This window comes from Sphingomonas sediminicola, assembly GCF_049991885.1.
Classification (GTDB): domain Bacteria; phylum Pseudomonadota; class Alphaproteobacteria; order Sphingomonadales; family Sphingomonadaceae; genus Sphingomicrobium; species Sphingomicrobium sediminicola.
The window spans coordinates 2,387,975-2,607,475 of sequence record NZ_CP178916.1 but is presented as its reverse complement, the minus strand read 5'-3'; the positions used below and the strand labels follow the sequence as shown (position 1 = coordinate 2,607,475).

Genomic DNA, 219,501 nt, shown 5'->3' with positions numbered 1-219,501 from the left:
CATGATCACGACGGTTTCTTCGCAGATCGATTCGAAGGTCGCAAAGCGGGCCATGCTCAGCCATCCGTTCTACCAGGCCTGGACCGAGGGCCGGCTGCCGATCGACACGCTTCGCGCCTATTCGCGGCAGTATTTCCATCACGTCGACGCATTCCCAAGAGCGGTGAGCGCCGTGCACAGCGCGTGCCCGGACCGCGAGGGTCGTCGCATGCTCGCCGAGAACCTCGCCGAGGAAGAGGGCATCGAAGCCGGCAAGCAGGATCACGCGAGCCTGTGGCTGATGTTCGCCTGCGGCCTCGGTGAGGACGAGGTTGCGGTTCGTTCGCAGCAGCTCAACGCCGAGACGCTCGGGCTGATCGAGACTTTCCGCAGGCTGTCGCGTCGCTCCTACGCGTCGGGCCTCGGAGCGCTCTACGCCTATGAGAGCCAGTTCCCGGCAGTCGCGAGTGCCAAGATCGAAGGGCTAATCGAACGCTACGACGTGAAGGACGAGGAGACGCTCCGTTTCTTCCGCGTCCACGAAAGCGCCGACGTCGAGCACAGCCGCGTCTGCCGCGAGTTGCTCGACCGCTTGCCGGAGAGCGAGCGCGCGGAAGCAGTCGCTGCTGGCGAAGAACTTGCTGGCGCGCTCTGGAATTTCCTGTCGGGCGTCGAGCGCGAGGCCGAACTCACGCTCCAATGACCATCGATGTCAAGTTAGCTTGACTTCGCGCTGACATAGTGTAAAGCGTCCTTGTCTATTGGATAAGGATGCTTGTCATGCGAACGCAGGCTTGGAAGAATTACAACATTCGGGTGGTCTGGCTGACCGCTTTGTATAGCGTGTTGCTGATCGCGGCGGTTTACGGCTTCAAGCGCCAACTGTTTGGCGGTCTCGCGGCCTACGTCGCGGCTGTCCTTCCGGCCTTGCCGATCATCGGCATCTTCGCCGCCATGGGCCGATACCTGGTCGAAGAACAGGACGAATATATCCGCACCCTGATGGTCCGGCAGTCCCTGTGGGCCAGCGCGTTCACGCTCAGCGTCGCGACGATCTGGGGCTTCCTCGAGAGCTTCGAGTTGGCCGGCCATGTCGACAGCTACATGATCGTCGTCGTCTGGTTCTTCGGCCAAGGCGTCGGAGCGATCGTCAACAAGGTAACTCGCGGCGAAGCGGCGTCCTGCGCGTGAACAACCGGCTGAAAGTGCTCCGCGCCGAGCGGAACTGGAGTCAGAACGACTTGGCTGAACGGCTCGAAGTCTCGCGCCAGAGCGTCAACGCGATCGAGACGGGCAAATACGACCCGTCGCTGCCTCTCGCCTTCCGGATCGCCGAACTGTTCGGGCTCGCGATCGAGGAAGTGTTCGAAAGCCCCAGCCGCCGGGCGTCGGGGGCGATCTAGGCCGGCTCGACCTCGGCCATTGCCTCGCCGAGGACCGCTTCCGCCCGTTGGAAGAGTTCCGGATCTACAGTTGCCCCAGACGCGCCGGCATTGTCGTGCACCTGTTCGGGCCGCGACGCACCGATGATCGCCGAGGCTACATTGTGCTCGCGAAGAATCCAGGCCAGCGCGAATTGTGGAAGAGACAGTCCCGCTTCTTCGGCAATCGGTTTCAGACGCTGAACCGCGCGCAGCAGCTGAGGCTGCATCAGCCGCTTGATGAAGCCGCCCATCTCTTCGCTTGTGGCGCGTGTTCCAGCCGGCGGCGGCTTGTCGGGATCGTATTTGCCAGTGAGCACACCCTGCCCGAGCGGCGACCAGACGATCTGCGAAATGCCATTGTCGGCCGAGATCGGAATGACTTCCTGCTCCGGCTCTCGCCAGACGAGCGAATATTGGGGCTGGCTCGAGACGAACTTGGCAAAGCCGCGCGACTTCGAGAGTTCCAGCGCTTCGCGTATCTTGTCCGCCGGCCATTCGGAAAATCCGATGTAGCGGACCTTCCCGCTTTCGACCGCGCGGGTGAGCGCCTCCATCGTCTCTTCGAGCGGCGTTCCGCTATCGTAGCGGTGGCACTGGTAGAGATCGACGTAATCGGTCTGAAGCCGCTTCAGCGAAGCATCGAGCTGCTTCTCGACCTGCGCTCGCGACAGCCCGAAATCGGTGTCCGACATCGGAAAGTAGAGCTTGGTCGCAAGGACGTAGCTGTCACGCGGCCGAGATTTCAGAGCCTCGCCGAGGAACGTTTCGGCGGCGCCGCGGCCGTAAACGTTAGCGGTGTCGATGAAATTGATCCCGACATCGAACGCCGCGTCGAGGCAGGCGCGCGCCTTGTCGGCTTCGACCCCTACCCCGTAGGTCAGCCAGGAGCCCAGGGAGATTTCGGAAACGGTAAGATCGCTGTCGCCGAGTCTGCGGTATTTCATGGCGGGCTCCTTTTCGTCGGGTGACGCGAGGCGCCTATCTAGGTTCGCGCAACGGATGTCGAAAGGTCTGCTTCGGTCGGACGTCAAACGTGAGGCGCTGATCTAAGACCAGCGCCCACGGCTCACCCATCGAACGATTACGGGAAGAGCAGATCTCCGACGTTGTTTGTCAGCAGCGACCCGCCCTGTCCGTTCGATGCCAGGATGAAGTCCTCAATCCGGTAATCGCCGACCAGCACCAGCTGCACGGAGTGGGTGGCGTCGGTGATCGTTAGCACGCCACTACCATTTCCGTTGTCCGCAAAGCTCATCGAGGTGCCGGCATCAAAGACCACGTCCAGAAGGTCAATTTGATCATTGAAGTCGAGTCCGGAGATGCTTCCGCTGAATCCGTCGGCGTCATCGAAGACAATCAGGCCAGAAGCTCCGGCGTCGAGCGTGACGTCGTTGGACGAACCAGCTCCGAACTCTACGGTCGAAATGCCATTCATCAGCACGTCACCGCTGCCCGTCAGGTTCCCGCCGATCAGGATGCTGCTTCCATCTGCGAGCAGCGTACCGCTGTTCGAGATCGTTCCGACGATCTCGAGCCCGCCGAGGCCGGTCGCTTCGATCGTACCAGTGTTGGTGACGGCATTGACCCCGGTGTCGATGACCAAGGCGTTCCCGCCATCCGCGACGATGGTCCCGCCATTGATCAGCGTCAGCGAACCGCCGCCGAGCTGCCCCGCCCCAGAGATGACGTTGTCGACGTTGGTGAACGTCACGGTCGGGAGCGTTCCGGAAATCACATTGCTTGCGCTGTCCGACAGGACGAGATTGCCGCCGCCCTGAAGCGTGATGCCGTACTGGATCAGCTGCATGACGGTGGTCGCGCCGGCCGATTCGAGGCTGATCGTCCCACTATTGTCGATCGTTCCACTCAACGGCAGCATTGCGCCGTTGCCGATGGTAATCGTTCCGCTGTTCGTCACCGTCGGTGAGACGTCGAACACGAAATTGGAGGCAGTCAACGAGGACAACGACACGCCGTCCAGCAGGATCGATTGGCCGTCTGCCAGCGTGATCAACGCACCTTCAGCCGTATCGGTGATTGAAAGGCCACTGAAATCGCTGACACCATAGCCGATCAGGTCGATCGTATCGGCGGACACGTCGAAGTTATGGACTGTGTCCGCACCAATCGGCTGGGAGAACACGAACATGTCCGCGCCTGCCGAGCCGGTAAGCGTGTCGTCGCCCGACCAGGCGAAGATCGGATTTCCTGCTGCATAAGCCTCGATATTGTCCGACAAGGACATTGTCTCAGTAGAGCCGTCGGAATTGGTCCAGGAGATGCTCACATTGACCAACTCCGCACCAGCGTAGTCGGCCGGCGTAGTCACGGTGAGCGAACTCACGTCGGTGGTCAGGATCGTCCAAGAGCCGTCCGCATTCAGAGTGCCGCCATCCAGCGTCCAGCCCTCGGGCAGATTGCCAATCGTGACTGTTACGAGTGCCCCTTGATCAGTCGGATCCGAAAGCCCGAGATTGATGGGTTCGCCAGCAACACCGGCGGGAAGGTTGGGCGAGTTGAAAGCTGTTCCAGTATTACCCGCCAAGTCCAAATAGCCGGTACCGACATTTATTCCGACTGAGCCGTTATTGGTTCGGGTGAAGGTCGCCGTGTAAGTATCGCCATCGACCTGAATAAGATTGCTCAACGTACCCCGGTTTGGACTCACCGTAAGATCCGACAGATCGAAACCGGAGACCGCTTCGCTGAATTGGAACGTAACGGTCGAAGTCGCGGTATTTCCGCTCAACGACGGGCTGGAAGTGATTGAGACTACCGTCGGCGCCGTCGTATCGACGATGAATGCGGCATTGTCTCCAACAGCGCCAGCGGTGAGAACCGCATTGTTGTTCGACGTGTCGCGAATGGTTCCACCGTTCAAGGTCAGCGCGTTGGCATTGATCGCGATGCCGTTGGTGTCGGTCTGTCCTGCCAGAATCGTGTAGGTGAAAACGAGCGTGTTCGTACCGCTGCCAGAGGCGTAATTCGCCTGAACGGTCGTTCCACCAATGTTCAGTGCCAGTCTTGGTGTACCAGTCACGTTGACCACTTCACTCATAGTCACCGTGACGCTGACCACGTCGCCTGCGTTGACCCGTCCAGCCTGAATGCCGGTTGCGCTCGTGACGACCTCGCTGACTATCGTCGGCGCGGTTGTGTCTGCCGCTATATTGACGACGGCAGTATCCGTTGCACTCGGCGTGTTGCCAGTGTCGGTAACTTCGAACGTAATGGTTCGTTGAGTTGTGGACAGGCTCGTCGTGCCGAAGGTAATCGACTGCAGCGCCGCCTGATAGTTTGCCAGCGTGGCGGTCCCCGTAAGCGTGAGCAATCCTGTGCTACTATTATACGAACCGGAAATACCGTTCTGGTTCGTGAAGTTCAGCGTATCGCCCGCCTGACGGCCGCCCGTAATCTGGATGGTCGCGCCATTCAGTTGAGTGCTGTCCACATCGGAAATCGGAATCGAGGAATCGATTACTATCGCGGGGCCGCTGATCGTGTACGTGTTCGCCCCATTTACATCGATCACCGGCGCATCGTTCACGGCATTGACCGTAATCGCGACGCTGTCGGTATCCGTCAGCGCTCCGCCGCTTCCACTATTGCCGAGATCGCTGGTGACGATCGACAGGCTGTCGCCGCCATTGAAGTTCAGGTTGCCCTGGTATGTCAGGCCCTGAAGTCCGGCGTTAATCGCCGCCTGCGTGCCCTGCACGGTAACCGTCGACGAACCGTTCGCTCCGGCAGTCACCGTCAGCCCCACCAGCGAACCCATCGTCAACGTGCCGCTGGCGACGCTCAGGGTCACCTGGACGTTATTGCTTCCAGCGTCCGCGTCGCTGATCGAGATTGCATTGCCGTTGGCGGTGCTGAAGACCTTAGCTGTGTCTTCATTGACCGATTGCGCCCCCGGCACCGTGTTGACCGGCGCGTCGTTGACTGGCGTGACGGTGAAGTTGAATGGTTGGGCGACCGGCGCCGAAGCATCCTCGTTGCCGTCCTCGACCGACACGTTGAAGCCCGCCGTGATCGTCTCCGACCCATTATGGGTGAAGGTCACCAGGCCGGCGGCCAGCTGCGCCCCCGTAAACGTGCTCTGCGCTACTCCGTTGACGAAAAGGGTGCCGTTGCTGAGCCCGCTGACCGTGAAGGTCACGTCCGCGGCGCTATCGTCCGAATCCGTGAAGTTGAGATCGGCCAGGGTAAGCTGATACGAACCGCCTTCGTTGATCGGGGCGGCAAAGTCGCCCGTCAGCACCGGCGCGTCGTTGGTTCCCTGGATAGTGACCGTGACGTTTTGCGTATCGGTGCCGCCGTTCCCGTCGCTGACGGTCAGCGTGTAGGTCAGCTGCAGCGACTGGCCCGCGGGGAGATAGTTGAACGCCTGCCCGCCGGAGTTGAAGTTCCAAGTCAGATTGTTGGCGTCGCCGGTGTTCGCAGCGAGCCCGCTGTTCGGCGTGACTGACAGCATCGCCAGCAGCTGCGGATTGGTCAGGCTGCCCGCATTGCCGGTTACCGTCGTTAACGCGATCGACGTAGAAATCGTATCGGTCGTATCTGCATCGGTGACCGTCAATGTGCCGCTGGCCGTCAGGCCCGCATTGGTTTCGGGAAGTGTGGCGGATGCGCTGTCTCCGGCTGCAGCTCGGATATCCGGGCCGTCGTTGGTGCCGGTCACCGTCACCGTCGCCGTCGAGGTCGACGTGCCGCCGTTGCCGTCGCTGATCGAGTAGGTGATCACCACCGTCTCGCTCTCGCCGACCGCCAGATAGTTGTAGGCGCTGCCCGGATCGTAGCGGACCTGGCCGCTCTCGATCGTCGCCGCGCCAAGGCCGGTGGTCACCGCCGCCGCGGTCACGACGAGCGTGTCCGACGTGTCCGGATCGGTGTCGTTGGCAAGCACATTGATCAGCACCGAGCTGTCCTCGTCGGTGCTCGCCGTGTCGGCATTCGCCGTCGGGCCGTCGTTGGTGCCGGTCACCGTCACCGTCGCCGTCGAGGTCGACGTGCCGCCGTTGCCGTCGCTGATCGAGTAGGTGATCACCACCGTCTCGCTCTCGCCGACCGCCAGATAGTTGTAGGCGCTGCCCGGATCGTAGCGGACCTGGCCGCTCTCGATCGTCGCCGCGCCAAGGCCGGTGGTCACCGCCGCCGCGGTCACGACGAGCGTGTCCGACGTGTCCGGATCGGTGTCGTTGGCAAGCACATTGATCAGCACCGAGCTGTCCTCGTCGGTGCTCGCCGTGTCGGCATTCGCCGTCGGGCCGTCGTTGGTGCCGGTCACCGTCACCGTCGCCGTCGAGGTCGACGTGCCGCCGTTGCCGTCGCTGATCGAGTAGGTGATCACCACCGTCTCGCTCTCGCCGACCGCCAGATAGTTGTAGGCGCTGCCCGGATCGTAGCGGACCTGGCCGCTCTCGATCGTCGCCGCGCCAAGGCCGGTGGTCACCGCCGCCGCGGTCACGACGAGCGTGTCCGACGTGTCCGGATCGGTGTCGTTGGCAAGCACATTGATCAGCACCGAGCTGTCCTCGTCGGTGCTCGCCGTGTCGGCATTCGCCGTCGGGCCGTCGTTGGTGCCGGTCACCGTCACCGTCGCCGTCGAGGTCGACGTGCCGCCGTTGCCGTCGCTGATCGAGTAGGTGATCACCACCGTCTCGCTCTCGCCGACCGCCAGATAGTTGTAGGCGCTGCCCGGATCGTAGCGGACCTGGCCGCTCTCGATCGTCGCCGCGCCAAGGCCGGTGGTCACCGCCGCCGCGGTCACGACGAGCGTGTCCGACGTGTCCGGATCGGTGTCGTTGGCAAGCACATTGATCAGCACCGAGCTGTCCTCGTCGGTGCTCGCCGTGTCGGCATTCGCCGTCGGGCCGTCGTTGGTGCCGGTCACCGTCACCGTCGCCGTCGAGGTCGACGTGCCGCCGTTGCCGTCGCTGATCGAGTAGGTGATCACCACCGTCTCGCTCTCGCCGACCGCCAGATAGTTGTAGGCGCTGCCCGGATCGTAGCGGACCTGGCCGCTCTCGATCGTCGCCGCGCCAAGGCCGGTGGTCACCGCCGCCGCGGTCACGACGAGCGTGTCCGACGTGTCCGGATCGGTGTCGTTGGCAAGCACATTGATCAGCACCGAGCTGTCCTCGTCGGTGCTCGCCGTGTCGGCATTCGCCGTCGGGCCGTCGTTGGTGCCGGTCACCGTCACCGTCGCCGTCGAGGTCGACGTGCCGCCGTTGCCGTCGCTGATCGAGTAGGTGATCACCACCGTCTCGCTCTCGCCGACCGCCAGATAGTTGTAGGCGCTGCCCGGATCGTAGCGGACCTGGCCGCTCTCGATCGTCGCCGCGCCAAGGCCGGTGGTCACCGCCGCCGCGGTCACGACGAGCGTGTCCGACGTGTCCGGATCGGTGTCGTTGGCAAGCACATTGATCAGCACCGAGCTGTCCTCGTCGGTGCTCGCCGTGTCGGCATTCGCCGTCGGGCCGTCGTTGGTGCCGGTCACCGTCACCGTCGCCGTCGAGGTCGACGTGCCGCCGTTGCCGTCGCTGATCGAGTAGGTGATCACCACCGTCTCGCTCTCGCCGACCGCCAGATAGTTGTAGGCGCTGCCCGGATCGTAGCGGACCTGGCCGCTCTCGATCGTCGCCGCGCCAAGGCCGGTGGTCACCGCCGCCGCGGTCACGACGAGCGTGTCCGACGTGTCCGGATCGGTGTCGTTGGCAAGCACATTGATCAGCACCGAGCTGTCCTCGTCGGTGCTCGCCGTGTCGGCATTCGCCGTCGGGCCGTCGTTGGTGCCGGTGATGGTGATCGTGACAGGCTGCGTGTCGGAACCGCCGTTGCCGTCCGTCCCAATCAGCGTGTAGGTCAGGACCAGCGTCTGGCCGACCGCAAGATAATCAAACGCCTGGCTGCCAGAGTTGAACCACCAGCCCAGGCTCCCCTGCGTGCCATTTGCGGCATTCGCATTGTTGCCGGTAAGGCTCAGCATCCCCAGCAGTTGAGCATTGGTCAGACCGCCGGTGCCTCCCGTACCGCCAACGCTGACCGAACTGACCGAGACATTGACCGAGTCCGCCGTGTCAGGGTCGAACACCGTCAAGGTGCCATTCGCACTTAACCCTGAATTGCTTTCGGCAATCCCTGCCGATGCACTGTCGCTTCCAACCAGCCTGATGTCCGGACCATCATTGGTGCCGGTGATGGTGATCGTGACAGGCTGCGTGTCGGAACCGCCGTTGCCGTCCGTCCCAATCAGCGTGTAGGTCAGGACCAGCGTCTGGCCGACCGCAAGATAATCAAACGCCTGGCTGCCAGAGTTGAACCACCAGCCCAGGCTCCCCTGCGTGCCATTTGCGGCATTCGCATTGTTGCCGGTAAGGCTCAGCATCCCCAGCAGTTGAGCATTGGTCAGACCGCCGGTGCCTCCCGTACCGCCAACGCTGACCGAACTGACCGAGACATTGACCGAGTCCGCCGTGTCAGGGTCGAACACCGTCAAGGTGCCATTCGCACTTAACCCTGAATTGCTTTCGGCAATCCCTGCCGATGCACTGTCGATTCCAACCAGCCTGATGTCCGGACCATCATTCGTACCGGTGATGGTGACCGTGACGGTGGCCCAGCTGAGCGTGCCGTTCGACATGCGGATCGCGTAGGTGAAATGGTCGGAGATCGACTGACCCGCGCCGAGGTAATTGAAGAGCGAGGCGTCGTATTTGATCTTTCCGGAATCGATCCAGATGCGCGCACCGAGGTCACTCAGCTCCGGAACTAGCGCCGCGTCCTGCTTCAGGAGATCATAAGTGCCGTCGCCGCTGGCCGGGACGCCGAATGTGCCGTCCAAGTTGGAGTCGTCGATCGACCAGAGGATCTTCGCGTTACCGCCAAGATCGTTCGCCATGACGTCGAACGTCCAGATATTGTCTTCGTAGACGTTGTAGAGGTCGTCCTTCGCCTGAGGCGTGTTCATGAACGAGCTGGTCGTTCCACCGCTGGTGTTCGTGGCCATAATTCCCCCGCGCGACGCGACCCGCCCCCGCGAGTCGGTTTAACTTTCGTTAACTATGTGGAATTTCTTGATTTGTGCCAATGCCTTAATCTGAATAAATGTCTCAAAATCGGACAATCCGGACTTTTCACACTCGGGGAGCTATGGTTTTCGCTTCCCGCCAGAATCGTGATGGACAACGGCGCGAATGGGCATCCGAGGGACTGAAATGAAGAGCCGCACGATCTTTAGAGTCTCGCACCGTTGGCGCTGCTCGCCTGCGCGGAAAGCGCAACGGCGGCGACCCTCATCGTCACTAAGAGCGCCTATTGCGGCTGCTGCAAGCATTGGGTCGAGCACATGAAGAAGGCCGGCTTCACAGTTCAGGTCCGAGACGTCGAAAACGTGAGTCCGACCGCCCGTAAACTCGGCGTTCCGGACAATCTTCGATCCTGTCACACGAGCACGATCGGCGGCTACGTCATCGAGGGTCATGTGCCCGCGTCCGACGTGAAGCGCCTGCTGACGACCAAGCCGAAGGCTACCGGAGTTGCGGTTCCCGACATGGTTGTCGGATCGCCCGGCATGGAACAGGGTGACCTCAAGGAGCCGTACAAGGTCGTCCTGTTCGACAAGAGTGGAAAGACTCGAGTCTTCGCTTCACACTGACTGAAATGAGCGTTGCATTCTTCGAACAAGATAGGGGCCCGAGCCTCGCCTATCGCAAGCGCGAGGGGCGCGGCCCGACTCTGGTTTTCCTGCCCGGATACGCTTCCGACATGGATGGCTCGAAGGCCGTCGCGCTGGATGCATTCGCGGCCGATCATGGGTTGGCGATGCTGCGCTTCGACTATTCAGGGACCGGCTCGTCAGAGGGCAGATTCGAGGATGGCACGCTGGAGCGTTGGACCGACGAAGCGACCGCGGTGCTTGATCGCCTGACCGATGGGCCGGTCGTGCTTGTCGGGTCGTCGATGGGCGGCTGGATCGCGCTTCATCTGGCATTGCGGCGGCCGGAGCGACTCGCAGCTCTGGTCGGGATCGCGGCCGCGCCGGACTTCACCGAATGGGGCTATACGGATGCCGAAAAGACTACGCTCCGCCGCGAAGGCAGGCTGGAGCAGCCGAACCCGTACGGCGACCAACCGCAGCTGACGACGCTGCGTTTCTGGGAGTCGGGCGAAGCGATGCGCCTGCTCGACTCCGAAATTGCGATCCACTGCCCGGTTCGCCTGGTTCACGGCGACCGGGACGAGGACGTGCCGCTGGACATTGCCTTCCGCCTCACGGATCGGCTGCGTTCAGGCGATGTGCAGGTGACGGTGATCAAGGGCGGCGGGCATCGGCTTTCGGCTCCGCATGAGATTGACGCGATCCGGCGGACCGTCGCCGCCCTTTTGGAGCCTTCCGAATGATCCTTGCCATCGCCGCCGCAATTGCCGCCGTCCAGGCGCCGGCCGCTGCATGTCCAGACGTCGTGACCCCGCAGGCCTTCACCTGCCGGGCGCTGCAGGCGAGCAGTGCCGGCAACTCGGAAGAAGCCGCTCAGGCCTTCGAGCAGGCCGCCAATGCGCAAAGCGAAAACGAGGCGGAGAAAGCCCGCCTCTGGGCTGCTGCCGGCAATATGTGGATCGCCGCCAATCAGCCCGGAAAAGCCGCGATGGCGCTCGACAAAGCGCTTACCGGGGCGGGTCTGCAAGCGGAGCAGCGCGGCGAAGCCTTGCTGGATCGTGCACGCGCCGCCGAAGCGCAGAACGACCTCAAGATGGCCCGCTCGAAAGTTACCGAAGCCGCGCGGACCGTTTCGGAGGACCCGTTCCTCTGGTATTTCTCTGCCGCGCTCGCGATCCGCGAAAACGACGCCGTGACTGCCAAGGAGGCGATCGGAAAGGCGCTGACGCTGGAGCCCAACAATCCGACGATCCTGTTCGAGGCGGGTCACGTCTATCACTTCGCCGGCGACCTCGCGGCCGCACGGGATTACTGGTCGCGGGCCTCCGCCGCCGATCCCAAGGGCAAGTCGGGACAGGCGGCGCGGGAAGCGCTTTCAATGCTCCCCGCGCCGGCCACTGCTACGGCCCGCTAACCGAGGTCGTAGTCGATCGTCGTCACGACGCGAACTTTCTGGAACGGCGAACTGCCGCCCGACGAACCGCAGTCGTCGCAGTCTTCACCGTCGCGAGCGCCGACCGAGAAATAACCCTGGCTGGCGGTCTTCATCTTTCCGACCGAGACCCCGCTGTCGCGCGCGAATTGCTCGGCGCTTCGCCTAGCGTTCTGGTTGGCCTCGGCGATCATCTCCGGCTTCAGCGCGTTGAGCTTGGTGAACGTAAAGCTGACGTTGCTTCCGCTTCCCACGAGCTCGACCCCGTCCCGCAGGAGTTCGGCCTGGCGTGCGTAGGCGCCACGAACCTTCGTAATGTCATTGGTGCGAAGCTGGATCGACCGGCTGACCGTCAACTTTTGCGGGCCGACGGGCTCACCTTCGCGATCGGTCGGCTGCTCACGGTTCAAGGACACGTCGTAATCGGTGATCTCCTGCGGCTTGAATCCGGAGCGCAGGAAGAAGGCACGCACAGCGCGCGCCTGCTGGTCGACAGCTTGCTGGACCGGGGCAAGCTCGGTGCCCTGGTGCGAGAAGTTGACCGACCAGGTCGCAAGGTCGGCAGTCACGTTGCGCTCGGAAACGCCGCGGACGGTAACCGTTCGGTGCTCGGCCAGCTTGTAGCGGCGGAGGCCATCGCCCAGCGCATAACCGCTTGTCGTCAAACCCAAAGCAAAAATCCCCACCGCGCCCAAAAGGACGGCGCGGCTGTCCTGCAGCTTCTGGATCATGGAAAGTTACCCTGCGTTCGTCGTAATGCTGACGATCACCGGACACCATCGCCGGTCAGTATCGTCGACGAACCGTGCAATAATAGCGATGAATTGAGTGAGGCGAAATGAAATTCCTGCACAGCATGATCCGTGTGTCGGATCCCGACGCCACTGTTGCATTTTTTCAACTGCTGGGACTCGAGAAGCGGCGGCAAATGGACAATGAATCCGGGCGCTTCTCGCTGATCTTCCTCGGCGTTCCGGGTGACGAGGGCGGCGAGGTCGAGCTCACGCACAATTGGGATGAAATAGGTTACGGCGGCGGCCGCAACTTCGGCCATCTCGCCTACCAGGTCGACGACATTTACGAGACGTGCAGACGGCTGAGGGAGGCGGGCGTGACCATCAACCGCCCGCCGCGCGACGGGCACATGGCTTTCATCCGCACCCCTGACAACATCTCGATCGAGCTGCTTCAGAAAGGCGGCTCGCTCGCACCGGCCGAACCCTGGGCCTCGATGCCGAACACGGGCGAATGGTGATGAGCCGCCTCAAGGTCAGCGCGGTCCCGGTTCTCAGCGACAATTACGTCTGGCTGATCACCAATCCGGACACGGGCGAGACTGCAGCCGTTGATCCGTCGGTGGGTGACCCGGTCCTCGACGAAGTCGCGACGGAGGGCCTGCGCCTTACCCAAATACTGAACACGCACTGGCACCCGGATCACACCGGCGGCAATCAAGGAATCAAGGCCGCAACCGGCGCGCCGATCACGGCCCCTGCGGAAGCTCAGAAGGTCAGCTCCGTCGATCGGATCGTTTCCGAAGGCGACCGAGTCACTATCGCGGGCGCGGACGCGGTAGTGTGGGATATTCCGGCGCACACCGCCGGACATGTCGCCTATTACTTCGAGGACGAGGGCATGATCTTCGTCGGCGACACGATGTTCGCGATGGGCTGCGGACGGCTGTTCGAAGGCACGGCCGAGCAGATGTATTCCAATATGCAGCGCATTGCCGCTCTGCCCGACGACGTCCGCATCTACTGCGGGCACGAATATACGCTGGCGAACGCCCGTTTCGCCCTGCACGCCGAGCCGGAGAACCAGGACGTAGCCCGCCGGTTGGAGCAAGTCTCCGAGATGCGCGAACGTGGCGAAGTCACCCTGCCGACCACCGTTGCCCAGGAACGGGCAACCAACCCCTTCGTTCGCGCATTGGACGTTGAGGAATTTGCGCGTCTCCGGAGCGAGAAAGACAGCTTCCGTTAAGCTGCACGGGCGCTCTAGGGATGCACAACCTCAAGACAAGGAGTCATGCCATGCGCGCAATTCCGCTCCTTCTCGCCGCCGCCGCTCTGACGGGCTGCGTCACGCAGCCTCCACCCGCGACCCGCAGCGCCGAAGCCCAGGCCGAATTCCAGAAGCTCATCGCCGGTAAGGTCGCCGGAAGGCCGCTCACCTGCTTGCAGAGCTATCGTAGCGGCGAGATGGTCACGATCGACAACAGCACTGTAGCCTTCAAGAATGGCAGCACGGTTTACGTGAACCATCTGATCGGCGAATGCTCCGGCCTGAAATCCGGCTGGTACACGCTCGTGACCCGAAGTTCTGGGCCCGGCATGTGCCGCGGAGATATTGCCGACGTTGCCGACGTCAGGACAGGAATGGTCGTCGGATCCTGCGCGATCGGCGACTTCACGCCCTACACACGGACCTGATTATTTGCCGTAGAGAGCGTCGAGCCTTTCGCCGTATACGCTCTTGATCACGTGACGTCGGATCTTGAGCGAGGGCGTCAGCATTTCATTGTCCGTCGTGAACGGCTCGTCGGCAATAATGAAACGGCGAATGCGCTCGATCACTGAGAGGTCGGCATTCACCTTGTCGACCGCCTTTGACAGCCGCTGCTGAAGATCGGCTTTGTCGGCATATTCGGCCTCGGGAACCAGCAATGCGACGAGGTACGGCTTGCGGTCGCCAAAGACCATCGCCTGCGCGATTTCCGCCTGGAGCGTGAGCATTCCCTCAACGCGCTGGGGCGAGACATTGTCGCCCTTGTCGTTGACGATCAGGTCCTTTTTTCGATCAGTGATGACGATCCGGCCGGATTCGTCGAGATGGCCGACGTCGCCCGTCGCAAGCCAGCCATCGTCGCTGAGCACCCGCGCCGTCTCATCCGGATTGTGCCAGTAGCCGTGCATCACCAGCTCGCCGCGGACCATGATCTCGCCGTCGTCGGCGATCCGCACTTCACAATCTTTTACCGGGGGACCGACGCTGTCCATGCGCAGCCCTGCCGACGGTCGGTTGCAGCTGATCACCGGCCCAGCTTCGGTCTGGCCATAGCCTTGCAGGAACGTCAGACCCAATGATTGGAAAAACAGGCCCACTTCCGGATTGAGCGGAGCGCCACCCGATACCATCGCCTTCATGCGCCCGCCGAATTTTGCGCGTACCTTCTTGCGAAGCGTCAGCGACAATATTCCGTCCATCGGCAGGTCGAGCGGGTTGCGGCGATCCTCGTATTTCCTCGCGCCGATCGAGAGCGCGCGGCGCAGAAGGTATTGCGAAATCCCTCCAGAAGCCTCGATCGTCTTGAGGATTCGCGCCCGCAGCATTTCGAACAGTCGCGGGACGACGACCATGATGGTCGGGCGGACTTCTTCAATGTTCGCAGCCAGTTTCTCGAGACTCTCGGCGTAATAGATTTGCGCGCCGAGCCCGATCGGGAAATGCTGTCCGCCGGTATGCTCGTAGGCATGGCTCGCGGGCAGGAAGGACAGGAAGATCTCATCGTCCCATCCGAAGTCGGTCGAGATGATGTCCGCTGCGCCTGCGCAGTTCGCCAGGATCGATCCGTGGTGCTGCATCACGCCGCGCGGAGCGCCGCCGGTGCCGCTGGTGTAGATGATGCAGGCGAGGTCCTTTCGCCCGACCGATTGCATGCGCTGCTCGAGCGCTTTCAGGTCGGGCTGGCCCCCGACCAGTTCGTCCCAGTGATGGAAGTCAACCGTTCCGGGTGCTTGCCCGGTACGGATATCCTCGATCCCGATGACGTGATGGCATTCCGAGCTGAACAGCACGGCGGGAATCAGATTCCGTGCAAGCTTCTGGCTTGAAACGATCACCGCCTTCGCCCCGGAATTGCCAAGTATGTGCGTGTGATCGCGGGTCGTGTTCGTCGTGTAGGCGGGCACCGTCACCGCGCCGGCGGCCATGATGCCGAGGTCGGCGATCAGCCACTCGGGCCGATTCTCGCTGACCAGCATGACCCGGTCACCGGGCTCGATCCCGATCCGCTTCAGGCTGTCGGCGAAGGCGGCAACCTGCCGCGCTGCCTCGCTCCACGAAATCGGCTCCCAGACCCCGCCGTGCTTGGCCCAGAGGAATGGCGCATCGCCCTTCTCCCGGGATCGCGTCAGGAACATCGTGACGAGGTTCGGGAAATATTCGAGTTGCCGCGCCATGGCTCCCCTTCATGCTGTGCGGAGGGACTTCTTAGCCGAAACGGCCGCAAGCGCCAGCGCGTGGACGGAGCTTCCTGCATCCGCTAGCGCGGCAGCCATGCGTCCGCTTCGCTTGTTGCTCACTCTGCTCGCTTCCGCATGGCTTCCCGCCTGCGCGACGATCCCCGCACCCCAGCCCAAAGTCGAACGGACCGTTGCCGCGGAACCGTTCGTCATCGCGGCCAATCCGCTGGCCGCCCAGGCGGGACTGAACGTCCTGAAGCGGGGCGGCAGCGCCGTCGACGCAGCAATCGCCGTCCAGGCCATGCTGTCGCTGGTCGAGCCGCAAAGCTCAGGTGTCGGCGGCGGCGCCTTCATGACCTATTATGACGGGCGTAGCGGCAAGGTTTCGGTCCTCGACGGCCGAGAGGTCGCGCCCGCGCAGGCCGTTTCGACCATGTTTCTCCGCTCCGACGGCACTCCGCTTTCGTTCGACGAGGCCGTGCTTTCGGGCCGCGCTACCGGCGTTCCGGGTGCAGTCCGGATGCTGGCCGTCGCCCACGGGGAGCGTGGCAAGCTGCCGTGGAGCAGCTTGTTCGGCGATGCGGAGAAGGCCGCGCGCGACGGCTTTATCGTCAGCCCGCGGCTCGCGAGACTTGTTCACGCGGATTATGCCGAGAACCACGCGCCCGACGTCGTCGCCTATTTCTCGCAGGGGCCGGGTGGCCGTCTGGTCGAGGCCGGCGATCGGTTGACGAACGCCGCTTACGCCGACTTCCTGAATCGCCTCGCCAGCCAGGGACCGGCGGCGCTCTATTCGGGATCGACCGCAGCGAGGATCGTCGAGCGGACGCGAGCCGGACCGCTTGGTGGTTCGATGACCATGGCCGATCTTGCGACTTATCGGCCGGTGAAACGCGAGGCACTCTGCCGGCCCTATCGCGTTTACGTCATGTGCGTCCCGCCTCCGCCGTCGAGCGGTGTAGGCCTTATTGAGCTCATGAAAATGCTCGAGCGCACTGACATCGCGCAACGCGGACCGAGCGATCCCCAGTCCTGGTACCTGTTCGCCGAGGCCAGTCGCCTGATGTACGCCGACCGCGACCGCTACGTCGGCGATATCGCCAGCGTGCCAGTCGATGGGCTGCTCGATCCAGCATATGTCGCGTCGCGCGTGCAGCTGATCGGCCCGACCGCCGGCCCTGCTCCAAGCGCTGGCGTTCCTGCGGGCGCAAAGGTCGCCGCGAACGATACCACCTACGAGCCGACAGGCACCTCGCACTTCATCATCCGCGATGGCGACGGCAATGTCGTCTCGATGACGACGACCGTCGAAAGCATCTTCGGGTCGGGCCGGATGGTCGACGGCTTCTTCCTCAACAACCAGATGACCGACTTCGCGTTCAAGCCGGTAGACGACCAGGGTAATCCAGCGGCCAACGCGGTTGCGCCCGGTAAGCGTCCGCGCTCGTCGATGGTTCCGACGATCCTGCTGACGCCTGACGGCAAGTTCGCGGGCGCAATTGGATCGGCCGGCGGCAATTCCATCATTGCTTACGTTGCGAAGTCGCTTGTCGCGTCAGTCGATTGGAACATGACGATGGCCGATGCGCTCGCGGCCCCGAACCTCGTTGCCCGTGGTCCCAACTTCCAGGGAGAGGTGACCAAGTTCTCCCCAGAGATCCTCGAAGGGCTCCGCCAGCGCGGTATCGACTTGAAGCCGGGCCAGGGCGAGGATTCGGGCCTGACCGGCGTGCTCATCCGCAACGGGGAGATCGACGGAGGAGCGGACCCGCGGCGCGAAGGGGTCGTCCTGACTCTGCCGCGCCCTTAGGTTCCGACAGCTTCCGAGATACTCGAGAAGCCTTCGCGCTTCAGCAGGCCCGCCAGGCCGGCAGCGATGACGCGCCCGATTCCCGGCCCTTCGAAGACCATTGCGGAGTAGAGCTGGACGAGGCTCGCGCCCGCCTTGATCCGTTCCCAAGCATCATCGGCGTTCGCTATCCCACCAACCGCGATCAGCGGGATTTCTCCGCCGCTGGCATTGCGGAATGTTCGAAGTGCTTCGGATGCGAGTGACTTGAGCGGCTCGCCCGAAAGACCGCCCGCCTCGGAGGCGTGACGTGACTTGAGCGGCGGCCGCGACACCGTCGTGTTGGACACGATCAGCGCGTCGACATGATGGTCGAGCGCCGCCCGGACGATTCGCTCGTGGTCGCCAGGCTCGAGATCGGGCGCGACCTTGAGGAAGATCGGCTTGTCGGTCCGAACTTCCTCGACTGCCGCGAGGAGTTCCCTGAGCTCGCCCTCTTCCTGCAGTCCGCGAAGCCCGGGGGTGTTCGGCGAGCTGATGTTGATAGTGAGATAGCGCGCGACCGGCGCCATATTGCGCGCTCCGATTGCATAGTCCGCAATGCGGTCCGCGCTGTCCTTGTTGGCGCCGACGTTTACGCCGATCACGCCGTGCAGGTGCGTCGCGTGCCGTAGCCGCTCGTACGCAGCCGCCTGACCGCCATTATTGAAGCCCATCCGGTTGATGACCGCGCGGTCCTCGACGAGCCGAAATAGCCGCGGCCTGGGGTTTCCCTTTTGCGGCTTCGGAGTGACCGTCCCGACCTCGACGAAGCCAAAACCCATTCCGAGCATCTGCTCCGGCACTTCGGCGTCCTTGTCGAAGCCTGCGGCGAGACCGACGGGTGACGGAAATTCGAGTCCTGCGACGGTCGAACGAAGCGAGTCCGGAAACCGGGCCGGATCCAGCTTCGGCATCATTTTCAGGCCAGCAATAGTCAGCCGGTGCGCTCTCTCTGCGTCGAGAGCGAAGGCGAGAGGTCGAACAAGAGAGTAAAGGCGCACGCGAGCCGCTTAATCCCTCTCCGGCGCATCGTCATCAACATCGGTTGAGTTTTCGCCCGCAACGCACTAAATCGGACACAAATAGTCCGATTTGATATGCGCCTGACCCATCTTGCCGATTATGCGGTCGTGATCATGACCGCCGCCGCCCGCCGGGAAGCTGGCGCGCGCCTCAGCGCGAGCGAGCTCGCCCAGGATACGGGCGTCCCCTTGCCGACCACCCAGAAGTTGATGGGCCGACTTGCCGCCGAAGGCCTGCTTACAAGCGTCCGCGGCGCCGCGGGCGGATACGCTCTGGCTCGTCCGGCCGGTGAAATTACGCTCGCCGACATCGTCGAGGCGGTCGAAGGGCCGATCGCGATGACGATCTGCTCGGAAGGCCGCACCGACTGCGCACTCGACGCGCACTGCATGGTCAAGCCGCACATGGGCGTTGTCGGCAATGCAATCCGCGGGGCGCTCGGCGCGGTTAGCCTGACGGAGCTCGCGCAGTGACCGAGCAAACCACCGTCCGCAACCGCGAGGCGCAGGAAGCCGCCGAGAAGCTCGCCACGTACGAGTGGGGCTTCACAAGCGACATCGAGCAGGAATTCGCACCCAAGGGCCTGAGCGAAGAGACGGTCCGCTTCATCTCCGCCAAGAAGGACGAGCCGGAGTGGATGCTCGACTGGCGGCTTAAGGCCTATCGTGCCTGGTTGGAGATGGAAGAGGTCAGCTGGGCCAAGCTCGACATCCCCGAGATCGATTACCAGGACGCTTATTATTACGCTGCGCCCAAGCAAAAGCCGAAGCTCGGCAGTCTCGACGAGGTCGATCCTGAAATCCTACGAGTCTACGAGAAGCTCGGCATTCCGCTGGAAGAGCAGAAAGTGCTCGCCGGCGTCGAAGGTGCGCCGCGCGTGGCGGTCGATGCGGTGTTCGACAGCGTGTCGGTCGCGACCACTTTCCGCGAGGAGTTGAAGAAGGCCGGCGTTATCTTCCTCAGCATCAGCGAGGCGATCCGCGAATATCCGGAACTGGTGAAGCAGTATCTCGGATCGGTCGTTCCGCAGCGCGACAATTACTTCGCCTGTCTCAACAGCGCGGTCTTTTCCGACGGCACTTTCGTCTACATCCCCGAGGGCGTCCGCTGCCCGATGGAGTTGTCGACCTATTTCCGCATCAATGCGGAAAACACGGGCCAGTTCGAGCGCACCCTGATCGTCGCCGAGAAGGGCAGCTACGTTTCCTACCTCGAAGGCTGCACCGCACCGATGCGCGACGAGAACCAGCTGCACGCGGCGGTCGTCGAGATTTTCGCGCACGAGGACGCCGAAGTGAAATACTCGACGGTGCAGAACTGGTATCCTGGCGACGCCGAGGGCAAGGGCGGGATCTTCAACTTCGTCACCAAGCGGGCATTGTGCAGCGGCGCGCGGTCGAAAGTCAGCTGGACGCAGGTCGAGACCGGCTCCGCGATCACCTGGAAATATCCGAGCTGCATCCTGAAGGGCGAGGGCAGCGTAGGCGAATTCTATTCGGTCGCGCTGACCAACAATCGCCAACAGGCCGACACCGGCACGAAGATGGTGCACATCGGCGCCAACACGCGCTCTACCATCGTTTCGAAGGGCATCAGCGCAGGGCGTTCGAACAACACTTATCGCGGTCTGGTGAAGGTCCTACCGAACGCCGAGAACGTGCGCAATTTCACGCAGTGCGATTCACTTCTGCTCGGCGACCAGTGCGGCGCTCACACCGTGCCGTACATCGAGGTGAAGAACCCGACCGCGACCATCGAGCATGAAGCGACGACGTCGAAGATCAGCGAGGACCAGCTGTTCTACGCAATGAGCCGCGGGCTCGACCAGGAGGCTGCAGTCGCACTGATCGTCAACGGCTTCGCCCGCGAGGTGCTGAAGCAGCTGCCGATGGAGTTTGCCGTAGAGGCGCAGAAGCTACTTGGAATTAGTTTGGAAGGTTCAGTCGGATGATGCCGTTGTTGTTTCTTGTTGCGGCGTCTGCCGATCTGGATTCGCTGAACCGCGCAGTCGCTCAATGCGATCGCGGGGCGGCCAATCCGGCTTTCTCGGGGGAAGCCGCGCAGCGCAGCGCGTTCCTGCTGGACACGTTCCGCGAGCAGGAGTCGATTGTCGCCGCGCGTCTCGAAGTTTCGCAGCGCCGCGCGACGCTTCGCGAGGCGGGCCCGATCAAGGCCGCTGACGAAAAGAAACTGTCGTTGGAAGATGCCGCAATCGAGGACCGCCAGCGAGCGCTCAACGACCGCCGGATGCTCGAAGGAATTCGCCAGGACGCGATGGATTCGATGCGTCGCTACTTCCTCCTCAATTGCCCGGCCGGGAGGCTCGACAAATAAGATGCTCGACATCCGGAACCTCCATGCGACGGTCGCCGACAAGCCGATCCTGAAGGGCATTTCGCTCAGCGTGCCCGCGGGAGAAGTACACGCGATCATGGGGCCGAACGGATCGGGCAAATCGACGCTCGGCTACGTGCTTTCGGGGCGCCCAGGGTACGAGGTGACCGAAGGTTCGGCGACATTCGACGGCAAGGATTTGCTTGCGCTGGAGCCGCACGAGCGCGCAGCCGCGGGCCTGTTCCTGGGCTTCCAATATCCGGTCGAAATCCCGGGCGTCTCATCGCTGCAATTCCTTCGCGAGAGCCTCAATTCGCAGCGCCGTTCGCGCGGCGAGCCTGAACTTTCCGGCGGCGAGTTCATCAAGCTCGCGCGCGAACAGGCAGCGCTGCTCGGCATGGATGTCGACATGCTGAAGCGCCCGGTGAACGTCGGCTTTTCGGGCGGCGAGAAGAAGCGCGCCGAGATGGTCCAGATGGGCATCATGAATCCGAAGTTCGCGATCCTCGATGAAACCGACAGCGGCCTCGACATCGATGCTCTTCGTGCGGTCGGCGCGGGCATCAATCGCATCATGCGCGCGCCCGACAAAGGCGTGCTCCTGATCACGCACTACCAGCGGCTGCTCGACTATGTAACGCCGGACAAGGTGCACGTGCTGAACGCCGGGCGCATCGTCCGCTCCGGCGGTCCCGAGCTTGCGCACGAACTCGAGCGCGAAGGCTACGCGGAGGCGGCTGCGTGAGCACTTTCGCGATCATCCTAGGCTGTATCGTCTTCATGATCGTTGTCGCGTCGGTACGCGGCGATCCCGGCCGCGCAATCGCCGACACGACCCTTCTCGTCATCCTCGCCGGCATCGTCGCCGCGCTCGACTTCATCGTCAGCCGCTTCATGGATACCGGCTACGCAGCAAGCCTCGTCATCATCCTGGTCGCCGGGGGCCTCGCACTCGATTCGCTCTACGGGCTGATGGCTCCTGAACGGCAGAAGCGCCGCGACAAGAAGCTGCGCCGGCTGATGAAGAGACGCGCATGACCGCCCCCTTCCCCACCCGCAAACAGGAGGAATGGCGTTACGCCGACCTCGACGCGCTGAAGCCGGTTTGGGAACAGTTCGCAGAGCCGCTGACGCTGACAATCGGCGCGGGCGATTCCTTCGAAGACGTGTGGGTGCCGACCGGCGATGACGTGCAAGTGAAGCGCATGTCGATTGCGCTCGGTGCGGGCGCGAAGGCGCGATTGTTCGTGCTGAACACCGCATCGGTCTACGGCCGCATTGAGCTCCAGGTGAGCCTCGAAGCTGACGCCAATTTCGAGTTGTTCGCTGCGAATATCGGCGATGGTCAATCGACCAACGAAATCGTCACCAACGTGAGGCACATCGGCGAGCGCGGACGCTCGCGGCAGGTCGTTCGCTCGGTGCTCGGCGGCAAGGCCGTCGGTTCCTATCTCGGCAAGGTCGAGGTCGCACGCGGCGCGCAGCAAACCGACGGCGAACAATCGGTGAAAGCCATGCTGCTTAATCGCGGCGCAACAGCGAACTGTAAGCCCGAGCTGGAGATCTTCGCTGACGACGTGAAATGCGCTCACGGCGCGAGCGTCGGCGAGCTCGACGAGACTCAGATGTTCTACGCACAATCGCGCGGGCTCGACCCGGCAAGCGCGCGCGCGTTGCTGCTCGAAGGCTTCGTCATGGGACTTTGGGACAACGTCGCGGATGAGGCGCAACGCGAGGCGATCTGCGCCGCCGCGCGCGGTGCGTTGCGGAGGGTGGCATGAACGTCGCAACGCGCATCAACAGCGCGCTCGACGTTCGCTCCCAATTCCCGGCGATCGAGAATTGGCACTATCTCGACAGTGCGGCGACCGCGCAAAAACCGCAGGTCGTGATCGACGCAATCACCACCGCTTACGCCCGCGATTATGCGACAGTGCACCGCGGCGTTTACGAGCGCTCGGCGGCGATGACGGCGAGTTACGAAGCCGCACGCGCTGCCGCGTCAGGATTGATTGGCGGGCAACCGAACGAGGTCGTCTTCACGCGCGGCGCGACCGAAGCGATCAACTTGGTCGCGCGCTCGCTTCCAAAGGAAGGCCGCAACCGCGTGCTGCTGTCGCAGCTCGAGCATCATAGCAACATCGTTCCCTGGCAGCTCGCGGGTTACGAAGTCGACGCGGTTCCGCTGACCGTCGATGGACGCATCAATCTCGATGCCGCCGAAGCGATGATCTCCGAGGAGCATCGCGTCGTCGCTTTCGCGCACGTGTCGAACGTGCTCGGCTCGATTCTCGACACGAAGAGGGCGGCCGAGATTGCGCATTCGAAGGGCGCGCTTCTGCTGCTCGACGGCTGCCAGGCTGTTCCGCGAATTCCTGTCGACGTCGCGTCAATCGGTTGCGACTTCTACGCTTACTCTGGGCACAAGCTTTACGGCCCTACGGGCATCGGCTGTCTTTGGGGTCGATACGACCTGCTCAACGCCCTTCCTCCGTGGCAGGGTGGAGGGTCGATGATCGACCGAGTAACGTTCGCGAAGACCACATATCTCGACGCACCGATGCGCTTCGAGGCCGGCACGCCGCACATCGTCGGGGCGGTCGGATTGAACGCAGCGGTCAATTGGGTCGAAGGCCTGACTCTGGACGCAGTCCACGCGCATGAATGCGCGCTCGTCGCGGAATGCCGCGCGGCATTGTCGGGCGTCGGCGGCGTGACGCTTTACGGACCCGAGGACAGTGCAGGAATCGTCAGCTTCAACGTCGACGGGGTGCATCCGCACGACACCGCCACCATATTGGATGACGTGGGCGTCGCGGTCCGCGCCGGCCATCATTGCGCGCAGCCTCTGATGGACGTTCTCGGCGTTCCGGCGACGGCGCGGGCGAGCTTCGCGGCGCATAGCGACAGCTCGGACATCGAGGCTTTGGTGCGCGGGATAGAACAGGTGAAGCGGATCTTCGGATGAACAAGGAGCGGAAGATCGAAACGGAAGAAGTGGAAGCGGTAAGCCCACCGCCGCGCGCTCGAGTCACGCCCGATTTCGAGCGGAAGCGCGACTATCTGACCGGCTTCCTCTCGGGCGAGACCAAGCCGGCGGACGAAGCATCCGCTAACGAAGATCTGAAGAACAACGTCATCGACGCGCTGAAGTCGATCTACGACCCGGAAATTCCGGTCGACATCTACGAGCTCGGCCTGATCTACGACGTTGCGATAAGCGAGGATGGTGACGCGGTGGTGACGATGACGCTGACGACGCCGCACTGCCCGGTCGCGGAATCCCTTCCGAACGAAGTCGAGCTTCGAGTCCTCTCGGTCCCTGGAATCCGCGATGCCGAGGTGAAGCTGGTCTGGGACCCGCCGTGGGACCCGTCCAAGATGAGCGACGAGGCCCGGCTCGAACTGGGAATGCTATGAGCGGTATTTGTAATGAATAGGGAAACGAAAGTCCGGGCACCGCGTCCGGCCGCGATCATCCTGACCTCCGCGGCGGAAGCGCGCATTGCGGAATTGATGGGCCGCGCTCCCGAAGGCGCGATCGGTGTGAAGCTATCAACGCCGCGCCGCGGCTGCTCGGGCCTCGCTTACTCGGTCGATTATATCACCGAGGCGAACCCGATGGATGAAAAGATCGAGACTGCGGGCGGCACCTTCTTCGTAGACGGCGGATCGATCCTCTACCTGATCGGCTCGATCATGGACTGGCGCGAAGACGATTTCGCCGCCGGCTTCGTGTTCGAGAACCCGAATGCGAAGGGCGCCTGCGGCTGCGGCGAGAGCTTCACCGTCTGATAGGTAAGCCGTCGATTTTCTGATAAAGGGGCGCTTCGCAGCCGAAGGGGAATCGGCATGTCACGCTCAGCTTCGCTACTGTTTTCGACGATCGCCTATGCGATCTTTTTCGCGACCTTCCTCTACCTGATCGCCTTCGTCGGCAATTTGCCGCTTGCGGCTCTTACTGTCGATCGTGGGCCGGAGGCACCAGTCGCCGTCGCCGTCATTATCGATCTCGCCCTGCTCGCCCTTTTCGGAATTCAGCACAGCGTGATGGCTCGACAAGGGTTCAAGCGGGCATGGACCCGCATCGTGCCGCACTACCTCGAACGCAGTATCTATGTGCTCGGAGCCAGCGCTGTGCTGATCGTAATGTTCCTGCTCTGGCGCCCAATCCCACAGGTGATCTGGGACGCTAGCGGAACGGGGCTCGAATTTCCGCTCTGGCTGCTGTTCGGGTCCGGCTGGCTCGTCGTCCTCCTGAGCACGTTCATGATCAACCACTTCGAATTGTTCGGACTTCAGCAGGCCTGGTTCCACATGCGCAGTCGCGAGGCCCAGGCCCCCGAACTCCGTCAGCCCTTCTTCTACCGGTGGGTGGCGCACCCGCTCTACGCGGGCTTTTTCATCTCCTTCTGGGCCATTCCGAAGATGACCGCCGGTCACCTGCTCTTCGCACTCGGAATGTCCGTCTATATCCTGATCGCCATCCGCTACGAGGAGCGCGATCTGAGGGGTCTGTTCGGCCGCGACTATGAGGAATACCGCGCGACTGTCGGCATGCTGACCCCGAAATTCTGGAAGCGCGCAGCCTAGACCGTCAGGGCAAGGTTTGCCGGGAAGGAGAAAGGGGCTAGGCGCTCGGCATGGCCGCCAGCGTCGCCCCCGAATTCAGCCACGTCCGCGACTGGATCTTCGACCTCGACAATTGCCTGTACCCGGCCTCGAGCGGTCTGTTCGCGCTGATCGACGAGCGCATGAACGCCTATATCCGGCGTCTTCTGAACTGCGACGCCGACGAGGCGCACCGCGTCCAAAAGCATCATTTCCACACGCATGGGACGACGCTCGCGGGGCTGATGCGCGCGCACGAAATAGACCCGCACGAATTCCTCGAAGACGTTCACGCAATCCCGCTCGACCGCATCCAGCGCAACGATGCACTCGCGGCGTCATTGCAGCGCCTTCCCGGCAGACGATTCATCTTCACAAATGGCGATGCGCCTTATGCGCGCCGGGTGCTTGAGGCGATTGGGGTGGGCGACCGCTTCAACGATCTGCACGACATCCACGCCAGCAGCTATCGCCCGAAGCCCGACCCGCATGGCTATGAGCTACTCTGCGAGCGCTTCGGCATCGATCCCGCCCGGGCGCTTCTGGTCGACGACATCGCCCAGAACCTCAGGCCCGCGAAGACGCTCGGAATGACGACCGTCTGGGTGGACAATGGATCGGAGCGCGGGAACCACGGCGCCGAGGACAGCTACATCGACCATCGCATCGCCGATGTGGGCGAATGGCTCGAGACGATACTGGAGGATGAGGAATGACCGGCAGCCTGAGCCAAGTGATCGACGCGGCATGGGAGGATCGGAGCGCGATCGGGCCCGACACGAAGGGCGATGTCCGCCAGGCGGTCGACAAGGCCATCGCCGCTCTCGACAGCGGGGAAGCGCGCATCGCCGAAAAGGCCGGTGGGGAATGGGTTGTCAACCAATGGCTCAAGAAGGCGGTCCTGCTCTCGTTCCGGCTCAATCCGATGGAATTGATCGCCGGCGGCCCCGGCGGCGCGAACTGGTGGGACAAGGTGCCCTCCAAATTTGCGGCGCTCGGCGAGAAGGAATTCGAAGCCGCGGGCTATCGCGCGGTTCCCGGCGCCATCGTTCGCCGCGGCGCCTACATCGCTCCTGGGGCTGTCCTGATGCCGAGCTTCGTCAACATCGGTGCCCGGGTCGGCGAAGGCACAATGGTGGATACCTGGGCGACGGTCGGCAGCTGCGCCCAGATCGGCAGGAACGTGCACATTTCGGGCGGCGCCGGGATCGGCGGAGTGCTTGAGCCGCTTCAGGCCGGACCCGTGATCATCGAGGATGATTGCTTCATCGGTGCACGCTCGGAAGTCGCCGAAGGCGTGATCGTCGAGCAGGGCGCGGTCGTGTCGATGGGTGTTTTCCTCGGCGCCTCGACCAAGATCGTCGATCGTGCCTCGGGCGAAGTCCATTACGGCCGCGTTCCGGCCTATTCGGTGGTCGTTCCAGGCGCATTGCCGGGCAAGGATGGCGGCCCTTCACTGGCCTGCGCGGTCATTGTGAAGCGCGTCGACGAGCGGACGCGGTCGAAGACCAGCATCAACGAACTGCTGCGCGACTAGATAAGCTGACCTTATGAGCGGAAACCGCCCTTTTGTTGGCGGCGCTGGAGCTCGTCAGTCAGAATTCCTGGATGACGAAGCTCAGCCAGGATTGCTTTGACAGCAAGCTGCGGGAAGCGGCCGCGCCGGTCGGACCGCATACGCATGCGATGATCCGCAGCGTCATGAACCGCTCCGATTGGCTGACGCTCATCGGGCTCGCCGTGATCTGGGGCAGCGCTTTCTTCTGCATTCACGTCGCCGTGCATTCTGTGCCGCCGCTCACCTACGTCTGGCTGCGGGTGACGATCGCGGCCGCGGCTCTCTGGGCCTACCTCGCCTGGCGAAAGGAACCCGCAGGCCTGCCGAAGTCCGTTTGGGGCTCGATGTTCGTCCTCGCGCTGCTCAACAACGTCATTCCCTTCATCCTGTTCGGATGGGGACAGACCCATATCGCCAGCGGACTGGCGTCGATCCTCAATGCTACCACGCCGATCTGGGGCGTGATCGTCGCGCACGTCTTCACCCACGACGAGCGCATGACCCCGCGCAAGATCGCCGGAGTTCTGCTCGGATTCGGCGGCGTCGCTCTGATGATCGGCCCCGACTTGCTCGGCTCGATCGGAAACAATGTGCTCGCGCAGCTCGCCTGCGTCACCGCCGCTCTTCTCTACGCTTTGGCGGGAGTCTGGGCGCGCCGGTTCAAGCGGCTTGGAGTTTCGCCGATGTCGGTCACCACCGGTCAGTTGACCGCGAGTGCGCTCGTCATGCTTCCTGTCGCGCTGGTGTTCGATCGCCCATGGGAGCAGGCCGTTCCCCCGCTCGGCGCACTCGGCGCCATCCTCGTGCTCGCGGTCGTTTGCAGCGCCTACGCCTACATCCTCTATTTCCGGCTGATCGATTCAGCGGGTGCGACCAACGCATTGCTCGTCACCCTGCTGGTACCGCCGGTAGCAATCCTGATGGGCGCGCTCATGCTTGGTGAAATCATCGAAGCCCGCGATGTCGCCGGTCTCGGCCTTATCGCCCTTGGCCTCGCAGCGATCGACGGACGATTGCTCAGCCTCTTCCAGCGGCGGGCAGTTCAGCCAGCAGCTTCCTAGCTTCCTCGCCCGACCAGTCGAGGTCGCCCACATAGCGCCAAACCTCCCGGCCCTGTGCATCGTAAAGGATCGTCGTCGGCAGGATTTGGGCACCCGACGCCGACGACAAGGCCATCCGTGGATCGTGCCAGACTTCAAGGTCGGTCAGCCTGTTCTTCTCGAGGAAGGCATCGACAGAGCCCCGCGGCGCCACGTCCTGCGAAACGGCGATGACGCGAATCCCTCCCTTCTGCTTGGCGACCGCCTGAAGCGTCGGCAGCTCCTTTACACAGGGGGCGCACCAGGTCGCCCAAATGTTGACGAGGACGGGCTGGCCTTTCGCATCCGCGAGAGTTGCCGGCTCATCTTCCGCGTCGCGAAGCTCGACATCGGGCGCGGGCTTGCCCGCCTGGTCGCGATGAATGCCGCGCGGATCTGAAGCGCTCGTCTCTTTGTTCGTCGGAGCCTCCTGCTTCTGGCAGGCAGCGACAGAGAGGCCGAGGGCGAGAAGGAGCGCAGCAGTTCTGAAGATGGACATGAGAGGCCGATAGGAAAGCCGCCCCGTGGCTGCAAGGCGCTGGAGCGGCTGGCGAAAGACTTCGCGAGACGCTACGCCACTCCCGATGTTCCGCCGCGCAGCCGTCGTAATCCTGATCGCCGCACTTTGCGGCTGCGGCCGTATGGCGCCGCTCACACCAGCGCAGGGCGAACCGCTGCCGGTCAAGCCGCTGATGGCCCAGACGACACCGACCGCGGAAGACCTGCTGACCCCGCCGACCTATGCCGACCCGCAGCGCGTGGACGAATTGATCAAGCGCTCGCAGCCGCGCTCGGTCGATCGTTTCGACCTGCCGCCCGCCGGTGGCGGAGCAGCGCCTCCGCCTCCGGCCGGGACAGGGCAGGAAAGCCCGACCAACGAAGTAGGACCCGCGACCCCCGAATGACAAGAAAGCTTCGCAAGGCCGTGTTTCCAGTGGCCGGCCTCGGCACGCGCCTGCTTCCCGCAACCAAGGCCATTCCGAAGGAGTTGCTGACGGTCGTCGACCGGCCGCTCATCCAGTATGCGGTCGACGAGGCTCGCGAGGCGGGCATCGAGCAGATGATCTTCGTCACCGGCCGCGGGAAATCGTCGCTCGTCGATTATTTCGACATGGCTTTCGAGCTCGAAACGACGATGCGCGAGAAGGGCAAGACGCTCGAGGCGCTCGAGCCGTCGCGCGCCCGCTTCGGCGAGCTGGTTTCGGTCCGCCAGCAGCAGCCTCTCGGCCTGGGTCACGCAGTGTGGTGCGCGCGCGAAGTGGTCGGCGACGAGCCGTTCGCGGTCCTTCTCCCCGACGACCTGATGTCCGGCACGCCGGGTGCCCTCAAGCAGATGGTCGAAGCCTGGGAGAAGGTCGGCGGCAATATGTTGGCCATCGAGGTAGTGCCGCACGAGAAGACCGGCAGCTATGGGGTCATCACTCCGGGCAGGCAGGACGGCGCGGTTACCGAAGTCCTCGGCCTCGTCGAAAAGCCGAAGCCGGAAGAAGCGCCTTCGAATCTTGCGGTAATCGGCCGCTACATCCTTCAGCCCGACGTCATGCGGGTGCTCGGCAAGGGCGAAACCGGCGCAGGTGGAGAAATCCAGCTGACGGACGCCATGGCCCAGCTGATCGGCAAGCAGCCGTTTCACGCGATCAAGGTCGACGCTGTCCGGCACGACTGCGGCGACAAGGCCGGCTACGTTATCGCCAATCTCGCGCTCGCTCTTGAGCGCGAAGACGTCGGCCCCAAGGTCCGGGAGTTTCTCGCCGGGCTCTAGGCCTCGGTGGAGCGAATCTTTTCCTGGAGACGGCGCAACTCGGCCTCGCTCGCGAGCCAGCGATCGCGCATCTCGCCCAACTCGATTGCGCGCCCGACCACTCGAGCGTCGAGGGCAGCAACGTCGTTGCGGAGCTTGGCCAGCTGTTTGGACCGCTCGATCTCTCGACCGATCCGGGCAATGAGCACCTCGAAATGGAACGGCTTCGCGATGACCGTGTCCGCGCCGCTCCTGTAAGCCTGCACGGCGCCGTCCGTGTCGGACCTGCCGGTGACAAGGAAGACCGGAAGCTCGCGGTGCACGGGGTCCTCACGCACCATGCTGACCAGCTCAACGCCGCTGGTTCCCGGCATCCGAAGCTCCGACAGGATCAGGCTGACCGAAAGCCGATGCAGCTCCGCCATTGCAGAGGCCGCGGTGTCCGCCGTAGCCACCCGATATCCGCCCTCCGAGATGCGACGGGCCAGGACTCCCAGATAAGCGCGGTTCGGCTGCACGATGAGGACGCGCGGAGCCTCGGCTCCCGCTTCGTGAACCTCATTCTGCCACGGTGCGACATCCATTGGCCCGAGGCTACGGGGGAATGGTTAATGCCGCGATAAGCGCGATCAGGGCTCCAGCTCGATGTCCCAGTAGAGGTAATCGCGCCAGCTCTGGTGCAAATAGTTGGGCGGGAAGCTGCGCCCGTGATCCTGCAACTGCCAGCTGGTCGGGCGGATCGGCTCAAGCTCTATATGCATGCCGGCCTGGCGCGGCGTGCGTCCGCCTTTCCTGAGGTTGCAGGGTGCACAGGCCGTCGCGACATTTTCCCACGTCGTGCGGCCGCCCTGGGCGCGTGGGAGCACGTGGTCGAAGGTCAGTTCCTTGCGCGAACCGCAATAGACGCAGCTGAACTTGTCGCGGAGGAACAGGTTGAACCTTGTGAACGCCGGATATTCGCTGGGCTTCACGAACTGGCGAAGCGCAATCACCGACGGAAGCTTCAGCGCCATGCTCGGGCTGTGCACTTCGCGGTCGTAGTGCGCGACGACATCGACGCGCTCCAGGAACATGGCCTTGATCGCGGTCTGCCAAGGCCAGAGGCTGAGCGGATAATAAGAGAGCGGCGTGTAGTCGGCGTTCAGGACGAGCGCCGGGCAGCTTTCGGGATGGCGAATGAGGTCGGGGTGATACATGACGCGGGCAATGGCCTTTCCTGTCCGCCCGCTACGAACAAGTCTCCGGCCCTGTCGCACTCAAGGAGGAGATGGGTCGCGTCGGGCCCGTCTTCCCTTGTTGCCCACCGGATGCCAACCCGATGTGACGGCATGAAGAATCGAAGATTGCGGATTCGCCGTCAAGAGTCCTTTGAGTCACAGTCGAAATGATTGTGACGCGTTTCGCACCCTCGCCGACGGGCCGGCTTCATCTCGGTCATGCGTTCAGCGCGGTTTCGGGTCACGCACGGGCCCTCGAAAGTGGCGGTCGCTTTCTTCTTCGGATCGACGATCTCGACCAGGGACGCAGCCGACCGGAGTTCGTCGACGGCATTTACGAGGACATGGAATGGCTCGGACTCCACTGGGATGAGCCGGTCCTCGTGCAATCGCAGCGGACCGACGACTACGGGGCGGCGCTTGACCGGCTGCGTGAGCGTGGGCTCGTCTATGCCTGCTTTTGCACCAGGGCCGACATTGCACAGTCGATGGCGGCTCCGCACGGCGACGCAGCCGCATCCTATCCCGGGACTTGTCGGCCCTTGCATGACAACCCGGAGCGGCGAGCAAAGACGCCGCACAGCTGGCGGCTAGATTCCGCCAAGGCGCTCGAAATCGCCGGCCTACCGTCGTGGACGGAGACCGACGGAGGCCGCTTCGATGCAGACGCGTCGCAGATTGGCGACGTCATCCTAGCGAGGAAGGATGCGCCCGCGAGCTATCACCTATCCTGCGTCGTCGATGACGCGGCAAGCGGAGTGACCATGGTCGTGCGCGGAGCGGATCTCCGCCCATCGACGCCGACCCAGCGACTGCTGCAGGTGCTGCTCGACCTGCCGGAACCCACCTATCGGCACCATCCTTTGGTCACGCACAAAGACGGACGGCGGCTCGCCAAGCGCGACCTTGCGCCGACGCTCGCTGCCATGCGCGAGGGCGGCGTCGACGGAATTCGGCTCGCCCGAGACCTGCTGGCCGAAAAGCTCCCCCTTGGTTTCGCATTTCGCGACGAGTAGAGCCGGGCCATGAACGCGATCCTCATCATCCTGCTCATCCTCGCCATGGGTGCTACCGCCTACGTCCTCGTTCGCGGGGTCATAGCCATGGCTTCGGGCAAGGACATCAGCGGCGAGCGGCAGCAGGATTACATGCGCAAGCGCGTGCTGTTCCAGGCCGTCGCGATCATCATCGTCATCCTGCTTCTGGTCGTGGCAGGCGGATCGCGGGGCTGACGGCCAAGACCTGATGGTCCGCCTCAACAAAATTTATACCAAGACGGGGGACGCCGGAACGGCGGGGCTGGTCAACGGCTCGCGGGTCAGCAAATCGAGCCTCCGGATGATCGCCATCGGTGAAGTGGACGAGGCTAATGCCGCCATCGGCATGGCCATCTCGGCGATGGATGGGGGCGAGGTCCGTGCGCACCTGCTCCGCATCCAGAATGATATGTTCGATGTCGGCGCAGACGTCGCAACGCCGGGCGAAGTCGACGGCGCGCTGCGCACCGTCCCCGTACAGGTCGAGCGGCTGGAGCAGGAAATCGATGGGATGAACGCGGACCTCGCGCCGCTCACCAGCTTCATCCTTCCGAGCGGCTCGGTGGCCGTTTCCGCGCTGCATTTTGCCCGCGCAGTCGTCCGCCGCGCCGAGCGGGCAGCCGTCGCGCTGAACGAGGTCGAGCCGCTTAATCCGCACCTCCTCGCCTACCTCAATCGCCTGTCCGACCATTTGTTCGTCGGCGCGCGTAAAGTCGCCGCTGGTTCTGGCGGCGATGTCCTCTGGAAGCCGGGCGGAACCCGGGACGAATAGCCGCTCCGGCGGAACATTTGGAGAACTTCGGCTTTTATCTGCCGCTGTTTCGTGGCAGGGGCTCAACGATGGCCAGGGAGGATTCGGCTCGAACCCCCAAAGCGCTCCGCGAGCGATTGGTTGCCACGCGCAAGCTGACGCTCGATCTGGCTGCGCCTCTTTCGGACGCGGATGCGACGATCCAGCCGTTTCCGGACGCCTCGCCGGCCAAGTGGCACCTAGCCCACACGACCTGGTTCTTCGAGACGTTCGTGCTGCGCGACCATGTCGCCGATTACAGGCCGTTCGACGAGCGCTTCGCTTACCTGTTCAACAGCTACTACGAGACGGAGGGCGACCGTCACGCACGGCCCAAGCGCGGTATGCTCAGCCGCCCCTCGCTCGACGAAGTTCGCGACTGGCGCGCCCAGGTCGATGCGGCACTCGATCGCGAGTTGCCGAACTTCTCGCCGAACGTCCTCGACCTCATCGAACTGGGCATCAATCACGAGCAGCAGCACCAGGAGCTTTTCCTTACCGACCTGCTGGCGACCTTCGCCGAAAATCCGATGGAGCCGGCTTATGCCGAGCTCGGCCCGCCCGCCTGCTTCGCGACCGAGCCGATGACATTTCATCCGGGTCGAGCCGGGATCGTCGAAATCGGAGCGAGCGAAGATGGCTTTGCCTTCGACTGCGAGCGGCCGCGCCACCGCGTCGTCCTGCACCCCCACGCGATAGCGAGCCGCAAGGTGACGAGCGGCGAATGGACCGACTTCATTGCCGACGGCGGCTACTCCACTCCGACGCTCTGGCTCAGCGAGGGCTGGGACTGGGTGCAGCGCGAAAAGATCGATGCGCCTCTCTACTGGCACGGCGACGGCACGCAGTTCACGCTCGCGGGCCGCCGCGAGATCGACCGCGCCGCACCCGTTGCGCACATCAGCTATTACGAGGCCGACGCTTTCGCCCGCTGGGCCGGCGCGCGCCTTCCGACTGAAGCCGAATGGGAGGACTTCGCGGGAAGTGCCGATCCTTTCCTCGGCAACCAGCTTGACACAGCCGAGGCTGTCCTTCCGAAACCCGGAGGAGGAATCTTCGGCGATGTGTGGGAGTGGACCGGAAGTGCCTACCTCTCCTACCCAGGCTTCGTTCCGGCCGAGGGCGCGGTCGGCGAGTATAACGGCAAGTTCATGTGCGGACAGTTCGTGCTGAAGGGGGCCAGCTGCGCAACGCCGCGCGGGCACAGCCGCGCCTCCTATCGCAATTTCTTTCCTCCGGCCTCGCGCTGGCAATTCACGGGGCTGAGGCTTGCTCGAGACAGCTGAACGGGTCGATCCCGCCTTCCGAGAAGACGTGCTGGCAGGCTTGTCGGCCTATATTCCCGCAGTGCCCGCGCGCTGGCTCTACGACCGCCGTGGATCGGAGCTGTTCGACGAGATCACCCGTCTCCCTGCTTATTATCCAACGCAGACGGAGACGGCGCTTCTCAAGGAGATTCTTCCGGACATCGCGAAGTGCGTCCACGCCGGGGCTGCCGTAGTCGAGTTCGGCGCCGGCTCGGCGACAAAAACGCCATTGCTTCTCGAAGCGATCAACCCGGCGGCCTACGTGCCAGTCGACATCTCCGGCGACTATCTTCGCGAGAGTGCTGCCGAGATCGCCGACCTATTCCCGTCCATCTCAGTCGAGCCGGTCGTCGCCGACTTCGCGCGACCTTTCGACCTGCCCGACAGTATCGCGGCTCTGCCAAAGCTCGGCTTCTTTCCGGGTTCGACCATCGGCAATTTCGTGCCGCGGACCGGGACCGACCTCCTACGCAGCTTCCGCGACCTGCTCGGCGTCGGCGCGCAGCTGCTGATCGGCATGGACAAGGTGAAGCCGATCGAGCGCCTGATCGCGGCCTACGACGATCCCACGGGGGTCACCGCCGCCTTCAATCTCAACCTCCTCGAGCGGATCAACCGTGAGCTGGACGGCGACATCCCGATCGACGCCTTCCGTCACGAGGCACGCTGGAACGACATTTTGTCGCGGATCGAGATGCATCTCGTCGCGAGGCGGGACGTGACGTTCACGATCTCAGGCAAGAGCTTCTCCTTCGCCAAGGGCTCGTCGATCCATACCGAGAACAGCCACAAGTACGGACAGCGCGGCGCACGGGTCCTGCTTCTGGCGGGCGGGTGGACGCCATTGGCGGAGTGGACAGACCCGGCCGGAGATTTCGCAGTCATCCTCGCCGAGGCACTTCCGAACCGTTTCGCACCGTAGATTGCGGCGCAGCGGGCCTCCCGCTAAGCCCCGTCAATGCTGATTGCGCTCTTCAACGTCGCCGACCTGCTTCTTCGGGTCCTCGGCTGGATCATCATCATCCAGGTCATCCTCAGCTGGCTGGTGGCCTTCAACGTGTTGAACACGGGCTCGCAGGGCCTGCGCGCCTTCGTCGGCGCGCTCGACCGCATCACCGACCCGCTCTACCGGCCGATCCGGAAGGTCATGCCGGATTTCGGCGGCATCGATTTCTCGCCCCTGGTCCTCCTTCTCGTCATCCAGATCCTGCGGATGCTTCTGAGCGGCGTCGCGGTGGACCTGGCCTATTCGGGCGCATGACCGCAAAGATCATCGACGGAAAAGCCGCTGCCGCCGAAGTAAGGGCGCGCGTCGCCGGGATTGCAGCGGAATTCGCGCGCACGACCGGTCGCCAACCGGGTCTCGCGACAGTGCTGGTCGGCGAGGATCCCGCGAGCGCGGTCTATGTCCGGTCCAAGGGCAAGGCGACCAGCGAAGCCGGCATGGCAAGCTTCTCGCACAAGCTCCCGGACACGACCTCGGAGACTGAGCTCCTCCACCTCGTCGACCAGCTCAATCGCGACGATAACGTGGACGGGATCCTGGTTCAGCTGCCGCTTCCTCCGCAGATCGATGCGTCCCGGGTCATTGCGGCGATCGATCCGGCCAAGGACGTCGACGGCTTCCACCCGATGAACGCCGGACGGCTGGCGACCGGGCTCGAAGCGCTCGTCCCGTGCACGCCCTACGGCTGCCTCTATCTGCTGAAGCAGGAACTCGGATCGATCGCCGGGAAGGAGGCCGTCGTGATCGGCCGCTCCAATATCGTCGGAAAGCCGATGGCGCTGCTGCTGATCGGCGAAAGCGCGACGGTGACGGTCGCCCACTCCCGAACGAGGGACCTGCCGGATGTCGTTCGCCGCGCGGACATTGTCGTAGCCGCGGTCGGCCGCCCGGAAATGGTCAAGAGTGACTGGATCAAGCCGGGTGCGACGGTCATTGACGTCGGCATCAACCGTGTGCCGACGGAAGACAGCAAGTCTCGCCTCGTCGGCGACGTCGACTTCGCCGGAGCAAGCGAGCGAGCCGGGGCGATCACTCCTGTTCCGGGCGGCGTGGGCCCGATGACCATCGCCATGCTTTTAAGGAACACGGTTGTTGCCGCGCACCGGAGGGCGGGGCTCTCGGATCCGAAGGGAGTGTAATGCTAGAATTCCTGCTTGCTGCCGCCGCAATCAGTGCCGTCGACGCGGAACGCGCGTTCGCAGCCGATGCGAAACGTATCGGACAATGGACCGCTTTTCGCAAATATGCCGACGAAACCGCGGTCATGTTTACGCCCCAGGCGGTCTGGGCCCATGAGTTCCTCGCCCCTCTGAAGGACCCGCCCAAGGCGATCAGCTGGGGACCCTCGGACAGCTGGCTTTCGTGCGACGGCCGGACGGCGATAAATCGTGGCCCGTGGACTTCGGCGTCCGGCAAAGCGACGGGCTATTTCACCACGGTCTGGATGCGCAGCGGCAAGAGCTGGAAGTGGTCGTACGATGGCGGTGACACGCTGGCATCGCCGATGGCGCTTCCGAAGAAGCCCCGCGTGCAGCGCGCCAGCTGCGGCGGCCGGACGAAGATTCCGGGGGCGTATCGCGAAGAGGTGAAATCGACCGCGCGGATCGCCGGCAAGCCGCCCGCTGACGGCGGCCAGGGCCGATCGGCCGACGGCACCCTCATTTACGAATGGAAGGTTTCCGCGTCCGGCGAACGCCATTTCGAAGCCAAGCTCTGGAACGGCCGCGACTACCGCACCATTCTCGACCAGCACATCAGCGCGCCCAAAGAATGATCGAGGTCTTCGGCTCGGCTCTCGTCACCTTCCTGGTCATCATCGACCCGCCGGGCTGCGCACCCATCTTTGCAAGCCTGACACGCGGGACGCCCGGCAAGCACCGCCGGGCGATGGCGGTCCGATCCTCGCTGATCGCCTGGGCGATCCTGATGTTCTTCGCTCTGCTCGGCCGCCCGATGCTTCAGGCACTGGGCATCAGCCTTGCAAGCTTCCGCGTCGCCGGTGGCATCATGCTGTTCATGATCGCCCTCGACATGGTGTTTGAGCGCCGGACCCAGCGCCGGGAGTCCAGGGCCCAGTCGATCGAGGGCACTCCGGAGGCCGAGGACATCTCGGTGTTCCCGATGGCGATACCCATGATCGCGGGCCCCGGTTCGATCGCCAGCGCCATGCTGTGGGTGTCTCGCGCGGACGGCTCTGCAGAGGTCGCTGCGGTTCTTGCCGCGATTACGATCGTGATGCTGCTGACCATGCTGGCCCTCCTCGCCGCCGGACCGATCATGCGCCTTATCGGCGAAAAGCTGGAAGCGATGATCACTCGGGTCCTCGGCGTAATCCTTGCCGCGCTCGCCGCTCAGTTCGTGATCGACGGCCTCAAGCAAAGCTTCCCCTCGCTCTAGGAAGGGAACCAGTGGTACCTATCGAGCGCTCTTAAATCTCGTCGCCCCATCAAAAGAGGAAAGCGCAATGAAACTCACGCTGAGAATCGGCGCTGCAATCGGCATCGTCGCGCTCGCCGCCTGCTCCCAGAGCGGTCAGGACAATGCGGCAAATATGGAGTCCGACACGCAAATGTCGACCAACGAAACCGTCCTTCCCGCGGACGAAGGCGGGGCGGAAAGCGATACGCTCGGCAACCAGCTTAATCAGCTCAACGAGAGCGGCTCGGACACCACCAACGCTACTGAAAATACGACAAATTCCGATTGATTTGGAAAACCGCCGTTCATCAACCCATTAAGAAGATTGAGTTTTTTCAGTTCGTCGTCACCACGGTTCGACTCGTCGGAAACGATGCGACCGCGTAACGTCCGTGCGTGTTCGTTTTTCATGATGTACACACGCAAGCAGTATCGCCTGGGCACTACCGCGATTGCCGCGGTCCTTGCCCTTTCTTCAACTTCGCTCGCTGCCCAAGAGGTGCCGAGCACCGAGACGGCACCCGTCGAGGCAACGGCGGCCGCACCGGAGCCGGCAGCGCCTGCGGCCGATCCGCTCGCCCCGGCTGCCGAGCCGGAAGCAACCTCGACGCCGGTCGAAACGACTACAGCCGCAAAACCTGAAGCTGCACCGGCGGCTAAGCCCGTGGCCAAGAAGACGGCTGCCAAGACCGTCCGTTCGGCCCCGAAGGCCGCTGCAGCGCCAGTGGATGCGCCGGCCTCCGAGCCTATTGCAGAAGTTGCTCCGGCTCCGGTCCCGATCACTTCGGTCGAGCCTGCGCCCGCAGTCGCGCCGGTTGCCGAAGTCGAGCCGGCAAAGGACGCCGAACTCAAGGAAGCACTCCCGATTGCCGGTGGCGCGGGCGCACTGATCCTCGCCCTTGCCGGCGCAGGTATGGCAGTCCGCCGGAAACGCCGCCGCGAGGACGATGAGTTCGAGCACAATTGGATCGACAACGACGAGCTCGCGCTCACCGACCCGGTCCAGGCCGAGCCCGAGGCTGGCTGGGACCCTCCTGTCCACCAACCGGTGGCTGCAACGATGCCGGCCGCAATGGAGCCGACGGAAGTTCCCGACAGGTTCGACACATCGGACTTCGGACGTCACGTCCGCGCCGCCTATCAGGGCCCGACGACCGAGAATCCTTCGCTGTCCCTGCGCAAGCGGCTGAAGATCGCGGGAGAGCTCGACCGTCGCGAACGCCTGGGGCTGGCTCCAAAGCCGACCGCAGTCACCAAGCCGGTCGTTGCGGCCAAGCCTGAAAAGATGGCTATCTCCTTCGGCGGCACGGCCAGCAAGGCAAAGGTCCACGAATATCAGTTCTAATCTGAGCGGAAGGTTATGAACGAAGGCGTCGTCGCCATTTTGGCGGCGGCGCCTTTCGTTTAGGGCTCTTCCATGCGCTCCATTTCCGAATGGACAGAACCCTCGCTGGAGCAATTCCGGAAAGACATCCTGCCGCGGGCCGAACCTGCAGTTCTGCGTGGAATCGCAGCGAGCTGGCCGCTGGTGAATGCAGGCGGCAATTGGATGGCTTTGCTCGCCGCACACGTGAATGACGAACCCGTCGAGATCCTTCGCGCGGACCCCGACCAGCAGGGTCGCTTTCACTACACCGCCGATGGCAAGTCGCTGAACTTCATACGTGGCCGCGCGGACCTATCGACCTTCCTCGCGGCGATGCACGAGCAGGCCGGCGAGCAACGACCATATGCGATGGTCGTGCAAGGCATGCTCGCCGAGCGTTATGTCCCCGGCTTCTCCGCGTCCCACCCGATGCCGCTGGTTCCCCAAGGGACCGAGCCCAGGATTTGGGTCGGCAATTCCGCGAAGGTCGCGACCCACAACGATCCTGTCGACAATGTCGCGGTGGTTGCGGCGGGCCGGCGCAGGTTCACCCTCTTTCCGCCAGATGCCGAGGACGATCTCTACATGGGCCCGGCACATCCTACGCCCGCCGGGACACCGGTCAGCATGGTTCACGTCACCGCGCCGGACCTGGAGCGCTATCCGCGGTTCGCGCGTGCCCTGGACGTCGCGCAAGAAGCGGAGTTGTCAGCCGGCGACGCAATCTTCATTCCAAGGGACTGGTTTCATCATGTCGAGGCGATCGAGCGCTTCAACATGCTGGTGAATTATTGGTGGGGCGAGAGGCCCGGCGTTCAGGGGGGTTAGTACATGAGCAAGGCCACGGCGTTTCTGGCGTCTGCAGCAATCGCGATCGCGCTGGCAGGTCCAGCGAGCGGACAGGAAAGCGCAACGCCGACGTCAGCAGGCCAGCCCTGGCTCAACCCCGGCCTTTCGCCCGAAGCACGGGCGCGGGCTGCCGTCGAAGCAATGACGCTCGACGAGAAATTGAGGCTCATTTTCGGCTATTCGGACCAGGCGGTCACCGAGATCTCGAAAGTCCCCGACGACATCGTGTCTCAAGAACTCAAGGCCTACGTGCAGACCCGCGCGGTCAAGGGCTCAGCGGGTTTCGTTCCGGGCGTTCCGCGGCTCGGCGTTCCCGACCAATGGCAGACCGATGCCTCGATGGGCGTCCGGAACAGCCTCATCCCAAGCACGGCCCTTCCCTCCTCACTTGCGACAGCGGCGAGTTTCGATCCCGCCGTGCCCAGAGCGGGCGGCGTGATGATCGGTGCCGAAACGCGTGCGACCGGCCACAACACCATGTTGTCGGGCGGCGTGAACCTTGCCCGCGAGCCGAGGAACGGCCGCAACTTCGAATATACCGGCGAGGACCCTCTTCTCGCCGGCACCATGGCCGGTTCGCTGATCGAGGGTATCCAGTCGAACAAGATCATTTCGACCATCAAACATTACGCCGTGAACGATACCGAAACTCAGCGAACGACGCTGGACGTGACGATCTCGGCTGAGGCGCTACGCCAGTCGGATCTCCTCGCGTTCGAGTTCGCCATCGAACGGGGATCGCCGGGCTCAGTGATGTGCTCCTACAACCTTATTAACGGCCGCTGGGGCTGCGAGAACGACTATCTGCTCAACACCGTCCTCAAGGGCGACTGGGGCTACAAGGGCTTCGTGATGAGCGACTGGGGGGCGGTCCATTCGACGGCGCCAGCGGCCAACAACGGCCTCGACCAGTTCACCGGCTTCTGCTGTGTTACTGACAACCCCCGCTTCGCTCCGCCCGCGATGAAGGCAGCGCTTCAGTCGGGCGCGATTTCTCAAAGCAGGCTCGACAACATGGTCGAGCGCATCCTCTGGGCGCTTTTCGCCAAGGGCCCGGTCGACAACCCCGTGAAAGCCGGATCGATCGACTATGCGGCGCATGCCCTGGTCTCTCAGAAGGCCGCCGAAGAATCGCTCGTGCTGCTGAAGAACGACGGCGACCTGCTGCCCCTGCGCGGCGTGAAGTCCGTGGCGGTCATTGGCGGCAATGCCGACAAGGGCGTGATGGCAGGCGGCGGATCGTCCGACGTGACCCCCGTCGGCGGCGCTGTGATGCTCGACGAGCATACCTTCATGCCCTCGCCGCCGCTGGCAGCGCTCAAGAGCGAACTCCCACGCGCGAAGGTCAGCTTCGATGCCGGTAGCGACCTTGCTTCCGCCTCAGCGCTTGCCGCGGCCTCCGACGTCGCAATTGTCTTCGTCACCCAGCACGACAGCGAAGGATATGACGGCCATCTCGAGCTTCAAGGAAACCAGGACGCGCTTGTCGCCGCCGTCGCCAAGGCCAATCCGAAAACGGTCGTAGTAGTCGAAAGCGGTGGTGCGGTGTTCATGCCGTGGGCCTCGGACGTCCCCGCGATCCTCGAAGCTTTCTACCCCGGCATTCGCGGCGGTCCGGCGATCGCGCGAATCCTGACCGGAAAGGTCAATCCGTCGGGTCACCTGCCAATCAGCTTCCCCGCTTCATCCGACCAGCTCGCGCACCCTGACCTTCCGGGCCTCGGACTGCCGGGCGAAACGCCGATGCACATCACCTACGATGAAGGCGCGACGGTCGGTTACAAATGGTACGACGTAAAGGGCTACAAGCCCTTATGGGCGTTCGGCCACGGGCTGAGCTACACCAGCTTCGCTTTGTCGGGATTGACGGCGCTGCCCGACGGCAAGTCCGTCAAGGTCGGCTTCTCTATGCGCAATTCAGGCAAGCGGGCGGGCAAGGGCGTGGCGCAGGTCTATGTCGCTCCGGTAGACTGGAAGAAGGCCGGCTGGGAAGCGCCGAAGCGGCTTGGAGCCTTCGCCAAGACCGATCTAAAGCCGGGCAAGGCGAGGCAGATCGAACTCAACGTCGATCCGAGGCTGTTGGCGACTTACGAGGCCGCCAACAATAACTGGCATATCAAGGCGGGAACTTATCGCCTGATGGTCGGACAAGCCTCGGACGCGGAGATGCAGAGCGTGGACGTGCCCTTGCCCGACAGCGTCTGGAGCGCCGGAAAGGCCGACCGTTAGCCCCGCTTGAAGTACTGGACCTCGCGCTCGTGCTTTTCTGCCGCATCGCGGCTCGAGAAGGTGCCGAGATTCCGCCGCTTTCCGTCCGAACCCTTCTTGCGCGAATAGAGGCGATATTCGCCTGATTTCAGCTTCCTTATCATGGGGCTAAAAACGCGCGGACGGGCCTGGCGGTTCAGAGCAAGCCGGCGGCCCGTGCAAAACCCAGGCTGTCGAACATTTCGAAGAATCGGACCGCCTTGCCGTTCCGAAACGTCCAGACGTCGATCTTGGGCGTGTCGAGCACGTTTCCGTCCTTCCTGTTCCGCCAATGGCAGCGACCGATCCAGACCACGGTGTCGCCATCGGCGAGGACTTTCTCCGTCGGGAAGTAGATCATTTCCCAATTATCGAGCAATTCCCGAAAATATGCTTTGGTGTCTTCGCGCGAGGTCTGGACCCGAGCCAGCTCGTGTTTGACGCCCGGTTCGAGCACAGAGTGCATTTCGATCCGGTCGTCGAACAGGTTCAGAACCTCATTGAGGTTCCCGCCTTTTGTCCGGCGCCAATTTTCATATGCGGATTTCAGCTGGTCGAGCGGCAAGCCAGGATCGAGCATACAAGCCTCCTTTGCCGAGCTCGCCGCGGATAGCAGAAAACCGGGTGCACCGCTCGAACGTAGCGCAGGCGAGCAACCGGCCTCAGCCGCATGAGTCTAAGACGTCTCCGGCTGTACGGGTGTCGCCGCCAGCTCGCCGACGACGGTCGTCCATTCGCGCACGTGCCAGCGTGCGATTAGGCCCCTGACGACGTAGGGATCGGCCCGCGCGAAATCCTCGGCGACGGACTTGTCCTCGCCCTGGAACATCAGAACGGCCCCATCGACCGGATCCGCCAGCGCGCCCGCAACGACGATCTCACCGTGTTCGGCGGCTGACCAGGCATGGCGCAGATGCTCAGCGCGAAATTGCGGGCGCCGATCAAGATAATCCGGCCCGGTTTCGTAGAAGAGGAGAAGTGCTTCATCGCCCCTTCCTATCAGCCGCAGATTTCCGATCCACCCGTTGCCGATATGCGGGTGAAGGTTTCCGGTGACGTGCTGATGACTACGCCCTGCGATCCGCAACGCCTGAGCTGGAAGCGGACCTTGCGGGCACGGAAGTCCAGCGACACCCGACGGAAAGACTCCAGGATGTCGGTCCCGAGCAGCAGCGCCGGCTCGTTCGAAAGACCGAACATCTTGAACGGCGGCACGTCGGCGAAGGCCATCGGGACGTCGCGCAAGGTGATCGGGCCGAGCTGGAGCTCGGCGATCTTCGCCATCTGCAGATCGACCGTCTCCCCGGTGACACCGGTCACGGCGACCGTGATGAACTTGTCGCGGTTCTTGCGGATCAGCTTGTCGCGCAGTGCGAGATTGCCGATCGTGATCTCCGTTCCGGTATCGATGACTGCATCCAGCGACAGCCCCGCGGCCCTGACATGCGTCAGGATCAGCTGGCCGCGCTGGCGGCGAGCGACGACGATGATGTCGCCGGGACGTGATTTCTCTGGAATTCGTGCGTCCTCGACCTTGATCAGGCGCTTCTCGAAATCCATCATCAGCCGCTGCTGGGTGAGCGCATCGATGCCGATCATGCCGTCGCCGCCCAGATCCGATTCCCGCAAGGCCGGAAGCTGCACGTTACGGATGGTGTTCGGCCCCAAGGTCAACTCGGCGACCCGCACGCGGTCAACGACGTTGCGGGAGGTCATCCCGTTCAGGATTGCCGTCGTTCCGAGCGGAAGCTGAAGGCCTCGCGCGATCCTAAGACCGACCACCGACGTGTCGGCGCCGCTGTCGACGATGAAGTTGTACGGGCCGCTGCCGTTGACATGCACCGCCACGGTCAGGCGGGTTTCCACCTTGCGCGCCTTCACGTCTTGTCCGCCAACGGCGAGCGTCGGGTCGAAATAAGCGGGCGGGAGCGGAGCGACGTCCGGCGGCGTGGCCGGAGCAGGCATCGGCTTGCGGATCTTCGGGGGCACGTCGGCCGCCTGGACGTCGCCAGGCACGACTGACAGCGCAGTCAGGAACGCGAGAATCAGGGCGCGGCGACGCGTGGACAATCGGTCCTCCCCGTGAGGTAATCCTATCATACGCCTATTCCGAGCCGCGACCTATTCCACCCAAGAGTCGACGGACGGCCGAAAGCGTCGACCGAACGTCGTGAAAATGACTGTCGGCACGGTTGAAGCGGGCTCGAACGTGAACTTCGAAAATTCGGCACGGGTGAGCGCACTGCCGGGAAACATCCGGAGAGGTGACAGTTCAGCCTTGGACAGCAGGAGAGAAGACGTGAGCATCTTCAGCAAGATCAAGGACGCCATCTTCGGGCACAAAAGCGCCCCTGCTCAGGCCCAACCCGCGCCGACACCGCAGCCTGCCGGAGCTGCGACGGGGCAAGCCGGGACCCAGGTGCCGCCTCAGGCTCAGGCGCCGGCCCAGCATGTCGACGTCGAAGGAGTGCTGGCCCAAATCTCGCGCGAGAAGGGCAACCCCGATCTCAACTACAAGACCTCGATCGTCGACCTGATGAAGCTGCTCGGCATGGATTCGAGCCTTGAGAACCGGAAGGAGCTGGCCGCTGAGCTCGGCTATCAAGGCGCCAAGGACGGCAGCGTGGAGATGAACATCTGGCTGCATAAGGAGGTCATGCGACAGTTGGCTGCGCACGGTGGCAAGGTGCCGGCGAATCTGACCGACTAAGCCCGCGATGATAGTAGCGCCCCTAGTAGGAGCGAAGCGGGTCAACAACTATGAATGGTCTCAATGGTGAGCGGGTCAATCCGCATCCTGGTCGACGCTGACGCCTGCCCGGTGAAGGACGAGGTCTACAAGGTCGCATTCCGGCGCGAGGTGCCCGTGCGGGTGGTTAGCAACGCCCGCATGCGCGTGCCAAGCCATCCCCTGATCGAGCGGGTGCTGGTGTCCGACAAGTTCGATGCCGCCGACGACTGGATCGCTGTCGAGGCAGATGCGAAGACCGTGGTGATCACCGGTGACATCCTGCTCGCGGACCGCTGCCTCAAGTCGGGCGCGACAGTCATCGGCCACAATGGCAAGCCGTTCACTTCGGCAAGCATTGGCGGGGCCATCGCGACCCGCGCGATCATGGCCGACCTGCGGGCGGGAGGCGATGCGATTGGCGGACCGGGGCCGTTCGCCAAGACCGACCGTTCGCGGTTCCTCCAGGCGCTGGACGAAGCGTTGGTGAGACTGGGCCGAGCTTAGAAGCGCAAACCGAAAGGATGGGCCTAGCCCAATCGCCGGCGATTGCCTCGCACGCGTTTTCCGTAAATTCCGAGGGCCTTGCGCGCGGCCGCCTTGGGGCTTTTGACGCGACCGCCCGCCAGCGCGCCGGTCAGCTCGGATCCAGCCTCGACCTTTTCGCTGATCATCCGTTCAAACTCGCGCCGGGCGGCGGGACCACCGGCCATCATCCGCCACGAGCGAAGCGCGACGACCATGCCGGCCTCGGCCCACAACTGCGAGGCGTCGAAAATGAGGCGGGACCAGTCGGCGGCCGGATTGGGACGGGACATAAAGTTCCTTCAGCTTGAGGCAGGCGGGCGGAGAACGCGCCATGGGGGCGAATGGGCCCGGCGGCGAAGACGATTCCGTGTCCGCCTAGCGACTGCCCAGACGGCGGAAGTGGTAACGTCCGCGAACCGGCGCGGCCCGATAGGAATGGCCGGACGTGCAGGTGACCGTGAAGACCCCTGCGCTACCGTCGACCGCGGTGGCAGAAGCGACCTGCCCGCAGGCATAGCCGATGCGACCGATCGTGCGCGCGATCACCGCCTTGGGGAGCGGCAGCTTCGCCGCAGTCGGGACGACTGCCGGCGCCTCCGCAACAGCCTGACCGGTTGCGATCTCTCCGGGTGGAGCTTGGTCAGCCTGCACCGCCTCGACCGGACCTGCCTCAGGCAGATCGATCTGGAGCGGCGGTCGAGCACGCACAGTCCTCGCCGCGGCGACCGGCGCACGCGTCCGCCGCGCAGGCCGCGCCTCCGCCACAATCGGGGCCGGAGCTTCCGGTGATACATCTAGGGCCGGTAGGGCCTTGGCCGGCGGGGTCTTGAGCATCGCGGCCGCTTCTGGCTGCAGCTGCTCATTGGCGTTGCCTGCCTCCCAGCCTGTCCAGGCGCCGAGGACGACCGCGAGCATCAGGACTCCCCCCGCAAGAGCAGGCAGTCTCCAATCGATCGAAGCCTTCTCGCTTTGACCGAAACGGTCCAGCGCATCGTGGTGGAACGTGTGATCGTTATCGTTCCCCGAGGTCGGCTCGATTTCGCGGACGGCTGGTTTGGGCGGCTGACGCAGCAATTCGCTAACGGACGGCGCGGTTCTCGGTTCGCCGAGGGGCTCTGGCCGTGGCGTGACAGGCGAGGACGACACTGCGGCAGGCCGCACTACCGGTTTCGCCGGCACCCCGCCCAGGAACGGCGCGCTCTCCAGCCGGCCGATCAGCGGATGGCTCGGCTGCGGTTTGGTCTCGGGGCGAAGCGAGGCGTCGTAGGCTGCGCGCTTGATGGGATCCCGAAGGGTCTCGTAGGCAAGGCTGACCTGGGCGAGGCTGCCGAAGGGGCGCATCGGAAGCAGGCTGAGCTCCTTCGCGAATGCCTGCGCAATCTCGGCGCTGCTCGCAGCCGGGGTAAGACCCAGCAATTCATAGTGGTTCGGCCGCAAGCTGACCGTTTCGACCATTGATCCCTCCCGCGACTCCTAAGCGGCGGAAGTTTCTATGGTTTCTCGTCGGAATCCAGCTCAGGCCACCGCAGGACGAAGGCCGCCAGCCTTTTCCTTGTTCACTGCTTTCGCGTGCATCCGGAATGAACAGGCCCGCGCCCCGGCACGAGGCCGAGGCGCGGCCCATGCGGGCTTACATCACCGGATGAGGGATCTTGAGCTCTTCGGTCACGCGCGCCGTCCGGCCGGACACTTCGGCCTCCTGCAGCGTGTCCACGTATTCCTGGAATGTGTCGAGCTTGCCCTGCTGGTCGACGTGCGCGACGTGGCAGAATTGCGCCGACAGGGTCTTTCCGGTCGCCCTGCTCTTGCCGCGATACCGGCCGGTGCCAATCACATAGTCTCCGGCATCGAGCAGCTTTTCGAGGTCGCAGCGGAAATTGTCATAATCGCGCGCCGTGGGGGCGAAGATGCCGTCGCGGACCGCCGAGAAGCTGCGGTATGGATTGCCGGAGGCGTAGAGCGAATTCTCCGCCTCGTTCCACAAGATGTCGGGGCTGAGGCCCCTTTCAAACGTCTCGAGATCGCCAGCGTTGAACGCCTCATAGAGGCGGCGCATTGCCTGCACATTCTGTTGTGACATGGAAACTCCCCGAGTTTCTTCACTGCGTTACGCAGCGCGTGGCGCCGCCCGGACGGAATGTCCGGCGGCGGGCGCCGCGATACGACTCGCCAGTAATGCTGACAGCGCGGCTTATAGCACCGAGGAATGCAGGGCTCTTCTACGCAACTTACCGGATGGCCGGTCATGGTGCCGCCGAGCTAGTATGAACTTTGCGACCTGAAGCCAGAGCGAAGGAGCGAGCATGATCCGCATTCTCTTGTCGGCCGGAGTCCTCGCGTTCGTTGGCGCGGCCGCGACTGCACAGCCGGACCAGAACCTGTCGCGGTGGAAGGCGAACATGAGCCGCCACCAGCAGGTGATCATGCAGGGCATCCCGGCCCCTTATGACAAGATGCTCGATCCGACGCCCGACACCGAAGCGAAGATGCGGCGCGGGGCGGCGCTTTTCGACCGCAATTGCTCGTCGTGCCACGGCTGGAGCGGCGCGGGAGGCGGATCGGAAGGCTTCTTCCTGGTGCCGGCGCCAGCCGACCTGGAATGGCTCGCGCGCACGCCGAAGGACAGGTCGAGCGCCTACATCTACTGGACCGTCGCCGAAGGTGGCGCGGCGTTCGATTCCGAAATGCCGGCGTTCAAGCAGTCCCTGTCCAGCGAGGACATCTGGTCCCTCGCCTTCTACCTGAGGTCGGGGATGCCCTACGCCTCGCCATAAATGGCGGGCGCTCGCGCTACGCAGTAGGAGCTGCGCTTCCGAACACGTAGGATGACCGTCACGCGGCGCTTTCGCGCCCGGCAGGAGAATGAGGATGGCCAAGGGACAGCAGAGATCCGGAAGGGAAGCTCGCAAGCCGAAGAAGGCGAAGGTGAAGACCATCGCGGCCAATCCGTCCCAGAAGGGCGGAGCGCGCGGGCTGGAGACCCTGGAGCACTTGAAGAACAATTAGCCGAGGACGTGATGGGCCGCGCCTGGACTAGCGCGGCCCGGCCTCGATCATGGCCTAGTGCCCGGACGCCAGCGGTGCGAAGTTGGCGTGGACCAGCATCCATTTGCCACCTTGCTTCACGTAGACCCGAGTGGATTTCGCGAGAGACGGCGCGACCTTGCCGTCCGCCGCGCGCCTGAGCCCTGCGAAATTGTAGGTCAGGACGGCAGTGTCGCCATAGACCTGCACGCGGCCGTTCTGCATGTCGGAGAACATCGCCTTGTCGTTGGGCGTGACCTCTCCCATGCGCGTGGACATCGTCTTGCCGACGATCAAGGTCGGGAAGTCGCCGTTGAACTCCGTATAATCCTCGGCGAGCGTGGCATTTTGCTGAGCCATGGGCTCCCCGGCGATCTCGGATGCCCATTGCGAACGCGCGAGAGCCATGATTTCCGCGGCAACCTGCGGATTGTCCGCCGCCTGGACCGGCGTGCCGATCATCAACAACAGGGCGATCGTCCCGCCGGCAGCGCCGCGGGACCACTTTGTCAGGTTCATCATTGTAATCCTCCGCTTGAGAAACGCAGAGGGAGTGACCGACCGGCGGGACAACATTTCCCCCTAGGGCCGCCAGCAATTTCGCGGTCGGCTTAAGATAGTTAAGAGTCAACAGTAGGGGCAAGGCAATGGGCTGCCGCCGAAGTATGGCGCAGGGGAACGGAAGCGCGCTCCGTCCGTTCATGACGGTGACGAAACATCCGGAATCTCCATGCAAACCCAGAACATCATCGAACGCGCCTTCCAGCTGGCACAAAGCTCAACGAGCATCGACGAAATCCGGAAGGCCCTTCGGCAAGAAGGCTATTCCAATGTCGACGCGCATCTTGGCGGCGCGTCCATCAAGGCGGACCTGAAGAAAAGGTTCGTCCGCTAGGCGGCGTCGCCACCCTCCTCTATGCTTGCAAGCCGAGGCGGAGGATATTGTGAGCGCGGAGAACTGGCATGAGGAGCGGGACCGGCTGGTGCGCCTCCTGAAGGCGATCGAGACGGGCAAGGTCACGCACGTGGACGAAGAGGATCTGCGCGAGCTCCAGGCGGCCACGCCTGAGAATATCGAAGCGTTGAAGCAGCGGCTGGCGGAGCTGAACGACCGACTGAGCTCAAACCCGCCGCTGTAGGACAGCGGGCGTGCCGCCCATCCTTATCAGCGCCGCCGTCACGTTGTGGAAGCGAAGAGAGCGAGGCCAGGAATGAGCTACTACATCGCCGCGACCCTTCCCGTTCCATTTGAGCGGGGCATCGAACTGGCCGAAGCAGCGCTCAAGGAGCAGGGCTTCGGGATCATCAGCCGCATCGACATGAAGGAGGCGCTGAAAACCAAGATCGGCGTGGATTTCCGGCCCTACACGATCCTCGGTGCCTGCAACCCGACGCTAGCTCACGAGGCGCTCAAGCTGGAGGACAAGGTCGGGACGATGCTGCCCTGCAATGTCGTGGTCCAGGCGAAGGGCGAGGGTTCGACCGAGATCGCTGCCATCGACCCCGTCGCGTCGATGCAGGCGATCGAGAATCCCGCGCTGAAGGATGCCGCTGCCGAGGTGCGAGAGCGGCTCAGAGTGGTCATCGGGCAGCTCGAGAAAAGCGGGGTCGCGGCCTGATCGTCCGCGGACCTGGCACGTCAGGCCCGGTCCGTCATTCCCTGGTCCCCGCGCAGATAAGCGAACATGTGCTGGACGTAGTCGGCCTTGCCGATCTCCACGCCTGAGCTGCGCAGGATCGCGTAGGCGGCCATGACGTGGAAGTAGAACTGGCCGAGCGCCCAGTCGCGCGCGAATTGCTCGCGCGTGAGGTCGAAGGTCAGGCCCACCGGCAAGGCGAGTTCGAGCGGCACATCGGCCGGCCGGGCGTCGAGCGCCTGCGGCGGCAGACCGTCGAGGAAGGCCAATGCCTCGTCGATCCGTGCGCGCGCCTCCGCCAGGGTACCGGGCCGTTCCCCGGCGTTGCGACCTTCGTCGAGGACGGGCTGGATGGCGTCGAGAGGCTCCCCTAGCAACCGTAACGGCGCTTCCCGGGCTTGAACGCAGGCGAAGCGGACCTGCGTCGCCAGCGGGAACATTTCGGGCGCGAGACGGGCGGAAAGCAGCGCCTCCGCCTTCTCCGCGCCGAGCTGGGCTTCGGCCTTGTCGAGCAACCCGCGCAACGTGCGCAGCATGTTGCGGTAGGTGGGAATCAGGAGGTCGGTCAGGGTCATGCGAGACGCGTTAGCGGAGGACGCACCGATCCGTCAGGCGTTTCCATTCCTCCCGCTTGCCGGGGAGGAATTTGTAGCGGGGAAGCGCTTGCTCTTCAGGCCCGTCATTTCCTCTTTGGGCAGAAGCTGCCGCCACAGGCCATCGCGATGTAAGTCTCGCTTTCGATCTGCCAGGTGCCGTCGATTCGGCGCCACTTGGCGACATATTCGCCCGAGGCCCAGTTGCGGGCAGCCGACAGCTGGGATCCGCGCCATTCGCCCGTTTCCATGGCCATCGGACCAACGGCGGAAACGCGGATGCGCAGCGGCTTGCGGACGTAGGAACGGCGCTTAGGTCCGGTGAGGTCCTCCGTCCACAAGGCCAGCTGCGCCGCTTTGCCGGAGACGATCATGCTATCCGCGCCGGTGACCAGCTGCGCGTCGTCGGCGAGAATCGGGGCGATGCGGCGGATGTTGCCGGCGGCGAGCGCCCGGTTGAAGGCCGCTCGCTGGGTACGGATTTCGCGCTCGTTCCGGGTGGCATTCGGGGCGGTGGCGGCCGCGAGAGCGAAGAACAGGAGGGGCGTCATCCGGCTGCGGGGAGGTAAAGCTCACCGCCCTCGTCGTGGAAGCGCTTGCTCATCTCGGCCATGCCGGATTCCGCATCGGTGGTTGCCGCTTTCTGCTCTTGAAGCTTGGCGAAATCGCGGACCTCTTGGGTGATTTTCATCGAGCAGAATTTGGGTCCGCACATCGAGCAGAAGTGGGCGGTCTTGGCGCCTTCGGCGGGGAGGGTCTGGTCGTGGTACTGCTCCGCCGTTTCCGGATCGAGCGAGAGGTTGAACTGGTCGCGCCAGCGGAATTCGAAGCGGGCGCGGCTTAGCGCGTCGTCGTGCGCCTTCGCCGCCGGGTGGCCCTTTGCCAGGTCGGCCGCGTGGGCAGCCAGCTTGTAGGTGACGACGCCGACTTTCACGTCGTCGCGGTCGGGGAGGCCGAGGTGCTCCTTCGGCGTGACGTAGCAAAGCATCGCCGTCCCGAACCAGCCGATCATCGCCGCGCCGATCGCGCTGGTGATGTGGTCGTAGCCGGGGGCGACGTCGGTGGTCAGCGGGCCCAAGGTGTAGAAGGGCGCCTCGCCGCAGCTTTCCAGCTGCTTGTCCATATTTTCCTTGATCTTGTGCATCGGCACGTGGCCGGGGCCCTCGATCATCACCTGGCAGTCGTGCTCCCAAGCCTTCTTGGTCAGCTCGCCCAATGTGTAGAGCTCCGCGAACTGCGCCTCGTCATTGGCGTCGGCGATGCTTCCGGGGCGGAGGCCGTCGCCCAGTGAGAAGGCGATGTCGTACGCCTTCATGATCTCGCAGATTTCGTCGAAGCGTTCGTAGAGGAAGCTCTCCTTGTGGTGGGAGAGGCACCACTTGGCCATGATCGAGCCACCGCGGCTGACGATGCCGGTGACGCGCTTGGCGGTCAGCGGGACGTAGGGCAGGCGCACCCCGGCGTGGATGGTGAAATAGTCGACGCCCTGCTCGGCCTGTTCGATCAGCGTGTCGCGGTAGATCTCCCACGTCAGCTCCTCGGCGATGCCGCCGACCTTCTCCAGCGCCTGGTAGATGGGGACGGTGCCGATCGGCACGGGCGAGTTGCGGACGATCCATTCGCGCGTGTCGTGGATGTTGCGGCCGGTCGAGAGGTCCATGACCGTGTCAGCGCCCCAGCGGATCGCCCACACCACCTTGTCGACTTCGGCCGCGACGTCGGAGGCGACGGCGCTGTTGCCGATGTTGGCGTTGATCTTGACCAGGAAGTTGCGGCCAATCGCCATCGGCTCGCTTTCAGGGTGGTTGATGTTGTTGGGGATGATGGCGCGGCCGCGGGCGATCTCGTCGCGGACGAACTCGGGGGTGACAAAGTCGGGGATGGCGGCACCGAAGTCCTCGCCGTCGCGGGCGGCGTTCAGCGCAGCCTCGCGGCCGAGGTTTTCGCGGATGGCGACATATTCCATCTCGGGGGTGACGATGCCGCGTTTCGCATAGTGCATCTGCGTGACGTTGGCGCCGGGCCTGGCGCGCAGCACGCGCTTGCGAACGTTGGGGAAGGGCTGGACGCCGCCGCTGCGGTCGGGGCCGAGCTGACCGTTGTCCTCCGGGCGGACCTCACGCTGGGCGACTTCCTCGACATCGCCGCGGGCACGGATCCAGTCGCGGCGGAGCTCGGGCAGGCCGGCCATGATGTCGATGCGCTTGGCCGGGTCGGTATAGGGGCCGCTGGTGTCGTACAGGACGACCGGCGGCTCTCCGGACGAGGGCTCGAGATCGACGGCGCGCATGGCGACGCCGAGGGGGCCGACATGAATCTTGCGCGATCCGCGGATCGGGCCGGTGGTGACTTTAAGCTCAGTGCGTGCGGGAATGTCCGCCATTCGAGTCTCTCCTTCCCTCCACCGGTGCTAACCGGATCAGGTTCTACGGGTCGCGGCCCCATGCCGCCTCTCAGCTCGATGAGCTCCCCGGGAAGATTCGTTCTTAGTCCCGCTCGGCGTCGGGCGCCACCCGCTTAGCGGCCGGTCACTTTCTTTGCTTCCTCGGCGGTGACCTTGCCGTCCTTGTTGAGGTCGGCGCGGTCGAAAGCCCCGAGGATGGGCGCGCGGAATTCGGCCTGGCTGACCTTACCGTCCTTGTTGGTGTCGAACTTCTGGAGCGTGAGCTCCGGGTTCTGACCCAGCTTGGAGAATGCGGCGGCCTTGAACTCGGCGAGGCTGAGCTGGCCGTTGCCGTCCTTATCGAGCGTCTTGAACTCGGCCTCGATCTTTGGCGCCAGGCTCTGGAGGGCCTTGGCGGTCATCGCCTGGATTTCGGCGCGACTGATGAAGTTGTCGTTGTTGGTGTCGCCCTTGTCGAAATTCACGTCGACCTGCTTCTGGACGTCGGTGCGGAGGCTGACCTTCGGCGCCTGCGCGGCGGCTGTTCCAGCAACGATCGAGAGTGCAACAAACAGAACCTTACGCACAATGGCCTCCTGAATTCCGGATGGAGCGAATGAATCGCCTACTTCCCTATTATGCATTGTGACGGCATCAGGCGTCCAATGCATGCGCTGACCCATCTCGACCGGCTTGAGGCCGAGAGCATTCACATCATGCGGGAAACGGTCGCCGAGGCCGACCGCCCCGTGATGCTCTATTCGATCGGCAAGGACAGCGCGGTGATGCCTCACCTGGCGAAGAAGGCCTTCTTCCCGGGACCGCTGCCCTTCCCGCTGCTGCATGTCGATACGACGTGGAAGTTTAGCGACATGTATGCGTTGCGCGACAGGGTGGCGGCCGATCCGGCGGTGCAACTGATTGTCTACAAGAACCCCGAGGCCGAGCGCCTGGGCATAAACCCGTTCGACCATGGCCCGGCGCACACGGACATGTGGAAGACGGAAGGGCTGAAGCAGGCACTCGACAAGTATCGCTTCGACGCGGCGTTCGGCGGTGCTCGCCGCGACGAGGAGAAGAGCCGGGCGAAGGAGCGCATCTTCAGCTTCCGAGACCGCAATCATCGGTGGGACCCAAAGCGGCAGCGGCCGGAGCTCTGGTCTCTGTACAACGTCCGCAAGAACAAGGGCGAAAGCGTCCGCGTGTTTCCCTTATCCAACTGGACCGAGCTCGACGTCTGGCAATACATCCTTCGCGAGAAGATCGAGATCGTGCCGCTCTACTTTGCGGGCGAGCGGCCGGTGGTTGAGCGGGACGGGCTGATCCTGTTGGTCGATGACGACCGCATTCCGCTGAACGGCGAACAACCGCAGATGCGCAGGGTCCGATTCCGAACATTGGGCTGCTATCCGCTGACAGGCGCGGTTGAGAGCGCCGCCTGCACGGTCGAGGAAATCGTCGCCGAGATGCTGGTGACGACGACGTCAGAACGTCAGGGCCGGGCGATCGACCGCGATGCAGGCACCGCCAGCATGGAGAAGAAGAAGCAGGAGGGTTACTTTTGAACCGCCCTGCGACCGACATTTCCGAGTGGCTGAAGGCGCAGGACAGCAAGGAGCTTCTGCGCTTCATCACCTGCGGCAGCGTGGATGACGGCAAGTCGACCCTGATCGGGCGGCTGCTCTACGACACCAAGCAGATCTTCGACGACCAGCTTTCGGCGCTCGAAGCGGACAGCCGGAAGCACGGCACGCAGGGCGAAGGGATAGACTTCGCGTTGCTGGTCGACGGCCTTTCGGCCGAGCGCGAGCAGGGCATCACGATCGACGTCGCCTATCGCTTCTTCGCGAGCGAGAAACGCAAATTCATAGTCGCCGACACGCCGGGTCACGAGCAGTACACGCGCAACATGGTCACCGGCGCCTCGACCGCCGACCTCGCGGTCTTGCTGGTCGATGCGCGCAAGGGCGTGCTGACCCAGACACGGCGACATTCGTATCTCGCCCAGCTACTCGGCATTCGGCACTTCATCCTCGCGGTCACCAAGATGGACCTGGTCGATTTCGACCAGTCCGCGTTCGACGCGATTGCTGCGGATTACCGCGTCTTTGCCGGCCAGATCGGTATCAAGGACTGGACCGCTATTCCGGTCTCCGGGCTTGGCGGCGACAATATCGGCGAGCAGAGCTCGCGGATGGGCTGGTACGCGGGCCCGACGTTGCTCGAGCAACTCGACAGCGTTCCGATCGACGCGACTTCGGATGCTGCAAAGCCGTTCCGCCTGCCCGTGCAGTGGGTGAACCGGCCCGACCAGTCGTTCCGCGGATTTGCGGGGCAGATCGCAGCCGGGTCGGTGAAGCCGGGCGACGAAGTCCGCGTGCTTCCGTCGGGGCGGCAGACGCGGGTTGCCCGCATAGTAACCCGCGACGGCGACCTCCACGAGGCGATCGCGGGACAGTCCATCACCCTCACGTTAAACGAAGAAGTTGATTGCTCGCGAGGCGACGTTATCGCCGCGGCAACGCAGGCGCCGGAGGCTGCCGACCAATTCGAAGCAACCATCGTCTGGATGGACGAGCACGAAATGCTTCCGGGCCGAGGCTATTGGCTGAAGCTCGGCACGCAACTGGTCACGGCGACCGTTCAGCACCCGAAGTACGAGATCAACGTCAACACGCTCGAGCGTCTCGCCGCAAAGACGCTGGAGCTGAATTCGATCGGGATCGCTGAGGTCGCCACCGACCGCGAGATCGTGTTCGAACCCTACGTCGTCGACGGCGGTTCGCCCAATCGGGCGCTCGGTGGGTTCATCCTGATCGACAAGCTGACCAACGCGACCGTCGCGGCCGGAATGCTTCACTTCGCGCTGCGCCGGTCGCTGAACATCCATCGACAGCACCTCGATGTCAGTCGCGAGACCCACGCCACGCTCAAGGGACAAAAGCCGGCGGTCCTCTGGTTCACCGGCCTTTCGGGATCGGGCAAGTCGACCATCGCGAACCTGGTCGAAAAGAAGCTCGTGGCGCGCGGACGGCACACTTTCCTGCTCGATGGCGACAACATCCGTCACGGACTCAACCGCGACCTCGGGTTCACGGAAGCTGACCGCATTGAGAACATGCGGCGCGTGGGCGAAGTCGCCCGGCTCATGGCCGACGCCGGCCTGATCGTGCTGACTGCCTTTATTTCACCATTCCGCGCCGAGCGAGAAATGGTTCGAAAGATGCTGCCAGAGGGCGAGTTCATTGAAGTGTTCGTCGATACGCCGCTGGCCGATGCGGAGAAGCGGGATCCGAAAGGCCTCTATGCAAAGGCCCGCGCGGGTGAGATCAAGAACTTCACAGGCATCGACAGCCCCTACGAGCCACCTGAAAACGCTGAGATCGTCATCGACACGATGACGCTAACGGCGGAGGCCGCCGCCGATCGCATTGTCGAGGAATTGAGCAAGCGGGGGAGGTTGTAGCAACGATACGGCGCTGCAACCAACTCCGCGCACGGCAGTTTCGACGCTCATGAAAGCTGCTTTCCTGGCCTGCGCCGCAATACTCACCGTCTCGACTCCAGCTGCGGCGCAAGACGAGAAGGATTATCGCGTACGGGTCGGATTGGGTGGGCAGATCAAGCCGGCATTCATCGGTGCCGACAATTACGACGTACGGCCACTATTCGATTTCGACCTGGCCCGCGGAACAAACCCCTTCCCGTTCGAAGCGCCGGACGACAACTTCGACATCCGGCTCTTCTCCAAAGGCGGTTTCTCGGCGGGCCCGTCCGCCAATATTCAGGGGAAGCGGAAGAACTCCGACCTCGGAGCGCCGGTCGGCAAAGTGGCGACGACCGTAGAGATCGGTGGCTTCGCGGAATACCAGGCGAGCGAATCGATTCGCCTGCGGGGGGAATTGCGCAAGGGACTCGGCGGGCATGACGGGCTCGTCGGATCTTTCGGGGCGGACCGCATCTGGCGTGACGGGGACCGGTACGTCTTCTCGATCGGCCCCCGCGTCCTTGTCTCGGACGCGCGATTCCAGCGCGCTTATTTCGGAGTGGACAGCGAGGCGGCAATTGCCACCGGCCTTCCAACTTACCGACCAAAGGGCGGCATCTACGCCCTCGCCGCGACGAGCGGACTGTCGTACCAGTTCAATCCGCGATGGGGGCTGTTCGGCTATGCTCGGTACGAACGGCTAATCGGCGATGCGGCTAAATCGCCAATCGTTCGTGAACTTGGTTCGCGTGACCAGCTTTCGGGCGGAATAGGGCTGAACTACACCTTTATCGTCAAACGCTGATCCGGTGCGAGATCAGTCGCCGGCGCCGGGATCTGCCGAGAAATACTTGTCGAACTTGCCCTCTTCGCCCTTGTGCTCGTCGGCGTCGGCGGGGCTGTCCTTTTTGCGCGTGATGTTCGGCCATTCGGCGGAATAGGTCGAGTTGAGCTCGAGCCATTTCTCGAGCCCGCTCTCGGTGTCCGGAAGGATCGCCTCCGCCGGGCACTCCGGCTCGCACACGCCGCAGTCGATGCACTCGTTGGGATTGATGACGAGCATGTTCTCGCCCTCGTAAAAGCAGTCGACCGGACAGACTTCGACGCAGTCCATATATTTGCAACGGATGCACGCGTCGGTGACGACGTAGGTCATGGCTGGTCGGACTCCCTCTTCACGCCATTTCGCTAAGAGCGAGCGCCCCCGCCGTCAATTGCCGGGATCAGGCTCAAGCTCTTCGTAATGGCGCCGAGCCTCCGCTGCCGGGCCACGCCTCGCCGGAAGCTCGATCACCTTCAGCACGCGGACGCGCTCCTGGAGAGGCAAAGCAATGACGTTTCCGACATCGACCTGCTCGCTCGTCTTCTCGATGCGCTTGCCGTCGACGCGAACATATCCCGTTTCGATCAGGGATTGCGCAGAAGTGCGGCTTTTCACCAGCCGGATGCGGTGGAGATAGAGGTCGAGCCGCAAGTGCCTAGCGCTTTAGCTTGGCGAGCTCGGCGAAGGCATGGGAGCCGGGCGCGCGATTGTCCTGGCGCGGCGGACGGCGACCCCGCCATTTCCACGCCTCGCCGGCACGGGTGAACCCCACCTCTTCCATGAGCTTTGCGATGCCGGCCTCGTCCAGACCGACCGAGGTCGCCAGGTCCATGTCGACGGGTTCGTCGCCGCCGGCCGAGCGGACCTTGTGCGCATGGCTGGCAAGCCGGTCGGCAAGGTCGATGCGCAGCCATTGCCGGCCGAGACGACGGTAGGCAAGCGACGCGCCGCGCGTATCCGCCTCGCTGAGCGTCGCCGCTCCGGGCGATGGAAGCTTCGGCATCGGGAGGTTGGTACGGACCGATTGCAGGATCGCGCGCCACTGCTGCGACGCGGGCTTCAGCAGGGCCGGGACGAACACGTCAAGCGGGCCGAGGCGGACGCCCAGCTTGTGCAGCGTCTGCCGATCGCTCTGCTCAAGCGCTGCAATGGTCGTGACCAAAGTGCGGCGAGTCAGCACTCCACCCGCATCCGCAAGCATGGCGGCGAGAGCGCGAACACCGGGTGAGCTGGAGCGGTCGGTAGCCGCCGCGGCAAGTTTCTTGAGGGCTCGAAGATTGCGGTCGACCTGAGCGTCCAGCCACGCTTCGAGGCGAGCACGAAGCTCAGCCCTGCGAGCGGCCGAAAGCTGGTCGAGCGCGCGGCTTGTCCGAAGCGCGGGCTCCAGCAGGGAGCGCCCGGCTGCCATCCGGGCAAGGACGTTCCCCTGCCAGCCAACCGCCGGTTGGCCTTCTTCCTCGACGATCAGCTCAAAGATTTCGTCGCCGGCCTCGACCAGGATTTTTGCCCGGCGGTCCAGCTCGTCACCTAGGCGTCGCTCGGCTGCAGCGAGGAGCAATCTCTTGTCCGCGAGCCGCGCGGATTGATCGACTCGGAAATCGAACCCCGTGAGGTGGCCGATGGGCTCGGGACCGACGCTCACTTCTCCGTCGGCAGCAACCGTGACCGGCAGGGCATCCGAACCTCGCGCGCCGATGTCGCGGACCAGCACTGCAGTGCGACGGTCGACGAAACGCTGGGTGAGCCGCTCGTGCAGTGCATCCGAAAGGCGCGCTTCGACCTCGCGCGTCCGTTCCGCCCATTTGGTTGGCTCGGCGAGCCAGTCGGCGCGGTGCGCGATGTAGGCCCAGCTCCGGATTCCGGCGAGCCGGTCGGCCAGCGCCTCGATATCGCCGTTGACGTTGTCGAGTCGGGTGACCTCGGCCGCGAACCATTCGTGCGGGATATGGCCGCCCTCTCCGACATAGGAGAAGAGTCGACGGACCATCCGGGCATGATGCATGGGTCCGACCTTGCGGAAGTCGGGAAGCCCGCAAACCGACCACAACCGCCGAGCAATGGCGCCGCGCTTTGCGGCGATCGCCGGGTCCTCCGCGATGAGCTTCAGCACGGACAGGTCAATGGCTTCGGGCGCCGGCCGAAGCAGCGGATCGTCGCTTCGCTTCTCGAGGCTTCCGATCAGGGTGCGGACGTCGGTGAAATCGAGGTCGGGGTTTCGCCAATAGGTGAAGTCGAGCGGGCGGAAGCGATGCTCCTCGATCGCCGTGATCTCCTCGTCGCTGAAGGTCGCGCCGCCATCGCTGCCGAGGCCAAGCGTGCCGAAGCTCCCGTCACGCTGATGGCGGCCGGCCCGGCCCGCGATCTGCGCCATTTCGGAGATGGAGAGACGCCGGTCGCGGCGGCCGTCGAACTTCTCGAGCCCCGCGAAGGCGACGTGGGCGACGTCCATGTTGAGGCCCATGCCGATGGCGTCGGTCGCGACGAGATAGTCGACCTCACCGCGCTGGAACATCGCGACCTGGGCATTGCGAGTGGCAGGCGACAGTGCGCCCATGACCACCGCGGCGCCGCCCCGGAACCGGCGCAGCATCTCGGCGAGCGCGTAGACCTGCTCGGCGGAGAAGGCGACGACGGCCGACCGGGCCGGGAGCCGGGACAGCTTGACGTTGCCGGCATAGCGGAGGGTCGAGAAGCGCGGACGGCTGACGATCTCGGCGTCCGGGAGAAGCTTCCGGACCAAAGGCTTCAGCGTGTCAGAACCCAGGATCAGCGTCTCCTCGCGGCCCCGGGCGCGGAGCATGCGGTCGGTGAAGACGTGCCCCCGCTCGGGGTCTACGCCGAGCTGCGCCTCGTCGATCGCGGCGAAGGCGAACTGATCGGGGAATGGTCCCTCATGAGGCCGATCGTCGCGGCCCGTCCTCACCGGCATCGATTCCGCAGTGCAGAGGACATAGCGCGCCTGGGGCGGGACAATCCGTTCTTCCCCAGTCAGAAGCGCGACCTGCTTTTCGCCCTTCAGCGCGACGACGCGCTCGTAGACTTCGCGGGCAAGCAGCCTGAGCGGGAAGCCTATGACCCCGGTGGAATGGGCGCACATGCGCTCGATCGCGAGATAGGTCTTCCCGGTGTTGGTGGGACCGAGGATCGCCCGGACCGGAGCATCGTCGCGCCGAGACATCGCCACGAATGTGGCAGCGCGCCGGGGAAGCGCAAGCATCCTTCGACGAAGGGAGCGATTTTAAACGGTCATTAACCGTGTTCCTCCATCACCGTCCTCGGATGGGGAGCGGGTTTCCAGATGCTTCAGGCGCGTAAGGACTGGCCGGAAGAGCGCAGTGGCGCGGAGGTCGTCGCCTTTCCGCGCGCGGCGGCGGAAGACGGCCGCGAGTTCGGCAAGCGCGGTCCGCGCGAGCCGTTCAGCCTGGTCGTCGACCTGCACTCCGAGGAAATCGGGCCCCGCTGGTTCCGGGGCGTCGCGACGCTGGCGCTTCTCTGCGGTACGGTATTCTTCCTCGCTCCGGGTTTCGAGCCGTTCCTCGCGTCGAAGATGGCGGCCGCGCCAGTTTCGGAGATGCACAATGCGCAGCTCAGCGATCTGGCAATGCCGGGAATGGCCGCAAAGCCTGAGACGATTTCCATTCCGAAGCCCGTCGGGATCCTCGTCGGGGAACGCGGCGGTGTCGAACGGATCGGCGGCGACGTTGCCGGCGGCCTATACTGGTCGCTGCGCGGCGCCGGGGCTAGCCCGCAGATCGCCGCAGATTATCTGAAGGCGGTTGCAACCCGCATCGACGTTGGCGAAGTTGCTCCGTTCGACCGGTTCGATCTTGCGGTCGTGAAGGGGAAGGCCGGCGAGCCGGACCAGCTTATCTACGCGGGGCTCGACCGCGCCCAGTACAGCGACGTCCAGGTTCTGAAATGGACCGCCAACGGCCACACCGAATGGTTCGACGGAGCCACGCAGCCGCAGTCTTCCGACGGCCTCATGGCGCCGGTCGCGGGCCGGATCACCTCCGGCTTCGGCTATCGCATGCATCCGATCCTGCGCTTCATGCGCTTCCACGCCGGCATTGATTTCGGCGTCGCCTACGGCAGCCCGATCGTCGCCGCCGCTGACGGTCAGGTGATCGGTGCCGGCTGGACCGGAGGCTATGGCCGCCAGGTCCGGATCGTTCACGAAGGTGGAATTATGACCACCTATTCGCACATGAGCGCGATGGTCGCGCAGCCGGGGACGCTGGTTCGCCAGGGACAGGTCATCGGCTATGTCGGCTCATCCGGCCTGTCGACAGGCCCGCACCTCCACTTCGAAGTCCGCGCCGGCGGCCGGCCGATCAACCCGCTGACCGCGCGGCTCGTGAGCCGGCCGGTATTCGAGGGAGCGCAGCTTGCCGCGTTCAAGGCGAAGCTGAAAGAGATTCGCTCGATCCCCATGCATCCGCAGCAGCCTGCGGCGGCATCCTGACCTCAGCTCAGGACTCGACTACTGCACCGAGGCGGTAGCCCACAGCGGGCTCATTGATGATGAGTCGAGGCTCCGCTGGATTTCGCTCGAGCTTCTGCCTCAGCGCTCGGACGGCCACGCGAAGATAGTCGATCTGGCTTTCCTGTGCCGGTCCCCATGCGGTTCGAAGCAGATGCGCGTGCGTCAAAACCCTACCCGAATGCTTCGCCAGCTCGGCGAGGACCGCAAATTCCTTGGGAGTGAGGTGTATCTCCTCACCGTCCCGAAACACCGCGCGCCGAAAGAGGTCGATGCTTACGCCATCTATTTCGATCGGCCGCTGATCGGAGTCGGGCCCGAGGGCAAGCAGGTTGGTCAGGTAACGATCGAGCTTTCCCGCTTCCGCGCCGATGCCGGAAACGACCTCCTTGTCGCCCGAACCTTTGCGCTTCAGCTCGCGGACCCCGTTGCTGATTGCCTTCAGAGATGGCGCGATGTCCTGTCCGATCGTCGATAGCAGGGTTGAACGGACGCGGTCGTGTTCGCGGGTACGCGCGAACTCCCGCGCTTCGGCCTCCAGCCGCCCGCGTTCCAGGGCGAGCGCCACCTGGTCGAGCAAACTGTCGAGCAAGGGGATTTGCTCGGGCCGGAGCGGCGGGCCGCCGTCGTCCCGCGCAAGACCCATCGCGGCAATGACCGCGCGTCCCGATCGTATCGGATGGAATTGCCATTCGGTCGGCACTGCGCGTCCCACGCCGCGGCCTGCGGGTTCACCCTGATCGATGACCAGCGCGGCGACGGCAATATCGCCCGGTGTGAGCCTTGCCTCGGCTGGAGCGCTTGCTTTCATGCGAGGTTCTGGCGTCCCCGCCAGCAGCACGGCATTGGTCTCAAACACCTGAGCGAGTTCGCGAGTGCTCACTTCGGCGATGTCCTGCTCCGTGGTGCAGGAGAGCAGCCGTCGCGCCAGACCGGCGATGGTCGCGCTCCGCGCGGCATGCGCTTCGGCGATACGCGCCTGACTGCGGACCGAAGCTGCCAATTGACTGGTTACGGCGGCAACAGCGAAAAGGACGATCACCGTCACGATATCGTTCGGATTGTCGATCCGGAAGGTGAGGTGGGGCGCGGTGAAAAAGAAATTGTAGGCGAGCGCCGACGCAAGCGCCGCGACGAGCGCCGGGCCAAGCCCCGCCGTCACTCCGGCAACCAGAACGGCTGGGAGATAGAGCAGGTCGACGGAGGAATTGCCCCATCTCGGAGCCATTGCGAGGCCGATGAGCGTCGACGTCGCGACCATCAGCAGTGCTTCGGCATAACCGCGCAGCTGGCGAGCGGCCGAACGTTCCTTTGCGGACAGGAGGTTCATCGCACCTAAGTGCGCCCTGCGATCGCGACCGTCGAGGGCCGGGTACCGGAATCCACATGGAATCTTTACGACCATGGACCGCACATGGCGTTGATCATGGCCACACTTTCCCAACCCGTTGCCGTTTCCGCGGATGCACCGATCGACGCTCAAAAGCATTCCCTGCCCGCTTTGATGCTAGGCGCGGTCGGCGTCGTGTACGGCGACATCGGCACGTCCCCGCTCTACGCGATGAAGGAAAGCTTCATCGGGCCACACCCGCTGGCGGTCGACCCGTTGCACATCTTTGGAGTGCTGAGCCTCATCTTCTGGTCGCTCATGATGATCGTGACCGTGAAATATGTGCTGGTCGCAATGCGCGCCGACAATAAGGGTGAGGGGGGATCGTTCGCGCTGCTCGCCCTCATCTCGCGCAACCTCGGCGAGAAAAGATGGGCGTCGGGGCTCGTGATGCTCGGTGTCCTCGCGACCGCGCTGTTCTACGGCGACGCAATGATCACGCCCGCCATTTCCGTGCTTTCGGCGGTCGAGGGGCTGACCATCGTTCAATCCGGCCTAAAGCCGCTCGTCATCCCGATCGCGATCGTCATCCTGATCGCGCTCTTCCTCGTCCAGTCCCGAGGAACGGCAAAGGTCGGAGCCGTATTCGGCCCGGTCGTCCTCATCTACTTCGCGGCGCTCGCGTCCCTCGGCTTATCGAACATCATCCGACATCCGGAGATCGCCGGTGCGCTCAGCCCCTACTGGGCAGTCGAATTCTTTGCCCACGATGCGAAGCTAGCATTCCTCGCTATGGGGTCGGTCTTCCTCGCCGTGACCGGCGCGGAGACGCTTTATGCCGACATGGGCCATTTCGGCCGAAGGGCGATCGGCTTCTCCTGGCTGGGGCTCGTCTATCCCTGCCTGATGCTTAACTATTTCGGACAGGGCGCGCTGTTGCTGTCGACGCCTTCAGCAGTCGAGAATCCGTTCTACCTGATGGCTCCGGAATGGGCGCGACTTCCGCTCGTCTTCATCGCCACCGCTGCCACCATCATCGCCAGCCAGGCGGTCATCTCCGGCGCATTCTCCGTGACCCACCAGGCAGTCCAGCTCGGCTTCCTGCCCCGCATTCGCACAGAGCATACGAGCGCCAAGGCGGCCGGCCAGATCTACATTCCGGCGGTGAACTGGGGCCTGCTGATCATGGTCGTCCTGCTCGTTCTCGGCTTCCGCGAGTTGACCAACCTCGCGTCGGCCTACGGCATTGCCGTCAGCGGTACGATGATCATCACCACGATCATGCTCGCCGTCCTGATCTTCGGCGTTTGGAAGTGGAACCGCTATGTCGCGGCCTTCACGATCGGTCTGTTCGCCATCGTCGACGGCGCCTTCTTTGCATCGAACATCACCAAGATCGCCGACGGCGGCTGGTTCCCACTCGCAGTTGCCGCGGTGATTTTTACCGTGCTGACGACCTGGGCGCGCGGGCGGGCGCTGATGCGACGCCGGCTCGAAGAGGATGCACTTCCGCTCGAGGTCTTCATCAAGTCGGCGGGGTCGGTCCACCGCGTCCGCGGAACGGCGGTGTTCCTTTCAACCTCGGCGGATATCGTGCCATCCGCCCTCCTCCACAATCTCAAGCATAACCAGGTGCTCCACGAGCGCGTGCTTATCCTGAACGTGAAGGTCGAGGACGTTCCCCACGTGCCTCCAGCGAAGAGGCTGGAGACCCATGGCGCAGGCAAGGGCTTCTACCGGGTCATCCTCCACTACGGCTTCATGGACGAGGTCGATGTGCCCGCCGACCTGGTCCGCATCGGGTCTTGCGGCGATAGCTTCAACATGATGAGCACCAGTTTCTTCCTCGGACGCCAGAAGCTGATCGCGGCCAAGGAGCAGCCCGGTATGGCGTTGTGGCGCGAAAAGCTGTTCGCTTGGATGATGAAGAGCTCCGAAAGCGCGATGGAGTTCTTCAAGCTCCCGACCAACCGGGTGATCGAACTCGGCAGCCAGCTTCGGATATGAGCGCGGGAATCGCGCTTTTGGCAGTAGCGGCGTCGCTTCCGCCGATCTGCGCGGACCGGCCTGCAAAAGCGACTGGTACATGCACGGTCCCGGCCGGCAGGTTGCAGGTAGAAGCTGGCGTTGCCGATTGGAGTCTGACCAGGATACAGAAAACTCGGACTGAGCTGATCACACTTGGGTCGACCGTTGTGAAACTCGGTCTCTCCAATCATTCGGACCTTCAGGTCGGCTTCACACCTTACACGAAGCTCAAGCTCTCAGTCGCCGCTTCGCGAACGCGGGCCTCGGGGTTCGGGGACCTGACCGTTCGCTACAAGCATCGCCTAACGACCGGCGATACGGGAACCCAGGTAGGAGTCATTCCATTTTTGAAGTTGCCGACCGCTGCCCGGGCAATTGGAAACGGCAAGCTCGAGGGAGGCGTCTCCGTCCCAGTGAGCATTCCGGCTTCGCGAACCTTATCCGTGACATTCGGACCGGAAGTCGACGTGCTTGCCGATGCGGACGGCCACGGCCGACACTTCGCGGTCGTGAACCTCGTTAACGTTGCCGGGCCGCTGGCTCCAAGGCTCACCTTGGCCGGTGAGCTTTGGACGAACGTCAATCTCGACCCTTCCGGAACAATGAAGCAGGCGTCAGTGGATGCGGCGCTGGCTTACGCCGTGTCCGACTCCGTCCAGACCGACACCGGTGCAAATATCGGTCTTACGCGGGACACGCCGGACGTCGAACTGTACGGAGGCTTGTCCCTACGTTTCTGACCGGAGCGCGCGAGATTTGAAGGTTCACGGGTGGGTTCAAATTAAGATCGCACTCAAGCTTCAGGCAACTCAGTTTCGAGGGGGAAGCCCTCGTCGAGCCAGCCGGTGATCCCTCCGGCCATGATCTTCACCGGCCGGTCCAACCTCGCCAGCCGAAGCGCGCCGCGCGCGGCGCCGTTGCAGTGCGGGCCGGCGCAATAGGTTACGAAAAGCGTGTCCGCCGGCCACTGCGCCATCTTCGACCCGATTATCTTTCCGTGAGGCAGGTTGATCGCCCCGGGGATGTGACCACGCTCGAACAGAGCCGGCCCGCGAACGTCGAGAAGCACGAAACCCGGATTACCGGACGCCAGTGCCTGATGCGTGTCCCAGCAATCTGTTTCGAACTCGAAGGCTGCGGCGAAGTGCGACAGCGCCCTGGTCGCGTCGGCGGCCGGAATTTCGGTGACACCATTGGACATCGGATCGTCTCCTTCTGATCCGCTGGACATAAGGCTATTCCTATCCACGGGTGAGTGGCGTAAATGCCAATAAGCAGCAAGATCATGCCAAACTCGCCGGAAGATCCGTCCTCTTTCAACAGAAGCGTCGTTGCGCTCGCTTACGACGGACTTTGCACTTTCGAATTCGGGATCGCGGCGGAGGTCTTCGGCCTTGCCCGCCCGGAGATGGGGGAGGACTGGTACCGTTTCTCGACGGCAGCAGTGGCACCGGGCCGGATGCATGCGCGCGGTGGCATCGCGATCACGGCGGATTGCGGGCTCGAAGCGCTGGATAGTGCCGGAACAATCGTGGTCCCTGGGTGGAGCGGGATCGATGCACCAGTACCGCAGTCCCTCATCGAGCGATTGGTCGCAGCGCATTCCCGTGGCGCGCGGCTAATGTCGATCTGCTCGGGAGCAACGGTGCTGGCGGCAACCGGATTGCTGGACGGGAAGACCGTCGCGACCCATTGGCGCTACTCGGAGGCGCTCGCCCGCCGGTTTCCACAGGTCAACGTGGACGCATCCGTTCTCTATATCGGCGACGGACGGATCTTTACTTCAGCTGGCAGCTCGGCGGGCATCGACCTGCTCCTTCACCTGGTCCGTTGCGATTTCGGCGCCGAGAAAGCGAACGCGGTCGCGCGACGCCTCGTGATGCCGGCGCATCGTGAAGGCGGACAGGCGCAGTATATCGAGCGGCCGGTAGTGCCGGAGCGCGGGACGCTAGCACCTCTGCTCGACGCGATGCGCGCAAATCTGGCGGGAGATCACAGCATCAGCCGGCTGGCCCGCGCGGCGGCGATGAGCGAGCGCACGTTCCTTCGCCGGTTTCGCGAGGCGACCGGGACCACTCCCGGCGAGTGGCTGATCAACACTCGCATCGATGCGGCTCGAGAATTGCTCGAGCAAACTCGCGGCTCAATCGACGAGATATCTGCGGCAGCGGGCTTCGGGTCGGTCGAGGCGCTCCGACACCATTTCCGGCGTCGCTTCGGGATCTCGCCCGCCACTTACCGGCGGAATTATCTACCGGGCGGTCCGCAGGTCAGAGCGGACGCCTAGCCGATCAACGGCCGTGGCCGCGCCAGCGTTTGACGGTGCGCTGGATGATGCCCTCTTCGCCGCCGGTCTCGCGCCACAGGGCAGCGAAGCTCGGGTCGGCGGAGGCCGGACGCTTCTCCGGCTCGAGGTCGTCGAAGCGAACACGGATAGGGATCGCGACGCCTTCGCCGCAGGCGATGCACTCGCGGTTGCGGAGCGCCGGGATCGCATCGAGGAAGCCGCGGGCACCTTCCGGCATCGCCGCACGCACGCAGGCCTGGTCTCGGTCGTTGTTCAGACGCATCGAGATGATCGTACCGCACTGCGACAGCACGCCTTCCGCCAAGTCGGACGGACGCTGCGTGATGAGGCCGAGGGACACACCGTACTTACGGCCCTCCTTGGCGATACGCTCGAGGATCTTGCGGACGGCCTGGGCTCCGCCGTTCTCGTCCTTCGGGACGTAACGGTGAGCCTCTTCGCAAACGAGTAGGATCGGACGCTGCGGTTCTGTCCGCGACCAGATCGCATAGTCGAACACCATGCGGGCGAGCACCGAAACCACCACCGAGGTAATCTCGGATGGAACGCCCGACACGTCGACGATTGAAATCGGACGCCCGTGGCTCGGAAGGCGGAACAACTTCGCGAGGAAGCCTCCCATCGTGTCTGAAACGAGCATGCCCGAGAACATGAAGGTGTATCGCGGGTCGGCGCGAAGCTCTTCGAGCTTCGTCTTCAGGCGCTGATAGGGAAGCGTATCGCCGGCGCGTTCCAGCTTGCCCATCTCATTCACGACGATGCCGTTGAGGTCGGCGAGAAGGTACGGGATCGGTGAATCCACGGTCACCTTGCCGAACTGCTCGACGTTCTTGCCCTTGGTGCGGGCAGCCAGAAGGCACTTGGCGAGGATGTCGGCGTCGCGCTGACGCTCCGAGCCATGCGTGGTCAGCATGACCTCGCAATGCTCTTCGAAGTTCATCAGCCAATAAGGAAGCTGAAGGTTGTCGACGTTGAACAGCTCGCCGCAGTCCTTGAACGCTGCGGAATACTCCCCGTGCGGGTCGATCATCACGATGTGACCCTCGGGGCTGAGCTCCGAAATGCGGTGCAGGATCAACGAAACCGAGGTCGACTTACCGGTACCGGTCGATCCGAGGATCGCGAAGTGCTTCGACAGCATCGGGTCGACGTAGAGTGCGCCGCGAATGTCGTCGGTCGGATAGACCGTGCCGATCTCAACGTGCGGGCTGTCGTCAGCCGCGAACACCGAGCGGAGATCCTGCGTCGAGACTGCAAGAACCTTTTCGCCCGGGATCGGATAGCGCGTCACACCGCGACGGAAGTTGGACATGTTGCCTGCGGAATCCCGAGCGCCTTCGCCGAGGAAGTCGATAGACGCGAGGATCTCGCCGTTGTCGCCGCTCTTCATGGTGCGGACGTTCGCGATAAGCCAGCTGCCGGCGACTGACATCTTTACCTGGCTGCCGACCTGGCCGGACATGGCGACCGAAGGATCGGAATGGTTGTGCAGACTAGCGAGCACCGCCCCATCCATCCGGATTCGCGAGCCCGAGCCGGCGATCTCGACGACCTCGCCAATAGCCTGAAGGCTTGCCGCCGCAGACACCGCTTTCGATTGCGCGCCGCCATCATCGCTGAAGCTGCTGATTTCGTTTACGAAACTCTGCAGGTTCGGTTGTTCGTCCATTAATCCGCCCCAACTCGCGTTAACTTGATCTGGAGCAAACTGGTAAGCGCGAGCGGTTAAGATTTACCTTAAGGTCTAGAAGCGGCGCCGGAACACCATCGCGGCAGCCCATCCGAGGAACAGCGACATCACCACCGCAGCAAGGCCGTAGAGGAACTCGTGGCGGCGGGCGACGAGGGATACCCAGCGCTCGAATCCGCTCTTGCCGATGTAGATGTCGCGTGTGGCGACGGCGAGCACCCGGCCATCCTGGATGAGGAAAGTCTCGGCCGTGTAGGTCCCCACGGGCACCTGACTCGGGATGGAAATGCGGGCGCGGTAGAGCACGCCTTCGCTGATTTCGACGCCGCGCGGGCTTTCGTAGTAAACGCCGTTGCGCTTTCGAAGATCGATCAGTCCGGCCTCGAAGTGGCGCGCCTTTTCCGGCAACGCTCCCGAGCCCGGCGAAAGCTGCAAATTCTGCAGGCCGATTTCGTAGATCGCCGCCGTGCGCTCATCGACGAGCTGCGAAATCGGCCGTGACGAGGCCACTGCGTAGAAAGCGGGCGCCGACCGGAAGCGCGCCGAATCCGCGTTCATCCAGATTCCGGCGATCTTCTGCTTTTCACGGATGAGGATCGGCTGCACCGGTCCGCGAAGGACCACCGCGATGTCCGGGGCGCGCTCCGGCAACCGGCCGCGTGGATAGAGGATCGCTCCGAATAGGAGGAGCTGGGCGCCCGAGAAGCTGTAGCGGATCTCGATCCTGCGCGCCGACACGTCCGGAACGAGCACGGGCTTTGCCTGCGCCATCAGTGCGAGCGAAACGATCGCAAGCACCAAGGCGCGACCGATCTTCACAGATATTCCACCGTGAAGATCTCGTCCGGACGCCAGGCAAGCCCGAGCGCCATCCGCATCCCGACGAGGAGAATGACGACCGCAAGCGCAAGGCGAAGGAAGTCGGGCTTCATTCGAGTGGCGAGCGCTGCGCCGTACTGGGCACCGACGACGCCACCGACGAGGAGGAGCGCCGCAAGGACGATGTCGACCGACCGTGTGGTCAGCGCGTGGACCATCGTCGTGCCCGCGCTGATAACCAGGATGATTGCGAGCGACGTGCCGATCACGACGCGGGCCGGCATACCCAGGATATAGATCATCGCCGGGACGAGTACGAAGCCGCCTCCGACGCCAAGCAGCATGGTCAGGATGCCCGCGCCGAAGCCGAGCGCGAGCGGCGCCAGCGGGGAGATGTAGAGACCCGACTTGTAGAAGCGCCAGCGGAGCGGGAGGGTGGCCACCCAGCGATTGTGCCTCGGTCTCTGGCGCGGCGCGGCGGCCTTCACATAACCGAGCGCAATCAGCGCATCCTTGAGCATGAGCACGCCGATGTAGCCAAGCAGAACGACGTACATGAAGCCGATGACGACATCGATCTGGCCGCTCGCCTGCAGAGCACGGAATATCGCGGCGCCCACCAGCGAGCCGATGATGCCGCCGGCAACCACCACCGCGCCCATCTGCAAATCCGCGCCGCCGCGCCGCATGTGAGCCATGGCACCGGTCACGCTGGCGCCCGTGATCTGCGTCGTCGCCGATGCGACCGCCACGGTCGGCGGGATTCCGTAGAAGATCAGCAGTGGCGTCGTTAGGAAGCCGCCGCCGACACCGAACATGCCCGACAGGATGCCGACGACCCCGCCAAGCGCGATGATCAACAGCGCATTGACCGACTGGCCGGCGATCGGGAGGTAGATGTCCATCGGCAACGAAGGACTAGCGGCAAAGTCGGCTTGAGGCCAAGCGCAACGGCTGTTTTCGGCGGCTAGAATTTGGCCCCCCAATGTTACCGCCGGTCCGGAATCCGGCTCGGCCGTACCCGCCAGCCTCTGACGCCAGTCGAGATGAACATTCACGTTCGAGCGCACGCGCACCGAAATCCGCGCACCAGCATCGACGCGATAAAGGCCGGGCGGGTACCCGCCCCAGACACCGAGATCGGCAGAGAAACGGCCCCAGACTGGACGCGAGACAGCAAGGCCGCCGTCGGCGAACAGGTCGCGGCTGCGGATGCCGACAACGCCCCCTGGGCCATAGCCGTCGAGGAACAGGTCCCACCGAGCGCCCCTCAGACTGCACCACATCGGTACATCGGCTCTTCCTCAAGATTGATCCGTTCCGGCGGTTTCTTGGCCTCGAACCTGTTGCTAGAGAGTCGCGTGCTCCGGGAATCGACGAGGCTAAAGGTCGGAACGACCGCGCTGACGCGCACTCATTTCCTGCTGCTTTATGCAGCAATGCTGGTCGCCGCCTCGGGCAATACAGCGCTGCAATCGGTGATGCCGGCCATAGGACGCGAGATCGGGATCTCCGATTTCTGGGTTGCGGTCGCCTACACCTGGTCGGCGGTCCTGTGGGTCGCGCTCGCGCCTTTCTGGGCCGAGAAGAGCGATCACCACGGACGCAAGGCGCTTACCCTGCTCGGACTGTCGGGATTCATCGCATCAAGCTTGTTGTGTGGGACTGTCCTTCACCTCGGCCTGATCGGCGCGATCGGCGGAGGAGTGACGTTCCTTTTGTTCGGCATGTTCCGGGCAATCTACGGCGCTCTGGGCAGTTCGACGCCTTCCGCAACCCAGGCCTATCTCGCAGCGAAGACGAGAAGGGGCGGCCGCGTCGCTGCCTTGTCGGCGCTCTCCAGTTCCTTCGGCCTTGGAACGATCATCGGTCCGGCGGTCGCGCCGTTGTTCGTCCTTCCGCTGGTAGGCTTGGCCGGCCCTTTGTTCGCCTTTGCGCTGATCGCAATCGCCGTATTCGCCGCAGTTCTTCTGTGGCTTCCGAACGATCGATATGGCCGCCGCATCGGCCATGGCGCGGCAATGAGCTATCCGTCAGGAGCCTCGCAGCCGACAGGAGCTAGCGTCGTCGCGGCGACGTCGCCGAGGAGCAAGAGGTTAAGCTGGAAGGACTCCCGCGTTCGGTCGTGGATCATGGCTGGCGTCGCGGCCGGCCATGCGCAGGCGGCGACTTTGACCTGCATCGGTTTCTTCGTGATCGACCGGCTCAACCTCGAGCCGCATGGATCGGAAGCCTCGATCGCGATCGTGATGATGGCGGGCGCGTCCGCCACCTTGGCGGCACAATGGGGCCTGATCCCGAGGCTGAACCTGAAGCCGCAGGCCCTGATTTTCTCAGGGGCGTTGGTGGCCGCGATCGGGCTCGCCGGAGCCATGATCGCTCGCGACCTTTATGGAATCACTTTGTCGTTCGCACTTGCTTCGCTCGGATTCGGCTTCACCCGGCCGGGCTTCACCGGCGGTGCGTCGCTTGCGGTCCCGCTGGCGGAGCAAGGCGGAGTGGCAGGGCTGATCACGGCAGCGAACGGCATCAGCTGGGTGGCCGCACCGGCCCTCGGCATGGCGCTCTACCTCGTCAACCCGAACCTGCCGTTCGCAATTTCGTCCGCGCTGCTCGTCGCTCTGGCGATCTGGTCCCGACGCGCGCTTCCGCGCTTTTAGTGGTCCGAGCCCTTACCGTCGCCGCCGCGTGACCGGAGCATTCCCGGAAGAACGAAGCCGATACCTGTCGGTCGCACCGCTTCGCTTTTCAATGTCCGTTGGATGCGCTCATATTCGTCGAGCATTTCGGGCGTGACCGAAGCGCGGGTCTCGGTAAGGGCGGCCTCGAAGTCGGCCATCGTCACTTCCTTCGCCTCGAGTCCGCGACGAAGCGCGGTCAATCCGGCACGGCGGACCAAATCCTCGAGATCGGCGCCGGTGAAACGCTCGGTCCGCTGGGCGAGCGATTCGAGGTCGACGTCCTTGGCGAGCGGCATTTCCTCAGTGTGGATTGCGAGAATCCGCCGCCGGCCGGCAGTGTCCGGAGTGCCGACGTAGATTAGTTCGTCGAGCCGGCCTGGCCGAAGCAACGCCGGGTCGATCAGGTTCGGCCGGTTGGTCGCGCCGATGACCACGACATTGTTGAGCTCTTCGAGCCCGTCCATCTCGGCGAGGATCGTGTTGACCACCCTCTCAGTCACCTGCGGTTCGCCAAGACCGGCGCCGCGCGCGGGCACGAGGCTGTCGAGTTCGTCGATGAAGATGATCGTCGGTGCGACCTGCCGGGCGCGTGCGAACAGGCGGGCGATCTGCTGCTCGCTTTCACCGTACCATTTGCTGAGCAGGTCGGACGACTTGGTCGCGATGAAATTCGCTTCGCTCTCGCGCGCGGTCGCCTTGGCGAGCAAGGTCTTTCCTGTTCCCGGCGGGCCATAGAGCAGGAAACCCTTGGCCGGACGGATACCAAGGCGGCGGAATGCTTCCGGATGCTTGAGCGGGAGCTCGACACCTTCGCGGAGCCGGTCGCGCGCCGCATCGAGGCCGCCGACGTCGTCCCAGTTGACCGACGGCGTCTCGACCATGACCTCGCGCATTGCGGAAGGCTGCACGCGCTTCAGCGCATTGATGAAGTCGTGTGGTTCGACCGACAGAGCATCGAGGATCTCGGTAGGAATAGCCTCGTCCTCAAGGTTGAGGCGCGGCATGATCCGCCGGACTGCCTCCAGCGCCGCCTCGCGAGTCAGCGCTGCAAGATCCGCGCCGACGAAGCCGTAGGTCTGCCGTGCCAGCTCATCGAGATCCACCTCCGCGCTGAGAGGCATGCCTCTGGTGTGGATCCCGAGAATCTCGCGCCGTCCCTTTTCGTCGGGAACGCCGACTACGATCTCGCGGTCGAACCGGCCAGGGCGACGAAGCGCCTCGTCGATCGCTTCCGGCCGGTTGGTCGCGGCAATCACGACGAGGTTCTGGCGCGGCTCCAGCCCGTCCATCAGGCTGAGGAGCTGCGCGACGAGCCGCTTTTCGGCCTCGCCCGTCACTTGGCTGCGCTTGGGCGCAATCGAATCGATTTCGTCGATGAAGATGATCGACGGGGCGGATTCGGCGGCCTGCTCGAAAAGTTCGCGCAACTTCTTCTCGCTCTCGCCATAGGCCGAGCCCATGATCTCCGGCCCCGCGATGTGGAAGAATTTCGCATCGCTCTCGTTCGCGACCGCTCGCGCAAGCCGGGTCTTGCCGGTGCCGGGCGGGCCGTGGAGCAGCACGCCCTTGGGCGGATCGACGCCGAGGCGCTGGAACAGTTCGGGATGGCGCAACGGAAGCTCGACCATCTCGCGCAGCGCGTCGATCGTGTCGCGCATGCCTCCGAGGTCGTCGTACGTGACGTCCGCGCGGCGCTCGCCTTCGCCTTTGGCATATTCGGGGAGCAGCTCGATCTGCGTGTTGGCGTCGACATGGACGATGCCCTTGGGCGTCGTGCTGACGACGTTCAACCGAACCTCATGAAGCGCGAAGGCAGGCGCGTTGAGCATCTGCCGGACTTCTTCGGGAATATTTGAATCGATTCGCTGGTGCCCGGTCGTGGCAACGACGTCGCCTTCGGTCACCGGCCGTCCCGCGAAGCTGCGCTTCAAGGCGATCGCCGAGCCCTGGAGACGGATATTGTCGGTGGCCGGCGCGAAGACCACGCGCGTCGCCGCTTTCGATTCGGCTTTCTTGACCTCGACATAGTCGCCCGATCCGACACGGGCGTTGGAGCGCTGCAGGCCGTCGAGACGAATGATATCGAGGCCGGCATCGTCGGGATAAGGTCGGAGGGCGCGAGCAGTCGTCGACCGCTTGCCGACAATCTCGATCACGTCGCCTTCGTTAAGGCCGAGCGACTTCATCAGGTTGAGGGATAGCCGGGCAAAACCACGGCCACCGTCCGCCGGCGGAAGGTTCGCCACCTGCACGCGGGCCGTAGTCGGTCGTTCGAGAGTATCCGTATCGGCCACGCGACCATTCCTCCATTTTCGTGCCGCTAGCGTAACGGCTGCAGCGTGATTGGGTTCAATGTGGTGCGGCTGAAGCCCAAGAAAACCCCTTCAGAACTTGAGCGACCCGGCAATCTTTCGGACCGTCGAGCGTGGAGCCAGGCGCGTCGACCAGGCCCCGATCTTGTTCGTCGCGCCTGGAATCACGATCGCTTGATTGCGGTCGAGCCCTTCTAGTCCTGCCCTGACGACCGGCTCCGCTTCCATCGCAAGGCGGTCAAAACTTCCGAGCGTCTTGATCCCTGCCACGTCGCCGAACTCGGTCCGCGTCGGGCCGGGACAAAGCGCGCTCACCTTGATCCCGCGGTCCTTCCACTCCTCGTGCAGCGCTTCGGTGAACGAGAGAACGTAGGCCTTGGTCGCGAAATAGACCGCCATGTTCGGGCCTGGCTGGAATGCGGCGGTCGAGGCAACGTTGAGAATCGATCCGCCCCCGTGCGCTCGCATGTCATCGATAACGATGAAGGTCAGATTGGTCAGGGACCGGATATTGAGGTCAATCATCTCAAGCTGGCGATCGAGCGGCAGCGCGTCGAACCGACCGCGAAGTCCGAAACCGGCATTGTTGATGAGCGTCCTGACCCACAGCCCGCGTGACTTGATCTCCTCAAGCAACTTGGCCGGCGAGTTTGGCTTGCCCAGATCGGCGGCAATGACGTGCGCCTTGCCGAGTTCGGCGGCGAGCTTGTTGAGGCGATCCTTTCGGCGCGCGACGAGAATGACCTCGTCGCCGCGCGCTGCACATTGCCTGGCGAATTCGACGCCGAGGCCGGCGGACGCGCCCGTGATGAGAGTCGCCGGCCTCGGGTCCATCGCCTTAGCTCGCCGGCCTGATTTCGGCCTTCATGATCTTGCCCGGGTTCGCCGGCGGCTCGCCCTTCGGAAGCGCGTCGACATGCTCCATGCCGCTCTCGACCTCACCCCAAACGGTGTACTGGTTGTCGAGGAAGCGAGCGTCGTCGAAGCAGATGAAGAACTGGCTGTTGGCGCTGTTGGGATCCTGAGTGCGAGCCATCGAGCAAATGCCGCGGACGTGCGGTTCGCGGCTGAATTCGGCCTTGAGGTTCGGAAGGTTGGAGCCGCCGGTGCCGCGGCCGGTCGGGTCACCGCCCTGGGCCATAAAGCCGGGAATCACGCGGTGGAAAAGGACGCCGTCGTAGAAACCGCTTTTCGCCAGCTCCTTGATCCGATCAACGTGGCCGGGCGCGAGATCGGGGCGCAGTTTGATGACGACATCGCCGCCGCTCGAAAGGTTGAATACAAGGCGTTCGTCGTCGGCCATCGGTCTGCTCCGGTCAAAAGAGGAAAGTTGGCGGCGATTTAGGCGGCCCAAGCGGGTTGCGCCAGTGCGGGCGCGGCAATAGGACGGCCCTCACGGGTCGAGCGGGGGATTTAGGCATGAGCGAGAGCGAGAACATCGCAACCGCCGCCCCCGAGCAGAAGGCTCAGGCGCCGATCGATGAGGAAGATCGGCTTCGGCCCGAGTTCGTCGACAGGGTCCTGGACGCAGTCGAAGCCGGCGACGATGCGGTCGCGCGCGAACTGGTGCAGCCACTCCACCCGGCCGACGTCGCCGACCTGATCGAGCTTGCCCGCGGCGACGAGCGCGAGGGTCTGGTCAAGGCTCTGGCCGGGATCATCAGCCCGGACGTCCTTGCCGAGCTCAACGACTTCGTTCGCGAAGACCTGATCGACGAGATGGAGCCGCAGCAGGTTGCCGACCTCGCAGGCCAGATGGAAACCGACGACGCGGTCGCCCTGATCGAGGATCTCGATCGGGACGAGCGGCAGGCCGTCCTCGAAAAGATGGAGCCGGACGACCGCGCCGCGGTCGAGGAAGCGCTCAGTTATCCGGAAGAATCCGCGGGCCGGTTGATGCAGCGCGATTTGTGCGCTGTTCCCGAGCATTGGAAGGTCGGCCAGGTCATCGATTACCTGCGGTCCGAAGACGAACTTCCAACCGACTTCTGGGAAGTCTTCGTAGTCTCGCCCGACCACCACCCGGTCGGGACTTGCAAGCTTTCGACGATCCTTCGCAGCCCGAGAACGACGCTGGTCAGCAGCATCATGAAACGGGATCAGACTTTGATCCCGGTCGACATGGACCAGGAAGACGTTGCGCTCCGCTTCCAGAAATATGCGCTTGTCTCGGCGGCAGTGGTCGACACTGAAAGCCGGCTCGTCGGGATGATTACCGTCGACGACGTCATCCACATCATCCAGGAAGAAGCGAGCGAGGACGTCCTGCTTCTCTCTGGCGCGGGCGACGAGGGCGACATCAACGAGCCGGTGACGGAGAGTTATCGCGCCCGCGTTCGCTGGCTGATCGCCAACCTACTCACCGCGCTCGTCGCGGCGTTCGTCATCCGGCAGTTCGAGCATTCGATCGAACGCCTGGCGATCCTGGCGGTGCTCATGCCGATCGTTGCCGGTGTCGGCGGCAATGCTGGAACGCAGACGCTCGCGGTCACCGTCCGGGCCCTCGCGACAAACCAGCTTACAGGATCGAACCGATGGCGCGCGGTAGGTCGAGAGATCCGGGTCGCGCTTCTCAACGGTTTGACAATTGCCGTCCTAATCGGCGTCGGTGTTACGCTCGTGCTCGGAAGCCCTCAGTTGGGCGGCGTGATTGCCGTGGCGATGCTCTTCAACATCCTCGTTGCAGGTCTGGCAGGCGTCCTCATTCCACTGACGCTCGAGCGTTATGGAGCGGACCCCGCGGTTGCGAGCAGCATCTTCGTCACCATGATGACGGATTCGATGGGCTTCCTGCTCTTTCTGGGACTCGCGACCGGGGTCGGGCTGGTCCGTTAGACGATCAGGGCAGGTGTCCACTCTTTTCGCGCTTCACCGCCAGATAGTCGGCATTGTGCGGGTTGGCGGGCATATGGTGAGCGACGCGCTCCGCAACCTTGATGCCTTCGGCTTCCAGCGCCGCGACCTTGTTCGGATTGTTGGTGAGCAGCCGTACTTCCTCAATTCCGAGTGCACGAAGGATTGCCGAGGCGTGGGCGTAGTCCCGCTCATCGTCGGAGAAGCCGAGCCGAAGGTTGGCATCGACGGTGTCCAGCCCGCGATCTTGTAGCGCGTAGGCTCGAAGCTTGTTGGCGAGCCCGATCCCGCGACCTTCCTGTCGCAAGTAAAGGAGCACGCCCCCTCCAGCCGCGCCGATCAAGCGAAGCGCTTCCTTCAGCTGCGGTCCGCAATCGCACTTGAGCGAGCCGAACACGTCGCCGGTCAGGCATTCGCTGTGGAGCCGAACAAGCGGAGGCTTCCCGCCGAACGCGCCGACAAGGAGAGCAACATGATCCTGCCCGTCGTCCGATCCACGAAATGCGAAGATCTGCGTGTCTGGCATGCCGTCGAGCGGCAGGCGCGCGCGGGACAGCAACGTAACGTCCGGTTGGAGGTTGTCGCCAACTAGCTCGTCTAGCGGGATCGAGATTGAAGCGTCCGGCGCATCTACGAGCCACACGGCCGGCAAAAGGCCGGCGGCTCGCGTCAGCACCAGGGCCGCTTGTGCGGCGTCAGGCGACTTCAGGCGAAGCGAATGTAGCGGCCCTATCGGGGCTCGGGCGAGATCCTGCGCGGGGTCGGCCAGCGTGATCGCCGCGGCCCGATCGAGCCACGGCTCGCGCGCTACGAGCACGGGTTGCGCGGGGTCGGCGGCGTCGCGTTCGTTCGCCAACGACAGGGCCGCGGCGCGCCTGCCGCTGATCAGCAGAGGACTTTTCGATTCCGGATCCAGAAGGCGAAGCAGCTCAGGTGTGGCGGTCTCGATCGAGACGAAGACGAACGGCTCGCCGGCTTCGATCCTGACCGCGCGGCCAGTGCGCAACGCAGCGATCGCCCGCTCGACCGCCCCCGAGCGGCTCAAATGGCGATCTCGCAAATCAGGGGAACATGGTCCGAAGGCCGTTCCCAGCTTCGGCAGGGCTCCAGCACCCTATGCGACAGCACGCGCTCTTTCGCTTGCGGCGAAACCCACATGTGGTCGAGACGTCGACCGCGATCGTTCTTCGTCCAGTCGGGCGAGCGGTAGCTCCACCATGTGAAGTTGCGGTCTGGCGCGGGGACGAAACGGCGGCCGATATCGATCCAGTCATGCGCCTGCTGCAACCGGGTCAGGGCATCGATCTCGATCGGCGTGTGGCTGACGACGTCCAGCAACGCCCTGTGACTCCAGACGTCGCATTCAAGCGGAGCGACGTTGAAGTCGCCGACGATCAGGGTCGGCTCGCGAAGACCTTCGGACCAACGGGTCATACGCTCGATAAAGTCGAGCTTCTGGCCGAATTTCGGATTGACGGTGCGATCAGGGATGTCTCCGCCGGCGGGGACGTAGACGTTCTCAAGCCTGAGACCGCACGGTAGCCGCACGCCGACGTGGCGCGCCTCGCCATTGTCCTGCCAATCGTGACTACCCGAATCTCGAAGCTCCAGGCGGCTGAGAATCGCGACGCCGTGGTGCATCTTCTGCCCCTTCAGAACACGATGCTCGTAGCCTTGGCTTCGAAACAGATTGGCGGGAAATATATCGTCGGTGACCTTGGTTTCCTGGAGGCAAAGAACGTCCGGCTGCTCCTCGCGGAGCAGGCGTTCGACGATGCCGAGCCGGGCTCGGACCGAGTTCACGTTCCAGGATGCGATCTTGATGGTCTTGGACACGCGTCGCGCTTAGCCCGTTCTGTGTTGGAGGCAAAGAAAAGGCCCCCGCTCCGGGGGCATGGAGCGAGGGCCGACCAAGCGTTCGTCACGCAAGGCGATCAGGCGGGCCGTGGGTAACAGGGGGAAACCCCAGGCTAAATCCGCACGATCAGTAGATCGTTTACCATGCCGAACCTGACGCCGCGATGAACGGTTTCAAACCGCTACGTTATTCTATTACCTGCGCTTTTTGGGCTCCGCATAGGCGAATGCGCTTTCCGGAACGGCGACATTGTAGCGCTGATTGTCGAGCTTGATCGTCGTGCGCTTGTTCTGCGCGTCGATCGCAGTCCAGCCCTCGAGCAGGAGACCGCCGGGCGCCGACGGGCTACGAACGAAGGCTAGGAGCAGGGTTCCGAACTCCGGCCGGCGTGCATCGCGGGCTCGGACCACGAGGACTCTCGGATCGGATTGTGGGACGATTCTGGCGATCCGGTTGATGTCGGGATTGGCCGATAACAGGATTCCGAGCGGCGTCTTGTTGAGATCCCAGCTGTTCTTCTGGCCGACCTGGTAGTCCACGAACGTCAGCTTGTTGCCGTTGCCGACGAGGACGAGATCGTTCCCGTCATACTGGAAGCGAATCCGGCCCGGCCGCTTGAGCTGCAGCGTGCCGCGCGCAACGCGATTGCGCGAATCCGTCTGCGTGAAATTGGCCGTCATCGATTGAACGGCGGAAAGATGCGCCTCGACCTTGGCGATATCGGACTGTTGCGCCTCTGCGGGAACCGCGAGGGCGACAATCGCGACCGGCGCAAGGGCGCGCGCTAGGTGTTTGGGAAAGCTCATCTACTAAACTCCTGGGAATTCATGGCCGGTGTGGCAATCGGCCATTGAATGCGGACTGAACCCGCCGGTTCCCGGTTGTTCAGGTTCGCGAGGCCTCAGATCGGGTGCCCGTCAGGGTCGATCAGCACTTCGCGGCGGCCGACATGGTCGGGCTGACCCACGAGACCTTCCTTCTCCATCCGCTCGATCAGGCGTGCCGCGCTGTTGTATCCGATGCGCAGCTGGCGCTGGAGGTAAGAGGTCGAGGCTTTCTGGCTTTCGGCGACGATCTGAACCGCCTTGCGGAACAGCTGCGTTTCCGCATCGTCCTCGCCGCTCGGCTGGCCGTCGAACAGATAGCCGCCGTCTTCGGGCTCCTCGGTAACTGCCTGGATGTAGTCGGGCACGCCCTGCCTGCGCCAATGCTCGGCGACCGCCCGGACTTCCTCGTCGCTGACGAACGGGCCATGGACTCGGATGATCTGCTTGCCGCCCGGCATATAGAGCATGTCGCCCTTGCCCAGCAGCTGCTCCGCCCCCTGCTCGCCGAGAATGGTGCGGCTGTCGATCTTGCTCGTGACCTGGAAGCTGATGCGGGTCGGCAGGTTGGCCTTGATCACGCCCGTGATGACGTCGACCGACGGTCGCTGCGTGGCCATAATGAGGTGGATACCGGCGGCGCGCGCCTTCTGGGCGAGGCGCTGGATGAGGAATTCCACCTCCTTGCCGGCGGTCATCATCAAATCGGCGAGCTCGTCGACAATGACCACGATCTGCGGAAGGACGTCGTATTCGAGCTCCTCCATCTCGTAGATCGGCTGGCCCGAGCTTGCGTCGTATCCGGTCTGCACCCGGCGCCCGAGCTTCGAGCCCTTGGCCTTCGCGTCGCGCACCTTCTGGTTGAAGCTGGGCAGCGCGCGCACGCCGAGGTTCGCCATCATGCGATAGCGCTCCTCCATCTGCTCGACCGTCCACTTGAGCGCGCGGATTGCCTTCGACGGCTCGGTCACGACCGGGGACAGCAGGTGCGGAATGTCGTCATACATGCTCAATTCGAGCATCTTCGGGTCGATCATGATCATCCGACACTCATCCGGTGTCATCCGGTAGAGCAGCGACAAAATCATGCAGTTGAGACCGACCGACTTTCCGGACCCGGTCGTGCCCGCAACCAGCAGGTGCGGCATTGGCGCAAGGTCGGCGATGACCGGATCGCCGGCGATGTTCTTGCCGAGAATCAGCGGCAGCGACATGTTCTGATCGGCGTAGGCCTGGCTTCCGATCAGTTCGGACAGGGCCACCGCCTCGCGCTTGGGATTGGGAAGCTCGATGCCGATGACGCTGCGGCCGGGGATCGTAGCGACGCGGGCAGACAACGCCGACATGTTGCGGGCGATGTCGTCGGCCAACTGAATGACGCGGCTCGCCTTGATCCCGCTCGCGGGCTCAAGCTCGTACATCGTAACCACCGGTCCGGGCCGGACTTCGACGATGTCGCCTCGCACGTGGAAGTCCTCGAGGACGGATTCGAGCAAGCGGGCATTCCGCTCAAGTCCGGCGCGGTCGATCTTCGATCCGCCCTTTTCCGGTGGCGACGCCAGCAGCTCGATCAGCGGCAGCTGGTAGTTGTCGCCAAGCGCAAGGCTCTGCTGGGCTGCGGCGCTCGGTCGCTTGCCTCCGCGAGCCTGCGCGGCGGCGATCGGCCTCGGCGGCTCGGCAACGGCAACGGCGGGCCGCGATTTCGGCGGAGCAGCGCTCGTCGAGCGATCTTCCGCGGCCTCCATCGTTCGGCGGGGCGCGGCTACTCGCGGCCTTGGTTCGCGACGGAAGATGTTGGTGACCCAGGCTCTCTCGGTAGCCTGGAGCCCGAGCGCCAGATAGCCGAGGAATAGGCCAGCCAGTGCAAACAGGATCAGCACCACGAGGCGGACCGGTCCTGCAACCGCGTCTTCGCGAATGAGACCGATAGCAGCATCGACTCCGTAGGCCGCGCCAAGACCGATCGCGCCGCCCCAGCCGCCCGGAAGGCCCGAGACGGCCGAGCCGCTGGTCAGGCTGAGCGCGATTCCGATGAGGATCGCTCCGGCAGCCGCCACCAGAAGTGCGCGGCCAACCCGCCCGGTCGGCTCCAGCCGCATCATCCGGAGTCCGGCAAGGGCAACGACCGGCAGGAACAGGACAGACCCCATGCCGAACAAGAGCAGCAAGGCATCGCTGGCGTAAGCGCCGAAGCTTCCGATCCAGTTCGAGGGCGGACCGCCTGCAGCCGTGCTGAACGAAGGGTCGGTCGTGCTGTGGGTGGCCAGGGCGACGGCTGTCGCGACCGCAAGCCCGAACAGCATCGCACCCCATGTGCGAAGGGCGAGCCGCTTCAACGACGCGCGCAGCGCATCGCGCCAATGAGGCTCCAGCTCCCGTTTTGGGGTCCGCACGGCCGCGGTCGCCATCATTCTATCCCCACCCAAATCCTTGCGTAGAATGCATCTTCGCGGAGTCCGCGGTCAAGCGAAGCCTTGGCGTCAATGCGACGGAACGGTAGTGCGACTTGCCATGGACCGCGCGGACGTAATCATCTTTGGAGGCGGCCTTGCCGGCCTGACGCTGGCTTCGGCGCTCGATTCCAGCGGCATTTCGGCCATCGTTGTGGATCCGGCCGACCCCGTTGGGCGATCCACCCGGGCCTTCGACGGCCGGACGACCGCCATCTCGTCGAGCTCGATGCGGATGCTGGAGACGATCGGCGTCACGGACCATCTGCCCGCAGCTGGTTGTCCGATCCGGACGATCCAGGTAGCCGACGGACTGCAGCCTGGCGGACTGTCCTTCGATCCGGACGACGATGAGCCGTTGGGGGTCATGCACGAGAACCGGCATCTCCGCACTGCCCTGCAGGCTAGAGCGGAGGCGGGCCGGAACCTCTGGCTGCTGTGGAAATCCGCGCCGCAAACGGTCGATCGCGGTCCGCATGGAGTGGTCGTTTCGCTCGAAGACGGGCGCAGGCTGAGCGCGCCGATCCTCGCCGCAGTAGACGGCCGGAATTCCCCGACGCGGGAAGCCGCGGGCATTCCTATCGCTCGCTGGAAATACGATCACATGGCCGTCGTATCGACGCTCCGACACGAACGACCGCACGGCAACATCGCCTACGAGATCTTCTATCCAGGCGGCCCGTTTGCGCTGCTGCCGATGACCGACGACGATAAAGGGCATCGCTCGGCGATCGTCTGGTCGGTGCCGGTGGACGATGCCGCAGGCTGGATGTCGCTATCAGACGAGCAGTTCGCGGTAGAAGCGCAGGCGGCGATGGGCGGCTTCCTGGGCAAGACCGAATTGGCCGCGCCACGTTCCACCTATCCGCTCGGATTCCACCACGCGGCGCGGATCACGGATCAAAGGCTGGCGCTGGTCGGCGACGCGGCGCATGCAATCCACCCCATCGCGGGGCAGGGCCTAAACCTCGGCCTCCGCGACGTCGCGGCGCTCGCGCAGGTGCTGGTCGAAGGCTCGCGGCTGGGCCTCGACCTTGGCGACAAGCAGTTGCTCGACCGCTACCAGCGCTGGCGCTCGCTCGACGCCCTGTCGGTAGCGTTCGCGACCGACAGCCTGACGCGGGTATATGCAATCCCTGGGAAGACGGCATCGGCCGTCCGTCGCTTCGGAATGGGGATGATCGACCGGCTAAGCCCGCTCAAGAACCGCCTGATGAGTGAGGCTCGTGGGACCAGCGGCGAGCTTCCGCTGCTGCTTCGGGGACTGCCGATCTGATTACTGAAGCGTCGGCTGAATTTCGGCCCCGTTCACCGCCGCGCGCTGGAACTGCATCAGCTGGACGAGCAGATCGGCCCGATCGTCGAGCGTAGCCGCCTCCAGCAATGCCTGCTTCGCGCCGACGTCGAATGGCGCGACCTGCGCAATGGCGTTCACGAGCAACTCGTCGTCGAGCCGGCTCACGGCCTGCCAGTCGACCGAAAGGCGCATCGCGTCGCCCAGCCGGCGCGCCTCCCGCTCAACCTCGGCGCGCGCGGCGAGTGACAGCGGCGGAGGCTCTTTGTCGTCGAAGGCGCCCGCGTCGACATCAGCGTTACGGTAAGGCGTTTCTAGATCTGCCTCGGCGATCATCCGAAAACGATGCCAGCCGTGGAGAATGATATTGTAGCGGCCGTCGTCGAGCTCCTCGACACCGACGATCTCGCCGACGCATCCGACTGGATAGAGTGGCGCGCCCTCGTCTTCCGGTGCGTGGGGCTGGATCATCCCGATGCGGCCGGGGCCATCCAGGACATCGCGAACCATCTCGCGATAGCGCGGCTCGAAGATGTGAAGCGGCAACTGCGACCGGGGGAAAAAATCGCGCCCGGCAAAGGAAAGATAGGAATCCTCAACGGTCGCTTGCCGTTCAAGTGAACAGCAAAGCGGAAAGCCGCCGCCTCTGAATGCGCGCCCAAGGGTCCTCGAGGCCCTGCGCCTCGATCAACTGCAGCAGGCGTGCTCGGGCCGCGCCTTCGTTCCAGTCCCGGTCCTGCGCGATGATTTCGAGAAGCTGGTCCGCGGCGGCCTCTCGGTCTCCCGCCGCCATTTTTGCGCCGGCGAGCTCGTACCGCGCATCCAGGTCGCCGGAATCTGAAGCAATCCTGGATTCGAGATCGGAGGTGTCGCTTTCCGGCGCAGCCGCTGTCATCTCCAGCGCGGCTCGGGCGCGACTGATGTCGGCATGGTTGGCAGCGTCGGCCGGCGCCGAATCGAGGATGGAGCGTGCTTCGTCCGTCTCGCTCGTCGCGAGGAGGGCCCTAGCCAATCCCCCTATGACGGTCGGATTTTCGGGCGCCATGTCGTGGATCTGGCGGAAGATCGAGACCGCACGCGGCGCATCGCCCTCCGCCATGACGCCTTCCGCCATCGCGATCAGCGGTTCTATCTCCGCCTGCTGCTCCGCCGCTTCGCCCTTCACACCAAGCTGCGCAATCAGCTGGTCGACGATCCGCTTGAGCTGGCCTTCGGTGCGGTAACTCGAAATGTCCGCGACCGGCTGGCCGCGGAAAAAGGCGTAGACCGTTGGAATAGATTGGATCTGGAATTGCGAAGCGATCAGCTTTTCCTGGTCGACGTCGATCTTGACCAGCTTAACGCCCTTGTCGGCATAGTCGGCGGCAATCTTGTCGAGCAGCGGGCCCAGCTGTTTGCACGGCCCGCACCATTCCGCCCAGAAATCGAGAATGACGAGACTGGTCATCGACGGATCGATGACGTCGCGCTTCAGGCGTTCGACCGCTTCGCGTTCCGCTTCGCTCATGCCAAGGGTCGCCACGCTTCGAACACTCCCGCTGCCACTGTCGTTGGAGCGCTCCATATGGTCGGACAGGGCGCGGGCCACAAGCTTCAGGTCGGGCCTTGCGGGAATCGTCCAGCCCATGCTAGGCGCCCGCCACCCGCTGCGGACCAAGCCCATTCGGCTTCACTCGCGGCTCAGCTCAGAGCGGGCGTAGCTCAGGGGTAGAGCACAACCTTGCCAAGGTTGGGGTCGAGGGTTCGAATCCCTTCGCCCGCTCCAGCAGTCCTCCGAAACGGGACTTCAGAAACCAGCCTAAAGCGTGATGCTTGGGCTGTAGCGCATCTCGTGCTGGACGATTGTCGCGCGGACGACGTTGTTCATCAAGGTCATCCGGACCGGGAGCGGAACCGACGTCTTCTTGATCATCACCGCAACCGAGTAGCTGCGCCCGTCCGGAGCCGTCAGGATCCCGATATCGTTGTAGCCGGCCTGGGTCGAACCGAGGATTTGACCGGTCCCCGTCTTGTGGCTGAGCGACCAGCCGGGCTTGAGGCCGCCACGCAGCCGGTTCTTGCCCGTCGACGTCTGACTCATGATCGTCAGCAGCCTCGCGGTCGAGGATGGAGAGAGCAGTTCGCCCCGCTTCAGGGCCGCAAGCGCATCCACGATCGCGTTGGCGGACGCACCGTCGTACGGATCCTCGACGTAGCGGTCGAATGCCGCCTTCCGGATGGCCATCGGCAATGCGTTGCGAGCCTCGTAGAAGGCGTTGCCGATCGAATAGCTCGGGCTCCACGTCAGGCCGGCGATCCGGCTCTGAAGCGAGCGTTCCCCTTCGTAGAAGCGGATTGCACCAAGGCCCTTGTTGCGAATCATTGATCGCACCGCCTCGGGTCCGCCGACCGAGCGCATCAATTTGTCATTGCAGGTATTGTCGCTCTTGGTCAGCGCCTGGAACATCAGCTCCCCGAGTGTGATCGTTGTTCCTCCGCCGAGAATCTTCGACGCGATCGGCTGGTGGAAAAGCGTCAGGTCGCTGCGGGTCATGCTGACCCGGTCGTCGAGTCGGACCCGGCCCCTGTCGACTGCATCCAAGGCCGTGATCGCAACCCACAATTTGCTGACGCTCTGCTGCGGGCTCAGCTCATTCCCGTTCCACGACGTGCTCCAGCCTTCGTTGACCGAGCGGACGGCAATCCCGACGCGGCCGTTGAATCCCTTTCCGAGCTCATCGACGCGGTTGGCGAGATAAGTCGGCGCCTGCGGCGGCCGCGCTGGCTGAGCGGGGCGAACTACCGGCGCCGCACGGGGAACGGCAGTTCCTGCTGCTGGCACCATTGCGCTGGACCCCGACTGACCGAGCGCAACGATCGCCAGGCCAAGGCTGAGCCAATGTGACGTCATGACGGCACTTCTCCCCCACCAAAATCCCACAGCGCCAGCAGCTTAGCGATGTTTGCTGAACGCGAGCTGTTCCACCCGGCGCGATGACAGGAATCGCATCCAGGAATCGATTTGCCAACCCTTTTAAGAGGCTTCGGGAGTGCTTCTTGCGAGAAGTGCGCCGGATTCGATCTCGTCGAGGGCACGGTGAACAGCGACATATCGCCTGGCCTGCGTGACCCAGGGTCCGGCGTTCGCGGCTCCGGGCAGCCGCATGGTCTCGGCCAGAGCCCTGTCGACCTCTCCGTCCTCGAGCGCCGAAAGGGCTCGGGTGTAGCGCGCATCAGGCTGGGTCGACGGTCGGTCGGCCCGTCGAATCTGGATCAGCGAGCCGAGCTCACGCTTGAACTGCGTCCAATTGCTTTCATCGGGCGCAGATGACCGGAGTGTCGGCCCAAGGTCGCGATACTGACTGACTAGATCGTTCAACCGAACCGGCGAATGAGAGCCGGTGATGATCGTGGCAACGGCCCGCGTATGCGTCTGGCCGAACCGGTCGAGCAGCAAGGGCTCGAGATACCCAAGGGCAACGCCCCTGTCGATCGCTCGCCGAGCCGCGAAGGCTACAAGCAGTGCGTCGGCGCGCCCTGCCGAGCCTTCGACCCGGTGCGCGGTGGTCTCAACCCGAGAAAGGCGCGATTCCAGGCTCGCGATCTCCGCGGCATCAGCCATCATCTCCTGCTGGGCCGTGGGCGGCTGCGGGGTCGCGACTACTCGCGCGGGAGCGCGAATCTCGGCCGGCTTCGGGCCGATGCCAAGGAAACGAGCGGCGCCATCGTAGCGGGCCAGGGCCCAGGCTGCACCGGCGGCTCCGGCAAGGACGAGAGCCAGGCAAAGAAGTAACCGGCTTCCCCATCCCATCCCGGTGCGGTTCGGTGCAGTAGCCATGCTTGGGCTCAAGTCTCGCACAGCCGCGCCGCGAGGGCCAGAAGCTCTGCATCATTGGGCGATGACGCGATTCGCACGTCCTGCCAGCCTTCGCCCGCAGCCTCTGCCGCGGCCGCGCTGATTGCTGCAATTCGGATGGTCGCGCGGTCAGTCGGATCGACCAGTTCGGCGAGTCGCTTCGCAGCCCTTGGCGAATGGAGGACCGCAACCTGACCCCTAAGCTGCCCGAGCCCTTGAATTTCAGCTCTTTCCGCTGCCCGATAAACGGGGACGGATGTGATCGCATGCGCCGGGACGGACGGCTCCCGGCGATCCTCTCCGCACAGATGCAGGAGCCGCAGGCCGGGATCGATCTCGCCCAAAAGCTGGTCGACTCCTCCTCCGCCAACCGTAGCAACCCCCAGACCCGCCACACGGGCAGCAACTGCAGTTCCTTCGCCGACCGCATGAACCGGGAGAGCGCGATAAATATCGAGACGGTCTCCCGCCATCTTCACAGTGTTGGCGCTGGTCAAAAGCAAGGCGTCATAGTCGCCCGCTTCGGGCGGCGACCATTCCAGCTTGTGAAGTTCGAACAGAGGGATCGAGACCGCATCGAGGCCGAGGGCTTGTGCTTTAACGATGGTCTGCCGCGACGCCGGCTCCGGGCGGAACACGAAGAGGCGTCTCATCCCGGGGTGAACAGGGAGCGGATCGAGTCCGGGGACTTTTCGAGCATCGACAGCGCGAGCTGCCGAGGCGTTTCGTGGTCTCCGCACTCGAACGCCACCTCGTCCTTCAACTGGTCGCGGCCATCCTCGGACAGCAATTGCGCGCGAAAGCGGATTTTGCCGTCGACAAGCTCCGCCAAAGCGGCGACCGGCGAATGGCAGCTACCGCCAAGGGCCGCAGTGAAAGCCCGCTCGGCGCGAATGATCGCCTGGGTCGAGTGGTCGTCGACGATCGTCAGCATGGCCGCCGTAAGCGCGTCATCCGCGCGGCATTCGATTGCGATGACGGCCTGGGTCGGCGCAGGCAGCATTATATCGAGCGGAATCGGCGTTCCGACATTGCCCATTCCGATCCGCCTCAAGCCGGCGCCCGCGAGCAAGGTGGCCTGGACCTCGCCGGCTTCGAGCTTGGCAAGCCGGGTCTGAACATTTCCCCGAAAAGGTACGATCTTCAGGTCGGGCCGGATCGAGAGCAGCTGCGCCTTGCGACGGGGCGACGATGTACCGACGACCGCGCCGTCCGGAAGAGATTCAATCGAATCAGCGCCGATCAGCCGGTCCTGTACATCACCACGCGGCCTTACAGCTGCAATGCTGATCTCGCGCGGCCGGATCGCTTCAACATCCTTCAGAGAGTGGACACAGAAATCGACTTCCTCTTCCATCAGCGCGCGGTCGAGCTCCTTGGTCCAGAGCTGCTTTCCGCCGATGTCCGCGAGCGGCCGGTCCTGCACCTTGTCGCCAGTCGTCTCGACCACCTGGATCTGCACGAAATCGGCGGGCCAACGGTTCGCTACCTCGAGCGCGGAGGCGACTTTATGAGCCTGCGCAAGCGCCAGCGGCGAACCGCGCGTGCCGAGAATCGGAGACCGCTGCATGGCGTCCCTGCTAGCGGCAAACCGGCAGGGCCACTAGCCGAGCGCCGCCGCCTGCGGCAAAGGCGCGCCAGATGGCGCTAATTCTTGGCCTTGAATCATCCTGCGACGACACTGCTGCCGCGCTCGTAACGAGCGACCGGCAGATTCTTGCGCAGGCGGTTGTCGGCCAGAACGAGGCGCACCGCCCTTTCGGTGGAGTGGTGCCGGAAATCGCCGCCCGCGCCCACGTCGAGATCCTGCCCGATCTCATACGGCGCGTACTTGCGGATGCCGGCAAGAGCATCGGACGCGTCGATGCGATCGCGGCTACCGCGGGACCAGGCCTGATCGGCGGGGTAATGGTCGCGCTTCTTGCGGGCAAAGGCCTAGCGCTCGGCACGGGCAAGCCGCTGGTCGCGGTCAATCACCTAGAGGGGCATGCATTGAGTCCACGCCTCGTCGATCCGGACCTAGAGTTCCCATACCTTCTATTGCTGGTGTCGGGCGGGCATTGCCAGTTGCTCGAAGTTCAATCGGTCGGCGAGTACCACCGGCTCGCGACGACGATCGACGATGCCGCGGGAGAGGCGTTCGACAAGGCGGCCAAGCTGCTCGGACTGCCTTATCCCGGCGGGCCTGCGATCGAGGAATTGGCGGCCGAAGGCGATGCAGCCGCCGTACCGCTCCCTCGGCCCCTGGTGGGTTCGGGCGAGCCGCATTTCTCCTTCGCCGGGCTGAAGAGCGCGGTGCAAAGAGCGGCTGCCTCCGGCAATTTCCGACCGGCCGATATTGCCGCGTCGTTCCAGCAGGCGGTCGTCGATTGTCTCGTCGACCGGACGCGGCTGGCGCTCGAGGGAAGCGTTGCCCCCGCTTTGGTCGTTGCCGGCGGAGTGGCCGCCAATCGCTCGATCCGCACGGCGCTTCAGCAGCTCGCTGCCGATCAGGGCCGCCAATTCAGCGTCCCGCCGGGTTGGCTGTGCACCGACAATGCGGCGATGATCGCCTGGGCTGGCGCGGAGCGGTTGGCGCGTGGACTCACTGATTCACTCGATGCACCGGCGAGGGCGCGTTGGCCGCTCGATCCGGATGCCGAGAAAGTTCGGGGCGCGGGGGTAAAGGCATGAGCTTCGACCGGCTTGGAGTGATCGGCGGTGGTGCGTGGGGGACCGCCTTGGCGCAAGTTGGAGCAAGCGGCGGCGGCGACGTCTTGCTCTGGGCGCGCGAGCCGGAGGTCGTCGAGGCCGTCAATTCGCGTCACGAAAACTCGGTTTTCCTAGCAGGGTCACAACTTGATCCCGCCGTGCGCGCGACTGGCGGGTTGGCCGACCTGGCTGAATGCGATGCCTGGCTGGTTGTCACTCCCGCGCAGCACATGCGGGCGGTGCTGGAGGCCGCCCCGAAATGCGGTCGACCGCTGATTCTCTGCTCAAAGGGCATTGAAGAACGGAGCGGCGCCTTGCTCCATCGCGTCGCCACGGAGGCTAGCCCCGGCGCGCCGATCGCTGTCCTCTCCGGACCGACCTTCGCGCACGAGGTCGCAACGGGTCTGCCGACGGCGGTCACCCTCGCGGCTGAGGATCCGTTGCTGGCGGAGGCTCTCCGCGACCGGATCTCTCGGCCCACCTTCCGTATCTACCTGAGCGACGACGTCGCCGGCGCGGAGATCGGCGGAGCGGTGAAGAACGTGCTCGCGATCGCCTGCGGCGTGGTCGACGGCAAAGGGCTTGGCCAGAACGCCCGAGCCGCGCTTATCGCGCGCGGCTTCGCGGAGATGACGCGCTTCGGCCTGGCCAACGGAGCAAAGCGCGAGACTTTGGCAGGGCTTTCCGGCCTCGGCGACCTCGTGCTGACATGCTCATCGACAAGCTCGCGCAACTTCTCGCTCGGCAAGGGTATCGGCGAAGGGCGCTCACCCACCGAACTGATGAGCGACCGAAAGACGGTTGCGGAGGGGGCGTTCACCGCACCGGTGCTGGCCCGGCTGGCAGAGAAAATGGGCATCGACATGCCGGTTGTCGCGGCAGTTGATAAGCTGTTGTCCGCTCGAGCGAATGTTGATCAGGTTCTTCAGGAACTGCTCGCCCGTCCGCCCCGGCCAGAGGTCCATTAGAAATCGATCGCGATGCCCTTCTTCTCCCAGTCGCCATAGCGCGTGGGATCGAGCTTCTTTTCCTCGCCGTCGGGCGGTCCAGCCTGCTCAGCCGGTTCAGGCTTCGGAACCGGCGGGGACTTGGAGAGGTATTCGGGCGCCTCGGGGCGCTTGGTCCTGGACATGGAATGAAGATGTGCGTTGGGACGGCTGATGCCAAGCGTTGAAGGCCTCCCCGCGCGACGAGCCGCCCTGCAAATGCTCGATGCCGTTCTCCGGCGCGGGCAGACACTGGATGCCGCCGCGCAGGCTGCTAGGTCGCTCAAGCCGGCCGACCAGGGATTGGCGGTTGCCATCGCTGGCGAAGCACTCAGGCACCTGCCCGACCTCGACGCGCTGATCGACAGCGCAACGCGCCAACGACTTCCGGACGACAGCAAGGCGCGGATGGTCCTGCGGATCGCGCTTGCGCAGAAGGTCGGACTCGGAACTCCCGAACATGCCCTGGTTGCGACCGCGCTGCCCCTGGTCGATGGCGGTCCCCGACGGCTCGTTCATGGCGTGCTCGGCACCTTGCTCAGGCGCGGCGTGCCGCCGATGGAAGCGCCGCGCCTTCCCGACGCCGTCGAGCTGCGCTGGCGCGAAGCATGGGGCGATGACGTCGTTGCGTCAGCCCGCCGCCAAATTACCAAGCGACCGGCGCTCGACCTGAGCTTTGTCGACGACGCGGAAGCGAAGGCCTTCGCTGAACCAGTCGACGGCAAATCGCTTGCGTCTCGCCACGTTCGTCTGAAGGACGCCGGTTCGGTGACGGAGCTTCCCGGCTTCGGCGGCGGCCGGTGGTGGGTCCAGGATTTGGCGGCGTCGCTCCCCGCCCGCCTGATTCCCAAAGATGCTCGCGATGTCCTCGATCTCTGCGCAGCGCCTGGCGGCAAGACCATGCAGGTGGCTGCTGCCGGGCATTTGGTCACCGCGGTCGATCAATCTGAAACGCGACTCAAGCGGCTGCGCGAAAACCTCGATCGGACGGGCCTGGACGCGACGCTGGTCGCTGCCGATGCGCTCAAATGGAAATCGGACCGGCAATTCGATGCGATCCTGCTCGATGCGCCCTGCTCGGCGACCGGCACCTTCCGGCGCCATCCCGAGGTCCTCTACCGCGCGCGGGCCGGCATCATTCGTGACAGTGCAGAGCTACAGCGCAGCCTGCTCGACCGCGCTGCCACCTGGCTCAAGCCTCGCGGATCGCTGGTTTACGCGGTTTGCTCGCTCGAGCCAGGCGAAGGCGAGAACGTCGTGAGCGGCTTCTTGAGTGCGCATCCGGACTTTGAGATTTCCCCGCCCAGGCCCGGCGAGTTTCCCGATTTCGTGACATCGAGTGAGCGCGGCTGGTCCCGGATCCTGCCCGGACTGCTGGAAAGCGACGGCGGCCTCGACGGCTTCTTCGTCGCGCGCCTTGTCCGCATGGCAACTTAGCGTTTAATCGAGGCGATGGCCGTCCCCCTGATTTCACCCTCGATCCTGTCCGCCGACTTCGCGAAGCTCGGCGAGGAAGTTCGCTCGATCGACGAGGCTGGGGCCGACTGGATCCACGTCGACGTCATGGACGGGCATTTCGTCCCGAACATCACGATCGGCCCGGGAGTCGTAAAAGCGCTTCGGCCGCACTCCGCAAAGCCGTTCGACGTTCACCTCATGATCTCGCCGATCGACAATTTTCTCGACGCCTTCGCCGAGGCAGGCGCGGACATCATTACCGTCCATCCGGAGGCAGGCCCCCACCTCCACCGGACAATCCAGCGCATCAAGGTCCTTGGAAAGAAGGCCGGCGTTTCATTGAACCCCGCAACACCTGCCAAAGCGCTCGATTATGTGCTCGAGGAAATCGACCTCGTCCTGGTGATGAGCGTCAATCCGGGCTTCGGCGGACAGAAGTTCATCTCAAGCCAGCTCCGCAAGATCGAGGCCATAGCCAAGCGGATTGCGAAGGAGAATCTCACCGTCCAGGTCGAAGTCGACGGGGGGATCGACCCGGTAACAGCGCGGCAGGCTGTTGACGCCGGCGCAACCGCTCTCGTGGCTGGAACGGCGGCCTTCAAGGGCGGTCCGGACAATTACGCTTCAAACATCAGGGCGCTCAGGGGCGAGGGATGAGCGCAGACGCCGCGGCACAGAATGCCGTCGTCCAAAAGCTGGCCAAGCGTCCACTGTTTTCGCGGATGTTCGCTTCAGGGCGCCAGCCGCTCAAGCTCGTCGCGGTTCCACGCGACCACGTGCAGGGCGACCGCCAGCGCGGTGATGCAATGCTTGCCGGACGCTACATCCTTGGCAACGAGGTCCTGGCGCTCAACGAGCTCGATTTCGCTAGCCTCGGCGCAGGCAATCCGGTCGCGGACGGGATGCAGGGCTTTTCCTGGCTTCGGGACCTCGCGGCCGCGGCATCGCGGGAGAAAGGCGCACGCGTCGGCGAGGCCCTCGCCGGGCGCTGGCTGCTCGCCCACGGAACGCGCGTCGACCAAGCCTGGCGTCCCGATCTCTGGGGCGAGCGTATCCTCTTTTGGACGACTTACGCGCCATACATTCTGTCAAGCCGCGATTCGGGATACCGCTCCGCACTCCTGAACACCTTGGTCCGCGGCGCGCGGCACCTGAACAGTAATGCTGACAAGGCCTCACCCGGGATCGATCGCATCACCGCATGGGCGGGACTGGTCGCAGCGGGGCTGCTTGTCCAAGGCGGAGTTCCTCGGGTGGCCCGGGGCGAATCCGGCCTCGCTCGAGCGCTCTCGACCGCCCAATTTGAAGACGGGGGCCTGATCAGCCGAACACCCTACGAGCAGATGCTGCTCGTCGACCGTCTGGCGCTCCTTCGCGGCGCCTATTTCGCGGCCAAGCAGAGTCTTCCAGACTCTATCGAAGCCGCGGCTGCAGCGGCGCTCGCTGCGCTTCATGGAGTCACCATGGGCGACGGAGCCTTATCGAGCTGGCAAGGCGGAAATCCCGGCGAGGCCGCGCGTCTTCATGCACTCATCGAGGGGTGCGGGCTCCGGGCTCGTCCGCTGCGACAGGCTCGCGGCTGGGGCTATCACCGCCTTTCGGCATTGGGCACCGTCGTGGTGATCGACGCTGCGCCTCCGCCGCCGCCAAAGATGGCCCCGTCCGGATGCGCGTCCACGCTGGCCTTCGAAATGTCCGACGGAGCGCAGCGCCTGATCATCAATTGCGGCGGTCCGCAGCCCTTCCCCACCGCGCTTCCCGACGATCTCGTTGAAGGCCTTCGGACGACGGCTGCACACAGCACATTGATCGTTTCCGATACGAATTCGACCGCAATCCTTGCTGACGGTTCGCTCGGCAAGGGTGTCGAGGACGTCACCGTCGACCGCAGCGAGGATAATGACTGCAGCCGTCTGGAAGCCACTCACGATGGCTACGTCCGCGGATTCGGCCTGGTCCATAAGCGGAGCCTCATGCTGGGCAACGACGGCAAGGAACTTCGCGGCGCTGACCAGATGATCCAGAAGGGTCGGCGAAAAATCCGCGACGCCGTGCCTTATGCGATCCGCTTCCATCTCGCACCGGGCGTCGAGCCGACCATCACTGCCGACGGAATGGGAGCGATCCTCCGCTCGCCAGGTGCGCCGCCGTGGAATTTCCGGTGCCGAGGAGCGAACCTGAGCGTCGAGGAAAGCCTGATGATCGACGGTCGCGGGCAAATGGTCCCGACGACTCAGTTGGTGATTCAAGGCGAAGTCGCCGCTATCGGCGGCGAAGTTGCCTGGCAGTTCCGCCGTTCGAGCTGAACCACACAAGGAATAGTTCATGACCGACCTCGTGCCCGTCAAAAGGGCGCTCATTTCGCTTTCCGACAAGAACGGCCTCGATCGCCTGGCCCAGGGATTGGCGGCACGCGGCGTCGAACTAGTGTCGACGGGCGGCACGGCGGCGAAGCTTCGTGATCTCGGTCACCAGGTCCGCGACATCGCGGACCTGACCGGCTTTCCGGAGATGATGGACGGCCGGGTCAAGACCCTGCACCCGAAGGTCCACGGCGGACTCCTCGGCGTGCGTGACAACCCCGAACATGCGGCCGCGATGGAAGAGCACGCAATTGCTCCGATCGACCTGGTGGTGGTCAACCTCTACCCCTTTGAAGCGACGGTCGCGCGCGGAGCGAACCGCGACGAGATCATCGAGAATATCGATATCGGCGGCCCGTCGATGGTGCGGTCCGCAGCCAAGAATCACGCCCACGTCGCGGTCGTCACCGACCCGGCTGACTACGAGGAACTGCTTGGCGAGATGGGCTCGAATGACGGCGCAACGTCATACGAATTCCGCAAGCGGCTGGCAGCAAAGGCGTATGCGCTGACGGCAGCCTACGACTCCACCATCTCGCAATGGTTCGCGTTCGCCGATCAGGGCGAGCGCTTCCCGAAGGTGTGGACGCGCGCGAGCCGGCTGCTGATGCCGCTCCGCTACGGCGAGAACCCGCACCAGCAGGCAGCGCTCTACGAACCGATCGGACCGCACGCTCCGGGAATCGCGCAGGCGAAGCAGGTTCAGGGCAAGGAACTCAGCTACAACAATCTGAACGACGCCAACGCCGCGCTCGAACTGGTCGCCGAATTTCGCCAAAGTCCGCCGACGGTGGTCATCGTCAAGCACGCCAACCCCTGCGGCGTGGCGAGCGCCGATACTTTGCTTGAGGCGTGGAACGCAGCGCTCGTATGCGACAGCGTCTCGGCGTTCGGCGGGATTGTCGCGACCAACCGTCCGCTCGATGCGGCGACGGCAGAAGCCATCACGCAGATCTTCACCGAGGTCGTAGTCGCTCCCGACGCAAGCGGCGATGCCAAGGCGATCTTCGCCAAGAAGAAGAACCTGCGGCTTCTCCTGACGGACGGCCTGCCCGATCCGAAGCGCCCAGGTCAGACGATCGCAGTGATTGCCGGCGGCATCCTGGTCCAGGATCGCGACAATGGCTCGATCACGCGCGACGAGCTCAAGGTCGTGACGAAGCGGCAACCGACCGAGGAAGAAATCCGCGACTGCCTATTCGCCTGGACCGTTGCCAAGCACGTCAAGTCGAACGCGATCGTTTACGCCAAGAACGGTTCGACCGCCGGCATTGGCGCAGGGCAGATGAATCGCCGTGACAGTGCCCGCATCGCCGCCGCCAAAGCCAAAGAAGCCGCCGAAACTTACGACTGGGCCGAGCCTCGCACGGTCGGCTCGGCGGTTGCTTCGGATGCCTTCTTCCCGTTTGCCGATGGCCTGCTAGCTGCGGTGGAAGCGGGTGCTACGGCAGTCATCCAGCCTGGCGGCTCCATCCGTGACGATGAAGTCATTGCAGCCGCCGACGAAGCAGGACTCGCGATGGTCTTCACGGGTATGCGGCACTTCCGGCACTAGGCTAGCGGACGACATCTCCGGTTGTCCCGGGGGCAGGAATCTCAAGTTCCTGCAGCTCTTCGATATCCGCCTTCTTCATTCGGAACAGCTCGCGGTCCTCGGCCTTGAAACCCTTGGTCCACAGGACCGCGCCGAAGGCGAGCAGGATTCCCGGGATGCCGAATATCAACTCGGCCCACTCGGGAAGGAGGGTCGCGAGATACCCGACGATAGTCCCGGCGCCAGCGGCCCAGATCAAGGGCCAGCGCCAGCCATTCACGCGAGCACCGAGAATTCCGCACAGCAGCCGCGACTTGGCGATTGCCGCGAAGCCCAAGGCAAGCATCAGGGCCATGGCAGGACCAGTGGCCTGGAACATCACTGGCCATCCGAGCCAGCGCATCGCGAGGATCAGCACGACGGAGAGCCCCGCCTGGAGCGCCAGCATCGCGAGGCTGATCAGCATGTTGCGGTGCCGTGCTACGTAGATGAGAGCGGCCTCGCTAACCGCCGCCATCGCAGCCACGACTTCTGCGGCAAGAAGGAAAGCCAAGGCGGCGGTACCGGCAACGAATGCCGGTCCGACGAGACCCATTACGGCTTCGCCCGGAATTGCGAGAGCGAGCGCGACACCGAGTTGCGCACCGATCACCCAGAAACCGACCTGCCGCACCTGCTTGGCGACCGCTTCCTTGTCGCCTTCCTTCAGGTTGCGCGCGATGACCGGTCCGAGGATCGGGTCGAAGCTGGTCTTTAGCTTGGCAGGAAGCGAAGCAACGTTCTGCGCGACATAATAGATGCCGACGACCTTCGGCGAAAAAAACAGGCCGAGGACCGCGATGTCGATTCGGCGTGATCCCCACTCCACCGCGTCAGCCGCGGCAACCGGAATATTGCGTCTGGCCATCCGCCAGAGGGTCGCGGGATCCGGCCGCCAGCCGTGCGCGATCCCGTAATTCTTCACGAATGGGATGATCGAAGCGAGCAGGGCGGCGACCATCGACAGGACGTAGGAGATGATCAGGCCGTCGCGCGTCGAAATGAACGCCCAGACGAGCGCCGCGACGCTGATCGTCACGGGTTCAACGATCGCCCTCGCCCGGACCGTCGACGTCACATCGTGGCGATAGGCGAGCGCGGCGAGCATGATGTCCGACCAGGCCAGCGCGATGATCGTGATCGGCAGCAGCCATTCGAGTCCGGTCAGCTCGCTGTTCGGGAACATGGCCTGAGGGAAGACCATCAGTATGCCCATTGCGAACGTGGAACCGACGGCGGCGACCAGCAAGGCGTCCCACGCGATGCATACATGCGGCTTGTCGGTATGAGCGAGTTGCTGCGCGAGACCTCGCTTCAACCCAAGGGTCGCAAGCTGGGCGGCGAACTCGACGATCAGGACCGCATAGGCGAAGCGGCCGAGCGCCTCGGCGCCGTAGATCCGGCCGGCGATGAACAGGAACGGTAGGCGCGCCGCCAGCCGAACGCAGAAGCCGAAAAAGTTGATTCTTCCGCCGCGAGCCAAGGCCGCGAGATCTGCGGGAGGTGCCGAGCCGTTCGGCGCCGTGCTCAATGCGCCGCGCCCCAATGCTCGCCCCAGCCGATCTCGACATCGAGCGGAACGTCGAGCTTGAGAGCCGGCTCCGCCGCAGTTTCCATGACCCGGCGGACCACGGCAGCCGCTTCCTCCTCACGGCCGTCGGGCACCTCGAAAACCAATTCGTCATGAACCTGCAGGAGCATGCGGACTCCGTCGAGGCCGGCCTCGGCCAGCGCACCATCCATCCGCGCCATCGCTCGTTTGATGAGATCGGCGCTGGTGCCCTGGATCGGCGCGTTGATGGCGGCGCGCTCGGCCCCGCCCCGGATCGACGGATTGGGCGAGCGGATGTTCGGATAGAAGTGCGTCTTCCGGCCGAAGAGAGTCTTCGTATAGCCGTTCTGCCGGACGAAATTCAGGGTGTCGTCCATGTAGGCGCGGATGCCCGGGAAACGTTCGAAGTAGCGCGCGATGATCGCCGAGCCTTCTTCCCTCGACACGCCCATTCGCGATGCAAGACCCCACGCTGATACGCCGTAAAGGATGGCAAAATTGACCGTTTTCGCCTTGCCCCTTGTGTCGCGATCGACGGTGCCGAACAGCTCTTCGGCCGTGATGTTGTGGATGTCGTCGCGGTTCTTGAACGCTTCCTTGAGCTGCGGGACGTCGGCCATGTGCGCCGCGATGCGCAGTTCAATCTGGCTATAGTCGGCGCTCATCAGCACATATCCCGGCTCGGCGACGAAGGCGTCGCGGATCTTGCGGCCGAGCTCCGTTCGGATGGGAATGTTCTGCAGGTTCGGATCGTTCGACGACAGTCGCCCGGTCTGTGCGCCGGTCAGGCTGAAGCTGGTGTGGACACGGCCGGTCTCCGGATTGATTTGCGCCTGCAGCGCATCGGTATAAGTCGACCGAAGTTTCGTCAGCTGGCGCCAGTCGAGCACCAAGCGCGCGACGTCGACGCCCTCGCTCGCGAGCCGCTCCAGCTCATTCACGTCCGTCGAATAATGACCGCTCTTGCCCTTGCGACCGCCCTTGAGGCCGAGCCGCTGATAAAGCACATCGCCGAGCTGCTGCGGCGAGCCGATCGTGAACGGCCCCTGCGCCGCTTCGTAGATATTGCCTTCGAGCTTCGTGATCTCTTCCGAGAAAGTCTTGCTGAGCCCCGCTAGATATTCGCGGTCAACCTTCACGCCGCGCCGCTCCATCCGCCCGATGACCGGGATCAAAGGCTGGTCAACACGCTTGTAGACCCGCTCGGCATGCTCGGTGGTCATGCGAGGCTTAAAGCGTTGCCACAGCCGAAGCGCGATGTCCGCATCCTCGCCCGCATATTCGGTCGCTTCCTTCAGTGGCACCTTGTCGAAGGTAATCTGCTTGGCACCCGTCCCGCACAGCGACTTGAAGCTGATGCAGTCATGCTCGAACTGCGACTTGGCGAGGTCGGTGAGGTTGTGGCCAAAGCTCCGGCCTGCATCCAGGTCGAAGCTCATCAGCATCGTGTCGTCGTAAGGCGCGACGTCGATGCCCGCCTTGTCGAACATCACCCAGTCGTACTTGAGATTATGCCCGATCTTCAGCACCGCCCGGTCTTCAAGGAGCGGCTTCAGGCGGTCGAGTACGAGCTGCAGCGGAAGCTGATTCGGCGTTTCCGACAGAAGGTCTCCGCCGACGTGGCCGACCGGAATGTAGCAGGCGCGGTTCGGGGCGGTCGCCAGGCTGATCCCGGCGAACCTGGCGATGATGCAGTCTATGCAGTCGGTCTCGGTATCGACCGCGATATAGCCCTGCGACCGAGCCTCCGCGATCCAGCGATCGAGTGAAGCTTCGTCCGTAACGGTCTCGTACTTAGAGACATCGACCTCGATTTTCTCCGGTGCGTCGGGCTCGGCGATCTTCGACGCCGGTTTGCGGTCGAGTGCCGCTATGACGTCATTGCGAACGGTCGCGCCGGTATTGGGCGAGCCGCCGCCGACCATCCGATTCAAGAGGGTCTTGAAGCCCTGATCCTCGAGGAATTCTCTGAGCGGTTCCGGGGGAATGCCCTTTAGGATCAGATCCTCGAGCGGTTCTGGAAGTGGTGCGTCGCACACCAGCCGCACGAGTTCGCGCGAGAGCCGCGCATTGTCCGCATGCTCGATCAGATTCTGCTTGAGCTTCGGCTTGGCGATTTCTTCGACGCTTGCGAGCACGGCCTCGACGCTGCCGTATTGCTGGATCAGTTGAGTTGCCGTTTTGGGGCCAACGCCCGGAACGCCGGGAACATTGTCGACACTATCGCCCATAAGCGCGAGGACTTCGCCGACCTTCTCAGGCCCCACGCCGAATTTCTCATTGACCGCGGCTTCGTCGATGCGGCGGTCATTCATCGTGTCGAGCATGTCGACGTGCCCGTCCTCAACCAGCTGCATCAGATCCTTGTCGGAGCTGACGATCGTCACCTTCCAACCGGCGTTCTTCGCCGCCATTACGTAGCAGGCGATGATGTCGTCAGCCTCGAGCCCGGCCTTTTCGATGCAAGGGATGGAGAAGGCGCGCGTCGCCACACGGATGAGCGGGAACTGCGGGACCAAATCTTCGGGCGGCGGCGGCCGGTGCGCCTTGTACTGGTCGTACATCTCGTTGCGGTGCGTATGCTCCGACGCATCGAGAATGACGGCCATGTGGGTCGGGCCCTCGGCCTGCTTCAGCCCGTCAGCGAGCTTCCACAGCATGGCCGTGTAGCCATAGACCGCCCCGACATTCATCCCGTGCCGGTTCGTCAGCGGCGGGAGCCGGTGATAGGCGCGGAAGATGTAGCTCGACCCGTCGACAAGGTAGAGGTGGTTGGTCACCTTCGCTTCGGTCGTGGGCGCTTCGGCGGTTTCTACGTCGGACATGAGCGGGCGGGTTTAGCAGGGTGTCGGACGGATGCCAGCGGCGGCTAGCCGAACAACAACGGCTTCAGCACCATGCAAAGGCCGATGAGGCTGATCACGAAAGTGATCGTCCGCACCACCGGCACGCCAAAGCCGTAGAGCGGAAGATAAATAATGCGCGCTCCAAGCCATATCCACCCGCCAAGAGCGGTCCACGAATTCGTGCGATCCGCAAGAACGACACCCAGCAGAGCCACAATCGCGATCGGGAAGGTTTCCTGGAAATTCGCCTGAGCGCGGGCGAGCCGTCCGGCGACGGGATTGAGCGCCGGAAGTGCCTCGTCGCGAGCGCCTACGTTCCAGTTTCGGCCGTACTGCTTCGTCTTGAGGTGAACCGCGGCGAAAATGTGAACCAGGAGCAGAAGCGCTCCGAACGCGGCGATCTTGAGTTCGACTGGCATTCCCGGCTCCTCTTCTATGGGACCAGAACGGTGTCCTTCGCCTCGGCGGCCATCTTCGGATAATCGAGCGTGTAGTGAAGGCCGCGGCTTTCGTGACGCGAGAGCGCGCTTCGGATGATCAGGTCCGCGACCTCGACCAGGTTACGCAACTCGATCAAGTCCGGCGTGACGCGGAAATGCCTGTAGTAGTCGGCGACCTCCTGGCGAAGCAGGTCGATGCGGTGCTTGGCCCGTTCGAGCCGCTTGGTCGTCCGGACGATGCCGACATAGTTCCACATAAAGCGGCGAATCTCGCCCCAGGTCTGGGTGATCACGACTTCCTCGTCGCTGTCGGTGACTCGGCTTTCGTCCCAACCGCGAACCTCCGGGACATCGGTCAGCGCGTCCCAATTGCCGAGGATATGGTGTGCGGCGGACTCACCGAACACGAGGCATTCGAGTAGGCTGTTCGAAGCCAGGCGATTGGCGCCGTGAAGGCCGGACTGAGTGACCTCGCCAGCTGCATAGAGCCCAGGCGCATCGGTACAGCCATGCAGGTCAACGACCACGCCGCCGCAGGTGTAATGCTGGGCCGGAACGACCGGAATCGGCTCCTTCGTGATGTCGATGCCCAGGCCAATCAGCTTCTCGTAGATGTTCGGAAAATGCTCGCGGACGAAATCCGGGTCGCGGTGGGAGATGTCGAGGTGCACATAGTCGAGACCAAGCCGCTTGATCTCGTGGTCGATCGCGCGGGCCACAATGTCGCGAGGCGCAAGCTCGGCACGCTCGTCGAAGCGCGGCATGAAGCGCTCGCCGGTGCCGGGTATCTTGAGCTGACCGCCCTCGCCCCGAACCGCCTCGGTGATGAGGAAGTTCTTGACCTGCAAATTGTAGAGGCAGGTCGGGTGGAATTGCATGAACTCCATGTTGGAGATCCGGCATCCCGCCCGCCAAGCCATGGCGATACCGTCGCCGGTCGCACCGCGCGGCGCGGTCGAGAACAGATAGGCGCGGCCCGCTCCGCCCGTCGCGAGGACGGTCGCTCGCGCGGTCAGCGCCTCGACCCGCTTCTTCGCGCGATTGTAGGCGTACAGGCCGTGGACCGCTCCGCTGGTCGAGAAGTTGGTCGCGTGCCGGCCGGTGATCAGGTCGACGGCGACCATGTCGGGGATGAGCGTGATGTTCGGATGCCTGAGCGCGGCGGTTTCCAGCGCCTGCTGGACCGCGGCTCCGGTCGCATCGGCGACGTGGACGATGCGGCGAAAACTGTGTCCACCCTCGCGGGTCAGGTGAAGGCCGCCGCCTTCCGTCGCGAAGGGGACACCCAGTTCGATCAGGCGAGCGATGGCGCGCGGTGCAGATTCGACGACATGCTCGACAACCTTGCGGTCATTGAGACCGGCGCCCGCAATCATCGTGTCGTTAATATGCGATTCGAAGCTGTCGCCCTCTTCCAGGACCGCGGCGATTCCGCCCTGCGCCCAGCCGGTGGCCCCCTCGCCGAGCGCGCCTTTCGCAATGACGGCAACCTTACGGTCTTCGGCTAGGTTGAGAGCGGCGGTCAGCCCGGCCGCCCCGGACCCGACGACCAATACGTCCGCAGTGGCTTTCATGCCGCCTTTTCGCTCACCAGACTGAGGAACACGTCTTCGAGATCGGGGTCGCGGGTCCGAACGTCGACGATAGAGAAGCCTTCGCGCTGGACGGCCGCGAGGACGTCGCCCGCATTGCACTTGTCCTTGCGATAGGTGATCTCGATCGTTCGTTCGTCCAGCAGTCGGATATTCTCGAAACAGGAGTGGCTCGGGACCGAGCCAAGGTCCTGGTCGAAGGTGACCACCACCGCCTTTTCCTGCGCCTTCGCCACCAAGGTCCGCGTCGGCTCGTTCGCGACGACTTTCCCGTGGTTGATGATCGCGATGCGATCGCAGAGTTCCTCGGCCTCTTCGAGGTAATGGGTGGTGAGTACAACGGTGACGCCCTGAGCATTCAGTTCGCGAACATAAGCCCACAGCTGTCGGCGGAGCTCGATGTCGACACCAGCGGTCGGCTCGTCGAGGACGAGGATCGGCGGCGAATGGACCATCGCCTTGGCAACCAACAGCCGTCTCTTCATCCCGCCCGACAAGGTACGCGAATATGCGTCGGCCTTGTCGGTCAGATGCATCGCCGCGAGCAGTTCGTCAGTTTTCCGCTGCTCCGGTGGAATTCCGTAAAGGCCCGCCTGAATCTCCAGCGCCTCCTTCGGAGTGAAGAAGGGATCGAATAGGATCTCCTGCGGGACGATCCCGATCGAGCGCTTCGCATTGCGCGGATGCTCGTCGATGTCGAAGCCCCAGATGCGGACTTTGCCGGCGCTCTTCACGACGAGGCCCGCGAGGATGTTGATCAGAGTCGATTTTCCGGCGCCGTTGGGTCCGAGCAATCCGAAAATCTGCCCCTGCGGGACGTCGAAACTGACATCGTCGAGCGCGAGCTTTCCGCCCGCATAGGTCTTGGAGACGGAGTCGATCCGAATGGCGGCAGGCGTTTCCATCACAGGTTCGCATAGCGGCCAGCGCGGCCCGCGGACAAGCTGAGCAAAATAAAACAGGTAAATGCGGCGTTTACTGTACCTGTCAGACGCCTGTTGAGGGGAAAAGGTTACTGCGGTCTTTGCGATGGGTCCGGTACGTCTCTTCACCTTGCTTGCTGCAGGGCTGCTTTCGATCATGACGGCGGCGCCGGCTTTTGCTGCGCCGAAGGCCGCCGCCCCGCCTGCCAAGGCGAGCGCCGATATCCGCCGCGCGGCACAGGTCCGATTGCTCAACGATCTGAACTTCGGTGCCCTCACCGTGACCACTGCCGGCACCGCGGTCATGAACCCGAGCACGGACGTCCTGACGACCACCGGCGGCGTAGTGAGCGTCGGAGGGAATCCCTACTCGGCCCTGTTCGAGAGCGTCTCTCCGGTGAAGGGCGTCGTGATCGTCCGCATCCCAAACAAGCCCATCACGCTCATCAGGGTTGGCGGCACCGAGACAATGACCGTCTCGACATGGACGATCAATGGCAGCAACAGCCGCACGGTCAACGCCAAGGAGCCGTTCACATTCAAGGTCGGCGGGACGCTGAACGTCAACGCCAACCAGGTGGAAGGGCTCTATGTCGGAACGTTTACCGTAGACGTTCAATACCCCTAGCCCGCCAAGAGATTTAAGATTGCGGCAACCCTTCGCATTGAAGCCGCAACCCGCGATTGCTACCGGGAGCCCATGGAACAGTCCGCCAAGGCCGCCAACGCGCTTCCACCGCCGGAAGTCTACAAAGTGAAGACCCTGCAGGTCGCCTGCGACGGATCGGGCGAAGTCTCGCCGGCACTCGGTCATCCGCGCGTGTTCCTTCGAATGGAGCCCGACCTCGGCTTCGTCGAGTGTGGTTATTGCGACCGGCGATTCGTCCTCGAGGGCGGTCCCGCCGACAAGCAGGCCTAAGGCCCAAAACCCGACCGGGGTGGCAGGAACCTCCGCGACGTCTATATCTGCCCAATGTCCCTAATCACCGATCCGCGCCGATTCCTTTATCGCGATGGAGCGCTGGATCCGGACGACGCCAAGAACCTGGTCGCAAAGCATCTCGCCCATTGCGACGACGGCGAACTGTACCTCCAATATTCGGCAAGCGAGGCGTTCGGTTTCGACGACGGTCGATTGAAGACGGCTGATTACCACACGGCCTCAGGGTTCGGACTCCGCGGCGTTTCTGGCGAAACGACCGCATTTGCGCATGCCAATGAAATCAGCGCCGCCGCTGTCGATCGAGCGGCAGCAACACTGAAGTTGCTCGATCCCGCGAAGGGCCCGCCGGCCCAGCCGCCGCTGCGCACGAACCAGGCGATGTACACGGCGGACGACCCGCTCGGCGTCATCCCGTTCGCGGAGAAAGTGGCGCTATGCCAGAAGATCGACGCAGCGGCGCGAGCGCGCGATCCGCGCGTTGCGCAGGTCGCCGTTTCACTCGCCGCCAGCTGGAGCGTCATCGACATCGTCCGCTCGGACGGCTTCGTGGGAAGCGACGTGAGGCCTTTGGTGAGGCTCAACGTTCAGATCGTCGCGCAAAACGGCGATCGCCGTGAAACAGGGTTTCACGGCATGGGCGGCCGCTATCTTTACGGTCGGCTGTTTGAGGAATCCGAATGGCAGCGCGCAATCGACGTCGCGCTGGCGCAGGCCCTGGTCAATCTCGAGTCCGTCGCAGCCCCCGCTGGCGAAATGCCGGTCGTGCTCGGCCCCGGCTGGCCCGGCGTTCTGCTGCACGAGGCGGTCGGCCATGGCCTTGAAGGCGACTTCAACCGCAAGGGGACGTCCGCCTTCTCCGGTCGAATCGGCGAGCGCGTTGCCGCACCCGGGGTCACGGTCATCGACGACGGGTCGATCGGCCAGCGCCGCGGATCGCTCACGATCGACGACGAAGGCACTCCGACGCGCCGCAACGTCCTGATCGAAGACGGAATCCTGAAGGGCTACATCCAGGACCGGCTGAATGCCCGGCTGATGGGCGTCGAGCCAACTGGCAATGGCCGGCGCGAAAGCTTCGCGCATTCACCGATGCCACGCATGACCAACACTTTTATGCTGGGCGGCAACGATAATCCCGGTGAGCTGGTCGAGCGGGTGAAAGACGGGATCTACGCTAAGAGCTTCGGGGGCGGGCAGGTGGATATCACGAGCGGCAAGTTCGTCTTCTCCTGCACCGAAGCCTATCGAATCCGCGGAGGTAAGATCGCCGAGCCGATCAAGGGTGCGACATTGATCGGTGACGGGCCGACAGTTCTCACCCGGATCAAGGGCATCGGCAACGACATGGAGCTGGATGAAGGCATCGGTATCTGCGGCAAGGGCGGACAGTCCGTGCCTGCCGGTGTGGGCCAGCCAACCCTGCTGATCGACGGCCTGACCGTCGGAGGCACCGCAACCGCGTGACTGACTGGCGCCGGGACGTTCTGACATACTGGTTCGGGCTCGACCCGAAGCAGTGGTGGCGCAGTGAGCCGGAAGTCGACGACGAAATCCGCCAACGCTTTTCGAAACTGTGGGCTGAGAAGAGACAGCTGCCGGTCGATGCGTTTCTCGAGGATTCTCTGACGGCGCTCGCGGCCATCGTCCTCTTCGATCAGTTTCCGCGCAACATGTTCCGCGACTCGGCAGAACAGTTTGCGACTGATCATCTCGCGCTCGCCATTGCGAAGTCGGCGGTCGATCGCGGCTTCGACGACAACTTGCAGCGGCAGGAACGGGGCTTCCTCTACATGCCGTTCCAGCACAGCGAGGTGCTCGCCGACCAGAATTGGTCGGTGCAGCTCTTCACTGCGCTAGGCGACGACTATCAGCTCGGTTTCGCGAAGAAACATCACGACCTGATCGAGCGCTTCGGCCGTTTTCCGCACCGCAATGCGATCCTCGGGCGTGCTCCGCGCCCGGATGAAGTCGCCGCGGGCAATGTCGTTCCCTGGTGAATGAGCCTCGTCGAGCTCGCCCGGTTCGATAATCGCGTCGAGGCGGATCTCGCACGGTTGAACCTCGAGGCCGAGGGAATCGACGCTGTGCTGTTCGACACCGACATGCATGGGTTCGGCTGGGGGCCGATCATGCCAATCCGGCTGATGGTTCTCGAAGAAGATTTGGCCGACGCCCGCCGGCTCCTTCCAACGCTTTAGAGCAGATGCGCGATCGGCGTCGGGTCGACGCCGACGTCCGAGAGGTGCCGTTCGATGTCTCCGCGCGACATGCCTTCATCGTTCTTTGCCAATGCCCATGCGAGAGATGAGCGCGTGCCAGTCCGGCAGAACGCGAATACCTTCCCTTTGGCGGCCTTGATTGCGTCCTGCATGGCTTGAGCGTCTGCGGGACCGATTCCGCGGATGATCGGGATCGCACGATATTCGATGCCGGCCGCCCGGGCGGCCTTCTCGATGTCCATGCCGAGCGGCTGATCAGGTTCCTCTCCATCGGGACGATTGTTGACCAGCATGGTGACACCCTCGCCGACCAGCGCGGCGACGTCTTCGGGCCTAATCTGACCACTCACCAAAACCTTTTCATCCAGCTGGCGCGACATCCGGTTCTTCCTCTTTGGCCGCAAGCGCGGCGAGCATGGCTTCCCCGTAGCGGGCAAGCTTCGCTGCACCAACTCCCTGGACCGTTCCAAGTTCTGCGAGGCTCCGCGGTCGGGTCGCGGCGATCTCACGCAGGGTCGAATCGTGGAAGATCACATAAGGCGGAACGCCCGCATCTGATGCGAGCTGCCGGCGAACCTCCCGCAAGGCGTCGAACATCGGGTCGGCGGGTCCCTCGTGGCGGCGTCTGGACGTCCGCTTGCGCGGTGCCGGCAACGTGATCGTCAGCTCCTGCTCACCCTTCAGGATCGGCTTCGCACCGGGCCCGAAGCTCAGGCCGCCATAGGCATCGGCACGCAAGGCGTCGCGAGCGATCAACGCCCGGGCGACCGGCCGGACCAGGGCCAGTTCTTCGGAATTGGCGATCCCAAAAACCGAGAGGCGATCGTGGCCGAAGCTGCGCACCTTCTCATTGTCGTTGCCTGCCAGCACGTCCGCGAGGTGCGCGACGCCGAAGCGCATTTCGGTCCGGAACGCCGCGGAGAGCAATTTGCGAGCGACCTCGGTGGCGTCGATCGTCTTGGGCGGGTCGAGGCAATTGTCGCAATTGCCGCAGGTTTCGGGCGGGTCCTCGCCGAAATGACGCAACAGTACGGCGCGCCTGCAGCCCGGCGTTTCCACGAAGGCCGCGAGCGCATTGAGACGTTCACGCTCGGCGGGCCGCCGAACCGGCTCGACTTCCTGCTCGATGCGGCTGCGGGCTCGCGCGAAGTCCTCGGCGCCCCAGAAGAGCCAAGCCTCTGCCGGCTCGCCGTCGCGGCCGGCGCGGCCGGTTTCCTGGTAATAAGCTTCGATCGATTTCGGGATCCCGGCATGGGCGACGAAGCGCACGTCCGGCTTGTCGATCCCCATTCCGAACGCAACGGTCGCCGCGATCACCATTTCCTCGGACTCGACGAATGCTGCCTGATTACGGGCCCTAATCGGTGCTTCGAGACCGGCATGGTAGGTCACCGCCGGCCTTCCGCTTCCCGCGAGTTGTTCGGCGATCCGCTCTGATTTGTCGCGGCTCGGCGCGTAGACGATACCTGAGCCCGGCTGGCCGGCAAGCAGCGTCTTAAGCTGGGCATTCAGCCCGTCGCGCGGGCGGACGTGATAGCGGATGTTGGGCCGGTCGAAGCCGGCGAGAATCAATCCTTCCTCCGGAATGCCGAGTTGAGCCAAGATGTCGGCGCGGGTGCGCTGGTCGGCGGTTGCCGTCAGCGCGAGCCGGGGCACGTCCGGATTGTCATCGAGCAGCGGCTTCAGCAGGCGATAGTCGGGACGAAAGTCGTGTCCCCATTCGCTCACGCAATGCGCTTCGTCGATCGCGATTAACGACAGGTTCGTGCGGCTAATGAGGCGACGAAAAGCTTCGCCGGTCGCCCGCTCCGGCGCGATGTAGAGCAGGTCGAGCTCGCCCGACTTGAAGCGCTGGACCGTCTGTTCCCGGTCGGCATCCGCCGAGGTCAGCGACGCGGCGCGAAGCCCAATCGCGTCGGCGCTCCGGATCTGGTCGTGCATAAGCGCGATCAGCGGCGAGATGACAAGCGCGGCGCCTTCGCGGGCGATGGCGGGCAGCTGGTAGCAGAGCGACTTGCCCGCTCCCGTGGGCATCACCGCGAGCGTGTGCCGGCCGGCAAGCACTCGGTCGACGACGTCTTCCTGGACCCCGCGGAAATGGTCGAAGCCGAAGACTGTGTGGAGGATTTCGGGAACGCTACTCACGCCCCGTCCATAGCGTGCGGGACGAGCTTGTCGAAACTACTCGGCGGCTTCCGCGGCTTCTTCGAGGACGCGCTCGGCCGCCTGGCGATACCAGAGATCGGCGTAAAGGCCGCCGCGATCGAGCAGCTCCTCGTGGGTGCCGAGCTCCGCCACATTCCCGTCCTCCAGCACGGCAATGCGATCGGCTCCGACCACGGTCGAGAGACGGTGCGCGATGATGATGGTCGTGCGGTTGCGGGCGATCCGCTCAAGCGTCTCCTGAATCGCCTGCTCGGTGCGACTGTCGAGCGCGCTGGTCGCTTCGTCCAGCACGAGGATCGGGGGATTCTTGAGGAGAGTTCGGGCGATTGCGACGCGCTGCTTCTCGCCGCCGGACAACTTGAGACCACGCTCGCCGACCATCGATTGATAGCCTTGCGGAAGCGAGTTTACGAAATCGTGGATGGCGGCGCCTTTGGCCGCTCCTTCGATCTCGTCCTCGGACGCTTCGGCGCGACCGTAGGCAATGTTGTAGCCGATCGTGTCGTTGAACAGGACCGTGTCCTGAGGGACGATTCCGATCGCGGAACGGAGCGAGCGCTGCGCGACCTCGGCAATGGGTTGTCCGTCGATGAGGATGCGCCCGGCGGTCGGATCATAGAAGCGGTACATCAGACGGGCGAGGGTCGACTTTCCCGCTCCCGAAGGCCCGACGACCGCGAGGCTCGTCCCGGCGGGAATGTCGAGATCGATGCCCTTCAGGATCTCGCGGCCCGGCTCGTACCCGAAGCGCACGCCTTCGAACCGAACGTTGCCGCGCTTCACTTCAAGGGCAGGCGCGTCCGCAGCATCGACGACCTCGGCGGGCGTATCGAGCAATCCGAACATCGCCTCCATGTCGATCAGGCCCTGCCGGATCGAGCGATAAACCCAGCCGAGCATGTCCAGCGGCCGGAAAAGCTGCATCAGAAGCGAGTTCACGAGCACTACGTCGCCAGGCGTGAATTGGCCGCGGCTCCAACCCCAGACCGTAAAGATCATGGCGCCGGCCATCATCAGATTGGTGATGAAGGACTGGCCGATGTTGAGCCACGCGAGCGACGTTTCGTTTCGAACGGCGGCGTTCGTGAAGGCGCCGATCGCCTCGTCGTAGCGCTTCGCCTCGCGCTCCTCCGCACCGAAATATTTGACGGTCTCGTAGTTGAGCAGGGAATCGACCGCGCGCCCGATCGCCTTGTTGTCGACTTCGTTCATGTCGCGCTGGATCTGTGCGCGCCAGTCCGTGACCTTGCGCGTGAAGGCTATGTAGATCGCCACCATCACAAGGGTAGCGGCGACGAGCCCTCCGCCGAATTTGACGAAGAAGATGGCGCAAATCGCGACCAGCTCGATGATCGTCGGGGCGATGTTGAAGAGGAGGAAGTAGAGCATCATGTCGATGCTCTTTGTCCCGCGCTCGACGATCTTGGTCAGCGAGCCGGTCCGGCGTTCCAGGTGAAATCTCAGACTGAGGTCGTGGATGTGGCGGAACACCTGGCCCGATAGCCGCCGGGCGGCCCCCTGACCGACCTTCTCGAACAAGGCGTTGCGGAGATTGTCGGCGAGGACTCCCGCGAAGCGAGCAGTCGCATAGGCAGCGACCAATCCGGTCACGACGCCGGCGGCCACCGCGGGACCCGACATGCGGTCGATAACCGCCTTGTAGGCAAAGGGCATGACCAGCACGGCTGCCTTGCCTGCAAGGACGAGGACCACCGCGGCGATTACCCTCGCCTTCAGCTCCGTCTGACCCTTAGGCCAAAGCATCGGGAGGAAGCGCACGAGGGTGTGGAAACCACCCTTTGCTTTCTCCTGATGCTGTCCCTCTGCCGATGCCATCCGGGCCTAGGTAGGAGTGCGTATGGCCCGCGGCAAATGACGTATGCGAAACAAGTGGAACTGGAGTGGGATTCGGCTGTTTTGCGGACAAGTTCTCGAGCGGGTTTTTCCAAATGGAACCAGTCTATTACGTCATCGCGATCCTGGGCTGCTCCGACGGCTCGGCACAGTGCACGCCAGTGGCGACGATGCCGACGCATTATTCGTCCCATGAAGCCTGCTCCGCCGGCACTCAGCAAGCGCTTTTGACGAACAACGAGTTCGATTTTCCGACGCTCGTAGCCGAGTGCCGGGCGACTGATCCGCGGACCATCGCCGCCAAGGACTCTTCGGACAAGGCACCGGCGAACTCACTTCGCGGCTGAGCTTTCCCTCATGGCCTAATCTTGGCCCAATCCAATTGGGAAAATCTCCCAACAGTCAGCGCGAATTGCGCCAACTGCTAGCCAAGCAGCCACTCTCTTCTACTGAAAAACAAAGATAATTTCGAATTGGCACGCTCCCTGCATTGTTAGCGGCGTGGGGCTCACGTCGAGCCGCACATCAAAAAGGGAGACTGAAATGTTTGCTCTGACTTCTGCTCGCGACACCGCCACTGCCTTCGCAGCCGCTTTCATCACCGCCATGCTGTTCGTCAGCACCGCGACCAGCGCGTTCCCGATTGCGTAACGAACCTCAGCACAAGGAATTCGAAGTGAACGGTCGTTTTGTTCTCAACAGGACCCAAGGCAAGGTGATGGGCGTGGCCGCCGGCCTTGCCGACTGGACCGGCATCGATGCACTTCTGATCCGCCTCGGAATGGTCGCAGCGCTCCTGCTGACCGGGCCGGTGGTGATCCTGTTCTACGTTCTCACGGGATGGTTAGCGTCGGACCGTTGATCCCGCGCTAACCTTCCCTAACCTCTCATTTGTGATTGAGGGCCCGGATCCGTTTCAGCTGCAACGCTTCGTCCATGCCCAGCAAGGTACGTTCGAAATTGCGCTGACGGAATTGCAGACCGGAAGGAAACAGAGCCACTGGATCTGGTTCATCTTCCCGCAGCTCGCCGGACTGGGCCGAAGCCCAACCGCAACCGTCTATGGAATAGGGTCCATTCATGAGGCTCGCGCCTACCTGGACCACCCGGTCCTTGGAGACCGCTATCGCAAGGCGGTCGAGGCAATACTTTCCTGGGCCGACAGAAAATCCGCCGTTGAGGTCCTTGGCGAGGTCGACGCGATGAAGTTTCGATCGAGCCTCACTTTATTCGAGCGCGTATCGGGCGACCCGCTCTTCGCACGCGCCCTAGACGCATTTTACGATCGACCAGACCAAGCGACGCTTCAGCTTATCGGCCGCAACTAACCCAGCTACTCCGGCCCTGCGCAGCCCCGCCTTTCATCGCCTCCGATCTTCAGCGTTACAGCGATCGGATAGGTGCGGTCGGACATTCCATCGGAGCACCCCGCTTCGGGCCTCGTCGCCAGAATGAAGCGATCCTTGCCGAGCGATCCGCTCCACTCGCCTGTCTCTCGAGTGCCCGTGAACTTAGTCCAGATCCTGATGCCCTTCTGATTCTCCGGCGTGCTGTAGGTGACGCATCGGCCATCCACGTCGGCGCTCCAGAAGGGCTCCGTGCCCACCGCCTTCAGACGATTCGGGCCTATCTCCTTGCCGTTCTGGATCCTGCAGGGGCTTGCGCTCGATGGTGTTGCACTGTCCCGCGGGACAGCTTCTGCCACAACATTGCTTTCCGCAATTGGTGGGACAACCCGGTTGACCTGCTCGACCTCGTTCGCCGGTACTAAATTGCTCTCGGCCGCGTCGCGTTGGCCGCAGGCCGCCAACAATAAGCCAATCATCACGATGTTCGTGCGCCGCACCGATGACCCCTCTAGCTACAAACGGGAGCGATGTTGGCTTCTGCAACGTTCCTTGGCTAGGTTCCATCACCCGATAGAGGAGAGTCGCATGCGCAAGTGGCTAACGGCCTTCGTGATAGCCGCAGCAGTGGCAACGCCCGCAGCAGCTGCTCTACCAAATGGATCGAAGGCACCCGACTTCACCACCACGGGTGCCGTCGGCGGCAAGGCCTTCAAGCTTCACCTCGCGGACCAGCTCCGCAAGGGCCCGGTCGTGCTCTACTTCTTCCCTAAGGCATTCACTAAAGGCTGCACGCTGGAGGCTCACGCGTTCAGCGAAGCGGCGAAGGAATTCCGGAAAGCGGGAGCGCGGGTCATCGGAATGTCGGCGGACGACCTTCCGACGCTGCAACGTTTCTCGGTCGAGGCCTGCCGCAGTGCTTTCCCCGTGGCCACCGCGACTGTCGAAACGCAGAAGGCCTATGACGTGGCCTGGGCCGAGCATCCTGGGCTCACGACCCGGACATCCTACGTCATCGACCGCCGGGGTCGGATCGTCATGGTCCACGATGATCTCGACTGGAGCCAGCACGTCGCCAAGACGCTCGAGGCCGTAAAAGCGCTGAAGCGCTAGCGGTTCACCCGCCACATGCGGAATGGCGAATCCTTCGGAAGGCTGACGGGCGTCAGCCATGTCGGGACGCGGCCCTTCGAGAGCTGGCTGTAGAAGCCATTGGGCGCCTCGGATGTGAAGATCGTCGCGGAGGCCATGTTCGGGCAGACCAGCAAATAGTCGGAGCGGTACTTGGCCATGATCCGATGCGCCTGCGCCTCGTCGCCCCTGAATGCATTCATGACGTCAGCGATCTGATCTCCGTTGCGATGGTAAGGACCCGCTACGGCATCGTGATGGGTCACTGTGATGACTCTTGGGCCGAGATCGATGAAGGTGAAGACCATGCCCTTCGGCTGCTTCGCCACGGGTTTCAGGCCCCAAAGCGAAACGCACTGCCGGTTGGCCTTGTCGACTGCCAGCTCCACCGGCTTCTTCTTCCTCACCGGGTAGAAATAGCTCGCAGCGGGCGCCGCCGCGCCGAGACCCAACGCAACAAGCAGAAATGTTCCGAGAACGCGAACAGCTGAATTCTTTGATTTCCACGTCCAAGGCACCGCGGCCCATAGCAATGCAATCGCTCCAGCCAGGCCAAGGACCTGAGCTGCCGGGCCAGTCCGGGTCTGCCACAGCAGGAGCAATGTCGCGGCCGTAAGTGGTGCGGCCACCGCAAGGATCCGCCGCAACAGATCCGGATCCTGCCGCCGCGTCCAGGCGAGAAGAAACCAGCCGATCATGCCGGTCACGGGAATTGCAGCGACCGCGACCGCGGTCTGCCATCCATGGCGATAGAGAGGCCGCGCCTCGCGAACATGGCTCAGCCAAAGCCGCTCCACCTCGGGAGAAATGCCCTCGAGCCGCGAAAGGCAATGCGGCCACATCAATGCATGGAAGGCCGCGACCACGATACCCGCCGCTGCCGCCATGGCCAGGCGGCGTTTCCAGTCGGCCGGCGAGAACATTGTCAGGCCGAAAAGCAACGCCGAGCCCAGCAAGGCATCCGAAAGCCATACCGGGGAAAGCGCATCGCAGACCGGCGCGCGATTGGCGTACGAAGCGAAGACGATGAACCCGATCGCCGTCCCGCCGCCCATCGCAGCGGCATAGGTCGAGAGCCGCTTCCGTTCATTTGCATCAGAGACCCAAAAGAGCCCCATCGCCGCGCCGATGACCGCGATGTAGATCACCATTTCGAGGCCGATCCACAGTGACATTGCCGAGGCAATGCCGGCTACTGCCCCACCTCTTGCTCTCTTAGGATCAGCGACCCCAGCCACCGACAGCGCCAGCAGCGCTAGCTGCCACCCATGGTGGTCGATCCGTGCCGGCATGAACATCCCGGTGGCCGACCCGGCATAGAAGAGGGTGATGAAAGCGAGCGGATAGGCGCGACGATCAATGAGCCTCCGCGTAATCAGGGAGACCGAAACGAGGAGCAGCAGCAGCGGCAACATCGGTGCTATCGCGATAGCCGTGCGCTCAGCATCGACGCCGCCAACCAGCGGACGCAGCGCTAGGATGATCCCGGCGATCGGCAGGTCCACGAGCCGGGACCAGTGGATGTTAGCGCCGAAGGGCGGATTCAGCCGATACTGGCGAAGGTCGAACCAGTCCTGCCCCGCCAGCAGGGCCCGAACCTGGCTCATCCGCATATTGTCATCGGTATCAGGTAGCGAGAAATACTGGATCGTGTTCCAGCGATCCATCACGAAGTAGGTGCACAAGGCTAGCCAGGTGCCGACCACAACCCATTTCCAGTAGCGGTCGAGCAAATCGAAAACGCGGTCCAAGCCTTGCCTCTTTTTAAAGGGTTTCCTGCTGTAGCGGGGCGCGGCTACAGAGCAAGCAGACTGCCACGCATGACACTCTCCGAACTGCTACCACTCGATAAAGAGCATCGCGCCGTGCTGCTGCAGGCGGCGCGCTATGGGTTCGCAGGGTTCGTCATCACAGTGCTTTTCTCGATCAGCTACTGGGCGGTGACCGATTTGCTCGGCGTCGACCCAATGATCTCGCTGACCCTAGTCTTCCTCGTCTTCTCCGGAATATCCTATTTCGCCCACGGAGCCTTCAGCTTTCGGGGCCACGGGTCGAGGGATCAGCAGCATATCCGCGCAACCCGCTTCCTGTTAGTCAACATCATCGGTTTCCTGCTGAACCAGTTCTTCGTGTGGATGCTGGTCAAACAACTCGGCGGGCCGACGTGGTGGCCGATCATCCCCTTCATTTTCGTCACGCCATGGGTCACCTTCGCGTTGCACAGGCGATGGGTTTACGGATGAGAGCGCCCGTTCTTTCAATCATCGTGCCCGTCAAGGACGAAGAGGAGGCGATCGGCCCCTTCGTTGAACGCGTTGGCAGCGTCATAAGATCGCTCTCGGATCCTGCCGCGAAGAGCTTCGAAATCCTGTTCGTGGATGATGGAAGCAGCGACGACACGCTCAACCGCATCAAGCGCGCACACGAAGCCGATGACCGCGTTCGCGCAATCTCCTTCTCGCGAAATTTCGGGAAGGAAGCCGCGTTATCGGCTGGGCTCGACGAAGCGCTCGGCCAGGCAATTGTCCCGATGGACGTCGATCTGCAGGACCCGCCCGAAGTGCTCGGCGACATGATCGCCAAATGGCGCGAAGGATTTGAGATCGTCTACGGCGTCCGCAACGATCGCGAGACGGATAGCCTGCCCAAGCGACTTACTGCGGATCTTTATTACCGGGCTCACAATTGGATGAGCGACGACAAGATCCCGGAGCATGCCGGCGATTTTCGCTTGCTCGATCGCAAGGTCGTCGACGTCATTCGGGCGATGCCCGAGCGGACCCGGTTCATGAAGGGACTCTTCGCCTGGGCAGGCTTCCGCCAGGCGTCCGTCTCGTACCGCCGAGAACAGAGGCAGCACGGCCAGACCAAGTTCAATTACTGGAAGCTTTGGACCTTTGCGCTGGACGGCATCACATCAGCTTCAACGGCGCCCCTCCGCATCTGGAGCTATCTCGGCGGGATCGTCGCAATGCTCGCACTTTTCTACGCCATCTTCGTGACGATCCGCACTTTGATCTTCGGCGTCCAGGTTCCGGGCTATGCCTCGCTGATGGTCGCGATCTTGTTCCTCGGAGGCCTCCAACTTCTCTCGCTCGGAATCCTGGGTGAATACGTGGGCCGCATTCTCGTCGAGACAAAGCACCGGCCGCTGTACATCGTTCGAGAGCGGATCGGCGGGGACGATTGATGGAAGCACAAGTCTACGAGAGAATGGCGGAGCTGGATTCGGACCATTGGTGGTTCGTTGCTCGCCGCGACATTCTCCAGAACCTCATCGAGCGTATCGTCCGGCCGCCAAAGAATGCCCGCATCCTCGAGATCGGATGCGGCACCGGTCACAACCTCGCGATGCTGTCGAAATTTGGGCGCGTCGAAGCGACCGAGATGGACAAGACCGCGCGGGAACTCGCAACCAAGAGGCTGGGTCGAGCCGTGACCGACGCGGCACTGCCCGATTTGTCGGCCTGGCCGACGGACCAATTCGATTTGGTCGCGCTGCTCGACGTACTTGAGCACGTTCCCGATGACCGCAGCGGCCTGGTGGCCATCCGCGAACGGCTGAAGCCAGGCGGGAAGCTTCTCGTGACCGTTCCGGCGAACAAGTGGATGTGGAGCGCGCACGACGTCGCTCACCACCACCATCGGCGTTACGGCAAGGACGAGCTTCGAAATGTCGCTCGCGAATGCGGATTCGAAGTCGACCTGCTGTCGCCCTTCAATAGCCTCCTGTTTCCGCTGATTGCAGCCGTTCGCGCCGCCGGAAAGGTCACCGGGCGCGAGAGCGCAGACGATGCAATGCCTCCCAGGCCAGTGAACTCGATTCTGAAAGGCGTGTTTGGGCTTGAGGCGGGACTTATCGGGCGGCTGCCGCTTCCCTTTGGGGTGTCGCTGGTCGCTGTTCTGCGCCGGCCGGCCTAATCCGATACAGCTCGGACCGCGGGCCGGTCCAGACAAGCTCCAATCCTCTGACGTAGCGCGGATCGTACGGAGGCACGTCGATCAGCCAAAGGAAATCGAAGTCCTCGCGGGGAAGGCGCTCCAGCGCCTGATGTATCGTCCAGTCGCCGCGGAGCTGATTGTTCCTGATTTCCCAGGGGCGTGGCTTTGCGCAGTTGAACGGCCGAACGATTTCCGATGGATCTACCGCGAATGGCCCCGGCCTCGTGTACCGAAGCTCAAGAAGGTTGGTGCCGGCAATCGTCCACTGGTCGTTCGAAAAGCCATGTCGGCGGACGATCACCATCGCGCCGATGTGGCTGTTGCGGGGCATAGCCCAGCGATCCAGGCAACCTTGGCCGACCAGGCTAGCAACCCGGGAACCCATCGGGATGTGATCGAGCGCCTTCAGCTTCGCTTGCTGGTCATTGGAAGCCATCGCCAGGCTTACAGTCACGGCCGCTATATGAACCACGTAGAACATCAGGCCGAGGACGGCGAAGACCTGCGCGGTCCGGTAATGCGTCTCCGATCGGAATCGAATTGCGAGGAGTGGTAAGGCGAACAAGAACGGCGCAAGCCGCATGTCTGCATAAGCCGACGCGAAGATGATGCGCGGCAGCAGAACATAGACCGCAATCAGCACCAAGGCAGAAAAGCCGAGGTTGCGGGAAAAACCCAGCCGAGGGTTGCGAAGTGCTTCGAACAGGACGGCAACGAGGGCAAACATCGACCACCACTCGAAGCTCTTCCATCGATCGCGGAAGATGCTGTTGATCCAAGCGAGCTTCGCATCCCAGTTGAACCAGTCTTCGGTGCCACCCGCCGGTGCCGCCGAGCGCCAGGCGAGCATGAAGACCAAGGGCAGCGCCATCGTCGACGCGTGCAGAGCCGCGTTGAATCCGGACTTGAGCCAGCCCTTGCCATGATCGTGCTGACGGACCGCTTCAGCCGAGAATGCTAGCAGCCCGAGCGTCCCCCAACCGAACGTGTGCGTGAAGAAGATGACGATCGAGATCGGTACGAAGAGCCATGCCCTAAGCTTGGTCTTCCCCAGCCTTCCCAGCCGAAGCCAAAGACCGAAGGCGAGAAAGGCAAGCGCCATGGACAGCGAGAAATTGGCGAACCCGAACAGGAACGGATGGCTGTAGACGAGCGGCAGGGCGAAGAATGCCGTCGGCGGCACCCGATTATGGACCTCACGCGCGACCCACAGGAATCCAGCCACGGTCAAAGGGGGGATCGCGAGGACGATCAGCTTTACGGAAAGCTCCAGCCCCAACAGGGGCGCGAGCACCTCGACGAGTAGATCGACACCCAGGTTCCCAATCGGCGCCCAGTGAAACCCGTAATATTGCGACAGCCAAGGCGAGGTCGCGACGTCCAGCTGCACCCGGTAGCGACCCAAGTGGCCGAACAGGTCCACGAGCGGTGGGATCGGCGGATAAAGCAAAGGCACGACGGAAAGCAGGATCAGTGCCGCAAGGAAGCTGCGGCGTTCCCACCAGGGCCGCGGGCCTAGCGGCCGCGGAGGGGCAGCGGTCATGGGAGTCATGTTCAACCGGCCGACCTCATTGCGCAGTCGCTCGATTGGACATTGTCAGCATACCCCTTGGCCATCGCGACGGCCCCTTGCCACGACAGCAGCGGCGCATTCAACATCGATACAGCTTCAGCTTGTTAATCGAACGCGGCTCTTTCTGCGAGGAGGCAGTCGAATGAAGAGGCTTTGGATTGGTGGCGCGATGTTGCTCGCCTCTGCGGCGGCGATAGCTCAAGTTGCTCCGAGCGCGGCCCCACAAGCACCTGCCCAGCCGATGGCGGCCAAGGTGCATACCCGGGCAGAAGTTCAGGCGAAAGTGGCAGAGCATTTTGCTAAGGTCGATGCGAACCATGATGGCGTGGTGACGAAGGCCGAGGCTGATGCCGCCGCTCAGGCATTTCGCGGTAAATGGTCAGAACGGGCGAAGGACCGCCGCGACGACCGCGGAGACCGGATGTTCGATCGGCTCGATTCCAATCGAGATGGCTCCGTCAGCCGCGCGGAATGGGATGCCGGTCAGGCACAGCACGAGCAGCGCATCGCTTCGCACGATCGTGACGGCGGCGGCCGTCGCGATGGGCATAAGCCCGGAGGCATGCACGGGATGAGCGGCTTCTCGGGTCACATGTTCGAGATGGCCGACTCCAACAAGGATGGGCGCATCACTCTACAAGAGGCGCAGGCGGCCGCCTTGCGCCACTTCGACATGGCCGACGCCAATCGCGACGGCCAGATCACCCCGGATGAGCGCAAGCAGATGCACGAGCGCATGCGCGCAGAGCATCACAGCTAAGGACTGTCCAGATCGAAGATTTTTTGGGGCTCGGCGATTTTCGCCGGGCCCTTTTATTTGACGGGCTCGGGAGCGACCGTCTTCTTGCGATTGGCGCCCTTCGCGGGCGCGGCTCCGAGCTTACGATACCGTTGCTCGGCTTCGGCCATATAGTCGCGCGTGATCGGTAGCGCGTTGCGGTCACGGATGTATTGCACCTGGTAGTTGCAGGCCGCGCCGCTCTCGAACATCACGATCCCGCCGGCGAGATAGAATTCCCACATCCGGAAGAAGCGCTCGTCGTAGAGCTTGATCACCTCCGCACGCTCCGCGGTGAAACGCTTCAGCCATTCCCGCAAAGTCAAGGCGTAGTGGAGGCGAAGCGTCTCGATATCGCTGGCGATAAGCCGGACCTTTTCGCTCCCCGACGACATCTGCGACAGGCTCGGCAAGTGATAGCCGGGGAAAATCCATTTGTCGGTGAACGGGTCCGGCTGTCCCGCGCCGCCGAGCTTGCCGATGGTGTGGAGCAGCATCACTCCGTCATCGGTCAGCAACTCGCGGCACTTGGCGTAGAATTCCTCGTAGTGGGCCGCGCCGACATGCTCGAACATGCCGACCGAGACGATGCGATCAAAGGGGCCGTGGAGATGACGATAGTCGATCAGCTGGAAGCGCACGCGGTCGGCTACACCCGCTTCCTCGGCCCGGCGGCGCGCGACCTTCAATTGCTCTTCGGACAAGGTAATTCCGAGGACGTCCACGTCGGCGACGCGGTTCAGGTAAAGCGCCATCCCGCCCCAACCACAGCCGATGTCGAGAACCCGCTGGCCTGGCTTCAGATAGAGTTTGGCGGCGATGTGCGCCTTCTTGTCCTCCTGCGCCTGCTCGAGCGAATTGGACGGCTCTGTAAAATAGGCGCAGCTGTATTGCAGGTCGCGGTCGAGGAAGAGCTCGTATAGCTGGTTCCCTACATCATAATGGTGCGCGACGTTTCGCCGAGACTTGGTGGGGTCATTGCGCCGAAAGAAGCGCTTCAGCCACCTCCCCTTGCCCTTGCCTAGCGCCTTGCGCTTGCCTTTCTCCCAAGGCTTTGCCCCGACGATCAGCTCCAGGAGATCCAGGATGGTGCCGTCTTCGATCGTGACCCGGCCATCCATGTAGAGCTCGCCGAGCTTGAGACGCGGATTGCGGAAGAGCTCGAGCGCCGCTCGCCGATCGTGGAGGCGCACCGCAACGTGCTTGCCGCCGCCGGGACCGTAGGTCTCCCGACCGCCGTCGGCCTGGACAATCGTGATGCTGCCGATCGGCAGGATCTGTTCAATGAAACGCCCGATCAACGCCATGCACACCTCCAAAGAGTGAAGCCGATGTGCCACGCCAGGCAGGCGCGGGCAAATGGGTCAGGCGGGCTCGCGAGCCTTGCGCTTGCGCTCCGCGGCTGTCTTCAGCTGGCCGCAGGCAGCATCGATGTCACGGCCGCGCGGCGTCCGGACTGGAGCCGAAATGCCCGCTTCGAACACGATATTGCTGAAAGCCTTGATCCGCTCAGGCGTCGAGCATTCGTAGGGCGCGCCCGGCCAGGGGTTGAACGGTATCAGATTCACCTTCGCCGGCAGACGATATTGCCGAATCAGCCGGACGAGCTCGCGGGCATCCTCGTCGCTGTCGTTCTTGTCCTTCAGCATCACATATTCGAACGTGATTCGGCGCGCGTTGTTCGCGCCCGGATAAGCCGCGCACGCCTCCAGCAATTGCTCGATCCCGTACTTGCGGTTGAGCGGCACGATCTCGTCGCGGACTTCCTTGGTCACCGCATGCAGCGACACGGCGAGATTCACGCCAATCTCCTCGCCGGCGCGGTCCATCATCGGAACGACGCCGCTGGTCGACAGCGTGATACGGCGCTTCGACAGGCCGAGGCCGTCGCCGTCCATTACGATCTTCAGCGCATCGCGGACGTTCTCGAAATTGTAGAGTGGCTCACCCATACCCATCATGACGATGTTGGTCAGCATCCGGCCCTCGGGCTGGCTCGGCCATTCACCTAGCGCGTCGCGGGCGAGCATGACCTGGCCGACGATCTCAGACGGCTCGAGGTTGCGAACCAGCTGCATGGTGCCGGTATGGCAGAAACGGCAGTTGAGCGTGCAGCCGACCTGGCTCGACACGCACAGCGTCCCGCGGTCGGCATCCGGAATGAAGACCATTTCGAATTCGTGGCCATCGTGGGTCTTCAGCAGCCATTTGCGCGTGCCGTCTGTTGAGACTTGCGCCTCGACGACCTCGGGCCGGGCGATCGCGAAGCGTTCAGCGAACCACGGCCGCTGGGCCTTGGCGATGTCGCTCATCGCCTCAAAGTCGGTGACGCCGCGATTGTAGATCCAGTGCCAGACTTGCTTGGCGCGGAGCTTGGCCTGCTTCGGCTCGAGCCCGGCCTCTTCGAATGTCGCGCGAATCTGGCCCTTCGAGAGACCGACAAGCTCGGCCTTGCCGTCGGCGCGCGGCGTCGCAGCCCTGGGCACGGGCACAGGGTCGACGGGGCCGGGGATCGGCATGATGGCAGTGTCGGCACTCATGGCAGGCGGCCCATCTAGTTATCGGCGCTGCATTTTGCCAGCACAGCGAGCGGCGGCGGCATCGATTGCAGTGGGAGCGCCCTCCAGCAGGTAGCGATCGACGAAGCGGCCGCCAGCCTGATCGCGCGAATCGACACGCATTCCGCCGGCGGCGCGAACAGCCGCGATGATGGCTGCTTCCTGCGCTGGATCGCGGCTCCAAGCCCATCCGCGCCCGGCGACGAGCAGGAACGGCTGGTCGCCGACGGTGAGGATGACGGTCGATCCCTGCCGAGGCATTCGGCTCAGCTGCGCGAAGAACTGGCCGCGCCTTGGCCCGGCGGCGTCGAACGCGAAGCCCGCGCGAGCCTGCACCTTCCCCTTCTGGGCGATGCGAAGTGAACGGCTACCAGCCTCACAGCTGTGGCCCCGGTCGAGCGCGACCCATTGGCCGCCCGCGAACAGCAGGTCTGCCGCCGACACGGGGACAGCAAAAAGCAGAAGCAGGGTGGGAAGCCAGCGCATGCAGGCAACCTAGCCGGGACTAGTCCTCGAACAAGGCGGTTCCGATTCGGACCGATGTCGCGCCGAGCATGATCGCGGCTTTGAAGTCACCCGACATGCCCATGCTGAGCCCTTCGACGGAGTGCTCCCGCGCCAACTTGGCGAGCAAGGCGAAGAAGGGGGCGGGTTCGACGCCCAGCGGCGGGATCGCCATCAGGCCAGCGAGCGGCAAAGCGGATGAGCGCGCCGCTTGGACCAGCGAGCCGACTTCGCCGATCGGGCAGCCACCTTTCTGCTCCTCTTCGCCAATGTTCACCTGGACGTACATAGACGGTCGTCGATCAATCTTATCGGCCTCCTTGACCAAGGCATCGAGCAGGGAGAGGCGGTCGACCGAATGGATCGCGTCAAACAATTTTACGGCCTCGGTTGCTTTGTTCGACTGAAGCCTGCCGATGCAGTGAAGGTGGATTCCAGGATCGCGCGCCAGGAGGGTTGGCCACTTTTCAAGCGCTTCCTGGACTCGACTTTCGCCGAAGTCGCGTTGTCCCGCAGCGATTAGCGCTTCGACTTCATCGGATGAGCGGGTCTTGCTGACGGCAATCAGCTTGACGTCAGCCGCCTTCCGCCCGGCGAGCTTCGCGACGGAGGCGATCTCGTCGAGGATTTTCTGTCGTCGCTCGGCAGCAGTCATGACACGCGGCTATAGGAAGCGGCATGATTCCCCGCCAGAGACCTTGGCCGCGTGCATGGCTGATGACCGACGAACGGATGGGCGAGCGGCTCTGGACCGCGATCGATCGGCTGCCGGCCGAATCCGGGATCGTGTTCCGGCACCATTCAACGCCTCCGGACACCCGGGCCATGCTTGCAGAACGAATCGCGGAGTTCTGCCGTCGACAGAACCTGACACTTGCGGTCGCAGGAGACGCTGGTCTGGCCCGATCGATCGGCGCCGACCTCGTCCACAATCCTACACGATCGTCCGGCCTGCCGTTTTCGAGACCGATTCACTCGATGGCTGAAGCAGAGGCTGCAAATGCCGAAGGCGCTTCGTTGGTCTTTGTCTCGGCTGTCTTCGTGACCCGATCACATCCCGGCCGCGAACCATTGGGCGTCGCCAAGGCGGCAGAAATTGCCCGCGCCGCAGCGGCTCCGGCGATCGCGCTTGGAGGCATGACCGCGCTGAATTTCACGCAACTGGAGCGTGAGGGTTTTTACGGCTGGGCTGGGATCGACGCCTGGCTAGGCGACGAAGGCGCTTAGAACTTGAACGCCGTTCCGACGTAGACTGCCTGGCTATCGCGGCGATTGTCGTTCACCACCGCATTACGGTCGCGCTCGACATTGTAGCGCAGGCCACCAGTCAGCGAGAGGCTGCGGGTCAGGTTATAGGCGCCGCCGACATCCAGCGAGTAGTTCTCGCGGTCGCGGAGCGCCGGCACCCGATCATCATCGCGCTCAGCGCCCACTGCCACGCGGCCGGTGAATCGCTTGAGCGAATAGCTGACGCCCACGACGGCGCTTTGCTTGCTGCCGATTGCCGGGTTGCGCGAGTCGGTCTTGGCGACATCGCCGGCGACTGCGAACCGGCGCCAGCCAACGGCCACGCCGAGATTGTAGCTGGCGGGAGTAAGCGCGGTGATCGGCGAGGCCGAACCGAATTCGGTCTTGGTCCGAAGCGCCGCATCCGGACGGGCCCGGATTGCCACCCGGACCTGGGACGGACGGCTCTTGGCTGCGGCAGGAGTGAACTTGAAATCGGTCAGCGACAGACCGCGCTCGCCAAACGAAGCGGCGAGCTTGGGGTCCGCACCCGCTGGGGTGAAGGTCGAAAGCGGGTCGAAGCTTACAGCGACGGCCGGAGCTTTCTTCCTTGCCGGAGCAGCGGCCGCGGGCGACAGAAGTAGACCCACCGCGGAAACCGCGGCGAGCATCTTAGCGCTCCGGGAACGACCGAGACTCGGCAATTCAAACCTCCTGTTACGAATTCGATATAGTCGGGCGAGCCTGAAGGTTCCATGACGCAAATCGATTCCGTGCCGTATTGTTGCAGACTCAACACAGAATCCCGGTCTCACGGCTGCTTGCGGCTATTCATCCAGTATCTATAAGCCCCTTCCTAAGCCCCTTTATCCCTGCCCAAGAGGATTGCCGATGCTCCGCCTGAAGACCGCCGCTGCTGCGCTCCTTGTCATCGCCGTGGCCGCGCCGGGCTGCTCCCGCAACCGCGACGTGCCCGTCGAGCTGGCTCCGTCGCGAATGACCACAATCGGCGTGAACGCCTATCTCTGGCGCGCCGCGCTCGACACCATTTCCTTCGCTCCGTTGCTGCAGGCCGATGCCAACACCGGGGTGATCATCACCGACTGGTATTCGAATCCCAACTTGCCGACCGAGCGGGTTAAGGTCACGGTCGCGATCCTCGACCAGGACCTTCGCGCCGACGCCCTTCGCGTCACGGCCTCGCGCCAGGTCAACCAGGGCGGCGCCTGGGTGAACGCTCCGGTTTCCGCCGCGACCGTCCAAAAGCTTGAGGACATCATCCTCACCCGTGCCCGCGACCTTCGCCGCACGACCGTCAGGGGGTAAGGCCGAGCATATGACCGGCCGTTTCGATCCGGCCGTCGCGGACATCCGCTGGCAGGCCCGCTGGGACGAAGCCCAAAGCTTCGTTGCCGATACCGCGAGCCCGAAGCCCAAGACCTATGTGCTGGAGATGTTCCCCTATCCGTCGGGGCGCATCCACATGGGCCACGTCCGCAACTACACGATGGGCGACGTGCTTGCGCGCTTCCGCCGGATGCAGGGACGCGAGGTCCTTCACCCAATGGGCTGGGACGCGTTCGGCATGCCGGCCGAGAATGCGGCTATGGAACGTGGAGTCCATCCCGGCGCCTGGACCCGAAGCAACATCGACACGATGCGCGGACAGCTGAAGCGGCTGGGCTTTGCGCTCGACTGGAGCCGCGAGCTCGCCACCTGCGAGCCCGACTATTACGGGCACGAGCAGGCCCTGTTCCTCGACTTGTTCGAGGCAGGCCTAGTCTATCGCAAGGAGAGCGAGGTCAACTGGGATCCGGTCGACATGACCGTCCTCGCCAATGAGCAGGTGATCGATGGCAAGGGCTGGCGCTCGGGCGCGCCTGTCGAGCGCCGGCGTCTCTCGCAGTGGTTCCTCAAGATCACCGACTTCGCCGACGAACTCCTTGACGGGCTCGGCGAGCTCGAGAACTGGCCCGACAAGGTCAAGCTGATGCAGGAGAACTGGATCGGAAAAAGCCGCGGCCTGCAGTTCCGGTTTCGCTTGGCAGAAGCGGCCGACGGAATCGACAAGATCGAGGTCTACACTACTCGTCCGGACACAATCTTTGGCGCCAGCTTCGTCGCGATCGCCCCAACGCATCCGATCGCCGAGGCGATTACCGCTCGCGATCCGAAGGCCGCCGAATTCATCGCCGAATGCAAGCGCGGCGGCACCAGCGCGGCCGAGATCGAAACGGCCGAAAAGAAGGGTTTCCTGACCCCGATCGAGGCTATCCACCCGCTTGATTCGAACTGGCGTCTCCCAGTCTACATCGCGAATTTCGTCCTCATGGAATATGGCACCGGCGCGATCTTCGGCGTTCCGGCCCATGACCAGCGCGACTTCGAATTCGCCTCCAAATACCGCCTCCCGATCAAACGCGTCGTTGCAGCGAACGCGGAAGAGGCCGGCCAGCCGATCGTCGGAGAGGCCGAGTCGATGGATGGCATCGCGGTCAACTCAGAGTTTCTCGACGGCCTGACGACCGAGCAGGCAACCGCCGAGATCATCCGCCGGGCCGAGGCGGGCGGATGGGGCGAAGGCAAGACCGCCTTCCGCCTTCGCGACTGGGGCGTTTCGCGCCAGCGTTACTGGGGCACTCCGATTCCGATCATTCACTGCGGCAAGTGCGGGGCGGTGCCGGTACCGCGTGACCAGCTTCCTATCGTGCTCCCAGAGGATGTCAGCTTCGACAGGCCGGGAAATCCCCTCGACCGTCACGACGCCTGGCGGAACGTCTCATGCCCCTCGTGCGGCGGGTTGGCGCGGCGCGAGACCGACACTCTCGACACATTCGTCGATTCGAGCTGGTACTTCATCCGGTTCGCAAGCGAGCCGGCCGACAAGCCCTTCGATCGTGGTGAGGCCGAGCAATGGCTGCCAGTCGACCAATATATCGGCGGCGTCGAACACGCGATCCTTCACCTACTCTATGCTCGCTTCTGGACGCGCGCCCTCAACCGCATTGGCCGGATTGGAATGAGCGAGCCGTTCAAGGGTCTGTTCACCCAAGGGATGGTCACGCACGAGACCTATCGCGCTGGCGATGGAAGCTGGCTCAGCCCTGACGAAGTCCGCCGCGACGGCGACGACTGGACTCACATTGAAAGCGGTGCGCCCGTCACTCTCGGCCGCGTCGAGAAGATGTCCAAGTCTAAGCGCAATACGATCGATCCTGAGCCGATCATCGCGCGCTACGGCGCTGACGCTGTCCGGTGGTTCATGCTTTCCGACAGCCCGCCGGAGCGAGATCTCGAATGGTCTGAAGGCGGAATCGAAGGCGCAGCCCGCTTCGTACAGCGCGTGTGGCGACTGGCGTCGAGTGACGCCGTTTCAGAAGGCTCGGACGAAGCGCTGGAGCGAAAGCTACATCGGGCGATCGCGGCGGTCACCGAGGCGCTCGATGGACTTCAGTTCAACAAGGCCGTGGCGCAGCTCTACGAACTGACCAGCGCGATCGAGAAGGCGAAGCCGTCGGCAATGCGTTCGAAGGCCATCAGGATTCTTGTTCAGCTGGCAGCGCCTGCCGCTCCTCACCTCTCTGAGGAGGCTTGGGCTGCGCTCGGTGAAACCGGAATGATCGTGGACGCACCGTGGCCCCAATTCGACCCTGCCCTGCTGGTCGAAGACGAAGTCACGCTCGCAATTCAAGTCAACGGCAAGCTCCGCGACACGTTGAACGCACCGCGGGGGCTCGACCGAGGAGCAGCCGAAGCGCTCGCGCTGGCTTCCGAGAAGGTACAGCGGTTGCTCGACGGCAATGCGCCGCGGAAGGTGATCGTAGTGCCCGACCGGTTGGTGAATATCGTCGCATGACGCGCGGCCTCGCCCTTCTCGTGTTGGCGGGTTTTGCCGTGACTGGCTGCCAGTTGCAGCCGCTCTATGCCGGAGGGTCGACCGGCCCGGTCGCCACAACCCTGTCGTCCGTGACGGTTGCCCCGATTGAGGGCCAGGTTGGTTGGCTCGTCTTCAACAAGCTGAAGGATCGCCTAGCGGCGTCAGGAGCCGGCGAGGCCCGGTACCGACTGAACGTCGAGCTCGACGACGACATCGTCGGTCTTGGCATTCGCGGTGACCGTGCAGTCACCCGCGAGCGCCGCTCGCTACGTGCACGCTACCAGCTTGTCGACACCAGCACCGGGGCTGTCGTTCTCGACGCCACGGCTGGATCTGATGCGGGCATCGACGTCGTCAGCTCCGAATATGCAACCGTCGCCGCCGAGCAAACCGCCGCGGAGCGCCTGTCCGAGGCGGTCGCCGACCAGATCGTCGCCCGGCTGAGCGTTTACGCGTCGCGAGCGCCTGCGGCCCAGTGAAAACGATCAAGGGCAGTATCGGCCGCTCGGTCGACGATCCTGATCCGAAGGTCCGCTTCTATCTCTTCCACGGGGCGGACGAAGCTCAATCCTCCGCGCTCGGCGATCGGCTTGCCGCTGCTCTGAAGGCCTCCAAACAATCCGTCGCGTCGGGCGTGTTGCGCGGCGATCCCGCACTTCTCGCTGACGAGGCAGGCGCCATTGACATGTTTGGCGGTTCCAAAGTCATTGTCATCCAGCCCGCCGGCGAGGAAATTCTTCCTGCCGTTGAAGCCTTGCTGGAAGCGGCGGCAGCCGAAAGCCCAGTCGTCGCGATTGCTGGAAAACTCGGCAAGACCTCGGGACTATTGAAGGTCGCGGAGTCTCACCCTCTAGCCCTCGCCCACGTATCGTACGAACTGGATGCCCGCGACGCCGAGCGACTGGTCGTGGAGCTTGCCAGAACTGAGGGTCTGCGTGCCCAGCCGGATGTAGCAGCGAGCATTGCGAGCGCATGCGCGAATGACCGGCGGATGATTTCCCAGGAACTCGCGAAGTACGCTCTCTATCTTGACGCATCGCCGAACGCGCCGAAGGACCTGGGGAGCGAGGCGCTCGATGCCGTCGGCGCGGACCTGGGCGGCGATTTCATGGGCATCGCCGATCTTGCGCTCGGCGGCGACGTGCGACGGCTCAGCGACGCTTTATCCCGGATGGACGCGAGCGGTAAGGAGGCGATTCCGGTCGTCCGTTCCCTTCAGAGACGATTGCTGATGCTCGCACCCATTCGCGCCCGTGTTGACTCGGGTGAGAGGATTCAAAGCGTCATGACGTCACTCGGTAAGTCCCTGTTCTGGAAAGACAAGCCGATGGTCGAACGCATGCTCGCATTATGGGACTCGGCTGGGTTGGCCCGCGTCTCGGAGAGAGCAGGCACGCTTGAGCGTCGACTGATGCGCGGTGATTCGCCACCGGCTGCGGAGGCGCTTGGTGAAGAATTGGTCGCGATCGCCCGGCAGGCGCGCCGCGGATAGAGGATTAGATCGGCTCGCCCGATAAGCGCTGGCAAACCATGTCGAGCTGATCGAGGCTGCTGTAGTGAAGGCTTACGACGCCTTTCTTACCGTTGTGCGCGATCTGAACCTTGAGACCCAGCGTGTCCCCCAGCTGCCGCTCAAGCGCGACAACGTCCGCATCGACCGGACCGGCGGTCCCTGAATTCGCTCGGGCAACTTCGTTCACAGCGCCTGGTTTGACGGCGCGAGCTCTCTCTTCCGCCTGGCGCACCGAAAGGCCCTTCGCGATGACCTCCTTGGTCAAAGCTTCAGGATCTGGCGCAGCGGCAACAGCGCGGGCATGACCCATGCTGATATCGCCTCGCAGTAGCGATTGCCTAACGAAATCCGGAAGATCGAGCAATCTCAGTAGGTTAGTAACGTGACTCCGCGACTTGTGAACGAGCTTTGCAAGATTGTCCTGTGTATGGCCGTGCCGATCGATCAATTGGCGGTAGCCTTCCGCCTCCTCAATCGCATTCAGGTCCTCACGCTGGACGTTCTCGATCAGCGCTATCTCGGCCGCGGTCGAATCATCGATCTCGCGCACGATCGCGGGAATGGTGTGCAGCCTGGCGCGCTGCGCAGCTCGCCATCGGCGCTCGCCGGCGACGATCTCGAAGCCGTCACCGTGAGGACGAAGCAAGATCGGCTGAAGGACGCCCCGTTCCGCGATTGAATCGGCGAGCTCGTCGATCGCATCTTCCTTGAACTGGCTACGCGGTTGCTCAGGATTCGGGCGAATACGCCCGATCTCGATCTCGCGGACGCCGCCCAGGCGCACCGGAGCCTGTTCGCCGGCGGCGGCAGTAGACGAAGCCTGTTCCCCGAGAAGCGCCTGAAGACCCCGTCCGAGCCCTGAAGAAGGCCTGTTAGCGCTCATGCGGCCTCCGCGTGGCGGGGCAGGCGTCCCATCAACTCTCGGGCCAGCCGCACGTAAGCCTCGGAACCGGGGCAGCGAAGATCGTAGATCAAGGCAGGCAACCCATGGCTTGGCGCCTCCGAAAGCCGGACATTCCGCGGGACCACCGTGTCGAACACGGCTTGGCCGAGACAGGCGCGGACATCGTCAGCAACCTGTTGAGATAGATTGTTGCGCTTGTCGAACATAGTCAGCGCGATTCCCAGAATCTGCAACTCGGGATTGAATGCAAGACGTATGCGCTCGACAGTCTGAAGAAGCTGGCTCAGACCTTCCAGAGCGAAAAACTCGCACTGGAGCGGAACGAGCAGGTGCCGGGCGGCTACCAGTCCATTCACGGTTAGCAACCCCAGCGAAGGCGGACAGTCGATCAAGCAGATGTCCCACCGCCCAGACGGCACGGCATCCAAGGCACGTTCCAGGCGCCGAGCGCGATCCTCGAGACTCACGAGCTCAACTTCGGCGCCCGAAAGATCCATCGTCGCTGGGAGCAGTTCGAGACGCGGCACGCGAGTGGCAACGGCGCCTTCGACCACGCCCGCACTGCCGATCAGCACGTCATAGCTGGAAATCTCGCGGCCCGACTGGCCAATTCCCAAGCCGGTCGAGGCGTTGCCCTGCGGATCGAGGTCGATCAACAGCACTTTCCAGCCGACGGCGGCCAGCGCGGTAGCAAGATTGATCGCCGTGGTGGTCTTGCCGACCCCACCCTTCTGGTTCGCGACAGCGACCCTGATCATCGCTATTTCTTCGCCCCCACCCTTGTCAGCACGAGAATCTGGGATTCCGGATCCGTGCAGCTCTGTTCGACCCGAACGTCACAGTGCCAGTTTACCTGCGCCTGCGCCAGTTCCGTCTGAGCATTTTTGCCCTTCGGAAGCACCCAGACCGTCTCACTCTTGGATAGGTGCTCCGTCATGGCAAGTAATCGGTCGAGCGCGGCGACCGCCCGTGCCGTGATCACGTCGAACTTTCCTTGGACGCGCTCGACCTTGGCGCACTCGATCGTGACTCGATCGGCCAGACCAAGCTTCGAGACGACATCACTCAAGAACTCGGCTCGCAAACGGCGCGGCTCGATCAGTGTGATCGGTCCTTTGACTAGGAGCGCGACGATCAGTCCGGGAAGTCCGGCCCCGGATCCGACATCGACCCAGGATGCACCGTTGAAAGGCTCGAATCGCACTAGCTGCGCCGAATCGAGAACGTGACGCTCCCAAATAGTCCCAAGGGTTGAGGGCGCGATAAGGTTCTGCCCCCCTGCACTTTGAGTGAGAATGCGAACGTAAAGAGCAATTCGATCGAATGTTTCACGTGAAACATCGCGGCCTGAAGCCGCCAAGACCCTCTCGATCATGCCGCCCGACGGCTGGCTGCAACATAAAGGGCGGAGAGAGCCGCCGGCGTCACGCCTCGAATGCGCGACGCCTGATCCAAGGTCTCAGGCCGCGCGTGCTCCAACCGTTCCGCCATCTCCGTGGAGATTCCAGGAACCGAGGCAAACTCAAGCCAAGCGGGAATCGTTACGCGAGCGTCGCGCTGAACCGCCTCCCATTCACGCTCCTGACGCTCCAGATAAGGGGCGTATAGGAAGTCGGCCTTCCCCTCCTCAGTATCGCTCCACGTGGAACGCGCGCGTCGCTCGAAATGATTCTCGATCTGATCCCGGCGACGATCCTTCACGCACTTGGCTTCGATCGCGGCCATGCCGAGCCGCGTAGTCGCGTTGTCCGCGCGAAGGGCGAGCCGATATTCGGCGCGCGCGGTCATCATCCGGTATGGTTCGCTGACCCCCTGCAAGGTCAGATCATCGATCATCACGCCGATGTAGCTAGTGCGTCGGTCAAACTGCACCTTGTCTAACGCAAGCGCATGGGCTGCCGCATTGAGACCCGCTGCTAGCCCTTGCGCCGCTGCCTCCTCATAGCCTGTCGTTCCGTTGATTTGGCCGGCAAGGAAGAGGCCCGCGATATCCGTTGTTTCGAGCGTAGAGCGCAGCCGCCGCGGATCGACGAATTCATATTCCACCGCATAGCCAGGGCGGACGACCTCAACTCGCTCCAGACCCTCGACGCTACGCAAGAAGGCGCGCTGAACGTCAGCGGGTAGCGACGTCGACACCCCGTTGGGATACACGAGATGGTCCTCCAGTCCCTCGGGCTCGAGAAAGATTTGATGACTGTCGCGATCGGCGAAACGCTTCACCTTGTCTTCGATCGACGGACAATAGCGCGGCCCCCTGCCCTCAATCGCTCCGGCAAACAACGGGGAGCGGTCGAACGCTGAACGAATGATCTCATGTGTGCGTCCGTTCGTGCGGGCGATTGCGCACGCAAGTTGTGGAACGCGAATGCCCTCATCCAAGGACGACATCGTCCAATGGTCGAGATCGCTAGGCTGCTCTTCGAGGCAAGACCAATCGATCGTGCGCCCGTCCAGGCGCGGCGGCGTGCCGGTCTTAAGCCTTCCCTGCGCTAGGCCCATCCCGCGAACCTGCTCAGCCAACGCGCCCGACGCCCGCTCTCCGCGACGGCCGCCTTCTTGCACCTCGTCGCCCACGAAGATGCGCGCATCGAGAAACGTTCCGGTTGCAACGACCAGCGCTCGGCACCCGAGAACACCTGCGCACGTATGCAAGCCGGTAACTCGGCCACCTTCAATCCGCAGGGCCAGCGCCTCAGCGACGAGCACTTCGACACCGCTCTCGGCAACGAGAGCAGCCATAGCGGAACGATAGAGCCTACGATCTGCTTGGAACCGTGGCCCCTGCACTGCCGGCCCTTTGCTCCTGTTGAGCATGCGGCGGTGGATTGCTGCCCGGTCCGCCGCGCGCGCCATGAGTCCGTCGAACACGTCGAGCTCACGCACAAGGTGGCCCTTGCCGACACCACCGATCGAGGGGTTACACGACATCTGGCCAATGTCTTTCGCCCGGAATGTGACCAGGCCGACCCGCGCGCCGCGGCGGGCCGCAGCGGCAGCAGCCTCGCACCCGGCGTGGCCGGCTCCGATAACGAGAACGTCGAACATCGGCAGGCGCTTAGTGGATTTTGGCTCGAAGGGAAAATATCGTCTCAGACGACTTGTTTCACGTGAAACATCCTATTTCCCGAGGCAGAACCGACCAAAGAGAGAGTCAAGGACATCCTCCATTCCTGCCCGCCCGGTAAGGCGGTCAAACGCGACGCGCGCTGCACGCACATTCTCGGCAGCAAAGACGAACTCGTTCGTCGCCGCCGCGGCTTCCAATGCTCCCTGGGCCTCGGCGACATGCGCCGCCTGACGTCGATTCAATGCGATCGCACCCTCGTCCGGCAGCAGGGATGCAGCCAATTCCGATGTACGAGCCAGCAGTTCGTCCAGGCCCGCGCCAGTTACGGACGACACTGCCAGCGAACCCTCCGGGGCCGTCGCCCTTTCCGCGAGATCGGCCCGCGGATGCACGAGGATCCTGCGAGAATGTCCGGGCGCTTCTTTTGTCTCACCTAGCCATAGAAGGACATCCGCGCCTTCAACGAGCGAACGAGCGCGGTTGATTCCAATCCGCTCGATCGTGTCATCGCTCTCGCGTAGACCTGCTGTGTCTGTCAGCAAAATGGGAATGCCGCCGAGCGACAGCGGCACTTCGATTTGGTCACGAGTGGTCCCCGGAATATCGGTGACGATGGCCCTCTCCTGCCCGGCTATCGCGTTGATCAAGCTTGATTTCCCGGCGTTAGGAGGCCCGGCAATCACCACCCTGACACCATCTTTGAGCGGTTCAATCCGCGGGCGGCCGAGCCACTCCCCAAGTTCGCGAGCCAGCTCAAAGCATTCCTTGGCGAGGGTCGGATCCGTGCCGACATCGTCATCCTCGGCGTAGTCGATCGCTGCTTCCGCCTGGGCGGACAGGATGAGCACTCTCTTCTGCCATTGCTCGATCTGGCGCTTCAGCCCGCCCTCGGCCATCGCAAGCGCCGACTTGCGCTGGAATTCCGTCTCAGCCTCGATCAGGTCGGCCAGGCCCTCGGCCTCGGTCAGGTCGATCCGGCCATTCTCAAAGGCACGGCGCGTGAATTCGCCGGGATGCGCGGGCCGAAGCCCTTCAATCTCGGCCAGAGCGCTGAGCACCGCATCCACGACCGCTCGACCGCCATGGCAGTGGAACTCGACGATGTCCTCACCGGTCGAGCTTGCAGGCCGATCGAAACGCAGGACCAAGGCGTCGTCCAACCTGCCACCCGCTTCGTCACGAAGCGTCCTCAGCGCCGCAATCCGGACGTCGGGAAGCGAGCCGGCCAATCTCCGGCCAGCTCCGTGTGCCCCCGGTCCGCTTACGCGGATAATGCTCACCGCTGCGGGCGGCCGTCCACTGGAGAGGGCGAAGATCGTATCGGCGCTCACGCAGCGCCGCTTAGCGCAGTCAGAGCCTCAGGCGAACAGCTTGCCCAGACCGACGTCGGGATGGACCCAGCCGTCGTAGATCATCTTCACAGCCACGTAGAGGATCACGAGGAGACCGACGTAGCCGATCCAGCGGTAGCGCTCGATGTAGCGGGCGATGAGGTTTGCGGCGACGCCCATCAGGATCACTGCAAATACCAAGCCTACGATCAGGATACCCGGGTGGTCACGGGCGGCGCCGGCGACGGCGAGCACGTTGTCGAGGCTCATCGAAACATCCGCGACCGCAACGGCCCAGACGGCAGCGCCGAAGCTCTTCGCAGGCCTCAACCCGGAATGTTCGTCCCCCAGAATCTCCTCAGACCCGCCAGACTCGCCCTCATGGCGAAGCTCGCGCCACATCTTCCACGCCACCCACAGTAGCAGGAGTCCGCCAACGAGGATAAGTCCAATGATTTGAAGTAGTTGGGTAACAACGAGGGCGAAGGCGATGCGAAGCACCAGGGCCGCCAGCACGCCGATCATGATCACCTTGCGGCGCTGGTCGGGCGTCAGGCCCGCCGCCAGGGCACCGACGACGATCGCGTTGTCGCCCGCGAGGACGAGGTCGATCATCAGCACCTGCAGGAAAGCCGCAAATGCCGCCGGCTCGGTGATGTTGGAGAAATCCTGGACGATGGCGTCCCAGATGCCGGCAGGCCCACCGAATCCGGCCGTCGCGGCCGCGGCGAGGGTCGTCAGCAGAAACTCGATCAATCTTTCCCCCTGATGTCAGTCGGGCAGTTTCGGAGCAAGCGCCATCCCAGGTCTTTGTTCCGGCGGTCGATCTATGCCCCGAATGCGTTCCTCAGGCCAAGCACATGTTCACCGCCTACCCACCCTTCGTAGATCATGTTTAGGGCGACGTAGAGGATGACCGCGAGGCCGATGTAATTGATCCAGTGATAGCGCTGGATGAGCCGAGCTACGTAATTCGCGGCAAAACCCATGAACAGGACCGAGAAGCTGAGCCCGATCACCAGGAGAGCCGGATTTTCCTTCGCGATCGAGGCGACGAGCAGGACGTTGTCCAAGCTCATGCTGAGGTCGGCGATCGCAATCTGCACTGCGGCCTGCAGAAATGTCTTCGTGCGAGGCGGGCCTTCGATCTCAGGCGTGTCCGGGTCGTCGGAGATGACCGTCGCCCGCGGATGCAACTCGCGCCACATATTGTAGGCGACCCACAGAAGCAGGAGGCCGCCCGCGAACACGAGACCGGTGACCTTGAGCAATTGCGTCGCGATCACCGCAAACGTGATCAGGAATGCCAGCGCCATGCCGACGCCGAGCATCAGGACCCGGCGCCTGTCCTTCTCCGGGAGCCCCGACGCCAGCGACCCCATGATTACGACGTTGTCGCCGGCCATGGTAAGGTCGCCGACGATGATCTGGCCGAGCTTGGCCAGACCACCGGCGGTGAAGACGCTAGAGAAGCTGAAGCCGGTTATCATGAGCCGGTAGAACCGCTCGAGCGGACTACTGGTTCATCGAGGCGAAGAAGTCCTCGTTGGTCTTCGCATCCTTCATCTTGTCGAGAAGGAACTGCATCGCGTCGACGGTGCCCATCTGCATAAGAATCCGGCGAAGGACCCACATCTTCGACAGGACGCCCTGGTCGACCAGCAGCTCTTCCTTCCGGGTGCCGGACTTGCCGACGTCCAGCGACGGGAAGATGCGCTTGTCGGCGACCTTGCGATCGAGGACGATTTCGCTGTTACCGGTGCCCTTGAACTCTTCGAAGATGACTTCGTCCATCTTCGATCCGGTATCGATCAGCGCGGTCGCGATGATGGAGAGCGAACCGCCCTCCTCGATGTTGCGCGCGGCGCCAAAGAAGCGCTTCGGACGCTGCAAGGCGTTGGCATCGACACCGCCGGTAAGCACCTTGCCAGAGCTCGGAACCACCGTGTTGTAGGCGCGGCCGAGGCGGGTAATGGAGTCGAGAAGGATCACGACATCCTTCTTGTGCTCGACCAGACGCTTGGCCTTTTCTATAACCATTTCAGCGACTTGCACGTGACGAGAAGCCGGTTCGTCGAAGGTCGAGCTGATCACTTCGCCCTGAACCGATCGCTGCATGTCCGTAACTTCTTCCGGACGCTCGTCGATGAGCAGCACGATCAGAAACACTTCCGGATGGTTGGCGGTGATCGACCGGGCGATGTTCTGGAGAAGGACCGTTTTACCAGTCCGCGGCGGGGCGACGATCAGTGCGCGCTGGCCCTTTCCGAGCGGCGCGACGATGTCGATCACGCGGGCCGACTTGTCCTTGACTGTTGGATCCTTGGGATCGAGCTCGATCTTCGAAGTCGGATAGAGCGGCGTCAGGTTGTCGAAATTGACACGGTGGCGGACGGCCTCCGGGTCGTCGAAATTGATCTGGGTGACCTTGGTCAGTGCAAAATAGCGCTCGCCTTCCTTGGGGGCCCGGATCTCGCCTTCGACGGTGTCACCGGTGCGCAACCCAAATCGGCGCACCACGCTCGGCGCGACATAGATGTCGTCAGGGCCGGCGAGATAGTTGGCTTCGGGCGAGCGGAGGAAGCCGAATCCGTCATTCAGGACTTCAATCGTTCCCGAGCCGTTGATTTCGGCGCCCGTTTCCGCGCGCACTTTGAGAATGGAGAACATGAGGTCCTGCTTACGCAGGGTGGATGCTCCCTCGACGCCGAGCTCCTCGGCCATGGTGACCAGTTCGGCGGGTGTTTGTTTCTTGAGATCTTTGAGATGCATTTCGTGGGTCGCTTCGGGCGAAGGTGGAGAATGGCTTTATTCAAAAAGCGCGGGATGGGCAGGACGCCTCATCCAGGACAAACGGTTCGTCGGCAAAGGAAGTGAACTGGCCGATTTAGCCGTCGGCGTCGAGGTATGTCTGGCGATGAACTAAGTCAATGCTTGCACGCAAGGATTGCGTCAGAAAGGCTTTACGATCACGAGAACGACGATGACCGCCGCGGCAACGCCAGGGATCTCGTTCATGATCCTCAGGGTGCGATTGTCGAGCGGTCGCTTTCCAGCGGCAAGGCGCTTGCCGTAGCTCGCCAGCCACCCCTGATAGCCGGACAGACCGACAACCATCGCCAATTTTCCGATAAACCAGCCTTGGGCCCAGGCATCGGTGATCCACGCTAGCGTGAGCCCGAGGATCCATACGATGATGATCGCCGGCGTGAGGATGATCGTACGGACCCTGTCCTCCCGCTCGATCCAAGCACGATCCTCGGCCGAACCCGGCGTCGTCTCATGATGATAGACGTAGAAACGCGGCAGGATGAACAAGCCGGCCATCCAGAAGATCACGAATGTGACATGCGCGGCCTTCACCCACGGATAAGCGAGGCCGAGTAAGTCGTGGAGATCGCTCATGCGCGCTTCTTCACCTCTGCAAGCATCTGTTCAACGTGAGCGATGGGTGTTTCCTGGAGAATTCCGTGACCGAGATTGAAGATGTGCGGCCGCCCGTCAAAAGCGTCAAGGATGCGCTTCACTGCGGCGCTCAGGCCTTCTCCGCCGGACAATAATGCCAGCGGGTCGAGATTACCCTGCACGGGAAGTCCCTTTGGAAGTTCCCTGTCCGCCCAGACCGGGTCGACCGTCTCGTCGAGCCCGATCGCATCGATCCCGGTCTCGCGGGCATATGCGCCCAGCTTTCCGCCGGCGCCCTTCGGGAAGCCGATAAACTTCACTTGGGGATACCGCTCTTTGACAGCGGCGGCGATGCGGGCGGTCGGGGCGATGACCCAACGCTCAAATTCGGCCGGTGCAAGGCTTCCTGCCCAGCTGTCGAACAATTGCACCACCTCGGCGCCGGCCTCGATCTGGCCGGCAAGATAGCCGAGCGTGACCTCCTCGATGCGATCGATGATCGCGTGAAACAGAGCGGGATCCGAATAAGCGAGGCGCCGCGTCTCGGATTGGTCGCGGCTGCCCTGTCCGGCCACCATGTATGTCGCCACCGTCCAGGGAGCCCCTGCAAAGCCGATCAGAGCCTTCGAAGGGTCCAGAGCCGCCTTCACCTTGCGAACCGTCTCGTAGATGGGCTCCAGACGCGCAGGGAAGGCCTGCAGGCTCTCCGGAGCTGCATTCGCCAGCGGGGGCGTCAGGCGCGGGCCCTCGCCGGCGACGAAGCTCAGGTTCTGGCCGATTGCGAACGGTACGATCAAGATGTCGGAGAACAGGATCGCCGCGTCGAGCTGAGGAAAGCGCTTCAGCGGCTGAAGCGTGACCTCGGCCGCGGCATCGCTGTCGTAGACGAGGTCGAGAAAGCTTCCCTTGTCAGAACGAAGCTGGCGATATTCGGGCAGGTAGCGACCAGCCTGGCGCATCATCCACACGGGAGGAGGATCGAGCCGCTCACTGTTCAGCACGGCAAGCATCGGCTGGCGCGCCGACCCGGCTCCAGAGCTCTCATTCGGGCTCAAGGCCACCCTTCTCTCTCCCTATATATTAGAATCTTAGAAGATTGTTGTAGTTGTTGGGGCGCGGGACGCGGGGTTTAGGCGCGGCTCCCGATTTTGCCAACAAGCGGGGGAATCAGACTCTGAAGGAGAGGCGGCGAGTCGCGACGCCTGTTGCCCATGATTCACAGGCTGGGGATCGAATCCCGCCTCCGTGGATGAATCTCGGGAAGGACCGAAATGGATGTCGGACAACGCGTCCGTTGAGCCAGTCCCCATGTCCGCGCTAGGACGCCACACCAGTTTTCCACAAGGTTGTTCGAAACGTGCTCATTCTCGCCTCCGGAAGCTCCATTCGCCGCAAGATGCTCGAAGACGCGGGCGTTGAGTTTGATGTTGTCCGGCCGGAGGTCGACGAGGCCGCGCTTAAGGCGGGCATGGATGATGGGGAGACGATCGCCCTGGAGTTGGCGAAGGCCAAGGCTGCCTCGGTCAGCTCCAATCGCCCTGGGGATTGGGTGATCGGAAGCGATTCCGTCGTACGCGTCGACGAACGGCTCTTCGACAAGCCGAGAAGCCGCGAAGAGGCCGCCGACCATCTCCGGCTGTTCTCGGGCAAGCCGATGCAGCTGTACAGCGCCGTCGCCTTGGCGCGCGGCGGATCCATCGAATGGAGCGATGTCGGTCGTGCCGAGCTGCATGTCCGCGACCTCAGCGAGGATTTCATCCAATCCTATCTGGATGCCGAGTGGCCGGAAGTCGGCAATTGTGTGGGAGTCTTCCGGATCGAGGGACGCGGAATCCAATTGTTCGACCGGATCATCGGTGGGCATTTCACGATCATGGGAATGCCGCTGATTCCGGTCCTCAAAGCGCTTCGAAAGCGGGAGATCCTGGCAAGATGACGTCACGGCGTCATGATGTCACTTATTGCGATTGGGTTCGGTCGTGATGCGGCTGGCTCTCACCGGATCGATCGGCATGGGCAAATCGACAGTCGCGAAGATGTTCGAGCGCGCCGGAGTCGCGGTGTTCGATGCCGATGCTGTCGTGCGCGATCTCCAGGCCAATGATCCCGCGCTCATTTTCGCTATCGGCGAACGATTCCCCGGGACGGTGACGAACGGCGTCCTCGATCGCGAGCGTCTTGCGCTCAAGGTGCTCGGCTTTCCCGCAGAGCTGGAGGCGCTCGAGGCCATCGTCCATCCCGCCGTACAGTCGGCCCGAACTCACTTTATCGAAAAGAACCGGGATGCGCCGGCACTGCTGTTTGACATTCCGCTGCTGTTCGAGACGGAAGGCGAGAATGCCTTCGACAAGATCATCGTCGTTTCGGCGCCGCCCGAAATCCAGCGTGAGCGAGTCCTGTCCCGGCCCGGCATGACGGCGAAAAAGCTCGACGCGATCCTTTCGCGCCAGATGCGCGACGACGAAAAGCGCAAACGAGCCGATTTCGTGGTAGATACGGGGGGCGACCTATCCACAACTGAGCGGCAGGTCGGCGACATTCTGTCTTGTCTCGGAATCGGGCGAGGTGGATAGAAGAGCTGTGCGCGAAATCGTCTTCGATACGGAAACAACCGGTCTCAATCCGGCCGGTGGTGACCGAATGGTCGAAATCGGCTGCATCGAAATGATCAATCGGGTCGAAACGGGCCGCCATTTTCACGCTTACTTCAACCCTGAACGGGCGATGCCATCCGAAGCGGAGGCCGTCCACGGTCTCAGCACCATCTTCCTGTCGGCGCAGCCCTTGTTCGCCGACAAGGTTGAAGAGCTGATCGAATTCCTAGGAGACGCGCCGCTCGTCGCTCACAACGCGTCGTTCGACTTCGGATTCCTCAACCAGGAGCTCCTGATTTGCGGCCGCCCGACCGTTTGCATGAGCCGGATGGTCGATACCCTGGTGCTCGCAAGGGCAAGGCATCCCGGCGCCAAACATAGCCTCGACGCGCTTTGCACGCGGTTCGGCGTGGATCGCAGTCTCCGGGTAAAGCATGGCGCCTTACTCGACGCGCAACTGCTTGCGCAGGTCTATGTGGAACTCACCGGAGGCCGGCAGATCGGCCTTGGCCTGGTGGCCGAAACGGACGCCAGGGAAGTCAGAGTTAGCGGACCGACTGTGACGGTTCGCGAGCCCCGCGTTCCGCGCCCGCACTTTGCGAGCTCGGAGGAACTGGAGCGGCATCGTGCGTTTATCGCTCAGATGGCGAGCCCACTTTGGGAACGCTACGCAGCGGTCGCCTGAGGCGATTGACGCATTGGCCGCAGCGCGCCTAAGCGGCGCGCCGCGCAGAAAGGAGGGCTGGTTAGGTGGACGTACGGGTGACGGGCCATCAGGTCGACGTCGGAGATTCCTTGCAGACTCAGGCCGTGAGCCGGATCGAAGGACTCGCTGAGAAATATTTTCCACGCGCAGTTGCTGCGAACGTGACGTTCAGTCCGGGGCCCTACGCAGACTTTGTCTGCGACATCGTCGCCCCGGTCATCAACAACGTCGTCCTGAAAGCGCATCAGCGAGCCCCCGAGGCGCACATCGCGTTCGAGGGTGCGGCTGACAAGATCGAGAAGCAGCTCAGCAAATATGCCAAGCGGCTTCGCGAGCACAAAGCCGACGGCACGTCGCAGTTCGTGGAAGATGCCGGCTACACGGTCTTCGCGCCTCAGCCGGAAGTGCCCGTCGAAAAGGACGAGGCAATGCATCCGACGATCGTTGCCGAGACGAAGGTCGACATCCCGGAAGCCAGCGTCTCCGACGCGGTCATGCTGCTCGATCTTCGCAACACGAATGCGCTGATGTTCAAGAATAGTGCATCGGGGAAACTCAACATGATCTACCGCCGCGACGACGGTAATATCGGCTGGGTTGAACCGCCCGCCGGCTGACAACATTTGCAATATGTGTATCGGTGGCGGCGCGGCGGCGTCTCCACCGCGGTCGTGAGTAAGATATGCACCTTTCGGATTTTCTCGATTTTGACGCGATCAAGCCGTCCCTTCCGGGCGGCAACAAGCGCGCGTTGCTTCAGCAGCTCGCGCAGATCGCGGCCGGCCGCCTCGATGCCGACGCCGGCGAGATTCTATCGAGCGTCAGCGAACGCGAGCGACTGGGCTCGACCGGTTTCGGCCAGGGAGTCGCCATCCCGCACGGCAAGATCGAGGGGCTGAGCCGAATCTACTGCCTGTTCGCCCGCCTGTCGGATCCGGTCGATTACAAGTCGATCGACGGTCAGAAGGTCGATCTGGTCTTCCTTCTCCTTTCGCCGCCCGATGCCGGAGCCGAGCATTTGAAAGCGCTTGCCGCGATCAGCCGGGTGACGCGTCACGCGCCGACGCTCGAGAAGATGCGCGGTGCCCGCAGCCGCGACGCCCTCGCGGCGGTTCTCATGGGGGCCGATGAGCGAGACGCCGCCTGACGTCGAGCGACTGACGGCGACGGGTGCCGAGGCGCACTATCGCCGCCTCGAAGCGCTCTATCGCTCGGCCCCCGTCAACCGGCATTTTGAATCAGAAATCGAGATCACCGGGCCGGGCCAGGCGCGGATCCGCTTCAAGGTGGAGGAATCCTCCTACCATGCTGCGGGAGCGGCTCACGGCACGCTCTACTTCAAGATGCTGGACGACGTGGCGTTCTATGCTGCGAACAGCCTCATCAGCGACCGCTTCCTACTGACAACCGCTTTCAATCTCCACTTCACGCGGCCGATGCGTGCGGGCGAGGCCATCGCCGAGGGCAGGTGGATCAGCGGCCGTCGGCGAGTGATGATCGCAGACGCGCATATCATCGGTCCCGATGGCGAGGAGGCCGCGCGCGGAACCGGGACCTTCCTGAGGTCGCACATCCCGTTGAGCGGCCTGTCAGGCTACAAAGAGTGACGAAGGATCGGCTGCCGGCTCATCTCGAGGCGGCCGCGATCATGCGCCGGGCAGAGGCTACGGGCGGATTCGCAATGGTGCTTCGCAAGGGCGATCCCGATCGTGGTGCGCTGACTCTCCTGCTCAACGAAAGGGGAGAATTCCGCGGAATTCTAGAGCGCGAGCTTGGCCCCGACTTCACCTACGAGTGGACGTTCAAGAAAGCAGAAGAGAGCCAAGGTTCCGACTCTTTGCGCGAATTGATCGCGCGGCGGCAGCGGTTCGACGCTGATTCATGGTTAATTGAACTGGATATCGCGGAGCCGGAACGATTCATCGCTGAAACGATCCATTCGAGTTGACCCCTGCCCTCCCACCGGGAAAACAGGGGACAAGACAGAGCGGGGGGCACCATCCGACCGGAAAGAGCCGGGGGCAGGTGCCACGCAAGACGGGGAATCAACACCAGGCGCGATCGTACGTTTTCGAACGTGATGAGACGCGCCTGTCTGTCGGTTAACCGCACTAAATTCGGATTTAATGTTGGTATCGTTTCGATCGGCACTGCTGGTTTTCGCAGCTGCAACCGCAAGTTCGGTTGCGCCGGCCCAGGTAGGCCCAATGTCCTCTGAACCTATTATTCCGGTTACGACCGCTTCGTATCCGAAGATCGTCGTACCCGAACCCATCTCGAACCCGACCTACACCCCGGATACGATCGATCCGGCAGATGCCAATTCCGCCGACAGCGATGAGACAGCGACACCGACTCCGGTCAAGCCGAGCGGCGATCTCTCCTCACTGGTGGCCCAGCTTCGCAGCTCCGAGCCCGGTAGCCGCGAGCTTGAGTGCCTCGCGGTTGGCGTCTACTTCGAATCCAAGAGTGAGCCGCTCGCGGGCCAGCTGGCCGTCGGCGAAGTGATCGCCAATCGCGCGAATTCGAATGGCCGCTTCCCTTCGACCTATTGCGGCGTCCTGTTCCAGCGCAGCCAATTCAGCTTCATTCGCGGGCGGTCGCTTCCGTCGGTCCCGCGTGCGAGCAAGCAATGGCAGACCGCTGTCGCAATCGCCAAGATCGTCGATCAGGATCTCAAGGACTCGGTTGTCGGTAACGCCTTGTTCTTCCACGCCAAGCGCGTGTCTCCGGGCTGGCGCCTGAGGCGCGTCGCATCGGTCGGCAATCATATCTTCTACCGCTAGAGCGGTTTTCGATATTCTTGTTTCGTTCTAGGGTGGCCAGCGATGGCCACCCTAATCGATTCGTGCTTTACCGATGCGCCGCCAATCGCGGCCGAAGTGGCGCGCGGGGTGACGCGGTTGTTTTGCCGGTCGGATCTGTTCGCCATCTGTGAAGTGCCGCTTCCGAACGGCCGGCGCGCCGACATGATGGCTATCGATGCAAAGGGCGCGCTGACAATCGTTGAGATCAAGGTCGCGAAAGCGGACCTGCTGAGCGATGCGAAGTGGACCGATTACCTGGAATATTGCGACCGGTTCTTCTGGGCCGTGCCGCCTGACCTCGCGCCGATCTGCAACGGTGAGCGATTTATGCCGAACGAGGCGGGACTGATCGTCGCCGACCGCTATGACGCGGCTTTGATGCGCGAGGCGCTGCATCGGCCGCTCGCTCCCGCAAGACGAAAGGCGGAACTGTTGCGATTCGCCAGGCGTGCGGCGCGTCGGCTGTCCGCGCAGATCGACCCCAGCATGGGGGACGACTTCTAGCTTATTTCAGCTTGAAGCTGTCGAGGTCCTCGGTCTTCGCGGGTTTCGGCTTCGCGGCCGATTCGATGGCCGTCAGAAGCGCGCGGCTACGGGTGTCGCGCTTGGCATAGTCCCTCGCGGAATAGCCGGCAGCCGAGTCCTTCTTGTCCGGGTCGGCGCCCTTCGCGAGCAGCAGCTTCACGGCCTCGAGCTGGCGCTGCTGGACTGCAACGATCAGCGGGGTCTCACCCATCTTGTTTCCGACATCGACCTTCGCCCCAAGGGCAAGCAGGATCTCGATGGCCTCGGTGTAGCCGACGCGTGCTGCAGCAATCAGGGGCGTGTCGCCGGATGCATTCGCAAGGCTGGGATTCGCGCCCTTGCCGAGGAGAAATTTGGTCCACAAATCGTCGGTCCGGGAGATGGCGATGATCAGCGCCGTTTCGCCCTTCAGGTTGCGGGTGTTGACGATCGTCGGCCTCGCCTCGATCAGTTCGGTGACTTTGTTGCCGTCTCGGTCGCGCACGGCGTTGATGAATGGCTCCGCGTCCGAGATATATTGTGCACCCACCGGTGCGGATGCCGACGCGAGCGCGAGCGCGACCAAAGCGAACCGTTTCATATTCTTTGCCCTTTTGCCCTCGGCTCCTTGAATGCGCCCCGATAGCAAAGCATGTCTGAACTTGTCATGGCCGACGCGCGAAACTCTTCCAATCCTTTTTGGGAAAAGCCTCTGTCCGAGCTGGACCGTGGACAGTGGGAGGCTTTGTGCGATGGCTGCGGCCGTTGTTGCCTGCACAAGCTCGAGGACGAGGAGACCGGTCTTCTCTACCCGACGAACGTCGCCTGCGAGCTGCTCGACCGCAGGAACGGCATGTGCATCGATTATGCGCATCGCAAGAAGAGGGTCGCCGACTGCGTCGTGCTCAATCGCAAGAGCATCGGGTCGTTGGACTGGCTGCCCGAAAGCTGCGCCTATCGCCTGCGGTCCGAAGGTAAGCCCCTCCCCGCCTGGCATTATCTGATTTCGGGAAGCCGCGAGACCGTCCACGAAGCCCGCCAATCAACACGCGGCTGGACCGTAAGCGAGAAGGACGTCGAAGAACTGGAAGACCATGTGGTCGATCGCTCGCTCTGAGGCGCTCTTCCGGCACGACGATCTCCCGCTTCCAGTGGAGATTCGCGGGATGCGAGGGGCGAAGCGGCTTCGACTAAGGCTGGACGAGAAGCGCGGCCTCCTGAAGCTGACTGGCCCTCTGAGGATGAACCGCAAGGCGGCGCTGGAATGGGCCGCCGAGCAGAAGGAATGGGTGGAAGCGCAGGTTGGCGCGATGCTTCCGCCGGAACCGTTCGTTCCAGGTGCAACCATCCCGGTGGAGGGTCGCGACGTCCTGCTCGAGCGGGTCGCGTCGGGACGGCGAACGCCGGTCCTGGACAACGTGCGTTTGACCTGCGGCGGACCCGAAGAGGGCTTCGCGCGAAGGGTTGAGACGTTTCTGAAGCGGAGAGCGGTCGACACGCTCTCGCGAGAGACTGCGGAGGCCGCGGACCGCGCCGGAGTGACCCTTAAGGCGGTCTCGGTCGGGGATGCGGAAACGCGCTGGGGCAGCTGCTCTTCGGCCGGGCGCATTCGCTACAATTGGAGGCTTATTCTAGCGCCGCCTGAGGTCCGGAAGTACGTTGTCGCGCACGAGGTCGCGCATCTCGTCCACCTGAACCATGGCCGCGAGTTCAAGGCATTGGAGTCTCGCCTGTTCGAAGGCGATGCCGAAGCGGCACGCCTATTGCTGCGGCGTATCGGGAGCCGGTTGAAGCGGATCGGCAGGACGCGGTGAGGTCGGGGCCGGCGGCCTGACGACCTGCGGACGTTGCGGCGGCTGTCTCTGCGGCTGACGCTGGGTGCTTCCCGGCGGGAGAACCTGGTCGAGCCATTGCTGATCGAGTTGCTCGGTCGTCTGAGCACCGGCCTGCCCTGGTTGCTGCGGTTGTTGAGGCAGCGGCTGGCCTGGCACCGGCATGGTATCGACGGGTTGGCCGGGGAGCGGGTTGCCATATTCGTCCACCAGCGGCGCGCTCCCGACTTCATTCCCGAGTGCGTAGGGGTCTTCCTCGCCCTCGATGTTCCAGTCCGGCATCGGCACTTCGGTCTGGAAGCTTTCGACGGGCCGACGAGCAACGGCGACGGCCATGAAATCGTGGAACGCACGTGCCGGCGCAGTGCCGCCCTGAAGGCCGGCGACCGGCCGAGCGTCATCCCGGCCCATCCACACGCCAGTAGTCAGGCCACTGGAAAAGCCGATGAACCAGCCGTCCTTGTTGGAACTGGTCGTGCCGGTCTTGCCCGCGACCGGACGCCCGATCTGCGCAGCCCGGCCGGTACCGGTTAGCACCGCGGACTGGAGCAGGTCGGTCATTTCCGCCGCGACCCAGGGCGCGACGAGCACCCGGCCCTCATCACTTTCCTTCTGGTACAGCAGCCGCCCATCGGCGGTGACGACCTTGCGAATCGCATAAGGCGTGACGGAAACACCCTGATTTCCGACCGAGGCGAAGGCTCGAGTCATGTCGATGAGGCGGACGTCGCTCGTTCCCAGCACCATCGACGGAAAGGTCGAGATATTGGTGCTGATCCCGAACCGGCGAGCCATGTCGGCGATCGTCCCGAAGCCGAGCTGGGCGCCGATCTTGGCACTGACCGTGTTGATCGAAAGGGCGAAGGCCTCGCGCAGGCTGACGGGTCCGCGGTTCGTGCGCGTTGAGTTGCGCGGCGTCCATCCGTCGATCGTCACCGGCTCGTCGACGATCGTGTCGGTCGGTTTCATCCCGGATTCGAGTGCCGCGAGATAAACGAAAAGCTTGAACGCGGAGCCGGGCTGGCGCTCGGCCTGGGTCGCACGGTTGTAGATCGAGTCCACATAGTCGCGGCCGCCGATCATCGCGCGCACTGCGCCATCGCGATCGATAGCGACGAGCGCGCCCTGCGCCTGGCTCGGAGTGTTCGCAGCGATGGCGCGTTCACCTGCCGCCTGCATGTTGGGATCGAGCGTTGTCCAGACCTCGATCGGCTGAGTGTTCTCGTCGATCAGGGTATCGAGCTGGGGAAGTGCCCAGTCGGTGAAATAGCGGACGCTGTTCTGCTTGGTGGTCGGCTGGATCTTGACCGCAGCCGAATCGACCTGCGCCGCGCGCTCGGGCGTGACGAAGCCATTCTCGACCATCGTCTTAAGCACGACTTCCGAACGGTCGCGGGCGGCTTCGACGTCGGCTGTCGGAGAATAATTGGACGGCGCCTTCACAAGGCCGGCGATGATCGCCGCCTCGCCGAGCGAGAGGCTGCGTGCGCTGTGCCCAAAGAACCGGCGCGAGGCAGCGTCGATGCCGTAGGCGCCACCGCCGAAATAGACGCGGTTGAGGTAGAGCTCGAGAATCTGGTTCTTCGAGAACTTCCGTTCGATCGCGAGCGAAAGAACGCCTTCCTTGATCTTGCGGCCGAAGGTGCGGCTGTTGGTCAGGAAGATGTTGCGGGCGAGCTGCTGGGTGATGGTCGAACCGCCCTGCGCCCAGCGTCCGGTGTCGATCCGGACCTTGGCGGCGCGGACGACGCCGATGGGGTCGACACCGAGATGCGAGCGGAAGCGCTTGTCCTCGACCGCGATCATCGCGGCCCGCATCTCCGGAGGGATCTGCTCATAAGGAAGCCACTGCCCGAAGCTGGGCCCTATGTTGACCAGAACGGCACCGTTTGCGGCCCGGACCCGGATCATCTGGCCAAGGTCGGAGCGCTTCGCGAGTTCGGAATAGCTCGGGAGGTTGGCGTAGGCGACGGCTACCGAGACGATCAGCGCAAGCAGACCGACGAGCGCGACGTAGATCAAGATCTTCAGCGCAGTCACTAACGGCCTGCGGGTGGGAGTAGGAGCGGCGCGGGCCATCTTGCCACGACGGATAGAAACTCGCGGGTCTACCGACAAGCGCCAGTCTTTACCGTCATCATTATCTCCCACCGCGCGCTCGCCGTCCGGCGCACCTATCCCAATTGCCGCGTTAGCGGCGGATTAACCGTGTTTTGAGGTTTGCCCAATAGCTATCGGAGCCATGAAGACGCGCACTGCGCTCTTTGTAATCGGGCTTGCGGCGGCGGCATCCTTGTCGGCGCCACCATCGGCGCGCGCCCAATGCCGCCTCTGCGAGAAGCCGAGCACGATGCCGGCAGCTGAGGGCGCCGAAGGTCCGATCGATCTCCAGATCGAGGCTGGTCTCGACTTCGATCGCCTCGTCGTCGTTGGCCCAGGCGATGGCACGGCTACCCTTCGTCCCGACGGCACTCGCCAGGCCAGCGGCTCGGTCGAGGCAATCAGCGGCCGGGCAATGGTCGGCCAAGCGAGTGTTCGAGGAGAGCCGGGGCGACTGATCCGGGTCGAGCTTCCGGAGCGGATCGAGCTCTACTCGCTCGACGGAGCGCGAATCAGTATCGACCAGATCGTCACCGACCTCTCTTCGGCACCGCGGCTCGATTCTTCGGGAAACCTGTCCTTCCGCTTCGGAGGAAGGATCCGGCTGTCAGGAAATACCGACGGCGACTTCCGCGGCGACGTACCGATTACCGTCGAATATCTCTGAATATTCTCCGTTTCGGAGTGAATCCTTTCCGCTTCGGTAACCATGCCCTTGAAGCAAGCCGTAATCGGGTGGGGTTAATGCAGCAGTCACGGGTGAGCGGACCGCCGGTCCACCAGCCGCGATATTTTTGGTTCGGAACAAGTGGGGAAATCTCAATGACGAAACTCCTTCGTACGACGTGCCTGGCTGCGTCTGTCGCTGCCACCGCACTGATCGCCACGCCGGCCGTCGCTGCACCCGTCGGTGCTAGCACGCCTGCTACGGCTCGCGCCAAAATCGTCCGTCCGCTTCTGCTGACCGCGACTCGTAACCTCGACTTCGGAACGATCACGCTCGGCACGGTTGCTGCCGGTGGCGAGACCGTTTCGATGACCCAGGCCGGCGTTGTTACCTGCGGTTCGGGTGGCCTGACCTGCTCGGGCGCTCCGGTTTCTGCGCAGTACAACGTGCAGGGCACCAACAACCAGGTCGTGCAGATCTTCGCCGTCGCCAGCCCGCTGACGAACGCGAACGACGCTACGACGCTGTCGTTCACGCCGAACGCTCCGGCGACGACGACGCTCACCAACTCGGGCGCTCCGGGCACCAACTTCAACGTTGGCGGCTCGATCGTGATTACGCCGACCACCACGGACGGCGTCTACAGCGGCAACATCAACGTCACCGTTGATTACCAGTAAGCTGCTGACGGCCCGAAAGGGCTGATCGGAAGGGAAGGGGTCGCGGTTCGCCGCGACCCCTTTTCCGTTATTCGGCCGGGGAAACCGGCATGGTTAGCGGGATATCAACCATTTTGGACCAACTCTCCGCCACGAACCCGTGGGGAGAATAGAATGTCCTTGTTCCGCGTAGCGGCCCGCGCCGCGCTGCTTGTTCCAATGTTGCTTTGGGCGCCGGCCGTACAGGCCGGGGTTGGCGACCTTCTGGTGGCGCCGACGCGCATCATTCTGAACGGAAGCCGCGGGACGGAAATCATCCTCAACAACATCGGCGACGATGTCGCGACTTACCGGATCTCGGTCGAGCTTCGCCGGATGACTCCCGACGGAATGCTTCACGACGTGACCGATCCGGATGCGGAGGAGCAGCTGGCCCAGTCGATGATCGTCTACGCGCCCCGGCGCGTGACCCTGGCTCCGCGCGAGCCGCAAACGATCCGCATTTCGGCCCGCGCCCCCAAGGATCTCCCCGACGGCGAATATCGCGTCCACCTGCTGTTTCGGGCGGTGCCGCCGCCGAGCCCGGTCGAGGCACCCAAGGACGTGAAGGGGATCGCCTTCGCTCTGACCCCCATTTACGGCGTGACCATCCCGGTGATCGCGCGTTTCGGCAACCTCGAAGCTAAGGCCGGCATCGCGAACGTCAAGCTGACGCAGGCCGAAGGCAAGCCGGCGGTCAGCCTCGAGCTGACCCGGGCGGGGGAGCGCTCTACGTTCGGCGAGGTCCGCGTGATGAAGGCGGGGATCAAGGATCCCATCGCCGTGCAGCGCGGCGTCGCCATCTACACCGAAGTCGGCCAGCGCAGCCTCACCATACCGGTCGATGAGAAATATGCGTCCTCCGCAAAGGGCCGGGTGACCGTCCAGTATGTCGAGCCGAGCGACACCGGCCCGCTGACCATCGCGGAAGCGGACGCGGTCCTGAACTAGGCCGCTGGGGCTGTGGCGAGACAGGAGGATGCTCCGCATCGGCAAGAAGCTCCGGGCGATCGCCCTGCTTGGCCTGGCCTGCGCCGGCGGGATCAGTGCGCCCGCAGCCACTCCCATTGCCGACGGCTGGTCGGCGGATCCTGAAGCCCAGTTCCTACTCGACGTAAACGTTCGCCGTCTCCGCCTCGGGGACGGCGTTCGCGCTTATGAGACGCCCGAAGGCACGTGCATCATCTTTGGTGACTTCCTGACTGCCCTCGATGTGCCGATGAAGATCGACCTCGCCGCGAAGAAGGCCAGCGGCTGGGCGTTCAAGGAGCAGAACAGGATCGTCGTCGACGCGTCGTCAGGCGTCGCAACTTACGGACAAAACACGGAAAAGCTGGCTCGCGGGACGGTTCGGGAGACGCCCGAAGGCTGGTGCGTGGATAGCGCTGCACTCGCGCGGTGGTTCGGGATCGGAATCAAGGCGAACACAGGCGCCTCGGCGCTGATCCTGGAATCGGAAGCGAAGCTGCCGGTCGAGCTCGCGGTCGAGCGAGAGCGGCGTGCGGCGCAGATCAAGCCCGCAAAGTTCGACTTGAAGAGCCTCCCGCAGGTGAAGCTCCCCTATCGGATGTGGCGAGCACCCGCGCTGGACTTCGTGGTCAGCGCCGGAGTTACCTATCGCGCCAACGACGGCGTCCGGGTCGATCGCAGCACGTCGATCTACGCGGCGGGCGAGGTTGCGCGGATGTCCTACGATGCGAAGCTCTCCACAAACGCGAAGGGCGTCCCGAGCACGTTGCGACTGCGCGCCTATCGCTCGGACCCTGACGCAGGCCTCCTAGGCCCGCTCAAGGCGACGCATTTCGGCTTTGGCGATGTCGCGGGGCTCGACAGCGGCCTTGGCGGCTCCGGAGCCAGTGGGCGAGGCGCGGTCGTCACCAACCGTCCGCTCTTCAACCCGACCGCGTTCGACAAGACACGGTTCGAAGGTGATCTGCCCGCCGGGTGGGAGGCCGAGCTTTATCGCAACGGCGAGCTTCTGGCATTTGCCCGCCCCACTGCGGGGTCACGCTATGTCTTTGACGACGTTCAGCTTTTGTACGGCGAAAACCAAGTCAGCATCGTCCTCTATGGGCCGCAAGGGCAGATCCGGACGCGCGAGGAGATGATCAACGTCGGCCAGGATAACGTGCCGGCTGGCAAGACCTGGTACTGGGCCGGCGTGAACCAGCCCGGCAGGGATGTTGTCGCATTCCATAATTCACCGGACGCGCTGACCCTTCCAAAGGCCCAGGCGGCAGTTTCCGTCGAGCACGGCATCGACGACCGGACATCCGTCGCAACGATCGCGCGCGCAATGCTGATCGAAGATGAGCGCGTGACGTTCGTCGAAGGGTCGGTTCGCCGCTCGATCGGTCCGGCGCTCGTCGAGGCCGGCGTCGCCTGGGAAAGCGGAGGCGGGCGTGCGGCACATGCGCAAGTGCTTGCAAAGTTCGGGAAAATTAACGTCAGCGGCGAAGCTCTGGTCGCCAGCAACTTTCATTTGCAGGGCCAGCAACTGCGAAGGACGGTCAAGGACTTCAAGCTGGCCGTCGACACGCCGCTTCGCATCGGCCGCTCCGTCGTCCCCGCGCATGCCGACGTCCGGCTAATCAAGCAGGCGGATAATTCCAGCCAATTGGAAGCTGCCGCACGGCTTTCGACCACGATTCGGCGATTCAATCTCGCCACAGACGTGCGTTATCGCCGCCAATTCCTGGCTCACGGGCCATCGCCGCCCGGCGCGGTCGAGGTTGCGCTGATCGGGTCGGGCGGAATCGGAAACGTTCGCCTGCGCGGCTTCGGCAGCATGGAGGTCGCGCCACAGGCGCGCTTCCGTTCTGCGGAGCTCAGCGCTTACTGGTCGGCGAGCGAACATGTCGATTGGGAGGGCGCGCTTGCGTATGACGCGGGTGCGAAACGAGCGCGTGCGCGCGTCTCGCATATCCGGCGTTTCGACTCGATGGCGCTTGCGGTCACGGGCGAGGCGGCAACCGACGGATCGGTCGCGGTCGGGTTCAACCTGAATTTCTCGCTCGATCCAAGCCACGGATTTGGCCTTTCGCGTCAGCCACTTGCCGCTGCAGGGGCGGTGCGCGCGCGCGTCTATCGCGACCGTAACGACAATGGCGTCCGCGATAATTCGGAGCCTTTCGAGAAGGGTGCCCTAATCACGACGGGAACGCGCATCACCGAAAAGCCCACCGACGAACGAGGGGCGGTCCTGGTCGGGGGACTGGCGACGTTTACTCCGGTTGCCGTGGGGATCGATCCCAGCAGCCTCGCCGACCCCAATCTCGTTCCAAGGAAGGCCTTGCAGGTCGTGGTTCCGCGTCCGGGCGTGCCTGCGGAGGTCGAGATCGGGCTCGTCGGCGGCGGCGAAATCGAAGGCGCGATTATCAAGAGCGGCGGCCTGGGCTTCGAAGGCCTCAAACTCGAGCTGCTAGACGAAGCGGGCAAGATCGTCGCAACGGCCGAGACCGATTATGACGGCTATTACCTGTTCGAGCGCGTGCCATACGGCCGGTACTCCGTGCGCGTCAGCGCAGAATCCGCGACCGCGGCAAAAATCCTGCCCAGCTTGAATGCGTCCGCCGAGGTCAATGAGGACCGATCGGTGGCTCGAATGGGCTCGATCCAGGTCACGAAGATACCGAGCGTGGCGTCCGCCAACTGAAGAAGTCGTCCGAGACGACTTCCCATTCCGCTATTGATTCTCAAAAACAGAAACTCGCCCCGGGAGGGAGCGATCCGACTCTTTCAGGATTTCAGATGGTGCGGTCGAGAAGACTCGAACTTCCACGGCCTTTCGGCCACAGCGACCTCAACGCTGCGCGTCTACCAGTTCCGCCACGACCGCACGTCATGAAGATGGGGAGTGGGCCGTCGGCCGCAATCCCGGTAGGCGCGCGCCTCTAGCAAGGGATTCCAAGGCGCGCAACGCTGCCGTTTCGTCCCGCGCCGGGACGAATGCTTAAGAGACTGTTTACCATTGACCGTCCGGGCGTTTAGCAATGCGGAATGTTGCCGCTGTTTCTCGCCGCGATCTCCGCAAATGCCTCTGCCGAACCGGCGATGCACGTCGTCGCCGCACAGCCGGCGCAAGCGACGATCCGGATCATACGTGGAGCGGAGATTCACTTCAGCGAGACGACGGGCTTCGACGAAAGCATCGTGCGGACAGCCCTGGTGCGCGAGCGCGACGGATCTATCCGGTCCGCCCCACTGGTCGAATTCTACTGAATCAGATCTTCGGCTCGCCGAGCGTGACGGTGAGTTCCTGCGCGGCCGGAGGAATGTTGAGCTCCGCGCTGTTGAAGCTCGCGCTGCCGCCGGGCGGGATCGTCTTCATCGGCGGCGGGATCGTCCACTTGTAGACGACCTTTCCTGACGCGTCGTGGAGTTGCGCGTAGATCGGCGGGACCTTCTGCTGCTGGTCCGTAGGGTTGATGATGCGCCCGCTGATGTTCAGGAACTCATTGCCGCTCGCGAGCTGAGTACGGTCGCTGTGTGTCATCATCAGCTGGAGCGGAGTGTCGCCCGCATCGGCTATGCCCAGGCGCTGACGGAGCTCCAGCGGCGCGAGGAACCACACGCCGGCCACGATCGCGGCAATGAGTAGAACGAGGATTGCGACGATCAGAAATCGACCGCGCGACTTCCTCGGCTCGGCCTCTCGTGGCGCGAAGGGGGTGAAATCCTCATCTTCCTCAACCCATTCCAGCCGATGGGACGGCGTCGCTTCGGCGAGACCTACGACTTCGGTCTCCGGCGGGATGGGCGGAGGGCTCGGCGCCTCGGTAAGCGGTTCGTCCTCCTCGAACGCGGCGGACGCCGCAACTGCCTCTGGAAGTCGCTCCTCGTCGGTCGAAGCCTCTCCGTAATCCTCAGGTAAATATTGAGCGGTCTGCTCTTCAACTGCTTCGAATTCTCGCTGTCCGACTTCCGGCTCGCGCGAAACGGCCTCAGCTTTAGGCTCGGGAGGTGTCTCGGAGGCAGACGGAAATTCGCGCCAACTGTGCTGGCAGGCCTTGCAGCGAACCTGACGGCCTGCCGGCGGGATGGCGCCGTCCTTCACGACATATTGGGTGCCGCAGGAAGGGCAGGTCAGGATCATGCGCAACACTCGTCCTTCGTTTGCAGAGGGTAAACAGGAATGTGCGGCCATTGGCAAGGCGGCGGCCCCATGCGAGAAGCCGGGTGGCAAGGAGGGGCGGGCATCTGTCGGCAATCGTCGAATTCGACAGTGTTGGTTTGCGTTACGGCACGGGGGCGGAAGTACTTCGCGACCTCGATTTCCGGCTCGCAAAGGGCGGATTCTATTTCCTGACCGGACCGTCCGGTGCAGGGAAAACGTCCCTGCTCCAGCTTCTGTACCTGGCCCGCCGACCGACCCGCGGAAGGATCCAGCTGTTTGATCAGGATCTCACGGACGCGCCGCGCGATGTCCTGCCCGACTTTCGGCGACGCATCGGGGTCGTCTTCCAGGATTTCCGCCTGATCCGGCATCTGTCGGCCTTCGACAATGTCGCGCTGCCTTTGCGCATCGCGGGCAGGAGCGATGCTGAAGTAGAGGGGCCCGTCCGCGAGATGCTTGCCTGGGTAGGGCTTGCAGATCGCGCGAGCGCGCGTCCGCCGACGCTTTCCGGCGGAGAGCAACAGCGAGTGGCGATTGCCCGGGCGGTCATCAGCCAGCCCGAGCTGCTCGTTGCCGATGAGCCGACCGGAAACGTCGATGCGGACATGGCCACCCGCCTGCTGCACTTGTTCACTGCGCTCAACCGGCTCGGAACCACGATCGTGGTCGCGACTCACGATGTTAGCCTGATCGCGAGGACGCCGGGGGCCCGACTGATGCGGCTCGAGAAGGGCTCAATGGCCGATCCCACCGGTATTCTGCGCAATCCTCCGACGGAGGTACGCGGCCGATGAGTTTGGCCTTCTTGGCGGGGACCGAGGCCGAGCGCAGGTTGCTCCCGGGCGGCGCGATGCGCGGCCCGACCCCTTATGTCATTGCGATCATGACCTTCGCGATGATGGTCGTTGCGGCCGCCGGACTTGCACTCGCCAATGCGGCCGGGATCGTCGCGGGCGCCGTCGAGCATCGCTACGTGCTGCAGGTCCCGGACGGGGGCGGCGGCAAGCTCGCGGCCGTCGAGCGCGCAGCCCGTTCCGTTCCGGGCGTTGCGTCCGTCGCGGCAGTGCCGGAAGCGGAAATGCGGCAAACGCTGGAAAAGTGGCTGGGTCCCGGGGGGCTGGGTGCGGAATTGCCCGTGCCGGCCCTGGTTCATCTCGAGCTGGCTCCGACCGCTGATCCGGCGCAGGTGGGCGCTTTGCTTGGTCGGACCATTCCCGGTGCGCGCTTCATCGCGGAGCAGGCGACGGTTCAGCCGCTGCTCGCCTCGCTGCGTGCGCTACGCTGGCTGTCCGTGGCGCTCGTACTCCTGATGGCCGCAGCGACGTCTGCAGCGGTCGTCCTGGCTGCGAGGGGAGCGCTCGACACGCATCGCTCGACAATCGAGACCATGCACGGGATTGGCGCGACCGATCAGCAGGTCGCTTTGCTGTTTCAGCGCAAAATCGCTCTCGACGCCCTGGCCGGCGCGGTTGCGGGAGGCCTCGCTGCGGCGCTGGCTCTGATCGTCATCGGCGCCGGGGGCCTGGCAATGGCAAGCGATCTCGCTGGCGGACCTCCGCTTCGTGTCAGCGACTTCGTTGTCCTCGCCCTGATGCCTGTGGCCGCAGTTTTGCTGGCGACGCTTGTTGCGCGCTTTGCGGTGCTCAGTGCATTGCACAAGGTCATATGATCGCGCGCTTCGTCTCTTTCCTCATTCTCCTCTACGCGCTCGGCTTCATCTTCTTCGGAGTGACGCTGGGACGACCCGCCGATGCCGCGGTGCGCACGGATGCTGTGGTGGTGATCACGGGCGGGAAAGGGCGGATCGAGCATGCGATGACGGTCCTCGAAAAGGGAAAGGCAAAAAGAGTGCTGATCGCGGGCGCAGATCCGCTGGTGACGAAGAAGGACCTGATTTCCCGCTTCGGGGCGAAAAGCAGCCTGGTTCGCTGCTGCGTGGACCTTGGAAGCGAATCCGTCGACACTCGCTCCAATGCGGAGGAAGCGCAGCGCTGGCTCGCCAGGCACAATTACAAGTCGGTTCGATTGATCACCAACGACTGGCACATGCGCCGCGCGGCCTACGAATTCCGGCGAGTGCTAGGCGGCAAGTATGAGATAACTCACGACGCCGTCCGCACCGAGCCGTCGTTCATGACCCTCTTCGCCGAGTACAACAAATATCTGCTGAGACGCGCGGCCGTCTGGATCGACGTGTGATGTCGCTGCTGCGATCGGCGGTCTACGCTTTGGTCTTCTATCCGGCGACGATAGTGTTCGTGCTCGCCTGTTTCGTGGCGAGCCTGTTCGGATCAGGACCGATGCGATCGGTGGTGCATGCGTGGACCGACTTTCATCACTGGTTCGTGCGCCTGCTCGGAACACGAGTGGAGGTCAGTGGCACTATCCCCAACGGCTCCTTTCTGATCGCGGTCAAGCATCAGTCGATGTTCGAAACGCTGGAAATGATGCGGATAGCCAGGACGCCGGTCGTTATCCTGAAGCGCGAGCTCAGTAGGCTGCCCGGGTTCGGCTGGGCAACGCGACGTTATGGCGTCATTCCTGTTGATCGGGAGGCCGGCGCTAAGGCACTTCGCGAGATGCTTGTGGCCGGCAAGGAGGCGGCAGCTTCGGGGCGGCCAGTGCTCATTTACCCGGAGGGAACACGGGTCCATTCAGGGACAATGCCTCCGCTCCAGGCCGGCTTCGCAGGGCTCTACAAAGTCCTGGGCATGCCCGTGGTGCCAGTGGCGGTCGACAGCGGCCGCTTCTGGGGCCGCAACCTGCCGCATGGCAGCGGAACCGTGCACTTCCTCGTTGGAGAGGCGATTCCTGCTGGGCTGAAGCGCGACGAGATCGAGGCACGCGTGCACGCCGCGATCAACGCCCTCGAACTAGCTCCTCAGCCGAGCGCCTAGTTTCTGAGCCGCGGCAACGATCCGCTTCGAGATCTCGGCCAGCTCGGCCTCGGTGAAGCTCTTATCGCCGGGCTGCAGCGTAACCTCGACCGCCAGGCTAAGGCCGTCAGCTGATTCAAACCGATCGAACAGCCGAGCCGCGCTAATAGCCTGCTTGTCGGCTCCACGGATTGCGCGGACGAGATTGTCGGCCTGGATGTCCGATGTAACGAGAAAGGCGAAGTCGCGGGTTACTGGCTGGAGTGCAGGCGGCTTGTAATGCGGCCTGGCGTGACCGCTCGAACGCGGTGCCGGGATCGCATCGAGGTAGACCTCTGCGGCCACAGAGCCCTTAGGTGCGTCAACCAGCTTTTCGAGCCGTGGGTGAAGCTCGCCGAACGCGGCGACGATCGTCTTTGGCCCGAGCCGTAGCGTGGCCGAGCGGCCGGGATGCCATGTCGGTCCGGCGTCCGGATAAAGCTGAAGGTTCGCCACGGGCGCGCCGGCAGCATCGAGAAGAGCGAGAGCCTCGGCCTTGGCATCGAAGGCGTCGAACGCCTTGGCCTTTCCAGCCTGCCAGCTGCGCGGCTGCTTGTCGCCGGCAAGCAGCAAGGTGGCGGTCGGATGCTCAGCATCAGCGAGGTAGCGGCGGCCGATCTCAAACAGCCGCGTGGACGGCGCCCCGCGATCGAGGTTGCGGCGCGCAGCAGCGATCAGGCCCGGAAGCAAGGAAGGCCGCATGACCTTCATGTCTTCGCTTATCGGATTGGCCAATCGCCAATCGGTCGTGCCGAACGCCGCGGCTTCCTCTTCCGAAATGAAACTCCATGTCACGGCCTCATCGAGCCCGCGCGCTGCAGCGGCACGGCGGACGTTCCGTTCGATCATCTGCGACCGAGTGGCCGTCGGCTTGGCGACGCCTGCTTTGCGAGGCAGGGGTGTGGAGATGACGCGGTCGTAGCCGATGATGCGCGCGACTTCCTCCACGAGATCGGCCGTTCCGGCGACATCGCGCCGCCACGTGGGGACCCGCACATCGTTCGCGCCGGCGAACTCGAAACCCAGCGATTCGAGGATTGCGCGCTGGCGCTCCTCCGGCACTTCCACTCCGCCCAGAGCGAAGGCGCGGTCGCGATCGAAGCGAACGGTGCGATCCTCGACCGGCGGGACGCCTTGGTGGATCGCCTCCGAAGCTTCGCCGCCGCAAATGTCGAGGATAAGGCCAGAGAGGATCTCCAGACCGTCGGCGAGAAAGGCGGGATCGACACCGCGTTCAAAGCGGCTGCGCGCGTCGCTGGTGAGGCCGAGCTTCTGGCCTGTCTGCGCGATCTTGTCCGGTGTGAAATAGGCGATCTCGAGCATCACGTCGGTCGTGCCCTCGGTAACGCCCGAATCCTCGCCGCCCATGATTCCACCGATGTCGTGGACCTGACGCTCGTCAGCGATGACGGTCATCGACGGGTCGAGCACATATTCCTTCTCGTTGAGCGCGAGCACCTTCTCGCCATCGCGCGCCGACCGAGCGATGAGCGCTCCGTCCAGCTTGGCGATGTCGTAGGCGTGCGCGGGACGGCCGACATCGAGCATCACGTAATTGGTAATGTCGACGAGCGCCGAGATCGGCCGCTGGCCTGCGCTCTTGAGGCGGCGTTGCATCCAGTCAGGCGACGGTCCGTTGCGGACGCCGCGGACCGCTCGCCCGAAGAAGGCCGGGCAGCCTTCCGAATCCTCGATGCGGATATCAATATGGGACTTGAAGCTGCCCTCGATCTGCGGAACTGCGAGCGGCTTCAGCGTACCGAGGCCTGCCGCAGCGAGGTCTCGAGCGATTCCGCGAACGCCCATGCAATCCTGACGGTTGGGCGTGACATTCACGTCGAACACGGGGTCGTTGAGCTCGGCATAATCGGCGAAGGAGGTGCCGACCGGTGCATCGGCCGGGAGCTCGATGATGCCGTCATGCTCCTCGCCGATCTGCAGCTCGCGAACGGAGCACATCATGCCCCGGCTCTCAACTCCGCGGATGGCAGCAACCTTCAGTGTCAGGTCAGATCCGGGAACGTAGGCGCCCGGAGGTCCGAACACACCGAGCATTCCGGCGCGCGCGTTCGGAGCGCCGCAGACGACCTGCACCGCGCCCTCGCCCGCATCCACGGTGAGGACCTGAAGCTTGTCCGCCTGCGGATGTTTCTCCGCCGTTAGCACCTTGGCGACGCGGAACGGCGCCAGGGCTTCGGCCGGATTCTCGAGGCTTTCGATTTCCAGGCCGATCGCGGTCAGCGTGTCGGCGATCGTCTGTGCGTCGGCATTGGTGTCGAGGTGCTGCTTCAGCCAGCTCAGCGAAAACTTCATGCGCCCACTCCTCCGCTGAGCGTGGGCACGTCGAGCGCTCGGAAGCCATAATGCTTCAGCCAGCGGATATCGCCGTCGAAGAAGGCGCGGAGATCATCCATTCCGTATTTAAGCATCGCCAGGCGATCGATCCCGCAGCCGAAGGCGAAGCCCTGCCATTTGTCGGGATCAAGCCCGCAATTGGCGATCACCTTCGGGTGAACCATTCCGGAGCCGAGCACTTCCATGAAGCCTTCGCTGCCGCCGATGGTGCGCTTGCCGTTCACGAGCGTGTAGCCGACGTCGACCTCGGCCGACGGCTCGGTGAACGGGAAATAGGACGGGCGCATGCGCAGCACGACGTCGTCACGCTCGAAGAAGGCCTTGAGGAAGGTCTCCAGCGTCCACTTGAGGTGACCCATGTGGATTGCCCGGTCGATGACCAGGCCTTCGACCTGGTGGAACATGGGCGTGTGGGTAGCGTCGCTGTCGGACCGGTACACACGGCCCGGCGCGATAACGTAGAGCGGTGCGCCTTTCGCCTGCATCTCGCGGATCTGAACCGGCGAGGTGTGGGTGCGCAGGACCTTTGCTTCTTGCTCTCCTTCATGCCGCTCGAGGTAGAAGGTGTCTTGCATCGCGCGCGCCGGGTGGAACTCCGGCATGTTGAGCGCAGTGAAGTTGTGCCACTGGTCCTCGATCTCCGGACCTTCGGCAACCGCGAAGCCGAGGTCGGCGAAGATCTCCGCCAGCTCGTCCATCACCTGGCTAACCGGATGAACGGTGCCGCTCGGCGTTTCCGGCGCGGGCAGCGACAGGTCGAGGGTCTCGGTCGCCAGCTTGCGGTTGAGTTCGGCAGTTTCGAGAGCAGACTTGCGATCGGCGAGGGCGCTCGTGACCTGCTCTCGGAAGGCATGGATCTTTGGCGCTTCGGCCGCTCGCGTCTCAGGATCCATCGAACCAAGCGACTTAAGCTGCTGCGTGATGCTTCCGGACTTGCCGAGCACGGACACGCGAAGTTGATCGAGCGCACCCAGGTCGGCTGCGCTTCGGATCTGGTCGAGAAGGTCGGTGTCTGACGCCATGGGGCGGCCTTAGCTGCACCGCAGCGCAAAATGCAAAGGCCTGTGCTAAGGCGCGCCCGATGAGCGATTGGCCTGTGCTCGATCCGGTGCGAGATCACGAGACGCTCAGCATTCTGCACCTTGCGGCGCAGATGCTCGGCAAGATCCGGGTCGCCCACGCCCCGTGGACGAACCATGGCTGGCACGTAGCGCTTCAGCCGAACGCCCGTGGTCTATCCACCTTGCCTACCGCGTCGGGCGACGGCCGGACCTTCACGCTGACCCTCGACCTGTGCCGCCATGCGATCGTCCTGTGGGCGAGCGACGAATCGCGTGAGGAGCTACCGCTGAATGCGGGAAGCATTGCAGCCCTCCATCGGCGGCTCGTCGCGATGCTCGACCTGCACGGCCTTCCGTCTAGCTTCGATGGCCGTCCGAACGAGATTCCAGAAGCGATCCCGTTCGCTGAGGACACGGCACCACGCGACTACGACCGCGACTCGGCAAGCAGGTTCAGGGAAGCGCTTGCGGCGGTCATGCCGGCGTTCCAGCATTTCCGTGCCGGCTTTGAAGGAAAAGCGAGTCCCGTCCATTTCTGGTGGGGCAGCTTCGACCTGGCGTCGAGCGTCTTTTCGGGACGGAAGGCGCCGGAACACCCCGGCGGTGTTCCCGGCCTGCCGGACCGCATCACGCGCGAGGCCTATAGCCGCGAAGTCGCCAGCGCGGGCTTCTGGGCGGGCGGCGTGACGCAGGCCGACCCCTTTTTCTACAGCTACATCTATCCGGAGCCGCCCGGCTATCGAGAAGCGAGGGTCGCGCACGGCACATATGACACGACGTTCGGCGAGTTCGTCCTGCCTTATTCGAAGGTACGAGCCGCGCCCGACCCCGACCGGATGCTGGGCGAGTTCCTCCAATCCGCTTACGAAGCCGCAGCCAATCTGGCGGCGTGGAATCGCCCGATGCTTGAGCGGGAGCCCGTCGCGCCCTAGCCGGGCAGGAACGGGAAGGGCGAAATCGTCTTTCGGTTCTCATGCACCGCCAGCATTCGCCCTGCCGGCGGCATAGCTCGGTAGGCACACTCCATCCTTGGGCAGATCGAGCAAGCCGGACCAACGGGCGTTGCGGGCGTGTTCGCAAGGTCGAGCCCGTCGGCATAGGCGATGCGGGGCGCGTAGCGGATGTCGCAGCCCAGGCCGATCGCTAGCAGGGCGTCGTCGCGGAGCTCGGGTCTGATAGGCCGCTCGATCGTCCGGCTGATGGTGAAGAAGCGCTGGCCGTCGGGAGTCTCGATCAGCTGGCGGATCGTCTGGCCGGGCGTCTGGAAAGCCGCGTGGAGGTGCCAGCGGGGGCAGGTGCCCCCGAAGTGGGAGAAGGGGAAATTCTCGCCGGCATAGCGCTTGGAGATGTTCCCGGCCGGATCGACACGAAGCATGAAGAACGGGACGCCGCGCGCTCCGGACCGTCCGAGTGTAGTCATGCGGTGGGCAATCTGCTCGACGTTGGCCCCGAACTGTCCGCATAGCCGATCGATCGCGTAGCGATGCTCTTCCGCGGCACGGAGGAAACGGCCGTAGGGCATCATGATCGCGCCCGCGGCATAATTGGCGAAGCTCATGTGGAGCAGGGCACGGGTACCGGCGTCCGGCGGTCGCGCGTCGTCACACATCCGCTGGAGCAGGGGGGCAAGCTCCAGCAGCGCCAGCTGGTAGGCGAGGCCGAACGTTCGGTTCTCGGCCCGAAGCAGCGCGGAGATCATGAAGGTCCGTCGCTGAGCGTCGTAATGCTGGCTGAAATTGTCGAGCAATTCGGGCGAAACGACCTGCGCCTCGACGCCGTACGCTTCCTTCAGGCGCCGGCGGAGTGCTTCGGAGACGGAAAGCGGGTCGCTGAGCGAATCGCCAAGCGTCTCGCAATGCTCCTCGAGCTCGGGATAGTAGTTGCGCTGCGCCTGGATGTAGTCGCGGACCCAGGTCTCGGGTGTGATGAGGGCTCTCGGGTCGCCTGCCACCTCCTCGTCCGTACCACCCGGAGGCCTCCGCTGAAGCTCGCGAAGTGCCGTGTAGAGGCGCACCACGCCTTCCGAGACTGCGGGCGCATTGTCGGCAAGCTCAATCAATTCCGCGCGGCCCACGCCGAGGTCCGCGAGGACCGGGTCCGAGAAGATCTCGCCGAGCTGGTCCGCGCCTGCCGTGTCACCACCCTCCGTCGCGAAGGCTTTCACGTCGATGTCGAAGGCCTCGGCCAGCCGAAGCAGGATGCCGGCGGTGACGGGCCGCTGATTTCGCTCGAGGTGGTTCAGGTAGGAAGCGGAGATGCCGATCTCGTCCGCCATGGCGGCCTGGTTGAGGCCTCGTTCACGCCGAAGCCTTCGTAGCCTTGCCCCCAGAAACAGCTTCCGCTGTGCAACCATCGTCAGATTGTGAAGGAATTTACAAACAACACAAGTCTAGTCTTGTCGTCTCTGCCCTTATCTGTGCGTCATTTACCACGAACCCGTGTTTCCCTGCGATCCTGATCATAGGGGATTCGTAATGGCTGACTTCGGTGTCGTGGTTTCCGCTCCCTCCGGCCGGTTCGAGGGCATCGAGCGTCCGTACAGCGCGGAGGACGTGCTCCGGCTGCGCGGCTCTTTCCCGATCGAGCACACGCTCGCGCGCCGCGGGGCGCTTCGGTTGTGGGAGTTGTTGCAACAGGATGAGCCGGTCCGCGCGCTCGGCGCCGTTACCGGTAACCAGGCAATGCAGATGGTTCGCGCGGGATTACAGGCGATCTATCTTTCAGGCTGGCAGGCCGCTGCGGACGCCAACACCGCTTGCTCGATGTACCCCGACCAGTCGCTCTATCCGGCGAACACTGGTCCCGAGCTTGCCAAGCGTATCAATCGCACCCTTCAGCGCGCCGACCAGGTCGAGCACAGCGAAGGCGGAGCGAAGCGCGACTGGTTCGCGCCGATCGTCGCCGACGCGGAAGCCGGCTTCGGCGGGCCGCTCAACTGCTTCGAGATCATGAAAGCCTATATCGAGGCGGGTGTCGCCGGCGTTCACTTCGAGGACCAGCTCGCCTCCGAGAAGAAGTGCGGGCACCTTGGGGGCAAGGTGCTGATCCCGACCCAAGCTGCGGTTCGCAATCTCGATGCGGCGCGGCTTGCAGCCGACGTCTGCGGCGTTCCGACGATCCTCGTCGCCCGTACCGACGCGGAGAGCGCGAAGCTGATCACCTCCGACGTGGACGAGCGCGACCGGCCGTTCATGACCGGCGAGCGCACTCCGGAAGGCTTCTTCCGTCTCAAGGATGGCACCGGCCTCGATCACTGCATCTCGCGCGGGTTAGTATTTGCCGAGCACGCGGATCTCATCTGGTTCGAGACCAGCCACCCCAACCTCGACGAGGCACGCATCTTCGCCGCGACGATCCGCGCGCACTTCCCAGGCAAGATGCTCGCCTACAATTGCTCGCCGAGCTTCAACTGGCGTGCAAAGCTCGACGAGCAGACCATCGCCAACTTCCAGCGCGAGCTTGGCGCGATGGGCTACAAGTTCCAGTTCGTCACTTTGGCCGGCTTCCACAGCCTCAACCACGGCATGTTCGAACTGGCGAGCGGCTACCGCGATCGCGGCATGGCGGCGTATTCCGAGCTTCAGCAGGCGGAATTCGCGAGCGAAGCCAAGGGCTACACGGCAACCCGCCACCAGCGCGAAGTCGGGACCGGATATTTTGACGCTGTCGCAACCGCCATCTCCGGCGGCCAGTCGTCGACCGTCGCGCTCAAGGAATTGACCGAAGCCGCTCAGTTCATCGTCGCGGCCGAGTAGGAGGGAAGAAATGACCTATCGCTATTGGGTGATTGGCGGCGACTACAGCGACTGCCGCTTCAGCGAGATCCAGCCCGGCACGGAGAAGGTGCTCGGACCCTACGACAATGAAGTGAAGGCGCGCACCGAATGGCAACGGCTCACTTTTCGGGATCATTGCGGAGCGACAACGCGCTATTCGATTTGCGTGGAGCCGAATCGCGCATGAATTCAGTGATCGACCGGCCAAGGATAGTGGCCGAGCCAAGCCATGTGCCCGGGGCGGGCGCCGTCCTGACCCCGGATGCGCTCGATCTTGTTGCCGAGTTGCACGAGCGTTTTGACGCGCGCCGGCGCGAGCTTCTCGACAAGAGGCTCGAGCGGCAAGAGCGGTTCGATGCCGGCGAGCTTCCCGATTTCCGGGAGGATACGCGCGAGGTCCGTGAGGGAAAGTGGACGGTAGGCGGGATCCCTACCGACCTTCAGGACCGCCGTGTCGAGATTACCGGGCCGACCAACGCGAAGATGGTGATCAACGCGCTCAATTCCGGCGCGCGCGTGTTCATGGCCGATTTCGAGGACGCGACTTCGCCTACCTGGGATGAACTCATCACGGGGCAGGCGAACCTCAAGGCTTATTGGCTTGGCCGCCTCCACTACCGCGATCCTGACAGCGAGAAACATTACGACGTGGGAGAAAATCCCGCGGTCCTAATGGTCCGTCCGCGTGGGCTGCACCTGCCGGAGGATCACGTGACTGTCGATTATCAGCCGGTTGCGGGCGCCTTTTTCGATTTTGCGATCTACGCCTGGCACAATGCTCGTTCGGCGCTGGCCAAGGGCTCCGGTCCGTATTTCTACATTCCAAAGCTTGAAAGCATGGAAGAGGCGGCGCTGTGGAGCGACATCTTCGCGCTGACCGAGGACCGGCTCCGGCTCGAGCGCGGGACGATCAAGGCGACGATCCTGATCGAGACCATCCCGGCGGCGTTCGAGATGGACGAGATTCTCTATGCGCTGCGCGAGAACATCGTCGGCCTGAACTGCGGCCGCTGGGACTACATCTTTTCGACGATCAAGCGCCTCGGCCGGAGCGCCGATCGCCTGACGCCCGATCGTTCGGCGATGACGATGGATAAAGCTTTCCTCGCCGCTTACTCGCTGCGCCTGATCGACACGTGTCACCGTCGTGGAGCCTTCGCGATGGGGGGCATGTCGGCCTTCATCCCGGTCAAAGGCGACGAGGAAGCGAACCGAGCTGCGATGGATAAGGTTCGGGCCGACAAACTGCGCGAAGTCACCAACGGCCACGACGGTACCTGGGTCGCTCATCCCGGGCTCGTTCCGATCGCCCTAGAAGCGTTCGAAGCAATGCAGGGTCCGAACCAACTATCGAAGAGGCCAAGCCAAGTACCTAGCCGCGACGAGATGCTGAAGCTGCACACGGGCCCGCGGACCGAGCAGGGCGCTCGCGAGAACATCCGCGTCGGCGTGCAATATCTCGCCGCCTGGCTCGGCGGGAAAGGCGCGGTGCCGCTCTACAATCTGATGGAAGATGCGGCGACGGCGGAGATCAGCCGCGCGCAGCTGTGGCAATGGCTGCACTTCGACGCGCCGCTCGACGATGGCCGCAATTTCACGCGCGAGCTTTTCGACGCGCTCTACCAAGAGGAGATCGGCCTGCTTCAGGAAGTCCCGAACATCGCCGACGCTTCCGAACTTTTCCGCGGAATGGTCGTCTCAGACGACTTTACCGAATTCCTGACCCTGCCTGCGTACGAACGCTTGGACTGAACTCTCTGTTCGAGACATCGTTGTGTTGCTCTTGACCAGGAGAGCTTGAGGATGAGCGAGCGGCAATTGCGGCAGGAAGCCTTGTCGAAGGTCCCCGCAATCACCTTGGGGTTCTGGATCATCAAGATCCTCGCCACGACGCTCGGAGAAACAGCAGGCGACACCGTGACGATGACCTGGCTGGGCGAAACCACGCCCCATCCGGTTCCCAACGGTTACCTCATCGGCACCGCGATCTTTGGGAGCTTGCTCATTGTGCTCGTGTGGGCGCAGATCAGGGCGCTCACCTTCAATCCGTGGCTGTATTGGGCGACGATCGCGGCCTCCACGACGGCCGGAACGGCCCTGGCCGACTTCGCCGATCGTGCGCTCGGGGTCGGCTATCCGGGCGGCTCGCTCGTGCTGCTTGCACTCGTCCTCGTCTCCCTCTTCGCCTGGTATCGGTCGCTCGGGACCGTGGATGTAAACACAGTCGCGACGCCCAAGGCGGAAGCCTTCTACTGGCTCACGATCACTTTCTCGCAGACGTTGGGCACGGCACTCGGCGATTGGATTGCCGATGCGGGGCTCGGCTATTCCGGCGGCGCGCTGGTGTTCGGAGCCATGCTGATCGTCCTCGCCGTGCTCTATTTCCGGACGGGCATATCCCACACATTCCTGTTCTGGGCCGCTTTCATCCTCACCCGGCCGCTCGGAGCCACGGTCGGCGACTTCCTCGACAAGCCGCTCGCCAAGGGCGGCCTGGACCTGAGCCGCCCATTGGCTTCGCTCGCGCTGGCGGTCGCGATCATCCTGCTGATCAGCCTGCTTCCGCAACGCGCTGGTAGACGCCCTGAGAGGGAAGGGGCGGCGCAAGCTTAGGCGAAGACGCAAAAAGGGCGCCGGGATCAGCTCCCGACGCCCTTTTTTGTTCTTTAGCGCTTGAGGCTAGGCCGCGGCCTTGTTGCCATCGAGCGCCTTCTTCGCCTGGGCGATGATGGCGCTGAACGCTTCGCCTTCGTGCATCGCGATGTCGGCCAAGACCTTCCGGTCGAGGTCGATACTCGCAAGCTTCAAGGCGTGGATGAACTGCCCGTAGGTCAGGCCTTCCGCGCGGACCGCGGCGTTGATGCGCTGGATCCAGAGTGCGCGGAAGCTCCGCTTCTTCACCTTGCGGTCGCGGTAGGCGTACTGGCCTGCCTTTTCGACTGCCTGGCGGGCGATGCGAATCGTGTTCTTGCGACGGCCGTAATAGCCCTTCGCATTCTCGAGGATCCGCTTGTGCTTTGCGCGCGTGGTTACGCCGCGCTTGATGCGTGCCATTTCCCGCTACTCCTTACTTGAGGCCGTAGGGCGCCCAGAGCTTCACGCGCGCCGTATCGGCGTCGGCGAGAACTTCGGTGCCGCGGTTCTGGCGAATGTACTTGGCGTTGTGGCTGATCAGGCGGTGGCGCTTGCCAGCGACCCCGTGCTTGATCTTGCCGGTCGCCGTGAGCTTGAAGCGCTTCTTCACGCCGCTCTTGGTCTTCAGCTTGGGCATTTCGTCTCCTTTGCGCCCCGTGGGACGCGACATGATCCAACCGCCACGGCATGCCTTTTGGCCGGGCCATTGGTTTTCCAATGATCTGGAAAGCGCGGGCCTATAAATGCGACAGCTGTTTAAGGCAAGGCACTGAGGGCTTTAGTCGTGCGCGGCGTAATCCTCCGCGCCCATGAAGTGCAGCGAGACATAGGGTTCGTCGCCGACGACCCAGCTGTCGTGGCCGGGCGGGACGTAGAAGATATCGCCGGCACGCATCTCAATGACCCCGCCATCGTCCATTGCGGCGGTTGCGCATCCCGAGACGACCATTCCGACATGCTCGACATGGCAGGACGTCGCTCCGAGCGCCGCGCCAACATGGACCGACCATTTCCAGCCGGGTTGGTAGGTCGCCCGGCCGATGGTCATTCTGCCGAGCGAGACCAGCTCAAACTTTCCGAGTTCAAATTCGCGGACTTCGTCGGGCGTTTCGAAGCGCTTGAGGACGACGTCCAGTCGCATGGCCTAGTCGAACAGGCTGGAGACCGAGCTTTCGTCGGCAATCCGGCGCACGGCCTCGGCGAGCAATGGGGCAATCGTCAGGCGGCGGATCTTGCCGCCCTCGACGTCCGCCTCTCCGCTCCAGATCGAATCGGTGACCACGAGTTCCTTGAGCTCCGAAGCGCCGACGCGCGCCGCCGCGGCGCCGGAAAGGACGCCGTGGGTGCAATAAGCGAAGACTTCTTCCGCGCCCTGTTGGCGCAGGGCCGCCGCGGCGTTGCAAAGGGTGCCCGCGCTATCGACGATGTCGTCGACGAGGATGCAGGTGCGGCCCTCGACGTCGCCGATGATGTTCATCACCTCGGACTCGCCGGCGCGCTCGCGGCGCTTATCGACGATGGCCAGCGGCGCGTTGTCGAGACGCTTCGCCAAACCACGGGCGCGGACCACGCCGCCGACGTCCGGCGACACGATCATGAGGTTCTTGTTTGACAGCCGTGCCTGGATGTCGGCCGCGATGACCGGCGCAGCGAAGAGGTTGTCAGTCGGAATATCGAAGAAACCCTGGATCTGCCCGGCGTGGAGGTCGACAGACAGAACGCGGTTCGCGCCCGCGGTCGTGATCAGGTTCGCGACTAGCTTGGCCGAGATCGGCGTGCGTGGGCCGGGTTTCCGGTCCTGCCGCGCATAGCCGAAGTAGGGCACGACCGCGGTGATCCGCTTGGCCGATGCTCTGCGTAACGCGTCGATGCAGATCAACAGCTCCATGAGGTTGTCGTTCGCCGGATAGCTGGTCGACTGGAGGACGAAGACGTCCTCGCCGCGCACGTTCTCGTGGATCTCGACGAAGATTTCCTCGTCCGCGAAGCGGCGGACGCTCGCCTCCGTCAACGCGATTTCCAGATAGTCGGCAATCGATCGGGCCAGCTGCGTGTTGCTGTTCCCCGCGAGCAGTTTCATCGGCTTAGGTCCCCGGCTGAAGCTTTCCTTAGCGAGGGAGTCGCGGTTCCGTAAAGGTTGCGGGAGGCGGCGCGCACGCTAAATCGCGCTCATGACGGATCGCCTGACCATCGCGCTTGCCCAGATGAACCAGCGCGTCGGCGACCTGGTGGGCAACGGAAAGGCGATCCTCGCGGTGCGCGAACAGGCGGCCGGCGCCGATTTGCTGATGGTGCCGGAACTCCAGCTGACGGGCTACCCGCCGGAAGACCTCGTGCTGAAGCCGGAGTTCGTGCGGCGCACGATGGAGGCAGCCGAGCGGCTGGTCGATGCGACTGCGACGCCGGGACCTGCGCTCTTGTTCGGATCGATCCATCACGAAGAGGGTGAGAACTACAATGTGATGATCTTGGCCGAGGGCGGCAGGGTCGTCGCGCGAACGCTCAAGCGCGAGCTTCCTAACTATGGGACGTTCGACGAGAAGCGCGTGTTCGCGCCCGGGCCGCTGCCGGAGCCGATCGACTTTCGCGGCGTGAAGATCGGCGTGCCGATCTGCGAGGACATCTGGCAGGAAGCGGTCTGCGCTCATTTGGCCGATGCCGGCGCGGAATTGCTGCTGGTGCCTAACGGCAGCCCCTACGAGCTCGACAAGGACGACATCCGCCAGCGACTTGTGCGGTCGCGGGTGACGATGACGGGCCTGCCGATGGCCTATCTCAACCGCGTCGGCGGCCAGGACGAACTGGTGTTCGACGGCTCGTCCTTCATCATGCACCCGGACGGCGAGCGCGTCGTGCAGATGGCCGATTGGGACGAGCAGCTGCTCATCACGGAATGGAAGCGCGAGGCCGAGGGCTGGCGCTGCGCCACCCGCGCTGATCACGAACTCGATCCCTATCCGGAGGACGTCTACCGGGCGATGGTCGTGGGCTTACGCGACTATGTGAGCCGCAACGGCTTCCCGGGCGTGATCCTCGGACTGTCCGGCGGAATCGATAGCGCTCTGTCCGCCGCCATCGCGGTCGACGCGCTTGGAGCAGAGAAGGTTTGGGGCGTGATGCTCCCTTCCAAGTACACGAGCGAGGAGAGCCTCGGGGACGCGCGCGAGTGCGCGCGCTTGCTCGGCTGTCGTCATGACGTCATTTCGATCGCGCCCGGAGTGGCCGCGTTCGACCAGGCGCTGGGGGAGGCATTCCAGGGAACGAAGCCCGGGTTGGCCGAGGAGAATATCCAGGCGCGGCTGCGGATGGTCGCGCTGATGGCGCTGTCGAACAAGTTCGGCCCGATGCTGCTTACCACCGGCAACAAGAGCGAAATGAGCGTGGGCTATGCGACGCTCTACGGAGACATGTCGGGCGGCTACAATGTGCTGAAGGACGCCTACAAGACTACAGTGTTCGCGCTCTCGCGGTGGCGCAATCACAACAGGCCCGAAGGCGCGCTTGGACCCGAAGGTCCCGTGATGCCGGCGAACGTAATCACAAAGCCGCCGACCGCGGAGCTTCGTCCGGGTCAGAAGGACGAGGACAGCCTGCCGCCCTATTCCGACCTCGACCGCATCCTCGAGGCGCTGGTCGACAAGGAGATGTCGGTCCGCGAGACGGCAGCCGCGACCGGCGAGCCGGAGGAGTTGGTGGCGAAGATGGAGCAGCTGGTCTTGAGGGCCGAGTACAAGCGCCGCCAGGCGCCGCCGGGGGTGAAGATCGGCGTCCGGAATTTCGGCCGCGACCGGCGCTACCCGATCAGCAATTTCTTCCATACGGGGCTACCAAAATGAGCGTGATCACCCGCTTCGCCCCGTCTCCTACCGGCCGGCTTCACGTCGGCAACATCCGCACGGCACTGCACAACTTCCTGTTTGCGCGGAAGCATGGCGGCCGGTTCCTCCTTCGGATCGACGACACCGACCGGGAGCGAAGCCGGGAGGAGTTTGTCGACGCAATCCGTGACGACCTGGCATGGATGGGCCTTACCGCCGGTTCGGAAGTGAGGCAGTCGGAGCGGTTCGACCTCTACGAGCGCGAGTTCGAGCGGCTGAAAGCGGCCGGGCGTGTCTATGCATGCTACGAGACGCCCGAGGAACTGGAGCTTCGCCGGAAAGTGCTGCTCGGGCGAGGCCTGCCGCCGGTTTACGAGCGCAATACGGCGGATTCGTTGCTTCCGGACGATCGCCAGCCGCACTGGCGCTTCAAGCTCGACCATGACCGTCCGATCGAATGGACCGACCTCATCCGCGGCCAGCAGCGGTTCGATGCGAAATTACTGTCGGACCCGGTCGTTCGGCGCGAGGATGGCAGCTGGCTCTATCTGCTGCCGAGTGTGATTGACGACGTCGACCTTGGCATCACGCATATCGTTCGCGGCGAGGATCACGTCACAAATAGCGCGGCCCAGATCCAGATGTTCGAGGCGCTTGGCGCGAAACCGCCGCAGTTCGCCCATGAGGCGCTGCTAGTGGCGTCGGAAGGAAAGCTGTCGAAGCGCCTCGGGTCGTACGGCGCCGAACATCTGCGCGAAGAGGGTGTCGAGCCGATGGCGATGCTTTCGCTGCTGGCGCGGATTGGGACATCGCAACCGGTCGAGCCTATCGCCAGCCTGGACGAGCTCGCGAGCGATTTCGATTTCGCCCATTTCGGACGTGCGCCCGCACATTTCGATCCGCACGATGTCGAGCTTTTGAATGCCCGCCTGCTCCACAGGCTCGATTTCTCCGCGGTGAAGAGTCGGCTTCCGGCTGAAGCCGCCGAAGAGGATTGGCTTCTGCTGCGACCGAACCTCGAGCGCCTTTCCGACTTCGAACCCTGGTTCGGCGTTCTGAAGGGCGACGTGGATGTGCCTGAACTCGCGCACGATGAGCGCCTGCTCATGCGCGATGCCGCCTCTGTCGCCGATGGTCTCGACTGGAATGTCGAGCCCTGGCGGGCGTTGACCGGTGAACTGAAAGCGTCCTCCGGCAAGAAGGGCCGCGAGCTTTTCCATCCGCTCCGCCTTGCCCTCACCGGTCGCGAGAGCGGCCCCGAAATGGCGGGACTAGTTGCCCGCATGGGCAAGGATCGCGCGATTCAGAGGTTGAGGGCAGCCGCGAAGCGTTAAGCCGGTCCTTTGCCGCCTGATGCAATTCACGTTGCGTTAAACATGTAATGTTGTAACATTCTACTTGGCTCGCGTCAGAAGGAGTCAAGGTCATGCCAGTGTATGCCGATACGTCAGGCTTCGCCGCTTACCGGCGCCATCCCAATGCCCTGTTGTTCATCGTCGGCGGTCATGCAGTCCTGATCGCTGCCGTGATGACGGCGAAATTGGCCGTCCCGCCGAGAATTGTGGATCCGCCGATCATCGTCCGGCCGATTCCTATCCCGCCCGACCCTCCGCCGATTCCGGACCCGCCGGCCACCAAGGAAACGCATCAGCCGCCGAGGTCGACGCCATACCAGCCATCGCGAACTTTTCCGGTGCCAAGCCTGGCCGGCCCGACCATCGACACAACGCCGATCCCGCAGCCGGATTTCGGACCGATCGCCGGGCCGAATCTGGATCCAGGTCCGACTACGACCCCGATCTCGCAGCCCGTCCGTGTCGGTCCGCGATTCGCGACGCCTGAGCTGCTGATCAAGCCGCCCTATCCGGCGGACAAGCAGCGGCTCGAGGAAGAAGCTACGCTTCGCCTGAAGCTGGCGATTGACGATCGTGGCCGGGTGACCGCCGTCGAGCCCGTAGGTCGTGTTGACCGCTCGTTTTTCGAAGCGGCCCGCAAGCACCTGATCGCCTACTGGCGTTACAAACCGGCGACCGAAGACGGACGGGCCGTGGCGACTACGACGGTCATCACCCTGCGGTTCGAACTTCAGGACTAGGCGGGGACAAGCGCCGGCGCGCCGCCTGCCGGCGTTTGCGGTGAGTTCGCAAAAATGCTCGGGCGGAGCCAGGTGCTGATCCTTCGGGTCAGCGCCGGCTCCCCTTCGACCATGAGCTTTCCGGCACGGATTGCATCCCGGTAGCTACGATCCCCCATCCAGACCTCGCTCATCGTTCGAACATCGGTGGTGAAGAAGACGTGCACGTCACGCCCCGGTGGGACGACGCAGACTTCGACGCTGCCGTTCCGGACGAGGAGCCACCAGTCCTTTTGCTTCGAAACGTCGGTAAACTTGAACTGGATGACGGTTTCGACACCCGGCAGCTGTTCCGGATCGATGCTCCTCTCCAGGTACAGGATCAGCAGATCGAGGTTGAAATCCTCGTCATCGAGCGCCCCGCGCGCCCAGCACATTCCCCATTCTCCAAGAGTGGCAATCGTAGGTTGCAGCGCCTCGCAGGCGGGAGTCGGGAAGTATTCAAATCCTCGCTGGCCGGGAATTTGGCGCCGGGCAATCAGCCCATCCTTTTCGAGCCTCCTGAGCCTCCCCGAAAGCAGTGCCGGCGATATGTCTCCCAAGCCGCGCTGAAGCTCATTGAATTGCCTGCCGCCCATGAGCAGCTCGCGGATTATCAGGATCGTCCACCGCTCCCCGAGTATCTCGGTTGCTTTCGCGATGGGGCAGAATTGGCCGTATCTCATGCTGGCCTCCTTCGCGCCGGATACACGTCCGCCGAGCCGAGCTCCACTTCAGAAACTGTAGTCGGTTGCTTCATCCTTTGAACTGGATGGGCACGCCGCCTTTGACCCATCGGGCAGCCCGTCGCTGCACGGTCAGCGCGTTTTCAAGGAGACCCCCAATGCCACTCGTGACAATCGACGTCATCAAGGACGTCTTTTCCCCAGACCAGAAGAAGGACCTCATCGAGCGCGTGACCGACGCCATGGTCAGCGTGGAAGGCGAAGCAATGCGATCCGTAACCTGGGTCAAGATCAACGAGATCCAGCAGAATGACTGGGGAATCGGTGGGCAGCGCCTCAATGCTGCTGCCGTCCATGCAATGCAGAAAGGACGTGAAGCCGCCTGACGACTCTCCGTCTCGGTCCCAGCGGGTGGTGTCAGGCACCCGCCGGGTACGAAGCCAGCGCTGGCACTCGCCGGTGCCAGCGCCTACATTCCACCCATGTCCTGGTTCCCCAAGCCCGTCGGGCCGCGCGCAGCAATTGCCGATCTTCGCGCCTTCATGCGCCATGGGAGCCGCGAGCAGTTCATCGGCGCAGCTCTGGCCATCCTGGTTACGATGATCATCATCATCGAGTTCCTCGTCGATTCGAAGATCAACACCGCGCCACCACCGCGGGTGGTCGAGGTTCAGCTCTATTCCTCGAATCGCACCGATGCCGAGATCATCGCTCAGCAAAAGGTCGATCAGGCCAAGCGCGACGCTGCCGCCAAAGAGAAGCAACGGCAATTCCAGAAGCTGGAAAAAGAGCTCGGAATGTAAGCGCCGACGGGCGCTTCATGGCTGAAGCGGTGCGGCTTGGCGAAGCTGCACGCGGGCGAAGTGCGCCCAATCCGAACGTCGGTTGCCTGATTGTCTCGAGCAACGGCGAGATTGTCGGACGCGGGGCGACCGCATTGGGCGGCAGGCCTCATGCCGAGGCGATTGCGCTCGATAGGGCAGGCAGGAAGGCGAGGAGTTCGACCGTCTACGTGACGCTGGAACCGTGCGCCCACGAGAGCCCGCGAGGCCCAGCCTGCGCCGACCTATTGGTGAAAGCCAAGCCTGCGCGGGTCGTCATCGCCATGAAAGACCCGGACCCGCGCGTTTTCGGCACTGGCATGAGGCGCCTGCGGGATGCCGGGATCGACGTGAAGCTAGGCATTGGCCGCAAGGCCGCGCGGGACTCCCTGGCGGGCTGGCTCACGCGGCTGAGGATCGGACGTCCTCGAATTACCCTCAAGCTTGCGCTGTCGATCGACGGCAAGATCGCCTTGCCCTCCGGCGAAAGCAAATGGATCACCGGCGAAGATGCGCGAAAGCACGTGCATCTGGAGCGCGCGCATTCGGACATGATCCTAGTCGGCCGCGGCACCTATCTGGCGGATGCGCCGCGCCTCGACGTTCGCCTGCCAGGTCTGGAGGATTGGTCGCCGAAGCGGGCGCTGCTGACCCGGGGCGAAGCGGTCGACGGCTGGGAAATCCTTAGAAAGCCGGAAGATGTCTATCGACTTCATGACGTCAACGACCTGCTGGTCGAGGGCGGATCGGCGACCGCGACGGCGTTTCTTTCGGCGGATCTCGTCGACCGGATTCTGATCTATCGGGCGCCGATCATCGTCGGCGAGGGCAAGTCGTCCTTCGGCTATGTCGGGCTGGACGCGATCGCCGATGCGCACGGGCAGTGGGCATCGAGCGATGGCCGCCGGCTCGGCGTAGACCGGCTCGAAGTTTACGAGCGGGTTCGCGAGGCTTAAGCGCCGGACATGTTCACGGGGATCGTCACCGACGTCGGAGAAGTCGTCAGCATTGAGCAGCGTGGCGATCTGCGCCTGCAAGTTCGCACCGGCTACAATCTGTCGACCGTGGAGTTGGGCGCATCGATTGCCTGCTCGGGCGTCTGCCTGACAGTGGTCGACAAGGGCGACGACTGGTTCGCGGTCGATGTTTCGGCTGAAACCATTGCACGTACGGCGAAGGATATGTGGCGCGAAAGCTCTCGCCTGAATCTGGAGCGCCCGCTCCGGATGGGCGATGAGCTCGGCGGCCATATTGTTACCGGGCATGTCGATAGCGTCGGCGAGGTGATCGGCGTCTGCCCCGAAGGCGATTCCACCCGCATCGGAATTCGCGTAGACCGGTCTCTCGCCCCCGCGATTGCCCAAAAGGGGTCCGTCTGCCTCGATGGAGTGTCACTGACGGTCAACGACGTTAGCGATACCGAAGACGGGACGCACTTCTCCGTAAACATCATCCCGCACACTGCGCATGAGACGACATTGGGCGATATTAAGAAGGGGCGACAGCTCAATGTCGAGATTGATGTGATCGCCCGCTACATCGACCGGATGCTTGCCACGCGCGCACAATAGGAACATCACTGTTCCTTCTTTCTATCACACTGCAATGTGATTATGTGCGCGCTTCATGAGCACAACTCTCATCGACAGGCTGAACGCCATCATCGAGACCGGCGAGGTCAGCCGCGCCGCCCTTGCCCGCGCCGCGGGGCTTCACCCCAATTCGCTGCGCAAGCTCGGCCATACGGACTGGAATCCGACGGCCGACACTCTGGTGCGGCTGGAAAAGCTGCTTCAGCGTGGAAACACGGAAGTGTTGGTCGGGACCGAGGCGATCATCGATGAGGCGCGCAACGGCCGGATGTTCATCCTGGTCGACGACGACGACCGCGAGAACGAAGGCGATCTCGTCATTCCGGCCCAGATGGCGACGCCCGAAGCGATCAACTTCATGGCCCGGCACGGGCGAGGGCTGATCTGCCTGGCCCTGACCAAGGATCGCGCCGACGCGCTCGGTCTCCAGCCGATGGTCAACAACAATCGCAGCCGCAATGAGACGGCCTTCACCGTTTCGATCGAGGCGAAGGAAGGCATTTCGACTGGCATCAGCGCCGCGGACCGCGCACGCACGGTTGCCGTTGCCATCGACGCTTCGCACGGACCGGACGAGCTCGTATCGCCGGGGCATGTTTTTCCGCTGGTCGCAAAGCCCGGCGGGGCGCTGGTTCGTGCCGGTCACACTGAGGCCGGCGTGGACATCTCGCGGCTGGCCGGTCTGAATCCCAGCGCGGTCATCTGCGAGATCATGCGCGACGACGGAAGCATGGCTCGCCTCGATGATCTCATGGATTTCGCCCGGACCCACGGGCTGAAGATCGGCACGATCCGCGATCTCATCGCTTACCGTCTGAAGAAAGACCACATGGTCGCGCGCGCCGCCTCAACCGCGTTCCGGGCGCAGAGCGGCGCCGAGTGGCAGGCGCAGGTCTTCCGCGACAAGGCGACCGGGGAGGAACAGCTCGCGCTCGTGCACGGCGCACTCGACGTAACCCGCCCGGTGCTCGTTCGGATGCATAGCCTGGACCTGTTTGCCGACGTTCTGGGCGAAGCGAGCCAGCGCTCGGGATTGCTCCAGGGCTCGATGCGGATGATCGAGAAGGAAGGCGCGGGCGTCATCGTCGCGCTCCACGCGGCCGCACCGGGATCGCTCTCGCGCTCGGCCGATCTGCGCGCAGGCAAGCCCACCGAAGGGCCGGCTCTTCGAAGCTACGGGATCGGGGCACAGATCCTCGCGGCCCTCGGCATCCATCAAATGATCCTGCTTACGAATACGCACCAGTCGCCGGTCGCGCTTTCCGGCTACGGCCTGGAGATCGTCGAAGAGCGCGCGATCAGGGCGGGGAACTGACGTCATGGCGACAATCCTGATCGCAGAGGCGCGCTTCTATCCGCACCTCAACGACATGCTTCTCGCCGGAGCGCGCAAGGCAATCGAGGCAGCCGGGCATAGTCACGAGACGATCGCCGTGCCGGGTGCGCTGGAGCTTCCGGCAGCGATTTCGCTCGCGGCGAAGAGCGGGCGATTCTGCGCCTTCGTCGCCCTGGGCGTCGTTATCCGCGGCCAGACCTATCATTTCGAGATCGTCTCCGAAGAGAGCGCGCGTGCGCTCATGGACCTCACGCTGGCCGGCTTTGCCATCGGCAACGGCGTCTTGACCGTGGAAAACGAGAGCCAGGCGATCGAACGCGCCGATCCTGGACAAGGCGACAAGGGAGGTCACGCCGCGCGCGCCGCCCTTGCCTTGCACGAGCTTCGAGAAAAGTACGGGGCCTAGGCCGCTTCCGCTTCGTCGAGGGTGGGATAATCAACGTATCCCTCGGCACCACCCGAATAGAAGGTGCCCACATCGCCCGGACTTAGGGGCGCGCTGACCGCCAACCGGTGGACGAGGTCGGGGTTCGAGATGAACGGGCGGCCAAAGCTGATGCCGTCAGCAATGCCTTCCGCCATGCGCTCTCGCGCACTCGGCCCGTCATAGTCGCTGTTGAGCAGGATCTTGCCCGAATAGAGCGGACGCATGAACGGGCTTACGGGCTCGGTCGGAACAGCTCCCGCCGAGGTCGGCCGATGCGCCTCGCGTAGTTCGATCCAGGGCACCTTTAATTCTTCAAGCCGCTTTGCGAGCGCCGCGAACAGAGGAATAGGATCGGAGTCCTCGACGCCTTGCGTGTAGACGTTGGGCGAGAAGCGGATGCCGACGCGATCCATGCCGATCGCCTTGCCGACCGCTTCCAGGACCTCGGTCATGAAACGCAAGCGGTTCTCGATCGAGCAGCCATATTGGTCGGTCCGGAAATTGGCGCCGTTGCGAAGGAATTGGTCGACCAGGTAGCCGTTCGCGCCGTGGATCTGCACGCCGTCGAATCCCGCGGCGACCGCGTTGCGCGCGGCCGAAGCATAGTCTCCGATGATCCGGCGGATGTCCTCGAAGGTGGCTGCACGTGCAGCGACGTAGGGCTTCTTGCCCTCATAGGTGTGCGCATAGTCCGGTGCGGTCGTGGTCGACGAGCTTACCGGCTGGCGTCCGCCAAGGTCGGGGTGAACGAGACGCCCCATGTGCCAAAGCTGCGCGACGATCCGTCCGCCGGACCGATGCACGGCGTCGGTGACCAGCTTCCAGCCTTCGATCTGCGCATCGTTCCAGAGACCCGGCGCGTTGGGCCAGCCCAGCCCCTCGCGGCTGATCCCAGTCGCTTCGGAGATTATAAGCCCGGCACTCGCGCGTTGGGCATAGTAGGCGGCCATGAGCTCGTTCGGCACGGCATCGCGGTTGGAGCGGGCGCGCGTCAGCGGTGCCATCGCAATTCTGTTGGGAAGCTCGAGCGCGCCAAGCTCGAGCGGATCAAAAAGAGTGGGCATTCGGGTCCTTTCGTTGTGGGTGAACCCTCTCCAGCAGTCGGCGGCCCAAATAGATTTCCTCGGTTCCTTTTCAATTCAATTCGCGGCTTGAGTCCATAAGTCTGCTTTATGGCCGACACATGCAGTTCCGGCTTTGATGTGCACGGTGAAGGCCCTAATCACCGCTTGTGAACCGGCCTCATCATCACTCCTTCGCATTCCCTGCATTGCTGGTCGGCAGCAGTCTGCTCGCCTTCGGACCCTGGCTCGTTCGCCTGTCCGAAGTGGGGCCGGTCGCTGCGGGCTTCTGGCGCCTGTCGCTGGCCCTGCCGTTCCTGTTCGTCATCGCGAAGGTTGCAAGGCAGCCCGTGCATTGGCCCGGCCGAGCGCTTGGGGTGATCATTGCGTTCGCGGCTTTGTTCTTCGCATCCGACCTCGCGGCCTGGCACGCCGGCATTCACATGACGAAGCTCGGCAATGCGACTTTGTTCGGGAACGTGGCGAGCTTCGCCTTCGCGGGCTGGGGCTTGTGGCTGGCGCGCAGCTGGCCTTCACCCATCCAGGCTGTGGCCCTGACCCTGGCGGCGCTCGGCGCGGCACTCCTCATGGGCAGCAGCGCCGAGCTTTCGCTCCGCAATCTTCATGGAGACATGCTCGCCCTCTCGGCCGGGCTTCTCTACGCCGGCTACCTGATCGCCGTTGAGCGCGCTCGAGAGAAATTGGCGCCGATGCCTCTCCTGTTTCTGGCGAGCGCTTTCGGAGCCGCGATGCTCCTGCCCTTCTCGCTGCTGCTCGGAGAGAAAATCATTCCGGACGACTGGACGTTCGTGGTTGTCCTCGCGATCAGCAGCCAGGTGCTGGGGCAGGGGCTGCTCGTTTATGCGATCGGGGCGCTGCCGCCCCTGGTCGTCGGTCTTACGCTCCTGACGCAGCCGGCCATCTCGGCTCTCGTTGGATGGATGGTCTATGGCGAGACCCTTCAGCCGTTTGACTGGTTGGGCGCTGTAGCGATCGCGACGGCCCTGGTGCTCGTCCGGCTTCCGCAGCGGGGCTTGCAACCTGCCGTCCAAGGGACGAGTTGAGCCTCCATGCAATCGGAGCCGAGTCCACTTCACGAAATCCGCGAGAAGCTGGCGCTCGCCGTCGGCGAAAATGCCGTGTTCGACGGCTGGACTCTAGCCGCGGTCGATGCCGCCGCGGGCCAGGTGGGGATCAATACGGCACAAGCGCGGCTCGCCATGCCGAAGGATCGGGCCGGCAAGATCGACCTGTACATCCAGGCCGTGGATCGGGAGCTCGAGGCCTGGTTCACCCCGGCGCGGCTTCAAGGTCTGAAAATCCGCGAGAAGATCCGGGCGATCGTCTGGAAGCGGCTGGAGATCATGGCGCCCGCGCGTGAGGCAGTCCGCCGCGCGCTCTCGATCCTTGCCATGCCGCAGAACGTTCCGGCCGGCCTCAGGTCAGGCTGGCGGACGGCCGACCTGATGTGGCGCATTGCCGGCGATACGAGCACGGATTTCAATCATTACACCAAACGCGCCACGCTTGGGGGCGTCTATGCTTCGACCCTTCTGGTCTGGCTCGACGACCAATCCGAAGGCTGGACCGAGACCGCGGCCTTCCTCGACCGCCGCATAGAAGACGTTATGAAGTTCGAGAAGTTCAAGGCGCAATGGAAGGGACAGGAGCACTTTAGTGTGTCCCGTTTCCTTGGCCGTCTTCGCTACCCGGCGCGCTAGCGTGGAGAGGCAATACGTAATCCGCCCTATGGCGCTCTGCCTCCGTTATTGATAATCAGTTGCAAGATGACCGCGCACTTCAAACCGGAGTCGATCTCGCTCGACCAGCTGAAGATTGGCGCGCGCGCGTCCATCGCATCTATCGACTGGGACGCGCTCGAGGAGAGCGAAGCCTGCCGCCTGAAACACTTCGGCTTTGACGAAGGCGTCGTCGTCGAACCGCTCCATCTTGGCCCGTTCGGCCGCGATCCGCTTGCGATCCGCGTAGGGCGGATGACCGTCGCGATCCGCCGTAGCCACGCTCGCGCAGTGCGCGTGAACATTCCCGCATAGGATTATGACCCCGCTCCCGCTCGTGGCGGTCGCCGGCAGCCCTAACGCCGGCAAGAGCGCCCTCTTCAACGCGCTGACCGGGGCTCGCCAGAAGGTCGGAAACTATCCGGGCGTGACCGTCGAGCGCCACTCCGGCCGGCTGACGCTTGCGGATGGACGTCCGGTCGAACTTGTCGATTTGCCCGGAGCATACAGCCTCGATCCGGCCAGCCCCGACGAAGCGGTCACACGGGACGTTCTGCTGGGAAAGCAGAAGGGCGAGCGTGCGCCTGACGCGCTGGTTATCGTCGTCGACGCATCGAACCTCGACAATCACCTGCGCTTTGCGCTGCAGTTGATCGAGCTGGGCTTGCCGACGATCGTCGCGCTCAACATGGTCGATCTCGCCAAGCGCGACGGCCTCCAGCTGGACCCGAAGCGCCTCGAAGCCGAACTTGGCGTTCCGGTGATCGAGACGGTGGCTGTCCGGAAGCGCGGAATCCAGGAGCTGCAGGCCGCGCTCGACGACATGATTTCGGCTCCGCGGTGCGGCGTTCACGAGCATGCGCCGTCCGATCTCATTCCATTGCAACGCCGCGCCCGTGACATCGCCAAGGCCGCCGTTGTCAGCGAAAGCCCAGTTCGCCGCTGGACTCACCGGCTGGACGGTGTCCTGCTCCATCCGATCGCGGGGCCGGCGATCCTGGCCGCGGTGCTGTTCGTCATGTTCCAGGCCGTCTTCGCGTGGAGCGAGGTTCCGGTCAGCTGGATCGAGAGCGGAATAGCGCTGATTGCTCAGGGCGCGGCGGATGTCCTTCCCCATGGATTGCTGCGGTCACTGATTGTTGATGGCGTGATCGGCGGAGTCGGCGCAGTGGTCGTCTTCCTGCCGCAGATCCTAATCCTTTTCTTCTTCATCCTGCTGCTCGAAGCGAGCGGCTACATGGTCCGGGCCGCCTTCCTGATGGACAAGTTGATGCATGGCGCCGGACTGTCGGGACGCGCTTTCATTCCATTGCTGTCGAGCTTCGCCTGCGCGGTTCCGGGAATCATGGCGACCCGGACGATCGACAATCCCAAGGACCGGCTGACGACAATCCTCGTTGCGCCGTTGATGACATGCTCGGCCCGGCTGCCGGTTTACACCCTGATCATCGCGGCGTTCATTCCTGACCGGACCGTGGGATTGGGTGTTGGACTCCAGGGGCTTGTGATGTTCGGGCTCTACGTGACCGGCGTCGGTGGCGCCTTGCTGGCAGCGCTGACGCTTCGCAGAACCGTCACCAAGGGCGGCGGCGGCGCATTCATGATGGAGCTGCCCAAGTACCAGATGCCGCAGCTCAAGGACGTCGTGATCGGCCTTTATCAGCGTGCCCTGATCTTCCTGAAGCGCGCCGGCACGATAATTCTTGGAACGACCGTCCTGCTCTGGGCGCTGGCAAGCTTCCCGCAGGCAAAGCCGGGCGAAAGCCAAATCGAGGCGTCGATCGCCGGAAAGATTTCCAGCGGCATCGAAGTTTTGGTGAAGCCGATCGGGTTCAATCGCGACATCTCGCTGGCGCTCCTCCCGGCCATGGCCGCGCGCGAGGTCGCCGTTAGCGCGATCGGCACCGTCTATTCGATTGATGCGGGCGACGACCAATCGGCCAATGTCGCTCTCGAGGACCGGCTTCGCGGACGCTGGTCGCTTGCGACGGCCCTCGCTTTCCTGGCGTGGTTCGTGTTCGCACCACAGTGCATCTCCACCATCGCGGTCACCCGCCGAGAAACGAATGGCTGGAAGTGGCCTGCGTTCATGGTCGGCTATCTTTTCGCCCTCGCTTATATCGCAGCCGGCGCAACCTACTGGACGGCGGTCGCGCTGGGATTATAGCTGTCCGCCAAGCACAAGGAGAGTGACATGGCGGGCGTGAACAAGGTGATCCTGGTCGGCAATCTCGGCGCGGATCCGGAGGCCCGTTCACTGAACAACGGCGGTGAAGTCGTGAACATGCGAATCGCCACGTCGGAGCAGTGGAAGGACCGCGACGGCAACCGCCAGGAGCGGACCGAGTGGCACAATGTCGTCATCTTCAACGAGAACCTCGGCCGCGTCGCGAAAAGCTATTTACGCAAAGGATCGAAGGTTTATCTCGAAGGTCAGCTGCAGACGCGCAAGTGGCAGGATCAATCCGGCAACGACAAATACACGACCGAGATCGTGTTGCAGAAGTTTCGTGGCGAGCTCGTGCTGCTGGACAGCCGCGAAGGCGGCGGAGGCGGCGGCCGCGACTTTGGCGGTGGCGGCTACAGCGACGATTTCAGCGGAGGCGGCAGCTCACAGGGTCAGAAGCGCCCGCAGCCCGCGGCGTTCGATACCGATCTCGACGACGACGTTCCGTTCTAGGAATCGCTCCGCTTTAGCTTGGCGAGGGCGGCGAACGGGCCGGCTTCGGCTTCGCTAAGCACCCCGGCTTCCTTCAGCGCAGCTTCCGCCCCCGCGCTGCGCGGATAGGGATCGAGGCCTAGCGCCAGCGTGTCCGCAATCGCGCCACCCAGGTCGATGGCCGATCCATCATGGAAAACAACGTCGCAGTCCGCTTCGACAAGCTCGACTTCTTCGTCGGAGCCGCCACCGCTCGTCGGCTCGGGCAGGAAATAGATGTCGAACGCCTCATCGGCATGGGCGTCGATCGGCTCGCCGGTGACCGCGCAGCTCTGACACAGGCTCGCCCTCAGCCGCCCTCGCGCGCGGATGATCTCGCCCTTGCGGTCGAGCGTGGCATGAGCCTCGAGCCGGTCGAGCGAGCGCAGGCCCAGCCGGTCCGCGATCTGACGCCGCTCGCCCTCGTCGGCGCTGATATCGATACGCTCGCCGTCGCGAATCTGGTTGAGCGGAAGCCGGTGCGCGAAGGTGTCCGTCACCGCATCCTCCCGTCGGCAAGCTCTTCAAGGCTAGAATCGCTCACTCGCTGCCACAGCTTTCGCAAGGCCGATTCGCTATACGCCAGAGCGTCGATTTGCGTCGCCTCGTTCAGATAGAGGCTCTGCCGCACTTCCTCGGTCCATGAGTCGTGGCTTTCGACCAGCACCCGCCAGCGGTCCACGCGGCCTCCCACAGCGCCGACGAGGCGCCGAACCTGCTTTCCAAGCGTCGGATCGCCGAGACCCATCTCTCGGATTTCGGCATCGAGCGACTCGACCAACCGCTCGGTGAGGGCGACACTCGCTTCCTGGCCCGCTTCGCCCTCGCGCTCCAGCTTGACGGTAAACAGAGCAATGATCGTCGCGAGCACTGCAAACCGCCCGTTGACCGTATCCGGGACTTCGCCCTCCACGAACCAGCCGGTCCGGCGCGCCTCTGCGACGGCAAGATCGAACAGGCCCTGCCCGCGCCTGGGATTGCCCGTTAATCGTGCGAACAGGGCGCTAAGCATAGGACTCCTCTGGTTGCGGCTTGCGCCTTGGGGCGCGGCCCGCATATTGAGGCGGCCTCGCGGCTCTGCAAGCGCCGGCGGGATTCGGGAGAAGGTTCAATCATGAAGTCTGCGGTTTTCAACGGCGTAGCCGCCTGCGTTGGAGCGGTGATGCTGGCCGGTTGCGGTCTCAGCGTCCGCGAGCACCGTGGATATGTGATCGACGAGCAGCTGACCAGCGCGGTGCAGGTCGGCGTCGACAACAAGCAGTCGGTCGAGAAGACCCTCGGTGAGCCGAGCTTCACCGGCACCTTCGACCAGAACGACTGGTATTATGTTGCGCGCGACACCCGGGCCTTCGCTTTCCGCAACCCGCGGGTGACGGACCAGACGGTCATCCATGTCCGTTTCGACCCGACCGGCAACGTCGCGTCGGTCGAGCAGACCGACGAAAGCCTGATCGCGGCGATCAACCCGAGCAACGACAAGACCCCGACGCTCGGCCGCTCGCACGGCTTCTTCCAAGAGTTGTTCAACAACATCGGGACGATCCGACAGCCGGGTCTGCCGGGACGCCAGGGCCAATAATCTCCTTAGGCGCCAATCTTCCTAAGCCCCGCGCTTTCGCCTAGTCGGGGCGCATGACCGCTACGCCCGCCGGCATGACCTATGCCGATTACCTTGCGCTCGACCAGCTGCTCAATGCCCAGAAGCCCTTGTCGGATCTGCACGATGAAATGCTTTTCATCGTCATTCACCAGACCAAGGAGTTGTGGCTCAAGCAGATGCTGCACGAACTCGATCTGGCAATCGGGCTGGTGGATCAAGATCAATACGCGCCTGCCTACAAGGCGATGTCCCGGATCGGCCGAATCCAATCGGTGATGACCTTATCGTGGGATGTGCTCTCGACGCTGACTCCGGTCGATTACATGAAATTCCGGCACGTGCTGGGCACATCGTCCGGCTTCCAGTCGGCTCAGTTCCGGGAGCTCGAGTTCAAGCTCGGAATCAAGAATCCCGCGTTCCTCGAATATCACAAGGATATCCCCGAGCTCGCGGCCCGGCTGAAGGCAGCGCTGGAAGGCCAAAGCCTGCGTGACGCCAGCCACGACGCGCTCGAACGCGCTGGCTTCGACCTTGGCGACCGCTCCGAAGAGGCAATCTCTGCAGCCTGGCTCGAAATCTATCGTAATGCCGATCGGTGGTTCGAGCTGTACCAGCTTGCCGAGAAGCTCGTCGACATTGACGACGCCTTGTCGATGTGGCGGTTCAAGCATGTGCTGACGGTCGAACGGATCATCGGCAACAAGCCGGGGACAGGCGGATCGGCCGGTGCGCCATATCTTCGCTCGACGCTGGAAAAACGGGCATTTCCCGAGCTCTGGTCGATCAGGACCGCACTCTGAGCTTCAAGCCGCTCTTCGCGCGAAGCCTCGGGGCCGACCCGGCTCGGCTGCACATGGCCGCGCACAGCCATCATTTGTGGCCCGACGCCAGCTTCGAAGGGCAGGTGGAGTGTTGGGAGGACGCAGCGCGCCTTGCCGACCGCAAGTGGGACCGGATCATGGACGAGGTGTGGCCGGAAGCGCAGGGCCATGTCGCGAACGAGCTCGGAACCGGTGCACCCGACGCGATCGTGTTCGCGCCAAACACGCACGATTTCCTGATTCGGCTCGTCGCCGCTGTCCCTCGGCAGAATCGGCAGGTTAGGATCCTGACCAGCGACGGTGAATTCCATAGCGCGCGTCGGCAATTCGCGCGCTGGGAGGAGTGCGGCGAGGTGACGGTCGAACGCATCGCGGTCGAGCCCTTCGAGACTTTCTCCGATCGCTTCCTGGAAGCTGCGCAGTCGGGAAAACATGACCTGATCTTCGTGAGCCAGGTGCTGTTCGGAAGCGGCCGCCGCTTCGATCGCGTGGACCAGTTGGCGGAACTCGCGAGCTCCCCCGGCCCGTGGGTCGTGGTCGACGGTTATCACGCGTTCATGGCCATCGAGTCCCCATTCGACGACGTCGCTTCGAGGTCGGCGTTCTACGTCGGCGGAGGCTACAAATATGCGATGTCGGGGGAGGGCTGCGCCTTCCTTCATGCCCCTTCCGGTTATGGCGAACGTCCGCCGCTAACCGGCTGGTTCGCCGAGTTCGAAGATCTGACACTGCCCCCCGGAGCAGTCGGCTATCGCAAGGACGCGATGCGCTTCATGGGCGCGACATTCGACCCCTCGGCACTCTACCGGTTCAACGCAGTTCGCCGCATGCTTTGGGAAAACGGACTGACGACTGCGCGAATCCACGCGCATGTCAGCCGGCTCCAAGAACATCTGCTCGACGCGATCGAGGGGAGCCGGTTCGGGGACGCCGAGCGATTGAACCGGCCCGGCGATGCCCGCTTTCTCGCGTTCCGGACGCCGCAGGCCCAACGCTGGTCCGGCGAGTTGATGGCGCGGAATTGCGTCACGGACGTGCGCGGGGACGTTCTGCGCATCGGGCTCGCGCTCTACCATGACGAGGATGACATCCACGCCTTCGCGCGGATGGCTGGAGACCTAACCTAGGGCCTCAGCCCGCTCTGCAGCAGGTGGTTGGCGATGCGAGTGACTTCGGCCGGTGACTCCTTGCCCCAGACTCCGAAGCGCAGCCCCAGGAACACGTTCATTCCCATTAACGCCCAGGCTTCGACCTCCGTCGCAAGCTTGGACTCCATCGCGACGACCTCCCCTTTATCCTTGCCGGCCTGAAGCCGCGCCGCGATGCGGTCGGCAGTCGTCACATAGTGCTTCCTGAAGCCTTCTGGATCGACGAACTCCGCCTCGTCGATGATCCTGTAGACCTCCCGATGCGTGCGGACGAATTCGAGGAAGGAAATAAGCGCGCGGCCTTCTCCCTCCAGTGTGTCGGCCGACCCGGCGAGGACCGGAGCGACGTGGTCGCGGACCTGCGCTGACATGTCGCGCACGACTTCCTGGAACACCGCCTCCTTGCTGTCGAAGTAGGTGTAAAAGGTGCCAAGCGCGACGCGGGCGCGGCTGGTGATCCCGACAATCGAGCCTTCGGAAAAGCCCTTCTCTCCGAACTCTTCCAGCGCTGCGTCGAGGATCTTGCGCAGCGTGCGCTGGCCGCGAGCCGTGCGCGGAGCCTTGCCTTCGCTGGCCGGGCTGGATGCCTCGGGATTGCGAGCGTCCGCGCTGCCTTCGGCGTCACGAATTCCGGCCAATCCTTGTCCCCCAAATCGACCAGCCATCAAGGAAGTTGAAAGCTGGTTCAGGTTTCAGTATGACCCAAGGTTGAACGAGGCGCAACTACCGCCTCGGGGAGAGGGGACTGAGATGATTCGCGCCGACCGCTTTGGACGCCTGCTGCTTGCTGGCGTCGCCGGACTTGCCATTTCCACGCCGACCTGGGCTCAAACTGCCGAGCAGGCCAATGCCGAAGCGCAGCAGCAGCCTCCCGCTCCGGACGCGACCGCAGCGACCGACAATGAGGGCCAGGATACCGCAACGGGCGATATCGTCGTCACAGCCCGTCGTACCGACGAACGGCTGCAACGCGTTCCATCTTCCATCTCCGCCTTCAACGAGCGGGCTCTCGACCGCATCCAGGCGCAGGACACAACCGGCCTGCAGGGCGCGGTACCGAACCTCAACATCGTGCAGGGCCGCGGCTCGTCCAACGCAACCAACATCTTCATCCGCGGCATCGGCCAGCCGGACGCGTTGCAAACGTTCGACCCTGCCGTCGGCGTCTATGTCGACGACGTCTATCTCTCGCGCATCCGCGGCAACCAGCTCGATCTCCTCGACGTCGAGCGGATCGAGGTCCTGCGCGGACCGCAGGGGACGCTCTACGGCAAGAACACGATAGGCGGCGCCATCAAGTTCGTGTCGCGCAAGCCCGGCCAGGATGTGCGCGCCGAAGGAAGCCTGACGCTCGGATCGTTCGATCAGATCGATGTCCGTGCGAACCTTTCGGGGCCAATCAGCAACCAGCTGGCGATCGGCGTTTCGGTGATGCGTTCGACGCGTGATGGGTTCGTCGATGATCGCAACGATGATCGGGAATACAACAACCGGGATTCGGCCGGCATTCGCGGCGCCGTGGCCTTTACCCCGGCGGACACTGTCCGCGTCGATCTGACGGCCGACTACAGTCAGGACGACGCCGCGCTGAACGTTGGACGTCCGGTCAACAATCTCACGACCTTTTCGGGAGGAACGCTGGTCGTCACCGACCCGGTCGGCTCCGGCAAGTACAAGTGGAAGGGCGAGACCACGCCCGGCTTCCCGAACTCGACAAAGCTGAAGCACTACGGCTTCGCGGGCACGATCACCGCCGACCTGACGGACCATTTGACGTGGAAGTCCATCACGGCGGTGCGGAAGCTCAAGACAGACGACTTCATCGACATCGATGCAACCCGCTACGAAGTCGGCGATGTGTTCGTCGGCGTGGACCAGGACCAGTTCAGCCAGGAAATGCAGCTGGCCTACACCAGCGACCGGCTGACGGGCGTTGCGGGCGTCTATTACCTCAAGGAGAATGTCGGCTCGCACCAGGAAGCCTATGCCGACGACCTGCTCGGCCCGCTGTTCCTAAACAGCGGCTTCCTACGCACCATAGACGACGACCTGACGACCAAGAGCTACGCCGCTTATGCGAACGCCAGCTACGAGGTGGTTCCAACGGTGCGTCTGTCGGCAGGTATCCGCTACACTAAGGAAACGAAGGATTATTTCCGGACCACGAGCTCGTTCTTCTCGCTCCTTCCCGCATTCAACGCGACCTACATATTCGTTCCTCCGAAGGGCAAATGGAACGACACTTCGCCGATGGTCAGCCTCGACTGGCAGGCGACGCCTTCGACCATGCTCTATGCGCGCGTTGCAAAGGGCTTCAAATCGGGCGGGTTCAACGGCCGTGCGAACACCGTCGCGGAATCGACCAAGTACGATCCCGAGACGGTCTGGTCTTACGAAGCCGGCTTCAAGACGACGCTTGCCAAGCAGCTGCGGCTGAACGGCTCGGTCTTCTACAACGACTACAGGGACTTCCAGGCCCGCGTCTCGGGGCTCGACGACGATCCGGTCACCGGCCTGCCGTCGCCGAAGCTGTCGGTCCTCAATGCCGGCAAGATGCGGATCCAGGGTGCAGAGCTCGAAGCCTCGTGGACCCCTGTCCGCAACCTGCTGATCGATGGACAGCTCGGTTACCTCGATGCCAAGTACAAGGACTTCGACGACGTCCGCTTCACCAATTTCGGTGGCAGCCGTGCGTTCCAGACGCCGGCCTTCGCGCCGAAATGGACGCTCCGCCTGGGCGGTCAATACACGTTCGACCTTGGCGGCACGGGCGGGATCACCGTTGGCGGCCAGACGCGCTACCGCTCGCGCGCAGCGCTGGCGGTCGACAACACGCTCGTGAATTCGGCCACGAAGATCGAAGGCCTTTTTCAGGACGGATACTGGATCCACGACGCCCGGATCGTCTGGGAAAATGCGAGCAAGAAGTTCGCGCTTGGACTGTACGGCTACAATCTGGGTGACAAGGCGTACAAGACCGATGGCCAGGAGTTCTCTAGCGTCGGTAGCATCCGCACCGTTTATTACGGCGCACCGCGGACGGTCTCGCTGAAGTTCACGGCCCGCTATTGATGCTAGTGACGGCGGCGGGGCTTGCCGCTCCGCCGCCGCCATGCCAGCGGCGACCGCAATGACTGATCCTTCGACCGGCGAGCGCGCCCTCCGGACCCGCGTGCTCCTGCTTCTGCTGTTCGCCTACATTTTTAATTTCATCGACCGGAACATCATCGGCGTCCTTGCCGTGCCGATCCGCGAGGAGTTCGGACTTTCCGATACGGCGCTCAGCACGCTCGGCGTCGCCTTTGGCGTCTTCTACGCGGCCATCGCAATCCCGATCGCCTGGGCGGCCGACCGCAAGGGCCGCGTCAGCATCATCGCCGCGGCGGTTGCGCTCTGGAGCTTGTTCACGGCCGCTTGTGGCGTCGTGCAGAATTACACGCAGCTCGTCGTTGCCCGCATGGGAGTTGCCGTCGGCGAGGCCGGCGGGATCGCGCCGTCCTATTCGCTCATCTCCGACTATTTCCCACGCGAGAAGAGATCGAGGGCGTTGGCTTTCTATTCGCTCGGAATCCCGATCGGTTCGGCGCTGGGCGTCTTCTCCGGGGGATGGCTGGCAGCTCATCTGACTTGGCGCAGCGCGCTCATCATCATCGGCCTCGCCGGCCTTCCCGCGGCTCTGCTCATCAAGCTGCTGGTTCCCGAGCCGGAGCGCGGGCGCTTCGATGCCGCTCCCGTCCAATCCGAATTGCCATTTGGCGCGGTCGCGAAAGCAGTGTTCTCCATTCCGAGCTTTTGGCTGCTTTCATTCGGGGCCGCATCCGGGTCGATCCTGGGCTACGGCCTGATCTTCTGGCTCCCGAGTTTCTTCAACCGCAGCTTCGGCCTCGCGGTCGAGGATGTGGGCTGGTTCTATGGATCAATCGTTCTCGTCGGCGGAGCGCTCGGTACCTGGCTGGGAGGCTCGGTCGGCGACCGGATCGGTCCCAGGCGCCCGGGCGGCTATGCCCTCATTCCAGCCGTATGCTTTGTGATCACAGCGCCGACTTTCGCGCTCGGGCTCTTCGCTCCGAACCTGTGGATTGCATGGCTGCTTTTCACGATCGGCCAGATGCTCGCACTCGCTTGGCTCGGGCCGGTAATCACGGCGGTCCAGCACATCGTCCTGCCATCGATGCGCGCCACGGCCTCGGCCAGTTTCCTCTTCATCAACAATCTGATCGGAATCGCATTCGGAATCTATTTCCTCGGCTGGATGTCCGATACGCTGAAGGCCGCTCACGGAGCGGACTCGCTCAAGTTCTCGATCCTCTACGGGCTGGGCTTCTACTTGCTCGCCGCTCTCTTCTACCTGTTCGCCGCAGTGCGCCTCAAGCAGGACATCAAGTCCTAACCTAGCCTGCAAACGGCAGAAATCTGCGGTTCAGCCTGGTGCCGTAGGACGTTCCCATTCAGTCCCGAGGAGTGGAACGGGCCCGTGACAGGGCCGTTCTAGCTGGGAACCAATAGGAGATTAGTGATGAGGAAGCTCATCCTTGCAGCCGGTGTCGCGGCATTTGCGATGGCCGTTCCGGCAGCCGCCAAGCCCGACAAGGGCGGCGGAGGACATGGTGGCAACGCCCAGGCCCAGCGTGGGGGCGGCGGAGGCCAGCAGGTACAGCGTGGCGGAGGCGGTGGTGGCCGCCAGATGCAGATGCAGCGCGCCGAGCGCCATGGCGGCGGCGGCGGGCAGCGTGCTTTCCAGATGCAGCGTGGTGGCGGTGAACGCCAGGCGCAGCGCATGGAACGTCGCAGTGGCGGTGAACGCCGATTCGCCAACTTCCAGTCGAACCGCAACGAACGCCGCGCACAGCGGGTCGAGCGCCAGAATCATGGCAACCGCGACTTCGCGCGCATTGACAATCGCGGCCGCAACGCCGCTCGCGTCGAAAACCGCGATCGGATCGGCCACGACCAGCGCATGGCGTTCGACCGCGGTCAGGTCCGCGGCGACCGGCGCGAGCTGGCGCGCGTGAACAACATTGACGCCGCTCGTTATCGCGACGATTTCCGTCGCCATTCGGAATGGCGCGACTGGAGCGACGGCGATTGGGACCGGCACTATGCCTATCGCGGCATCCCAGCAGCCTATGTCGGCTGCCCTCCGGGCCTAGCCAAGAAGTCGCCGGCCTGCGTGCCTCCGGGCCTCGCGAAGCAGCACTACATCGGCCATGCGCTGCCTTCGTTCTACGCGTCGAACTACCTGCCGCTCGGCCTTCGCGACATCTATCACGACAACGATGACTATTATTATCGTTGGGGCGACGGGTACGTGTATCGCGTCGACCGGGGCGACAATCTTATCTCGGCACTGCTGCCGCTGATCGGTGGCGGTTACGGCGTCGGCCAGCAGTTCCCGTATTACAACCAGCCCAACTACTACGTGCCCGACTATTACCAGTCGTTCTATCCGGACACGCCGTACGAATATTATCGTTACGACAACGGCTATGTGTACCGGCTGGATGCGGGCTCGGGCATGATCGAGGACGTCATCCCCCTTCTCGATCGCGGCTATGGCCTCGGGCAAATGCTCCCGGCAGGGTACAGCTACTACAACGTGCCGTACCAGTATCGGGACTATTACCGCGACACGCCAGAGTACGCGTACCGTTACGCTCCAGGTGCGATCTATCAGGTCGATCGCGACACGCAGCTGATCACGGCGATTTCGTCCCTGCTGACCGGTGGACTGTCGGTGGGTCAGCCGCTGCCGGCGTCTTATTCGGCGTACAACGTCCCGTTCGCCTATCGCGACCGATATTACGATAGTCCGGACGCATGGTATCGCTACAGCGACGGCTACATTTACCAGGTCGATCCCACGACCCAGCTGATCACGGCGATGGTCCAGGCCCTCGTCTGATTTTGGAAGATATGGATCGCAGATGGCCCGGCGTGCGTTGCCGGGCCATTTCGTTCTCAGAATGAATATGGAGGAGGCAATGACCTTCAGACTGTTTGCCGTGACAACGGCCGCGCTCGCGCTTGCAGTCGCCGGCTGCAACAAGACTGACACCACCAATGGCGCTGCGCCCGACCAGCCAGCGCAGGCCGCGAAGGCCGCGGGCGATCAGACGATCGCCGCGGCGCTCGACAAGAATGGACGCTTCTACCAGGCGGCTCATGCTGCGGGACTGGATTCCACCCTCGCGGGTCCGGGGCCGTACACCGTGCTCGTTCCTCGCGATGAGGCGTTCGGCAAGGTCGAAGGCGCACTCAAGGATTCAGGCAATCCCGAAAACCGCGCCGAACTGACCCGCGTCCTTACGCTGCACATCCTGCCGGGCACCGTACTTGTCGATGACCTCGCCAAAGCCGTGGACAACGGCAAGGGCAAGGCACTCATCCAGACGATGAACGGTGAAACCCTCACCGCGACCAAGGATGGTGGCAAGGTGGTCCTGACGGATTCTTCGGGTGGGAAAGCCACCATTGTCGACGGCGACCAGAAGCGCTCGAACGGAGTGGTTCAGTACATCGACACGATCCTTACGCCGTCGGCACAGGCCGCCCCGAAGAAGTAAGCGGTCCGCATTAGCCTTTCCTGCTTCCAAGCAGCCGAACGCTCGCTATAAACGAAGCGAAATCGGCATGTTTGGGGGCAGGACGACGCATGAAAGCGACGATTGAACGGGCGACACTCCTCAAGAGCCTGAGCCACGTCCAGTCGGTCGTGGAGCGCCGCAATACGATTCCGATCCTGTCGAACGTGCTGATCGAAGCACGCGATGACGGATCGATCCGCCTGATGGCGACCGACCTCGATTTGCAAGTCGATGAAAGCATCCAGGCGAATGTATCGACGGCCGGCGCGACGACCGTCTCCGCGCACACCTTGTTCGACATCGTCCGCAAGCTTCCGGAAGGGAGCCAGGTCGAGATCAACGCCGCCGAGGGCAAGATGCAGCTCTCCGCAGGCCGCGCGCGATTCAACCTTTCGACACTGCCGCGCGACGACTTCCCGGTAATCGCCGAAGGCGACCTGCCGACCAAGTTCGAGCTGCCGGCGGCGACGCTTCGCCAGATCATCGACAAGACGCGCTTTGCGATCTCGACCGAGGAGACCCGCTACTATCTGATGGGAATCTTCCTCCATTTGGCAGACGACCAGCTGAAGGCTGCGGCAACTGACGGGCACAGGCTCGCCCGCGTGACCGTGCCGAAGCCCGATGGAGCGGACGGAATGCCGGACGTGATCGTCCCGCGGAAGTGCGTTGCCGAGCTTCGCAAGCTGCTTGAGGAACTCGAGGGTACCGTCGAAGTCTCGATGTCGCCGACCAAGATCCGCTTCGGCCTCGGCAGCGCTGTCCTGACCAGCAAGCTGATCGACGGCACGTTCCCGGACTACAACCGGGTCATTCCAACCGGAAACGACAAGCTTCTTAAGCTTGATCCGAAGAGCTTCGCGCAGGGCGTCGACCGTGTGTCGACCATCGCCAGCGAGAAGACCCGCGCGGTTAAGATGAACGTCGATCGCGACAAGGTGACCCTGTCTGTTACTTCGCCCGAGAGCGGCACGGCGACCGAGGAAATCGCGGCCGATTACGGCTCCGAAGGAATCGAGATTGGATTCAACGCCCGATACCTGCTCGACATCCTCGGCGAGATCGATGGCGACACGGTCGAGGTCCACCTGGCCGATGCCGCGGCTCCCACTCTTCTGCGTGAGAACGACAAGAGCCCGGCGCTCTACGTCCTCATGCCGATGCGGGTGTGACGGTCTGCCGTCTTTGGCGCGGGTGGACGACACCCGAAAATGCAGCAGCCTATGAGCGCACTGTTCGCAGCGAGGTCATCCCTGCGATCGAGGCGCTAAAAATCCCCGGCTTCCGCCACATCGACCTGATGAAGCGCGACCTTGGCAGCGAGGTCGAGTTCATGACCTGCATGTGGTTCGACAGCATCGAGGCGATCAAGGCGTTCACTGGCGAGGATTACAGCGTCAGCCACGTACCGGCTGCGGCGCAGGCGTTGCTTTCCCGCTTCGACGCTCGCGCTGCCCATTTCGAGGTTCTCGACCGCCGCGAGCAATAGAGGCTAAACCGGCTCAAGTGCCCGTAAGCCGCCTCGCCCTCACCGATTTCCGTTCCTATCCGTCTGCGCTCATCGAGCCCGGTCCGGGGTTCGTCCTGCTGTCGGGCGAGAACGGCGCCGGGAAAACCAACCTCCTCGAGGCCGTGTCATTGCTAAGTCCCGGCCGCGGACTGCGTGGAGCCGCGCTATCCGAAATGGCCCGGATCGGCGGAGGCGGAGGGTTCGCGGTAGCCGCGCGGCTCGGCGACGTCGAGATCGGAACAGGGACCCAGACGTCAGCGCCCGAGCGCCGGCAGGTGCGGATCAATTCCGCGCCGGCGTCCGTCAACTCACTCAGCGAATGGCTGTCAGTGCTTTGGCTGACGCCGGCGATGGACCGGCTCTTCCTTGGCTCGGCTGGCGACCGCCGTCGGTTTCTCGACCGGCTCGTTCTCGCTCTCGAACCGAGCCATGCGCACCATTCTTCGCGATACGAGGCGGCGATGCGCGCGCGCAACAAGCTGCTGGCTGACGATGGATTGCCCGACCCGTCCTGGCTCGGGGCGCTCGAACAACAGATGGCGGAGCATGGCACGGCGATTGCCGGAGCGCGCTCGCGAACGGTCGCCGAACTCGAACATCGGCTGGAAGGTGCGCCGGACGACCAATTCGCCCGCGCGGCAATCCAGTTGGACGGCTGGGATCAGGCCGATCTTGCGGCGCAGCTTCGCGACAGCCGAAGCCGGGATACTGCCGCCGGCCGCTCGATAATTGGGCCGCATCGGCAGGATTTGCTCGTCAGTCACCGGGCAAAACAGATGGAGGCTTCCCGCTCCTCAACCGGCGAACAGAAGGCGCTGCTCCTCGGGCTCGTGCTGGCACATGCCGAGGTGGTCGCCGAGCGCCGTGGCGAACCGCCCATTCTGCTGCTCGATGAGGTCGCCGCCCACCTCGATCCGAAGCGCCGCTCGGCGCTCTTCACCCGCCTCGAAGGGCGCGGCCAGGTGTGGATGACGGCGACCGAAGCGGCGCTGTTCGACGGCGTTGGAGAGGCTAGCCGTCTCCATGTCGAAGGGGGCGCTGTCCACCGTATCTAGACTTTTCGTGTTTTACCTCTATATTGCACTGCAGCACGAAGCGCTTTTCAAGCGGCGTGAACGGTCTCGACAAGTTTGAGGACCCGGCCCGCGCTTCGATCGATTTTGCTCTCCAATTCACGCGGGGCGCTTTTTTGACCCCCTCGGACCGCGCTTTGCGCGGCCGTTTCATATTGGAATTACCATTGTCATTTCATAATCTTGGCCTGTCCAAGCCCCTTCTCGACGCGCTTGCGGCGAAGAATTATTCGCAGGCGACGCCAATCCAGCATCAGGCGATCCCGACGGTCCTGACCGGCCGCGATCTCCTCGGCATTGCACAGACTGGTACCGGCAAGACGGCGGCGTTCATGCTGCCGTCGCTCGACCGCCTGGCAGCCAATCGCAACATTCCTAAGCCGGGCCAGATCCGGATGCTGGTGCTTGCGCCGACCCGCGAACTCGCTTCGCAGATCGCGGTGAGCGCTGAGACCTATGGCCGCTTCATGCGGCTGTCTGTCGGCGTCATCTTCGGCGGCGTTCCCAATTCGAAGAGCGTGCGCACGGTCGCGCGCGGTCTCGACGTCCTCGTTGCTACGCCGGGCCGCCTGCTCGACCTCATCGACCAGCGCGCGCTCAGCCTTCGCGATCTCGAAATCCTCGTCCTCGACGAGGCCGATCAGATGCTCGACCTCGGCTTCATCCATGCGCTGAAGCGCATCGTCGCCTTGGTCCCGGCAAAGCGCCAGACCTTGTTCTTCTCGGCCACCATGCCGAGGGCAATCAAGGAGCTTGCCGACAAGTATCTGACGAACCCGGCCGAGGTTGCGGTGACTCCCGTCGCCAAGACCGCCGATCGCGTCGATCAGAAGGTTGTCATGGTCAACCAGCCGGAAAAGACCGCTCTCCTGACCATTCTCTTGCAGACCGAAAAGGTCGAGCGCGCCCTGGTCTTCAGCCGAACCAAGCATGGAGCCGACAAGATCGTCCGGATGCTCAATGCCGCAGGGGTCGCGGCCAGCGCCATTCACGGCAACAAGAGCCAGGGCCAGCGTGAGCGGGCGCTAGCCGAGTTCCGTTCAGGTCAGACGCCGGTCCTGATTGCGACCGACATTGCCGCGCGCGGGATCGACATCCCGGGTGTCAGCCATGTCGTCAATTACGACCTTCCCGAGGTCCCGGAGCAATATGTCCACCGTATCGGCCGGACCGCTCGCGCGGGCGCCGAGGGCAAGGCCATTGCCTTTTGTTCATCGGAGGAGCGCGGACTGTTGCGCGACATCGAGCGGCTGACGCGTCAGAAGATCGAAGTTGCTCCGCTTCCGGAGAACTTCGTCCAGGCGGCTGCCGAACTGAAGCGGCTCAAGCCCGCTCCCAAGCAGGCCGAGGAACAGCCGCGGCGTTTCCACTCGCACGGCATCAAGGCGGACCGCCGCTTCGACGGCCAGCGCCGCGAGCAGCGCAACGAGCGTTCCGGTGAACGGTCAGGCCAGCAGCGTTCGGGTCAGCAGCGGCCGGAACATCCCCGCGCAGGCCAGCAACGGACCGATCGACCGCAGCAGCAGCGTCATCCGCACCGCGCCGATGGCCATGCCGCACACCGTCCCGAAGGCGGCCGCCCGAAGCGTCCGTTCCGCGGCGGGCGCGGTCGCCCAGGCGGCCGTCAAGCTCAGGGCTAGTTCGCGTAGGCCTTGATCAGGTCGTAGAGATAATCTCGGCCGACGTAGAGCGAGCGGACTTCGATCCGCTCGTTCAACCCATGGGCTCCATTTCCATCGGGATCACCCCAGGCGCCCGGCACCCCGTATGTCGGTATGCCGGCTGCGCCTAGGAAGGTCGCGTCGGTGTAGCCGTTAGCCATCGACGGAACGACGGGGACGCCGGGGAAATATTTTGCCGCCAGTCTTGCGGCAGGCTCCATGATTTTCGGATCGAGCGGCGGAGCTGGGGGTGATGGGCGAAGCGGCGGGATGGCCGTCAGGTTTACACCCTCATCGCCGATGACCTTTGCGAGCTCCGAGCGAATTTCGTCGACCGAATGTCCGGGAAAGATGCGGCAGTTCACGAAGGCGCCGGCACGCTGCGCGAGCGCGTTCTTGGCGTGCCCACCGTCCAACATCGTGGCGACGCAGGTCGTCCGAAGATTGGAGTGGAGAAACGGGTCCTTGTTGACGATCGCTTCGGCTGCCTTGTCGGCCTGGTTCGATGAAAGCGCGACCATGGCACGCCCGACTTCGTCCTTCCGTCCGGTTCCGGATTCGCGGAAATAGGCTCGCGTCGTCTCGCTCATTTCCAGCGGGAATTCGTAGCCCTGCAAGCGGACAAGGGCCTGCGCGAGCTGATAGATTGCATTGTCGGGCCTCGGCACAGAGCTGTGGCCGCCCGGGTTTCGAGTCTCGAGGCGGTAGGTCGCGAACGTCTTTTCGCCGACCTGCATTGCCTGTTCGACAACCCTCCCCTTGCCGTCGGTGGTCCCGCCGCCGCCTTCGTTAAGCGCGAATTCGGCATCGATCAGGTCGCGCTTGTTCGCGGCCAGCCACTGCGCGCCATTGAAGGCGCCGTTGGTTTCCTCGCCGCAAGTGAGGGCGATCTTTACCGTGCGCTTCGGCTTGTATCCCGATTCCTGGAAGCGGATCAGTGTGTCGACCAGGGCGGACGCCATGGCCTTGTCGTCCAGCGAACCGCGAGCATAGAAATAGCCGTTCTCCTCAATCAGGGTGAAGGGGTCGCGGACCCAGTCTTCCTTCTTCGCCTCGACCACGTCGATATGGGCGATGCCGAGGATCGGCTTCAGCGTCTTCGAGGTGCCCGGATAGATGGCAACAAGACCGCCCTCCTTCGGATGAGCGGGATCGACAAACAAGGTGATCTGGCTTTCCGGGAGGCGGGCTTCTCTCAGACGCGCAGCCATGCGTTCTGCGGCCAAGGTGCAGCTCCCACTGCTAAGCGTCGTATTGGTTTCGACCAGCTCCTTGTAGAGGGCCCGATACTCGACCTGGTCGGGCCGGAGCGCCTGGGCTGAAACGGTCTGAGCGGTAAATGCGAGCGCGATTACAGCGGCGGATCTAAGCATCTTGCCCCCTGCTTCGCCGCCATGGGAGGGCAGCGGCGACACGCTTCACCTTTCACGGCTGGCGCGCAAGGGCGAAGCTCGAAATCTCCGGAAGAATTCCTATATTGGGGAGGAGTGACTCACGCGCGCGTGCGCGCACGCGCGTTTCCGTGAGACTTTTCCCGTTTTTCTCCCTATCCCGGACATCATGGCAACCGATCCCAACAGCAATTCCTATGGCGCCGACAGCATCAAGGTCCTCAAGGGCCTCGATGCGGTGCGCAAGCGTCCCGGCATGTACATCGGCGATACCGATGACGGCTCAGGCCTCCACCACATGGTGTTCGAGGTCAGCGACAACGCGATCGACGAGGCGCTGGCCGGGCACTGCGATCGCGTCCTGATCACGCTCAATCCGGATGGATCGGTCTCCGTCGAGGACAACGGCCGCGGAATTCCGACGGGCATCCATGCCGAGGAGGGCGTGTCGGCGGCCGAGGTCATTATGACCCAGCTGCACGCCGGCGGTAAGTTCGAGAACACGTCCGACGACAATGCCTACAAGGTTTCGGGCGGTCTCCACGGCGTCGGCGTTTCGGTCGTCAATGCGCTCAGCGAATTCCTCGACCTGACGATCTGGCGCGACGGCGAAGAGCATTACATGCGCTTCCGTCACGGCGATGCCGAGGCTCCGCTGAAGGTCGTCGGCAAGACCGACAAGCGCGGAACGAAGGTGACGTTCCTTCCAAGCCCAGAGACCTTCAAGATCCTGGACTTCGACTTCGACCGGCTGGAGCACCGCTTCCGGGAGCTTGCCTTCCTCAACTCGGGCGTTCGCCTCGTCCTCCAGGACGCTCGGCACGACGAGCTGAAGGAAGTCGAGATGCATTACGAAGGCGGGATCGGAGCCTTCGTGAAATATCTGGACCGCGCCAAGACTCCGCTGATTCCGGACCCGATTTCGGTCACCGGCCAGCGCGACGACATCGGCATCGAAGTCGCGCTCGAATGGAACGACAGCTATTACGAGCAGGTCCTCTGCTTCACGAACAACATCCCGCAGCGCGACGGCGGCACGCACCTTGCGGCATTCCGGGCGGCGTTGACACGCACGATCAACAATTACGCCGACAAGTCAGGTGTGCTTAAGCGCGAAAAGGTGAGTCTGACTGGCGAAGACATGCGCGAGGGCCTTACCGCCATCGTTTCCGTGAAGCTCCCCGACCCGAAGTTCGGCTCGCAGACCAAGGACAAGCTCGTCTCGTCCGAGGTCCGCCAGCCGCTCGAAAGCCTGATGGCCGACAAGATGGCCGAATGGCTCGAGGAAAATCCTGCGCACGCGCGGACGATCATCCAGAAGATCATCGACGCTGCCGCCGCGCGCGAGGCTGCCCGCAAGGCGCGCGAAGCCAGCCGCAAGTCTGTGATGGGCATCGCCTCATTGCCCGGCAAGCTGCACGACTGCTCGGAGCGCGATCCCGCCAAGTCCGAGCTGTTCCTGGTCGAGGGCGACAGCGCCGGCGGATCCGCAAAGCAGGGCCGCGACAGCAAGTTCCAGGCGATCCTTCCCCTCAAGGGCAAGATTCTGAACGTCGAGCGTGCCCGCTTCGACCGAATGCTGTCGTCGAAGGAGATCGGGACCATCATCCAGGCGCTCGGCACCGGCATCGGCCGCGAGGAATTCAACCTCGAGAAGCTGCGCTACCACAAGATCGTCATTATGACGGACGCCGACGTCGACGGCGCTCACATCCGCACGCTTCTGCTCACTCTGTTCTACCGGCAGATGCCGGAGCTGATCGAGGCGGGGCACCTCTACATCGCCCAGCCGCCGCTATACAAAGTCGCTCGCGGCCGGTCCGAAGTCTATCTCAAGGATGATGCAGCGCTCGATGAATATCTCGTCGATGCGGGTCTCGAAGGCCTCATATTCGAGAGCAAGAGCGGTCCGCGGTCTGGACAGGACCTCCGGACTCTCGTCGATCACGCCCGCCGAATGCGTACGCTGATGCGCTATGCGCCGCGCAGGTATGATTCGACCTTGATCGAGGGGCTGGCGATCAACGATGCGCTCAATCCAAAGCTCGATGATGCAGGCCGCGCCAAGGCGATCGTCAAAGTCGCCGAGTGGCTCAACAACGGCGACCCGGAAGCGCAATGGTCCGGCGAAATGTCCAGCGAGGGCGGTTATCTGCTCAAGCGTCTGTGGCGCGGGGTGACCGATGCCTACATCTTCGAGAAGGGTTTTCTCGTCTCGACCGAGGCGCGGAAGCTGGCGACCCTGGCCGGTGAGCAGGCAGCTACCTACGCGACGGTCGCTACGCTCAAGACGCTAAAGAAGGGTGCCGCCGAAGAGGCGAAGCCTGAGCCGGTCGAAGGCGAAGAGGGCGAAGAGCAGGCGGTCGAAAGCGACACCAAGGGGAAGACGGTTGTGGTCACGCGGCCGTCCGAACTTCTTGATGCCGTGCTCGCCGCGGGTCGTCGCGGTCTCAGCATCCAGCGCTACAAGGGTCTCGGCGAAATGAACGCCGAGCAGCTTTGGGAAACGACGCTCGACAAGGCGAACCGCTCATTGCTGCGGGTCGAAGTCGCCCAGGCCGATGTCGCCGATGAGATCTTCACGCGGCTGATGGGCGACATCGTCGAGCCACGACGGGAGTTCATCCAGGAGAACGCGCTCAGCGTCGCGAACCTGGACGTCTAAGGAACTGCTCTCAACGGAACCGATAACTACGATTTCGGAAGCGATTAAGCCGGTTGCGGAAGCATTAAAGCCGGAATTGGGGCGTTTTCGACGGGCCGGTGGGTGAAATCGCTGGGCCTCGCGGGGAGTTCATCCAAGAGATGCTGATCGGCCTTGCGAGTGGTTTGGGCCGGGTTTGTTCTGGAATCAGCCGATTGTCTGTCTCGTTCAGGCGGTTGGCTGTTCCGGACAACCAATAACCTGTCTCAAAGATAATTTGCGCTTCGGAAGCAATTAAGGCGTCTGGGAGGCCGAACTTGGCCGTTAGCGGACCGTCCGCTGCAGAGGGTCATTGCACAATTGCAGCCTTCGGCATGGCGTTTAAACCTGCGAATTAATTTCTCGCGCTAGTTCGACGAGAGCACGGAAGGCCGCCGACGGGTTTCGCCTGCTTGGATAATAGAGGCAAAGAGGCGGGACATTCAGGGCCCAGTCCCCCAGCACCTCGACGAAGCGACCTTTCTCGATATCCTCACGCACATCGGCCTCCATGAAGTAGCCGAGGCCGACGTGGCTCAGCACCGCCATTCGGGCCAGCGAAGCCTCGTCCAGCGTGAGTGGGCCGCCCACGTTGATCTTCACTGTCTTGCCGTCCTTCTCGAACTGCCACGGGTAAGGCGCGCCGTTTGGTAGACGAATGCAGATGCAGCGGTGTTGGGATAGTGCGCTCGGCACCTCGGGAACGCCCGCGGCCTGGAGATAGGCCGGTGTCCCGACGACGACGTGACGGCGAGCCGACTGTAGCGGAACGGCGATCATGTCGTGGGGCACCAGGTCGGCCGCGCGAACTCCGAGGTCGAACCCCTCGCCGACGATGTCGACCAGCCGTCCCTCCGTGACGATGTCGACATGGACCTGGGGATAGCGTTCGAGGAACTGCAGCACCAGAGGCATCACCGCCTCACGGGCTGCGGTCGGAAAGCTGTTGATGCGGATGGTCCCGGACGGCACTTCCTGATGCGAACGCGCGATGTTCATCGCATCGCCGATGTCCTGAAGTGCCGGCCCGACCTGGTCGACAAAGCTTCGACCCGCATCGGTCAGCGAGACGCTCCGCGTCGTGCGATTGAAGAGACGCACGCCGAGCTCCCGCTCCAGCTTGGCAACGGCATTGCTCAGTGCCGTCGTCGACACGTTAAGTTCGAGTGCGGCGGATCGGAAGGAGCCGCGCCGGGCGATTGCAAGAACGGCCTGCAGGCCAAACAGTCCCATCCGGGACATTGTCCCTCCTATCGCAACAGCACGTCCTGCTTTGTCCCGATTATCGAAGGGAAGGCAAGCGTCTAAGTGAGGCTCGACCAAGCTGCCACGTGCGGCGCCACGGCCGGAGGACCTCGACATGACCATCGATCTGCCAATCCCGATCACGCGTTACTTCGCGTTCGACGCAGCGCGCGATCTCGACGCCCTCGCCACCTGCTTCACGGACGATGCAACGGTGAAGGATGAGGGCCAGGTCTACGAGGGGTGCGAGGCAATTATTGCCTGGAAGCGAGGAGCGGGCTCGAAATACAAATACACGGTCGAGCCGTTCGCAGTAGCCACGGAGGGCAACCGCACGATCGTGACGGGCCACTTGGTCGGCAACTTCCCCGGCAGTCCGGTAGACCTGCGCTACGGCTTTCGCTTCGACGGCGACCGCATTGCCGACCTTGAGATCGGGGCGTGATGGTCATGAGCGCAAGCAAGACCATGCATTGGGCAGATTCTTCCGAGTTCATCGGCAAGAACGTCGTCATCAGCGGAGGAACGAAGGGTGCCGGCGGAGCGGCTTTTCGTCGCTTCCAGGCTGGCGGAGCAACGGTGATGACGGCAGCCCGGTCCGAGCGGCCGGATTTCGTCCCCTCGGACCTCTTCGTTCAGGCCGACCTCGGGACGGTCGACGGGGTCGAGCTGTTCGCCGCGCAGGCACTGGAACGGATGGGAAGGATCGACATCCTCGTCCACGTCCTTGGCGGGTCGAATTCGCCGGGCGGTGGGTTCGCGGCGCTTCAGGAGAGCCATTGGGCAAGGGAGCTGAACCTCAACCTGCTGAGTGCCGTCCGGCTTGACCGGGCACTTGTACCCCGAATGGTCGCGAAAGGCGCAGGAGCGATTATTCATACCGGGTCGATCCAGCGCAAGCTGCCATTGCCCGAGTCCACGACCGCTTATGCGGCCGCCAAGGCAGCGCTGGTCGCCTACAGCAAGGCGCTATCCAAGGAGGTCGGCCCAAAGGGCATTCGCGTCAACGTGGTCTCGCCGGGCTGGATCGCGACGGAGGCAGCAAAGGCGCTCGTAGAGAGGATCGCCGCCGACGCGAAAGTGGACGAGCAGGAAGCCACCGGCAGGATCCTTGCTTCTCTTGGCGGGATCCCACTCGGGCGGCCGGCTCGGCCCGACGAAGTTGCGGAGCTGATGGCCTTCCTCGCGTCCGATCGTGCCGCCGCCATCCATGGCGCCGAGTTCACGATCGACGGCGGGACGGTCCCGACCGCCTGACGCCCGATCATCGAAAGCCCTGGCGGCATTAGAAGAGAACACTGGCGCTATCGCACTAACTGGAAGGAGAAAGCAGATGGGATACGTAACGACGACGGACGGCGTACAGATCTTCTACAAGGACTGGGGCGCTAAGGACGATCAGCCGATCATGTTTCACCATGGCTGGCCACTCTCCTCTGATGACTGGGACGCGCAGCTCCTCTTCTTCGTCAACCAAGGTTACCGCGTTATCGCCCATGACCGGCGCGGCCACGGGCGTTCGGAGCAGGTGCCGGGCGGCCACGACATGGACCATTATGCTGCCGATGCTGCGTCTGTGGTCGATGCGCTCGGTCTTCGGGATGTTGTTCACGTCGGTCACTCCACCGGCGGCGGTGAAGTCGCGCGCTACGTAGCTCGGGCAGAGGCAGGCCGCGTAGCGAAGGCAGTGCTGATTGGGGCGGTGCCACCGATCATGGCCAGAACCGACGCCTACCCGAATGGACTTCCAATCGAGCTGTTCGACGGGTTTCGTGCGGCGCTAGCTGCAGACCGGGCGAGCTTCTATCACGGTCTGGCATCCGGCCCATTCTATGGCTTCAATCGCGACGGCGTCGAAGCGAAGCCCGCAGTCATCAGCAACTGGTGGCGCCAAGCGATGATGGGCGGCTCGCTCCCGCACTATCAGGGAATCAAGGCCTTCTCCGAGACGGACTTCACCGACGATCTGAAGGCGATCGATGTTCCGACGCTGATCCTGCACGGCGACGACGATCAGATTGTCCCCATCGACCAGAGCGCCAAGCTTGCCATTGAGCTGCTCAGGAAGGGCGAGATCAAGATCTATCCCGGTTTGTCCCATGGCATGGCCACCATCAACGCGGACATCATCAACGAGGATATTCTCGCCTTCATCACCGGGTGACGCTCGGACGAAGCCTACCTTGTCATCGCAACATCTCGCCTAAGGAGAACGATCATGAAAAACGCCAAAAGTATTCTGCTAGCCGCTGCAGCACTTGGCCTGTCCTCCGTCGCCAACGGGCAGACGGCCAAGAATGTCGTGCTTGTCCATGGTGCCTTCGCCGACGGATCAGGTTGGAGGGGCGTGTATGATGAGCTGACGTCTCGCGGTTTCCGTGTCAGCATCGTGCAAAACCCGCTCACTTCATTCGATGATGACGTGGTCGCAACGAAGCGAGTGCTCGCCCGCCAGGACGGGCCGACTATTCTCGTTGGCCACAGCTATGGCGGAAGCGTGATCACTCAGGCGGGCGGTGACCCGAAAGTAGTCGGGCTCGTTTATGTCGCAGCCTTCGCTCCAGAGGTCGGCCAGTCGACCCTCGACCAATATGCAGAAGTCGCTCCCCCGCCGAACTTTGTCCCGGAAGAATCGGCTGATGGGTTCGCGACTCTCAACAGGGACAAGTTCAAGGCTGGCTTTGCAGGAGACGCAAGCAACGACGTCGCGGCATTTCTGCGGGATAGCCAGGTCCCGATCGCTATGGCGGCATTGAAGGCCAAGGTGACGTTCGCGGCGTGGAAGACAAAGCCAAGCTGGGCGGTGGTGGCCACGCAAGACGGAGCAATTGATCCAAGGCTGCTGCGCAGCACGGCGCGACGGATTGGAGCCGTCACCACCGAGGTCAAGGGCAGCCATGTCGTGTTCCTCACTCAACCAAAGGCGGTAGCAGACGTGATCGAACAGGCCGCGATGAAGGCCCAAGCAGCAACGCGATGAACGTCCGCTCGCGGGCTAGAGCGACCGGTCTGTGAGCGTCTGAGAAGGGCGCTTATCGGACGTTGCGCATCACCGCGGCGAGCTTCGATGACGCGGGAGCCAGGTGCCTGGCGTAGGCCAGCGGCTGCCGTGGCGACGTCCAGCGCAAACCCTGCATGATTGCGCCGATGTCGACCCCGGCGGCGAACAGGTCCTGGTCGCAGCCGACGCGCAGCGAGTGCGCCGACATCTCCTCCACGATCTTGTCCGCCTCGGCCTGCGACAGCTCGCCGCGTTCAACCATCGGCGCCAAATGCGCGGCGAGCCGTTGCTTGAGGATCTTGGCGACGGCGCTTTCGTGCAGGTGCCCGCGCGGCGAGATACGGTACGATAACGATTGGAATACGTAGCCCGCTGTTAGTTCGGCGGCCTCCTGCCACACTGCGACGTGGTGCATCGTCCGGGCCGACATCCACACCCGCGCGCCCTCGCCTTCCTGGTCGGTCTTCGAGCGCGGCAGGAACAGCGCCGCTTCGCCGCTCGGCAGCGGCTCGAAATGCTCGACCCGCGCCCGGACCACTTCCGAGCGCCTCAGCCCGGCGTCGTAGGCGCACGACAGCAGGGCGCGGTCGCGCAGGCCGGCGGGGTTGGCGGGAATGCTCTCGAGCAGTGCCAGCAACGAGATAGGGTGAGGCGCGTCGGTGTGGACGTCGCCCACCTCGCCCTTGATCCGCAGCCCCAGTGCCTGGCGGACCGGCCGGGTGTCGGCTTTGCGGATCTCCTTGAGCTTCCAGCGCACCGTGTCGTCGACCGGGGAGGGCAGGCCGGCGAGCTGATGGAGGCGCACCGCCGAGGCGACCAGGCGGTCGATCGACGCCTTGGCGCTGCCGGCGCGGGCGCGCTCGTCGACGAGGATGAAGCAGTCGCCCGGCGCCAGCGGCAACGCCGGGCGGCCGCGGCGCTGCTGGAACGCGTCGATGTGCTTGAGGTCGGAGCGCAGCGCGCGCAGCGTGTTGGGCGAGGCGGCGCCGGCGAAGGCGGCGATGGTGCGGTGGACGGTCTCGCCGGGGACCTCGGGGCCGAACGCCGCGCGCAGCAGGTCGGCACGGAAGCCGTCGGCGGGCGCAACCGGGGCGCCGGGAGCCGGTTCGGCAACGGGCAAAGCAGCGGCCATTGGCGGCTCCATGAACGCGGCGAAACGGCGGTCCGGGTAATAGGACGATAATCACCAGTAAAGGCGATAAGGGTCATTATCGTCCTATCTCCGTTCAGCCGGAAATCGGGCCCAAAAACCGGTGTCGGAGTCGACCCCGAAAATCGCGAACGATTTTGCCGAAATCGTTCCGCAAAACGGCCAGTTCGTATCGTATCCGTAACGAAAATAGCCATTAAAACCGCTGCGTTTCAGCGACTTGCGCGAAATGTGACGCGCGGCACGCAATGGGACAGAATGGGCTTCCGAGAGCCCGAATCTGGGTCTTTGTGGATGCATCTTGCGCGTCCGACGAGCATCTGCGACGCTGCTTCCGCCACCGTAAAAGGCGGTGGTGGGGCCTGCTAACCCCTCGGTGCTGTCGACCGGTCGCGAGCTTCGTGGCCGGGTGGCCGCCGCGCATGTCCAGGGTTCGCCTAAAGGCGGCGGTCCTGGAGCGACAGCCCAGGCTTAGCAGCACCCGGCTTTGCGCCGGCGCCCCAAACTCGAAGGAGAACTGGGGTGCTGTTCTACTTTCCAGCTGAGATCGAACTCACCGACCTGCGCGATGCGCTCGAGCGCTACGCAAGCTTTCTCGACGAAAGCCCGCTCGAATCAGCTTCCTCCATCCAGATCTCTATGCTGGGGTGGAAAGGCTACGATCGTTACGAACTGCGAAGCCGTGGCGGATGGACGCCGTACGTCATCTTCGATCGTCTCCACGACCTCAACAATAAGCCCCTCAACGAATGGGTCCCGCGGCTCTCCAGCGCTCTCTCAGATAACCACGTCGACGAGAAGCACCGCACCGGCGATTGGCTCGGTCCGAATGGCAACCGAGATACCTCCCCAAGATGAAGCCAAAATCCCGGAGACCGTCGATCGCAAAAACTAGCGACGATCCACTGCGCGATTGGGACGAATGGCTTGCGCAGCGTGGCGGAAGGGTCAGCCTCGAGGAAGTCGTTGCGTCGGGCAACCACCTGCTGTTTGCCGGGATGCTCCTCAAGGGTTTCCGCAAGGCCGCGCGGCAGGCCGTGTTCGACCGGTTCGAACTCGAAGCTGGAAAGCGCGGCTTTTCCCAGACCAATCCTTCGACGGGCTCGTTCTTCTTCATGATCGACTGCGTCGCGAGCGCCTGGAGGCTGACTGAAGAGGAGAAGCTCGCGCTGATGGGCTTGGAAAGCGCTGCCGACCTCCAAGCGCTCCGCGGCCAGCCCTTTCAGGACGTTTCGCCGGAAACGTTGGAGCGGGGCGCCATTCTCCTTGATATCTTCATCGCCCTGAACGCGATCCTGCCGCGGGAGGCCGCCGACCGATGGATCCGCGCGCCGAACAAGGGACCGCTATTCGACGGCAGGTCCGCGCTGGTCACGATGATTGAGGGGGGCTTGCCCGCGCTTCGGAACGTCCGCCTGCACTTGCGGGCGGAGGCCGCCGGGAATTGAGCGGGACACCCGAGGGAGCGATGTCGATGGTGTACCACGATGCCGAACTGCGAGATTGGGCTGTTCAAAGGTTTGAAGGGTTCGCAACGCTCGTGGGGAGAGTCTTCGGAGACAAGAAGAAGCGCTGGCCCGACGGCCGCCTGGTCCAAACCTCTCCCTTGCTTGCGCCTCGTTCGGCGAAACAGGGAAATGTCGTCGCCACGCTGAACTCCCACTACCTTCTTGTTGGGCCTCGTCGCAGCCTTCGCGATGCCCTGGCTCAACTAGTCATCCTTCACCTCGACGAGGCGCAAAGCATCGAGTTTGCAAAGGTCTTCGCGAAACCTCCCAAACCGAACAAAGCCCTTCGTGAACTTGGTCGATCGGAGCTGCCTTGGGCGTGAATTCTAATGTCCGGTTTCGACCCAAAGCGGACATTAGGATCCAACTGTTTCGGGCCTCCAAAGCCGCTTCGACAGGACTTGCCAAATCAGGGCTCCGATCACGCCACCTGCGATCAGCGAGGCTCCCGCTGCGACTTCGAACCATAGCGGACCATCGACGCGTCCCTGTGTATAAAGATAGGTCGTTTCCACGCCGATCAGTATGAACATAGGCATGATATGCAGCCAGGGATGCCTGCCGGCGATGCTCACGGTGACGATCGCACCAGCCGCCGCTGCCACCGGCGTCAAGACTCCGGCAAGAGCTATGGTGTTCAGGCTGTCATGGTAGCCGACCCCACCTAGTACGGCTTCCTGTACGAACCACGCACCGGCCACGAAGACCAAATAGCCAATCACGATCCCGGCTGCGCTTCGCGCGGCTTTGACCCAGCTGTTTGCCATTGTCATTGCTCCTTCCAATAAACCGTCCTGCTTCACGTGGAATCGTTGGACCATAGCCGGTTCAGTGAGGTCGAAGCTTTGGTTTCGACGGACCGATGAGGTTTTCTACGAAGGCGCGGTCGAAGAAAGAGGTTTGCGGAACAGAGCCGAATGTCAGTTTTCCACCCAAAGAAGACATTCAGAACCGCGCATGTCTGGCCCGGGCACATTCAAGCCCGGGCCTACATTGCGATTAGTGACAGGCAGTTCCCCTGACGTCTCTAGGCTGGCGAGGCCCAAAGGGACTCACGCAGTCCACGCCACTCAAGCGCTGCGAGGGCTAGCACCGCGACCGCCTGCCCGCAGACGGCCGCCAAGCCCAAGCCGGTAATGCTTGGGACTAGTCCGAGCGAGACGAAGCTGGCGGCTGCCCAACCAACGTTGCCGAACACGACAACTCGCACCAGCGTGGGTGAACTCCGCTCGCGTGTCCCCAGCCAAAGAATGAAGAGGCCGACGAGAACGAGCAGAATCGCCGCCTCGGTCAGCATAGCGATGGGAAGCCCGAAAAGCGGGCTGAGCAAGTCAGCCGTGCCGATCAGCGACGCTGCCATCGCGAGGCAGCTTGCAGCATCCAGCTTCAAGACAGTGCGCAGAAACGATGAAAGTTGCATGATCCAATCTCCTTACGACTAATGCGTGGAGCAAAATCTGCGACTTACGGTCGGCAATCCATTACCTGGGAAGTAATGGCGCCCAGAAGTCCTCTCGACGAGAAGGAGCTATGACCGCTCACGACAAACTGCTCGGCGACCAGCTCAAGAACTGGCGAAAGCGGCGGCGCATGAGCCAGCTGGATCTTGCCCTGGAAGCGGAGATCAGCAGCCGACATCTGAGCTTCATTGAGACCGGCCGCTCAATGCCCTCACGCAATATGGTCCTACGGATTGCTGAAACGCTCGAACTTCCCCTCCGCGAGAGGAATAGCCTCTTGCTGGCAGCCGGTTTCGCGCCTGACTATCCGCAGCGAGCATTCGATGACCCGGTCCTCAGCGCAGCACGCGCGGCGGTCGAACGGATCATTGATTGCCACATGCCGTTTCCGGCTTTGGCGGTGGACCGTTACTGGAACCTGCTTCACGCGAACGCCGCGGTTCAACATTTGATGGTGGGTGCAGCCGATTATTTGCTCTCGCCGAATGCCAACGTGCTCCGTTTAAGCTTGCACCCAGACGGTCTCGCCGGACGGATACTCAATCTGTCGGAGTGGAAAGCGCACGTTCTGCATCGCCTCGGCCAGCAAGTGCGCGCTAGCGCAGATTCCAGGCTTGAAGAACTTCTGGAGGAATTGAGGAGTTACCCTGCGCCGGCTTCCGACAACCCACATACTTTGTCGGACTTCGTGTCGCCTCTGATCTTCAGTTCTCCACTAGGCAAGCTCTCGTTCCTCTCGACCACAACCATATTTGGCACTGCCAACGACGTCACCCTTTCGGAAATCACGATCGAGAGTTTCTTCCCCGCCGACGCTCCAACTGCCGAGAGGCTCACGAAATACAATGGTGCGGCGGCTGATAAAGGTCGTGAGGGGGCTTATCGGCTGCAAACGGATGGCGGCTAGCGTCCGCTCTCGACCCAAAGCAGACATTACGTCGTGAAGCCTTTTAGGATGATCTCGGCGGCAGAGAGTCGGGCGATGGCTCTTCATGGGGACCAGTCATTCGAAATCTCTCGATTGCTGCCCAAGCCTCGTCCGACACCGCGACTTTGAACGGATGGCTGAGTAACCAACGAAATCGCGCAGACTTTCGTGCTTCCGCTACGATCCGAGCCAAAAGCTCCGAGGAAGGGTCGCGTAACACGTCTTCGAGTGGTCCACACGCAAGCTGCGCCAAGAACACCGGCTCATCGGACCGCGAAGCACCTAGCGCCACATATGCGAGAGCCTTTTCAGGATCGTCGGAATGGCAGGTTATTATCTCTGAAAAATCGTCCGTCCATTCACCCTCACCCGCCGCGAAATAAGCGGCATATGCGTCGAGTTGTTGGATCATCTCGTCGGTGTCATGCCGAGCCAACGCATGTTCAAGTTCATCCGAGTATCGCTTGTCGGGCATGTATCAGCACGTAAGCAAAGGAGGTTTCGAAACCTTCTACGGCAAGAGTCAGATTTCCACCCATTGCGGACATTGGCGGATTGTCTGATGCTGGATGGATGACGCTACAGCCGCTCTGGAAGGGCAGTGAAGTGCTCCACAAGCTGCTTACCGATTATCTCGGTGGCAGGATCGACACCACGCTGTTCTGTGACAACTTCGAACAAGCGTTCAACCTCGACGTTGACCAGCGCGATCTGACGCCGCGAGAAGAAACTGCCTTCAAACGGCTCTTCGATGAAGTCGTCTACTTCTCACCGTTTCCGGAGGAGCGAGCACGCATTCCGAACTACCGGAGTGAGGAGCAGATACGCCAAGCCGCCGGCGCTGCCAAAGCGGAGCTAGCGACCGAGTAGCTAATGGCAGCTTTCCACCCATTCCGGACATTCGAGGCTTTGGTCTAGGCAGCGTCTTGGTCGCTAGTCCTGCCAATCTCTCGCAAATGGGTTTTCAAGCTCATCTCATCGATGCTCTCCAACGGGAGAGCAAGGAACAACCCGATGCGCCGCTGAAGGGCGTAGAAAGCATTGCGGAACGCCTCTGCCTGGCGCTCGCCTTCGATTGCCGCAGGGTCTTCAATGCCCCAATGAGCCGTCATCGGCTGTCCAGGCCAAACGGGGCAAATCTCGCCTGCCGCGTTGTCGCAAACGGTGAACACAAAATCGAGCGGGGGCGCATTTTCGGTTGCGAACTCGTCCCAACTCTTGGAGCGATACCCGCCCGTCGGAAAACCAAACTCGTCCAGGAGCCGGAGAGCTTCGGGATGGACTCGGCCCTTTGGATAGCTGCCCGCCGAGAAGGCTCGGAAGCGGCCTGCGCCTTCCTTGTTCAAGATAGCTTCCGCGAGGATGGAGCGAGCGGAGTTGCCTGTGCAAAGGAACAGGACGTTATAGGTTTCCATCGTGGCGGCCCCCATTTTCGGTAGCCCCTTGGCACGGCATAATGACAACCACGTGACCGCCATTGTCTGCATTCCACCCCACACGCACATTCGGCTCGATATTTCTCACGACCAAGTCATCAACAGCAGAATGGCCGTGATCAGGATTGATGTTTGCGATCCGGTCATCCCGACGATCCGCCCCAGGTCATCTGTACTTGGTCGGGAGAGTCCAATGGCGTGAGCGAACCGGCCAATCACAAGGGACGAGCCAGCGAGATGCAGCCACAATGGCGGGCTGCCAGCGCTTTCGGCAAGCGTTAGAAGCAAGAGTGCGAAGGGCGTATATTCGGCGAAATTGTCGTGGATCCGGACACGCCGTTCTAGATCTGGATCCCCGCCCGATCCAAACGCTATTCGCTTGTGTCGGCGGATGAGAATGATCCGGACGCTCAGGACCAAGAACAGCAAGGCCAGCGGGACAGCGTAAATCGCCGTAATTGGGAGCTGGTGCGTCATCCTTGGAGCAGGCTTGGCCAGCTGAGGAACAACACGATCGGCCAGGTGAGCACAATCGCGATGAAAGTAATCGTCGGCCCCCACGGGATCGGCTCGCCCGCGCGCCACGCATTGGCGGCCGCCGTCGCAAGCCAGAGCGACTTGTAGACGACCTGTAGGACTAGAACGCCCGCCATCGCTCTGGGCCAAGCCAACCCGATCGCCGAGCAGACCAAAATCCCGGCCCATAGCGCTGCGATCAGCAGCCGAAGCATGCGCGACCCAACGACCTCTGGCCCTAGGATCCGCTGGGCCGGGCCGAACCACAGAGTGGCCACGACTGGTACGAGTATAGCGATGTTCACCAGGTATGCGGTGCGCAACAATAGGCTGGCTATTTCCATTTTATGCCGCTGCTGCCGGAAGTCGCGCTGCGCGCCTTCGAGCTGCATAGGTCCAGCCCGTCACGATAGCAGCACCGACGAGGCTCACCGTCACTATCGTCCACCGGCATTCACGGCTGTTCGCAACGGCAATTGCGATCAATGCCCAGACAATCGCCGCTGCGTAAGATGCATTGCCGCGCGACGCTGAAGCGACACAAGCGGCAAGCACGGTTCCCGTGGCGAGCGCCAGCATAGTCCAGGCCGGCAAACTTAAGCCCCAAAACGGAAAGCCTAGATCGACGGCGATCTCCGTGAAGTTGGCGAAAACCGCAATGGTCAGCCATCCGGCGTAGAGGCCGAACAGTGGAAGCGCCAGCCAGTCGGCGAATGCCCGGGACTCATCATCGTCCGGACTAACAGCGAGAAGGGCGTAAACGGCCAATCCGAGCATCGCCAGAATGGTTGGAACGGTTCCCCAGAATGGGCCGAACCTCGCGAACAGGAGCCAGACGGTCGACAGCAGGAATAGACAACTCGCTGGCAAGAAGATGCGCTGCAGCAATGGGCTGACGCGCGTCGAAAAGAACTGCGCTCCCGAGTACACGACCCCAAGCCCGTAAATGATTCCCCAAATCGTGAACGCGTAATTCGCGGGCACTATGGGTGTTGGTGGACGCCCCGCTCCCTTATCGAAGCCGTCGAAGAAGAGAAGCAATGGCGCCCCCGCCTGCGTCAGCGCGAGGACCAGAAGGATGATCTTCAGGGGCATCCCCTCGGATTGCTCCGCTGCCTTTAGCCAATCCAGATGGCCTTAGGGCCATGGTGGGTTCCACCGCCAAATGGCCAGCATATTCATTCGTCCCCGAAGATCGCTTCCAGCGGGCGCTCGAACAAGCGCGAGATCTTGAACGCGAGCGACAACGACGGGTCATGCTTGCCGTTCTCGATGGCGTTGACGGCTTGCCGGGAGACGGCGAGACGTTCGCCTAACTCAGCCTGACTCAACCCACGCTGAAGGCGCAGTTCTCTTACGCTGTTTCTCAACGTGCGGATCACTCTTGGTTGAAGGACTGGTCAACGAGCCAGCTCAAGATCGCCGCCGGAAGAACTGCAGCGTAAAGAAACACGCCCCAGAACACGCCATTAAACTCGTCGTACGTGCTGGGGAACCAGAAGCCCTTGTCGGCCGCAATGGCGGAATAGAGGACTGATACGAGGGCTAGTCCAGTGAAGATCGCATACGCGAGACCCATGGCGCGGCCACGGAGCCGAAGCTCGAACTCGTCGAGCGCCTTCACTTCTTCTCCCACTATTCGCTGAATTGAAGAACTGAAGACGGGCATGCATGAGACCAAACCCGCGGAAACCAACCCAAAGCCTGCAATGCTGTTCGCAAGTGTGTCAGGTCCGGTCGCCAAGAGCAAAGCACCAGCCGGATAGGTGACAAGTGACGTTGCCGTCAGAACTCGGAGGAGCGGTATAGATAGTTCGCGTGGACCGTTCGAGGCTCGATAGAAAAGCATGACGCTCTCCCTTAGTGTCAGGAATACCTGACATACGCGGGATCAAAGGAGCTGTCAACTAAACCTGACATACTTAATCCGCTCCTGCATTCCATTGTCCATCTTTGCAGCCCTCAGAGCATCCGTGAACAATTTCGAAAGGCGCATTGCAGCGTCAGCGGAGGGCCTGGTTGAGGCGCGAGGAATTTAGCGCGATGCCGAACGAAGGTCGGCAAGCACTCGCTCGACCTTCCGCCATAGGAGTGCCGTGATTTCCACCGGCATTGAGTATCGGGGCAGAAGCTCGCCTATCGGCGCCCGCTCCTCGCTAACGCGTTCAAACGCGCTCGCCATTGGAATGACCGGCCAATTGGGATGTTCTTCCAACTCCCGGATATGAATTTGTCGTCGCCGATCGACCATTGAAAAGAGTGGAATCAATCTAACTTGTGGGCCCTTCGTCCTCCGGAGATGTTCGCTGATCACGTCGAGCGCTCGTCTCGACAGAGCCGCTGGAATTACTGGTACAAGGATCAGGTCCATTGCTCGCATGATCTGCTCCGACGTTTCGGTCAGGCCGGGCGAGCAGTCCACGATGATTCTGTCGTAGTCTCGCGATAAGTCAGCGGTGGCTTTCGCTAGCCGCCGCCGTTTTCCAAGATCCTGGAATCGACGCTCTAAGTTTCGAAGAGATGGATCGGATGGGAGGATATCAAGTTTCTTATAGCCTGTTCGTCTGGCCATCGATGGCAGATCGTCTTTTTCGACGATCCGCGAGCATAGGTCACTACCCGCGCTTTGCTGCCTGAGAATGTACGACGCCCCACCTTGAGGATCGAGATCCCAAAGTAGAGTGCGACGGTGGTACAATACTGCGCTCGCCCATGCGAGATTCACCGCGAGTGTGGTCTTTCCCACACCTCCCTTGGCGCTATAGATTCCAATTGCTGCCATTCAAAAAACCGCTCTGCGCTAGGCTGGGCCTGATTGAAACCTTCCGGTTTTGATCTCTCGATCAAGCCCAACCAACAAGGCCTGGAGTTCGCCAGATTCTACCAGTGACGCAGCCTCTTTGAGAGCAAACCAGCGCCGTTCTCGTTGACCTCTTTCAGGCCAATCCTCCAGTTCGATTTCGACGGCAAATGGATGGACGAGAACGTCCACTTCTACGTTACCGAGCCAATTTCGCTTTGTGTGCCGGAAGCTCCCAAGTGGCTTCTTGCGGACAATGCCCTTGATCCCTGCCTCCTCAAAGGCTTCGACGGCAGCTGCATCGGCCATCGACTTGCCGATCATCGGCCAACCTTTGGGTATCGTCCAGCGGCCAGATCGGCGGGCAGTGACCAACAGAACCTCTGGCTTGTGGCCCTTAGTTAGACGCCACGGCAAAGCTCCCGTTTGCATTACCACTTCGACACTCCTCGCGACTCATCGCGCCGTCAACCACGTCCAAATCTGAGGAAGTTTTGGGACAGAACGATTACTACTGACGTCCGCGCAACAATTGTCTTCCTTAGGCCTCGCTAAGCGCGGAATGTCCGGCGGAGACGGGCGTTTCCGGCCGCTCGACTGCCGGTTCGTATTCCCGCGCGATTTGGAAGAACCTCGCGGCCCTTTCGCGTTCCAGGGTCTCTTTGGCGAGTTTCCGAAAAATCGACGGCAATTGCTGGCACTCCTTCGGCGTCGCATCCTTGCTAGGCATAGGACGTCGAAAACTGGAAGAACCTCGTGTGGACCACGCTCTGGAGATCACCGTTCGTAGCGCTCAAGATGTTTGGTGCGCGTTCCGTTTCTAACGCGGATTCGGTGTCGTTGAAGCGCATGGTTTCCGCAGTAGGCGCTACCTGAATCCTTGATCACTGCCTCTTTTGAGCAGTCTCCGGCCGCGCAGACGTTCGATTGGCTCGTCGTCATGGATGCTTCGATACAGGGTACCGCTAACCCTGTATAGGAACGCCTCAAGCCGTTTGCGAATTGGGCGTCGATGAAGCACGGAACCAACGGGGAGGTCGAGCTCAAGTTTGAACTAGACGGTCGCGCAGCCAAGAAGGCCCGTCGCCACCCTCTCCTGTCGAAAACGGATCATCGAACCAAGGTCCAAAGATCGATCTATTTCGATACGGACGACAGCGACGCGTATCGGGCAGGCTATTCGCTCCGCGTGCGCGATGACGGCAATAGCTTCACACAGACGGTCAAGACGAACGGGGGATCTGCCGGTCTATTCGATCGGAGAGAGTGGGAAGCGCGGGTCGAGCAAATCGCTCCCGATCCAGACGCTCTGAGACAGACGCCTCTGGGCAAGATAAAGAAACTGACCCGCGACGCCAAGCCTGTGGTTTGGTCCGAGGTCGAACGCACGACCTGGCTGATCAATCGCGATGGCAGCATAGTCGAGGTAGCCTTGGACTCCGGGTCCATTCGCGCCGATGGCAAAGAGGCCCCTCTCCACGAGCTCGAGCTCGAATTGAGGCAAGGGAAGCAAGCTTCGCTATTCGCAATCGCTCAGGAGCTTGGCCGGGTGGTCCCGCTTCACGTTGGTGTTCTCAGCAAGGAAGAGCGGGGCCGGATGCTCGCAAGAGGCGCCTTTGGTCACGAACACAAGGCGAGAGCAATTGATCTCCGTAAGAAGATGGATGCCGGGCAGGCGTTTGCAACGATCGTTTATGAATGCATTCGGCATTTTCGCCTCAACGAAACGCTGATAATCGAGCAACGCGATCCGCACGCGCTTCACCAGGCACGCGTCGCAATAAGGCGCCTTCGGTCGGCGTTCACTTTCTTTAGGCCGGCGATTCAGCAGGGATCGCTCGAACCGCTCCGCGAGGAATTGCGCGGATTCATTGCCCCCTTCGGTGATGCTCGCAATCTCGACGTTTTCCTGGACACTCACGGGGCCGAGTTAAGTGCGAACGCCCGCCGGAAGCTGACGGCGGCCCGCGACAAGGCATATGACCAAGTTATCGGGACGCTGATGGCTCAAAGGTCTCGCGATATGCTCTTGGACCTTGTCGAATGGACCGTCTCGGCAAACTGGCGGAAGGATGCCGCGTCGGCTTCCATCGAAAAGTTCGCAA

At 63.3% G+C, this 219,501-nt stretch carries 238 protein-coding genes, 2 tRNA genes and 1 riboswitch (1 of these 241 running past the window's edge); of the genes, 141 read left to right on the top strand and 99 right to left on the bottom strand.

The genetic code is table 11. From position 1 onward, the window contains the following. Position 1: 1 nt before the first annotated feature. The 3 genes from ACMC5O_RS13625 (at position 2) to ACMC5O_RS13615 (ending at position 1,382) form a co-directional block, all read left to right on the top strand. Positions 2–682 carry a CADD family putative folate metabolism protein gene (locus ACMC5O_RS13625; RefSeq protein ID WP_187708329.1) on the top strand — a complete coding sequence of 227 codons (681 nt, stop codon included), beginning with the start codon at positions 2–4 and terminating at the stop codon, positions 680–682. Between the two features lie 77 nt (positions 683–759). Next, the gene (locus ACMC5O_RS13620) at positions 760–1,170 is read left to right on the top strand and encodes a hypothetical protein (protein ID WP_246444176.1); all 411 of its coding nucleotides are present in this window, start codon (positions 760–762) and stop codon (positions 1,168–1,170) included. Next, complete coding sequence (locus ACMC5O_RS13615) at positions 1,167–1,382, top strand: helix-turn-helix transcriptional regulator (protein ID WP_187708331.1); 216 nt, start codon at positions 1,167–1,169, stop codon at positions 1,380–1,382. The genes ACMC5O_RS13620 and ACMC5O_RS13615 overlap by 4 nt, the downstream gene beginning before the upstream one ends. Here ACMC5O_RS13615 and ACMC5O_RS13610 read toward each other — a convergent pair. Both ACMC5O_RS13610 and ACMC5O_RS13605 read right to left on the bottom strand, forming a co-directional pair. Beyond that, the gene (locus ACMC5O_RS13610; protein ID WP_426693013.1) at positions 1,379–2,347 is read right to left on the bottom strand and encodes an aldo/keto reductase family protein; all 969 of its coding nucleotides are present in this window, start codon (positions 2,345–2,347) and stop codon (positions 1,379–1,381) included. The genes ACMC5O_RS13615 and ACMC5O_RS13610 overlap by 4 nt on opposite strands. A 137-nt stretch (positions 2,348–2,484) precedes the next feature. Next, a complete protein-coding gene (locus ACMC5O_RS13605) occupies positions 2,485–9,411 on the bottom strand; it encodes an Ig-like domain-containing protein (RefSeq protein ID WP_426693012.1) in 6,927 nt (2,308 codons plus the stop codon). Between the two features lie 243 nt (positions 9,412–9,654). Between ACMC5O_RS13605 and ACMC5O_RS13600 the strand changes: the two genes are divergently transcribed. Genes ACMC5O_RS13600 through ACMC5O_RS13590 form a run of 3 tightly spaced genes read left to right on the top strand, consistent with a single transcriptional unit; the run spans position 9,655 to position 11,476 of the window. Further along, positions 9,655–10,059 carry a DUF411 domain-containing protein gene (locus ACMC5O_RS13600; protein ID WP_187708337.1) on the top strand — a complete coding sequence of 135 codons (405 nt, stop codon included), beginning with the start codon at positions 9,655–9,657 and terminating at the stop codon, positions 10,057–10,059. A gap of 5 nt (positions 10,060–10,064) precedes the next feature. Further along, positions 10,065–10,805 (top strand): alpha/beta fold hydrolase, encoded by a 741-nt coding sequence (locus ACMC5O_RS13595; protein ID WP_187708338.1) that lies wholly within the window; start codon positions 10,065–10,067, stop codon positions 10,803–10,805. After that, positions 10,802–11,476 carry a tetratricopeptide repeat protein gene (locus ACMC5O_RS13590; protein ID WP_187708339.1) on the top strand — a complete coding sequence of 225 codons (675 nt, stop codon included), beginning with the start codon at positions 10,802–10,804 and terminating at the stop codon, positions 11,474–11,476. Before ACMC5O_RS13595 ends, ACMC5O_RS13590 begins: the two co-directional genes overlap by 4 nt. On the opposite strand, the gene ACMC5O_RS13585 is transcribed toward ACMC5O_RS13590, so the two are convergent. Beyond that, complete coding sequence (locus ACMC5O_RS13585) at positions 11,473–12,225, bottom strand: SIMPL domain-containing protein (RefSeq protein ID WP_187708340.1); 753 nt, start codon at positions 12,223–12,225, stop codon at positions 11,473–11,475. The two genes, ACMC5O_RS13590 and ACMC5O_RS13585, sit on opposite strands and share 4 nt — an antisense overlap. 107 nt (positions 12,226–12,332) lie before the next feature. Between ACMC5O_RS13585 and ACMC5O_RS13580 the strand changes: the two genes are divergently transcribed. From ACMC5O_RS13580 to ACMC5O_RS13570, 3 genes are read left to right on the top strand one after another with little or no spacing between them, the layout of a single operon-like run. After that, complete coding sequence (locus ACMC5O_RS13580) at positions 12,333–12,749, top strand: VOC family protein (protein WP_187708341.1); 417 nt, start codon at positions 12,333–12,335, stop codon at positions 12,747–12,749. After that, positions 12,749–13,477, top strand: a complete 729-nt coding sequence (gloB, locus tag ACMC5O_RS13575; RefSeq protein WP_187708342.1) for a hydroxyacylglutathione hydrolase — start codon at positions 12,749–12,751, stop codon at positions 13,475–13,477. The genes ACMC5O_RS13580 and gloB overlap by 1 nt, the downstream gene beginning before the upstream one ends. Before the next feature lie 50 nt (positions 13,478–13,527). After that, entirely contained in the window at positions 13,528–13,926 is a 399-nt protein-coding gene (locus ACMC5O_RS13570) for a hypothetical protein (protein WP_187708343.1), read from the top strand. On the opposite strand, the gene ACMC5O_RS13565 is transcribed toward ACMC5O_RS13570, so the two are convergent. Then, positions 13,927–15,675, bottom strand: coding sequence for an AMP-dependent synthetase/ligase (locus tag ACMC5O_RS13565; protein ID WP_426693011.1), 1,749 nt, complete (start codon positions 15,673–15,675; stop codon positions 13,927–13,929). A gap of 97 nt (positions 15,676–15,772) precedes the next feature. Here ACMC5O_RS13565 and ACMC5O_RS13560 point away from each other — a divergent pair, with 97 nt between their 5' ends. Continuing rightward, the gene (locus ACMC5O_RS13560) at positions 15,773–17,488 is read left to right on the top strand and encodes a gamma-glutamyltransferase family protein (RefSeq protein WP_187708344.1); all 1,716 of its coding nucleotides are present in this window, start codon (positions 15,773–15,775) and stop codon (positions 17,486–17,488) included. On the opposite strand, the gene ACMC5O_RS13555 is transcribed toward ACMC5O_RS13560, so the two are convergent. Continuing rightward, complete coding sequence (locus ACMC5O_RS13555; protein WP_187708345.1) at positions 17,485–18,510, bottom strand: quinone-dependent dihydroorotate dehydrogenase; 1,026 nt, start codon at positions 18,508–18,510, stop codon at positions 17,485–17,487. The two genes, ACMC5O_RS13560 and ACMC5O_RS13555, sit on opposite strands and share 4 nt — an antisense overlap. 96 nt (positions 18,511–18,606) lie before the next feature. Between ACMC5O_RS13555 and ACMC5O_RS13550 the strand changes: the two genes are divergently transcribed. The 13 genes from ACMC5O_RS13550 to ACMC5O_RS13490 all read left to right on the top strand — a co-directional run bounded on the left by ACMC5O_RS13550 (position 18,607) and on the right by ACMC5O_RS13490 (position 28,096). Further along, positions 18,607–19,005, top strand: coding sequence for an SUF system Fe-S cluster assembly regulator (locus ACMC5O_RS13550; protein WP_187708346.1), 399 nt, complete (start codon positions 18,607–18,609; stop codon positions 19,003–19,005). Further along, a complete protein-coding gene (gene sufB, locus ACMC5O_RS13545; RefSeq protein WP_426693010.1) occupies positions 19,002–20,483 on the top strand; it encodes a Fe-S cluster assembly protein SufB in 1,482 nt (493 codons plus the stop codon). Before ACMC5O_RS13550 ends, sufB begins: the two co-directional genes overlap by 4 nt. A gap of 5 nt (positions 20,484–20,488) precedes the next feature. Beyond that, positions 20,489–20,866, top strand: a complete 378-nt coding sequence (locus ACMC5O_RS13540) for a hypothetical protein (protein WP_187708347.1) — start codon at positions 20,489–20,491, stop codon at positions 20,864–20,866. Position 20,867: 1 nt separating this feature from the next. Next, on the top strand, positions 20,868–21,611 hold the full coding sequence (sufC, locus tag ACMC5O_RS13535; protein WP_187708348.1) for a Fe-S cluster assembly ATPase SufC: 744 nt from the start codon (positions 20,868–20,870) through the stop codon (positions 21,609–21,611). Next, entirely contained in the window at positions 21,608–21,904 is a 297-nt protein-coding gene (locus tag ACMC5O_RS13530) for a hypothetical protein (RefSeq protein ID WP_426693009.1), read from the top strand. Before sufC ends, ACMC5O_RS13530 begins: the two co-directional genes overlap by 4 nt. Next, positions 21,901–22,647, top strand: coding sequence for a SufD family Fe-S cluster assembly protein (locus ACMC5O_RS13525; protein WP_187708350.1), 747 nt, complete (start codon positions 21,901–21,903; stop codon positions 22,645–22,647). Before ACMC5O_RS13530 ends, ACMC5O_RS13525 begins: the two co-directional genes overlap by 4 nt. Then, the gene (locus tag ACMC5O_RS13520) at positions 22,644–23,834 is read left to right on the top strand and encodes an aminotransferase class V-fold PLP-dependent enzyme (protein ID WP_187708351.1); all 1,191 of its coding nucleotides are present in this window, start codon (positions 22,644–22,646) and stop codon (positions 23,832–23,834) included. Before ACMC5O_RS13525 ends, ACMC5O_RS13520 begins: the two co-directional genes overlap by 4 nt. After that, positions 23,831–24,286, top strand: coding sequence for an SUF system Fe-S cluster assembly protein (locus ACMC5O_RS13515; RefSeq protein WP_187708352.1), 456 nt, complete (start codon positions 23,831–23,833; stop codon positions 24,284–24,286). The genes ACMC5O_RS13520 and ACMC5O_RS13515 overlap by 4 nt, the downstream gene beginning before the upstream one ends. Positions 24,287–24,298: 12 nt before the next feature. Next, positions 24,299–24,661 (top strand): HesB/IscA family protein, encoded by a 363-nt coding sequence (locus ACMC5O_RS13510; RefSeq protein WP_187708353.1) that lies wholly within the window; start codon positions 24,299–24,301, stop codon positions 24,659–24,661. A 57-nt stretch (positions 24,662–24,718) separates the two neighbouring features. Then, positions 24,719–25,459 (top strand): methanethiol S-methyltransferase, encoded by a 741-nt coding sequence (gene mddA, locus ACMC5O_RS13505; RefSeq protein WP_426693008.1) that lies wholly within the window; start codon positions 24,719–24,721, stop codon positions 25,457–25,459. Between the two features lie 50 nt (positions 25,460–25,509). Beyond that, positions 25,510–26,193: a pyrimidine 5'-nucleotidase gene (locus tag ACMC5O_RS13500; RefSeq protein ID WP_426693007.1), complete on the top strand. Its 684-nt coding sequence runs from the start codon at positions 25,510–25,512 to the stop codon at positions 26,191–26,193. Continuing rightward, entirely contained in the window at positions 26,190–27,014 is an 825-nt protein-coding gene (gene dapD, locus ACMC5O_RS13495; RefSeq protein ID WP_187708355.1) for a 2,3,4,5-tetrahydropyridine-2,6-dicarboxylate N-succinyltransferase, read from the top strand. Before ACMC5O_RS13500 ends, dapD begins: the two co-directional genes overlap by 4 nt. A gap of 71 nt (positions 27,015–27,085) precedes the next feature. Beyond that, positions 27,086–28,096 carry a DMT family transporter gene (locus tag ACMC5O_RS13490; RefSeq protein WP_222949832.1) on the top strand — a complete coding sequence of 337 codons (1,011 nt, stop codon included), beginning with the start codon at positions 27,086–27,088 and terminating at the stop codon, positions 28,094–28,096. Here the strand turns inward: ACMC5O_RS13490 and ACMC5O_RS13485 are convergent. Next, positions 28,053–28,613 carry a TlpA family protein disulfide reductase gene (locus ACMC5O_RS13485; RefSeq protein WP_426693006.1) on the bottom strand — a complete coding sequence of 187 codons (561 nt, stop codon included), beginning with the start codon at positions 28,611–28,613 and terminating at the stop codon, positions 28,053–28,055. The two genes, ACMC5O_RS13490 and ACMC5O_RS13485, sit on opposite strands and share 44 nt — an antisense overlap. Before the next feature lie 85 nt (positions 28,614–28,698). Here ACMC5O_RS13485 and ACMC5O_RS13480 point away from each other — a divergent pair, with 85 nt between their 5' ends. Then, complete coding sequence (locus tag ACMC5O_RS13480; RefSeq protein ID WP_343070195.1) at positions 28,699–29,019, top strand: hypothetical protein; 321 nt, start codon at positions 28,699–28,701, stop codon at positions 29,017–29,019. Beyond that, on the top strand, positions 29,016–29,876 hold the full coding sequence (gene galU, locus ACMC5O_RS13475) for a UTP--glucose-1-phosphate uridylyltransferase GalU (RefSeq protein ID WP_187708357.1): 861 nt from the start codon (positions 29,016–29,018) through the stop codon (positions 29,874–29,876). The genes ACMC5O_RS13480 and galU overlap by 4 nt, the downstream gene beginning before the upstream one ends. Here galU and ACMC5O_RS13470 read toward each other — a convergent pair. Together ACMC5O_RS13470 and ACMC5O_RS13465 are read right to left on the bottom strand one after the other, a co-directional pair. After that, positions 29,873–30,439 carry a response regulator gene (locus ACMC5O_RS13470; RefSeq protein WP_187708358.1) on the bottom strand — a complete coding sequence of 189 codons (567 nt, stop codon included), beginning with the start codon at positions 30,437–30,439 and terminating at the stop codon, positions 29,873–29,875. The two genes, galU and ACMC5O_RS13470, sit on opposite strands and share 4 nt — an antisense overlap. 45 nt (positions 30,440–30,484) lie before the next feature. Next, positions 30,485–31,051 carry an HNH endonuclease gene (locus ACMC5O_RS13465; protein ID WP_187708359.1) on the bottom strand — a complete coding sequence of 189 codons (567 nt, stop codon included), beginning with the start codon at positions 31,049–31,051 and terminating at the stop codon, positions 30,485–30,487. 188 nt (positions 31,052–31,239) lie between these two features. Here ACMC5O_RS13465 and gluQRS point away from each other — a divergent pair, with 188 nt between their 5' ends. The 13 genes from gluQRS (at position 31,240) to ACMC5O_RS13400 (ending at position 42,074) form a co-directional block, all read left to right on the top strand. Then, positions 31,240–32,088: a tRNA glutamyl-Q(34) synthetase GluQRS gene (gene gluQRS, locus ACMC5O_RS13460; RefSeq protein WP_426693005.1), complete on the top strand. Its 849-nt coding sequence runs from the start codon at positions 31,240–31,242 to the stop codon at positions 32,086–32,088. A 9-nt stretch (positions 32,089–32,097) separates the two neighbouring features. Beyond that, positions 32,098–32,304, top strand: a complete 207-nt coding sequence (locus ACMC5O_RS13455) for a twin transmembrane helix small protein (protein ID WP_187708361.1) — start codon at positions 32,098–32,100, stop codon at positions 32,302–32,304. 13 nt (positions 32,305–32,317) lie between these two features. Then, on the top strand, positions 32,318–32,881 hold the full coding sequence (locus ACMC5O_RS13450) for a cob(I)yrinic acid a,c-diamide adenosyltransferase (protein WP_187708362.1): 564 nt from the start codon (positions 32,318–32,320) through the stop codon (positions 32,879–32,881). 68 nt (positions 32,882–32,949) lie between these two features. Next, entirely contained in the window at positions 32,950–34,185 is a 1,236-nt protein-coding gene (gene egtB / locus ACMC5O_RS13445) for an ergothioneine biosynthesis protein EgtB (RefSeq protein WP_426693004.1), read from the top strand. Continuing rightward, a complete protein-coding gene (gene egtD, locus ACMC5O_RS13440) occupies positions 34,169–35,128 on the top strand; it encodes an L-histidine N(alpha)-methyltransferase (protein ID WP_426693003.1) in 960 nt (319 codons plus the stop codon). The genes egtB and egtD overlap by 17 nt, the downstream gene beginning before the upstream one ends. Positions 35,129–35,164: 36 nt before the next feature. Then, positions 35,165–35,467, top strand: a complete 303-nt coding sequence (locus tag ACMC5O_RS13435) for a YggT family protein (RefSeq protein WP_187708363.1) — start codon at positions 35,165–35,167, stop codon at positions 35,465–35,467. Beyond that, positions 35,464–36,351, top strand: coding sequence for a bifunctional methylenetetrahydrofolate dehydrogenase/methenyltetrahydrofolate cyclohydrolase FolD (gene folD / locus ACMC5O_RS13430; protein ID WP_187708364.1), 888 nt, complete (start codon positions 35,464–35,466; stop codon positions 36,349–36,351). Before ACMC5O_RS13435 ends, folD begins: the two co-directional genes overlap by 4 nt. Next, positions 36,351–36,986: a hypothetical protein gene (locus tag ACMC5O_RS13425; protein WP_187708365.1), complete on the top strand. Its 636-nt coding sequence runs from the start codon at positions 36,351–36,353 to the stop codon at positions 36,984–36,986. The genes folD and ACMC5O_RS13425 overlap by 1 nt, the downstream gene beginning before the upstream one ends. Beyond that, positions 36,983–37,609, top strand: coding sequence for a MarC family protein (locus ACMC5O_RS13420; protein ID WP_187708366.1), 627 nt, complete (start codon positions 36,983–36,985; stop codon positions 37,607–37,609). Before ACMC5O_RS13425 ends, ACMC5O_RS13420 begins: the two co-directional genes overlap by 4 nt. A 67-nt stretch (positions 37,610–37,676) precedes the next feature. After that, positions 37,677–37,919: a hypothetical protein gene (locus ACMC5O_RS13415; protein WP_426693002.1), complete on the top strand. Its 243-nt coding sequence runs from the start codon at positions 37,677–37,679 to the stop codon at positions 37,917–37,919. A gap of 120 nt (positions 37,920–38,039) precedes the next feature. Next, positions 38,040–38,975, top strand: a complete 936-nt coding sequence (locus ACMC5O_RS13410) for a hypothetical protein (RefSeq protein WP_187708368.1) — start codon at positions 38,040–38,042, stop codon at positions 38,973–38,975. 72 nt (positions 38,976–39,047) lie between these two features. Then, complete coding sequence (locus ACMC5O_RS13405; protein WP_426693001.1) at positions 39,048–39,824, top strand: cupin-like domain-containing protein; 777 nt, start codon at positions 39,048–39,050, stop codon at positions 39,822–39,824. Between the two features lie 3 nt (positions 39,825–39,827). Further along, the gene (locus tag ACMC5O_RS13400; RefSeq protein ID WP_426693000.1) at positions 39,828–42,074 is read left to right on the top strand and encodes a beta-glucosidase; all 2,247 of its coding nucleotides are present in this window, start codon (positions 39,828–39,830) and stop codon (positions 42,072–42,074) included. On the opposite strand, the gene ACMC5O_RS13395 is transcribed toward ACMC5O_RS13400, so the two are convergent. From ACMC5O_RS13395 to ACMC5O_RS13380, 4 genes are all read right to left on the bottom strand, one after another. Continuing rightward, a complete protein-coding gene (locus ACMC5O_RS13395; protein ID WP_187708370.1) occupies positions 42,071–42,217 on the bottom strand; it encodes a hypothetical protein in 147 nt (48 codons plus the stop codon). The two genes, ACMC5O_RS13400 and ACMC5O_RS13395, sit on opposite strands and share 4 nt — an antisense overlap. 32 nt (positions 42,218–42,249) lie before the next feature. Then, positions 42,250–42,672, bottom strand: a complete 423-nt coding sequence (locus tag ACMC5O_RS13390; protein ID WP_187708371.1) for a nuclear transport factor 2 family protein — start codon at positions 42,670–42,672, stop codon at positions 42,250–42,252. Positions 42,673–42,768: 96 nt separating this feature from the next. Further along, positions 42,769–43,179 carry a YciI-like protein gene (locus tag ACMC5O_RS13385; RefSeq protein WP_246444181.1) on the bottom strand — a complete coding sequence of 137 codons (411 nt, stop codon included), beginning with the start codon at positions 43,177–43,179 and terminating at the stop codon, positions 42,769–42,771. Next, positions 43,092–44,162, bottom strand: a complete 1,071-nt coding sequence (locus ACMC5O_RS13380; protein WP_187708372.1) for a retroviral-like aspartic protease family protein — start codon at positions 44,160–44,162, stop codon at positions 43,092–43,094. Before ACMC5O_RS13380 ends, ACMC5O_RS13385 begins: the two co-directional genes overlap by 88 nt. A 229-nt stretch (positions 44,163–44,391) precedes the next feature. Between ACMC5O_RS13380 and ACMC5O_RS13375 the strand changes: the two genes are divergently transcribed. Further along, on the top strand, positions 44,392–44,802 hold the full coding sequence (locus ACMC5O_RS13375; protein WP_187708373.1) for a DUF3597 domain-containing protein: 411 nt from the start codon (positions 44,392–44,394) through the stop codon (positions 44,800–44,802). A 54-nt stretch (positions 44,803–44,856) separates the two neighbouring features. After that, complete coding sequence (locus ACMC5O_RS13370; protein ID WP_425506883.1) at positions 44,857–45,327, top strand: YaiI/YqxD family protein; 471 nt, start codon at positions 44,857–44,859, stop codon at positions 45,325–45,327. Between the two features lie 23 nt (positions 45,328–45,350). Here ACMC5O_RS13370 and ACMC5O_RS13365 read toward each other — a convergent pair whose 3' ends face one another. The 3 genes from ACMC5O_RS13365 to ACMC5O_RS13355 all read right to left on the bottom strand — a co-directional run bounded on the left by ACMC5O_RS13365 (position 45,351) and on the right by ACMC5O_RS13355 (position 47,428). After that, a complete protein-coding gene (locus ACMC5O_RS13365) occupies positions 45,351–45,638 on the bottom strand; it encodes a hypothetical protein (protein WP_187708375.1) in 288 nt (95 codons plus the stop codon). Between the two features lie 85 nt (positions 45,639–45,723). Further along, the gene (locus ACMC5O_RS13360; RefSeq protein WP_426692999.1) at positions 45,724–46,803 is read right to left on the bottom strand and encodes a hypothetical protein; all 1,080 of its coding nucleotides are present in this window, start codon (positions 46,801–46,803) and stop codon (positions 45,724–45,726) included. A 175-nt stretch (positions 46,804–46,978) separates the two neighbouring features. Next, positions 46,979–47,428 (bottom strand): nuclear transport factor 2 family protein, encoded by a 450-nt coding sequence (locus ACMC5O_RS13355; RefSeq protein WP_187708378.1) that lies wholly within the window; start codon positions 47,426–47,428, stop codon positions 46,979–46,981. A 223-nt stretch (positions 47,429–47,651) separates the two neighbouring features. Between ACMC5O_RS13355 and ACMC5O_RS13350 the strand changes: the two genes are divergently transcribed. Together ACMC5O_RS13350 and ACMC5O_RS13345 are read left to right on the top strand one after the other, a co-directional pair. Beyond that, positions 47,652–48,122, top strand: a complete 471-nt coding sequence (locus tag ACMC5O_RS13350) for a c-type cytochrome (RefSeq protein ID WP_187708379.1) — start codon at positions 47,652–47,654, stop codon at positions 48,120–48,122. A gap of 94 nt (positions 48,123–48,216) precedes the next feature. Then, positions 48,217–48,354: a hypothetical protein gene (locus tag ACMC5O_RS13345; protein WP_187708380.1), complete on the top strand. Its 138-nt coding sequence runs from the start codon at positions 48,217–48,219 to the stop codon at positions 48,352–48,354. Positions 48,355–48,408: 54 nt separating this feature from the next. Here the strand turns inward: ACMC5O_RS13345 and ACMC5O_RS13340 are convergent, their stop codons facing one another. Continuing rightward, a complete protein-coding gene (locus ACMC5O_RS13340; RefSeq protein ID WP_187708381.1) occupies positions 48,409–48,894 on the bottom strand; it encodes a nuclear transport factor 2 family protein in 486 nt (161 codons plus the stop codon). 208 nt (positions 48,895–49,102) lie between these two features. Between ACMC5O_RS13340 and ACMC5O_RS13335 the strand changes: the two genes are divergently transcribed. The 3 genes from ACMC5O_RS13335 to ACMC5O_RS13325 all read left to right on the top strand — a co-directional run bounded on the left by ACMC5O_RS13335 (position 49,103) and on the right by ACMC5O_RS13325 (position 49,991). After that, positions 49,103–49,267, top strand: coding sequence for a hypothetical protein (locus ACMC5O_RS13335; RefSeq protein WP_187708382.1), 165 nt, complete (start codon positions 49,103–49,105; stop codon positions 49,265–49,267). Positions 49,268–49,316: 49 nt separating this feature from the next. Continuing rightward, complete coding sequence (locus ACMC5O_RS13330; RefSeq protein ID WP_187708383.1) at positions 49,317–49,511, top strand: hypothetical protein; 195 nt, start codon at positions 49,317–49,319, stop codon at positions 49,509–49,511. 72 nt (positions 49,512–49,583) lie between these two features. Further along, positions 49,584–49,991 (top strand): DUF302 domain-containing protein, encoded by a 408-nt coding sequence (locus ACMC5O_RS13325; RefSeq protein WP_187708384.1) that lies wholly within the window; start codon positions 49,584–49,586, stop codon positions 49,989–49,991. Positions 49,992–50,011: 20 nt separating this feature from the next. Here the strand turns inward: ACMC5O_RS13325 and ACMC5O_RS13320 are convergent, their stop codons facing one another. The 4 genes from ACMC5O_RS13320 to ACMC5O_RS13305 form a co-directional block, all read right to left on the bottom strand. Further along, entirely contained in the window at positions 50,012–50,584 is a 573-nt protein-coding gene (locus tag ACMC5O_RS13320) for a DUF1993 domain-containing protein (protein WP_187708385.1), read from the bottom strand. A gap of 104 nt (positions 50,585–50,688) precedes the next feature. Next, complete coding sequence (locus ACMC5O_RS13315; RefSeq protein WP_187708386.1) at positions 50,689–51,153, bottom strand: nuclear transport factor 2 family protein; 465 nt, start codon at positions 51,151–51,153, stop codon at positions 50,689–50,691. After that, positions 51,150–52,985 (bottom strand): phosphomethylpyrimidine synthase ThiC, encoded by a 1,836-nt coding sequence (gene thiC / locus ACMC5O_RS13310; protein WP_187708387.1) that lies wholly within the window; start codon positions 52,983–52,985, stop codon positions 51,150–51,152. The genes ACMC5O_RS13315 and thiC overlap by 4 nt, the downstream gene beginning before the upstream one ends. Further along, positions 52,982–53,085, bottom strand: a riboswitch (TPP riboswitch). It overlaps the preceding gene by 4 nt. A gap of 34 nt (positions 53,086–53,119) precedes the next feature. Then, complete coding sequence (locus tag ACMC5O_RS13305) at positions 53,120–53,572, bottom strand: EF-hand domain-containing protein (RefSeq protein WP_246444182.1); 453 nt, start codon at positions 53,570–53,572, stop codon at positions 53,120–53,122. A gap of 78 nt (positions 53,573–53,650) precedes the next feature. On the opposite strand from ACMC5O_RS13305, the gene cysD reads away from it, so the two are divergent. Genes cysD through ACMC5O_RS13290 form a run of 3 tightly spaced genes read left to right on the top strand, consistent with a single transcriptional unit; the run spans position 53,651 to position 57,277 of the window. Further along, entirely contained in the window at positions 53,651–54,550 is a 900-nt protein-coding gene (gene cysD / locus ACMC5O_RS13300) for a sulfate adenylyltransferase subunit CysD (RefSeq protein WP_426692998.1), read from the top strand. Next, positions 54,547–56,451, top strand: a complete 1,905-nt coding sequence (gene cysN / locus ACMC5O_RS13295) for a sulfate adenylyltransferase subunit CysN (protein WP_187708388.1) — start codon at positions 54,547–54,549, stop codon at positions 56,449–56,451. The genes cysD and cysN overlap by 4 nt, the downstream gene beginning before the upstream one ends. A gap of 49 nt (positions 56,452–56,500) precedes the next feature. Beyond that, entirely contained in the window at positions 56,501–57,277 is a 777-nt protein-coding gene (locus ACMC5O_RS13290) for a MipA/OmpV family protein (protein ID WP_426692997.1), read from the top strand. Between the two features lie 12 nt (positions 57,278–57,289). On the opposite strand, the gene fdxA is transcribed toward ACMC5O_RS13290, so the two are convergent. From fdxA to ACMC5O_RS13275, 3 genes are read right to left on the bottom strand one after another with little or no spacing between them, the layout of a single operon-like run. Next, positions 57,290–57,628, bottom strand: coding sequence for a ferredoxin FdxA (gene fdxA / locus ACMC5O_RS13285; protein ID WP_187708390.1), 339 nt, complete (start codon positions 57,626–57,628; stop codon positions 57,290–57,292). A gap of 54 nt (positions 57,629–57,682) precedes the next feature. Then, positions 57,683–57,946: an RNA-binding S4 domain-containing protein gene (locus ACMC5O_RS13280; RefSeq protein ID WP_187708391.1), complete on the bottom strand. Its 264-nt coding sequence runs from the start codon at positions 57,944–57,946 to the stop codon at positions 57,683–57,685. A gap of 4 nt (positions 57,947–57,950) precedes the next feature. Next, positions 57,951–60,473, bottom strand: coding sequence for a helicase-related protein (locus tag ACMC5O_RS13275; protein WP_426692996.1), 2,523 nt, complete (start codon positions 60,471–60,473; stop codon positions 57,951–57,953). Between the two features lie 120 nt (positions 60,474–60,593). Here ACMC5O_RS13275 and ACMC5O_RS13270 point away from each other — a divergent pair, with 120 nt between their 5' ends. Beyond that, positions 60,594–61,760, top strand: coding sequence for a M23 family metallopeptidase (locus ACMC5O_RS13270; protein ID WP_187708392.1), 1,167 nt, complete (start codon positions 60,594–60,596; stop codon positions 61,758–61,760). A gap of 7 nt (positions 61,761–61,767) precedes the next feature. Here the strand turns inward: ACMC5O_RS13270 and ACMC5O_RS13265 are convergent, their stop codons facing one another. Further along, positions 61,768–63,108, bottom strand: coding sequence for a DUF4118 domain-containing protein (locus ACMC5O_RS13265; RefSeq protein WP_187708393.1), 1,341 nt, complete (start codon positions 63,106–63,108; stop codon positions 61,768–61,770). Between the two features lie 96 nt (positions 63,109–63,204). Between ACMC5O_RS13265 and ACMC5O_RS13260 the strand changes: the two genes are divergently transcribed. Together ACMC5O_RS13260 and ACMC5O_RS13255 are read left to right on the top strand one after the other, a co-directional pair. After that, positions 63,205–65,115 carry a potassium transporter Kup gene (locus tag ACMC5O_RS13260; protein WP_426693536.1) on the top strand — a complete coding sequence of 637 codons (1,911 nt, stop codon included), beginning with the start codon at positions 63,205–63,207 and terminating at the stop codon, positions 65,113–65,115. Beyond that, the gene (locus ACMC5O_RS13255; RefSeq protein ID WP_187708394.1) at positions 65,112–65,876 is read left to right on the top strand and encodes a transporter; all 765 of its coding nucleotides are present in this window, start codon (positions 65,112–65,114) and stop codon (positions 65,874–65,876) included. Before ACMC5O_RS13260 ends, ACMC5O_RS13255 begins: the two co-directional genes overlap by 4 nt. Positions 65,877–65,929: 53 nt before the next feature. Here ACMC5O_RS13255 and ACMC5O_RS13250 read toward each other — a convergent pair whose 3' ends face one another. After that, positions 65,930–66,337 carry a rhodanese-like domain-containing protein gene (locus ACMC5O_RS13250; protein ID WP_426692995.1) on the bottom strand — a complete coding sequence of 136 codons (408 nt, stop codon included), beginning with the start codon at positions 66,335–66,337 and terminating at the stop codon, positions 65,930–65,932. 63 nt (positions 66,338–66,400) lie between these two features. On the opposite strand from ACMC5O_RS13250, the gene ftrA reads away from it, so the two are divergent. Continuing rightward, positions 66,401–67,423 (top strand): transcriptional regulator FtrA, encoded by a 1,023-nt coding sequence (gene ftrA, locus ACMC5O_RS13245; protein ID WP_426692994.1) that lies wholly within the window; start codon positions 66,401–66,403, stop codon positions 67,421–67,423. Positions 67,424–67,427: 4 nt separating this feature from the next. On the opposite strand, the gene ACMC5O_RS13240 is transcribed toward ftrA, so the two are convergent. The 3 genes from ACMC5O_RS13240 to ACMC5O_RS13230 form a co-directional block, all read right to left on the bottom strand. Beyond that, positions 67,428–69,113, bottom strand: coding sequence for an ATP-binding protein (locus ACMC5O_RS13240; protein WP_187708395.1), 1,686 nt, complete (start codon positions 69,111–69,113; stop codon positions 67,428–67,430). Between the two features lie 75 nt (positions 69,114–69,188). Next, the gene (locus ACMC5O_RS13235) at positions 69,189–69,905 is read right to left on the bottom strand and encodes a TIGR02186 family protein (protein ID WP_187709977.1); all 717 of its coding nucleotides are present in this window, start codon (positions 69,903–69,905) and stop codon (positions 69,189–69,191) included. Positions 69,906–69,949: 44 nt separating this feature from the next. After that, positions 69,950–70,858 (bottom strand): sulfite exporter TauE/SafE family protein, encoded by a 909-nt coding sequence (locus ACMC5O_RS13230; protein WP_187708396.1) that lies wholly within the window; start codon positions 70,856–70,858, stop codon positions 69,950–69,952. A gap of 456 nt (positions 70,859–71,314) precedes the next feature. Between ACMC5O_RS13230 and ACMC5O_RS13225 the strand changes: the two genes are divergently transcribed. Then, on the top strand, positions 71,315–72,613 hold the full coding sequence (locus ACMC5O_RS13225) for an MFS transporter (RefSeq protein WP_246444185.1): 1,299 nt from the start codon (positions 71,315–71,317) through the stop codon (positions 72,611–72,613). On the opposite strand, the gene ACMC5O_RS13220 is transcribed toward ACMC5O_RS13225, so the two are convergent. From ACMC5O_RS13220 to ACMC5O_RS13210, 3 genes are all read right to left on the bottom strand, one after another. Further along, positions 72,610–74,928: a CDC48 family AAA ATPase gene (locus ACMC5O_RS13220; protein ID WP_187708398.1), complete on the bottom strand. Its 2,319-nt coding sequence runs from the start codon at positions 74,926–74,928 to the stop codon at positions 72,610–72,612. The two genes, ACMC5O_RS13225 and ACMC5O_RS13220, sit on opposite strands and share 4 nt — an antisense overlap. A gap of 90 nt (positions 74,929–75,018) precedes the next feature. Continuing rightward, positions 75,019–75,780, bottom strand: a complete 762-nt coding sequence (locus ACMC5O_RS13215) for an SDR family NAD(P)-dependent oxidoreductase (protein ID WP_426692993.1) — start codon at positions 75,778–75,780, stop codon at positions 75,019–75,021. A 4-nt stretch (positions 75,781–75,784) separates the two neighbouring features. Next, positions 75,785–76,249, bottom strand: a complete 465-nt coding sequence (locus ACMC5O_RS13210; RefSeq protein WP_187708399.1) for a peptidylprolyl isomerase — start codon at positions 76,247–76,249, stop codon at positions 75,785–75,787. Between the two features lie 116 nt (positions 76,250–76,365). Between ACMC5O_RS13210 and mgtE the strand changes: the two genes are divergently transcribed. After that, the gene (gene mgtE / locus ACMC5O_RS13205) at positions 76,366–77,781 is read left to right on the top strand and encodes a magnesium transporter (RefSeq protein ID WP_426692992.1); all 1,416 of its coding nucleotides are present in this window, start codon (positions 76,366–76,368) and stop codon (positions 77,779–77,781) included. Between the two features lie 4 nt (positions 77,782–77,785). Here mgtE and ribA read toward each other — a convergent pair whose 3' ends face one another. From ribA to ACMC5O_RS13185, 4 genes are all read right to left on the bottom strand, one after another. Further along, positions 77,786–78,844 (bottom strand): GTP cyclohydrolase II, encoded by a 1,059-nt coding sequence (gene ribA / locus ACMC5O_RS13200; protein ID WP_187708400.1) that lies wholly within the window; start codon positions 78,842–78,844, stop codon positions 77,786–77,788. Then, the gene (locus ACMC5O_RS13195) at positions 78,841–79,635 is read right to left on the bottom strand and encodes an exodeoxyribonuclease III (protein ID WP_426692991.1); all 795 of its coding nucleotides are present in this window, start codon (positions 79,633–79,635) and stop codon (positions 78,841–78,843) included. Before ACMC5O_RS13195 ends, ribA begins: the two co-directional genes overlap by 4 nt. A gap of 216 nt (positions 79,636–79,851) precedes the next feature. Continuing rightward, a complete protein-coding gene (locus ACMC5O_RS13190) occupies positions 79,852–80,463 on the bottom strand; it encodes a LolA family protein (protein ID WP_187708401.1) in 612 nt (203 codons plus the stop codon). A gap of 95 nt (positions 80,464–80,558) precedes the next feature. Then, the gene (locus ACMC5O_RS13185) at positions 80,559–82,892 is read right to left on the bottom strand and encodes a DNA translocase FtsK 4TM domain-containing protein (protein ID WP_426692990.1); all 2,334 of its coding nucleotides are present in this window, start codon (positions 82,890–82,892) and stop codon (positions 80,559–80,561) included. A 100-nt stretch (positions 82,893–82,992) separates the two neighbouring features. On the opposite strand from ACMC5O_RS13185, the gene ACMC5O_RS13180 reads away from it, so the two are divergent. Next, on the top strand, positions 82,993–84,207 hold the full coding sequence (locus ACMC5O_RS13180) for a UbiH/UbiF/VisC/COQ6 family ubiquinone biosynthesis hydroxylase (RefSeq protein ID WP_187708402.1): 1,215 nt from the start codon (positions 82,993–82,995) through the stop codon (positions 84,205–84,207). On the opposite strand, the gene ACMC5O_RS13175 is transcribed toward ACMC5O_RS13180, so the two are convergent. Together ACMC5O_RS13175 and ACMC5O_RS13170 are read right to left on the bottom strand one after the other, a co-directional pair. After that, positions 84,208–84,771 (bottom strand): LON peptidase substrate-binding domain-containing protein, encoded by a 564-nt coding sequence (locus ACMC5O_RS13175; RefSeq protein ID WP_426692989.1) that lies wholly within the window; start codon positions 84,769–84,771, stop codon positions 84,208–84,210. It lies immediately after the preceding gene. A gap of 67 nt (positions 84,772–84,838) precedes the next feature. After that, a complete protein-coding gene (locus ACMC5O_RS13170; RefSeq protein ID WP_426693535.1) occupies positions 84,839–85,732 on the bottom strand; it encodes a tetratricopeptide repeat protein in 894 nt (297 codons plus the stop codon). A gap of 183 nt (positions 85,733–85,915) precedes the next feature. Here ACMC5O_RS13170 and ACMC5O_RS13165 point away from each other — a divergent pair. Then, positions 85,916–85,990 (top strand) — tRNA-Gly (locus tag ACMC5O_RS13165). 33 nt (positions 85,991–86,023) lie between these two features. Here the strand turns inward: ACMC5O_RS13165 and bla are convergent. The 4 genes from bla to hemC form a co-directional block, all read right to left on the bottom strand. Continuing rightward, positions 86,024–87,115 (bottom strand): class A beta-lactamase, encoded by a 1,092-nt coding sequence (bla, locus tag ACMC5O_RS13160; RefSeq protein WP_426692988.1) that lies wholly within the window; start codon positions 87,113–87,115, stop codon positions 86,024–86,026. Positions 87,116–87,238: 123 nt separating this feature from the next. Next, entirely contained in the window at positions 87,239–88,042 is an 804-nt protein-coding gene (locus ACMC5O_RS13155; RefSeq protein WP_187708405.1) for a hypothetical protein, read from the bottom strand. 8 nt (positions 88,043–88,050) lie between these two features. Beyond that, on the bottom strand, positions 88,051–88,713 hold the full coding sequence (locus ACMC5O_RS13150) for a uroporphyrinogen-III synthase (protein ID WP_187708406.1): 663 nt from the start codon (positions 88,711–88,713) through the stop codon (positions 88,051–88,053). Then, positions 88,710–89,630: a hydroxymethylbilane synthase gene (hemC, locus tag ACMC5O_RS13145; protein WP_187708407.1), complete on the bottom strand. Its 921-nt coding sequence runs from the start codon at positions 89,628–89,630 to the stop codon at positions 88,710–88,712. Before hemC ends, ACMC5O_RS13150 begins: the two co-directional genes overlap by 4 nt. Before the next feature lie 71 nt (positions 89,631–89,701). On the opposite strand from hemC, the gene tsaD reads away from it, so the two are divergent. Both tsaD and ACMC5O_RS13135 read left to right on the top strand, forming a co-directional pair. Continuing rightward, positions 89,702–90,733, top strand: coding sequence for a tRNA (adenosine(37)-N6)-threonylcarbamoyltransferase complex transferase subunit TsaD (tsaD, locus tag ACMC5O_RS13140; RefSeq protein WP_426692987.1), 1,032 nt, complete (start codon positions 89,702–89,704; stop codon positions 90,731–90,733). Continuing rightward, positions 90,730–91,719 (top strand): NAD(P)H-dependent glycerol-3-phosphate dehydrogenase, encoded by a 990-nt coding sequence (locus ACMC5O_RS13135; RefSeq protein WP_187708408.1) that lies wholly within the window; start codon positions 90,730–90,732, stop codon positions 91,717–91,719. Before tsaD ends, ACMC5O_RS13135 begins: the two co-directional genes overlap by 4 nt. On the opposite strand, the gene ACMC5O_RS13130 is transcribed toward ACMC5O_RS13135, so the two are convergent. Continuing rightward, entirely contained in the window at positions 91,716–91,883 is a 168-nt protein-coding gene (locus ACMC5O_RS13130) for a DUF1674 domain-containing protein (protein WP_187708409.1), read from the bottom strand. The two genes, ACMC5O_RS13135 and ACMC5O_RS13130, sit on opposite strands and share 4 nt — an antisense overlap. A 28-nt stretch (positions 91,884–91,911) precedes the next feature. Between ACMC5O_RS13130 and ACMC5O_RS13125 the strand changes: the two genes are divergently transcribed. From ACMC5O_RS13125 to purH, 4 genes are read left to right on the top strand one after another with little or no spacing between them, the layout of a single operon-like run. Beyond that, complete coding sequence (locus ACMC5O_RS13125; protein WP_187708410.1) at positions 91,912–93,174, top strand: RsmB/NOP family class I SAM-dependent RNA methyltransferase; 1,263 nt, start codon at positions 91,912–91,914, stop codon at positions 93,172–93,174. A 15-nt stretch (positions 93,175–93,189) separates the two neighbouring features. Beyond that, positions 93,190–93,852 carry a ribulose-phosphate 3-epimerase gene (gene rpe / locus ACMC5O_RS13120; RefSeq protein WP_426692986.1) on the top strand — a complete coding sequence of 221 codons (663 nt, stop codon included), beginning with the start codon at positions 93,190–93,192 and terminating at the stop codon, positions 93,850–93,852. Beyond that, positions 93,849–95,501 carry a heparinase II/III family protein gene (locus tag ACMC5O_RS13115; protein ID WP_426692985.1) on the top strand — a complete coding sequence of 551 codons (1,653 nt, stop codon included), beginning with the start codon at positions 93,849–93,851 and terminating at the stop codon, positions 95,499–95,501. Before rpe ends, ACMC5O_RS13115 begins: the two co-directional genes overlap by 4 nt. A gap of 19 nt (positions 95,502–95,520) precedes the next feature. Then, positions 95,521–97,113, top strand: coding sequence for a bifunctional phosphoribosylaminoimidazolecarboxamide formyltransferase/IMP cyclohydrolase (gene purH, locus ACMC5O_RS13110; protein ID WP_187708413.1), 1,593 nt, complete (start codon positions 95,521–95,523; stop codon positions 97,111–97,113). Between the two features lies 1 nt (position 97,114). Here purH and ACMC5O_RS13105 read toward each other — a convergent pair whose 3' ends face one another. Genes ACMC5O_RS13105 through ACMC5O_RS13085 form a run of 5 tightly spaced genes read right to left on the bottom strand, consistent with a single transcriptional unit; the run spans position 97,115 to position 104,466 of the window. After that, positions 97,115–98,662, bottom strand: coding sequence for a lipopolysaccharide biosynthesis protein (locus tag ACMC5O_RS13105; RefSeq protein ID WP_187708414.1), 1,548 nt, complete (start codon positions 98,660–98,662; stop codon positions 97,115–97,117). After that, positions 98,659–101,508, bottom strand: coding sequence for a DNA polymerase I (gene polA, locus ACMC5O_RS13100; protein ID WP_426692984.1), 2,850 nt, complete (start codon positions 101,506–101,508; stop codon positions 98,659–98,661). The genes ACMC5O_RS13105 and polA overlap by 4 nt, the downstream gene beginning before the upstream one ends. Positions 101,509–101,552: 44 nt before the next feature. Beyond that, a complete protein-coding gene (locus ACMC5O_RS13095; protein ID WP_187708415.1) occupies positions 101,553–101,948 on the bottom strand; it encodes an MAPEG family protein in 396 nt (131 codons plus the stop codon). 14 nt (positions 101,949–101,962) lie between these two features. Next, positions 101,963–103,543 (bottom strand): L-aspartate oxidase, encoded by a 1,581-nt coding sequence (nadB, locus tag ACMC5O_RS13090; RefSeq protein ID WP_426692983.1) that lies wholly within the window; start codon positions 103,541–103,543, stop codon positions 101,963–101,965. Next, complete coding sequence (locus ACMC5O_RS13085; RefSeq protein WP_187708416.1) at positions 103,540–104,466, bottom strand: ABC transporter ATP-binding protein; 927 nt, start codon at positions 104,464–104,466, stop codon at positions 103,540–103,542. The genes nadB and ACMC5O_RS13085 overlap by 4 nt, the downstream gene beginning before the upstream one ends. Before the next feature lie 124 nt (positions 104,467–104,590). On the opposite strand from ACMC5O_RS13085, the gene ACMC5O_RS13080 reads away from it, so the two are divergent. The 5 genes from ACMC5O_RS13080 to ACMC5O_RS13060 all read left to right on the top strand — a co-directional run bounded on the left by ACMC5O_RS13080 (position 104,591) and on the right by ACMC5O_RS13060 (position 107,625). Beyond that, positions 104,591–105,112, top strand: coding sequence for a DUF4402 domain-containing protein (locus tag ACMC5O_RS13080; RefSeq protein WP_187708417.1), 522 nt, complete (start codon positions 104,591–104,593; stop codon positions 105,110–105,112). Positions 105,113–105,184: 72 nt separating this feature from the next. Further along, on the top strand, positions 105,185–105,403 hold the full coding sequence (locus ACMC5O_RS13075) for a zinc-finger domain-containing protein (protein WP_187708418.1): 219 nt from the start codon (positions 105,185–105,187) through the stop codon (positions 105,401–105,403). A gap of 54 nt (positions 105,404–105,457) precedes the next feature. After that, complete coding sequence (gene tldD, locus ACMC5O_RS13070; RefSeq protein WP_426692982.1) at positions 105,458–106,891, top strand: metalloprotease TldD; 1,434 nt, start codon at positions 105,458–105,460, stop codon at positions 106,889–106,891. Next, positions 106,888–107,424 (top strand): DUF924 family protein, encoded by a 537-nt coding sequence (locus tag ACMC5O_RS13065; protein ID WP_187708419.1) that lies wholly within the window; start codon positions 106,888–106,890, stop codon positions 107,422–107,424. Before tldD ends, ACMC5O_RS13065 begins: the two co-directional genes overlap by 4 nt. Further along, entirely contained in the window at positions 107,425–107,625 is a 201-nt protein-coding gene (locus ACMC5O_RS13060; RefSeq protein ID WP_426692981.1) for a DUF2007 domain-containing protein, read from the top strand. Here ACMC5O_RS13060 and ACMC5O_RS13055 read toward each other — a convergent pair. Genes ACMC5O_RS13055 through ACMC5O_RS13045 form a run of 3 tightly spaced genes read right to left on the bottom strand, consistent with a single transcriptional unit; the run spans position 107,622 to position 111,648 of the window. Continuing rightward, positions 107,622–108,026, bottom strand: a complete 405-nt coding sequence (locus tag ACMC5O_RS13055) for a TIGR01244 family sulfur transferase (RefSeq protein WP_187708421.1) — start codon at positions 108,024–108,026, stop codon at positions 107,622–107,624. The two genes, ACMC5O_RS13060 and ACMC5O_RS13055, sit on opposite strands and share 4 nt — an antisense overlap. Beyond that, on the bottom strand, positions 108,007–109,791 hold the full coding sequence (gene recQ, locus ACMC5O_RS13050) for a DNA helicase RecQ (RefSeq protein ID WP_187708422.1): 1,785 nt from the start codon (positions 109,789–109,791) through the stop codon (positions 108,007–108,009). Before recQ ends, ACMC5O_RS13055 begins: the two co-directional genes overlap by 20 nt. 36 nt (positions 109,792–109,827) lie before the next feature. Further along, positions 109,828–111,648 (bottom strand): ABCB family ABC transporter ATP-binding protein/permease, encoded by a 1,821-nt coding sequence (locus ACMC5O_RS13045; RefSeq protein WP_426692980.1) that lies wholly within the window; start codon positions 111,646–111,648, stop codon positions 109,828–109,830. Positions 111,649–111,761: 113 nt separating this feature from the next. Between ACMC5O_RS13045 and ACMC5O_RS13040 the strand changes: the two genes are divergently transcribed. From ACMC5O_RS13040 to ACMC5O_RS13030, 3 genes are all read left to right on the top strand, one after another. Then, the gene (locus tag ACMC5O_RS13040; RefSeq protein WP_187708423.1) at positions 111,762–112,013 is read left to right on the top strand and encodes a hypothetical protein; all 252 of its coding nucleotides are present in this window, start codon (positions 111,762–111,764) and stop codon (positions 112,011–112,013) included. 329 nt (positions 112,014–112,342) lie between these two features. Beyond that, positions 112,343–112,528 (top strand): PspC domain-containing protein, encoded by a 186-nt coding sequence (locus ACMC5O_RS13035; RefSeq protein ID WP_187708424.1) that lies wholly within the window; start codon positions 112,343–112,345, stop codon positions 112,526–112,528. Positions 112,529–112,559: 31 nt separating this feature from the next. Further along, positions 112,560–112,994 carry a DUF1810 domain-containing protein gene (locus ACMC5O_RS13030; protein ID WP_187708425.1) on the top strand — a complete coding sequence of 145 codons (435 nt, stop codon included), beginning with the start codon at positions 112,560–112,562 and terminating at the stop codon, positions 112,992–112,994. Positions 112,995–112,999: 5 nt separating this feature from the next. Here the strand turns inward: ACMC5O_RS13030 and ACMC5O_RS13025 are convergent, their stop codons facing one another. After that, positions 113,000–113,512 carry a COG3650 family protein gene (locus ACMC5O_RS13025; RefSeq protein ID WP_187708426.1) on the bottom strand — a complete coding sequence of 171 codons (513 nt, stop codon included), beginning with the start codon at positions 113,510–113,512 and terminating at the stop codon, positions 113,000–113,002. A gap of 88 nt (positions 113,513–113,600) precedes the next feature. Here ACMC5O_RS13025 and ACMC5O_RS13020 point away from each other — a divergent pair, with 88 nt between their 5' ends. After that, the gene (locus ACMC5O_RS13020; protein WP_187708427.1) at positions 113,601–114,125 is read left to right on the top strand and encodes a peroxiredoxin; all 525 of its coding nucleotides are present in this window, start codon (positions 113,601–113,603) and stop codon (positions 114,123–114,125) included. Here ACMC5O_RS13020 and ACMC5O_RS13015 read toward each other — a convergent pair. Then, the gene (locus tag ACMC5O_RS13015; protein WP_187708428.1) at positions 114,122–115,894 is read right to left on the bottom strand and encodes an AcrB/AcrD/AcrF family protein; all 1,773 of its coding nucleotides are present in this window, start codon (positions 115,892–115,894) and stop codon (positions 114,122–114,124) included. The two genes, ACMC5O_RS13020 and ACMC5O_RS13015, sit on opposite strands and share 4 nt — an antisense overlap. Before the next feature lie 69 nt (positions 115,895–115,963). Between ACMC5O_RS13015 and ACMC5O_RS13010 the strand changes: the two genes are divergently transcribed. Genes ACMC5O_RS13010 through ACMC5O_RS13000 form a run of 3 tightly spaced genes read left to right on the top strand, consistent with a single transcriptional unit; the run spans position 115,964 to position 118,064 of the window. After that, positions 115,964–116,386 carry a GtrA family protein gene (locus tag ACMC5O_RS13010; protein ID WP_426692979.1) on the top strand — a complete coding sequence of 141 codons (423 nt, stop codon included), beginning with the start codon at positions 115,964–115,966 and terminating at the stop codon, positions 116,384–116,386. Next, on the top strand, positions 116,383–117,333 hold the full coding sequence (locus ACMC5O_RS13005; RefSeq protein WP_187708430.1) for a glycosyltransferase family 2 protein: 951 nt from the start codon (positions 116,383–116,385) through the stop codon (positions 117,331–117,333). The genes ACMC5O_RS13010 and ACMC5O_RS13005 overlap by 4 nt, the downstream gene beginning before the upstream one ends. Further along, positions 117,333–118,064, top strand: coding sequence for a class I SAM-dependent methyltransferase (locus ACMC5O_RS13000; RefSeq protein WP_187708431.1), 732 nt, complete (start codon positions 117,333–117,335; stop codon positions 118,062–118,064). The genes ACMC5O_RS13005 and ACMC5O_RS13000 overlap by 1 nt, the downstream gene beginning before the upstream one ends. Here ACMC5O_RS13000 and ACMC5O_RS12995 read toward each other — a convergent pair. Beyond that, complete coding sequence (locus ACMC5O_RS12995; protein ID WP_426692978.1) at positions 118,000–119,628, bottom strand: hypothetical protein; 1,629 nt, start codon at positions 119,626–119,628, stop codon at positions 118,000–118,002. The two genes, ACMC5O_RS13000 and ACMC5O_RS12995, sit on opposite strands and share 65 nt — an antisense overlap. Before the next feature lie 172 nt (positions 119,629–119,800). Between ACMC5O_RS12995 and ACMC5O_RS12990 the strand changes: the two genes are divergently transcribed. Beyond that, the gene (locus tag ACMC5O_RS12990) at positions 119,801–120,418 is read left to right on the top strand and encodes an EF-hand domain-containing protein (protein WP_187708435.1); all 618 of its coding nucleotides are present in this window, start codon (positions 119,801–119,803) and stop codon (positions 120,416–120,418) included. Positions 120,419–120,471: 53 nt separating this feature from the next. Here the strand turns inward: ACMC5O_RS12990 and ACMC5O_RS12985 are convergent, their stop codons facing one another. From ACMC5O_RS12985 to ACMC5O_RS12970, 4 genes are read right to left on the bottom strand one after another with little or no spacing between them, the layout of a single operon-like run. Beyond that, positions 120,472–121,743 (bottom strand): class I SAM-dependent methyltransferase, encoded by a 1,272-nt coding sequence (locus ACMC5O_RS12985; protein WP_426692977.1) that lies wholly within the window; start codon positions 121,741–121,743, stop codon positions 120,472–120,474. Positions 121,744–121,800: 57 nt separating this feature from the next. After that, a complete protein-coding gene (gene rlmN, locus ACMC5O_RS12980; RefSeq protein WP_187708436.1) occupies positions 121,801–122,976 on the bottom strand; it encodes a 23S rRNA (adenine(2503)-C(2))-methyltransferase RlmN in 1,176 nt (391 codons plus the stop codon). Between the two features lie 18 nt (positions 122,977–122,994). After that, positions 122,995–123,480: a hypothetical protein gene (locus ACMC5O_RS12975; protein ID WP_187708437.1), complete on the bottom strand. Its 486-nt coding sequence runs from the start codon at positions 123,478–123,480 to the stop codon at positions 122,995–122,997. Positions 123,481–123,499: 19 nt separating this feature from the next. Next, on the bottom strand, positions 123,500–124,153 hold the full coding sequence (locus tag ACMC5O_RS12970; RefSeq protein WP_187708438.1) for a YggS family pyridoxal phosphate-dependent enzyme: 654 nt from the start codon (positions 124,151–124,153) through the stop codon (positions 123,500–123,502). A gap of 62 nt (positions 124,154–124,215) precedes the next feature. Between ACMC5O_RS12970 and ACMC5O_RS12965 the strand changes: the two genes are divergently transcribed. After that, positions 124,216–124,725, top strand: coding sequence for a thiamine phosphate synthase (locus tag ACMC5O_RS12965; RefSeq protein WP_187708439.1), 510 nt, complete (start codon positions 124,216–124,218; stop codon positions 124,723–124,725). Here the strand turns inward: ACMC5O_RS12965 and ACMC5O_RS12960 are convergent. Beyond that, positions 124,722–125,396: a porin gene (locus ACMC5O_RS12960; RefSeq protein ID WP_187708440.1), complete on the bottom strand. Its 675-nt coding sequence runs from the start codon at positions 125,394–125,396 to the stop codon at positions 124,722–124,724. The two genes, ACMC5O_RS12965 and ACMC5O_RS12960, sit on opposite strands and share 4 nt — an antisense overlap. Positions 125,397–125,616: 220 nt before the next feature. Between ACMC5O_RS12960 and ACMC5O_RS12955 the strand changes: the two genes are divergently transcribed. From ACMC5O_RS12955 to holA, 4 genes are read left to right on the top strand one after another with little or no spacing between them, the layout of a single operon-like run. Next, positions 125,617–126,051, top strand: coding sequence for a DUF3576 domain-containing protein (locus tag ACMC5O_RS12955; RefSeq protein WP_426692976.1), 435 nt, complete (start codon positions 125,617–125,619; stop codon positions 126,049–126,051). A 10-nt stretch (positions 126,052–126,061) separates the two neighbouring features. Continuing rightward, on the top strand, positions 126,062–128,581 hold the full coding sequence (leuS, locus tag ACMC5O_RS12950) for a leucine--tRNA ligase (RefSeq protein ID WP_222949990.1): 2,520 nt from the start codon (positions 126,062–126,064) through the stop codon (positions 128,579–128,581). After that, entirely contained in the window at positions 128,578–129,081 is a 504-nt protein-coding gene (gene lptE / locus ACMC5O_RS12945; RefSeq protein WP_187708442.1) for an LPS assembly lipoprotein LptE, read from the top strand. The genes leuS and lptE overlap by 4 nt, the downstream gene beginning before the upstream one ends. Beyond that, positions 129,078–130,094, top strand: a complete 1,017-nt coding sequence (holA, locus tag ACMC5O_RS12940) for a DNA polymerase III subunit delta (protein ID WP_187708443.1) — start codon at positions 129,078–129,080, stop codon at positions 130,092–130,094. The genes lptE and holA overlap by 4 nt, the downstream gene beginning before the upstream one ends. Before the next feature lie 4 nt (positions 130,095–130,098). Here holA and ACMC5O_RS12935 read toward each other — a convergent pair whose 3' ends face one another. The 10 genes from ACMC5O_RS12935 to hemE form a co-directional block, all read right to left on the bottom strand. Continuing rightward, positions 130,099–130,998 carry a ParB/RepB/Spo0J family partition protein gene (locus tag ACMC5O_RS12935; protein WP_187708444.1) on the bottom strand — a complete coding sequence of 300 codons (900 nt, stop codon included), beginning with the start codon at positions 130,996–130,998 and terminating at the stop codon, positions 130,099–130,101. Next, entirely contained in the window at positions 130,995–131,777 is a 783-nt protein-coding gene (locus tag ACMC5O_RS12930; RefSeq protein WP_187708445.1) for a ParA family protein, read from the bottom strand. Before ACMC5O_RS12930 ends, ACMC5O_RS12935 begins: the two co-directional genes overlap by 4 nt. Positions 131,778–131,779: 2 nt before the next feature. Beyond that, on the bottom strand, positions 131,780–132,394 hold the full coding sequence (rsmG, locus tag ACMC5O_RS12925) for a 16S rRNA (guanine(527)-N(7))-methyltransferase RsmG (RefSeq protein ID WP_426692975.1): 615 nt from the start codon (positions 132,392–132,394) through the stop codon (positions 131,780–131,782). Continuing rightward, the gene (gene mnmG / locus ACMC5O_RS12920) at positions 132,391–134,067 is read right to left on the bottom strand and encodes a tRNA uridine-5-carboxymethylaminomethyl(34) synthesis enzyme MnmG (RefSeq protein ID WP_187708446.1); all 1,677 of its coding nucleotides are present in this window, start codon (positions 134,065–134,067) and stop codon (positions 132,391–132,393) included. Before mnmG ends, rsmG begins: the two co-directional genes overlap by 4 nt. A gap of 72 nt (positions 134,068–134,139) precedes the next feature. After that, entirely contained in the window at positions 134,140–135,420 is a 1,281-nt protein-coding gene (gene mnmE, locus ACMC5O_RS12915) for a tRNA uridine-5-carboxymethylaminomethyl(34) synthesis GTPase MnmE (RefSeq protein ID WP_246444197.1), read from the bottom strand. Positions 135,421–135,447: 27 nt separating this feature from the next. Then, positions 135,448–136,164, bottom strand: a complete 717-nt coding sequence (locus ACMC5O_RS12910) for a YjbE family putative metal transport protein (RefSeq protein ID WP_187709983.1) — start codon at positions 136,162–136,164, stop codon at positions 135,448–135,450. Between the two features lie 83 nt (positions 136,165–136,247). After that, positions 136,248–136,910 carry a YjbE family putative metal transport protein gene (locus ACMC5O_RS12905; RefSeq protein ID WP_187708447.1) on the bottom strand — a complete coding sequence of 221 codons (663 nt, stop codon included), beginning with the start codon at positions 136,908–136,910 and terminating at the stop codon, positions 136,248–136,250. A gap of 25 nt (positions 136,911–136,935) precedes the next feature. Further along, a complete protein-coding gene (rho, locus tag ACMC5O_RS12900) occupies positions 136,936–138,192 on the bottom strand; it encodes a transcription termination factor Rho (protein WP_426692974.1) in 1,257 nt (418 codons plus the stop codon). A gap of 180 nt (positions 138,193–138,372) precedes the next feature. Then, entirely contained in the window at positions 138,373–138,825 is a 453-nt protein-coding gene (locus ACMC5O_RS12895; RefSeq protein ID WP_187708448.1) for a CopD family protein, read from the bottom strand. Further along, positions 138,822–139,835 (bottom strand): uroporphyrinogen decarboxylase, encoded by a 1,014-nt coding sequence (hemE, locus tag ACMC5O_RS12890; protein WP_426693534.1) that lies wholly within the window; start codon positions 139,833–139,835, stop codon positions 138,822–138,824. The genes ACMC5O_RS12895 and hemE overlap by 4 nt, the downstream gene beginning before the upstream one ends. A 347-nt stretch (positions 139,836–140,182) precedes the next feature. Here hemE and ACMC5O_RS12885 point away from each other — a divergent pair, with 347 nt between their 5' ends. The 9 genes from ACMC5O_RS12885 to ACMC5O_RS12845 all read left to right on the top strand — a co-directional run bounded on the left by ACMC5O_RS12885 (position 140,183) and on the right by ACMC5O_RS12845 (position 145,436). Further along, positions 140,183–140,761, top strand: coding sequence for a Maf family protein (locus ACMC5O_RS12885; RefSeq protein WP_187708449.1), 579 nt, complete (start codon positions 140,183–140,185; stop codon positions 140,759–140,761). A gap of 31 nt (positions 140,762–140,792) precedes the next feature. Beyond that, entirely contained in the window at positions 140,793–141,398 is a 606-nt protein-coding gene (gene coaE, locus ACMC5O_RS12880; RefSeq protein WP_426692973.1) for a dephospho-CoA kinase, read from the top strand. A gap of 7 nt (positions 141,399–141,405) precedes the next feature. Next, positions 141,406–142,104, top strand: a complete 699-nt coding sequence (gene dnaQ / locus ACMC5O_RS12875) for a DNA polymerase III subunit epsilon (RefSeq protein WP_222949991.1) — start codon at positions 141,406–141,408, stop codon at positions 142,102–142,104. A gap of 65 nt (positions 142,105–142,169) precedes the next feature. Next, positions 142,170–142,742, top strand: a complete 573-nt coding sequence (hpf, locus tag ACMC5O_RS12870) for a ribosome hibernation-promoting factor, HPF/YfiA family (RefSeq protein ID WP_426692972.1) — start codon at positions 142,170–142,172, stop codon at positions 142,740–142,742. A 65-nt stretch (positions 142,743–142,807) separates the two neighbouring features. Next, the gene (locus ACMC5O_RS12865) at positions 142,808–143,272 is read left to right on the top strand and encodes a PTS sugar transporter subunit IIA (protein WP_187708451.1); all 465 of its coding nucleotides are present in this window, start codon (positions 142,808–142,810) and stop codon (positions 143,270–143,272) included. Continuing rightward, positions 143,253–143,732 carry a PaaI family thioesterase gene (locus ACMC5O_RS12860; RefSeq protein WP_187708452.1) on the top strand — a complete coding sequence of 160 codons (480 nt, stop codon included), beginning with the start codon at positions 143,253–143,255 and terminating at the stop codon, positions 143,730–143,732. Before ACMC5O_RS12865 ends, ACMC5O_RS12860 begins: the two co-directional genes overlap by 20 nt. A 41-nt stretch (positions 143,733–143,773) precedes the next feature. Continuing rightward, positions 143,774–144,073 carry a DUF1491 family protein gene (locus tag ACMC5O_RS12855; protein ID WP_246444633.1) on the top strand — a complete coding sequence of 100 codons (300 nt, stop codon included), beginning with the start codon at positions 143,774–143,776 and terminating at the stop codon, positions 144,071–144,073. A 259-nt stretch (positions 144,074–144,332) separates the two neighbouring features. Beyond that, entirely contained in the window at positions 144,333–144,911 is a 579-nt protein-coding gene (locus ACMC5O_RS12850) for a cell wall hydrolase (RefSeq protein WP_187708454.1), read from the top strand. 42 nt (positions 144,912–144,953) lie between these two features. After that, positions 144,954–145,436 (top strand): MmcB family DNA repair protein, encoded by a 483-nt coding sequence (locus ACMC5O_RS12845; RefSeq protein ID WP_187708455.1) that lies wholly within the window; start codon positions 144,954–144,956, stop codon positions 145,434–145,436. Position 145,437: 1 nt separating this feature from the next. On the opposite strand, the gene ACMC5O_RS12840 is transcribed toward ACMC5O_RS12845, so the two are convergent. Beyond that, positions 145,438–146,037, bottom strand: a complete 600-nt coding sequence (locus tag ACMC5O_RS12840; protein WP_187708456.1) for an ankyrin repeat domain-containing protein — start codon at positions 146,035–146,037, stop codon at positions 145,438–145,440. Positions 146,038–146,088: 51 nt separating this feature from the next. Between ACMC5O_RS12840 and ACMC5O_RS12835 the strand changes: the two genes are divergently transcribed. Continuing rightward, positions 146,089–146,553 (top strand): YcgN family cysteine cluster protein, encoded by a 465-nt coding sequence (locus ACMC5O_RS12835; RefSeq protein ID WP_426692971.1) that lies wholly within the window; start codon positions 146,089–146,091, stop codon positions 146,551–146,553. Next, complete coding sequence (locus ACMC5O_RS12830; RefSeq protein ID WP_426692970.1) at positions 146,531–147,250, top strand: M48 family metallopeptidase; 720 nt, start codon at positions 146,531–146,533, stop codon at positions 147,248–147,250. The genes ACMC5O_RS12835 and ACMC5O_RS12830 overlap by 23 nt, the downstream gene beginning before the upstream one ends. Here ACMC5O_RS12830 and ACMC5O_RS12825 read toward each other — a convergent pair. Beyond that, positions 147,197–149,347: a transglycosylase domain-containing protein gene (locus ACMC5O_RS12825; protein WP_187708457.1), complete on the bottom strand. Its 2,151-nt coding sequence runs from the start codon at positions 149,345–149,347 to the stop codon at positions 147,197–147,199. The genes ACMC5O_RS12830 and ACMC5O_RS12825 overlap by 54 nt on opposite strands. A gap of 163 nt (positions 149,348–149,510) precedes the next feature. On the opposite strand from ACMC5O_RS12825, the gene ACMC5O_RS12820 reads away from it, so the two are divergent. The 4 genes from ACMC5O_RS12820 to ACMC5O_RS12805 all read left to right on the top strand — a co-directional run bounded on the left by ACMC5O_RS12820 (position 149,511) and on the right by ACMC5O_RS12805 (position 154,388). Next, entirely contained in the window at positions 149,511–150,035 is a 525-nt protein-coding gene (locus ACMC5O_RS12820; protein WP_187708458.1) for a DUF4402 domain-containing protein, read from the top strand. 155 nt (positions 150,036–150,190) lie between these two features. Next, the gene (locus tag ACMC5O_RS12815; RefSeq protein WP_187708459.1) at positions 150,191–150,715 is read left to right on the top strand and encodes a DUF4402 domain-containing protein; all 525 of its coding nucleotides are present in this window, start codon (positions 150,191–150,193) and stop codon (positions 150,713–150,715) included. 153 nt (positions 150,716–150,868) lie between these two features. After that, positions 150,869–151,684, top strand: coding sequence for a fimbrial biogenesis chaperone (locus ACMC5O_RS12810; RefSeq protein WP_426692969.1), 816 nt, complete (start codon positions 150,869–150,871; stop codon positions 151,682–151,684). 28 nt (positions 151,685–151,712) lie between these two features. Then, positions 151,713–154,388 (top strand): SdrD B-like domain-containing protein, encoded by a 2,676-nt coding sequence (locus ACMC5O_RS12805; protein WP_187708462.1) that lies wholly within the window; start codon positions 151,713–151,715, stop codon positions 154,386–154,388. Positions 154,389–154,484: 96 nt separating this feature from the next. On the opposite strand, the gene ACMC5O_RS12800 is transcribed toward ACMC5O_RS12805, so the two are convergent. Next, a tRNA-Leu gene (locus tag ACMC5O_RS12800) sits at positions 154,485–154,571 on the bottom strand. A 161-nt stretch (positions 154,572–154,732) separates the two neighbouring features. Here ACMC5O_RS12800 and ACMC5O_RS12795 point away from each other — a divergent pair. After that, positions 154,733–154,954 carry a hypothetical protein gene (locus tag ACMC5O_RS12795; protein ID WP_187708463.1) on the top strand — a complete coding sequence of 74 codons (222 nt, stop codon included), beginning with the start codon at positions 154,733–154,735 and terminating at the stop codon, positions 154,952–154,954. Between the two features lies 1 nt (position 154,955). Here ACMC5O_RS12795 and ACMC5O_RS12790 read toward each other — a convergent pair whose 3' ends face one another. Continuing rightward, positions 154,956–155,828 carry a zinc-ribbon domain-containing protein gene (locus tag ACMC5O_RS12790; protein ID WP_187708464.1) on the bottom strand — a complete coding sequence of 291 codons (873 nt, stop codon included), beginning with the start codon at positions 155,826–155,828 and terminating at the stop codon, positions 154,956–154,958. 104 nt (positions 155,829–155,932) lie between these two features. Between ACMC5O_RS12790 and ftsE the strand changes: the two genes are divergently transcribed. The 4 genes from ftsE to ACMC5O_RS12770 are packed head-to-tail and all read left to right on the top strand — an operon-like array spanning position 155,933 to position 158,746. Then, positions 155,933–156,643 (top strand): cell division ATP-binding protein FtsE, encoded by a 711-nt coding sequence (ftsE, locus tag ACMC5O_RS12785; protein WP_426693533.1) that lies wholly within the window; start codon positions 155,933–155,935, stop codon positions 156,641–156,643. Then, the gene (locus tag ACMC5O_RS12780; protein WP_426692968.1) at positions 156,640–157,518 is read left to right on the top strand and encodes a cell division protein FtsX; all 879 of its coding nucleotides are present in this window, start codon (positions 156,640–156,642) and stop codon (positions 157,516–157,518) included. The genes ftsE and ACMC5O_RS12780 overlap by 4 nt, the downstream gene beginning before the upstream one ends. Further along, on the top strand, positions 157,515–158,048 hold the full coding sequence (locus ACMC5O_RS12775) for a YdcF family protein (protein WP_187708468.1): 534 nt from the start codon (positions 157,515–157,517) through the stop codon (positions 158,046–158,048). Before ACMC5O_RS12780 ends, ACMC5O_RS12775 begins: the two co-directional genes overlap by 4 nt. After that, entirely contained in the window at positions 158,048–158,746 is a 699-nt protein-coding gene (locus ACMC5O_RS12770; protein ID WP_426692967.1) for a lysophospholipid acyltransferase family protein, read from the top strand. Before ACMC5O_RS12775 ends, ACMC5O_RS12770 begins: the two co-directional genes overlap by 1 nt. Here ACMC5O_RS12770 and pheT read toward each other — a convergent pair. Continuing rightward, the gene (pheT, locus tag ACMC5O_RS12765; protein WP_426692966.1) at positions 158,723–161,077 is read right to left on the bottom strand and encodes a phenylalanine--tRNA ligase subunit beta; all 2,355 of its coding nucleotides are present in this window, start codon (positions 161,075–161,077) and stop codon (positions 158,723–158,725) included. The two genes, ACMC5O_RS12770 and pheT, sit on opposite strands and share 24 nt — an antisense overlap. Continuing rightward, positions 161,074–162,141 carry a phenylalanine--tRNA ligase subunit alpha gene (gene pheS, locus ACMC5O_RS12760; protein ID WP_187708469.1) on the bottom strand — a complete coding sequence of 356 codons (1,068 nt, stop codon included), beginning with the start codon at positions 162,139–162,141 and terminating at the stop codon, positions 161,074–161,076. The genes pheT and pheS overlap by 4 nt, the downstream gene beginning before the upstream one ends. 59 nt (positions 162,142–162,200) lie before the next feature. Between pheS and ACMC5O_RS12755 the strand changes: the two genes are divergently transcribed. Next, on the top strand, positions 162,201–163,112 hold the full coding sequence (locus tag ACMC5O_RS12755) for a DUF5996 family protein (RefSeq protein ID WP_187708470.1): 912 nt from the start codon (positions 162,201–162,203) through the stop codon (positions 163,110–163,112). Here the strand turns inward: ACMC5O_RS12755 and ACMC5O_RS12750 are convergent. Next, positions 163,109–164,533, bottom strand: coding sequence for a helix-turn-helix domain-containing protein (locus ACMC5O_RS12750; RefSeq protein WP_426692965.1), 1,425 nt, complete (start codon positions 164,531–164,533; stop codon positions 163,109–163,111). The two genes, ACMC5O_RS12755 and ACMC5O_RS12750, sit on opposite strands and share 4 nt — an antisense overlap. Before the next feature lie 121 nt (positions 164,534–164,654). Here ACMC5O_RS12750 and aceA point away from each other — a divergent pair, with 121 nt between their 5' ends. From aceA to ACMC5O_RS12730, 4 genes are read left to right on the top strand one after another with little or no spacing between them, the layout of a single operon-like run. Then, positions 164,655–165,935, top strand: coding sequence for an isocitrate lyase (gene aceA / locus ACMC5O_RS12745; protein WP_426692964.1), 1,281 nt, complete (start codon positions 164,655–164,657; stop codon positions 165,933–165,935). 10 nt (positions 165,936–165,945) lie between these two features. Continuing rightward, positions 165,946–166,143 carry a DUF4170 domain-containing protein gene (locus ACMC5O_RS12740; RefSeq protein WP_187708472.1) on the top strand — a complete coding sequence of 66 codons (198 nt, stop codon included), beginning with the start codon at positions 165,946–165,948 and terminating at the stop codon, positions 166,141–166,143. Continuing rightward, positions 166,140–167,708 carry a malate synthase A gene (gene aceB, locus ACMC5O_RS12735; protein WP_426692963.1) on the top strand — a complete coding sequence of 523 codons (1,569 nt, stop codon included), beginning with the start codon at positions 166,140–166,142 and terminating at the stop codon, positions 167,706–167,708. Before ACMC5O_RS12740 ends, aceB begins: the two co-directional genes overlap by 4 nt. Before the next feature lie 51 nt (positions 167,709–167,759). After that, positions 167,760–168,569: a COG4705 family protein gene (locus ACMC5O_RS12730; RefSeq protein WP_187708473.1), complete on the top strand. Its 810-nt coding sequence runs from the start codon at positions 167,760–167,762 to the stop codon at positions 168,567–168,569. 66 nt (positions 168,570–168,635) lie between these two features. On the opposite strand, the gene rplT is transcribed toward ACMC5O_RS12730, so the two are convergent. The 4 genes from rplT to ACMC5O_RS12710 form a co-directional block, all read right to left on the bottom strand. Further along, entirely contained in the window at positions 168,636–169,010 is a 375-nt protein-coding gene (rplT, locus tag ACMC5O_RS12725; RefSeq protein ID WP_187708474.1) for a 50S ribosomal protein L20, read from the bottom strand. A gap of 13 nt (positions 169,011–169,023) precedes the next feature. Then, the gene (gene rpmI / locus ACMC5O_RS12720; protein ID WP_126717626.1) at positions 169,024–169,227 is read right to left on the bottom strand and encodes a 50S ribosomal protein L35; all 204 of its coding nucleotides are present in this window, start codon (positions 169,225–169,227) and stop codon (positions 169,024–169,026) included. A 141-nt stretch (positions 169,228–169,368) separates the two neighbouring features. Further along, a complete protein-coding gene (locus ACMC5O_RS12715) occupies positions 169,369–169,731 on the bottom strand; it encodes a cupin domain-containing protein (protein WP_187708475.1) in 363 nt (120 codons plus the stop codon). Between the two features lie 3 nt (positions 169,732–169,734). After that, positions 169,735–170,670, bottom strand: a complete 936-nt coding sequence (locus ACMC5O_RS12710; RefSeq protein ID WP_187708476.1) for a ribose-phosphate pyrophosphokinase — start codon at positions 170,668–170,670, stop codon at positions 169,735–169,737. 91 nt (positions 170,671–170,761) lie between these two features. On the opposite strand from ACMC5O_RS12710, the gene ACMC5O_RS12705 reads away from it, so the two are divergent. From ACMC5O_RS12705 to ACMC5O_RS12695, 3 genes are all read left to right on the top strand, one after another. After that, a complete protein-coding gene (locus ACMC5O_RS12705) occupies positions 170,762–172,426 on the top strand; it encodes an NAD+ synthase (RefSeq protein ID WP_426692962.1) in 1,665 nt (554 codons plus the stop codon). Next, positions 172,423–173,742 (top strand): glutamate--tRNA ligase, encoded by a 1,320-nt coding sequence (gene gltX / locus ACMC5O_RS12700; RefSeq protein ID WP_187708477.1) that lies wholly within the window; start codon positions 172,423–172,425, stop codon positions 173,740–173,742. The genes ACMC5O_RS12705 and gltX overlap by 4 nt, the downstream gene beginning before the upstream one ends. A 92-nt stretch (positions 173,743–173,834) precedes the next feature. Next, entirely contained in the window at positions 173,835–174,503 is a 669-nt protein-coding gene (locus ACMC5O_RS12695; RefSeq protein WP_187708478.1) for a TonB family protein, read from the top strand. Here the strand turns inward: ACMC5O_RS12695 and ACMC5O_RS12690 are convergent. After that, positions 174,500–175,207 carry a winged helix-turn-helix transcriptional regulator gene (locus tag ACMC5O_RS12690; RefSeq protein ID WP_426692961.1) on the bottom strand — a complete coding sequence of 236 codons (708 nt, stop codon included), beginning with the start codon at positions 175,205–175,207 and terminating at the stop codon, positions 174,500–174,502. The two genes, ACMC5O_RS12695 and ACMC5O_RS12690, sit on opposite strands and share 4 nt — an antisense overlap. Before the next feature lie 158 nt (positions 175,208–175,365). Here ACMC5O_RS12690 and ACMC5O_RS12685 point away from each other — a divergent pair, with 158 nt between their 5' ends. The 6 genes from ACMC5O_RS12685 to ribH all read left to right on the top strand — a co-directional run bounded on the left by ACMC5O_RS12685 (position 175,366) and on the right by ribH (position 179,362). Continuing rightward, positions 175,366–175,593 carry a tautomerase family protein gene (locus tag ACMC5O_RS12685; protein WP_187708479.1) on the top strand — a complete coding sequence of 76 codons (228 nt, stop codon included), beginning with the start codon at positions 175,366–175,368 and terminating at the stop codon, positions 175,591–175,593. A gap of 96 nt (positions 175,594–175,689) precedes the next feature. After that, a complete protein-coding gene (locus tag ACMC5O_RS12680) occupies positions 175,690–176,010 on the top strand; it encodes a hypothetical protein (RefSeq protein ID WP_187708480.1) in 321 nt (106 codons plus the stop codon). Positions 176,011–176,027: 17 nt separating this feature from the next. Further along, positions 176,028–176,984 carry a bifunctional diaminohydroxyphosphoribosylaminopyrimidine deaminase/5-amino-6-(5-phosphoribosylamino)uracil reductase RibD gene (gene ribD, locus ACMC5O_RS12675; RefSeq protein ID WP_187708481.1) on the top strand — a complete coding sequence of 319 codons (957 nt, stop codon included), beginning with the start codon at positions 176,028–176,030 and terminating at the stop codon, positions 176,982–176,984. 9 nt (positions 176,985–176,993) lie between these two features. Beyond that, positions 176,994–177,599 (top strand): riboflavin synthase, encoded by a 606-nt coding sequence (locus ACMC5O_RS12670; RefSeq protein ID WP_187708482.1) that lies wholly within the window; start codon positions 176,994–176,996, stop codon positions 177,597–177,599. Positions 177,600–177,654: 55 nt separating this feature from the next. After that, a complete protein-coding gene (gene ribB / locus ACMC5O_RS12665; protein ID WP_187708483.1) occupies positions 177,655–178,935 on the top strand; it encodes a 3,4-dihydroxy-2-butanone-4-phosphate synthase in 1,281 nt (426 codons plus the stop codon). A gap of 4 nt (positions 178,936–178,939) precedes the next feature. Then, entirely contained in the window at positions 178,940–179,362 is a 423-nt protein-coding gene (gene ribH, locus ACMC5O_RS12660; RefSeq protein ID WP_187708484.1) for a 6,7-dimethyl-8-ribityllumazine synthase, read from the top strand. On the opposite strand, the gene ACMC5O_RS12655 is transcribed toward ribH, so the two are convergent. Beyond that, complete coding sequence (locus ACMC5O_RS12655) at positions 179,359–180,447, bottom strand: alkene reductase (RefSeq protein WP_426692960.1); 1,089 nt, start codon at positions 180,445–180,447, stop codon at positions 179,359–179,361. The two genes, ribH and ACMC5O_RS12655, sit on opposite strands and share 4 nt — an antisense overlap. A 167-nt stretch (positions 180,448–180,614) precedes the next feature. On the opposite strand from ACMC5O_RS12655, the gene ACMC5O_RS12650 reads away from it, so the two are divergent. The 5 genes from ACMC5O_RS12650 (at position 180,615) to ssb (ending at position 184,863) form a co-directional block, all read left to right on the top strand. After that, complete coding sequence (locus ACMC5O_RS12650) at positions 180,615–181,508, top strand: DMT family transporter (protein WP_426692959.1); 894 nt, start codon at positions 180,615–180,617, stop codon at positions 181,506–181,508. A gap of 6 nt (positions 181,509–181,514) precedes the next feature. After that, entirely contained in the window at positions 181,515–182,165 is a 651-nt protein-coding gene (locus ACMC5O_RS12645) for a COQ9 family protein (RefSeq protein WP_187708485.1), read from the top strand. Between the two features lie 66 nt (positions 182,166–182,231). Beyond that, entirely contained in the window at positions 182,232–182,498 is a 267-nt protein-coding gene (locus ACMC5O_RS12640) for a FeoA family protein (RefSeq protein ID WP_246444210.1), read from the top strand. Between the two features lie 4 nt (positions 182,499–182,502). Further along, a complete protein-coding gene (feoB, locus tag ACMC5O_RS12635) occupies positions 182,503–184,350 on the top strand; it encodes a ferrous iron transporter B (RefSeq protein ID WP_187708486.1) in 1,848 nt (615 codons plus the stop codon). A gap of 27 nt (positions 184,351–184,377) precedes the next feature. Next, positions 184,378–184,863, top strand: coding sequence for a single-stranded DNA-binding protein (gene ssb, locus ACMC5O_RS12630; RefSeq protein WP_187708487.1), 486 nt, complete (start codon positions 184,378–184,380; stop codon positions 184,861–184,863). Here ssb and ACMC5O_RS12625 read toward each other — a convergent pair. After that, positions 184,860–185,381, bottom strand: a complete 522-nt coding sequence (locus ACMC5O_RS12625) for a YceD family protein (protein ID WP_426692958.1) — start codon at positions 185,379–185,381, stop codon at positions 184,860–184,862. The two genes, ssb and ACMC5O_RS12625, sit on opposite strands and share 4 nt — an antisense overlap. After that, positions 185,378–185,893: a ubiquinol-cytochrome C chaperone family protein gene (locus tag ACMC5O_RS12620; RefSeq protein WP_187708488.1), complete on the bottom strand. Its 516-nt coding sequence runs from the start codon at positions 185,891–185,893 to the stop codon at positions 185,378–185,380. The genes ACMC5O_RS12625 and ACMC5O_RS12620 overlap by 4 nt, the downstream gene beginning before the upstream one ends. Before the next feature lie 102 nt (positions 185,894–185,995). Between ACMC5O_RS12620 and ACMC5O_RS12615 the strand changes: the two genes are divergently transcribed. From ACMC5O_RS12615 to ACMC5O_RS12605, 3 genes are read left to right on the top strand one after another with little or no spacing between them, the layout of a single operon-like run. Further along, positions 185,996–186,460 (top strand): outer membrane protein assembly factor BamE, encoded by a 465-nt coding sequence (locus tag ACMC5O_RS12615; RefSeq protein ID WP_187708489.1) that lies wholly within the window; start codon positions 185,996–185,998, stop codon positions 186,458–186,460. 53 nt (positions 186,461–186,513) lie between these two features. Further along, positions 186,514–187,281 carry a tryptophan 2,3-dioxygenase gene (locus ACMC5O_RS12610; protein ID WP_187708490.1) on the top strand — a complete coding sequence of 256 codons (768 nt, stop codon included), beginning with the start codon at positions 186,514–186,516 and terminating at the stop codon, positions 187,279–187,281. A 53-nt stretch (positions 187,282–187,334) separates the two neighbouring features. Further along, a complete protein-coding gene (locus ACMC5O_RS12605; RefSeq protein WP_187708491.1) occupies positions 187,335–188,429 on the top strand; it encodes an aminotransferase class V-fold PLP-dependent enzyme in 1,095 nt (364 codons plus the stop codon). On the opposite strand, the gene ACMC5O_RS12600 is transcribed toward ACMC5O_RS12605, so the two are convergent. Beyond that, positions 188,426–189,088 (bottom strand): TetR/AcrR family transcriptional regulator, encoded by a 663-nt coding sequence (locus ACMC5O_RS12600; protein WP_425506884.1) that lies wholly within the window; start codon positions 189,086–189,088, stop codon positions 188,426–188,428. The genes ACMC5O_RS12605 and ACMC5O_RS12600 overlap by 4 nt on opposite strands. A gap of 112 nt (positions 189,089–189,200) precedes the next feature. Between ACMC5O_RS12600 and ACMC5O_RS12595 the strand changes: the two genes are divergently transcribed. Both ACMC5O_RS12595 and ACMC5O_RS12590 read left to right on the top strand, forming a co-directional pair. Further along, positions 189,201–191,522, top strand: coding sequence for a TonB-dependent receptor (locus ACMC5O_RS12595; RefSeq protein ID WP_187708493.1), 2,322 nt, complete (start codon positions 189,201–189,203; stop codon positions 191,520–191,522). A gap of 58 nt (positions 191,523–191,580) precedes the next feature. Beyond that, positions 191,581–192,840: a spinster family MFS transporter gene (locus ACMC5O_RS12590; RefSeq protein ID WP_426692957.1), complete on the top strand. Its 1,260-nt coding sequence runs from the start codon at positions 191,581–191,583 to the stop codon at positions 192,838–192,840. 120 nt (positions 192,841–192,960) lie between these two features. Here ACMC5O_RS12590 and ACMC5O_RS12585 read toward each other — a convergent pair whose 3' ends face one another. Next, positions 192,961–193,506 carry a hypothetical protein gene (locus ACMC5O_RS12585; protein WP_187708494.1) on the bottom strand — a complete coding sequence of 182 codons (546 nt, stop codon included), beginning with the start codon at positions 193,504–193,506 and terminating at the stop codon, positions 192,961–192,963. Here ACMC5O_RS12585 and ACMC5O_RS12580 point away from each other — a divergent pair. From ACMC5O_RS12580 to ACMC5O_RS12555, 6 genes are all read left to right on the top strand, one after another. Continuing rightward, a complete protein-coding gene (locus tag ACMC5O_RS12580; protein WP_187708495.1) occupies positions 193,459–194,352 on the top strand; it encodes a hypothetical protein in 894 nt (297 codons plus the stop codon). The two genes, ACMC5O_RS12585 and ACMC5O_RS12580, sit on opposite strands and share 48 nt — an antisense overlap. 79 nt (positions 194,353–194,431) lie before the next feature. Further along, complete coding sequence (locus tag ACMC5O_RS12575) at positions 194,432–195,013, top strand: fasciclin domain-containing protein (protein ID WP_187708496.1); 582 nt, start codon at positions 194,432–194,434, stop codon at positions 195,011–195,013. Between the two features lie 89 nt (positions 195,014–195,102). Continuing rightward, complete coding sequence (gene dnaN / locus ACMC5O_RS12570; protein ID WP_187708497.1) at positions 195,103–196,206, top strand: DNA polymerase III subunit beta; 1,104 nt, start codon at positions 195,103–195,105, stop codon at positions 196,204–196,206. After that, entirely contained in the window at positions 196,203–196,523 is a 321-nt protein-coding gene (locus tag ACMC5O_RS12565; protein ID WP_187708498.1) for an antibiotic biosynthesis monooxygenase, read from the top strand. Before dnaN ends, ACMC5O_RS12565 begins: the two co-directional genes overlap by 4 nt. 17 nt (positions 196,524–196,540) lie before the next feature. Continuing rightward, entirely contained in the window at positions 196,541–197,599 is a 1,059-nt protein-coding gene (gene recF / locus ACMC5O_RS12560) for a DNA replication/repair protein RecF (RefSeq protein WP_187708499.1), read from the top strand. A gap of 185 nt (positions 197,600–197,784) precedes the next feature. Next, positions 197,785–199,257, top strand: a complete 1,473-nt coding sequence (locus tag ACMC5O_RS12555; protein ID WP_426692956.1) for a DEAD/DEAH box helicase — start codon at positions 197,785–197,787, stop codon at positions 199,255–199,257. On the opposite strand, the gene ACMC5O_RS12550 is transcribed toward ACMC5O_RS12555, so the two are convergent. Next, positions 199,254–200,651, bottom strand: coding sequence for a M20/M25/M40 family metallo-hydrolase (locus tag ACMC5O_RS12550; protein ID WP_187708501.1), 1,398 nt, complete (start codon positions 200,649–200,651; stop codon positions 199,254–199,256). The two genes, ACMC5O_RS12555 and ACMC5O_RS12550, sit on opposite strands and share 4 nt — an antisense overlap. Before the next feature lie 187 nt (positions 200,652–200,838). On the opposite strand from ACMC5O_RS12550, the gene gyrB reads away from it, so the two are divergent. Further along, entirely contained in the window at positions 200,839–203,334 is a 2,496-nt protein-coding gene (gyrB, locus tag ACMC5O_RS12545; protein ID WP_426692955.1) for a DNA topoisomerase (ATP-hydrolyzing) subunit B, read from the top strand. Between the two features lie 360 nt (positions 203,335–203,694). On the opposite strand, the gene ACMC5O_RS12540 is transcribed toward gyrB, so the two are convergent. Continuing rightward, a complete protein-coding gene (locus ACMC5O_RS12540) occupies positions 203,695–204,594 on the bottom strand; it encodes a LysR family transcriptional regulator (protein WP_187708502.1) in 900 nt (299 codons plus the stop codon). 118 nt (positions 204,595–204,712) lie between these two features. Between ACMC5O_RS12540 and ACMC5O_RS12535 the strand changes: the two genes are divergently transcribed. From ACMC5O_RS12535 to ACMC5O_RS12520, 4 genes are all read left to right on the top strand, one after another. Then, a complete protein-coding gene (locus ACMC5O_RS12535) occupies positions 204,713–205,042 on the top strand; it encodes a nuclear transport factor 2 family protein (RefSeq protein ID WP_187708503.1) in 330 nt (109 codons plus the stop codon). 5 nt (positions 205,043–205,047) lie between these two features. Next, positions 205,048–205,854 (top strand): SDR family oxidoreductase, encoded by an 807-nt coding sequence (locus tag ACMC5O_RS12530; protein ID WP_222949844.1) that lies wholly within the window; start codon positions 205,048–205,050, stop codon positions 205,852–205,854. Between the two features lie 76 nt (positions 205,855–205,930). After that, a complete protein-coding gene (locus tag ACMC5O_RS12525) occupies positions 205,931–206,761 on the top strand; it encodes an alpha/beta fold hydrolase (RefSeq protein WP_187708504.1) in 831 nt (276 codons plus the stop codon). A 54-nt stretch (positions 206,762–206,815) separates the two neighbouring features. Continuing rightward, positions 206,816–207,577, top strand: coding sequence for an alpha/beta fold hydrolase (locus tag ACMC5O_RS12520; RefSeq protein WP_426692954.1), 762 nt, complete (start codon positions 206,816–206,818; stop codon positions 207,575–207,577). Positions 207,578–207,629: 52 nt separating this feature from the next. On the opposite strand, the gene ACMC5O_RS12515 is transcribed toward ACMC5O_RS12520, so the two are convergent. After that, a complete protein-coding gene (locus ACMC5O_RS12515; protein WP_187708505.1) occupies positions 207,630–208,730 on the bottom strand; it encodes a tyrosine-type recombinase/integrase in 1,101 nt (366 codons plus the stop codon). Positions 208,731–209,270: 540 nt separating this feature from the next. Here ACMC5O_RS12515 and ACMC5O_RS12510 point away from each other — a divergent pair. From ACMC5O_RS12510 to ACMC5O_RS12500, 3 genes are read left to right on the top strand one after another with little or no spacing between them, the layout of a single operon-like run. After that, on the top strand, positions 209,271–209,606 hold the full coding sequence (locus ACMC5O_RS12510) for a hypothetical protein (RefSeq protein WP_187708506.1): 336 nt from the start codon (positions 209,271–209,273) through the stop codon (positions 209,604–209,606). After that, positions 209,603–210,196, top strand: a complete 594-nt coding sequence (locus tag ACMC5O_RS12505) for a hypothetical protein (protein WP_426692953.1) — start codon at positions 209,603–209,605, stop codon at positions 210,194–210,196. The genes ACMC5O_RS12510 and ACMC5O_RS12505 overlap by 4 nt, the downstream gene beginning before the upstream one ends. Before the next feature lie 26 nt (positions 210,197–210,222). Beyond that, a complete protein-coding gene (locus tag ACMC5O_RS12500) occupies positions 210,223–210,579 on the top strand; it encodes a hypothetical protein (protein ID WP_426692952.1) in 357 nt (118 codons plus the stop codon). A 33-nt stretch (positions 210,580–210,612) separates the two neighbouring features. Here ACMC5O_RS12500 and ACMC5O_RS12495 read toward each other — a convergent pair whose 3' ends face one another. Both ACMC5O_RS12495 and ACMC5O_RS12490 read right to left on the bottom strand, forming a co-directional pair. Beyond that, a complete protein-coding gene (locus ACMC5O_RS12495; RefSeq protein ID WP_187708508.1) occupies positions 210,613–211,023 on the bottom strand; it encodes a hypothetical protein in 411 nt (136 codons plus the stop codon). 260 nt (positions 211,024–211,283) lie between these two features. Beyond that, entirely contained in the window at positions 211,284–211,676 is a 393-nt protein-coding gene (locus tag ACMC5O_RS12490) for a hypothetical protein (RefSeq protein ID WP_187708509.1), read from the bottom strand. Between the two features lie 110 nt (positions 211,677–211,786). On the opposite strand from ACMC5O_RS12490, the gene ACMC5O_RS12485 reads away from it, so the two are divergent. Further along, positions 211,787–212,623 (top strand): helix-turn-helix domain-containing protein, encoded by an 837-nt coding sequence (locus tag ACMC5O_RS12485; protein WP_187708510.1) that lies wholly within the window; start codon positions 211,787–211,789, stop codon positions 212,621–212,623. 43 nt (positions 212,624–212,666) lie between these two features. Here the strand turns inward: ACMC5O_RS12485 and ACMC5O_RS12480 are convergent, their stop codons facing one another. After that, complete coding sequence (locus ACMC5O_RS12480) at positions 212,667–213,119, bottom strand: DUF6869 domain-containing protein (RefSeq protein ID WP_187708511.1); 453 nt, start codon at positions 213,117–213,119, stop codon at positions 212,667–212,669. A 98-nt stretch (positions 213,120–213,217) separates the two neighbouring features. Between ACMC5O_RS12480 and ACMC5O_RS12475 the strand changes: the two genes are divergently transcribed. After that, positions 213,218–213,514: a hypothetical protein gene (locus ACMC5O_RS12475; RefSeq protein ID WP_187708512.1), complete on the top strand. Its 297-nt coding sequence runs from the start codon at positions 213,218–213,220 to the stop codon at positions 213,512–213,514. A 44-nt stretch (positions 213,515–213,558) separates the two neighbouring features. Here ACMC5O_RS12475 and ACMC5O_RS12470 read toward each other — a convergent pair whose 3' ends face one another. The 8 genes from ACMC5O_RS12470 to ACMC5O_RS12435 form a co-directional block, all read right to left on the bottom strand. Next, the gene (locus ACMC5O_RS12470) at positions 213,559–214,074 is read right to left on the bottom strand and encodes an arsenate reductase ArsC (protein WP_426692951.1); all 516 of its coding nucleotides are present in this window, start codon (positions 214,072–214,074) and stop codon (positions 213,559–213,561) included. Between the two features lie 90 nt (positions 214,075–214,164). Beyond that, positions 214,165–214,557: an MAPEG family protein gene (locus ACMC5O_RS12465; protein WP_187708514.1), complete on the bottom strand. Its 393-nt coding sequence runs from the start codon at positions 214,555–214,557 to the stop codon at positions 214,165–214,167. After that, complete coding sequence (locus ACMC5O_RS12460) at positions 214,554–214,901, bottom strand: hypothetical protein (protein ID WP_187708515.1); 348 nt, start codon at positions 214,899–214,901, stop codon at positions 214,554–214,556. The genes ACMC5O_RS12465 and ACMC5O_RS12460 overlap by 4 nt, the downstream gene beginning before the upstream one ends. A gap of 40 nt (positions 214,902–214,941) precedes the next feature. After that, complete coding sequence (locus ACMC5O_RS12455) at positions 214,942–215,691, bottom strand: hypothetical protein (protein ID WP_426692950.1); 750 nt, start codon at positions 215,689–215,691, stop codon at positions 214,942–214,944. 83 nt (positions 215,692–215,774) lie between these two features. Continuing rightward, on the bottom strand, positions 215,775–215,978 hold the full coding sequence (locus ACMC5O_RS12450) for a helix-turn-helix transcriptional regulator (RefSeq protein WP_425506885.1): 204 nt from the start codon (positions 215,976–215,978) through the stop codon (positions 215,775–215,777). Then, on the bottom strand, positions 215,975–216,232 hold the full coding sequence (locus ACMC5O_RS12445; protein WP_187708517.1) for a hypothetical protein: 258 nt from the start codon (positions 216,230–216,232) through the stop codon (positions 215,975–215,977). Before ACMC5O_RS12445 ends, ACMC5O_RS12450 begins: the two co-directional genes overlap by 4 nt. 399 nt (positions 216,233–216,631) lie before the next feature. Next, complete coding sequence (locus ACMC5O_RS12440) at positions 216,632–217,378, bottom strand: ParA family protein (protein WP_187708518.1); 747 nt, start codon at positions 217,376–217,378, stop codon at positions 216,632–216,634. 18 nt (positions 217,379–217,396) lie between these two features. After that, entirely contained in the window at positions 217,397–217,828 is a 432-nt protein-coding gene (locus ACMC5O_RS12435) for an NUDIX hydrolase (RefSeq protein ID WP_187709989.1), read from the bottom strand. A gap of 580 nt (positions 217,829–218,408) precedes the next feature. Here ACMC5O_RS12435 and ACMC5O_RS12430 point away from each other — a divergent pair. Then, positions 218,409–219,501: the 5' portion of a CHAD domain-containing protein gene (locus ACMC5O_RS12430; RefSeq protein WP_426692949.1), read on the top strand. It continues 356 nt past the right edge of the window; the window shows 1,093 of its 1,449 coding nt (coding positions 1–1,093); its start codon is at positions 218,409–218,411; its stop codon lies beyond the right edge, outside the window.

Coding starts and splice junctions, on each gene's coding strand:
- ACMC5O_RS13625 (WP_187708329.1), top strand. CDS start 2: ATGATCACGACGGTTTCTTCGCAGATCGATTCGAAGGTCGCAAAGCGG.
- ACMC5O_RS13620 (WP_246444176.1), top strand. CDS start 760: ATGCGAACGCAGGCTTGGAAGAATTACAACATTCGGGTGGTCTGGCTG.
- ACMC5O_RS13610 (WP_426693013.1), bottom strand. CDS start 2,347: ATGAAATACCGCAGACTCGGCGACAGCGATCTTACCGTTTCCGAAATC.
- ACMC5O_RS13605 (WP_426693012.1), bottom strand. CDS start 9,411: ATGGCCACGAACACCAGCGGTGGAACGACCAGCTCGTTCATGAACACG.
- ACMC5O_RS13595 (WP_187708338.1), top strand. CDS start 10,065: ATGAGCGTTGCATTCTTCGAACAAGATAGGGGCCCGAGCCTCGCCTAT.
- ACMC5O_RS13590 (WP_187708339.1), top strand. CDS start 10,802: ATGATCCTTGCCATCGCCGCCGCAATTGCCGCCGTCCAGGCGCCGGCC.
- ACMC5O_RS13585 (WP_187708340.1), bottom strand. CDS start 12,225: ATGATCCAGAAGCTGCAGGACAGCCGCGCCGTCCTTTTGGGCGCGGTG.
- ACMC5O_RS13580 (WP_187708341.1), top strand. CDS start 12,333: ATGAAATTCCTGCACAGCATGATCCGTGTGTCGGATCCCGACGCCACT.
- gloB (WP_187708342.1), top strand. CDS start 12,749: ATGAGCCGCCTCAAGGTCAGCGCGGTCCCGGTTCTCAGCGACAATTAC.
- ACMC5O_RS13570 (WP_187708343.1), top strand. CDS start 13,528: ATGCGCGCAATTCCGCTCCTTCTCGCCGCCGCCGCTCTGACGGGCTGC.
- ACMC5O_RS13565 (WP_426693011.1), bottom strand. CDS start 15,675: ATGGCGCGGCAACTCGAATATTTCCCGAACCTCGTCACGATGTTCCTG.
- ACMC5O_RS13560 (WP_187708344.1), top strand. CDS start 15,773: ATGCGTCCGCTTCGCTTGTTGCTCACTCTGCTCGCTTCCGCATGGCTT.
- ACMC5O_RS13550 (WP_187708346.1), top strand. CDS start 18,607: ATGCGCCTGACCCATCTTGCCGATTATGCGGTCGTGATCATGACCGCC.
- sufC (WP_187708348.1), top strand. CDS start 20,868: ATGCTCGACATCCGGAACCTCCATGCGACGGTCGCCGACAAGCCGATC.
- ACMC5O_RS13525 (WP_187708350.1), top strand. CDS start 21,901: ATGACCGCCCCCTTCCCCACCCGCAAACAGGAGGAATGGCGTTACGCC.
- ACMC5O_RS13520 (WP_187708351.1), top strand. CDS start 22,644: ATGAACGTCGCAACGCGCATCAACAGCGCGCTCGACGTTCGCTCCCAA.
- ACMC5O_RS13515 (WP_187708352.1), top strand. CDS start 23,831: ATGAACAAGGAGCGGAAGATCGAAACGGAAGAAGTGGAAGCGGTAAGC.
- ACMC5O_RS13510 (WP_187708353.1), top strand. CDS start 24,299: ATGAATAGGGAAACGAAAGTCCGGGCACCGCGTCCGGCCGCGATCATC.
- mddA (WP_426693008.1), top strand. CDS start 24,719: ATGTCACGCTCAGCTTCGCTACTGTTTTCGACGATCGCCTATGCGATC.
- ACMC5O_RS13500 (WP_426693007.1), top strand. CDS start 25,510: ATGGCCGCCAGCGTCGCCCCCGAATTCAGCCACGTCCGCGACTGGATC.
- dapD (WP_187708355.1), top strand. CDS start 26,190: ATGACCGGCAGCCTGAGCCAAGTGATCGACGCGGCATGGGAGGATCGG.
- ACMC5O_RS13490 (WP_222949832.1), top strand. CDS start 27,086: ATGACGAAGCTCAGCCAGGATTGCTTTGACAGCAAGCTGCGGGAAGCG.
- ACMC5O_RS13485 (WP_426693006.1), bottom strand. CDS start 28,613: ATGTCCATCTTCAGAACTGCTGCGCTCCTTCTCGCCCTCGGCCTCTCT.
- ACMC5O_RS13480 (WP_343070195.1), top strand. CDS start 28,699: ATGTTCCGCCGCGCAGCCGTCGTAATCCTGATCGCCGCACTTTGCGGC.
- galU (WP_187708357.1), top strand. CDS start 29,016: ATGACAAGAAAGCTTCGCAAGGCCGTGTTTCCAGTGGCCGGCCTCGGC.
- ACMC5O_RS13470 (WP_187708358.1), bottom strand. CDS start 30,439: ATGGATGTCGCACCGTGGCAGAATGAGGTTCACGAAGCGGGAGCCGAG.
- ACMC5O_RS13465 (WP_187708359.1), bottom strand. CDS start 31,051: ATGTATCACCCCGACCTCATTCGCCATCCCGAAAGCTGCCCGGCGCTC.
- gluQRS (WP_426693005.1), top strand. CDS start 31,240: ATGATTGTGACGCGTTTCGCACCCTCGCCGACGGGCCGGCTTCATCTC.
- ACMC5O_RS13455 (WP_187708361.1), top strand. CDS start 32,098: ATGAACGCGATCCTCATCATCCTGCTCATCCTCGCCATGGGTGCTACC.
- ACMC5O_RS13450 (WP_187708362.1), top strand. CDS start 32,318: ATGGTCCGCCTCAACAAAATTTATACCAAGACGGGGGACGCCGGAACG.
- egtB (WP_426693004.1), top strand. CDS start 32,950: ATGGCCAGGGAGGATTCGGCTCGAACCCCCAAAGCGCTCCGCGAGCGA.
- ACMC5O_RS13435 (WP_187708363.1), top strand. CDS start 35,165: ATGCTGATTGCGCTCTTCAACGTCGCCGACCTGCTTCTTCGGGTCCTC.
- folD (WP_187708364.1), top strand. CDS start 35,464: ATGACCGCAAAGATCATCGACGGAAAAGCCGCTGCCGCCGAAGTAAGG.
- ACMC5O_RS13425 (WP_187708365.1), top strand. CDS start 36,351: ATGCTAGAATTCCTGCTTGCTGCCGCCGCAATCAGTGCCGTCGACGCG.
- ACMC5O_RS13420 (WP_187708366.1), top strand. CDS start 36,983: ATGATCGAGGTCTTCGGCTCGGCTCTCGTCACCTTCCTGGTCATCATC.
- ACMC5O_RS13415 (WP_426693002.1), top strand. CDS start 37,677: ATGAAACTCACGCTGAGAATCGGCGCTGCAATCGGCATCGTCGCGCTC.
- ACMC5O_RS13410 (WP_187708368.1), top strand. CDS start 38,040: ATGATGTACACACGCAAGCAGTATCGCCTGGGCACTACCGCGATTGCC.
- ACMC5O_RS13405 (WP_426693001.1), top strand. CDS start 39,048: ATGCGCTCCATTTCCGAATGGACAGAACCCTCGCTGGAGCAATTCCGG.
- ACMC5O_RS13400 (WP_426693000.1), top strand. CDS start 39,828: ATGAGCAAGGCCACGGCGTTTCTGGCGTCTGCAGCAATCGCGATCGCG.
- ACMC5O_RS13395 (WP_187708370.1), bottom strand. CDS start 42,217: ATGATAAGGAAGCTGAAATCAGGCGAATATCGCCTCTATTCGCGCAAG.
- ACMC5O_RS13390 (WP_187708371.1), bottom strand. CDS start 42,672: ATGCTCGATCCTGGCTTGCCGCTCGACCAGCTGAAATCCGCATATGAA.
- ACMC5O_RS13370 (WP_425506883.1), top strand. CDS start 44,857: ATGGTCTCAATGGTGAGCGGGTCAATCCGCATCCTGGTCGACGCTGAC.
- ACMC5O_RS13365 (WP_187708375.1), bottom strand. CDS start 45,638: ATGTCCCGTCCCAATCCGGCCGCCGACTGGTCCCGCCTCATTTTCGAC.
- ACMC5O_RS13360 (WP_426692999.1), bottom strand. CDS start 46,803: ATGGTCGAAACGGTCAGCTTGCGGCCGAACCACTATGAATTGCTGGGT.
- ACMC5O_RS13355 (WP_187708378.1), bottom strand. CDS start 47,428: ATGTCACAACAGAATGTGCAGGCAATGCGCCGCCTCTATGAGGCGTTC.
- ACMC5O_RS13350 (WP_187708379.1), top strand. CDS start 47,652: ATGATCCGCATTCTCTTGTCGGCCGGAGTCCTCGCGTTCGTTGGCGCG.
- ACMC5O_RS13345 (WP_187708380.1), top strand. CDS start 48,217: ATGGCCAAGGGACAGCAGAGATCCGGAAGGGAAGCTCGCAAGCCGAAG.
- ACMC5O_RS13340 (WP_187708381.1), bottom strand. CDS start 48,894: ATGATGAACCTGACAAAGTGGTCCCGCGGCGCTGCCGGCGGGACGATC.
- ACMC5O_RS13335 (WP_187708382.1), top strand. CDS start 49,103: ATGCAAACCCAGAACATCATCGAACGCGCCTTCCAGCTGGCACAAAGC.
- ACMC5O_RS13325 (WP_187708384.1), top strand. CDS start 49,584: ATGAGCTACTACATCGCCGCGACCCTTCCCGTTCCATTTGAGCGGGGC.
- ACMC5O_RS13320 (WP_187708385.1), bottom strand. CDS start 50,584: ATGACCCTGACCGACCTCCTGATTCCCACCTACCGCAACATGCTGCGC.
- ACMC5O_RS13315 (WP_187708386.1), bottom strand. CDS start 51,153: ATGACGCCCCTCCTGTTCTTCGCTCTCGCGGCCGCCACCGCCCCGAAT.
- thiC (WP_187708387.1), bottom strand. CDS start 52,985: ATGGCGGACATTCCCGCACGCACTGAGCTTAAAGTCACCACCGGCCCG.
- cysD (WP_426692998.1), top strand. CDS start 53,651: ATGCATGCGCTGACCCATCTCGACCGGCTTGAGGCCGAGAGCATTCAC.
- ACMC5O_RS13290 (WP_426692997.1), top strand. CDS start 56,501: ATGAAAGCTGCTTTCCTGGCCTGCGCCGCAATACTCACCGTCTCGACT.
- fdxA (WP_187708390.1), bottom strand. CDS start 57,628: ATGACCTACGTCGTCACCGACGCGTGCATCCGTTGCAAATATATGGAC.
- ACMC5O_RS13275 (WP_426692996.1), bottom strand. CDS start 60,473: ATGTCTCGGCGCGACGATGCTCCGGTCCGGGCGATCCTCGGTCCCACC.
- ACMC5O_RS13270 (WP_187708392.1), top strand. CDS start 60,594: ATGCTTCAGGCGCGTAAGGACTGGCCGGAAGAGCGCAGTGGCGCGGAG.
- ACMC5O_RS13265 (WP_187708393.1), bottom strand. CDS start 63,108: ATGAACCTCCTGTCCGCAAAGGAACGTTCGGCCGCTCGCCAGCTGCGC.
- ACMC5O_RS13260 (WP_426693536.1), top strand. CDS start 63,205: ATGGCCACACTTTCCCAACCCGTTGCCGTTTCCGCGGATGCACCGATC.
- ACMC5O_RS13255 (WP_187708394.1), top strand. CDS start 65,112: ATGAGCGCGGGAATCGCGCTTTTGGCAGTAGCGGCGTCGCTTCCGCCG.
- ACMC5O_RS13250 (WP_426692995.1), bottom strand. CDS start 66,337: ATGTCCAATGGTGTCACCGAAATTCCGGCCGCCGACGCGACCAGGGCG.
- ftrA (WP_426692994.1), top strand. CDS start 66,401: ATGCCAATAAGCAGCAAGATCATGCCAAACTCGCCGGAAGATCCGTCC.
- ACMC5O_RS13240 (WP_187708395.1), bottom strand. CDS start 69,113: ATGGACGAACAACCGAACCTGCAGAGTTTCGTAAACGAAATCAGCAGC.
- ACMC5O_RS13235 (WP_187709977.1), bottom strand. CDS start 69,905: ATGGCGCAGGCAAAGCCCGTGCTCGTTCCGGACGTGTCGGCGCGCAGG.
- ACMC5O_RS13230 (WP_187708396.1), bottom strand. CDS start 70,858: ATGGACATCTACCTCCCGATCGCCGGCCAGTCGGTCAATGCGCTGTTG.
- ACMC5O_RS13215 (WP_426692993.1), bottom strand. CDS start 75,780: ATGGACCCGAGGCCGGCGACTCTCATCACGGGCGCGTCCGCCGGCCTC.
- ACMC5O_RS13210 (WP_187708399.1), bottom strand. CDS start 76,249: ATGGCCGACGACGAACGCCTTGTATTCAACCTTTCGAGCGGCGGCGAT.
- mgtE (WP_426692992.1), top strand. CDS start 76,366: ATGAGCGAGAGCGAGAACATCGCAACCGCCGCCCCCGAGCAGAAGGCT.
- ACMC5O_RS13190 (WP_187708401.1), bottom strand. CDS start 80,463: ATGAGCTTTCCCAAACACCTAGCGCGCGCCCTTGCGCCGGTCGCGATT.
- ACMC5O_RS13185 (WP_426692990.1), bottom strand. CDS start 82,892: ATGATGGCGACCGCGGCCGTGCGGACCCCAAAACGGGAGCTGGAGCCT.
- ACMC5O_RS13180 (WP_187708402.1), top strand. CDS start 82,993: ATGGACCGCGCGGACGTAATCATCTTTGGAGGCGGCCTTGCCGGCCTG.
- ACMC5O_RS13170 (WP_426693535.1), bottom strand. CDS start 85,732: ATGAGCGAAGCGGAACGCGAAGCGGTCGAACGCCTGAAGCGCGACGTC.
- bla (WP_426692988.1), bottom strand. CDS start 87,115: ATGACGTCACATTGGCTCAGCCTTGGCCTGGCGATCGTTGCGCTCGGT.
- ACMC5O_RS13155 (WP_187708405.1), bottom strand. CDS start 88,042: ATGGCTACTGCACCGAACCGCACCGGGATGGGATGGGGAAGCCGGTTA.
- ACMC5O_RS13150 (WP_187708406.1), bottom strand. CDS start 88,713: ATGAGACGCCTCTTCGTGTTCCGCCCGGAGCCGGCGTCGCGGCAGACC.
- hemC (WP_187708407.1), bottom strand. CDS start 89,630: ATGCAGCGGTCTCCGATTCTCGGCACGCGCGGTTCGCCGCTGGCGCTT.
- tsaD (WP_426692987.1), top strand. CDS start 89,702: ATGGCGCTAATTCTTGGCCTTGAATCATCCTGCGACGACACTGCTGCC.
- ACMC5O_RS13135 (WP_187708408.1), top strand. CDS start 90,730: ATGAGCTTCGACCGGCTTGGAGTGATCGGCGGTGGTGCGTGGGGGACC.
- ACMC5O_RS13130 (WP_187708409.1), bottom strand. CDS start 91,883: ATGTCCAGGACCAAGCGCCCCGAGGCGCCCGAATACCTCTCCAAGTCC.
- ACMC5O_RS13125 (WP_187708410.1), top strand. CDS start 91,912: ATGCCAAGCGTTGAAGGCCTCCCCGCGCGACGAGCCGCCCTGCAAATG.
- rpe (WP_426692986.1), top strand. CDS start 93,190: ATGGCCGTCCCCCTGATTTCACCCTCGATCCTGTCCGCCGACTTCGCG.
- ACMC5O_RS13115 (WP_426692985.1), top strand. CDS start 93,849: ATGAGCGCAGACGCCGCGGCACAGAATGCCGTCGTCCAAAAGCTGGCC.
- purH (WP_187708413.1), top strand. CDS start 95,521: ATGACCGACCTCGTGCCCGTCAAAAGGGCGCTCATTTCGCTTTCCGAC.
- polA (WP_426692984.1), bottom strand. CDS start 101,508: ATGTCCGACGTAGAAACCGCCGAAGCGCCCACGACCGAAGCGAAGGTG.
- ACMC5O_RS13095 (WP_187708415.1), bottom strand. CDS start 101,948: ATGCCAGTCGAACTCAAGATCGCCGCGTTCGGAGCGCTTCTGCTCCTG.
- nadB (WP_426692983.1), bottom strand. CDS start 103,543: ATGAAAGCCACTGCGGACGTATTGGTCGTCGGGTCCGGGGCGGCCGGG.
- ACMC5O_RS13085 (WP_187708416.1), bottom strand. CDS start 104,466: ATGGAAACGCCTGCCGCCATTCGGATCGACTCCGTCTCCAAGACCTAT.
- ACMC5O_RS13080 (WP_187708417.1), top strand. CDS start 104,591: ATGGGTCCGGTACGTCTCTTCACCTTGCTTGCTGCAGGGCTGCTTTCG.
- ACMC5O_RS13075 (WP_187708418.1), top strand. CDS start 105,185: ATGGAACAGTCCGCCAAGGCCGCCAACGCGCTTCCACCGCCGGAAGTC.
- tldD (WP_426692982.1), top strand. CDS start 105,458: ATGTCCCTAATCACCGATCCGCGCCGATTCCTTTATCGCGATGGAGCG.
- ACMC5O_RS13060 (WP_426692981.1), top strand. CDS start 107,425: ATGAGCCTCGTCGAGCTCGCCCGGTTCGATAATCGCGTCGAGGCGGAT.
- ACMC5O_RS13055 (WP_187708421.1), bottom strand. CDS start 108,026: ATGTCGCGCCAGCTGGATGAAAAGGTTTTGGTGAGTGGTCAGATTAGG.
- ACMC5O_RS13045 (WP_426692980.1), bottom strand. CDS start 111,648: ATGGCATCGGCAGAGGGACAGCATCAGGAGAAAGCAAAGGGTGGTTTC.
- ACMC5O_RS13040 (WP_187708423.1), top strand. CDS start 111,762: ATGGAACCAGTCTATTACGTCATCGCGATCCTGGGCTGCTCCGACGGC.
- ACMC5O_RS13020 (WP_187708427.1), top strand. CDS start 113,601: ATGCGCAAGTGGCTAACGGCCTTCGTGATAGCCGCAGCAGTGGCAACG.
- ACMC5O_RS13010 (WP_426692979.1), top strand. CDS start 115,964: ATGACACTCTCCGAACTGCTACCACTCGATAAAGAGCATCGCGCCGTG.
- ACMC5O_RS13005 (WP_187708430.1), top strand. CDS start 116,383: ATGAGAGCGCCCGTTCTTTCAATCATCGTGCCCGTCAAGGACGAAGAG.
- ACMC5O_RS13000 (WP_187708431.1), top strand. CDS start 117,333: ATGGAAGCACAAGTCTACGAGAGAATGGCGGAGCTGGATTCGGACCAT.
- ACMC5O_RS12995 (WP_426692978.1), bottom strand. CDS start 119,628: ATGACCGCTGCCCCTCCGCGGCCGCTAGGCCCGCGGCCCTGGTGGGAA.
- ACMC5O_RS12990 (WP_187708435.1), top strand. CDS start 119,801: ATGAAGAGGCTTTGGATTGGTGGCGCGATGTTGCTCGCCTCTGCGGCG.
- ACMC5O_RS12985 (WP_426692977.1), bottom strand. CDS start 121,743: ATGGCGTTGATCGGGCGTTTCATTGAACAGATCCTGCCGATCGGCAGC.
- rlmN (WP_187708436.1), bottom strand. CDS start 122,976: ATGAGTGCCGACACTGCCATCATGCCGATCCCCGGCCCCGTCGACCCT.
- ACMC5O_RS12975 (WP_187708437.1), bottom strand. CDS start 123,480: ATGCGCTGGCTTCCCACCCTGCTTCTGCTTTTTGCTGTCCCCGTGTCG.
- ACMC5O_RS12970 (WP_187708438.1), bottom strand. CDS start 124,153: ATGACTGCTGCCGAGCGACGACAGAAAATCCTCGACGAGATCGCCTCC.
- ACMC5O_RS12965 (WP_187708439.1), top strand. CDS start 124,216: ATGACCGACGAACGGATGGGCGAGCGGCTCTGGACCGCGATCGATCGG.
- ACMC5O_RS12960 (WP_187708440.1), bottom strand. CDS start 125,396: ATGCTCGCCGCGGTTTCCGCGGTGGGTCTACTTCTGTCGCCCGCGGCC.
- ACMC5O_RS12955 (WP_426692976.1), top strand. CDS start 125,617: ATGCTCCGCCTGAAGACCGCCGCTGCTGCGCTCCTTGTCATCGCCGTG.
- leuS (WP_222949990.1), top strand. CDS start 126,062: ATGACCGGCCGTTTCGATCCGGCCGTCGCGGACATCCGCTGGCAGGCC.
- lptE (WP_187708442.1), top strand. CDS start 128,578: ATGACGCGCGGCCTCGCCCTTCTCGTGTTGGCGGGTTTTGCCGTGACT.
- ACMC5O_RS12935 (WP_187708444.1), bottom strand. CDS start 130,998: ATGAGCGCTAACAGGCCTTCTTCAGGGCTCGGACGGGGTCTTCAGGCG.
- ACMC5O_RS12930 (WP_187708445.1), bottom strand. CDS start 131,777: ATGATCAGGGTCGCTGTCGCGAACCAGAAGGGTGGGGTCGGCAAGACC.
- rsmG (WP_426692975.1), bottom strand. CDS start 132,394: ATGATCGAGAGGGTCTTGGCGGCTTCAGGCCGCGATGTTTCACGTGAA.
- mnmG (WP_187708446.1), bottom strand. CDS start 134,067: ATGTTCGACGTTCTCGTTATCGGAGCCGGCCACGCCGGGTGCGAGGCT.
- ACMC5O_RS12905 (WP_187708447.1), bottom strand. CDS start 136,910: ATGATAACCGGCTTCAGCTTCTCTAGCGTCTTCACCGCCGGTGGTCTG.
- rho (WP_426692974.1), bottom strand. CDS start 138,192: ATGCATCTCAAAGATCTCAAGAAACAAACACCCGCCGAACTGGTCACC.
- ACMC5O_RS12895 (WP_187708448.1), bottom strand. CDS start 138,825: ATGAGCGATCTCCACGACTTACTCGGCCTCGCTTATCCGTGGGTGAAG.
- hemE (WP_426693534.1), bottom strand. CDS start 139,835: ATGCTTGCCGTGCTGAACAGTGAGCGGCTCGATCCTCCTCCCGTGTGG.
- ACMC5O_RS12865 (WP_187708451.1), top strand. CDS start 142,808: ATGCACCTTTCGGATTTTCTCGATTTTGACGCGATCAAGCCGTCCCTT.
- ACMC5O_RS12860 (WP_187708452.1), top strand. CDS start 143,253: ATGAGCGAGACGCCGCCTGACGTCGAGCGACTGACGGCGACGGGTGCC.
- ACMC5O_RS12855 (WP_246444633.1), top strand. CDS start 143,774: ATGCGCCGGGCAGAGGCTACGGGCGGATTCGCAATGGTGCTTCGCAAG.
- ACMC5O_RS12850 (WP_187708454.1), top strand. CDS start 144,333: ATGTCCTCTGAACCTATTATTCCGGTTACGACCGCTTCGTATCCGAAG.
- ACMC5O_RS12845 (WP_187708455.1), top strand. CDS start 144,954: ATGGCCACCCTAATCGATTCGTGCTTTACCGATGCGCCGCCAATCGCG.
- ACMC5O_RS12840 (WP_187708456.1), bottom strand. CDS start 146,037: ATGAAACGGTTCGCTTTGGTCGCGCTCGCGCTCGCGTCGGCATCCGCA.
- ACMC5O_RS12835 (WP_426692971.1), top strand. CDS start 146,089: ATGTCTGAACTTGTCATGGCCGACGCGCGAAACTCTTCCAATCCTTTT.
- ACMC5O_RS12830 (WP_426692970.1), top strand. CDS start 146,531: ATGTGGTCGATCGCTCGCTCTGAGGCGCTCTTCCGGCACGACGATCTC.
- ACMC5O_RS12825 (WP_187708457.1), bottom strand. CDS start 149,347: ATGGCCCGCGCCGCTCCTACTCCCACCCGCAGGCCGTTAGTGACTGCG.
- ACMC5O_RS12820 (WP_187708458.1), top strand. CDS start 149,511: ATGAAGACGCGCACTGCGCTCTTTGTAATCGGGCTTGCGGCGGCGGCA.
- ACMC5O_RS12815 (WP_187708459.1), top strand. CDS start 150,191: ATGACGAAACTCCTTCGTACGACGTGCCTGGCTGCGTCTGTCGCTGCC.
- ACMC5O_RS12810 (WP_426692969.1), top strand. CDS start 150,869: ATGTCCTTGTTCCGCGTAGCGGCCCGCGCCGCGCTGCTTGTTCCAATG.
- ACMC5O_RS12805 (WP_187708462.1), top strand. CDS start 151,713: ATGCTCCGCATCGGCAAGAAGCTCCGGGCGATCGCCCTGCTTGGCCTG.
- ACMC5O_RS12795 (WP_187708463.1), top strand. CDS start 154,733: ATGTTGCCGCTGTTTCTCGCCGCGATCTCCGCAAATGCCTCTGCCGAA.
- ACMC5O_RS12790 (WP_187708464.1), bottom strand. CDS start 155,828: ATGATCCTGACCTGCCCTTCCTGCGGCACCCAATATGTCGTGAAGGAC.
- ACMC5O_RS12780 (WP_426692968.1), top strand. CDS start 156,640: ATGAGTTTGGCCTTCTTGGCGGGGACCGAGGCCGAGCGCAGGTTGCTC.
- ACMC5O_RS12775 (WP_187708468.1), top strand. CDS start 157,515: ATGATCGCGCGCTTCGTCTCTTTCCTCATTCTCCTCTACGCGCTCGGC.
- ACMC5O_RS12770 (WP_426692967.1), top strand. CDS start 158,048: ATGTCGCTGCTGCGATCGGCGGTCTACGCTTTGGTCTTCTATCCGGCG.
- pheT (WP_426692966.1), bottom strand. CDS start 161,077: ATGAAGTTTTCGCTGAGCTGGCTGAAGCAGCACCTCGACACCAATGCC.
- pheS (WP_187708469.1), bottom strand. CDS start 162,141: ATGGCGTCAGACACCGACCTTCTCGACCAGATCCGAAGCGCAGCCGAC.
- ACMC5O_RS12755 (WP_187708470.1), top strand. CDS start 162,201: ATGAGCGATTGGCCTGTGCTCGATCCGGTGCGAGATCACGAGACGCTC.
- ACMC5O_RS12750 (WP_426692965.1), bottom strand. CDS start 164,533: ATGGTTGCACAGCGGAAGCTGTTTCTGGGGGCAAGGCTACGAAGGCTT.
- aceA (WP_426692964.1), top strand. CDS start 164,655: ATGGCTGACTTCGGTGTCGTGGTTTCCGCTCCCTCCGGCCGGTTCGAG.
- ACMC5O_RS12740 (WP_187708472.1), top strand. CDS start 165,946: ATGACCTATCGCTATTGGGTGATTGGCGGCGACTACAGCGACTGCCGC.
- aceB (WP_426692963.1), top strand. CDS start 166,140: ATGAATTCAGTGATCGACCGGCCAAGGATAGTGGCCGAGCCAAGCCAT.
- ACMC5O_RS12730 (WP_187708473.1), top strand. CDS start 167,760: ATGAGCGAGCGGCAATTGCGGCAGGAAGCCTTGTCGAAGGTCCCCGCA.
- rplT (WP_187708474.1), bottom strand. CDS start 169,010: ATGGCACGCATCAAGCGCGGCGTAACCACGCGCGCAAAGCACAAGCGG.
- rpmI (WP_126717626.1), bottom strand. CDS start 169,227: ATGCCCAAGCTGAAGACCAAGAGCGGCGTGAAGAAGCGCTTCAAGCTC.
- ACMC5O_RS12715 (WP_187708475.1), bottom strand. CDS start 169,731: ATGCGACTGGACGTCGTCCTCAAGCGCTTCGAAACGCCCGACGAAGTC.
- ACMC5O_RS12710 (WP_187708476.1), bottom strand. CDS start 170,670: ATGAAACTGCTCGCGGGGAACAGCAACACGCAGCTGGCCCGATCGATT.
- ACMC5O_RS12705 (WP_426692962.1), top strand. CDS start 170,762: ATGACGGATCGCCTGACCATCGCGCTTGCCCAGATGAACCAGCGCGTC.
- gltX (WP_187708477.1), top strand. CDS start 172,423: ATGAGCGTGATCACCCGCTTCGCCCCGTCTCCTACCGGCCGGCTTCAC.
- ACMC5O_RS12695 (WP_187708478.1), top strand. CDS start 173,835: ATGCCAGTGTATGCCGATACGTCAGGCTTCGCCGCTTACCGGCGCCAT.
- ACMC5O_RS12690 (WP_426692961.1), bottom strand. CDS start 175,207: ATGAGATACGGCCAATTCTGCCCCATCGCGAAAGCAACCGAGATACTC.
- ACMC5O_RS12685 (WP_187708479.1), top strand. CDS start 175,366: ATGCCACTCGTGACAATCGACGTCATCAAGGACGTCTTTTCCCCAGAC.
- ACMC5O_RS12680 (WP_187708480.1), top strand. CDS start 175,690: ATGTCCTGGTTCCCCAAGCCCGTCGGGCCGCGCGCAGCAATTGCCGAT.
- ribD (WP_187708481.1), top strand. CDS start 176,028: ATGGCTGAAGCGGTGCGGCTTGGCGAAGCTGCACGCGGGCGAAGTGCG.
- ACMC5O_RS12670 (WP_187708482.1), top strand. CDS start 176,994: ATGTTCACGGGGATCGTCACCGACGTCGGAGAAGTCGTCAGCATTGAG.
- ribB (WP_187708483.1), top strand. CDS start 177,655: ATGAGCACAACTCTCATCGACAGGCTGAACGCCATCATCGAGACCGGC.
- ribH (WP_187708484.1), top strand. CDS start 178,940: ATGGCGACAATCCTGATCGCAGAGGCGCGCTTCTATCCGCACCTCAAC.
- ACMC5O_RS12655 (WP_426692960.1), bottom strand. CDS start 180,447: ATGCCCACTCTTTTTGATCCGCTCGAGCTTGGCGCGCTCGAGCTTCCC.
- ACMC5O_RS12645 (WP_187708485.1), top strand. CDS start 181,515: ATGCAATCGGAGCCGAGTCCACTTCACGAAATCCGCGAGAAGCTGGCG.
- ACMC5O_RS12640 (WP_246444210.1), top strand. CDS start 182,232: ATGACCGCGCACTTCAAACCGGAGTCGATCTCGCTCGACCAGCTGAAG.
- feoB (WP_187708486.1), top strand. CDS start 182,503: ATGACCCCGCTCCCGCTCGTGGCGGTCGCCGGCAGCCCTAACGCCGGC.
- ssb (WP_187708487.1), top strand. CDS start 184,378: ATGGCGGGCGTGAACAAGGTGATCCTGGTCGGCAATCTCGGCGCGGAT.
- ACMC5O_RS12620 (WP_187708488.1), bottom strand. CDS start 185,893: ATGCTTAGCGCCCTGTTCGCACGATTAACGGGCAATCCCAGGCGCGGG.
- ACMC5O_RS12615 (WP_187708489.1), top strand. CDS start 185,996: ATGAAGTCTGCGGTTTTCAACGGCGTAGCCGCCTGCGTTGGAGCGGTG.
- ACMC5O_RS12610 (WP_187708490.1), top strand. CDS start 186,514: ATGACCGCTACGCCCGCCGGCATGACCTATGCCGATTACCTTGCGCTC.
- ACMC5O_RS12605 (WP_187708491.1), top strand. CDS start 187,335: ATGGCCGCGCACAGCCATCATTTGTGGCCCGACGCCAGCTTCGAAGGG.
- ACMC5O_RS12595 (WP_187708493.1), top strand. CDS start 189,201: ATGATTCGCGCCGACCGCTTTGGACGCCTGCTGCTTGCTGGCGTCGCC.
- ACMC5O_RS12590 (WP_426692957.1), top strand. CDS start 191,581: ATGACTGATCCTTCGACCGGCGAGCGCGCCCTCCGGACCCGCGTGCTC.
- ACMC5O_RS12585 (WP_187708494.1), bottom strand. CDS start 193,506: ATGGCGACGGAAATCGTCGCGATAACGAGCGGCGTCAATGTTGTTCAC.
- ACMC5O_RS12575 (WP_187708496.1), top strand. CDS start 194,432: ATGACCTTCAGACTGTTTGCCGTGACAACGGCCGCGCTCGCGCTTGCA.
- dnaN (WP_187708497.1), top strand. CDS start 195,103: ATGAAAGCGACGATTGAACGGGCGACACTCCTCAAGAGCCTGAGCCAC.
- ACMC5O_RS12550 (WP_187708501.1), bottom strand. CDS start 200,651: ATGCTTAGATCCGCCGCTGTAATCGCGCTCGCATTTACCGCTCAGACC.
- gyrB (WP_426692955.1), top strand. CDS start 200,839: ATGGCAACCGATCCCAACAGCAATTCCTATGGCGCCGACAGCATCAAG.
- ACMC5O_RS12540 (WP_187708502.1), bottom strand. CDS start 204,594: ATGTCCCGGATGGGACTGTTTGGCCTGCAGGCCGTTCTTGCAATCGCC.
- ACMC5O_RS12535 (WP_187708503.1), top strand. CDS start 204,713: ATGACCATCGATCTGCCAATCCCGATCACGCGTTACTTCGCGTTCGAC.
- ACMC5O_RS12530 (WP_222949844.1), top strand. CDS start 205,048: ATGAGCGCAAGCAAGACCATGCATTGGGCAGATTCTTCCGAGTTCATC.
- ACMC5O_RS12525 (WP_187708504.1), top strand. CDS start 205,931: ATGGGATACGTAACGACGACGGACGGCGTACAGATCTTCTACAAGGAC.
- ACMC5O_RS12520 (WP_426692954.1), top strand. CDS start 206,816: ATGAAAAACGCCAAAAGTATTCTGCTAGCCGCTGCAGCACTTGGCCTG.
- ACMC5O_RS12515 (WP_187708505.1), bottom strand. CDS start 208,730: ATGGCCGCTGCTTTGCCCGTTGCCGAACCGGCTCCCGGCGCCCCGGTT.
- ACMC5O_RS12505 (WP_426692953.1), top strand. CDS start 209,603: ATGAAGCCAAAATCCCGGAGACCGTCGATCGCAAAAACTAGCGACGAT.
- ACMC5O_RS12500 (WP_426692952.1), top strand. CDS start 210,223: ATGGTGTACCACGATGCCGAACTGCGAGATTGGGCTGTTCAAAGGTTT.
- ACMC5O_RS12495 (WP_187708508.1), bottom strand. CDS start 211,023: ATGGCAAACAGCTGGGTCAAAGCCGCGCGAAGCGCAGCCGGGATCGTG.
- ACMC5O_RS12490 (WP_187708509.1), bottom strand. CDS start 211,676: ATGCAACTTTCATCGTTTCTGCGCACTGTCTTGAAGCTGGATGCTGCA.
- ACMC5O_RS12485 (WP_187708510.1), top strand. CDS start 211,787: ATGACCGCTCACGACAAACTGCTCGGCGACCAGCTCAAGAACTGGCGA.
- ACMC5O_RS12480 (WP_187708511.1), bottom strand. CDS start 213,119: ATGCCCGACAAGCGATACTCGGATGAACTTGAACATGCGTTGGCTCGG.
- ACMC5O_RS12475 (WP_187708512.1), top strand. CDS start 213,218: ATGACGCTACAGCCGCTCTGGAAGGGCAGTGAAGTGCTCCACAAGCTG.
- ACMC5O_RS12470 (WP_426692951.1), bottom strand. CDS start 214,074: ATGGGGGCCGCCACGATGGAAACCTATAACGTCCTGTTCCTTTGCACA.
- ACMC5O_RS12465 (WP_187708514.1), bottom strand. CDS start 214,557: ATGACGCACCAGCTCCCAATTACGGCGATTTACGCTGTCCCGCTGGCC.
- ACMC5O_RS12455 (WP_426692950.1), bottom strand. CDS start 215,691: ATGCCCCTGAAGATCATCCTTCTGGTCCTCGCGCTGACGCAGGCGGGG.
- ACMC5O_RS12440 (WP_187708518.1), bottom strand. CDS start 217,378: ATGGCAGCAATTGGAATCTATAGCGCCAAGGGAGGTGTGGGAAAGACC.
- ACMC5O_RS12435 (WP_187709989.1), bottom strand. CDS start 217,828: ATGCAAACGGGAGCTTTGCCGTGGCGTCTAACTAAGGGCCACAAGCCA.